Origin of the sequence: Pseudorhizobium xiangyangii, assembly GCF_020531965.1 — a bacterium.
Taxonomy (GTDB): Bacteria; Pseudomonadota; Alphaproteobacteria; order Rhizobiales; family Rhizobiaceae; genus Neorhizobium; species Neorhizobium xiangyangii.
Genome location: NZ_JAJAWH010000010.1, coordinates 1 through 182,000, shown reverse-complemented (window position 1 = coordinate 182,000; position 182,000 = coordinate 1). Strand labels below are relative to the sequence as shown.

Sequence of the window (182,000 nt, the reverse complement as noted above, 5' to 3'; positions counted from 1 at the left end):
GTCGGCCAGCTGGCCGACGTGGTCGATCTGCCGGAACCGCGGCGCATCGGTTGGCGCTTCGACATGCTCGACCACCCATGTCAGCGCATGCGGAATGAAGACGCCGTAGCTGCCGGCGGCAATGGCCGGCACGATATCGGACTTCAGCGAATTGCCGACCATCATCGCGCGCTCCGGCCCGTCTGCCACTTTCGAAAAGATCCGGCGGTAGGTCGTTGCGCTCTTGGCGCTGACGATCTCGACCGTATCGAACAGGTCGCCGAGACCGGACTGGGCCAGTTTGCGCTCCTGGTCGAAGAGGTCACCCTTGGTGATCAGCACCAGCAGATATTCGCCGTTCAGGGCGCGCAGCGTTTCTTCCACATGCGGGAGCGTTTCGACAGGATGGCGCAGAAGGTCCCGTCCGATATCGAGGATCTCGGCGATCGTCTTCGCCGGGACTTTGCCGTTGGTGATCTCGATCGCCGTCTCGATCATCGACAGCGTGAAGCCCTTGATGCCGAACCCATAGTGTTCGAGGTTGCGTTTCTCCGCATCCAGCAGGCGCTCCGAAATATGGGTGCCTTCGGCATATTCGCCGAGAAGCGCGGCGAAGTGATCCTCCGTCAGGCGGTAGAACTGCTCGTTCTGCCAGAGTGTGTCGTCGGCGTCGAAGCCGATGGCGGTGATCGGGCGCATCTTTTTACCTCCAGAGCGGAATATGGCCCGGGAAACCAGAGGGGCAAGTCGGTCGGGCAAGCGGGGCCTGCCCGACCGGGGCTCCCTACTTGGCGTTCACTTCAAGCCACTGGCGCATATCGGCGATTTCCTTTTCCTGCGCCTTGATGACCTCTTCGGCAAGCTTGCGCAACTCCGGATCCTTGCCGTGCTCCAGCTCGACGCGGGCCATGTCGATCGCGCCCTGGTGATGCGGGATCATGCTGCGAACGAAGTCGGCGTCAGTGTCGCCGGTGTAGTCGATGGCCATATCCGCGTGCATTTTGGTGTTCGCGGCCTCGAAGGCCTGCGTCGATGCGCTGCCTTCCTGTGGCGTACTGGCGTGCGTGCCTTCGTGTCCGTTATGTGCATCCTGCGTTGCGGCAGGACCTGCGAGCAGAAGCGCGATGGCCGATACGATAAGTGCGTTCCTTGCAGACATGGGTTTTCCTTTCCACTGTCCGTTGATCGTTGGTGTTCGTCCGGATGGTTTCCGATCAACGGCGGGGAGGACGCTCCAACGGTCCAGGCTCCGATGCGACGAGCGCCCGGGTAAGGTCAGGAACAGGACCGGAAAGATGCAGGGCCCCTCCGCAGCCTTCCGCTGCGTACGGCACTATGGTCAGGCAGGCGGCGCAAAGGGGCGTGATGCAGCTCTTGCCGCCATGCGGGCAGGGCGGGCTTTCATCTGCCGCCTGCACAGCTTTCGCATGTGCGTGGTCCTGATGCGCCGAAGGCTGAACCTCCAGTGAGGCCGCATGGGCCGTGTGCTGCATCGATGTCGTGACCGGTACGGACGCCATGGCTGGCATGGCTCCGTAGAGAAGCCAGGACAGGAACATCAGCATTGCGGCAAGGCGTGACATGTCCGGCATTAAAGCATGTTGCACAAGAGTGTGCAGCGTTTTTGCGACGACGGCCTGCTCAAAAACAAGACCTGGAGCGTTGGCGCGATCGGTTCATCGCAGATCACGGATGGCGACGACCCTGTGGTCGATCCGGTAGTCCCGGCTCTCCTCGCCAAAAGGCACGACCGGCCAGAGCCAGTCCTGTTGCGGCATGGGCGCCGGCACCCCATGCAAAAGGTCGCCTTCTTCTTCCCGGTTCCCGCCTCTGTCGACAACCGTATAGGACGTGTCGGTGACGAGAACGGTGCGGCATGGCAGGCCGGCCAGCCCGCCCAGATGGGCGCTGATCACCTGCGGCAGCACCTCCGCCGCGGATTGGTTGCCCTCCTTTTCGAGCCGCCGCTCGATGCCTACCCCGATCTGCGTCAGCAGGTTCGTGGAGATCACGAGGTCGAGATACGGCACCTGCCGCAGGAAGGAGAGGGGTTCTGGTGTCTTGCCCGCGACAGCGTCTTCGAAACCGGAGAGATCACGGGAAATCAGCCGCACGTTGCGCAGGCCTTTCGCCTTCAGCCACAACCGGACGCTTGCCAGATGCACGAGATCGACCAGGACCACCGTATCGAAGGCGCGGGACAGGAGTTCGACCGGCACGTCACGCAACAGGCCAGAGCCCAGCACCACGACGGTCCGCCGCTGCTTCATCTCCGCAATCGTCTGCTGCACGAAGCGCCTGCAGTTTTCCTCATGCTCGGCCCAGTCCCTGGCGCAGCGACGCGCCCGCGACCACAGGCTGACGGACGAACGGATATGGGGGCGGAAGGGCGTCGGCGTGACCGGATAGCTCGCCGCGTATTGGATGGCTTCTAGGATCATGGACGAGCGATAGACTTTCCGAAGACGCCGCTGTCAATCACTCGTTTGTATGCCACTCTTCGCCGGCCGCTGCCCTTGCCGCTCCGGCCGCCATCCTCTAAAGCATCGACCCGGAAACCGATAAGGTTTTCGGAAAGTACTATGGCTTAGATTCAAAGTGTGCAGCGTCCTTTGCGCGCCTTATCCGGCGCGTGGCGCTGCAAGGAAACCGCACATAAATACGGCCTTTCCCAAAGGCCCGCCGGCAATGGAATCCCGATCATGAGCGACAAGAAACAAAAAACACAGAAACTGAGAGCCCGCCTGCCACGTGGCTTCGTCGATCGTTCGGCCTCCGATATCCATGCCACCAACGAGATGATCGCGAAGATCCGCGAGGTCTATGAGCGTTACGGTTTCGATCCTATCGAGACACCGCTGTTCGAATACACCGATGCGCTCGGCAAATTCCTGCCCGACAGCGACCGCCCGAACGAAGGCGTTTTCTCGCTGACGGATGACGACGACCAGTGGATGTCGCTGCGCTACGACCTGACGGCGCCGCTCGCCCGCCATGTGGCCGAGAACTTCAACGAGATCCAGCTGCCGTTCCGCACCTATCGCGCCGGCTACGTCTTCCGCAACGAGAAGCCGGGTCCGGGCCGTTTCCGCCAGTTCATGCAGTTCGATGCCGATACGGTCGGTGCGCCGGGCGTTCAGGCGGACGCCGAGATGTGCATGATGATGGCCGACACGATGGAAGCGCTCGGCATCAAGCGCGGCGACTACATCATCCGCGTCAACAACCGCAAGGTACTTGATGGCGTCATGGAAGCGATCGGCCTTGGCGGCGACGAGAAGGCCGGCCAGCGGCTGAACGTGCTGCGCGCCATCGACAAGCTCGACAAGTTCGGCCCCGAAGGCGTGAAGCTCTTGCTCGGCGAAGGCCGCAAGGATGAGTCCGGTGACTTCACCAAGGGCGCAGGGCTGAATGAAGCGCAGATCGACAAGGTTCTCTTCTTCGTCGGCATCAAAGATTATGCGCAAAGCGCTGCCCAGCTCGGCGAACTGGTTGCCGGCACGGCAAAGGGCGGTGAAGGTGTTGACGAGCTGAATACGATCGGTGCGCTGGCAACGAGCGCCGGTTACGGACCGGACCGCATCAAGATCGACCCGTCGGTCGTCCGCGGCCTCGAGTACTACACCGGCCCGGTCTTTGAAGCCGAACTCAGCTTCGACGTTACCAACGAGAAGGGCGAAAAGGTTGTGTTCGGCTCGGTCGGCGGCGGTGGTCGTTACGATGGCCTCGTGTCGCGTTTCATGGGCCAGCCGGTTCCGGCCACGGGTTTCTCGATCGGTGTCTCGCGCCTGATGACGGCGCTGAAGAACCTCGGCAAGCTCGGGCAGGACGAAGTGGTCGCGCCCGTTCTCGTCACCGTCATGGACGGCGATGTTGAGAGCATGGGGCGTTACCAGCGCTTCACCCAGGCATTGCGCGCTGAAGGCATCCGCGCCGAAATGTACCAGGGCAACTGGAAGAAGTTTGGGAACCAGCTGAAATACGCCGACCGCCGCGGCTGCCCGATCGCCATCATCCAGGGCGGCGACGAGCGTGCGACAGGCGTCGTGCAGTTGAAGGACCTGATCGAGGGCAAACGCCTTTCCGGCGAGATCGAGGACAATGCGTCCTGGCGGGAGGCCCGCGTGGCACAGGATGTCGTGCCGGAAGCGGATCTGGTCGCCAAGGTAAAGGAAATCCTCGCCGCTCAGGCGGAAGATCGCAGGCGGGCGAAGGATGCTTGATCCTAGACCCCTCCCCAACTCTCCCCACAAGGGGGAGGGAGCAGGTTGGCGCCAGTGGCTGCTCTCTACAGCCGTCGCCAAGTTTGAAGATTTGGCACCGTGCGTTGCGGCTGGCTTAACCCTCCCCCTTGTGGGGAGGGTCGGAGCGGAGCGACGGGGAGGGGTGTTCGTCCCATGCCCCTGACCGACATGCCGGACTTCTCCGACGATCTCCTCGCCGAATTCGCCGCACGCCGGACGTTGCGGGTGAACACGCCGGTCATCCAGCCGGCCGAACCCTTTCTCGACATGGCCGGCGAAGATCTCCGCCGGCGGATATTCCTGACCGAGAGCGAGACGGGTTCAAGCCTCTGCCTGCGCCCCGAGTTCACCATTCCGGTTTGCCTGCGCCATATCGAAACCGCGACAGGCACCCCGAAGCGTTACTCCTATCTCGGCGAAGTCTTCCGGCAGCGCCGCGAGGGCGCGCAGGAATTCTATCAGGCCGGTATCGAGGACCTGGGCGAAAAGGATATCGCCAGCGCTGATGCGCGTGCGATCGGCGATGCGATGGGTGTCCTCTCCCGCCTGCTGCCGGGTCGTCCGCTCAAGCTTACGCTAGGTGATCAGGCCGTCTTCGAAGCGGTGGTCAAGGCGCTTGGCTTGCCGGTCGGCTGGCAGAAGCGCCTGATCCACGCCTTTGGCGACATGGGCCACCTGGAGGCGCTGCTCGAGCGGCTTGCGCGTCCGCAGCCGGTCGCGGGCCTCGATCCGCAGATCGCGGCACTTGTTGCCTCCGGCAACGAGGCGGAGCTGGTAGCCTGGATCGACCGGACGATGCAGGAGACCGGCTATTCGACCAATGCCAGCCGCTCGCCCACCGAAATCGCGCGGCGGCTTCAGGAAAAGCTCCAGCTCGCCGAGACGAAGCTCGATGGCGGCGCGCTTATCCTGCTGCGGGAGTTCCTGACGCTGCAATTGCCGCTCGGGGATGCGTCCGCGGCACTTGCCGGCTTTGCCGACGCGGCCGGGCTCGATTTGCGCCCGGCGATCGCACAGTTCGATGCTCGGCTGGGCGCACTCGCCAATGCGGGATTGGACCTCGCGGCGATGACCTATCGCGCCGCCTTCGGCCGTCCGCTGGATTACTATACGGGCCTTGTCTTCGAGGTAACGGAACAGGGGCGGTCCGCGGTTCTGGCTGGCGGCGGTCGCTTTGACCGCCTGATGACGCTGCTCGGTGCGACCGATCACATTCCTGCTGTCGGATTCTCGCTCTGGCTCGACCGAATTGAGACGGCGAGGGTCTCACCATGACGATTACGATCGCTCTGCCCTCCAAGGGGCGCATCAAGGAAGATACGGCCGCAATCTTTGGACGTGCCGGCCTATCGATCTCCGCCATCGGCAACGACCGATCCTACCGTGGGCGCATCGAGGGGATCGAGGGCGTCGAGGTGGCCTATCTGTCCGCATCGGAAATTGCCCGTGAGCTGGCAAGCGGCAGCGTCGATTTCGGCGTCACCGGTGAAGACCTCGTGCGCGAGGGGATGCCGGGTGTCGATGAGAAGGTGGAGTTCTGCGCTCGCCTCGCCTTCGGGCAGGCGGATGTCGTCGTCGCCGTGCCCGAAATCTGGCTCGACGTCGAAACCATGGCGGATCTAGGTGATGTGGCCGCCGATTTCCGCGCCCGTCATGGCCGCCGGCTGGCTATCGCCACGAAATACTGGCGTCTCACGCAGCAGTTCTTCTCCAGCCAGCACGGTATCCAGCTTTACCGCATCGTGGAAAGCCTCGGCGCGACCGAAGGTGCGCCGGCGGCCGGACAGGCGGATATCATCGTCGATATCACGTCCACCGGCTCCACACTCCGGGCCAACCATCTGAAGGTTCTGACCGACGGTATCATTCTCAGCAGCGAGGCCTGCCTTGTCCGCGCTCGCAAGCCCGAGCATGAGGGCGATCCGCGCGTGGCAAGGATTGTCGAGGCCGTTCGGACGGCACTGGCGGTTTCCGATGGCTGAAGACGATAACATCCGAGAAATCTACGAGCGGCACGCGCTGGCCTTCGACAACCTGCGCGGAAAGAACCTTTTCGAGAAGCCCTGGCTCGACCGCTTCGCCGCGCGGGTCCCCGCAACGGGCACGGTGCTCGATCTCGGTTGCGGTTCAGGAGAGCCTCTTGCCAAGGATCTCATCGGTCGCGGGTTCCGGCTGACGGGGGTCGATAGCTCGCAGACCCTGATCGACCTCTGCCAGACGCGCTTTCCCGATCATCAATGGATCGTCCGAGACATGCGGAAACTTCCGCCGGGCAGGACGTTCAACGGTATCGTCGCCTGGCACAGCTTCTTCCACCTGAACCCCGACGACCAGCGCGCCATGTTCCCGGTCTTCGCCTACCTTTCGGCGCCCGGTGCGGTGCTGATGTTTACCGCCGGCCATTTTGCCGGCGTTGCGATGGGCGAGTTCGGCGGAGAGCCGCTCTACCATGCCAGCCTCGATGCGGAGGAATACCGTGCGCTGCTGGCGCAGAACGGGTTCGATGTGGTCGCGCAGGCATCCCAGGATCCCTCCTGCGGCGGTGCCACCGTATGGCTGGCGCAACGGTTCGACTGATCTCCAAAACGGAAAACCCGCCGGTCCACGAGGGAGCCGGCGGGCTGGTCTTGGGCAGGGAAGTCTCGAAAGTTAGGCGGTGATTGCGACAGAACCGCGGCGGGCGTCAACCGAGTAGGCACCGGCACCGGCCGCGGCGAGCACCAGGAAGCCACCGGCAATCGTCAGGTTCTTCATCATCATCAGGCCGTTGAACATCGTCAGCAGGCCGTTGGCGGCTTCCGGGAAGTCCGGGACGTTGATCGCGCCGGAGTGAAAGACGAGAGCGGTAAAGGCGGAAAATGCGGCAAGCAGGATGGCCGCAAGGCGGGTCTGGAAGCCGACGAGCACGAAGAGGCCGAGGGCAAGTTCAAACAGTCCGGCGACGTATGCCAGGAAGGTAGCGGCCGGAAGGCCGGCGCCGGCGATCATGCCGGCCGTGCCGGCGGGATCGAGAAGCTTCGGGTAGCCGGCAAGGATGAACATGGCCGAGAGAAGGACACGGCCTGCGAGAAGCAGAAGGTTCGTGGTAGCGGTGTTGGACATAGGAGTCTCCGGAATGAGTTTCGCTGAGTTGCGGTGGCACTGATTTCTGGAGACCAATGTGCCTTGTTTCTGAGATATCCGAAAGATGAACGATTGGAGACAGATCGTCGTCTAAAAATGAACAATGCTGCCTCCAATCCCATTCACATTACTTGCTGCCTCCGGAAAACGTTTGCTTCACGTCCTGCGAGGTCGCACGGCAAGCCTCGAGGGCGGTCTTGTTGAAGACGATGCCGTGGCCGGGCACATCCAGAGGCGTGCCGATGCCGTTGCGCGTTTCGATAGGGTTCTCGAGCAGCCCGAGTTCGGTAAGGCTGCCGCCGACGACGTCTTCGAGCATGAAGCCGTTGGGAACGGCGCAGAGAAGGGGCAGCGAAAGTTCCATCATGTAGTGCGGAGCGATTGGCTTGCCGAAGCTGCTCGCCAGATGCGCCACCTTGAGCCATTCGGTTATGCCGCCGACAAAGGCGACATCTGCCTGCACGATATCGACGGCGCCTGCCCGCAGGTAGTTGAGGAACTGGTATTTGCTATAGAGGCTTTCGCCGAGCGCGATCGGCGTCCTGGTCGATCGCTTGAGATCTGCATGACCCTGCACGTCATGATAAAGGAGCGGCTCCTCGATCCATTCGAGATTGAATTTCTCCAGCCTCCCGGCGGCCTGGATCGCCTGGGCGGCGCTCCATTTCTGGTTGAGGTCGACCATCAGGCGAACGTCGGCCGGGAGCACTTCGCGGATCTTGGTCAGGCGTTCGATATCCTCTTCGAGGTCAGGCCTGCCGATCTTGATCTTCACGGCGCGGTAGCCGCGCTGGAGATAGTCGCGGGCGCGCGCCTGAAGGTCTTCGGCCCGATCCGATGAGGCGAGGTTGATCTCGCTGATATAGGCGGGAATGCTGTCGCGCGCCCCGCCCAGAAGTCTGTGCAGGGGCTCACCGCGATGCTTGCCGATAATGTCCCAGATGGCGACGTCAATCGCCGCTATCGCCATGGAATTCACGCCCAGTCCTAGCCGGCGGGACTGATTGGAAAGGCGGGACCAGACCTGTTCATAGGCGAGGGGATCCATGCCTATCGCAAGGTTCGACAGGTAGTCCTCGATCAGCGTGCGGATGGCGGTTCCGCCGATATCGACGCTGTAGCTGAATCCGGTACCACTGATGCCGGTGTCGGTTGTTACCTCGACGACGACGAACTCCAGCGCCTGAACCTTGTTCGTTGCATCCTCCCACGGCGATGCCGGCGGCAGCCTGTGAACGCTCGAGGTGATGCTTTCGATTTTCATAAGGTCTCTCCTCCCATGTGTCGTTCCGTCCTTCCACGGCGTATCTCGGGGTGCAATGGCGGAGGCGGCGGCTTCGGTACGCTTCGTCCGTTTTAGGCCGGCAGAAAGCCGAAAACGAAAAAGGGCGGTCCGAAGACCGCCCTTTCCGTAACTGAACCGGATGGCTCAGATGCGAGACCCAATGGGTCTTACATCATGTCCATGCCGCCCATGCCGCCCATGCCGCCTGGCATGCCGCCAGCAGCGCCGCCGTCCTTCTTAGGAGCTTCGGCGATCATGGCTTCCGTCGTGATCAGCAGCGAAGCAACCGAAGCTGCGTTCTGCAGAGCCGTACGAACGACCTTGACCGGGTCGACGATGCCGAGAGCGATCAGATCGCCGTATTCGCCGGTCTGAGCGTTGTAGCCGTAGTTGTCTTCGTTCTTCTCGAGGATCTTGCCGACAACGATCGAGGCTTCGTCACCAGCGTTTTCAGCGATCTGGCGAACCAGCGACTGAAGAGCCTTGCGAACGATGTTGATGCCGGCTTCCTGGTCCTGGTTCTCACCCTTGACGGTGATCTTCGTGGACGAACGAAGCAGGGCAACGCCGCCGCCCGGTACGATGCCTTCCTGAACAGCAGCGCGCGTCGCGTTGAGTGCGTCGTCGATGCGGTCCTTCTTTTCCTTGACTTCGACTTCCGTCGAGCCGCCGACGCGGATCACGGCAACGCCGCCAGCGAGCTTGGCAAGACGTTCCTGCAGCTTCTCGCGGTCGTAGTCCGAAGAGGTTTCTTCGATCTGAGCCTTGATCTGGCCAACGCGGCCTTCGATGTCCGACTTCTGGCCGGCACCGTCGACGATCGTGGTGTTTTCCTTGGTGATCGAGACCTTCTTGGTGCGGCCGAGCATGTCGAGCGTGACATTTTCGAGCTTGATGCCGAGGTCTTCGGAGATGACAGTGCCGCCCGTCAGGATGGCGATGTCTTCCAGCATGGCCTTGCGGCGATCGCCGAAGCCCGGAGCCTTGACGGCAGCGATCTTCAGGCCGCCACGCAGCTTGTTGACGACGAGCGTAGCAAGAGCTTCGCCTTCGACGTCTTCAGCGATGATGAGGAGTGGCTTGCCGGACTGTACGACGGCTTCCAGAACCGGCAGCATTGCCTGCAGGTTGGAAAGCTTCTTCTCGTGCAGGAGGATGTATGCGTCGTCGAGATCGGCGACCATCTTTTCCGGGTTGGTCACGAAGTAAGGCGACAGGTAGCCGCGGTCGAACTGCATGCCTTCGACGACTTCGAGTTCGGTTTCAGCGGTCTTGGCTTCTTCGACGGTGATGACACCCTCGTTGCCGACCTTCTGCATGGCTTCAGCAATATCGAGACCGATCTGCTTTTCGCCGTTTGCCGAGATCGTGCCGACCTGTGCGACTTCTTCCGAAGTGTTGATCTTCTTGGCCTTGGCCTGGAGATCCTTGACGACTTCTGCAACGGCGAGATCGATGCCGCGCTTCAGGTCCATCGGGTTCATGCCGGCTGCAACAGCCTTGCCGCCTTCGCGAACGATGGCCTGGGCGAGAACGGTTGCCGTCGTCGTGCCGTCACCGGCGATGTCGTTGGTCTTCGAAGCAACTTCGCGGACCATCTGGGCGCCCATGTTTTCGAACTTGTCTTCCAGTTCGATTTCCTTGGCTACCGATACGCCGTCCTTGGTGATGCGCGGAGCGCCGAAGGACTTGTCGATGATGACGTTACGGCCCTTCGGGCCGAGCGTTACCTTGACTGCGTCAGCGAGAATGTCGACGCCGCGCAGCATCTTTTCGCGCGCAGTACGGCCGAACTTGATTTCTTTAGCTGCCATTTTGATAACTCCTGAAAAGGGGTGTCAGCGATTTTTCGAAAAGAGCAAAAGGCTGGAGATCAGCCGATGATGCCCATGATGTCGGCTTCCTTCATGATCAGAAGGTCTTCGCCGTCGAGCTTCACTTCGGTGCCGGACCACTTGCCGAACAGAACGCGGTCGCCAGCCTTGACGTCGAGAGCAACAATATTGCCCTTGTCGTCACGGGTGCCGGTGCCTACGGCGACGATTTCGCCTTCCTGCGGCTTTTCCTTGGCAGTGTCCGGGATGATGATGCCACCCTTGGTCTTGGCTTCGGATTCGACGCGGCGAACAACGACGCGGTCGTGCAGGGGGCGGAAATTGGTGCTTGCCATTGTCTAATCCCTCGATCAAATGACATGGACGGATCTGCGGACCCGTATCTCTTTGCTAGCACTCGTCCTGGGAGAGTGCCAACGACCGTCGAGATAGGGGTGGCCCGGTTGAGAGTCAAGGACGGGGCCCGCTTAAAAACGCAACATCGTTTACGGGCAACGCGATGTGCCGTTATCCCCGTCAGGACTGAATTTTCTTGCCAATGCGGGCAAGCTTTGCGATGTCAGCCCTTGTTCCAGATCCCAGTTCGGAAGCAGGCATGGCCAAGCGCATCAGCAATTTCAGCGAAATCACCGCACATTATGACGTGATCCTCTCGGATGTGTGGGGTGTGGTGCATAACGGCATCGATGCCTTTCCGGCGGCGTGCAAGGCGTTGGTGGATGCGCGTGCGGCGGGGGTGACCGTCGTGCTGATCACCAATTCCCCGCGACCCTCTCCCGGCGTGATTTCGCAGCTTCGGGTGCTCGGTGTTCCGGATGAGGCCTATGACCGGATTGTCACCTCCGGGGACGTGACGCGGCACCTGATTGCCGAAGGGCCGAAGAAAGTCTTTCTTCTCGGCCCGGAGCGCGACATGCCGCTGTTCGAAGGTCTGGACAACGAGGTGGTTGGGCAGGACGAGGCGGACGCCATTGTCTGCACCGGCTTCTTCGATGACGAGAAGGAGGTTCCGGAGGACTATCACGACATGCTGGTGGCCTTCCAGAAGCGCGATGTTCCCTTCATCTGCGCCAACCCGGACCTGGTGGTCGAGCGCGGCCACCGCATCATTCCCTGCGCCGGCGCCATCGCTGCCTATTACGAAGACCTGGGCGGCAAGTCTCGGATCGCCGGCAAGCCCCACACGCCGATCTATGAGGAAGCCTTGTCTTCGGCGCGCGAGGCTCGCGGTGAATTTTCCAAGGATCGTGTGGTCGCCATCGGTGATGGCATGCCGACCGACGTGCGCGGAGCGATCTCCCAGGGGCTCGATCTCCTCTATATCAGCGCGGGCATTCATGTGAACGAGTACACGATCAATGGCGAGATCGACGAAGCGGTCATGAACGCGTGGCTGAAAAGAGAGGGTGCATCGCCCAGGTGGTGGATGCCGCGTCTGGCCTAGGATCACGACCGATGACCGTATTTCATCGCAACGAGAAGAAGGAACCGCTGCCCGACGCGCTGAAGGGCGGCGTTGTGGCGATCGGCAATTTCGATGGGGTGCATCGCGGCCATAGAAGCGTTCTGAAGAAAGCGCTGTCGCTTGCAAAAGCCAGGGGCGTGCCGGCATTGGTGCTGACCTTCGAGCCGCATCCGCGCACCGTCTTTCAGCCGGACAGGCCGGTCTACCGGTTGACGCCGGCGCCGCTGAAGGCGCGGCTTCTCGAAGCCATGGGCTTCCGTTCGGTGATCGAATATCCTTTTGACAAGGAATTTTCCCAGCGCACGGCCGAAGAGTTCGTCCAGTCCATTCTGGTGCAATGGCTGGGGGCGAGCGCCGTGGTCACGGGCTTTGATTTCCACTTCGGCAGGGGCCGCGAAGGTGGTCCTGCTTTCCTGATGGCTGCGGGCGAGCGCCATGGCTTCGCGGTCACGCTGGTTGATGCCTTTCGTGACGAGAACGCCGAGGTTGTCTCGTCCAGCCGCATTCGCGACCTTCTTGCGGAGGGAGACGTCGCTACGTCGGCAGGCCTGCTCGGCTATCGCTATACGGTCGAAGCCGAAGTCATTGGCGGCGAGAAGCTCGGTCGCACGCTCGGGTTCCCGACCGCCAACATGCAGCTTCCTCCGGAAGTGGAACTCAAGCCCGGTATTTATGCCGTGCGCTTCCGCACCGAGGACGGAAAGCTGTACAATGGCGTTGCAAGCTATGGTCGCCGTCCGACCGTGACGGAAAACGGCGTCCCGCTGCTGGAGACCTATGTCTTCGATTTCGCAGGCGACCTCTACGGGCAGACCTGTTCCGTCTCCTTCTTCGGTCACCTGCGCGACGAGCTGAAGTTCGACGGGCTCGATCCGCTCGTGGCGCAGATCAAGCGTGATGACGAAGAGGCGAGGGCGCTTCTGTCCGGCGTCAAGCCGCTTGGCGAACTGGATATGGAAATTGCATTCGCACCGGATGCAAGCAAGGGAGGATAATCTTTTGGCAACGACCCCGCGCAGGCCCGTAAACCCCATGGATGCCGCCGAAGCCCTGTTCAAGCCTGTCAAGAAGCCGGCGGCACCCGCTGTAGAAAAACGCGCCCTGCCTGAAACGAAGGAACTCGTATCCCTGAAGCTCGACAGTGCCGTCCTGCATCATTTTCAGGAGGATGGGCCTGGCTGGCAGGACCGCATCAACGATGTACTGCGCGCCGCCATGCTGGCAAATTCGAAAGACTAGGGCCAATCTGACGCAAAGCCGGCGCGCGCGATCGAAGTCTCTTCCTTTCGCCCGGAAAAACCCGTAATAACCGCGTCCATGACAGATATCCGGCTGGCCCTTTTCATACGAATTATCGGCCCGGCCTTCCGCGTCGCTTGAGTGCAGGCGTCGGGAAGGTCCGGGTTCTCTGCGCCTTGAGTGGTGCTTTCCGCCACCGAACTCTCCTAATCCGATGCGCCCATGGCGGCGCCAGAGACGATTGCCGAACATGACCGATACAGCCGAAAAGCTCGATTACTCGAAGACCCTCTATCTGCCTGAAACCGATTTCCCGATGCGCGCCGGCTTGCCGCAGAAGGAGCCGGAACTCGTCAAGCGCTGGCAGGAGATGAACCTCTACAAAAAGCTGCGCGCCTCCGCTGCCGGCCGCGAAAAGTTCGTGCTGCATGACGGCCCTCCCTATGCGAACGGCAACATCCATATCGGCCACGCGCTGAACAAGATCCTCAAGGACGTCATCACCCGCTCGTTCCAGATGCGTGGATACGACAGCAACTACGTTCCCGGCTGGGACTGCCACGGCCTGCCGATCGAGTGGAAGATCGAGGAAAAATACCGCGAGAAGGGCAAGAACAAGGACGAGGTTCCGGTCAACGAGTTCCGTCAGGAATGCCGTGACTTCGCCGCCAACTGGATCAGCATCCAGTCTGTGGAGTTCAAGCGCCTCGGTATCGAAGGCGACTTTGACAATCCCTACACGACCATGAACTTCCACTCCGAAGCCCGCATCGCCGGCGAACTTCTGAAGATCGCCCGGAGCGGACAGCTCTATCGCGGCTCGAAGCCGGTCATGTGGTCGGTGGTAGAGCGCACGGCGCTTGCGGAAGCCGAGGTCGAATACGCCGACGTCGAGAGCGACACGATCTGGGTGAAGTTCCCGGTGGCTGAAGGCTCGCCGGAGCTGAAGGACACCCATGTCGTCATCTGGACGACCACGCCCTGGACCATTCCCGGCAACCGCGCCATCGCCTATTCGCCGAGGGTCGCCTACGGGCTCTACGAAGTTACGGCTGCTGAAAACGATTTCGGCCCGCGTCCGGGTGAAAAGCTGATCTTTGCCGATGCGCTGGCCGAGGAGAGCTTCAAGAAGGCGAAGCTCGAATATACGCGCCTGCGCGATGTGTCGGCTGATGACCTTGCCGCCATCACCTGCGCCCACCCGTTGGCTTCGCTCGGCTACGACTTCAAGGTTCCGCTGCTTGCTGGTGATCATGTCACCGACGATGCCGGTACCGGCTTCGTGCATACGGCGCCCAGCCACGGTCGCGAAGACTTTGATGTCTGGACAGATCACGTCCGCGAACTGGAAGCCAAGGGCGTCGACACCAAGATCCCGTTCCCCGTCGACGATGCCGGTTTCTATACCGCGGATGCGCCCGGCTTCGGTCCCGACCGCGAGGGTGGCGCCGCGCGCGTCATGGATGACAACGGCAAGAAAGGCGATGCCAACAAGGTTGTCATCGAAGCGCTTATCGCCGTCAACAACCTGTTTGCACGCGGCCGCCTCAAGCACTCCTATCCGCACTCCTGGCGGTCCAAGAAGCCGGTGATCTTCCGCAACACGCCGCAATGGTTCGTCTACATGGACAAGGACCTTGCCGACGGAACGACTCTGCGCTCCCGTGCGCTGAAAGCGATCGACGACACCCGCTTTGTGCCCGCTGCCGGCCAGAACCGCCTGCGCGCCATGATCGAGCAGCGCCCGGACTGGGTTCTGTCCCGCCAGCGCGCCTGGGGCGTTCCGATCTGCGTCTTCGTCGACGAGAAGGGCGAGATCCTCCAGGACGAAGCGGTCAATGCCCGCATCATGGAGGCTTTCGAACAGGAAGGCGCCGATGCCTGGTTTGCCGACGGTGCCCGCGAACGCTTCCTGGGTGCACGCGCCAACGAGGGCTGGACGCAAGTCCGCGACATTCTGGATGTGTGGTTCGATTCCGGTTCGACCCACACCTTCACGCTGGAAGACCGCCCGGACCTGAAATGGCCGGCCGACGTGTATCTGGAGGGGTCCGACCAGCATCGCGGCTGGTTCCATTCGTCGCTGCTGGAATCGGCTGCCACCCGCGGCCGCGCGCCCTATGACACGGTCGTCACCCATGGTTTCACCATGGATGAGAAGGGCCAGAAGATGTCGAAGTCGCTCGGCAACGTCGTGTCCCCGCAGGACGTCATGAAGGACGCCGGCGCCGATATCCTGCGCCTCTGGGTCATGACGACGGACTACTGGGAAGACCAGCGTCTCGGCAAGACGATCATCCAGACGAACGTCGATGCCTATCGCAAGCTGCGCAATACAATCCGCTGGATGCTCGGCACGCTCGCCCATGACGAGGGCGAGGAGATCGCCTATGCCGATCTGCCCGAACTCGAAAAGCTGATGCTGCATCGACTTGCCGAGATCGATACCCTCGTGCGCGAAGGCTATGACGCGTTCGAATTCAAGAAGATCGCTCGCGCGCTGATCGATTTCGCCAATATCGAGCTGTCGGCCTTCTACTTCGATATCCGCAAGGATGCGCTTTATTGCGATGCTCCGTCTTCGCTGCGCCGGCGCGCAAGCCTCGCCGTCATCCGGAAGATCTTCGAGTGCACGGTCACCTGGCTTGCTCCGATGCTGCCGTTCACCACCGAAGAGGCCTGGCTGTCGCTGAAGCCCGATGCCGTTTCGGTGCATCTGGAACAGTTCCCGGCGATCCCGGCGGACTGGAAAAACGATGCCCTCGCTGAAAAGTGGGCGAAGATCCGCAAGGTCCGCTCCGTCGTGACGGGCGCTCTCGAAATCGAGCGCAAGGATAAGCGCATCGGCTCTTCGCTCGAAGCTGCCCCCGTGGTCTACGTCTCCGATAGCGACCTGATCAAGGCGCTGGAGGGGCAGGACTTCGAGGAGATCTGCATCACGTCGGACATTCGCGTTGTCGCGGGTGAAGGCGGAACGGATGCTTTCCGTCTTCCCGAAGTGCCGGGTGTCGCCGTCGATCCGACGCTTGCCGAGGGCACCAAGTGCGCCCGTTCATGGCGGGTGACGACGGACGTGGGGTCCGATCCGCAGTATCCGGACGTATCCGCACGGGATGCCGCGACCTTGAGGGAACTGGCTTTACTCGGTCGCCTGGGTTGAGGGTTGGGCTTTGACCGGATGATTGCGCTTTGACGCGTCATCCGGTACATCTGCCCGAAATTGGCCGGAATTCTACTTCAGGCCGAAATCGAGATGAAGATCTGAAGGCGTCGAAGGACGGGCGCCGCTGGAAGGGTTTAATGAAGACGTCGCATGGGTTTCGCGCTGCTTACAGCGTAGCCGGTATGATGGCCGGAGTGCTGTCCCTTTCGGGTTGCATGGGAAGTCCGACCTACGGGACGGGCACCCCTGCCATGGAGCAGTTGGGCAACGACCTGGCATCCGCGGTTTCGCTGGGTGGCACCCAGGAAAAGCGCGACGTCAAGTACAACCCTCGCCCCGGCCTCGTTGTCGCGGCCCAGGACAGATCGCTCCCGCCACCGCAGACATCGCTCGCCAGCCGCGAGAACAATCCGGGCTGGGTGGAATCGCCCGAGGAGACACGTCAGCGTCTTCGCCAGGAAGCCACCGAAAACGAGAACAATCCGCGGTATCGTTCGCCTCTGCTCGCGGGCAAGGGGAAGGCGGGCCAGATGACGGAATCCGAAAAGTGGGAAGCCTTCCGTCAGGCCAAGCAGAACGCAGAAGGCACCGACGTGACACAGGGGCGCCGCCGTTCGTTGACCGATCCTCCGGTGCAATATCGCGCTGTCGATTCCGCTGAACTTGCCGATCTGGGCGAACCGGAGCTCCAGAAGGAGCGCCGCCGCAAGAAGGAAGCACAGGCGGCCAAGCAGACGTCGAGCTGGTGGAAGCCCTTCCAGTAAGCCTCTCAGCTTTCCCTGCGAGATTTGAAGAACTGCACGAGCATGGCAGCCGCTTCTGTTTCGAAGAGGCCTGAATAGACATCCGGCACGTGATGGCACGTCGGCTGCCGATAGAACCTGACGCCGTTGTCCACGGCGCCGCCCTTCGGGTCTTCGGCGCCGTAATAGAGCCTGCGGATACGGGCGAAGGAAATGGCGCCGGCGCACATTGTGCAGGGTTCCAGCGTTACATAGAGATCCGCGCCTGCCAGACGCTCCTGTCCCAGACGCTTAGATGCATCCCGAATGACGGCAATTTCCGCATGGGCGGTAACGTCGTTGTCGGCGCGGGTGCGATTGCCCGAGCGGGCGACAATCTCGCCGTCCACCACCAGCACGGCGCCAACCGGGATCTCTCCCCGTTCGGCCGCAATGCGCGCTTCTTGCAAAGCTTGCGCCATGAAACCATCGTTCTTGGCCATTCTCGGCGATTTCCTCTTAACCCGGCTCACGCGAACTGGTAGGAAGCGAACAAAGCCTTCCTCCGCATCGCGGAGAGCCATACGCACCTCAGTCAACACGAATGTCCGGATGTTTCCGTTCGACATTACGCTTCAGGCAAACAACAAATGACACCTAAAGACAAGCCGAAGCGCGGCGTAGCCAAGCCCTTCGACCGCGAGACCAAGCCCAGAGCCTCTGCCAAGCCCGCCTTTTCGGCCAAGGCTGGGCTGAAGCCGAGGAAACCCGGCCCCGATAAATTCGGTGCGGAACAATCGCCGAAGGCTCCCAGGGAACGCCCTGCCACGGTCGCGGCCGACGCATCGGCAAAGCCGGAGCGCATCTCGAAGATCCTGGCGCGTGTCGGCGTCGCCTCCCGCCGCGATGTCGAGCGGATGATCATGGAAGGCCGCGTGCGGCTGAACGGGCAGGTTCTGGAGACACCGGTGGTGAATGCCACCCTGGCCGACCAGATCGAGGTGGACGGCATGCCGATCCGCGGCATCGAGCGCACCCGTCTCTGGCTCTATCACAAGCCGGCCGGTCTGGTGACGACCAACTCCGATCCGGAAGGTCGAGCCACCGTTTTCGACAACCTCCCGGAAGGTCTTCCGCGCGTTCTGTCCATCGGCCGCCTCGACATCAACACCGAGGGACTGCTGCTGCTGACGAATGATGGCGGGCTGTCCCGCGTGCTGGAGTTGCCGACGACCGGATGGCTGCGCCGCTACCGCGTGCGTGCGTACGGCGATGTCAAACAGGAAGACCTGGACAAGCTGAAGGACGGCATTGCCGTCGACGGCGTGCTCTATGGCTCGATCGAGGCTACGCTCGACCGCCAGCAGGGACACAATGTCTGGATCACCATGGGTCTGCGCGAAGGCAAGAACCGCGAGATCAAGAACGTGCTCGGCGTGCTCGGCCTCGAGGTCAACCGCCTGATACGTATCTCCTATGGCCCGTTCCAGCTTGGCGACCTTCCGGAAGGACAGGTTATCGAGGTGCGCGGCCGCACATTGCGCGACCAGTTGGGTCCTCGCCTGATCGAGGACGCCAAGGCGAATTTCGACGCGCCGATCTACAACGAGACGGCTGGTGACGAACCGGCGGAGACGGAGCGCCCTGCGAAAAGCGATACGCGGGAGCGGTCTGCTTGGTCCGGCGAAAAGAAGCGTGACGACCGTCGCGGTGGTGATTTTGCGCGCCCGGACACCCGGTCCGGCGATCGCAAGCCTGCAGGCAAGCCCTTTGGCGGCAAGTCCTTTGGCGCACGCGGGCGCGATGAGCAAAGCTTCGACGACGACAAGCCGAAGAAGCGTCCTCCGATGGGCACGAGCCGCACCGCCAACGTGTGGATGGCGCCGGGCGCTCGCCCGACGACGGAAAACAAGGCCAGGAAATCTTCCGCCCGCGCGGATGCCGAACGCCTGTTCGACAAGCCGAAGCCGCAGAACGACCGACCGGTGATTGTGAAGCGGGCGGACGATGACAGCGACTGGATCCGCGCCGATTCACCGCCCGAGGGACGCGATGAAAAGGGTGGCGATTTCGGCCGCAAGCGCTCCTTCGGCGACCGGCCGGATCGTGGCGGTGACCGCCCCGCCCGGAGTGGTGGCGAGCGTTCCTCCGGCGACAGGCCACGCGGCGAACGATCTTTCTCCGACAAGCCGCGCGGCGATCGCAAGCCACGCACCGAAGGTGATAGGCCGCGGGGCAAGCCGTTTTCCGCAGAGGGACGGTCTGACCGTCCTCGTGGCGAGAGACCATTCGGTGACCGTCCGGCTCGTAGCGACCGTCCGTTCTCCGACAGGCCGCAAGGCGATCGCAAGCCACGCGCCGAAGGTGATCGGCCACGGGGCAAGCCGTTTTCCGCAGAGGGACGGTCTGATCGTCCCCGTGGCGAGAGATCGTTCGGTGACCGTCCGGCTCGTAGCGACCGTCCGTTCTCCGACAGGCCGCAAGGCGATCGCAAGCCACGCGCCGAAGGTGATCGGCCGCGGAGCAAGCCGTTTTCCGCGGAGGCGCGGTCTGACCGTCCTCGTGGCGAGAGATCGTTCGGTGACCGTCCGGCTCGTAGCGACCGTCCGTTCTCCGACAGGCCGCAGGGCGATCGCAGGCCACGTACCGAAGGTGATCGTCCTCGTGGCGATCGTCCGGCAGGCGACAAACCATTCGGCGACAAGCCCCGCGGTGGAAAGCCATTTGGCGGCAAGCCGGGTGGTGGAAAATCCTTTGGTGGCAAGCCAGGTGGTGGCAAGTCGTTCGGCGGCAAGCCTTCCGGTGGACGTGGAAAGCCAGCTGGCGGTGGAAAGCCCGGTGGGCGTCCTGCCTCAGGCGGTCGCCCGTCCGGTGGCAAGCCACGCACACCCCGAGGATAAGAGACGATGCGGATCGTTGGGGGTGAATTCCGCGGCCGCACCCTGGCCGCGCCCAAATCGAACGACATCCGGCCGACCATCGACCGGACGCGTGAGAGCTTGTTCAACATCATCGGTCACGTCTACCCGGAAGCTGTCCAGCAGACGCGCGTGATCGATCTTTTTGCCGGTACCGGCGCAATCGGCCTCGAGGCCCTTTCGCGCGGTTGCCGGCATGCGCTGTTCGTCGAAAACAGCGTCGAGGGTCGCGGCCTCCTCTGGGAGAATATCGACAATTTTGGACTGCACGGGCGTGCACGCATCCTTCGCCGGGACGCCACCAAGCTCGGTAGCTCGGGGAATATCGAGCCCTTCCACCTGCTTTTTGCCGATCCGCCTTATGGTAAGAAGCTCGGCGAGACCGCCATGCAGGCGGCCCACGCGGGCGGATGGCTTGCCCCGGGTGCGTTGGCAATCCTCGAGGAGCAAGCCGACGTCGACCCGATTGTCGACGCTGCTTTCGTTCTGCTCGATCAACGCCTGTTCGGCGATACGCGCATGCACTTCTTCCGCTACCAGCCGCAATAGCGATGAACACCAAGCTCGCCCTGCCTGATGTAGGTGAGCCAAAGCATGAAGGTGACGTTACGTTTGCGATTGCCTTCGGCGGCGGCGGCGCGCGGGGCATTTCCCATATCTGCGTGATCGAAGCCCTCGACGAGCTGGGTATCCGGCCGGTTGCCATCTCGGGCTCTTCCATCGGCGCCATCATGGGCGCCGGCATGGCGGCCGGAATGACCGGCAGCGATATCCGTGCCTTCACGCTGGAGACCATCGGCCATCGCGCCAATCTGGCGAACAAGCTGTGGAGCCTCGGACCCGCATCCATGCGTGACAAGCTTGGCGGCTTCCGGTTCGGCCATTTCAATCTGGAACTGATCCTGAAGGCGCTGTTGCCGGAGCAAATTCCGTCCGACTTCTCGGATCTCGAAATCCCGCTCAAGATCATGGCAACGGACTACTACGGCCAGGCGGAGGTGGTGATAGAGGAAGGGGACCTGCGAACGGCAATCGCCGCATCGGCGGCTCTTCCCGGTATCTTCATGCCGATCCTGGTCAACGGCCGCATCATGATCGACGGCGGCATCTTCAATCCGGTGCCGTATGAACACCTGATGGGTCTGGCCGATGTCGTCATCGGAGTGGATGTCATCGGCGCGCCGGAGGGTGACGGCTCGACGCCTCCGACACGCATCGACAGCATGTTCGGCGCCAGCCAATTGATGATGCAGTCCGCCATGGCGTTGAAGCTCAAGCTGCAACCGCCGCACATCTTCCTGCGCCCGCCGGTCAACAGGTTCCGCGTCCTCGACTTCCTGAAGGCAAAGGAGATCCTGGACCAGGCGGACAGCGTGAAAGAGGACCTGAAACGTGCCGTCGAGGCGATCCTTCTCGCAAGATAACTAGGATGCTTCCCGGGGCTCCTGATCGTCCGGCATCGAGACGTGTTTCGGCTTGATCAGCGGCTCGGGCTTCACCGGACGGTTATGGAGCATGTGCCGACCGGCGGCCAGGCCTTCGGCGGCCTGGATCAGCAGGCGGTCCTCGTCGCGCTTGCGAATATCGTCCTCGATGGCTTCCGCCTCTGCCGTGCTCATTCCCAGTGCCTCCAGCGACTTGCGCCCGAACAGCAGGCCGGATTCCAGCGTCTCGCGCAATTCGTAGTCCACGCCTCGCCCGCGCAGCGAAATCGTGTGGATGCGATCGTAGGAGCGGACGAACAGCCGGACGTTGGGGAATTCGGAGCGGATGAGATCGACGATCTTGTCCGTCACCTGCCGGTTCTGCGTCAGCACGGCGACGATCTTCGCCCTCTCGATGCCCGACGCCAGTAGAACATTCTTGCGGGTGCCGTCGCCGAAATAGATGCGGAAGCCGAAGGAGGCGGCCTGCCGGATGCGATCGGCGGAATCGTCTATCACCGTCACGTGGCGTCCGCCCGCAAGCAGGATCTGGGCGGCGATCTGGCCAAAGCGTGAAAACCCGATCATCAGCACGTCGGCGCCCGCGCCCTCGAAGTCCTCGTCGAGATCCTCTCGCTCCACTTTCAGGAGCTTCTTGGAGATAACCGCACCGAGGGGCGTCAGCGCCATGGACAGGGTGACGATGGCGATGAGGAGCGACGCGGTGGCGGACGAAAGCAGGCCGGCCGCCGTAGCGGTCGTGAACAGCACGAAACCGAATTCGCCGCCCTGCGGGAGGAGGAAGGCGATCCGCAGGGCGTCATTGTGGTGCGACTTCAAAAGGCGGCAGAGGCCGTAGATGATCGCACCCTTGATGATCATGAAGACCGGCACCGCGATGAGGATGAAGCCAAGCTGCTCCCACAGCACCCGAACCTCCAGCGACAGGCCGACGGCGATGAAGAACAGCGCCAGCAACAGGCCGCGAAACGGCTCGATGTCGGCCTCCAGTTCGTGGCGATAGGAGGATTCCGCCAGCATGACGCCGGCCAGGAAAGCGCCCATGGCCATCGACAGGCCGACGGCATGCATCGCTGCGGCCGATCCTAGGACGATGAGGAGCGCGGTCGCTATCATCACCTCGCGCGCTCCGGTGCGGGCAATGATCTGGAAGAGAGGGGTCAGGAGATAGCGCCCGGCCAGTATCATTGTCGCGATCGCGGCAATCGCGATGACCATTCCGCTCATGGCGGATGGCCCGGTCTCATCCACACCCGTCGCAAGAACGCTGATCAAGGCGAGGAGCGGCACGATTGCCAGATCCTGGAAGAGCAGGATGGCGAAGGAGCGCTGCCCGTATCGGCTGTTGAGGTCGCCCTCGTCGTTCAGGATCTGCATGGCGAAGGCGGTCGAGGACATAGCAAGGCCGAAGCCGATGATGATGCTGCCGCGCCAGTCGGTAACGTCGGCAAGTAGCGCAAGGCCGGTCAGGGCCACGCCGGAAAGGATGACCTGTGCCGGTCCCAGGCCGAACACGTCACCGCGCATCTGCCAGAGCCGGGAAGGCTTCAGCTCGAGGCCGATAAGGAAGAGCAGGAAAACGATGCCGAATTCCGCCACATCCAGCACTTCTTCCGTCTCGCTGATCCCGTGCAGGATCGGTCCGATGACGACACCTGCAGCCAGATAGCCGAGTATCGTCCCAAGCCCCAGCTTGCGGAAGATCGGTGCTGCGATCACGGCACCCGCGAGAAGCACCAGCATTTGCGAGAAAAGTGAACCGGTTTCGGTCATGCGAAATCTACCTTGCGGGATCTATGTATGGAAGAATCAGCGTGCAAGCCTTGATGCCTTCAATGCCGCACAATAAATGGAGCGGCAACGAAAGGTACACAATGACCTCCGCGATTGACTCTGACACTCTCCTCTCCCGCGCCAGCGAACTGATAGACCTGGCAAAAGCTGCGGGTGCCGACAAGGCCGATGCCGTCGTCGTCCGCTCCCGCTCCCGCTCGGTCACCGTGCGGCTCGGCAAGGTGGAAGGCACGGAAGCATCGGAGAGCGACGACTTCTCCCTGCGCGTCTTCGTCGGCAACCGGGTGGCGAGCGTCTCGGCCAATCCGGGCTTCGACATGAAGACCCTCGCCGAGCGGGCCGTCGCCATGGCCAGGGTCTCGCCGGAGGATCCCTACGTCTGCCTTGCAGACGAAAAGGATCTCGCGCGAACCTATCCTGATCTCGAACTCTTCGACTCGACGGATGTGCCGACCGACAGCCTGCGCGAAGCCGCGCTGGAAACGGAACAGGCTGCTCTCGATGTCGACGGGGTGACAAGTTCTTCGGGTGCCGGCGCCTCGGGCGGCATGGGCGGCCTCGTCCTTGTTACCTCGCACGGATTTTCAGGCAGCTACATGGCCTCCCGGTTCGGCCGCTCGGTAAGCGTCATCGCCGGCGAGGGGACGAAGATGGAGCGCGACTACGACTTCGACAGCCGCCTCTATTTCGCCGATCTGGACGATGCCCGCACTATCGGCCGGCGCGCCGGCGAACGGGTCGTAAAACGGATCAATCCCCGCCAAGTGGATACCGTCAGCAACGTCACCGTCGTATTCGATCCGCGGATTGCGCGCGGCTTCGTCGGTCACATCGCGGGAGCCATCAATGGCGCGGCGGTCGCCCGCAAGACCAGCTTCCTGCGCGACAGGATGGGGGAGCAGGTTCTGAAATCCGGCCTGACTATTACCGATGATCCGCTGGTGGTCCGCGGTTCTTCCTCGCGTCCCTTCGACGGAGAGGGAGTATCCGGCGAGCGCCTGGAGATGATCGAGGACGGCGTCCTTAAGCACTGGTTCCTTTCGACGGGGACAGGCCGAGAACTGGGGCTTCCGACCAACGGCCGCGGTGTGCGCGGCGGCACCAATGTGTCGCCGGCCTCGACCAACCTTGCGCTGGAGCCGGGCGAAATTTCTCCGGAGGAGATGATCCGCGGCATCGGTAACGGCTTCTACGTCACCGAACTGATCGGCCAGGGCGTCAACATGATCACCGGCGAATACAGCCGTGGCGCCACCGGGTTCTGGATCGAGAACGGCGAGCTTTCCTTCGCCGTCTCCGGGGTGACGATCGCGTCGAACCTCAAGGACATGTTCATGCGCCTGACGCCGGCAAACGATATCGACCGGAAGTTCGGCATTGCGTCTCCCACGATAGCCATCGAGGGCATGACCCTCGCCGGGCTCTGACGCCAATGGATGGCGACCGCCACGACTGGCAGGCGGATCTGGCGCTCATCCTGGAGGCTGCCAGGGAGGCGGGCAAGGTCGCCCATTCCTATTTCGGCCAGTCTCCTGAAGTCTGGTGGAAGAACGAAGGTCGATCGCCGGTGAGTGCTGCCGATTTTGCAGCCAACGACCGCCTTGAAAAGCTCCTGGTGGCTGCAAGACCGAACTACGGTTGGCTCTCCGAGGAAACGGACGACGACAGCGCCCGCCTCACGCGCGAGACGCTCTTCGTCGTCGATCCGATCGACGGTACGCGGGCGTTCATAGCCGGCGAGAAAACCTGGTGCGTTTCGGTTGCTGTGGTCCATCGCGGTCAGCCGGTCGCCGGGGTCCTTGTGGCACCCGCTCTTGATGAGGAGTTCTGGGCCAGCGTCGGGCAACCTGCGTTGAAGAATGGCGAGCCGATCGAGGTCTCCCATCCCGACCCCTCCTTGCCGCTGACGTTGGCGCTCGCGGAAGATCTCCTTCACAAGATGGCGCCGTCCTACCAGCACGGGATCCGTCGCGTGCGCCATGTCCCGTCGCTCGCCTACAGGCTGGCGATGACGGCCGATGGCAGCATCGACGGGACAATCGTGAAGCGGAACTCCCATGACTGGGATCTCGCCGCTGCGGACATCATTCTGGAACGTGCCGGCGGTCTTCTGGTTGATACGAACGGGCATCGGCTCGTCTACAATCGCGAGAGCGTCACGCATGGAATACTGCTTGCGGGAACTGAAGTGGCTCTAGACAAGCTGCGCACGTTCATGCCAGACGAACCGGCAGATTGACGTTTTCTCCCCAGTGCCTCAGAGAGTGTGCGGGAGGACAAGCTGAAGGAACCTGTCATGGCGGAATCGAGCGAAAAGAAACAACTTCTCCACCTCGTCTTTGGCGGCGAACTCGCCAGCCTCGAAGGTGTTCAGTTCAAGGATCTCAAGGATCTCGATATCGTCGGCATCTACCCCGACTACGCCACGGCGCTGGTCGCCTGGCGGTCGAAGGCCCAGGCGACGGTCGATAATGCGGAAATGCGCTACTTCATCGTGCACATGCACAAGCTGCTCGACCCTGAAACAACTGGCGCCTGAGCATCATATCAGGGGATATCGGGCTGCGGCGGCTAGATGCCGCAGTCCTTCTGGGGCATCCTGCATGCCCTATTTTGACGCATTTATAGATTTATGGATTTGGCGACAGATAATTGAGCGGAGGAGTTGAGATTGGCGGACACGGCCATGGATCGAGAGCAGGCGCGATGAGCAGAGGCTTGGCGCGCTTGGCGCTGACCGGCTACCGCGTGGCCGGCATCCTCCTCTATCCGCTGGCCGGCCCCTATCTCACCTATCGCATGTTCAAGGGCAAGGAAGACCGTCACAGACGTTCCGAGCGCCTTGGCCATGCCAGTGCTCCACGACCTCGCGGCCCCCTGGTATGGGCGCATGCGGCGAGCGTCGGCGAGACGATGGCGCTTATTCCGCTCCTGCGGGAGCTGGGCCGCCGGGACATCCATGTCCTGCTGACCACCGGAACGGTCACTTCCGCGGAACTGGTGAAGAACCGCCTGGGAGACCAGGTGATCCACCAATACGTCCCCATCGATCTGAAGTTTCCGATGAAGCGGTTCATCTCCTATTGGCAGCCGGACGCCTGCATCACTGCGGAGTCTGAAATCTGGCCGACGACGGTCATGGAACTGGCACGGCGACGAATTCCGCAGATAAGGGTCAACGCCCGCATCTCGGATCGCTCGTTCGCGCGCTGGCGGAACAATGACAATCTCGCCGAGGCGCTTTTCGGCAAAATGGCGCTGGTCGTGGCGCAGTCCGATCTCGATGCGGAACGCTTCCGCGATCTGGGCGCCTGGCCTGTTCTGGTCTCCGGTAACCTGAAGGGCGATACCGATCCGCCGCCTTGCGATCTGGCGTTGCTTGAGCGCTATCGACAGGAGATCGGCGAACGGAAGACCTGGGCCGCTATCTCGACCTTCGAAGGCGAAGAAAAGGCCGCGGCGGGCATCCATAAGGCGCTGAAATCACGCGACGGCCAGCTGACCATCATCGTGCCGCGGCATCCGGATCGCGCCGATGCCATCGAGGAAATGCTGAAGGCGCAAGGCCTTGTCGTTGCCCGTCGTTCGCGGAATGATCCCCTGACGGCAGAAACCGACATCTTCCTCGGCGATTCCATCGGAGAAATGGGCCTCTACCTGCGCCTCACGGAAGTGGCCTTTGTCGGGCGCTCCCTGACGGGCGAGGGTGGGCAGAACCCGCTCGAGCCGGCGATGCTCGGATGCGCCGTACTTTCTGGAAGCAACGTCCAGAACTTCCGCGATGTCTATTCCAACCTCGTGCGCAAGGGCGCAGCCCGCCTCGTCCGCGACGTGGAAATGTTGGCAAAGGCAGTGCACTATCTGCTTGGCAACGATCTTGCCCGACGCAAGATGATCGATGCCGGCCAGGAAACGGTGACCGAAATGCGGGGCGCGTTGTCCGTGACGGTCAAGGCGCTCGAGCCCTACATCAATCCTCTGACGGTAAGTGCGCGGCTCCAGCCGAGAGCAGCCGCCGCGCAATGACAGGCAGACCCCTCTCTGACATCGCGGGCATTCTGTTCGACAAGGATGGGACGCTCATCCGCTACGACGAAAGCTGGGGTCCGGTGAACCGCGAGGCGGCGCGGATTGCAGCGGCCGGTGATACCGAACTGGAGCCGACCCTCCTGCTGGCGGCCGGCATGGATCCGGTTTCGGGCCTCACCCGCGCCGACAGCCTGTTTGCTGCAGGCAACGCTGCGGAGATCGCGCTCGGCTTGGTCGCCGCCGGATCGCCTCTCGATGCGGCGGACCTGACCATACTGCTCGACGGGCTTTTCGTTCGGGCCACGGAATATGCTGTTCCGGTGACCGATCTGCATACGTTGTTTTCCGGGCTGAAGGCGCGGGGCTTCAAGCTCGGCATAGCGTCGAGCGACAACGAAATGTCGATCCGGCAAACTGTCGAGCGTTTCAGGATCACCGACTACGTCGATTTCGTTGCAGGTTACGACAGCGGTTTCGGAACGAAGCCGGATCCCGGCATGGTTCTCGGTTTCTGCGCGGCGACGCGACTTGAACCCTGGCAGGTGGCGATGGTCGGCGACAACAACCACGATCTCCATATGGGGTTGAGCGCCGGCGCAGGCCTGAAGGTCGGCGTGCTGAGCGGCACCGGCTCCCGCGAAACCCTGTCGCAGAATGCTGATGTCTGCCTGGAGGACATCTCCACGCTCGAGGCCCTGCTGGAGGGTAAAGCCGCCTCGTAGAAGTGGTGGCTGGTGCCCGGGACTTGCCTTTTCTGTGAAATGTCCATTTTGTGCCTGCTGGTCCATTCGGGGTAAGCGGGCAGGGGAGTGTTGCGTATGGTTTCGGAAGCGCCGCCATTCTGGTGGACGAAGGCCGATTGGCGTGCCTGGGCCCTGGCCCCGCTGTCTTTTGTCTACGGCAAGGTGGCCGGCCGGCGACTGGCCAGGGGCAAGCGCGGAAGCGTCCCCGCGCCGGTCATCTGCGTGGGCAATTTTACCGTCGGAGGCGCGGGCAAGACGCCGACCGCGATGGCGCTGGCGAAAGCAGCCAGGGAGATGGGCTACACGCCCGGTTTCCTCACTCGTGGCTATGGCGGCTCCCTTGATGTCACGACGATCGTTGACGCCCATCATCACAAAGCCACGGCCGTTGGCGACGAGGCTCTTCTGCTTTCGCGCGTGGCGACGACGGTGATCTCCCGGCGACGTGTCGATGGTGCCCACAAGCTGATCTCCGAAGGCGTCGACCTCATCATCATGGATGACGGTTTTCAGAGCGCCCGGCTGGAGCTAGATTTTGCGCTGATCGTCATCGACAGTTTGCGAGGGGTCGGTAACGGCCATCTCGTGCCGGGAGGACCTGTGCGGGCGCCGATCCCGGAGCAGATGCGCCAGCTTTCCGCGATCCTGAAGGTCGGCAATGGCGATGCCGCCGATCAGCTGGTGCGGCAGGCGGCCCGCGCCGGAAAATCGGTCTACGTGGCATCGATCAAGCCGCGCGAGGCGGCGGATCTGCTGGGAAAACCCGTTCTCGCCTTCGCCGGGATCGCGGATCCGGGCAAGTTCTATCGAACGGTTGAATCGCTGGGCGGGCAACTCGCCTTGAAACGCTCCTTTCCCGATCACCACTACTTCAGTGAGGACGAGATCAGCGAATTGCTGAGCGATGCCGATCGGCAGGGACTTCTCCCGGTCACGACGGCCAAGGATGCGGTGCGGCTGTCCGGCGTTCACGGTCCGGCCGAGGAGCTTTTCAGGAAAGCGCACGTCGTGGAGATCGATATGGTTTTCGACGATCCGCGTGCGCCGGCAAAGATCATCGATCTCGCAGTTTCGGCTTACCGCCGGAGAAGGCTTCGCGAAAACAGGGATAGCGCCTGATCGTTGTGGTTAGGCTCGGGCCTGTTGATTGGGCAGCACGCCGGCGTGCTTGTCGGCATCAAACGAAGCCCCTGCATCGACGTAAGCCTCCTGGCGGGCAACGCTCCAGTAGCGTAGCTCGTCAAGCGGGATCGAGACGCCGGTGATCGCGCAGACGACGTGGGAACCTGACGTCAGGATCTGATAGTCGCCGTCGAGATACCGGATCTTGGCTTCCCGGCTGCCGCTTCCCTCGAACCGGTTCATCTTTCGTCTCCTGCGGAAAATCATGCGCCATTGCTCTATCGCGAGCGACGCGTGAATGCCAGTCCTCTTTGCTGGAACAGGCAGTCAGCTGCGCCCGAACAGCCGCTCGATGTCCGACAGTTTCAGCTCGATATAGGTGGGTCGGCCGTGGTTGCACTGGCCCGATCCCGGTGTTGCCTCCATCTGCCTCAGCAGTGCGTTCATCTCTTCCGGGCGAAGCCGCCGGCCGGAGCGGACAGAGCCGTGGCAGGCCATGGTGGCTGCAACATGCTCGAGCCGGCTTTTCAATCCGCCGGACGTGTTCCACTCCGCGATCTCATCGGAGAGGTCGCGAACCAGGCTGACCGCGTCCATCTCGCCCAGCATGGCCGGCGTTTCGCGCACCGCGATAGCGCCCGGGCCGAAGCGCTCGATAGACAGTCCGAAGCGGTCGAGCTCGGTGGCATGGCTCATCAGACGGTCGCAGTCTTCCTCGGGCAGATCGACGATCTCGGGGATCAGCAGGGTCTGGGAGGCGAGACGTCCGGCGTCGATCGACTTGCGCATCGCTTCGAACACAAGCCGTTCGTGAGCGGCATGCTGATCGACGATGACGAGACCGTTCTCCGTCTGGGCGACGATGTAGTTTTCGTGCAGCTGCGCACGCGCTGCACCCAGTCGATGTTGTGGAGATGGCTCGCCGCTGCCGTTGGCATCGGTCGAAAAACCCTCAGGCTGCAAAGGTTGATCCGCCCGTGCGGATGGCGTGATGAACGCATCGAACGCGGCCTGTGGGCGCTCGCCAAAGCCATGCATAGGCGAAAGCGGTCGAGATGGCGATGTTGCCGGGGTCCACGGAGAGGCAGGGGTCGAGGCCGCAAACCCGGGGCGAAACGCTCGCATCAGCCCCGCGCCGCCGGTCGTCGAGGCACGACTGCCTTCGCGGGCAAGTGCCTCGCGGATGGCGCCGACGATCAGCCCGCGCACGAGGCCGGGATCACGGAACCGGACGTCTGCCTTGGCAGGATGAACGTTGACGTCCACGAGAGCCGGATCGAGCGTGATCGACAGGACCGCGACCGGATAGCGGCCCGAGGGTATTGTTTCGGCATAGGCGCCGCGGACTGCCGACAGGATCAGCTTGTCCTGTACGGGCCGGCCGTTCACGAAAGCATACTGATGGCCGGAATTGCCGCGATTGAATGTCGGGACGCCGGCAAAGCCGGTCAGCGCGACATCCTCGCGTTCCGCGTCGATCTCGATCGCGTTCTCCCGAAACTCCTGCCCCAGGATCTGGGCGATCCGCGCCAGGTGATCGTCGCCGGTTGATGGCAGCTCGAGCGTCGATCGGTCGGCCCCGGAGAGGACGAAACGAACGGAAGGAAAGGCGATTGCCATCCGCTTCACCATCTCGGTGATCGCCGCCGTTTCTGCTCTCTCGGACTTCAGGAACTTGAGGCGCGCAGGTGTCGCGAAGAAGATGTCGCGGACCTCGACCACGGTGCCGGAGTTGGCAGCGGCCGGTCGTACCGGCGACGTCCGCCCGCCGACAACCGATACCTGCGATCCTTCCTCGTCGCCCTGACGACGACTTGTGATCGTCAGCTTCGCAACAGAGCCGATGGAGGGCAGGGCTTCGCCCCGAAAACCCAGGGTTCGGATATCGTCCAGCGTTTCGCTGATCTTGGAGGTGCAGTGACGCCGGACAGCGAGATCGAGATCGGCTGCGTCCATTCCGCCGCCGTTATCGGTGATCCGGATCAGGCTCTTGCCGCCTCCGGCGGTCGCGATCTCGATACGGGTCGCACCCGCATCGATGGCGTTTTCGATCAGTTCCTTCGCAGCGCTGGCGGGGCGTTCGATGACTTCGCCGGCGGCAATCTGGTTGATGAGGGTTTCCGGTAGAAGTTTTACGGGCATGAGCCAGTTTTCCAGGATTCTCGGAGCGTTGAAAAGCCCTTGTTAGGATTAAGCGGGTCTTAAGGGTATAGCTCCTAGGATGTCGGCCTTGACCTGGAGTTCCCAACTCCCCGAATGTTTTGATGACGGACTGCTGGAGTACCGTCATTCCAAGGTGGCATTCGCGCAAACCAGCATGTTCCCGATATGCATGGCAAGGACCGCAAGCGTGGTGTCCACGGCAAAGTATGAGCTACGTCATGGATTGTCCGCGAACTGCGCGGAGGGTAGCGATGAATGACGTCGCAATCACGGACCTCGGCATTGCCAATATGCTGCTGGACGTCATCTGTGACGTGCTTCCTTCCGCCATTCTGGTTTACGACCGTAGCGATCACCTGATCTATGCTGGCGGTCAGGTGCAAATTCTGGCCTCCGTCCCGGAGACCCTCCTGGTGCCGGGGACCCGCCTGCGTGACATTCTCAGTGCGATCTTCGATGGCCTGGATCCCAACACGCTGAGGAGTGCACGCTCGCGCCGAACGGTAACGAAAGAGAACTGGATCGCCGAGCAGATCTCCTCGTTGTGGAAGGAGCGCGTCGAGCACTTCGAAAAACGCGGAAGCGATCGCTGGATCCAGTACCTCAAGCGGCGGCTGCCAAATGGTTACGGCGTCTGCATCGTTCGCGACGCGTCGGAGCAAAAAAATCGCGAAGAGCAGTGGCGGATTGGCACCGAGCGCATCGAGATCGTCGAGGAAGTCCTGGACGAACTCCCGTTTCCGGTCTGTGTGAAGTCGGCCAAGCTTGTTTATGTCGCCGTAAACCAGGCTTTCTGCCATTTTGTTGGCCGGTCGCCAAAGGATATCGTCGGACAGATGCCATCCGATCTGTTCGAGGATGCCGTCGCCAAACGCCTGGAGGGAGCCGGACGACAGATCATCAAGAACGGCATCTCCGTCACATCGCATGAGCTGCTCGCCGGGCCCGATGGTTCGGAGGTCGGCGCGGTTGTCCGAAAGTTCAGGGTTGGCAAGCCGGGCCGCTATCACGTGGTCACGGCCATGGAGCCTGTGTCCGCGTCGGCCGAGGAAGGACACGTCGGCTCGCTCGCCGTCGCCGTGAAGCCGGTGTCTGCCCAGCAAGGACTGGCTCTTCAGGAAATCGAGGGAAAAAAGGTTCTTGTGGTCACCACGGACGAGACGGCAGCTGCCGGCGCATCCGAAGCGTTGTCTCGCCTGGGAGCGGAAACCTCCATCGTTTCCGACGCAGAGGAACTGGAGTTGTTCCTTTCCTTTGCCGAGGATGCCGGTGTCGCTGTTGATCTTATTCTGATGGACGACGAACTTGCCCTGTCCTGTGCGGCTGCCGCGAAGAAGCATCAGGTGCCGGTGGTGGCGGTGGATACGACGCAGATCGAGTCCGACGCGCTCAATCTTGTGGCCGAGATATTCGAAAGGAGCACGACGACGAGGCAGCCGACGCCCGCACCCGCTCCGACGGACCAGATGATCGACGTGCTGGTGGCGGAGGACAATCCGGTCAACCAGATCGTCTTTTCGCAGATACTGGAAGGTTTCGGTTACCGCTACGCGATCGCGGCCAACGGAGTGGAGGCCGTCAGGCTATGGCACGACCGGTCTCCCCGGATCGTGCTCATGGATGTGACACTGCCGGAAATGAACGGGTTCGAGGCATGCCGCCGCATCCGGGAGCTGAAGGCCGGTGCCGTGCAGACGCCGATTGTCGGCGTACTGGCTCATCCATTTGATCGAGACCGTGACGAGTGCTTCGCGTCAGGTATGGACGATGTCATCCTGAAGCCGATCAGCCCTGAAATGCTGGAGGCCGTTTTGCTGTCGCAGATGCACCGCCGCGAGGCTGGTACCGCCTGAATATGGCAGCGCTGGGCAAGGGGGAATGTTAATCTTTCTCCCGCATCGTTCGGCGAATGTATAGAGAGTATCGGATTTCCGCATGACGTCGGTGGGCAATCCAATGCCGCAGGTCAGTCAGAATGAACTGCAGGCAATGGCGTACAGCGACCCGCTTACTGGCCTTGGCAATCGTTATCGGTTGCGGGACAAGGTGCGAATGCTTGCGACGGAACGGGCACAGGATCCGGCGCCCTTCACCATCTGCATCGCCAATCTCGATGGCTTCAAGCCGATCAATGATCTCTTCGGCGCGGAAGCCGGAGACGAAATCCTTTGCCAGGTCGCCCACCGTCTCAAGGCTTGCATTCCTGACGGGGCGACAGTGACGCGTCACGACGGTGACGAGTTCGCGTTCATCCTGCCACTGGTGTTCGAGCGCAACGGTGCCGAACGTATCGGCCAGATGATGAAGGACGTCTTGTCGGCGCCCTATGACCTGGGTGATCGCAACGTCCGCCTCTCGGCGTCGTTCGGCTTTGCAATCTACCCCTTTGCCGGCGAAGAGTACGAAGAGCTCCTGAAGAGTGCGGAGACCGCCCTCTATCGGTCCAAACGACGCGGGCGGGGCCAGATTACGGTCTATTCCAGCGAAATTGCACAGGAGATGAAGCGCGCCACGCAGCTTGAGCAGGCCCTCAGAACGGCCGTCATAGCGGATGCGGTCGATGCCCATTTCCAGCCGATTGTCCGGCTGAGTGACGGAGCGGTCCTCGGTTTCGAGGCGTTGGCGCGGTGGATCGATGCAGACTTGGGGTTCGTATCGCCGTCCGTCTTCGTTCCGCTCGCCGAAGAGCGGGGCTTCATCGATGCCTTGTCTGAAACGCTGTTGCGGAAGTCGGCGGAAGCGGCGCTTTCCTGGCCGCGGGACCTCTTCCTGTCATTTAATCTGTCGTCAGCGCAGTTGATGGACCCCAGCACGGCGGACACGATACTGTCGATCCTGTCCCGGGTTGGGCTGGACCCGCGTCGTCTGGAACTGGAGATCACCGAGACGGCGGTCATGACCTGCGCCGATACCGCCTATCGCATCATCACGGACCTGCAGGCGAAGGGTGTGCGGATTTCGCTTGATGATTTCGGCACCGGACAGTCAAGCCTGGGACGGCTCCGCGACTTCACCTTCGACAAGGTCAAGATCGACCGTGCGTTCGTCTCGCAGATCACCACGGACCGGGCGTCCGAACACATCGTCAAGGCAATTATCGCCATGTGTGATGGCCTCGACCTGCAGGTTGTCGCGGAAGGCATCGAGGATCATGCCGACGCAGAAAAACTGAAGTCTCTCGGATGCAGGATGGGGCAGGGCTACTATTACGGCAGGCCCGCAGACAGCCTGGCTACCCTGAAATATCTTGAGAACCATTATAGGCACTCGTCGCCATTTCGCCGTCCCCCGACTATGGCGGATCTGCCCGGATTTATCCCGCGAGGACCTGAAATCGCTTAGGAAGGTTAGATCCGGCTTACGGTTCTCAAACCTGGCCATCTGCTGAAGCCGCGCCTTCTTGAGTTGTACCCCTCAAACATGAAGAGCGGCGCCGCAGCGCCGCTCCATCGGGATGTCTTGTGCGCTTCCCTCGTTCCAGACCTTACTTGGCAGGCTCGGTCGTCGACGGGGTTGTGGCGCTCGGCATAGTCGTGGTCTCGGTGGACGAGGTCGTGGTTGCGTCCGCCGCCGCCTGCTGATCCTCCAGGGTCATGAATTCCGGCGCAGCCTGCAGCGATTCTGCAGTCTCGGTCGTCGTCAGGCGTACCTCGTTATTCTTCTCGGCATCACGTGTGATGGTGATCTTGTCCATGGGAACGGCGACATCCTTTTCGCCAATACCCAGGAAGCCGCCGACACCGACAACAGCCGCAACAATGCCGCCCTGTTCTTCCAGGATCAGGTCATTGACGTCACCAATGCTCTCATTCTCGGCATTGTGGACGGCCTTGCCGATGTAGTCGTTCGCGCTGATCTGTGTCGCCGACTGTTCCGTGATATAGCTGCCGGAAGCGGCTGCCGTATCCGTGGAGGCTTCACCCGCAGGAGCTGCCGCGTTATCCATCGACGAGGCACCCGCTGCCGGGGTCGTGGCCGCACCGTCCGCAGGCGGCATCGCCGGGTCTGCCGGTGCCGGCGCTACTGGAGCTGCAGGCGTGGCCGGGTCGCTGGTCTGTGCCATGGCCGGTGCGATTGCAGTGGAGGCCATCAGGACAGCCGCTGCTGCCATTGTGCTGAGTGTCTTCTTCATATCGAACCTACCTTCTAATCATTGCGCTGAACGTCCAGCGAAACAGAAGCCTCGCCTTACGGTTCGATAGGACAATGGTCCGGGTAGTGAATGGTTCCGCTGAAAATTCCACGTTTTTGGCGCTGCCCGCCAAAACGCGCAGCCAGGTTCAGTTCCCCTGGACGCACATATGACCAGCGTCAGATACGAAAGGATGGTTCCGGCAGACCTTTCGCGCCGACCTGCAGGCAGAAGAATTTCCCGGCCTCCTTGTCTTCGGCGCGTTGCCGTTCATCAAGCCCTTCCCATGCCGAGATGACACCGAGCTGGTCGAGAGCGGCGCCATAGAATACGGGGCAGGTGGTGCGCTGCGCAGGCAGTGCGAAGCCCTCCAGATAGGTGCCGGCGGGTGTGTAGCAATCCACCGCTCCGGCGCCCCACCGGGCATTCCAGATATTGCCGTCACTGTCGCAAACAGAGCCGTCCATTCCGCCTTGCCGTTGGCTTGTGTCCACCAACAGGGTCGCCGGGCCGGTGGGAAGGCCTGTGGACGCATCGAGCGGCACGCGCATCAGATGATTGATCCTGGTATCGACAAAATAGCCGGTGGCGCCGTCGGGCGAAAAACAGATCCCGTTCGGGATGCTGACGTCCGGTATCAGCCTGGTCACCGCCCCTTCGCGTGCAACGTGGTAGATCGCACCGGCGCCCTGTTCCGCACCTTTTCCCATGGTCCCGATCCAAAGGCTGCCGCTGGGATGGACGCGCCCGTCGTTTGACCGGTTCGACGTGTTTCCGGGTTCCAGTTCGCAGTAGGGAGTAAGGCTTCCATCGCGCCGGCTGCGAATGAAGATGCCTTTTTCGGTAGCGAGCAGCTGCCGTTCCGCGTCGATGCGTGCGACCACGCTGGCCATGACCGGCAGCGAGTGGTGCCGCTCCCGCCCGGATGCGATTTCCCGCTCGTGCAAAATCTTGCCGAGAATGTCGAACCACCACAACGTGTCGGTTTCCCGCTCGTAGCTCGGCCCCTCACCCAGTTCGCTGACGGTATCGGAGAGGGCAAAGCCGTCGAACGAGATATGTGGCATGGTTGGCTCCTGGAGGCTCGAGGACGTTGCACGGTCTTTGTGGGGTCTGCGGTATTGCGCCAGAAGAACTGATCATCTATCACAAACGTCATTGGTATTTGCTGCGCTTCGATATGCCTGTTACATTCGCAGAAGGTGATAGAACATCAAATATTTGCGGGGCGCCTGCTGGTTCGAGGTCTTTCACAATCGTATCATTTCCATCCGATTCGGCCCGTGTTTGATAGCGGCGTCGTTAGGTAGTCGAGAATTTTGACATATGGCTCATCCGGAGAAGTTCATTCAGGCCGAGCCCGTGGAGGATCAACTCCGTGAGATCGGGGGACTGAAGACACAGTTCGACGTCTTCAGGTTCATGAAGGGGCTGATTGAAATATACGGCGCTCGCAGCTTCATGGTCTCCAACCTGCCTCAGGCGACATCGCTGAGCCTGTCAACGCACACGGTGATTACCAACTGGCCTGCCCAATTGATCACGCTGTTCGACAAGCAGGAACTCCTGCCGACCAGTCCGCTATTCAAGAAGTTGCGCGGGTCCTCGCTGCCGTTTCAGTTCGAACTCGAATCGGTCAACCAGGAGCGTGGAGACGACGTCTCATGGCGGCTATTCAGCCCTTACGGATTGATGCGCGGCGCGTACTTTCCAGTGCATGACAGTACGGGAATGCGCGGCGCAGTCTCGTTTGCCGGCGACGGCCCGGCCTTCGGCATGCAGCAGATGATGGAGCTGAGCTTTCTTTCCGTCCATGTCTACGAAAAGCTTGGGCAGATCAGAAGCCTTACCACCCGTCCGGCGGATACGCTCACCCAGCGCGAGCTTGACTGTCTGCATTGGACCTCTGCCGGAAAAACCAGCTCCGAGATCGCGGAAATCCTCGGCCTCTCCGAACATACGGTCAATCATTACCTGAACCGCGCGGCGCGGAAGCTGGATTCCGTCAACCGGACCCAAGCGGTTGCGACCGCTCTGCGTACCGGCCTGATCAACTAGGCTCACACCGTCAAAACTTCTCCGCCGCTTTTGACATCATTGGTGCAGGCTTACTGCACAATGATTGAACAAATGGCTGGAGGACACGCTCCCCGAGTGGAGAGATGTGGCGATTTTCCGGCCTCGGGGCGTCGATTTCTCATCTGGCACGCTTCATGCAACGAAGATGCAGGTCCAGAGGGGACTGAAAGCGCCCGAAGAGGCGTGGTCGCAAGAATGCCGCCCGATGCCGAGCGCTTTCGGCAGCCGCGTCGGGCGGCATCTTTCATTCCATGTTGCAGCATGCCACCACCCGCTCCTATAAAGGCGGCCAAAGACGGCCATGCGTTGTGGTCGGGCTTTGCGACAGGAGTGCTGACATGACGGACGTGACGAAGGAACAGGTGCTCGATACGCTGGCCAAGGTGCGTGGGCCAGATCTCAAAGGCGACATCGTTTCTCTGGGAATGGTCTCCGACGTCTTCATCTCGGACAGCAAGGTCTATTTCTCCATCACCGTGCCCTCGGATCGCGCCAAGGACCTCGAGCCGCTTCGTGCGGCGGCCGAACGGTCGGTCAAATCCATCCCGGGGGTCAAGGGAGCGCTGGTGACACTGACGGCGGATCGCAAGGCTGGTTCCCCATCTGCTCCACCGCCACCGTCCCCGTCCCCTCAGGCGGCCGCCCCTCAGGCAGCCTCGCATGGTCACTCACACCCCGCGCCCAACCGGCCGGTCAAGGCCGGGGTGCCCGGGGTCGGGGCTATCATTGCGGTCGCATCCGGTAAGGGCGGCGTCGGCAAATCGACCACCGCCGTCAACCTCGCTCTCGGCCTGCAGGCGAACGGCCTGCGCGTCGGCATTCTCGACGCCGACATCTATGGCCCTTCTATCCCCAGACTGCTGAAGATTTCCGGCCGCCCTGAGCAGATCGAAAACCGCATCATCAAGCCGATGGAAAACTACGGCCTGAAAGCCATGTCGATGGGTTTCCTCGTCGATGAGGAAACGGCCATGATCTGGCGCGGCCCGATGGTTCAGTCGGCGCTTCTGCAGATGCTGCGCGAAGTGGCGTGGGGTGAACTCGACGTGCTTGTCGTCGACATGCCCCCAGGCACGGGCGATGTGCAGCTGACCATGGCTCAGCAGGTTCCGCTTGCAGGAGCGGTAATCGTGTCGACCCCGCAGGATCTGGCGCTGATCGATGCCAGGAAGGCCATCACCATGTTCCGCAAGGTGGAGATACCGCTCCTCGGCATTATCGAGAACATGAGCTATTTCCTCGCACCGGATACCGGTGCCCGCTACGACATCTTCGGTCATGGCGGTGCGCGCGCCGAAGCGGACCGGATTGGCGTGCCCTTCCTTGGCGAAGTGCCGTTGACGATTGATATCCGCGAAAAGTCGGATGTCGGGACACCGGTCGTGGTTGCCGAGCCGGACAGCCCGTCTGCCGAAATCTACCGGAAGATCGCCGAACGGACCTGGGCCGAATTGAAGGGCCGCACCGTGCGACCCGCGCCGGCGATCGTCTTCGACTAAGGTCTACGCGCCGAATTTCCCGACAGCTGGCGGGCAACTTGATTGTGATGGCTGGGGCGATTACGTCGCCCCAGCTGAGACCGAGAGCCTGAGGCGTATGTGGAACCCTGGCCGGGAACCTGCGTTTCAGGCGGAGAATCTTGACCGTTGATGGAGCCAGATGGACGCCAGGCATTCGTCCCTGCGCCGCGGCATATAAGGCAGAAGCCTTTCTGGCATTGTTGCCCGCTGCCAATATACTCATGTCATCCTTAGCTGAAAGGCTGGCGTTCAACTGCCAGGCGCACCATGGCCCATGCTGCCGATAGTGAGCTTTCGCATGCCTCTTCCCCCCGCAGTCTGTTCGCCCTGGCGTTGGGGTCGGTCGGTGTAGTTTACGGCGATATAGGCACCAGCCCTCTCTACGCCTTCCGCGAGGCGCTGAAACCGATTGCCGATGACGGTATCACTCGGCTGGAAATCATCGGGTTGATCTCGCTGATGATCTGGTCGCTCACCATCATCGTGACGATCAAATACGTGCTGTTCCTGTTGCGCGCCGATAACGACGGCGAAGGCGGCACGCTCTCATTACTGGCGCTGCTGACGAAATCCGGACAGACCCACAGGGCATTTCTGATGATCCTGGGACTGGTTGGCGGAGCGCTTTTCCTCGGTGATGCGATGATTACGCCAGCTCTGTCCGTTCTTTCGGCGGTCGAAGGGCTGAAACTCGTGGCCCCTGCTACGGAACCGCTGATCATTCCGATCGCGCTTGCCATTCTCGCAATGCTGTTTGCCATCCAGCCCAAGGGTACCGAGCAGGTTGCCCGCTTCTTCGGGCCGATCACCGCCGTCTGGTTCGTCGTGATGGGGGTGGGAGGCCTGATCCACATTTCTGACGATTTCGGTATCCTTGCCTCTTTCAACCCGGTCCATGCGGTAGAGTTCATGTTGCGGGAGGGTTATCTCGGCATCGTGGTCCTCGGCGCCGTCTTCCTGACCGTCACCGGTGCGGAAGCACTCTATGCGGATCTCGGCCATTTTGGGCGCAGGCCCATCCAGTGGGCTTGGTTCACATTGGTGTTTCCGGCCCTCACCCTGAACTATCTGGGGCAGGGGGCTCTGGTCCTCAGCCATCCGGATGCGATCTCCGATCCCTTCTACCGCATGTTCCCGAGCTGGTTTCTGTTACCGGTCGTCATCCTCGCCACCGCCGCGACGATCATCGCGAGCCAAGCCGTCATCACCGGCGCGTTCTCGCTTGTGCGGCAGGCGATCCACCTTGGCTATCTGCCGCGGATGCAGATCCTCTTCACATCTGAAACCAATACCGGGCAGATATTCCTCCCGTCGGTGAACATTCTTTTGTTTCTCGGCGTAACCGGGTTGGTGCTGAGTTTCGGCAGTTCGGAAGCGCTGGCGACGGCCTATGGCATATCGGTGACGGGTGCGATGGTGGTGACGAGCCTCATGGCATTCGAGTTCGTGCGGCGGCGTTGGAACTGGCCGCTGTGGTGGGCGGTGGGCCTGCTCGTGCCGCTTCTGGCGCTGGAACTGGTATTCCTGGGGGCGAACCTCCTGAAGCTCCACGATGGCGGATACGTGCCCGTCCTCATGGCTATCGTCTTCACGGTGATCATGTGGACCTGGAGACGTGGCAGCTCCATCCTCTTCGAAAAGACCCGCAAGATTGACGTGCCGCTTGCGACCTTTGCGCCAATGATCGAGAGGCGAAGCGAGCACGCGCCCGTGCTCGTTCCCGGCACCGCCATATTCCTGACCAGCGACCCGCTAACGGCGCCTGCTGCACTTCTCCACAACATCAAGCACAATCATGTGCTGCACGAGAGGAACGTCATCCTGACGGTAAAGACCGTCAATCAACCGAGGATCATCGGCGAGGACCGATTCCGCATTACCAAACTGTCGGAGCGGTTCACGCTGATCGAGCTGCAGTTCGGCTTCATGCAGTCCCACAACGTGTCGCACGCGCTGGCGCGACTGAGGAAGTCGGGCTTCAAGTTCGACATCATGTCCACCTCCTTCTATCTCGGGCGGCGCAAGCTTGTTCCTGGAGCGGAATCGGGCATGCCCATGTGGCAGGACCGGCTGTTCATCGCGCTGGCCAACTCGGCCACGGACCCGTCGGACTATTTCCGCCTCCCAGCCAATCGGGTCGTCGAGCTCGGATCGCAGGTCATCATCTGACAATTACGTGAGCTCGCTGAAAACGCCCGCAGCAAAGGCAATTGGGCCGTGGCTGTTAACGGCTCATCAAGGTTAATCATTGATTCTTTCCAGGTCGCCGTTGCCTGTGGAGTCTTTTGTTTTGCGTTCGAAGTTTGTTCTGAGTCGCAAGTCCCGCGCCCGCCTGAACGCCTGGACTGCTCCCGCCGCTTTTGGTCTCGCCTGCTGGCTGGCGTTCCCGTCGGCTGCCGCCCATGGCGATCTCTCCGATCTTCTGGCGGGGCTGGACAGCAGCCACAGATGGCGGATGGTTCTCACCCAGTCGCCTGCAGGCTCTGTCCATTCGTCCGAGCTGGCCTTTCCGGATATGGATCTGCCCGCCAATGCAGGTGTGATGATGCCCGACGGCCGCAAGATCGCTTTTGCCGGTGGTCGTCCCGACGCAGAGGCCACGCCTGACGAGGACCGGGTCAACAGAAAATCCAAGAAGGGCCGGATTATCGCGGTGGCGCCGATGCAGCCGCCAAAGTCATTTAGCGCCGGTTCGGTGCTTCAGCGCACTAGTTCCCTGACGCTGCCGCTCGAAAAGTCGACACAACTCATTGCCTTCGCGGAAGCGGGTACCGACAAGAAGCCTATCGAACTTGCGGAATTCTACCTCCGCAAGGAAGAGCGGCCCGCAGTTACCGGCCTGTCGTCGATGATCGCGGGGCTGGTGACAAACGACAAACCCGACGTTCTGGCGACCGCATACGCGCCGGCTGAGCCGGACTTCGCACGCGAATCACCATTCGACGCGATTCTGAAGAAGCCGGAAGCGGGGCGGTTCATTCCGCCGATCGGCCCGCAGGATCACGCCTGGGCCGCAACGCCGCTGCCGGAGGACACCTTCTCGGCGAAGGAGCAGCAATGCCTAGCTTCCGGGATCTACTTCGAGGCGCGCGGCGAATCGGCGCGCGGGCAGGCGGCAGTCGCACAGGTCATCCTCAACCGCGTCCGCAATCCCGCCTATCCGAGTACCATCTGCGGCGTCGTCTACCAGAACGAAGACTGGCGTAACCGTTGCCAATTCTCCTTCGCCTGCGACAACATCCGCGACCGCGTCCGGTCCCAGGAACACTGGAAAATGGCGCGGGAAGTGGGCATGGCCGTCACGGCCGGCAAGATCTGGTTGAAGGAAGTCGGATCGTCCACGCACTACCATGCTGTCTACGTCCGTCCCAAGTGGGCAAAGTCGATGAAGAAGGTCGGACGCATCGGTTTGCACGTCTTCTACAGGACCTACGGTGGCGGCTGGAGCTGAGTGCGGCTGGTCGTCGCTGACCTGCCGATTCTCACCGAAGTTTCCGTCCTGTGCGCTCTATGTCGCTCAAATAATTGATTTATAAGCAGAAATTAACCCGGGCACACGTCCGCTCTATGCCTTGACTATAATGGCTCCCAAAACTATGTTGCGGCCGACTTGAAAACGGGCCGGAAGGCGCGAAATCCCTCGCAGTCAGCATGTTTCAGACGGATCAAGCGGTCTTAGAACCACTGGATGCCGGGAAGATGGGGCAAGGGAGGTCGCGCATGACGGACAACCGGGACGACGGTCTGGAGCAGCGTCGCAAGCGCCTATCCGCCGAATTGGCGGAACAGCGTGTGGAAGAAGCGGCTGAAGCGCGGAAAGATGCTCAGAGCGAGGAAAGCCGTCGAGGGATGGCTCTCGGACTGAAGATCTCTTCCGAGTTCATCGCCGCAATCGCGGTTGGCGCCATGCTCGGCTATCTTCTCGGACTGGTTTGGCCGGCGTCAAAGCCGTGGGGGCTGATTATCATGCTCCTTCTTGGTTTTTGCGCCGCGGTACTGAATGTGCTTCGTGCGGTAGGAATGGTGGCGCCGTCACCGCTTGCCGACAAGGACGAGACGAAAAAAGGCTGAGGGCCGGCTCAAGGGCTGTCCTGCAAGCGAATATAAAGCGCGACCTGCGCGGCGAAGGAAAGAGGATAAGCGGTGGCTAACGATCCGACCCATCAGTTCCAGATCCAGAAGATCGTGCCGATCGAAATCGGCGGAATGGACTTTTCCTTCACGAATGCGTCGCTCTTCATGGTTGCGACCGTCGCCAGTGCAGCCGGTTTCCTCTATTTCGCAACGTCGCAGCGCGGGCTCGTTCCGGGTCGGGCGCAGTCGCTTGCCGAAATGTCCTACGAGTTTATCGCAAGCATGTTGCGTGAAGGGGCCGGCAGCAGCGGGATGAAGTTCTTCCCGATGGTGTTCTCGTTGTTCATGTTCGTGCTGACGGCGAACATGCTCGGCATGTTCCCGTACTTCTTCACCATCACCAGCCAGATCATCGTAACCTTCGCGCTCGCGCTGTTCGTGATCGGCACCGTCGTGGTTTACGGCTTCTACAAGCACGGCCTGCGCTTTCTCGGCGTGTTCGTGCCGAGCGGCGTACCGGGCATTCTCCTGCCGCTGGTCGTCACCATCGAAATCATTTCCTTCCTGTCCCGTCCGATCTCGCTCTCCGTGCGTCTGTTCGCCAACATGCTGGCCGGCCACATTACGCTGAAGGTCTTCTCGGGCTTCGTCGCCTCGCTCGGTGCACTCGGCGCGCTCGGCATCGGCGGCGCCATCCTGCCACTGATCATGACCGTCGCTCTGACGGGTCTAGAATTCCTCGTCGCCTTCCTGCAGGCCTACGTCTTTGCGGTACTCACTTGCATGTACCTCAACGACGCGGTCCATCCGGGCGGTCACTAAGGAATAACCACATTGGCGCCTTGAGGCGCCAGTTACCCGCCGCAACAACCATTTCGAAGGAGTTCATTCATGGAAGCGGAAGCAGCAAAGTTCATCGGCGCAGGTCTCGCTTGCTTCGGTATGGCCGGGACGGCTCTTGGCCTCGGCAACATCTTCGGCAGCTACCTGTCGGGTGCCCTGCGCAACCCGTCCGCCGCTGACAGCCAGTTCGGCCGTCTGGTATTCGGCTTCGCCGTTACGGAAGCTCTGGGCATCTTCTCGCTGCTCGTTGCTCTCCTTCTCCTGTTCGCTGTCTAATAACGGCGTCGGGTACTGGGGTCACGGCCGCTTGAGATGGCGCGCCGTGATCCTTCGCATTTGATATCCACCTGGAGGTGATGATGTTCGTGACTTCGGCATTTGCGCAAACTGCGCCGGAAGCCACCGAGACGCTTGCAGCGCCGGGCGCCGCGCCTGTGGGCGAATTGCACACGGAAACCGGTGTCGCTCATGACGACGCGCATGCCACGGGCGTTTTTCCGCCCTTCGATGCTTCGACCTATCCGTCGCAGCTTCTCTGGCTCGTCATTACCTTCGGTCTCTTCTACCTTCTGATGCAGAAGGTTATCGTTCCGCGCGTTGGCGGAATTTTGGAACAGCGTCACGACCGCATCGCTCAGGATCTGGACGAGGCAGCACGCCTCAAGGCCGATGCTGATGCCGCCGTCGAGACTTATGAAAAGGAATTGGCCGCAGCGCGGTCCAAGGCCCACACCATTGGCGAATCCGCCCGCGACGCAGCCAAGACCAAGGCTACCAGCGATCGGGCAGCGATCGAAGCCGAGTTGGCCCAGAAGCTTTCCGCCGCCGAAGCACGGATCGGCGAAATCAAGACCCAGGCGTTTGCCCAGGTCGGCGCCATCGCAGAAGACACCGCCACTGCCATCGTCGATCAGTTGATCGGCGCCAAGGCAAGCGCCGGCGACATCAAGGCTGCGGTTGTCGCGGCATCCCCGAAGGAGGCCTGATCAATGGCTCTCGACGCAACATTCTTTGCCCTCGTCGGCCTCATCCTGTTCTTCGTGCTTCTGGCCTACCTCAAGGTTCCGGGCATGGTCGGCAAGTCGCTCGACGAGCGCGCGGATAATATCCGCAACGAGCTTGCGGAAGCCAAGCGTCTTCGGGAGGAAGCCCAGCAGCTGCTCGCCGAATACCAGCGCAAGCGCAAGGAAGCGGAAGCCGAGGCTGCCCAGATCATCGCTGCAGCTGAACGCGAAGCCGCAATGCTGACTGAAGAAGCCCGTCAGAAGACGGAAGAGTTCGTCGCACGCCGCAATGCGCTGTCCGAGCAGAAGATCAAGCAGGCTGAAGCAGACGCTATCGGCGCCGTTCGCGCCGCTGCGGTCGATCTTGCAATTGCCGCTGCCGAAAGCGTCATCGCCAAGAAGACCGATGCCGCAACGCGCAATTCGCTGTTCAAGGATTCGGTCGGCACGGTTCAGTCCAAGCTGAACTGATCTCGAATAGACCAAGCACAAATTAAAAGGCCGCGCTCTGCGCGGCCTTTTTTGTCTTTGATCTACCTGGGCAAGGGAGGAAGCGTCGCCCGAATGGGCAGGCCGAACCTACTGGTTCGTGGCATCGTCTTTCCGTAATGGCCGGAAGCTCATTCGGTGTAAGAGGCACGGACCGTGCTGTTCGATGCCGGCGCGGTGCTGCGAGGTGCCGTAGCCTGCATGGTGAATGAAGCCATAGAGCGGAAACACCTCGTGCGCCCGTGCCATCATGCGGTCGCGGGTGACCTTGGCGATGATCGAGGCCGCAGCAATGGAGACAGAGCGTGCGTCGCCCCGGATGACCGCCTTGCCGGGGCAGCAGAGCCCCTGGGGCACGTCGCGCCCATCCGTCAGCACATAGGCCGGCGTGACGGCGAGGCCGCCGACGGCGCGGCGCATGGCGTCGAGGCTCGCCCGCAGGATGTTGCGCTCGTCAATATGGCGTGGCCCGGAGGCGGCGATGGAGACCTCGGCAGTTGCCATGATCGCTTCGAACAGGACGTCTCTCCGGGCAGCCGTGAGCTTCTTGGAATCGTTCAACCCATCTGGAATATTGTCAGGATCCAGAATGACTGCGGCCGCCACCACGGGACCCGCCAGCGGACCGCGTCCGGCCTCGTCGGTACCGGCAACGGGCCAGTGCCCCGCCTTGCGGGCAATAAGTTCGAGGCTGAAGTCCGGGACGAGCGGGACCTCTTCGAAGAGCGACGGAGAATCGGGGGACGTGCGAGTTAACATGGCGGCAAACTCGCACGCCCACCCGATCTCCTGCAAGCCCCGGCACAGTGTTGCGGTCACTGTCCCGCCTCGAGGAGGCGGTGCCGGTGCATATTCGGCGACGGAGGGAGGCGGCATCCGTGCCGAAATTCAGTAGGCCGCACAGGACGGCCGGTTGGACAAGGCTCGTCTAGAGCAGCGACAGCTGTATGCCGCCGCCATCAGGACGGAGAAACAGATCGTCGCGCAGCGGCATTCCGCGCCGCACCAGGCCGAGCCGCTTGGTCGCCATCTCGAACCGGCGGCCGATCTGCCAGGCGTAGGGGCCGGAGCCCTTCATGCGCTTGCCGAACTCTGCGTCGTAGTCCTTGCCGCCGCGCATGGAACGCACGAGCGACATCACGTGGCGATATCGGTCCGGATAGTTCCTGAGCAGCCAGTCACGGAACAGCGGGCTCACCTCCAGGGGAAGCCGCAACAGCACGTAGCTCGCTTCGGTTGCGCCCGCCGAGTGGCCGGCGTCGAGAATACGCTCCAGTTCGTGGTCGTTAAGAGCCGGAATGATCGGGGCTACCATCACGGCTGTCGGGATGCCGGCATCGGTCAGAGCCTTTATAGCTTCCAGTCGCTTGGTCGGCGTCGAAGCGCGAGGCTCCATAGTTCTGGCGAGCTTTCGGTCCAGCGTGGTGACGGAGATGCCCACCTTCGCAAGCCCTTTCGCCGCCATATCGGACAGGATGTCGATATCGCGCATGATCAGGGACGACTTCGTGACGATCACCACCGGGTGGTTCGCCTTCTGCAGCACTTCGAGGATTTGCCGCATGATGCGCCATTCCCGCTCGATCGGCTGGTAGGGATCCGTATTCGTGCCTATGGCGATCGCCCGCACCTTGTAGTCCGGCCGGCTCAGCTCCCGTTCCAGCAGTTTCGGAACGTCCGGCTTGGCGAACAGCTTGGCTTCGAAATCGAGCCCCGGCGAAAGCCCCATGAAGCTGTGGCTCGGGCGCGCAAAGCAATAGATGCAGCCATGCTCGCAGCCACGGTAGGGATTGATCGACCGGTCGAAGGGAATGTCGGGCGAGTCGTTGCGGCTGATCGCCGTGCGCGGCTTCTCGACTTGCACCTCAGTCTTGAAGGGAGCGAGTTCCTCCAGGCTCTGCCAGCCGTCGTCGAATGCCTCCCGACGCTCACCCTCGAAGCGCCCACTCGGGTTGAGCCCGGCACCCCGGCCGCGGCGCCGATCGATCTCGATCCGAAGACCGGACGAGTTCACCAGCGCATCGGCAATATCAGCCGTATGAGCAGGCGCGAAGGCAGCCTGCCTCAAGTGGGATAGCTCGTTCATGTGAGGCTCCGATGGGGAATGATCCCCTTCATCAATGATTAAATTCCTAAACCGGAAATGAGAACAATGCAAGAACAAAATGTGGAAACGCGCTGTGGAAATAAATGCTGCGATGCGTTAAAACGGCGACATGCTGACAGTCATCATGGAATGCCGCGATCAGGAGTCCGAACTGGTGCAGACCCTTTCCGGTCTAGTTTCCGGTGCCGTGGAGGGTTTGATCAGCGATGTGGTCGTGCTCGATCACGGCTCGACGGACGGTTCTGCGAGCGTCGCTGACGCCGCCGGCTGCAAGTTCCACAGCGATTGGGATCTGCAGCTTGTGCTGGCAAACGTCCGCGGCGAATGGCTGCTGTTCGTGGAGGCAGGCGCCCGGCTGCAGCAGGGATGGATCGAGGAAGTGGCGGAATACATTGCCCTGAGCAAGGAGCCGGCCCGTTTCTCCCTCTCGCGCCATCACCGGCAGCCGCTGCTGCGGCGTATCCTGAGCCGTACGCCGCCGCTTGAGCACGGCTTGCTGCTTCCCAAGCGCGAGGCGTTGAAGGTGGCGCGCAACGGCATGGATGTGGCAGCACTCGTGCGCGGCCGGAAGTCGGTCAGGTTGATCAGTCAGCTCATTCCGGCCCGTGCAATGCGCACCGCGGGATAAATCAGCCGCCGCTTCGCCGCAGATGCTCGTCGAGCCGCGGCATGATCTCGATGAAATTGCAGGGCATGTGGCGATAGTCTAGCTGTCCCTGCAGGATACCGTCCCATGCGTCCTTGCACGCGCCCGGTGATCCGGGCAGCACGAAGATGAAGGTTGCGTTGGCAACACCGCCGGTGGCGCGCGACTGGATCGTCGAGGTGCCGATCTTGTCGTAGGAAATGCGGTGAAACATCACCGAGAAGCCATCCATGCGCTTCTCGAACAAGGGCTCCAGCGCTTCCGGTGTCACGTCACGGCCGGTAAAACCCGTGCCGCCGGTGGTGATCACCACGTCGATATCGGGATCCAGCGTCCAGGCATGCACCTGCGCGGCTATTTCCTGCTTGTCGTCCGGCACGATGGCCCGCGCCTTCAGCACGTGGCCTGCGCCGGAAATGCGATCTGCCAGCGTATCGCCTGACTTGTCGTTCTCCCGCGTGCGGGTGTCCGAGACGGTCAGGACGGCGATGCCGACGGGAATGAAGGGGCGGCTTTCGTCTAGGCGGTTCATGTCACGATCCGGCAATGGTTTGCGTTGCTTCGAAATACCAGCACGGCTTGAGTGCACGCAAGCGCGCGGCCGCATGCGCCGCCGCGCTGCCGGATGCAAATATGCCGAAGCAGGTGGCACCGGAGCCGGACATCCGCGTCAGCAGAGCGCCCTCGGCCGCTATGAGGCCGGAAATCTCGCCAATCTCCGGCACAAGCCCGCGAGCCGGTCCCTCCAGGTCATTGCGAAGGCGCGACAATGTGTCCATCCAGTCGCTGTCGTCCAGCGAGCCTAACGGCGGGTTGTGCTTGGTGCCGAGCTTGGAGAACACTTCAGGGGTGGAAACGCCCCGCAACGGGTTGCCGATCACCATCGGCAGGCTGGGAAAGCGCGAGAGCGGGTGCAACTCTTCGCCCACGCCACGAGCCAGCGCCGGCACACCCTCAAGGCACATCGGCACGTCCGCGCCGAGCGTCAGGGCAAGGTGGGCGAGGTCATCGGCATCAGGGCTTGCCTGCCACAAGCGCTGAAGCCCCCGCAGGGTCGCAGCGGCATCCGCCGAACCACCGCCAATCCCCGAGGCAATCGGCAGGTTCTTTTCGAGGTGAATGGAGACAGGCGTCGTCGCTACGCCGGCCTTGTGAAACAAGTCACGCAGGCGGTCGCGTGCACGAATGACGAGATTGCTGCCTGCCTCTTCGGTCAGCGTTTCCGAAAAGCGGCCGGACAGCGTGAACCGATCCTCATCCGACCGGGAAAAAGTCAGTCGGTCGCCGGTATCGGCGAACGTGACGATGCTTTCCAACAGGTGATAGCCATCCGGGCGCTGGCCCGTAACGTGAAGCGCGAGATTGATCTTGGCCGGCGCCAGTTCGACAATCTCCGACATCACCGTTTCCGGCTGGCGCGCTCCCGTGCCGGAGAGCATCGCCGTCAGGATTTCTTGTCGGCCGGTGTGGGGGCAGGGGCCGGCGCAGCGGGCTTGGCCGGGCTCTTGTCCGCTGTCGCCGGAGCCGGATCAACGGGCGGCAGGCCGTTCGCGATCTTTTCCTTGATCTTCTCCGGGTTGACGTCCTCGCCCTCGGAAATCAGGGCCCGGTTCCACTGGTACACGGCCTCGAGCTTGCGCCCAACGCGCCAGTAGGCGTCACCGAGGTGATCGTTGATGGTCGAATCACCCGCGCGCAGCTGGACTGCCCGTTCCAGTTCCGTCACGGAGTCGTCGAAACGGCCCATGCGGTAATAGGCCCAACCGAGGGAATCGACGACATACCCGTCGTCGGGCCGAAGCTCGACGGCGCGACGGATCATGTCGAGACCTTCATCCAGGTTGCGGTTCATGTCGACCCAGGAATAGCCGAGGTAGTTCAGGACCTGAGGCTGTTCCGGGTTGAGTTCAAGGGCCTTCTGGAAGTTCGGCTCGGCCTGTTCCCACTTCTTCAGGCGCTCGTAGGCGATGCCGCGCTGGAAGAAGATCGTCCAGTCGCCGGCCTTCGGGACCGGGCCGATCACCTCCACGGCCTTGTCGTAGTTGGACGCCATTTCGGCATAGTCCTTGGCGTCCGAAAGCACGCTGCCATAGGCAAGATAGCTGCGGATATCCATCGGATCGGATGCGATCAGTTCCTTCAGGTGCTCGCGAGCCTCGGCAACCTTGTCGGTGCCGGCGAGCGCCAGGCCAAGCTGGAGCTCGGAAATGCGCCGCATCGGCGAATCGGCCGGAACCTGCTCATAATAGGTGATTGCCCGCTCCGGCTTCTCCAGCTTCTCCGCGATCCCGCCGAGCAGGATTAGCGTGTCGGCGCTGTCTGGATCGAGTGCGCGCGACACCTGCAGATAGAGCGAAACCATGTCCTCGGCGCCCTGGCGGTTCAGGGCCGCGCCGATGGAGAACAGCACGGCCGCAGCGCCGTCGGTGGCATCGGATACCTGCTGCTCCGGCGTCTCGCCGCTCTCGATGCTCTGGCGCAGAGCCTTCAGGGGCGCGTAGTTGCTGATCATGCCGTCGCCGACAGAGATGGCGTCGAGCGCCTTCTGCTTGTTGCCTTCGACGGCTTCGAGCCTTGCAAGCGCCATGACGGCGCGCATGAAGGTGTCCGGCGCGGTTGCGACCGCCTCCTTATCGGTGATGGCCGAGGTCAAGTGCTCGCGTGCCATGTCCGTGTCGCCCGCGACGAGCGCCATCGTGCCCAGGTGATACTCGGTGAAGACCTTGAACCAATCCGGCCCGTCCATCTTGCGGACGGACTCGAACGCCTCCTTCGTCTTGCCGGCTCCGATCTCGGCCCAGGCGCCTAGCAGGGTGTGGGTCAGCTTGTCCAGATCATTGGGGCCGCTATACGCCAGGGACTTCTTCGCTTCGTCGAAGCGCTTGTCCCGGATGGCGTCCAGGCCGCGCACGATCGTGGTGATGCGCTCGACGGCGGCGTCCGCCTTCAGCGCGTCGGCTTCGGCAAGGCCCTCGTCGAATTCGCCGTTGAGGAACAGCGCGATCATCAGGCGTTCGCGGATTTCGAGATTGGCCGGATCGAATTCCAGCGCCTTGCGGTAAAGCGTAATCGCCGTCGGATAATCGTGATCCACATCGGCCGTGCGGGCCGCCAGGAAGGCACCCGCAAATGACTGGACCTTGGCGGGCTCGAAGGTGACGCTCTCTTCCGCCGGCTTTCCTTCGGGCGTTGCGGCATTCGGCGCACTCGCAAACGAGAGAGCCATTGCCAGCGCTGCGCTGGAAAGCAGGAAAAGAGTGTGTTTCTGCCGCATGAAGGTGCCTTTCGTTAATCATGACGCGGCGGCTGTCGCCCTGACGTCCCGCACCAGTTGATTCATGACAGGATGGCTTTTTTGGTACCGGACCGCAAGAAATCTCGCGTCCGGTCGCTCCGTCAGTTCACCCGCTGGATGGAAAAGTCGATCACTTCCATGAGAGCCGCCTTGTGGGGCGAGGCGGGCAGCGGCGCCAGCGCGTCTCGTGCGATCGTTCCGTAGTGAAGGGCGCGTGAGATGGTATCGTTGAGGGCGTTATACTTGTTGATGAGCCCGAGCGCGTGCTCCAGGTTCTCGTCGCTGCTTTCGCCGTTCTCGATCGCATTCTTCCAGAAGCTGCGCTCCTCGGCCGTTCCGCGCCGATAGGACAGGATCACCGGAAGGGTGATCTTTCCTTCCCGGAAATCATCGCCGACATTCTTGCCGAGATCGGCTGCCGAGCCGCCATAGTCGAGCACGTCGTCGACGAGCTGGAAGGCAAGACCCAGGTTCATTCCGTAGGATTTCAGCGCGTTCCTGCTGGCCTTGTCCGTCTTGGCGATGATGGGGCCGACTTCGGCTGCGGCTGCAAACAGCGCCGCCGTCTTGGCGCGGATGACGGACAGATAGTCGTCTTCCGTCGTTTCCATGTTCTTGGCGACAGAAAGCTGCAGAACCTCGCCTTCGGCGATTACCGATGCGGCGGTGGAGAGTACGTCGAGCGCGTCGAGTGATCCGACATCCACCATCATCCGGAATGCCTGGCCGAGCAGGAAGTCGCCGACCAGCACGCTGGCCTGGTTGCCCCAGATCGTTCGGGCGGTCGATTTGCCGCGGCGAAGATCGCTCTCGTCCACGACGTCGTCGTGCAGCAGCGTCGCCGTATGCATGAACTCGACGCTGGTCGCCAGCTTGACGTGGTTGTCGCCCCCATAGCCGAACATGGAGGCCGCCGCGAGCGTCAGCATGGGCCGCAGGCGCTTTCCACCCGAGGAGATCAGGTGATTGGCCACTTCGGGGATCATCTGGACGTCCGAACCGGCCTTCGAGAGAATCAGTTGGTTCACCCGTTCCATGTCGGCCTTCGTAAGGTCGACAAGCGGTTTGACGGAAGCCGGCATTTTCTTGCCTTCTTCAAGCGATACGACGACGCCCAAGGATCCGGTCTCCTGTTCAAATGCCGTGACGGTCTATAGAAGTGGCCCTATACCCTCCTCGAAGCAAATTGCCAAACGTCTTAATGTGAAATCGGATCCATGCGGGAACTCATTCGCACCAATGATGCCGTCCTGCTCTCCTTTGCCGAGAGCTTGATGCGCGATGCAGGCATTCACTGCATGATAGCCGACCAAACGATGAGCATACTCGAGGGCTCGCTCGGGCTTCTCCCGCGGCGGTTCCTTGTCGCGGAAGGCCGGGCCGATGAGGCGCGCGGCATCCTGGTGGACGCGGGCCTGGCTGCGGAGCTCAGGGATACGCAGGCATGAAGGAAACGGTCGACGCCTTCCACCGTGGCCGCTTCCATGTTGTGCAGCCGAAAGGGGAAGGACATCGCTCCGGCATGGATGCGATGCTTCTGGCGTCGATGGTGGACGCCGATGGCCCTGTCAGCATCGCCGATCTGGGCTCTGGCGCAGGAGCAGCCGGTCTCGCGGTGGCTTCCCGGATTTCGCAGGCCAGGGTCCTGCTGGTGGAGCGGTCGCCATTGATGGCGGAATATGCCCGAAAAACGCTTGTCCTGCCGGAAAACGCAGCGATTGCGGGCAGGATATCGGTCGTCGAGGCGGACGTGACGCTTATCGGAAAGGCCCGTCAGGCGGCAGGTCTCAAGGACGAGGCCCATGATCATGTCATCATGAACCCCCCGTTCAACGATCCCTCTGATCGCCGCACCCCGGATGCCCTGAAGGCAGAAGCTCATGCGATGGGCGATGGGCTTTTCGAAAGCTGGATACGCACCGCCGGGGCCATCCTGAAGCCCAGCGGCCAATTGTCGCTCATCGCCCGGCCGCAGTCCATTGCCGAGATTATCGCGGCCTGCGGCAGGCGCTTCGGCGGGCTGGAAATCATCGTCGTCCATCCGCGGCCGGCGGAAGACGCGACCCGCGTTCTTGTGACGGCGATCAAGGGGTCAAGAGCGAGGCTGGTCTTTCGTGCGCCGCTTTTCGTCCATGGCGGCGAAGGTCATGCGTTTATGAAAGAGGTCGACGATCTCAACAACGGCCGCGTCGCTTATGCACGCCGAAGGGCGCCGAAGCGGTGAAAACGCGGCCTCTGCCATTGTGTTTGCTGCAATGGCACATACATCTGCGATACGAATGTTCCGCGAGAAGGAGTTGAGATGGCTGGTCTGTTGTCGCGTGTGTTGCCGAAGCGGTTCCGCAAGGAAGGCATAGCAATCCCCGTTGTCAGGCTTCAGGGCGTGATCATGACAGGCGGAAGCCAGTTCAAGCCGACGCTCAATCTCGCAACCGTGGCGCCCGTGCTGGAAAAGGCCTTCTCGAAGAAGGGCGCTCCCGCCGTTGCCATCTCCATCAATTCGCCCGGTGGCTCACCGGTGCAGTCGCGGCTTATCTACCAGCGCATCCGTGCGCTCGCGGAGGAAAAGAACAAGAAGGTCCTGGTTTTCGTCGAGGATGTTGCGGCATCCGGCGGCTACATGATCGCGCTTGCGGGCGACGAGATCTTTGCCGACCAGACCTCGATCGTCGGCTCGATAGGCGTCGTTTCCGGCGGCTTCGGGTTTCCCGAGCTGTTGCGCAAGATCGGCGTCGAGCGCCGCGTCTATACCGCCGGTGAAAACAAGGTGATCCTCGATCCCTTCCAGCCCGAGAAGGAAGGTGACATCGAATACCTGAAGACCTTGCAGCTTGAGATACACAAGGTATTCATAGACATGGTGAAGATGCGTCGGGGGAGCCGGCTTGCCGACGATACGACGATCTTCTCGGGTCTCTTCTGGACAGGCGTTCGCGGTCTCGATCTCGGCCTCATCGATGGCCTGGGCGAAATGCGCGAGACGCTGAAGCGCCGCTACGGCGAAAAGACCCGGCTGGAGCTTGTCGGAGGCGCTCGCAACCTCTTCGGACGACGTCTGCCGGGTGTCGTGCGCGGCAGTGCCGCAGGTGACATGGGGGCGGGTATTGTGTCAGGGCTTGCCGAAGGCCTGGAAGAAAAGGCATTGTGGAGCCGCTTCGGGCTTTGAGGACGCGTTAGGAAACGCGAGGGGAAATGGCGCAGTTAGTCGTTCTGGTTGTTCTTTTGGGTGGTGCTTGGCTGCTCTACAAGCGGTTTATCAGTGATGCGGAACGGCTCACTGCCCGTACGCGCGAGCGAGAGAAGGAGCAGCAGACCGGCGCCCTTGGTACGCTGGTGAAGGATCCGGAGACTGGCGAGTACCGGGTCAAGCGGGACGACGAGTAGGATCGTCCTCTCGGCCGGCTGCCATAAATCCTTGACCCATGCAGCTGTGCGTGGCACTCGTCCGCATCCATTTTCAGACGCCGGCGATACCGATGACCGATCTTCCCGACCACATGTCCCCGACCCGCTCCTTCCAGGGGCTGATCCTCGCGCTCCATAACTACTGGGCCGACAAAGGCTGCGCCGTGCTGCAGCCCTATGACATGGAAGTTGGTGCCGGTACCTTCCATCCGGCAACCACGCTGCGTGCGCTCGGCCCCAAACCGTGGAAGGCCGCCTACGTCCAGCCGTCCCGCCGACCGTCCGATGGTCGCTACGGCGAGAACCCGAACCGCCTGCAGCATTATTACCAGTATCAGGTCATCCTGAAGCCGAACCCGTCCAACCTGCAGGAGCTGTATCTCGGTTCGCTGAAGGCGATCGGCCTCGATCCGCTGCTGCACGACGTGCGTTTCGTCGAAGATGACTGGGAAAGCCCGACACTGGGCGCCTGGGGTCTCGGCTGGGAATGCTGGTGCGACGGCATGGAAGTGTCGCAGTTCACCTACTTCCAGCAGGTCTGCGGCATCGAATGCTCGCCGGTCGCCGGTGAGCTGACCTACGGTCTCGAACGTCTGGCGATGTATGTGCAGGGCGTCGATAACGTCTACGACCTGAACTTCAACGGCCGCGAAGGCGAGGAGAAGATCTCCTATGGCGACGTCTTCCTGCAGGCAGAGCAGGAATATTCACGCCATAACTTCGAATTTGCCGATACCGCCATGCTGCACCGGCACTTCATCGATGCGGAGAAGGAGTGCCTGGCACTGCTCGCCGCAGGGGCGCCGGGCGAAAAGGCCAACCAGATGCTCCACAAGTGCGTCTTCCCGGCCTATGACCAGTGCATCAAGGCATCCCACGTCTTCAATCTCCTGGATGCCCGTGGCGTGATCTCGGTCACCGAGCGCCAGAGCTATATCCTGCGCGTCCGGACGCTGGCGAAGGCTTGCGGCGAAGCCTTCCTGCTGACCGATGCGGGCGGTGCGAACGTTGGCAAACAGGCCGCGTAGCCGAGCCGTTTGACGCTACCCCGAAAGCTTTCTAGTGTCCGCCGATACTAGAATTCATTTGGGGGTCACGGATGTATATCCTGCTCGGCATCGTCGCACTTGTCGTCCTGTACGGCGTCTTTCTCTACAACAGTCTCGTCAAGTCGCGGCAGATGGCCGAAGAGGCATGGTCCGGCATCGACGTGCAGCTGAAGCGCCGCGCCGACCTCATCCCCAACCTGATCGAAACCGTGAAGGGCTATGCGGCCCACGAGAAATCGACCTTCGAAGAGGTGGTCGAACTGCGCAACCGCGCCCAGTCCGTCCCGGCGGGCGATGTCGCCGGACGTGCGCAGGTTGAGGGCATGCTCGGTCAGGCGCTAGGAAAGCTGTTCGCACTTGCCGAGGCCTATCCGGACCTCAAGGCGAACCAGAACTTCCTCGAACTGCAGAACTCGCTTCAGACGATCGAGGAGGAGATCCAGATGTCACGCCGCTATTACAACGGTGCCGCCCGCGATCTCAACGTCAAGGTGGAGAGCGTTCCTTCGAACATCGTTGCCAACCAGTTCGGCTTCGCCAAGCGGGAATATTTCGAGATCGAGAATGCGGCGGATCGCGCCGTGCCAGCCGTCAAGTTCTAGGTCCCCAGCAATATGGTCGTTCGTCTTCTTATTTCCGTGCTGCTGTGGTGTGTGGGCGTGCTTCCGGCCGCCGCCATGGAGCATATACGCTCCTACCATTCCGATATCCGGATCGCTGACAGCGGCGAGTTGACGGTGGCGGAGACGATCACGGTCAATGCCGAGGGTAACGATATCCGCCGCGGCATCTTCCGGGATTTTCCGCTGACGATGGAGGACGATGAGGGGCGAACCGTTCGTGTCGGGTTCGACGTGCTGTCCGTCACCCGCGACGGCGAGCCGGAAGACTGGCGTACGGAAAGTGTGACCGGCGGTATCCGTATCTATACCGGCTCCGCGGACGTGCTTCTCCCCCGCGGCGAGCATACCTATGTGATCACCTATCGGACGGATCGCCAGATCCGGTATTTCGACGACCACGATGAACTCTACTGGAACGTCACCGGCAATGGATGGATGTTTCGCATCGATCAGGCGTCCGCACGGGTAACCTTGCCGGATGGCGCGCGCGTTACGGAAACGGTCGCCTATACGGGACCGCTCGGTGCTGCCGATACCGACGCCAATATGAGAAGCAGCGGCAATATGGCGGTGTTCTCCACCAACCGGCCATTACAGCCGAACGAAGGGCTGACAATCGTTGTCGGCATCCCCAAAGGTGCAATCGCTGCGCCGTCGGCCGAACAGCAGCGTAGCTGGTGGTTCCGCGACAACATGAACCTGATCATCGGTTTTGGCGGTCTTGCGCTCGTGGCCCTCTACTACGCGCGTAACTGGACGCGTGTCGGGCGTGATCCGGCCGAGGGGGTGATGGTGCCGCGCTGGGATCCACCGGATGGAATTTCGCCCGCGCTCGTCAACTATATCGACAACAAGGGTTTCTCGGGCCAAGGCTGGACGGCGCTGTCCGCTGCCGCCCTCGACCTCGCCGTCAAGGGCCACGTGACGCTCGAGGACCTGAAAAGCTCGATCACCATCCGTCGCACGGACAAGCCGATAGGCAAGCAACTGCCTGTCGGTCAGGCCACGCTGCTCAGGGAGATCGGTGGGCCGGGCAAGGAACTGGTCATCGACAAGGCGCATGGCGAGGAGGTGCAGACGGTTGGCGAGAACTTCCGGCGTGCCATGGAGAAGGAGCATCGCGGCAAGTACTACCGCTCCAACAGCGGCTATGTGATCGGCGGCGTGGTGCTGAGTGTTGTTGCCCTCGGCGCGCTCTTCCTGTTCGGCGACGTGCAGCCGGACATGATCGTCGTGCTGTTGGTGCCAGTGTTCTTCGCCGCGTTCTTTGGCGGCTTTGCCGTCAAGCTGGGCAAGAGCCTCCGCCGAGGCAGGTCGCTGTTTTCGAAGATCATGACCATCGTCACCCTTGGCTTCGTCGGGCTCGTGGCGCTGTCGATGATTTCGGGCGTCCTGGTGCTGATTGCTTCGGAGCTGACGGGTACCGAAGATTGGCCGGTGCTCGTCTCCGTCGGCGGGATCGTGCTCGCCAACGTCATCTTCTTCTTTCTCATGGGGGCGCCGACACCGCTCGGCCGCAAGCTTATGGACGGCATCGAGGGGCTGCGAACCTATCTGACGCTGGCGGAGAAAGACCGCATGAACATGGCAGGTAGTCCGAAAATGTCGCCGCAGCATTTTGAAAAACTGCTTCCCTATGCGGTCGCGCTCGGCGTCGAAAAGCCCTGGAGCAGCGCGTTCGAGACCTGGCTCGCGACAGCGACGGCAGGTGCGGCGGCTGCATCCTACGCGCCCGGTTGGTACAGCGGCGACAATATAGGCGGCTTCGGCGATCGTATTGGCGGCTTCTCCTCGTCCATGGCATCGACGATCGCCTCCACGATACCAGCGCCCAAGGCCAGCTCCTCGTCCTCGGGTTTCTCCACCGGTGGCGGCTTCTCGGGCGGCGGCGGAGGAGGCGGAGGAGGGGGCGGGTGGTAATTCGCCAGCCTTTGCGGGTGACTTTTGGCGAAGGGCTTGCTAGAGCCTGCCGACATTCCACCCTTCGTGTGAAATCCACTTAAAAGTTGAAAAGATGCCCGATCTGCTTCTCGAACTCCGCTCTGAGGAAATCCCCGCCCGCATGCAGCGCAAGGCCGCGGGAGACCTCAAGAAGCTCGTCACCGACGCGCTGGTGGAAGCCGGTCTCACCTACGAGGGCGCGCGCGAATACTGGACGCCGCGACGACTGACGCTCGATATTCGCGGTCTCAACGCCCGTTCCGCCGATCAGCGCGAAGAGGTCAAGGGTCCCTCGACAAAGGCACCGGAACAGGCGGTTGCCGGCTTCCTGCGCAAGGCCGGCCTGACGGACGTTTCCGAGGCACAGGTCGTCAGCGATCCGAAGAAGGGCGATTTCTACGTCGCGGTCATCTCCAAACCCGGTCGCCCGGCGGAAGAGATTATCGCCGATGTGATGCCCGGCATCATCCGCAACTTCGCATGGCCGAAATCCATGCGCTGGGGCGCGGCCTCGATGCCAAAGGGTTCAAGTTACGGGGGTATCGAGGGCAAGGGGTCTGAAAGCCTGCGCTGGGTGCGCCCGCTGCAGTCGATCGTCTGCGTCTTCGGACCCGAGCATGAAGAAACCCAGGTCATCCCGTTCGAGATCGACGGCATCGTGGCAAGCAACGTCACCTATGGCCACCGCTTCCACGCACCGGACGCGATCACCGTCCGCCGCTTCGAGGACTATGTCGCGAGCCTTGAAAAGGCGAAGGTCATGCTCGATGCCGAGCGCCGCAAGGACGTGATCCTTCATGACGCCCGAGACCTCGCCTTCGCGAACGGTCTCGACATGGTCGAGGATGAAGGCCTACTGGAAGAGGTCTCCGGCCTCGTCGAATGGCCTCATGTGCTGATGGGCGCGTTCGAAGAGGACTATCTGCAGATCCCGGCGGAAATCATCCGCCTGACGATCAAGACGAACCAGAAATGCTTCGTCACCCGCCCGCAGGGTGCAGAGGAAGGCCTCTCCAACCGCTTCATCCTCGTTTCCAATATCGAGGCGAAGGACGGCGGCAAGGAGATCATTCACGGCAACGGCAAGGTCGTGCGCGCCCGCCTGTCGGATGCCAAGCATTTCTGGACCCGCGACCAGGGCAACCTGCCGGACCTTCAGGAGCTGACGGCTTCCGCCGAAAAATTCGGTCTCGACCTCAAGAAGCCGCTCGACCAGCGCATGGCCAAGCTCGATGCGCTGAACGTCACCTTCCATGCCAAGCTCGGCACGCAAGGGGAACGCGTCGCGCGCATCCGTGCGCTGGCTAGAGCGTTGGCACCGATCGTCGGCGCTGATGCGGCTCTGGTCGATCGCGCCGTGGTTCTGGCCAAGGCTGACCTGCGCACCGAAGCGGTCGGCGAGTTTCCGGAACTGCAGGGCCTGATGGGTCGCCGTTACGCGACGCTGCAGGGCGAGGATGCCTCTGTCGCTGCCGCAATCGAAGACCACTGGAAGCCGAATGGTCCCTCCGACCGTCTGCCGGAAGACAAGGTTGGCCTGACCGTCGCTCTCGCCGATAAGCTCGACACGCTTACCGGCTTCTGGGCCATCGACGAAAAGCCGACGGGTTCGAAGGATCCCTATGCGCTACGCCGCGCGGCGCTGGGCGTGGTGCGGATGATTTTGGAGAAGAACATCAGGCTGCGGCTTGCATCCGTCGCCAGGGATGCTGACCTCCTCTCCTTCTTCCACGACCGCCTGAAGGTCTATCTGCGTGACCAGGGCGCCCGCCACGACATCATCGATGCGGTGCTGACGCCGGATGCCGACGATCTGCTGATGGTCGCCCGCCGTGCGGAGGCACTGACCGCCTTCATCACCTCGGAAGATGGCAAGAACCTTCTGGCGGGCACAAAGCGTGCGACCCAGTTGCTCGCTGCCGAGGAAAAGAAGGGTACCGTCGTCGCCGATGGCGTGTCCGGGGAACTGTTGAAGCTCGATGCCGAAAAGGCGCTCTGGGCCGCCATCACTGCGGCGTCCAGCGAGGCATCCGACGCTATCGCGAAGGAAGACTTCCGCTCCGCCATGGAAGCGCTCTCGAAGCTGCGCGTCCCGGTCGATACGTTCTTCGAGGATGTGCTGGTCAACGACGAGGATGCCGCCATCCGCGCCAACCGCCTGGCTTTGCTGAAAGCCATCCGCGAGGCGACGGCCACGGTCGCGGACTTCTCGAAGATCAGCGGATAGCTGGCCAATCGAGGCCTCGGCCGCCTCGATCGTTTGAAAACAGAAAGCCGCCGGACCTTTCGGTTCCGACGGCTTCCGTCCCACGCCCCCGCGTAACGCCACAGGCGAATCCAAAAGCTTGATGATTGGTTTAATTACAGATGCCGGAGGCCCGGCATTTCAGGCATGAAGATATTGCGACGGCAAGGTTGTCGTTACTTCAGTCTAAGCGGCATCGTGTCGGTGTCGAAAGTCTGGGCTTGCTCCGCCCCGCTTCCGGCCATACCGGCTTGCACGGCACCCACCAAGGCATCGCGGTCGATGCCGTCTGTTCCGTTGTGGCCGGCGAGCGCGGGGCCTTCCTCGGTCATCCATTCCTGCACCTTGCTCACATGCACGACCGGCGATCCCCCGAGCCAGGCTTCGGTGCGGAGGAGCTTCTTCTCGCCGTTGATCTCGACGATCTCCGTCCTTTGCGCACCGGACTCCAGAACCGGCACGGTATATCCGGCCGTTTCCTCCTTGGATTTCAGGGGAGCGCAATCGTCGCATGTCCGGATGACGACACTGCCGTTGCCGCCATGACCGGTGAGCGGTGTGATCGACGACGCCAGGGCCGTCCCACTTGTCAGGATCAGGGCACTGATCAGCAAAAAACGCATGGCGCAACTCCTCATTGTAGAGGTGCAATACCACCCGAAGGTTTCGAACCGGTCAGTGGGACTGGTAAGTTTTTAGTAAACGCCGGATTGGACGTCTCAGGCCTGCTCGCGCTTGATTGCCTGCCAGCCGATATCGCGACGGCAGAAGCCGTTCGGCCAGTCGATCCGATCAACGAGGGCATAGGCCCTGGCCTGCGCTTCGGCCACGGTCCGGCCCGTCGCGGTGACGTTCAGGACGCGCCCGCCGGTCGCCACCAGTTGCCCGTCTTTCAACGCCGTGCCGGCATGGAAGACCTTCTCGTCCTGCGCGGTATCGGGCAGCGCCCCGATCGGCGTATTCTTGTCGAAAGCTGCGGGATAGCCCTTGGACGCCATCACCACCGTCAGCGCGACATCGTCGTTCCACTCGGCGGAGACCTGGTCCAGCGTGCCGGTTGCGGCGGCATGCAGGATGGGCAACAGGTCGCTCGAAAGCCGCATCATCAGCACCTGGCATTCCGGATCGCCGAAACGCACGTTGTACTCGATGAGCTCCGGCCCCTTGGCCGTGATCATGAGGCCGGCGAAGAAGACGCCGGTGAACGGATGGCCGCTTTCCGCCATGCCACGGATCGTCGGTTCGATGATTTCCTTCATCGTCCGCTCAACCATCTCCGGCGTCATGACCGGGGCAGGGGAGTAGGCGCCCATGCCGCCGGTGTTCGGGCCGGTATCGCCGTCGCCGACGCGCTTGTGGTCCTGGGCGGTCGCAAGCGGCAGCGCGGTCTTGCCGTCCGAAAGGCAGAAGAAGCTTGCCTCTTCACCGTCGAGGAAGGCTTCCACCACCACTTCCGCGCCGGCGGCACCGAATGCGCCGGAAAAGCAGTCGTCGATGGCTGCAAGCGCCTCGTCCAGTTCCATCGCCACGGTCACGCCCTTGCCGGCGGCAAGACCGTCGGCCTTGATGACGATCGGCGCACCCTGCTTGCTTGCGTAGGCCTTCGCTTCTTCAGCGGAGGTAAAGCGGCGATAGGCGCCGGTCGGAATGTTGTAGCGGGCGCAGAGATCCTTGGTGAAGCCCTTGGAGCCTTCCAGTTGGGCCGCTGCGGCGGACGGGCCGAAGGTCGCGACACCGGCGTCACGCAGCACGTCGGCCAGTCCCGCAACCAGCGGACCTTCCGGGCCGACGATAACGAGGTCGATGGCGTTCTCGCGGCAGAAATTCAGGACCGCCGCGTGATCCTCGACGTTCAGGGGCAGGAGTTCGGCATGTTCTGCGATGCCCGGATTGCCGGGCGCGGCAAACAGCGTCGTCAGCTTCGGCGATTGTGCGAGTTTCCAGGCGAGCGCATGCTCGCGTCCACCCGAGCCGATCAGCAGAACCTTCATGTCATGCGCCCTCTCTAATTTCTCTTGCGGCGGTTAAGGGGAGGGGCCGGAAAGGTCAAGCGCGCATCCTGTGGAATCGGCCGTCTTTCACATTGCCTTGCCTTGAAGTTTCACTATGGTCGCGCCTCCTTATCGAAAGAGAGACCGCCATGGCCGCCGATATCCGTTTCCTTTCCGCTGCGATCGCCGCCGAGATCAATGCCCGCCCCGAACAGGCGGCTGCCGCGATCGGTCTGATCGACGAAGGCGCAACGGTCCCGTTCATCGCCCGCTACCGCAAGGAAGTAACGGGCGGTCTGGACGATACGCAGCTACGCAACCTGTCCGAACGGCTCGTCTACCTGCGCGAACTGGAAGCGAGGCGGACCTCGATCGTCGACTCGATCAACACCCAGGGCAAGATGACGGACGAGCTGGCGGCAAAACTCGGCAGGGCGGCGACGAAAGCCGAGCTCGAAGACCTCTACCTGCCCTATAAGCCGAAGCGCCGAACCCGGGCGGAAATCGCCCGCGAGCGCGGCCTCGGCCCGCTGGCCGATGCGATCTGGGCGGATCGGTCGGCTGACCCGGCCAAACTGGCCGAGGCCTATGTCTCCGGTGAGGTGACGGATGTGAAGATGGCGCTTGAGGGCGCACGCGACATCGTTGCCGAGACCATCTCGGAAAACGCCGACCTTCTCGGCAGGCTGCGCAATCACATGCGTGCCGGTGCCCAGCTGAAAGCCAAGGTGGTCGCCGGCAAGCAGGAAGCGGGTGCCAAGTTCGCCGATTATTTCGACCACACCGAACGCTGGGCGACCGCGCCCGGTCACCGGGCGCTTGCCATGCTGCGTGGCTGGAACGAGGAGTTTCTGACACTCTCCATCGAGGTCGACGCCGATGACACGTCGCCGGTAAAGCCGGCACAGCGCATTATCGCTGCCGCCTTCCAGATGGGCGGCAAGGGGCCAGCCGATGTCTGGCTGATGGAGGTGGCCGGCTGGACCTGGCGGGTCAAGCTCTCCACGTCGCTCTCGCTCGACCTGATGCGGGAAATGCGCGAGCGCGCCGAGGAAGAGGCGATCCACGTCTTTGCCCGCAATCTCAAGGACCTGCTGCTCGCGGCACCCGCCGGCTCGCGCGCTACGATGGGTCTCGATCCGGGCATCCGCACAGGCGTCAAGGTCGCCATCGTCGATGGTACCGGCAAGCTCCTCGAAACCACGACCGTCTACCCGTTCCCGCCGCGAAACGACGTGCGTGGCGCGCAGGCTGAACTCGCCGCGCTGATCCGCAAGCACAATGTCGAGCTGATTTCGATCGGCAACGGCACCGGCAGCCGCGAAACGGAAAAGCTGGTAGCCGACATGCTGACGAACCTTCCGGGCGCCAAGCCCACCAAGGTCATCGTCTCGGAAGCGGGCGCATCGATCTATTCCGCGTCGGAGACGGCAGCACTGGAATTCCCCGGCCTTGACGTGTCGCTGCGCGGTGCCGTCTCGATCGCCCGTCGCCTGCAGGATCCGCTGGCCGAACTGGTGAAGATCGAGCCGAAGGCGATCGGCGTCGGCCAGTATCAGCACGATGTCGACCAGGGAAAGCTGGCACGCTCGCTGGACGCCGTTGTCGAAGACGCGGTGAACGCGGTCGGCGTCGATCTCAACATGGCGTCCGCGCCGCTGCTCGCCCGCGTCTCGGGCTTGAGCAAGTCGATTGCCGAAGCCATCGTCGCCCACCGCGACCAGAACGGTGCCTTCGCCAGCCGCCGGGAGCTGCTCAAGGTCGCGCGCCTCGGCAACCGCACGTTCGAACAGGCGGCGGGCTTCCTGCGCATTTCGAACGGCAAGGAGCCGCTGGATGCGTCTTCCGTCCACCCGGAGGCCTATGGGGTGGCGAAGAAGATCGTCGCCGCCTGCGGTCGCGACCTGCGCTCGTTGATGGGGGACAGCGCCGCTCTCAAGGCTGTCGATCCACGCCAGTTCATCGACGAACAGTTCGGCCTACCGACCGTCAAGGACATTATTGCCGAACTCGAAAAGCCCGGTCGCGACCCGCGTCCGAGCTTCAAGACTGCGACGTTTGCGGAAGGCATCGACGAGATCACCGATCTCAAGCCGGGAATGATGCTCGAAGGCACGGTCACCAACGTTGCGGCCTTCGGCGCCTTCGTGGATATCGGCGTCCATCAAGACGGCCTCGTGCACGTCTCGCAGCTGGCGGACAAGTTCGTGAAGGACCCACATGAAGTGGTAAAGGCCGGCGATGTCGTGAAGGTACGCGTCGTCGAGGTGGACGTGAAGCGCAAGCGCATCGCCCTCAGCATGCGCCGCGACGACGGCGACACCCCTCCGCCACCGCGTGGCGGCGATCGCGGCAAGCCCGCCAATCCGAAATTCATGAAGACGGAAAAGCCGTCGAGCCAGAGTGCCTTCGGCGCAGCGCTGGCGGAAGCCATGAAGCGCCGCTGACAAATTTCCCGATTGCAAAACAAAATGCCGCTCAATCATGTTGGGCGGCATTTGTTTTTGTCATCTTTTCCGGCGCTTGCTTCTTGAAAGAAAGCCAAGGAGCTTAATCTGTAAGGTAGACTTAGTTTCGGAGGTAAGCCGTGGCCTCGTCCCTGCGTAGTCTTCTTACGAAAATCATCAAAAAAGGAACGCTCACCGTGGATGGCCCCGCCGGCTTCCAGCGCTTCGGCGACGGAGGGGGGCGAACGGTCGCCATGCGGTTCGCCGATGCCGAAGCCGAGGAGGAGGTCGCTGCCGATCCCCAGCTGAAGCTGGCCGAAGCCTATATGGATGGCCGGCTGATCTTCGAACAAGGCGATATCTACGAACTGCTGGCCCTTGTGAAAGAGAATACGCTGAGCGAGGTGCTGACCTGGGGCATGATGTGGCGAGGCATGCTGCGGGTGGTGGAAGCCCGCATTCGGCACGGGATCCCGGTCAATCGCAATCAGCGCAACGTTGCCCATCACTACGATCTCAGCGCCAAGCTCTTCAATCTCTTCCTTGATGATGACTGGCAGTATTCCTGCGGATACTTCAAGCCGCCGGGCATTGGCCTCAACGAGGCGCAGGTCGCCAAGAAGCGCCATATCGCAGCCAAGTTATTGGTCGAGCCGGGGCAGCGGGTGCTGGATATAGGTTCTGGATGGGGCGGCATGGCCATGTACCTGGCCGAGTCCTCCGGTGCCCATGTGACCGGCATTACGCTCAGCCAGGAGCAGTTGCCCGTGTCTCTGGATAGGGCTGCGAAGCGGCACCTCACCGACAGTGTGCGGTTCGAGCTTCAGGACTATTACTATTTGCCGGCACGGAAATACGACCGAATTGTTTCGGTGGGCATGTTCGAGCATGTCGGTCGCGGGAATTTCGGGCGCTTCTTCCGCAAGGTGAACGAGGTCCTGGACGATGACGGGATCATGCTCCTGCACGCGATCGGCCAACCGTCTCCTGCCCGCTACAATGGTCCGTTCATCGAGAAATATATCTTCCCCGGCGGCTACATGCCCTCGCTGGCGGAAGTCATGCCCTCGATAGAGAATGCCGGCTTGCTCGTCTCGGACATCGAGATCCTGACGATGCACTACGCCCACACATTGCGGCATTGGCGCGAGCGCTTCCTGGCGCGCAAGGAGGAAGCGATGGCGCTCTACGACGAGCGCTTCGTGCGCATGTGGGAATTCTACCTGGCTGGCTCCGAAATGGCCTTCGCGCACGAGAACTTCTTCGTCTTCCAGATGCAGATCACCAAGAAGAGGATGACCGTGCCGGACAACCGCGACTACATCGCCGAACGCGAGGCGAAGCTGAAGGAATTTGACGCAACTCGGCCGCCGCTGGAGCCGGTGACGTTCTGACCTCGGTTGCGGGTTGGTGTATCGGCTTGACGCAAGATCTCCCGGCCAGCTACGACCATGGAATGACAAAATCGGATGATCTCAACGGGCGCGTCTACGATGCTCCCTCGAATAACTGGGTCTACAAGGTTCTGCCGCGGGCGGCGTGGCCCTATGCGCAGTTGGCCCGCTGGGACAGGCCTATCGGCTGGCAATTGCTGATGTGGCCCTGTTTCTGGTCGTCGGCGCTGGCGGCCAACAGCGCGGCAGAGACTGGAAACCTCTCGGTCGCTCTCTTCGCGTTCCACCTGTTCCTGTTCTTCGTCGGATCGGTCGCGATGCGCGGTGCCGGTTGTACCTATAACGACCTGGTCGACCATGACATTGACAACGAAGTTCTCAGAACCCGGTCCAGGCCTCTGCCGTCGGGCCGCGTGACCCGTTTCGAGGCGAAGGTTTTTCTGGCCTTGCAAGCCCTGGTCGGGCTGCTTGTCCTGATTCAGTTCAACGGCTTTGCAATTATCCTTGGGATACTCTCTCTCGCCGTCGTTGCGGTTTACCCGTTTGCCAAGCGGTTTACGGATTGGCCGCAATTCTTCCTCGGGCTGGCCTTCTCCTGGGGCGGCCTGATGGGGTGGGCCGCCATGTTCGGCAGTCTCGCATGGGCGCCTGTCCTGCTTTACGTCGGCTCGGTCGCATGGACGATCGGCTACGACACGATCTACGCCCACCAGGACAAGGAGGACGATGCGCTTGTCGGCGTTCGCTCCACCGCGCGCCTCTTTGGCGACAATACGAAGCTCTGGCTGGCGGGCCTCTACGGCCTGACGCTGGTGCTGCTCCTGCTTGGCTATGCGGCGGCAGACGTGGGGCTTCTGGCCTATCTCGGCCTGATCGTCGCGGCCGTCATGTTCGCCTGGCAGATCGTCGTGCTGGACATCGACAATCCGGACCAGTGCCTGGCGCTGTTCAAGTCCAACACCCGTGTCGGCGCCGTGATCTTCGTAGGCCTCGTTCTGTCGCTGCCGTTCGCCTAAGCGCCGATCGACACTCAGGCCTGGATCCTGAAACGCAGAAGCCCGGCTTTGGGCCGGGCTTCAGCATCAGCGCGGACGGCGGTGGACTTGATCAGCGGCGCGCAATGATCTCCTTGCCCTCGATCTTCATCGTCACGCCCAGCTTGCCTGTGGTGCGACGGACGAGGAAGCGGGGGCGACGTGAGGCGAAATAGGAATGGCGACGCCGCGGCTTGGCCACATCGGTCCGCACATCGCCAAGATGGTTTTCGAGCGGACGGGCAACGCCATCGGCTTCCACCATCAGCATCGGGATACGAAAGGCTTCCGACCAGCTGCGCCAGTCGGCGGCGATGTCGCAGAGATCGTGGGCGACGAGGAGCGGGATGCAGAGCTCCGGATCGTCATGGTGCAGTTCCAGCGTAACGGTAACCTGTCCGTCACCGTGGTCGATCGCCCGGGCGGCGACACCCTTGAATGCTCGGGCCGGCAAGGCGAAGGACAGCGGCAGGCCGCTTGACGGCAGCGTCTTGCGCAGGATGGCGCCGCGTTCGTCGATGGTGATTGCGACATCTCCGGATGCACCGCGCATGGCATAAGTGATCTGCTGCGGAAAACGCGTTGGATCCAGCCTTAACGTGGAGCCTGCCCATGCAGGCTTCAGGACCGTGTTTGTCATCGTTAGCTACCCTTGTTTTACCTGAGAGCCGTTTCCGGTTTCTCTTGCGGGACTTTTGTCCTCTGATGGGCAGACCATACGAGCGGCTCCATGCGAGACCGCTTAACAATTGCGGTTAAGGAAGTTTTGCCTCCTTCGATGGTTACCGAAAGCCAATCCGTCTCGGTTTCCAGAGGGTGAACAGGCGTCGATGTTCGGTATTGGAACAAGGCCCGGGCAAGGCTCGTCCGTCATCATGCCGGTGGCATTATTGCGACCGGAGCGCCCGTCTATGGTTTCGACATATCTCAGCTACGACCTCGTCAACCGCGACATATTCAAGACACTGCAGCGTATCGCCAGTCAGGATACGGTTGCCCGGGACGCAAAGTATTATGCCGAGAATATCGGCAATGTGGGGTCGGTCGATGAGTTCCTCGACGATTACCGGCTTTTCTCTTACGCCATGACTGCCCATGGTCTCGATGAGATGATCTACGCCAAGGCCTTCATGAAACAGGTGCTGGAAAGTGATCTCAGCGACCCGAACAGCTATGCCAACCTGTTGACGGATGACCGGTACAAGAACTTCGCCGGCGCTTTCAACTTCGCTACGTCCGGCGGCACGCCGATTGCCCAATCAGCCGCGCAGCAGGAAGAGTTTCTCGAGCTGTACGACCGCAGTCTCCTGGCCATGGATAGCTCCATCGCCGAGGAGACGCGATACTACAAGGTGATGATGGCTCAGGTCGATCATGTCGACGACATCCTGCAGAACGACAGGTTGCGCCGCTACATTTTCGACTCGCTGGGCATAGACGATACCCGCTACTCCTATGATGTCGTGCGCAGGGCGATGAGCAGCGACAAGAATGACCCGGATAGCTATACGAACACTGTGCTCGCCCAACAGAAGGCGAATCTTCAGCAAACGCTCGCCGCGAAGCAGACCGAATTGGCCGCTCTTGGCAGCAACCCCAAGGAACATGTAGCCGCGAAGCAATCGCTCAGGCAGCTGATTACGGGCTACCAGACGGCAATATCCTCGACACAGGCCCATATGGACCTCGGCGGCGCTTTCGAGTTCGCCATCGACGGTACGTCCGCCATCGGTGCGGCCCAGACCGATGAGCAGATGACGGCAATTTCCGATCTCTACCTCATCCAGCAGCCGCGTCAGACCCGTGCCTCGGCTCTTCGCGAGCAGGAGTATTTTCAGGAAAAGATCAGGACGATCACCAGCGTCGAGGAATTGACCGACGATGGACGCCTCTACGACTATGTGCGCAAGGCGTTCAATCTCAACGAGGCCTACATCGTCAAGTCCACTATCCAGCAGATCCTCACGAACAGCGGCAATATCGTCGAGCAGTATGAAGCGTCGCGTCCTCAATACAGGGAGCTTTTTGAGGCCTTCAGTTTTGGTGCCGATGGAACCGTTGCCGTTGGCGGTGCCATCAGCGAAGAGATGATACTGCAGACTTCCAACAACTACTTCAGTCGCTATGACGACAAGCAGGAAGAGGCCGATGAAAAGGCGGTCAGCCTCTTTAAGACCGAGATGGCCGCGGTCAAGTCCGTCGACGAATTTCTATCGGAACCGAGCATATATCAGTTTGCCCTGCGGGCGGTCGGCCTGGATCCCGATGAGGTGTCCCTGTTCACGCTGAAGAAGGTCCTTAAGAGCGACCTTTCCGATCCGAAGAGCTATATCTACCGTCTGAAGGACGAACGCTACCTCACCCTTGCCCAAGCCTTCAACTTCACCAAGGAAGGCAACATAACCGCGCCGATTCAGGCCCAGTCGCCTGCGACTGTCACGGATACGGCGCGAGAGTTTATCGTCCAGCAGACCCGTTTTCTGAAGGGCGAGGAGAAAGAAGCGGCCCGGACGAAGGCCGATGAGGAAGCGAGCTACTACACCGCGGAGATCGCGGGGATCAAAACCCGTGATCAGTTCCTGGCGGACCGGCGTCTGGTCGACTTCGTGCTGGCGGCGAAGGGAATAGACCCGGTAGCCGTAACGGATGAATTTCTTGCCGCGGCGTTCTCCTCGGATCTCTCCGATCCGGAGAGCTTCGTCAATCAGCAGACAGATACGCGTTTTGCCGAACTCATCGGAACCTTCAATTTCGACTGTCTGGGCAACCTAGACAGGGATGCGCCGGTTACGGTCCAGAGCCTGGGGCAGATGCTTGAAACGCAAAACAGGCACCTGCGCCAGACGCTGGAGACGGAGCAGGGCAACGACAATGCCGGTGTGCGCATAGCACTCTATTTCGAGCGAATGGCCGCCTCTGTCACTGACGCCTACAGTATTCTTGGCGACGAAGCCCTCACGGAGTTTTTCCGTATCACGTTCAGCTTGCCGGCCGAACTCAGCAATATGAATGTGGACCAGCAGGCGAAGATCCTGGAGGACAGGCTCGATCTTACCGAGCTGAAGGATCCGGAGAAACTTAAGAAGCTCGTTCAGCGCTTTACGATCATGTATGATCTGGAGAACGGTTTTACCGGTTCGTCGGCTGTCGATATTCTGAACGGCAGCGGCGCTTCTGCGGGTATCAGCGCGGATACGCTTTGGGCGCTTTCCCAGGTACGCAGGTAGCCGTTATCGGTCGAGCGACACCGCTCAATCGATCGAAATGACCTTGCCCGGGTTCATGATGTTGGCCGGATCGAACGAGCGTTTGATGCGGCGCATCAGGTCGATTTCGATGGCGGGCCGGATGCGTGCCAGCTCGTCGCGCTTCAGCTGTCCGATGCCGTGCTCCGCCGAAATGGAGCCATCCAGCGACAGCACGATGCCGTGGACGATGGCATTGATATCGCTCCAGCGTGCCAGGAAGGCCGGCTTGTCTGCCCCAACGGGCTGCGAGATGTTGTAGTGGATATTGCCGTCGCCAAGATGTCCGAAGGCGCAGATGCGCGCGCCCGGCATGGCTGCCGTTACCGCCCGATCCGCCTGCGCCAGAAAGGCGGGGATGCTGGACACCGGCACGGAGATGTCGTGCTTGATCGATCCTCCCTCCGGCTTCTGGGCATCGGACATGCTTTCCCGCATGTGCCAGAGAGCCTTCTGCTGGGCAACGGATGCAGCGATCACGCCGTCACGGACCAGTCCCGTCTCGAAACCCCATTCGAGTAGCGCCTGGACCATCGTTTCGGCGGTCTCGGCGGAATCGGAGGTGGAGATGTCGATCAATGCGTACCACGGGCAAGGTTCCGATAGCGGATCCCGGACGCCCTCGATATGCCGCGTCGTGAATTCGATGCCGATGCGGGGCATCAGCTCGAAGCCGGTGAGCGCCGTGCCGCAGAGATTGGAAGCCTTTTCGAAGAGCCGCAGCGCATCGGCGGGGGACGCCAGGCCGACGAACGCGACCTGATGGCCGATAGGCTTCGGAAAAAGCTTCAGGACGGCGCCGGTGATGATGCCGAGCGTGCCCTCCGCACCGATGAAAAGATCGCGCAGGTCGTAGCCGGTATTGTCCTTCTTCAGACGCCGCAACCCGTTCCAGATTTCGCCTGTCGGCAGGACGACCTCTAGCCCGAGGCAGAGTTGCCGCATGTTTCCGTAGGCGAGGACCGCGGTGCCGCCCGCATTGGTTGAAAGGTTGCCGCCGATGCGCGAGGATCCCTCCGAGGCAAGCGACAGGGGGAACAGCCGGTCGACGCCTCCGGCCGCCTGCTGCACGTCGGCAAGAATTGTGCCGCCGTCGGCGACGAGAATGTTGGCGACCGGGTCGATGTCGCGAATGCGGTTCATCCGCTCCAGCGAGACGATCAGTTCCCTGCCGCTGCTGCCGGGAACCTGTCCTCCGACGAGGCCGGTATTGCCCGTTTGTGGGACGATAGGCGTGCCCGTTTCGGACGCGAGCGTCAGGATGGCCGAGACTTCTTCTGTGGAACCCGGCTTCAACACCAGTGGCGAGGCACCTTGATAGAGGCCGCGATTTTCGATGAGCCGGGGCGCGATATCGGCTGGATCGCGAAGTACGTTGCTGTCGCCGACAATGGCCACGAAGCGTTCGAGAACATCTGAGGGGAGGGCTGGGATGTCCATGTCTGCTTCCTCTGTCGTTACCGTGGGGCGGCGGCGCGCGCGAGCCGGTCGTTGATGGCTTCGCCCAGCCCATGTTCGGGTATGCGCATGACGGCGATGCGCTGCGCTCCGCTCGCGTCGGCCTTCTTGAGGTAGTCGAAAAGGTTAGAGGCCGCTTCGGCAAGGTCGCCCGATGGGCTGAGGTTGAAGACCGCTGCCGCCTTCTCTTCGCCTGTGACGGGGCGTGCACCGAACCGGATCAGAACCTCACCGGGCTCCAGGGCCTCGACGTCGAGGCGCACGGCCGCAGCCGGGGCGTAATGGGAGGCCAGCATGCCGGGTGCCTCGATGATGGCGGCGGGGCCTTCTGCCCGAACGATGGGCAAGCCTGTGGCGGCCTCGATCTCCTCGGCGGAAACGCCGCCGGGCCGCAGCAGGCGGATCGTCTCTCCCTCGACACGGACGATGGTGGATTCCACTCCGACAGGGGCTGCATCGCCGTCGATGATCAGCTTGAGCCTGTCGCCGAGATCCTCCGCCACATGTTGAGCGCTGGTGGGGCTCACCTTGCCGGACGTGTTGGCGCTGGGGGCCGCGAGCGGTCTGCCGAAAGCGCGGATGAGCGACGATGCGAAACCTTCGGGAACCCGAATGCCGACCGTATCGAGGCCCGCTGTCGCAAGCGGGTGGATGGCGGTTTCCGGTTTCAGGGGAAGGATCAGTGTCAGCGGGCCGGGCCAGAAGCGCTCGGCGAGACGGCGCGATACGGCGTCGAACGAGGCGTACTCTTCAGCCATCGCAAGATCCGCCATATGGCATATCAGTGGGTTGAAGCGGGGCCGGCCCTTGGCCTCGTAGATGCGCGTCACCGCGAGCGGATTGGTGGCGTCGGCCGCAAGCCCGTAAACGGTCTCGGTGGGAATGGCGACAGGAAAGCCGTCGGCAAGCACGTCGCACGCCTGCTTCAGCGCGCTGTCCGCATTGTCGCGCAGATGGATGATGTTGGCCGTCATGCACCGCGTCCTATCGTGGAATTGCGGTATTGGGCAATGTCAAAGTCGGCCGCGCTATCGCTTTTTGATCAGCGCCCGCAAGGCGTTGTCCGGTGCCCCGAGCATCAGCACGTTTCTCATCGCCTCGTTCGGGTCATTGGTGCGGAACAGGAGGCCGTCCTTCCGGAAGGATCGGTCGATGCGCAATATGTCGCCGTGCGCCTTCTCAAGCGCCACGGCAAAGTACATGCGGGAATATTCGCGCTTGACCTGCTTGAAGAACGGATAGGTTTCCCCGATCTCCGAGGAGAAGTTGGCGATGTAGAAGGACCAGCGGACTTGCTTTTGCGTGTCGACGGACGTGCTGGTCGTCGTGACGTGGCAGTAGCCGAGGTGGGGGATGTCTTCGAAGACCCTGTAGAAGATCACTTTGGGAAACTGGATATCCGGGTGGAACGAGTTGATCCGCTGGTGGGTGGTTTCGCCCGCCTTGACCAGCTTCTCGCCCGTTCGCTCGGCCACTTCGCCGGCGCTCATGTGGCGCTTGCCGCGGGGAAGCCATGGGGGTTCCTGTCGCGAGATTCTGCCCGTGCGGAGGAATTCCGAGTGAGGCGCCGGGCTCGCGGGTGGGGGAGGGCTCGACTGGTAGTATCGTAATTTCCCTGCCGCCTGCACGTCATGCCCCCCGAGCAATTGCTTGTAGGAATGCACGCTAGGCCAACATGGTTAATGCCACGTTTCCTAGGTTGTGCATTTGTATGCGGGCCGTTCTTGAATGAACGTCCTAGTACCAATGGATTAGCCCATAAGATATATGTCTGCGGAACAATACCGATGTGGCGCCGTTTCGCCCTCGGACAATTGCAGGAATAAACGAGGAAGTACTTGATGAAATCACTTAGACTTCGGCTTACCACGATGATGGCTGCGCTCGCCGTGACGGCGACAAGCTACGTTCCGGTTCAGGCCATGCCAGTGCCTGCGGCACCCGTTGCTGCAGCTCAGGAGGCGGTGGCCAACGTTCAGTACCGCAATCGTGATCGGGACCGTGGGGACCGTCGATGGGACCGCCGCGAAAGCCGCCGCGACTATCGCAGGGGTCATCGGGAAGGTTATTATAACGGCCACCGCGGCCATCGCGAGCGTCGCGCCGGCTACCGTTATCACAACGGCTACTGGTTCCCGTTTGCCGCCTTCGCTGCAGGCGCGGTCATCGGAGGTGCTGCTACGCAAGCCCGCCCGAGCGCCTCGGGTTCGAACCACTACCAGTGGTGCGCGAACCAGTATCGCTCCTATCGCGCTTCGGACAATACCTTCCAGCCCTATAACGGTCCTCGTCAGCGGTGTAACTCGCCTTACTGACCACCGTCATCAGGTTGCATAAAAAGCCGCTCGGTTCGCCGGGCGGCTTTTTTACTTTGTTTGTCTTGCGGAGCTTTTTGCCGTCTTCCGCGTTAATTTGGCGATCAACTGGAAAAATATAGCTGTTGTCCTTATCCTTCGAGGACCTTGGACCTTTGCTTCATCAGACGACGGGGTTGGCAGGAGAGCATAGACGTAACCAGGAATGGAGACAGAAATGAAAAATCTGTTCAGGAAGGTCGCGATTGCAGCACTCTCCGCGACCGTCATAGCCGGCGCATTCGTCCCGGCACAGGCCATGCCGACCATCGCCGCGCCAGCGGCCACGACCGGCGTTCAATCCGATGCCACGTTGGTGCAGTACCGAGATTACCGTCGCGGCGGCTATGACCGTGGATACTATGGCGGCAATCGTGGGTACTATGGTGGGTACTATGGCGGCAGTCGTCGTACGTATGGCACCTCTCGCGGCTTTTATAGCGGCTACCAAGGCTATCGCACCCATCGCCCCGGTTATCGTTACTACGATGGCTACTGGTACCCGCTTGCGGCATTCAGTGCCGGTGCCCTGATCGGAGGCGCAATCGCCGCCCCGCGCTACGTTGAGCCGGCCCCTGTGCCGGTCTACCGTACTGGAGACCTCAATCCGCGCCACTACGAGTGGTGCCAGGCGCGCTATCGTTCATACGACGCCTATTCCAACACGTTCCAGCCCTATAACGGCCCGCGCAGGACGTGCACTTCACCGTATTACTGACCGGTCAGGAAGACCTGATACAAAGCCCGTCCGGCTAAACCGGGCGGGCTTTTTCTTTGCACTTGCGGGTCGTCGCTTGATGGCAGCGATTGACAACCTGATTTACGTTTACGTAAAAAGCAATAACGCTGCGAAGTCACTCATCTGCTTCGCGCACGCCGATGAGGAGGATCGACGCATGTACAAGGCTCCGGTCAAGGAAATCGCTTTCACGCTGAACCACGTCGCTGGTTTGGCGGATGCCATTCACGCGGGCAAGCTTGGGGAACTCGCACCGGATCTCGCGGAGGCGATCCTCGAGGAAGCTGGTCGCTTCGCCTCCAGCGAAATGGCACCATTGGGCGAAGTCGGCGACAGGCAGGGCGCCCGGCTGTCCGACGGCGTGGTGACGACTCCGGACGGATGGGCCGATCTCTATCGTGCGTGGCGCGAAGGCGGCTGGAACGGGCTGACGGGGCCGGAGGAATTCGGCGGCCAGAACCTGCCGCACATGCTGAACGTCGCGACCCTGGAGATGTGGAACTCGGCCTCGATGGCATTTGCCCTTGCGCCGACACTCACGATGGGCGCCATCGAAGCGGTGGACAAGCACGGCAGCGATGACCTGAAGTCGACATACCTCGAAAAGCTCGTCTCCGGCGAGTGGACCGGGACGATGAACCTGACGGAGCCGCATGCCGGTTCCGACCTCGGCGTCCTGAAGACGCGCGCTGAACGACGCGATGACGGCACCTATCGCATCTTCGGCCAGAAGATTTTCATCACCTGGGGCGAGCACGACGCAGCCGACAATATCATCCATCTCGTCCTTGCGCGCCTGCCTGACGCGCCCGCGGGCACGCGCGGCATTTCGCTCTTCCTCGTGCCGAAGTTTCTGGTCCAGGCGGATGGTTCGCTCGGCGCCCGCAACGATGTGTTCTGCCATTCGATCGAGCACAAGCTCGGCATCCACGGCTCGCCCACCTGCACCATGATCTACGGTGACGGCAAATTCGGCGAGGAGAAGGGCGCCGTCGGCTGGCTGGTCGGGGAGGAAAACAAGGGCCTCGCCTGCATGTTCACGATGATGAACAATGCCCGTCTGGCCGTCGGCATGCAGGGCGTCGCGATCGCCGAGGCGGCGACGCAGAAGGCAGTCTCCTTTGCCCGCGAACGTACGCAGGGAAAGGCACCCGGTTGGGATGGCGTTGGCCAGGTCGGCACCATGAGCCCCATCGTGGAGCATCCCGACGTGGCCCGCATGCTCCTGACCATGAAGGCACTCACGCAAGGGGCGCGCAGCATCTGCTATGCCTGCGCCCACGCGATCGACATGTCGCACCACACGGAGGCAGACGAGGCGAAGAATTGGACTGAACGCGCCGCCCTGCTGACGCCGATTGCCAAGGCGTTTGCGACGGATGCCGGCGTCGATGTCGCCTCTCTGGGGATCCAGGTCCATGGCGGCATGGGTTACATCGAGGAAACCGGCGCGGCCCGCTATCTCCGTGATGCGCGCATTGCGCCGATCTACGAGGGCACGAACGGCATTCAGGCAATCGATCTGGTGATACGTAAGCTGCCGCTTTCAGATGGAGCGCAGGTCGGCGGCTTCATCGAGGAGCTGAGGGAGATCACAAGGCAGGTATCGGGCTCGAACGACGCAGCCTTCGGCGAGACTGCCGCTCGTCTCGACGGCGCCATTGCCGATCTGGAGACCAGTACGCGCTGGCTGCTGCAGGCGCAACGGGAGGGGCGGGCGACCGAAGCTCTGGCGGGTGCAACGCCCTATCAGCGACTTTTCGGCCTGGTTCTCACGGGGGCCTACCTTGCGAAAGGCGCACTTGCTGCGGTGGATGATGGTCGTAGCGCTCAACGAACAGTCCTGTGCCGGTTCGCCGCCGAAAACCTGCTGCCGGAAACGGCGGCATTGAAGCGTCAGGTCGTCGAGGGTGCAGCCAGCCTCGACGCCGCACGCATTGTTCTGGCCTGAGGAGCAGCCGATGAGCGACAGCCACATTCTCGTCGAGCGTCCGCAGGCCCAGCCGGGCGTCATGGTGATCCGGTTCAATCGGCCGGACAAGAAAAACGCCATCACGAGCGCCATGTATCAGCGGATGACAGAGGCGTTGCACGAGGCGAATGGCGATGCCGATGTGAGGGTTGTCGCCTTCCTCGGCACGGAGGGTTGTTTCTCCGCCGGCAACGACATGGGGGATTTCCTCTCCTATGCGATGTCGGGCTCGACGGAACCGCCCGCGGCGACCCTGTTCATCAAGGCGCTTGCCAGTTGCGGCAAGCCGATGGTTTCCGGCGTCGATGGCCTGGCAATCGGCATCGGCACCACGCTCAACCTCCATTGCGACATGACGATCGCGTCCGATCGCAGTCTTTTCCGTACTCCCTTCGTCGATCTGGCACTGGTTCCGGAAGCCGCGTCCAGCCTGATCGCCCCACGGGTGATGGGTCACCAGCGGGCTTTCGCACTGCTGGTCGCGGGCGAGGGGTTTTCCGCGGAACAGGCGCGTGAGGCAGGGATCGTCTGGAAGGTCGTGGCAGCGGAAGCCGTCGAAGCCGAAACGCTTGCGCTCGCCGCCAGTCTCGCCGCCAAGCCTCCGCAAGCGTTGAAGATCGCTCGTGATCTCGTTCGCGGAAAGACCGACGAGGTGCTGGTGCGCATGGACGAAGAGCTTGTCCATTTCACAGCGCAGCTGCGCAGTGCCGAGGCACGCGCAGCTTTCGAAGCGTTCATGAGCCGGAAGGCCTAGCCAATCGGGTTGACGTCGTTCACGAAGCGGATGAGGTCCGCCATGGTGAAATGTCCTTCCTGCTTGCAGGGAAGCTCCGGCTTCCAGTTGGAGTGTTTCCAGAGGAACGATTCCTGATCACCGTGCACCATGCCCAGAAACGTCTCCGCAACGATGGTGGACGCCATGGGACCCAGTCGCTGACCCTTGTGATGGTGCTCGGCTTCCTTCAGCACATAGTACCAGAGCGGGCTTGCCTCATGCAGACCGTGCTTGGCGGCGACTTTGCCATCGGGGCCTTTGGCGATATCGGCCGGCTTTAGCGGCTCGATCCCCATCGCACGACAGACATCCTGGCCTGAGGGCAGGCCGATCTGCACGCCGCGCCGCAGGTTGCGGAAGGCAAGATTTGCCTCGCGCCGCTCGTCCTCCGTCGGGTCTGCGCGCAGCCCTGGAAGCTGATGGAGGGAGGGCGCGATGAACGGGTCTAGCCGGCGGGAGAAGTTGAAGCCGAAGCCTGGGCCACCTTTCCCCGCGACGTCGAAGAAACGCCGCCAGTCGATGATCCAGTTCGATGGCAGCTTGGCTTGAGGGTTCGGTGGCGGATCTGTCGGGTCAGGATCCAGTTCGCCGATTATGAAACCCGATTTGCCGGTGAAGTCGAAGAGGAGCTTGAGCGTGCCGCGGGTGAAGGCGTCGGGTCCGGAGTTGAACAGACGGTTGTGGTCGTAGGTTTCCCGAACCATGGAGTGACCGAGGCGGTAGCAGGCCGCGGCGAATTCGGCCGGCATGTAAGGTCGCAGCTTGAAGCGGTAGAAGCGGCGGCCTTCCTTCTTGATCTTGTTGATCAGCCCCGGCTCCGTCAGTCGCTCGACGAAATCGAACAACACGATCCATTGGTAATGCCAGGTGACGATGCGCCGTGCTTCCTGAAATAGCGCGCTGCCCTTGAGCTGCGGTTGCGTCGTCCCAAGGTGTGTGACGACGGCATTGTGGAATTTGAGCATGAGCAGATGCAGTTGGGACACCAGAAGATTTTCGTCGTTCCGCTCGTCGAAGATCAGCGCGTGCCCGACCTGATTACGCGGCAGGTCGTTGGGAAATGCCGCGAGTGGCGGTCTGCCCTTGTCCGGCGAGGCTGCGGTATGGCCGATCAGAAGTTTGGGAATGATGGAGAAGGTCTGCGGGTCGCGCTGGTAGAGATATGGATGGATGCCGGGACCGTCGCCGTAAAGGGAATCGAGGTCCAGCGACGGTGTACGAAAGTTGGTCGTGGCTTTCGGGTCGGCCTTCTGCTGGTCGAGTGGTGTCGTGTCCAGCGTGATGTCGTGATCTATGAACTGGCCGAGATAGGTATAGCCTGCCGGAATGTTGGGATTATCGCCCTTTGGATTAGGGTCCTGCTCGAGGTCGCCCGCCTCCCTCATCGCCTTCGCCAATTCGAACAGCGCGTCGTCATCGGCATGGAGTGGCAGAAGGTTCGGAAACATGATGCCGAACTTGCCGGGATCTCCAATGCCGGTGAAAGAATGCAGCGTCTCGCGTTTCATACCGCGGACGCCATGTCCATGCATGGCTATTTCAGTCATGACACTCTCCCCTTGGTGCAACTTGAGTTTAATTACATCTTGGAAATAAACGCCATGATTGCATATATGGCCGCTATGCACAATCAACTGGCAGGCAACCAGTGGCGGCGAACGGTTGAGGGTATCAGTGGGGAGGGTTAGCCTACCGCTCGAGGAGCGCGACCGCCTCGACATGGGGCGACCAGAGAAACTGGTCGACTGGCGTCACGGAACGGATGGTGTAGCCGCTGTCGACGAGGACCCGGAGGTCGCGGGCAAGCGTCAGCGGGTTGCAGCTGACGGCTGCAATCTTCTTCACGCCCGACTGGGCCAGTTCCTTGACCTGTGCTTCGGCCCCGGCGCGCGGCGGATCGAAGACCACCGCGTCGAAGACCTTGAGTTCCTTCGCCGTCAGCGGACGGCGGAAAAGGTCCCGCTTTTCTACGCTCACAGGCTTCAGGCCCTGCGTATTGCGGGCCGCCTGGTCCAGCGCCTTCAGCGGCTTTTCCTCGCCCTCCACTGCGTGTACCCGCGCAATCCGCGCCAGCCGCAAGGAGAATGTGCCCGATCCGGCGAAGAGATCGGCTACGCGCTTGGATTTCCCCACATGCGCAAGCACTAGTGCCGACATGGCCTCTTCGGCTTCCCGCGTCGCCTGCATAAAGGTGCCGGGCGGCGGCGAGACGGTGACCCCGCCGAAATCGACCTGCGGCTTTTGGGGTTCGACCAGAATCTCGCCATTGGAGGAAACACGAGCAATCCCCTTCAGTCCGAGCACCGTCTCGATGACGTTGCGTCGCTGCTTGTCGCTCAGCGGCTTCGAACCGTCCGCGGCAAGGTCTAGGCCCGAGAGTGTTTCGGTCACGGACAACCGGATGATGTCCCCACCGCCTGCCAGGGCTTCCGCGACTGCGCGAACTGCGCCGAGCCTGCTGACGATGCCCGGCGACGCGATGGGACACTCCTCGATCGACACGATGTGGTTGGTCTCTGCACGGTTGAAGCCCAGCAGCAGACCGTTTTCGGTGCGGCGCGCGGAAAATACCGTCCGTCGCCGCTGGCCGGGCTTGCAGACCACCAGCGGGTTTACTTCGGGTGTCAGCCCCTTCGCCCGCAATGCTTCGACCACGATGTCCCGCTTGAACGCGTGGTAGGGCGCGTCTGCGAGATGTTGCAGAGAACAGCCACCGCAGGCGTCGCGATCGGGATCGAAGTGCCGACAGAGCGGTTCTACCCGGTCGGGGGAAGCCGTCGTCAGCGAGATGATCGTGCCCTGGTTGCCGTTGCGGGCGATTGCGACGGTCTCCCCCGGCAGGGCGTAGGGCACGTAGATCGGGCCGTGGTCGCCATGCGCGATGCCGTGGCCATGGACGCCGAGCTTGCTGATGGTGACGGTTTCCGTGCTCATTTTTTCTGTCCTGCGAGCAGGAATTCCTGGTTGCCGTCGCCACCCGAAATCGGGGAGGGGATCATACCGAGGATTGCCCATCCCATGTCGTCCCTGAGCCAGCGCTCCAGCTCTGCCGCAACGGCAGGCGCCGATTCCGGATCTTTCAGGAGACCACTTTTGGCGATTGCGTCACGACCGGCCTCGAACTGCGGCTTGACGAGAAGCACGCACACGGTCTCCGGCTCTGCGAGGATCAACGCCGGCGGCAGGGCAAGCTTCAGGGATATGAAGGAAACATCGGAGACGATGAAATCGATCGGCCGTCCGTCCAGGTCATCTTCCGAGAGGTTTCTTGCATTCAGACCTTCAAGGCTGGTCACGAGAGGGTCGGCAGCGATCCGCGGATGCATCTGGCCGTGGCCGACATCGATTGCGGTCACATGGGCCGCGCCGCGTTGCAGGAGAACCTCGGTGAAACCACCGGTCGATGCACCGATATCGACGCAGCTTCGCCCGGACGGGTCGAGGCCGAAATGGTCGAGAGCGGCTGCCAGTTTCAGCGCCGCCCGCGAGACATAGTCCTGCGCGGGATCGGCGATCTGCACATCGACCACCGTTAAAAATGTTTGCCCCGGCTTCTTCACGACCTGTCCCTCGACCGTGACGGTGCCGCGGAGGATAGCGTCGCGCGCGCGCGAACGGCTGGCGAAGAGGCCGAGCGACAGAAGCAGTTGATCGAGCCGTTGTGGAGTAAGGTCTGACATGCGGTCTCAATGGTTCGCTTTTCGGCCGCGCGCAAGCAGTAATACGGACCCGGGGACAATCCAGGGCCGAATGTCGCCATACTTCTCAATCGAATTTTAATGCAAATGCGATTCTTTGAGCATAACGCCCTTCTCGCGCCGCAGTCCTCGACCGCCCGAAATCAGTTCGGATCTCACCAGAAATGCAGTTCGTTCGCGAGCGGGGACCTCATGTCGCTTAGAAATTTCTCCCTGAATATAAAACTCATCGCCACCTTTGCCGCGGTGATGTCTGTCTGCCTCCTGGCCTCGGCCGGCGTCTTCTGGCAGGTGGTCAAGTCGACCCAGGCCTCTGTCGAACAGACAAGGGCGTTTGATATCCTTCGGCATGTCGACAATGCGCTTGAAGCGATGCTGGAGCAGGCGGCGAACCAGCGGGGATACCTGCTCTTCAAGAGCGAGAGCACTTACAGCGAGGTCTTTTCCCAGCGCGACGAGATGATCGCCTCTATGGAGGAGGCGAAGAAGGCTGCAGCCGGTGAGGCTGGCCTTGTCGCGTCGCTCAACCAGATGCGTGCCGCTGCAGATGCATTTCACGCCGAGGTCAGCGAGCCGCAGATGACGGCGCGCCGGACGACCGATGCGCCCATCTCCGAAGTCATCGAGATGGGCCAGAACAAGGGACAGCTCGATACCTTCCGTGACGCCGCAGCCAAGATCAAGCAGCAGGCCACCACGCTGGCCGATGTCACGCAGAGGCAGCAGCACGCCGCCCAGTGGGACATCATGATGGCGCTTCTGGTCGGTGGTGCTGCAGCTGCCGTCATCGCCACGGGCCTTGTCTGGGCGCTGTCGCGCGCCATCGTCACGCCGATCGTCGGGATGACCAGGGCCATGTCGCAACTGGCGGCCGGTAACAACAATATCGAAGTGCCCGCGCTTGAGCGCGGCGATGAAGTCGGCGAGATGGCCGAGGCGGTTGCCGTCTTCAAGACGGCGGCCATCGAGAAGATCCGTGTGGAGAAGGAAAGCGAAGCCATTCGTGCTGCTGCGGACCGTGACCGGACGAGCAATGACGAACTCAAGGCTCTTGAGGCAGGACAGCTCGAGTTCGCGGTCGGATCCCTGGCAAAGGGTCTGTCCAACCTTGCCAACGGCGATGTCGCCTATCGGATCGAGGCACCTTTCACCGGCAATCTGGACCGTCTCCGCGTGGACTTCAATGAAGCCGTTGCCAGGTTGCAGTCGGCCTTGCAGTCGGTTGGCTCGAACGCCGCAGCCATCCATGCCGGCGCGGGCGAGGTTCGCAACGCAGCGGACGATCTCGCGCGTCGCACGGAGCAGCAGGCTGCCTCCGTGGAACAGACTGCAGCTGCCCTGGAGGAAGTCACGACGACCGTCAAGGATGCGGCAAGGCGAGCCGAGGATGTCGGTCAGCGCGTCGAGCGCGCTCGCGTCGGGGCTGAGAAATCGGGAGACGTCGTTCGCCGCGCCGTCTCGGCAATGGAGCAGATTTCGAAGTCCTCCAGCGAAATCATCAGCATCATCAGCGTCATCGACGATATTGCCTTTCAGACCAACCTGCTTGCACTGAATGCAGGTGTCGAAGCGGCGCGTGCCGGCGAGGCCGGCAAGGGTTTCGCGGTCGTTGCACAGGAAGTGCGTGAGCTCGCACAACGCTCGGCAAATGCCGCCAAGGAGATCAAGTCGCTGATCACCACGTCCAGTGACCAGGTGGATTCCGGCGTGGCACTGGTCGGAGAGACCGGTCAGGCGCTCGAAGCCATCGTTTCGGAAGTTCGTGAAATCAACGAGCACATCAAGGCCATCGTGGTCTCCACCCGTGAACAGTCGACGGGCCTTCAGGAAATCAATGTCGCCGTCAACTCGATGGACCAGGGCACGCAGCAGAATGCCGCCATGGTCGAGCAGCAGACGGCTGCCAGCCATGCGCTTGCAACGGAAGCGGACTCGCTGAATTCCCTGCTGCGCCAGTTCAACCTCGGCAATGCCGCTGCCGGTGCTGCTCCTCGCGTTCAGGGACGTTCGGGGGCAACGCAGGCACAGGCTGCTGCCCGCCCGCTCCCTTCGGCCTCACCGGCCCGGTCGGCAGCACCGGCAAGGCTTGCTGCGGCATCGGCACAGGCGCGGCCCGTTGCCTCGCCGGCCCATAATCTGAGGGGTGCCGTGGCACAGGCGTTTGCTGCGCCCGTCAAGGAGGAATGGACCGAGTTCTGATCGGTCCGTTTTTCGCGCGGCTTTTGCATATGAAAGCAGCCCCTGCTGTCGCACGGGCTGCTTTTTTCATCTGTACGACGGGGCCATCGCGTTCATCATGACGTGAACCGGAACCACGGGACTTGCCGAAATCACCGCCGAGGAGGATGATCCGGGAAACCAGAGTTCCGGAAGCTCGTCATGCGTGATGCTGCTGATCGCTATGGTCGGGGCACGATCATCCTCCATTGGCTGATCGCGGTGCTGATACTCGGTCTTCTGGTGCTTGGCTTTGTGATGACCCGCCCGTGGATCGATCCTGCCCTGCAATTCTCCCTCTACCAATGGCACAAGTCCTTCGGGATGCTGACGCTTCTCCTGGCCGTCGTGCGGCTTCTGCATTCGCTGTTGGGTGCCCGGGTGAGGCCGCCGACCGGCCTGGGGCATCTCGAACGCCGCATGTCCAAGGCCATGCATCTTCTCCTGGCCACGCTTGCCGTCATCGTTCCGCTTGCCGGCTGGGCGGTGGCATCGGCATCGCCGCTTGAGATCCCGACCTTTGCCTTCAACCTCATCGACGTGCCGCACCTGCCCTTGCAAAAATCCGATGCGGGTGAGGCCTTCTGGTCAACGACACACGCAAGGCTCGCCTACTCCATCCTCGCCCTTGTGGCGCTGCACTCGACTGCCGCCCTCTATCACCACTACGGCCGGCGCGATGACGTGCTGCTGCGCATGCTGGGGCGGGCGAAGACACCTGCCGGTAAGCCATCGACGGAGTGCGTGCCATGAAGCGAATATCCGTGCTGTCGATGGGCTTTGCTGCGGTCCTGGCGTTGACGGCGCATGCGCAGTCCCCCGATGTTCCGAAGCTCGCTGACGTTGCTGGCCGCTACGCCATCACCCAATCCTCCCGTATCGGCTTCACGGTGGGCCAGGTCGGAGGAGGGGGCATCAAGGGTGTCTTCGGCAACTTCGCCGGCACGTTTGATCTGCGGGCGGACGATCTCGCCCATTCGGCGGTGAGCTTCGAGTTGAGGCCTGAAAGTGTCAGCACGGGGCAGGCGCGCATCGACAATTTCCTGCGCTCGGGCGCGGTCTTCGACACGACCCATTTCGATAGGATTTCCTTCCGCTCGGCGCGCGTGGAGCAGACGGGGCGGGACACGGCAAGGATAGTCGGCACGCTGACGGCGAAGGGGCGCAGCAGTTCGGAAACCTTCGACGTGACACTGGCCAACCGGCAAGGCAACCGCATCACCTTCAATGTAACGGGCAGGATTTTCCGGTCGCGCTACGGGATGGACGTCGGTACGCCCATCTACTCCAATGTCGTGCAGTTCGACATGCTGATCAACGGCCAGCGCTGATCAGCTGGCAGCGCCGAAGCCGATGCCCTTTTGGCCGAGTGCCGCGAAGACGGTCGACACGATGCCGGCGCGGTCCAGGCCTGCCTTGGCATACATCGCGTCCGGGCTTGCCTGATCCATCCAGACATCGGGCAGCACCATCGAGCGGACCTTGAGGCCGTGGTCGAGCAGGCCTTCGGAGGCGAGAAGATGCAGCACATGGCTGCCGAACCCGCCGACGGCGCCTTCCTCGATGGTGATCAGAACTTCGTGGTGACGAGCAAGCTGGCGGATAAGCTCGTGGTCGAGCGGCTTGGCGAAGCGCGCATCGGCGACAGTCGTCGAAAGCCCGGCTGCGTCCAGGTCCTCTGCAGCAAGCAGACAGTCCTTGAGGCGGGTACCGAAGGAGAGCAAGGCGACCTTCGTGCCTTCCTTGACGATACGGCCCTTGCCGATCTCAAGGATTTGCCCACGTTCCGGAAGTTCGACGCCGACGCCTTCGCCGCGTGGATAGCGGAAGGAGATCGGACCCTCGTCGTAGGCGGCGGCTGTTCGCACCATGTGCTTCAGTTCCGCTTCGTCCGCGGCCGCCATCACCACCATGCCCGGCAGCGTTGCGAGGAAGGTCGTGTCGAAGGAGCCCGCATGGGTTGGGCCGTCTGCGCCGACCAGGCCGGCGCGATCGATCGGGAAGCGTACCGGCAGTCCCTGGATTGCCACATCATGGACGACCTGATCGTAGCCGCGCTGCAGGAAGGTCGAGTATATCGCGCAGAAAGGCTTGAACCCTTCGGCGGCAAGGCCGGCCGCGAAGGTCACGGCATGCTGCTCGGCGATCCCGACGTCGAAGGTGCGGGACGGGAAGACTTCCGAAAGCTTGTCTATGCCGGTGCCGTTCGGCATGGCGGCGGTGATGCCGACGATCTTGTCGTCGAAGCGCGCTTCCTGAACCAGGCTTTCGCCGAATACGCTGGTATAGCTCGGCGCGTTCGGCTTTGCCTTTGCCTGCGCGCCGGTGATGACGTCGAACTTGTTGACGCCGTGATACTTGTCGGCTGCTGCTTCTGCCGGCGGATAACCCTTGCCCTTCTGGGTGCAGATATGGATGAGCACGGGTCCGCAGGCATTGTCGCGCACATTGCGCAGCACCGGCAGGAGATGCTCGAACGAGTGTCCGTCGATCGGGCCGATGTGATAGAAACCCATCTCCTCGAACATGGTGCCGCCGGTCACATAGCCGCGGGCATGCTCGACGGCACGGGTGATGGCGCGGTCGACGCCCTTGCCGAGATAGGCGGTCAGCTTCTTGCCGATTTCGCGCACGCCCATGTAGGCCCGGCCGGAAGCGAGGCGCGCAAGATAGGCGCTCATCGCGCCGGTTGGCGGCGCAATCGACATGTCGTTGTCGTTGAGGATGACGATCAGGCGCGCGTCCAGTGCGCCGGCATTGTTGAGCGCCTCGTAGGCCATCCCGGCCGAGAGGGCCCCGTCGCCGATAACTGCAATCACGTTACGCTTGGAGCCGGAAAGGTCGGAAGCGACCGCCATGCCGAGCCCGGCGGAAATGGAGGTGGAGGAGTGTGCCGCGCCGAAGGGGTCGTATTCGCTTTCCGCACGCTTGGTGAACCCGGAAAGCCCTTCCTCCTGCCGCAGGGTGCGGATGCGGTCCCGGCGGCCGGTCAGGATCTTGTGCGGATAGCACTGATGCCCGACGTCGAAGATCAGCCGATCGTGCGGCGTATTGAAGACCTTGTGGATGGCGATCGTGAGTTCCACGACTCCAAGACCTGCGCCAAGATGTCCACCCGTCTTCGATACCGCATCGATCATCTCGTCACGGAGCTCACGCGCGAGCCGCGGAAGGTCTCGATCCTCGATTTTTTTCAGGTCTGCGGGATACTGGACGGTGTCGAGCAACGGAGTCTGTGGGAGGGGTGTCACCGAGTCTGGCCTTCTCTGCTCTTTCCGAATGCGTATTCTCCCCAAAATGAGGAGGAAATGGGCTTTTTCAAGTAAATGCCTTAAGTAAACGCCTTAAAGGATTTCAGCGCTGGGGCAAAGGGACAAACTCTTCCTCGTCGCCGGGCACGATGTCGAACCGGCCCGTCCTCCACTCCTCCTTCGCCTGCTCGATACGCTCCTTGGAGGAGGAGACGAAGTTCCACCAGATGTAGCGCTTCGAGTTCAGTGCCGCGCCACCGAACAGCATCAGGTGGCAGCCGTCCTCTCCCGCTTCGAGGGTAATCTCGTCGCCGGGCCGGAACACGAGCAATTGGTCTGCCGAGAAACGGTCACCGGCGACGACCAGTTCACCGGACAGGACGTAGATGGCGCGTTCTTCATGTGCGGCAGGGAACGGGAAGCGCCGTCCAGCCTCCAGCCGCAGATCGGCGTAGAGCGTGTCCGTGAAGGATGGCACCGGCGAGGAAAGGCCGGCAAAGCTTCCGATGACGATGCGACCCGTGGCACCGTCGCTGTCGATCACCGGCATTGCATCGACGTCCGTGTGGGAGAATACCGGATCGATCTCCTCCTTGTCGTCCGGGAGCGCCAGCCATGTCTGCAGACCGGAGATGGAGAGCGGCAGGCCGCGCAGGTTCTCCGGCGTCCGCTCGGAGTGGACGATGCCGCGTCCCGCGGTCATCAGGTTGATGTCGCCCGGCCGGATGACGAGTTCCGTGCCAAGGCTGTCGCGGTGTTTGATCTCGCCATCGAAGAGATAGGTGACGGTCGACAATCCGATATGTGGATGCGGCTTGACGTCGAGCGCCTCGCCGGCCCGCAACAGGGCAGGTCCCATCCGGTCGAAGAAGATGAATGGCCCAACAAGCCGGCGCCGTCGCGAAGGCAAGGCTCGGCGCACCGGGAAGCCACCGATGTCGCTGGACCGCGGGATGATCAGGTTTTCGATCGCATCGCAGGCGAACTTGTCGCCGGCTTCGGGATCAATTCCGGGAAAGAAGGACATTGCGACCTCTCGTGTTCGCCAACAGCCTATCTCCGGTGACGATCACATTCCAGCCTTGCCTTGGCACAAATCATGCCCCTGCGATCACAGGACATCGCCGAGAAGGCGGCTCCACTGCTCTCCGGCGAGACCGTTAAGAAAGCCCTGGCCCTGGCTCAGTTCCGCCATCAACTTGGGATTGCGGGTATGGACGAGGGTCGATGCGGCGTTGAGCAGCACGACGCGCCGGCCGAGCATGCAATCCATCAGGAAGGGCTGGACCCTGCCCCTGACGGCGCTCGCCTGCATGTCGGAGGCGTGGTTCAGCAGGTGCGAGAAAACCTCGCTCTCCGCGCCGGGCAGCGCGAGGAGCTGAACGACGCGCGCGACGCCACCCGGACGCACATGGTAGAAGAAAGCACCCAGAAGCCTGCCTGCCTTGTGGACGCTTCCAAACACCGGTTGCCCGAACTTTTGCTTGGCACTGGCTTCGGCGACCAGGGCGCGTAACTGCTCAGTGCGCCATTTCGGCTGCAGCGGAAAACGCCCGATCAGAGCCTGGAAATGGTCGGTGAAATCGTCAGCCGAGGTTACGGAGACTTCGCTCTGGCCGGCTGCGGTCCTCTGCCTTGGCGCTGCGGCCATTTCCGGTTTCGTGAAGCGGTTCACCAGGCGGTCCGCAGCCTTGGCAAGTGGCCTCAGTACGGGTGAGAGGCGATGGCGCTTTCCGGTGATCTCCACGGCGAAGGTGACCGGCCTGATCGGGTAGAGCCAGTCGAGGCTGTGGCCGGCAATCGGCACGGCGCCGGCACTTCGCCACATATGAAGCGAAACATCGAGCGCGCTTTCCGTGAAGGTAAAGTCCTGCGGGCCATCGAAAGCGCCGCGCAACAGCCGCGCTCCGGCTAGCGGGTCGCGGGCATCCGCATCCACCATGATCGTGCTGCAGAGGGCAGCCCGCAGCGGTTCCTCACCGCGGGCGAAGGGAATGGCGTGTCGTCCGATGAAGCCAAGGATCCGGTCTCCCTGATCCAGGTAGACCAGTGGCGGGATATCCGCAGCGCAGGCGAGGTGATCGACATAGAGCGCGCGGAGATAGGACACGACCTCCGGGGAAACTGGGCCCTTGCCGCCGTTGAACACCTTGTGAAACAGGCGCGCCACGTCGGGTATGTCGGTGCTTGTCAGCGGGCGAAGGTGAGCCATCGATCAGTACCGGTACTTTCCGCTGTGGAACAGGGGTCTTGCTTCGACGTCGTCACATCGCAAATGCAGGTATGTCTCGTACACTGCCGGGGTGAACTACCGGTTAAGCTGCTACCTTGGGTAAGTTGCTACCCGGCGCTGCGCTCGCAAGCTGACAGTCTGGTGTCGTCGCCGGACACCGCGCCGAGCGTGATGCAACCCGTCGCCGTACAAAGGCGCCAGCCGCCCGTCGTGGATCCCGATGCGGCCAGTGAGAGGCTCGGTTGCGGCGGCAGTCGTGGTGACCACGACCACCATCCGTTCCTCAGTATTGCGTCCGGCCCGGGCTCCATGCCGGCGCCGGATCCCTTCACCGCAGCCTCCGTCAGGTGAAGGCCGACCGGCGTCACAGACCAGCTCTCGCGCCACTCCGTCTGCTGCACGGAGTGTGTCCAGGAGAGTGTGAAGGCAGACACGGCAAGCACCGTCATCTTGCCGGCCGCAAGGACGCACAGGCTCATGGCATGGCAGTGACGGGCGCTGCGTTGCGGGAGCGGTACCAGTGCTGACCGACGACGATCAGCCCGAGCACCCAACCGATCTCGTCCGTCCATGGCAACGCGAGGACGACCGAGAAGCCGGCGACGAACGCCAAAATCCGTTCCCAGATCGCCAGTCGGGCGAACAGGAAGCCGACGACTGCGATGCCCCAGAGCGCAATGCCGAAGCAGGCCTTGGCGAAGACGTAGGCGACCTCGACCGGATAACCCCATTCGGCGGCGATCGGGCCTGCGTCCTGCAGCATCAGCGCCGGCGTGTAGACCGCCATGAACGGCACGACGAAGCCTGCCGTCGCAAGCTTTGTCGCCTGTAGCGATATCTTCAATCCGGAGGTTTTGGCCATCGGCGCCGCCGCGAAGCAGGCGAGCGCCACTGGCGGCGTCAGGTCCGCCATGATGCCGAAATAGAAGACGAACATATGGCTGACGAGCAGCGGCACGCCGAGTTCCAGGAGGGCAGGGCCCGCCAGTGACGAGGTGATGATGTAATTCGGGATGGTCGGTATGCCCATGCCGAGGATCAGGCAGGTGATCATCGTCAGCACCAGCGACAGAAAAAGGTTGTCCTCGCCGATGCGGATGATGAAGCCGATGAAAGTCGAGGCGATGCCGGTCAGCGTCAGCGTCCCGATGACGATGCCGACGATGGCGCAGGCGATGCCGACCGGGAGCGCGTTCTTCGCGCCTTCCGCCATGGCGTCGCGGCAGATTGCGAGCGTATCCTTGCCACCCTTGACGAACAGGCAGCCGACGATCAGCGCCGCGATGACGATGACGAGGAAGTTGACGCCGAACTTGAGGAAGGATGCCGCAGCCAATCCCAGCGCAAGCCAGAACACGACGCGGAAGATGAAGGGACCGATGCTCGCGGCAAGCGGCATGCCGAGGATAAGAACGACGACGAGCGCAAGTCCCATCGTTCCGGCGAAGATTGGTGTGTAGCCGGCAAACAGCAGGTAGACGAGGGCTCCGAGAGGCAGGACGAGCGGCCAGTGCTCCTTCAAGGCCAGCCACGGGTTGGGCAGGTCGGCCTTGTTCATGCCGCGCAGCCCGGCCTTTCCTGCCTCCAGGAACACCATCCAGAAGCAGACGCCAAAGTAGAGGATGGCGGGGATCAGCGCGGCTTTTACGATGTCGGCATAGGGAAGGTTCAGGGTCTCGGCCATGATGAAGGCGACGGCACCCATCACCGGTGGCATGATCTGGCCGCCCATGGACGAGGTGGCCTCGACCCCGCCCGCAAAGGCGGAACGGAAGCCGAAGCGCTTCATCAGCGGAATGGTGAACTGGCCGCTGGCGACGACGTTGGCCACGCCCGAGCCCGAGATCGTGCCCATCAACGCCGACGACATGACGCAGACCTGCGCCGGGCCGCCGCGCCAGGTGCCGACGAGGCCGAGCGCGAAGTCGTTGAACAGCGCCAGCATGCCGGCACGCTCCAGGAAGGCGGCAAAGACGACGAAGATGAAGATGTAGGCGGCCGACACATAGATCGGCGTGCCGTAGATCCCTTCGGTTCCGAAGCCGAAATGCTCGACGATCAGTTCGAAGTCATAACCGCGGTGGATGAAGGGTGCAGGGAAGTATTGGCCGAAGAAGCAATAGGCGAGGAAGACCCCCGCTATGATCGTCAACGGCAGGCCCATCAGTCGCCTTGCACCTTCGAACACCAGCACGATCATCACCGTCGCGACGGTGAGGTCGAGCGGAGTGTGAAATCCGCTCCGCAGGATCAGATCGTTATAAAAGATCCAGTTGTAGACGCCGGTCAGGAAGCCGACGATGCCGAGCGTCCAGAACCAGATCTTCCCGGCCCTGGTCTTTGCCACGAGATTTCCAAAGAGGACGAAGCCGAGCAGAAGCAGGAAGCCGACATGCATCGCTCGCATGACCTGGCTCGGCAGCGTTCCATACGCGGCGGACCAGAGCTGGAACAGCGAAAATGTAAAGGCGATCCAGAAGGCGATCCTGCCCGTAAGTCCGTCGCCAAAGCCGGATGGCAGTCCCTCGATGGCCTCTTCCGCCGAATGCGGTACTGGCTTGCTTTCCACTGCTGCAAGATCGGTCATGCGTCCCTCGAAACTCGTCCCAAGATGCAAATCCCCGCGGCCTCACGACGGCCGCGGGGATGGAATTCCCGGCAAGGGCTACTTCAACAGGCCGGCTTCCTTGTAGTAGCGCTCGGCACCCGGATGCAGCGGAACCGGCATGCCTTCCAGGGCCGTCTTGGGGTCGATCGCCTTGGCAGCCGCATGCGACGCGGCCAGGCGGTCGAGGTTCTCGAACAGCAGCTTCGTCATCTGGTAGACGGTTTCCTCGGATACGCCCTCGTGGGTGATGAGGAAGTTGCCGACGGCTGCCGTCGGCACGTCTTCGGTCTGGCCGTCATAGGTGCCGGCCGGGATTGTGACGGGCAGATAGGGCGAGCCGATCTTCTCCACTTCCGCGGCCGGAACGGCAACGACATTGATGGGCAGGGATGTCGCAAGGTCACGGATGGAAGCGACGCCGAGGCCAGCGGACTGCAGCGTTGCATCCAGCTGGCGGTTCTTGATCAGCTCGACGGATTCGGCGAACGGCAGGTATTCAGCCTTGCCCAGGTCCTCGTAGGACATGCCGGCGGCCTGGAAGATTGCCCGCGCGTTCAATTCCGTGCCCGACTTGGGAGCACCGACCGAGAGGCTCTTGCCCTTGAGGTCGGCCAGCGTCTTCACGCCCGATTCCTGGCTCGCGACGATCTGGATATAATTGGGATAGATGCCGGCGATGCCGCGCAGCTTGTCCAGCTTGCCCGGAAAGCCGGCTTCCGTATTGCCCTCCCAGGCTTCCTGAACGGAATCGCCCAGCGAAAAGCCGATTTCGCCGCGTCCGGCCTGCAGCAGGTTCAGGTTTTCGACGGAGGCCTTGGTTGCCTGCACCTGCGTGCGCGAACCCTCGATCTTCTCGCCGTATATTTCCGAAAGAGCCACGCCGAGCGGATAGTAGACGCCCGAGGTTCCCCCTGTCAGCACATTGATGAACTCCTGCGCCTTTGCCCCCGTGGATGCAAAGGTTGCCGAAACTGCCAGCGTTGCGGCAAGCATGAAGTTGATTTTACTGGATTTCACGATTTTGCTCCTCCCAAAGACATCGTTCAGCCGGCGCTAAACATGCGGAAGTGGAGGAGTGCCGTCAATCGCTTTGTGTCAAGAACGTGGCAAGTTCCTGCAAGCTTGAATTATCCTGGGGGTTATTCTCCGTCGAGCGGTTCGACACCCTGGGGCTTGCCGGCGCGGTCGAGGCGGATCTTCTCGATCCGGTTTTCCGCCGCCGTCAGCAATTTTTCGCAATGCTTTTTCAGGGCCTCGCCACGCTCGTAGATGGCGATGGACTCGTCGAGCGCCACATCGCCGCGTTCCAGTCGGGCCACGATGCTTTCCAGTTCCGCCACGGCCTTCTCGAACGTGTAGCCGCTGACATCGATTGTTTCGGCGGTATCGGTCATCGTTAGCCCTTCATCAGTCTGCAAATGTGGAGCCCGGCGGATTCGGCCAGCCCCTCGAGATCATATCCGCCCTCCAGCAGGCTGATAAGCCTGTTGCCGGCATGTTTCCCCGCAATTTCCATCAGGCGTCCCGTTGCCCAGTCGAAGTCATCGCCGACAAGGTTGATCTGCGCCAGCGGATCCCGGTGGTGGGCATCGAATCCGGCGGAGATGATCAGGAAGTCCGGGCGGAAGTTCTCCAGTGCCGGCAGCACGCGTGTCTTGAACGCATCTCGGAAATGCTCGCCGGCCGAATCCTTCTCCAGCGGCGCATTGACGATATTGCCCTTGGTGCCGGTTTCGTCCTTTGCGCCCGTCCACGGATAGAGCGGCATCTGGTGCGTCGAGCAGAAGAGTACGGACGGATCGTCCCAGAAGATGTCCTGCGTGCCGTTGCCGTGGTGGACGTCCCAATCGACGATTGCAACGCGTTCCACGCCATGGGCTTTTTGCGCATGGCGGGCGGCGATCGCGGCGTTGTTGAACAGGCAGAAGCCCATCGCCTTCGTTTTCTCGGCGTGGTGACCCGGCGGACGGGCGGCCACGAACACATTGTCGGCGGCACCGGTGAAGACATCGTCCACCGCGGCCATCGCTCCGCCGATGCCGGTCAGCGCCGCCTGCAGGCTCTTGTTCCCGACATAGGTATCGGCCTCGATCTGACGAACCTCGTCCTCTTCCGGGATCTCGCGCATCACGGCGCGCAGATGCTCCTCCGGATGGGCGAGCAGCACCGAGTCCTCGTTTGCCTGTGGCGCTTGTTTGCGGTCCAGTTTCTCGAAATTCGGGTGCTGAAGGGCGATGGCCAGCGAGCGCAGGCGATCTGCCCGTTCCGGATGGCCCTCGGGTGTGCGGTGCTCCAGGAAGATGTCGTGTTCGTAAAGGCGGGTGGACATCGCGGCGTCGTCTCCGGTTTGCCACGACATGGCGCATATCGCAGGCCTTTTCAAGCTGCGCGCCCGGACGCGCTTGTGAAGCCCGGGAGAATGAGCTTACATTGACCGGGGCGCGCTGGAGGTGCTGTGGATAGAGAACCTGCAGATTTCATGGAATTCCAGGTTCCGTTCAGGGACATCGACCTGCACGGTGAAATGTTCCGTTCGGTTTATGTCGCCAGGGCGGAGGAGGCGCTGAACGCGTTCTGGAAGCGCCGTCCCGCCATGCCGGATGATCCGTACTTCAGGGTCGGCAAGATCGTCTGTGTTTTCCACGCCGCGCTTCGCCTGCACGATCATGTGCGCATGGACGTCCATGTCAGCAAGATCGGGGGGAAGTCCGCCGGGTTCCTGGTGCGGATGATGCGTGATGGCGAGGAGGTCGCCGAAGCGGAGATCGTCTGGACCGCCTGCGACATGCAGAGCAGGGAGCCGGTCAAGCTCCCCGAAGACCTGCGCGACTGGTTCTACCAATTTCTCGACTGACCGGCGCGGATCGCAACGGATGCCCGCGATCCCGCGTAGCGGGAAACCCGCACGTGCACATATCCTCCTCGGGGCCTTTCGATTATTCGAATTGACTCATGGAGAGATCCGTTCCTACACTGCTGCGGTAGCGCGTGTTGGGAGGCACTGACGCTGCCCGCATCCTGATTAAATGACATGAAGCGAAATGCATGCTGGCACGCCGGCAACGCTTGGCGTGTGTCTGACGATTGTGATTAATCTGGGAGGAAAATCATGAAACGCCTGCTGTCGTCCGTCGCCGTGTTTGCTCTTGCGGCGAGTTTTGCGCATGCACAAGCGCCTGCTGTGCCCGACAATCTGGAGAAGCTGTCCAACTTCCAGACCACCGGCACGACCGAATTCACCCTGATCGAGCAGAAGGGCGAATACGCCGACGGGGTGAAGAAGAACCTCGAGGGGATCAAGCTTCCGCCGGGGTTCAAGATCGAGCTTTACGCCATCGTGCCGGATGCTCGCCATATGGCCGTCGGTCCGCAGGGGGTCGTGACCTTCGTCGGCACCCGCAAGGACAAGGTCTGGGCGGTCACTGATCGCAACAAGGACCGGGTCGCTGATGAGGTGAAGGATTTCGCGCCTTCGCTGCAGTTTTCCGTTCCGAACGGGGTATGCTTCTCGAAGGACGGTTTCCTTTACATCGCCGAGCAGAACCGCGTCCTGCTCTTCCCCGCCGCCGAGTTCTTCTACGAGGGGCCGGATGTCGCCGCCTTCAATCTCATCAAGAAGGGAGAACTGGTCCCGGCTGCGCACGAAAGCTTCAACCACACGGCGCGTGTCTGCAAGATCGGGCCGGACGGCAAGGCCTATATCTCGCTCGGCCAGCCCTTCAACGTCGCGCCCGCGGAAAGTCTGGAAGAGTTTAAGAAGGTCGGCATAGGCGGGATCATCCGCATCAACACCGATGGTACCGGCCGCGAGGTCTTCACCCACGGTGTTCGCAACTCCGTCGGGCATGACTTCCATCCGGTGACCGGCGACCTATGGTTCACCGACAACCAGGTGGATGGAATGGGTGACGACATACCTCCCGGCGAGATCAATCGCCAGACCGCTTCCGGTCAGCACTTCGGTCATCCCTGGTTTGGCGGAGGCTCGATCCGCACCAAGGAATACGAGGGGCAGGAAGTGCCGGTCGAGGTCGTTGCCCCGGCGGTCGAGACCGCCGCACACGCCGCCGATCTCGGCATGAGCTTCTACACCGGCAGCATGTTCCCGGAAAAGTACAAGAACGCCATCTTCTCCGCCCAGCACGGCTCCTGGAACCGCACCACCCCCGTCGGGGCGCGGGTCATGGTGACGTTCGTAGACGAGGAAGGAAAGGCGACATCCGAGCCCTTTGCCGAGGGCTGGATCGACGAGAACGGCGAGTATCTTGGCCGTCCGGTCGATGTTGCCCAGTTGCGGGATGGATCGCTGCTGGTGTCGGACGATCTGGCCGGTGCCATCTATCGCATCTCCTACGAGGGTAATTGATGCGAAATCCGGTCATGCTTGGCCTGGGCGGGGTCTTCCTCGCCCAGGCTTTCATCGCGCCGCCTGCCGTAGCCGAGGATCTCACCGGAGATCCGGCTGCGGGACGCAGGAAGGCGGGAATGTGCCGCACCTGCCACGGTCTCGAAGGGCTCGCCAAGATCCCGATCGCCCCTCACATCGGCGGGGAGCCCGCCAACTACGTTGCGCGCCAGCTGATCGCATTCCGTGACGGCACGCGCACCCACGAGATGATGTCCGTGGTTGCCAAGGGACTGGATGACCAGGCAATCGCAGACCTCGCAGCCTGGTATTCCGCACAGCCGGCCACGGCTTCGCTGAGGGCGGGAAAGTCAGAAGGCATGGCGCCGGAAACATGCGTATCATGTCACGGACCGGACGGTCTGGCGACGATCGAGGATGCGCCGAACCTCGCAGGGGAAAACACCATCTACATCGATACGCAGCTGAAGGCATTCCGGTCAGGCAAGCGGACGCATGCCGTCATGTCGGAGGTCGCGGCGGACATGAGCGATGCGGAAATCCGCGCCGTCGCCGATTGGTATGCTGCGACGACGATCAGCATTCCGCCGGTGAAATAGTGCCGTCTGAAACGGAAGCCCGGACGCAGCGCCCGGGCCTCCAGATATGGGTCGCTTCGGCAGGATCAGGCCCGTGCCGGAAGCAGGGGATAGCCGACCATGACGGCCCGTCCGGCCAGCGCCGCAACGACCGCCTTGACGATATCGCCCGGCACGAATGCCAGCGTGCCGAGGAACGCGTTCGCAAGGCCGAGATTGGTCGGGCCGTAGGCGAGCCACAGCACGCCGATCAGGTGGTCTACCAGGATGCCGCCGATCACGGCGGCCACGAAGAAGCTTGCGATCTGGCCAAGCCCGCTCTGTTCCCGCTTTATGACGCGCTCCGAAATCCAGCCGGTCACGAATGCCGCAAAGACAAAGCCGACAAGGTAGCCCGCCGGTGGGGCCATAAAGACGCCAAGCCCGCCGCGACCGCCAGAGAGCACGGGTAGACCGATTGCCGCAAGCAGGAGGAAGATCAGCACGGCAACGGTGCCGCGCTTGGCGCCGAGCACGACGCCGGCCAGCATGACGCCGAGCGACTGCGCGTGGATAGGCACGGGGATGAAGCCAACCGGAATAGGCGGCAGAAGGCCGAGGACGACAATGATGGCGGCAAACAGCGCAGCAAGAACGAGGTCGCGGGTGGTCATGTTCTCTATCTCTCCTTGGAACGTCGCGCAGGTTTGTGCCCGCGGATTCCGCGGGCGTCAATGGCGGCTGCTATGTCGTCGGCATTCTTCAACGTCAGGATGATCAGCGGGACGGCAAGCGTCAGCGGCCGGGCTTTCAGCCCTCGCGCCTCATGCGCATCCCGGATTGCCTGGTAGCGTCCCAGCACTTCCGGCACGAAGCGGATGACCAGGCCGACCGCCAGTCCGATGTCGGACGCCCTCACGAGGCCCAACCGTTCGAGCGGGCGGGCGGCGAGGGTAATCTCGTCCACGAACTCGCCGATCCCGGTGGTGGCCGTTACAGCCGCCGCGAGCAGGACGAGCGTGGTGAGCCGCAGGAGAGTGACAGCCGCTTCCTCCGGCGAGTTGACGAGCAGGGCGAAGATCGCCACCACGAATATCGTCACGAAGACCGGCCTGAGGCGCAGCCAGGATTGCCGCCATCCGATCCCAACCGAAGCGTAGAGTGCCAGTGCCGCGAGCGTGGAAATTCCCAGGAGAAGTGGCGATGCTAGGACGATGAGCGCAATGCCCGTTGCGGCAAGCGCAATCAGCTTGGCACGGGCGGAAAGCCGGTGAAGCAGGCTGTTCCCCGTGACATAGAGCGTGTTCATGCGGCTAGTTCCCGGTACCGGGCAATCACCTGTGACGGCGCATCGTCGGCGGCCAGCCGTCCTTCGTGGAAAAGCAGCACCCGGTCGAAGTCCCGGATAAGGTCGAGGTCATGGCTGATGACGATGGCCATTTCGTCGAGACCGTGAACTGTCTTTTCGACGAGCGCACGGTTGCGCAGGTCGAGCTGGTTGGTCGGCTCGTCCAGGATGACGACCTCCGGCTCGGTCACCAGAACCGAGGCGAGCGCCGCCAACTGTAGCTCCCCGCCGGAAAGTTCATGGACCCGTCGCCCCGAGAGGCGTTCAATTCCGAAGCGCCGCAGGATGCCGTCGACCGCCGCGTCCACGGCGTGTCGAGGGAGCCGGCGGTTCTTGAGCCCGAGCGCGATGTCCTCGTGCAGGATCGGCAGGATGATCTGGTTCTGCGGGTTCTGGAAGATGAAGCCAACCTTGGCACGAACGGTCTCGCCGTCGCTGGCGGAGTCGAAGCCGTCCACGGTTACGCGGCCTTGCGTCGGTTTCACCAGCCCGTTGATCATCCGGGCAAACGTCGTCTTGCCGGAGCCGTTGAGCCCGATGATGCCGATCCGGCGTTCGGTAAGCGACAGCGTCAACGGTTCGACCGCGACACGTCCCTCAAAACTCGCCCCGGCCTGTTCGAAATGGATCTGCACGCACGGCCCCTCATTCGTCGGCGCTCCTATAAAGCCTTTCCCGGCAGGTTGGAAAGGCTCTTGAGCGGATGGACGGGCAGGGGAATAGAAAACAGACCGTGAACATTGATGTGAGCCCGGGTTCGTCCTACTCTGTCGATCATGGTGATTCTCATCCCGAACGAACAGGCGCGTCGGATCTTCATGGAACGGCAAGGTCTTTCCCTGCCGCCCTCGCGCAGCATGGACAAGCCGGGTCTGCTGGACCTCGTCAACAAGCTCGGCTTCGTGCAGATCGACAGCATCGCGACCGTCGAGCGGGCCCATCACATGATCCTGTTTTCCCGCAACCAGACCTATCGTCGCGAACATCTTCAGCGGCTGCTGGAAAAGGATGGAGAACTTTTCGAGCACTGGACGCACGACGCGTCAGTCATCCCGGCTGCCTTCTTCCGGTACTGGAAGCACCGGTTTCTCCGGCGCGAGGCTGTGATCGGCGAGCGGTGGCGGAAATGGCAGGGCGAGGATTTCGACAAGGCCTTCGAGGAGACCTATCAGCGGATCGTCGAAGGCGGGCCAATCATGTCGCGCGAGATGAAGGCCGAGGATCACAAATCGGGAGGCTGGTGGAACTGGCACCCGAACAAGACGGCACTCGAATATTACTGGCATACCGGCAAGCTCGCGATTGCCGGCCGTGTCAACTTCCAGAAGATCTACGACCTGACAGAGCGTGTGCTGCCCCCGCATCATCACGCGCCGGAAGTGAGCCACGACGATTTCGTCGATTGGGCCTGCCGCAGCTCCCTCGATCGGCTCGGTTTCGCAACCCATGGGGAAATCGCGGCCTTCTGGGATCTCGTTACCGCGCAGGAAGCCAGGGAATGGGCAGACAGCCACCGAGACGAGCTGGTGGACGTGGCTGTCGAGGGCGCCAACGGCGGCAAGCCGCGAGCGGCCTTCGCCTTCCAGGGCTTTCCTGAGCATCTCGGCGATATACCGGAGCCTCCCGCGCGCGTCAGGGTTCTGAGCCCGTTCGACCCGCTGTTGCGTGACCGCAACCGCGCCGAACGGCTCTTCGACTTCAATTATCGTATCGAAATCTTCGTTCCGGAGCCGAAACGCCAATACGGCTACTACGTCTTCCCGCTGCTCGAAGGCGATCGGATGATCGGCCGCATCGACATGAAGGCTGACCGCAAGTCGGGTGTGCTCGACGTGCGCCGCCTCTGGCTGGAGCCCGGCGTGCGTGCCTCGGCCGGGCGGCTGGAAAAGCTCGAGGCGGAACTCCTGCGTGTCGCCAGGTTCGCGGGCGTGGAGGGGTTGAGATTCCAGGACGGCTGGCGAGGTGAGCAGAATTGAGGGCCGTATCGGGCCTGCTATGGAAATCCTCCATCAAATGACGTATATATTGTCTGTCATTTGATGGAGGCGGCCCCGTGGTGCAAGTTCTCGAACTGAAACAGCAGGTGCCTTCGCCCCGGCGGCAGGGATTTGCGTCGGAAGCGGACCGTACCCGTCTCGCCGGCACGGCGATGAAGGCTTACCGGCGCCTTGTCGAACAATGGGATCTGACCGGCGCGCAGGCGGCAGCCCTTCTCGGCGTCTCGCTGAGTACCTGGGAGCGATTGAAATCGGAAGGTCGGGGCAAAGCTTCGGTCAGGGCGTTGAGCCAGGATCAGATGACCCGTATTTCGGTGCTGACCGGTATCTACAAGGGATTGCACCTGCTGTTTGCCGATGGGATGGCGGATCGCTGGCCGGTGCTTGCGAATTCAGGCCCGCTGTTTGAAGGCCGGGCGCCGGTCGCGGCGATGATCGAAGGCGGTATTCCGCTGATGCTGGATGTTCGCCGCTATGTCGATGCGGTGCGTGGGGGCTTGTAGTTGTTGATCGACGGCGTACCAGTCATCACGGCCGCCTACGCAAGGACTGTGCGGCTGGTGACCACGGCGCGGCTGCGGCAATCGGTGCTGGCGGCTCTGGTCGATGACGAGGGCGAGCTTGCACAGCTGGCCGAGATCGAAGGGGCGACCAGCAGCCGGACGATGGCGGAAACGACCGGCATTTCCGGGCTGGCCGCGAATGAGCTGGTCTATGATGTTCCCCATGCGCATTTCATCAACGCGAGCTTCGCCTATGCCAAGCCGCGGGAACCGAACCGCTTCAACGGAGAGAACCGCGGCGCATGGTATGCGGCTCTGGCTGTGGAAACCTGTCTTGCGGAAATCGGCTTCCATATGACCGAGTTCCTGGCGCGCACCGGCGATTTCAACGCCGTGGTGGAATATGCGGAAATGTTCTGCAGCCTCTCCGGCGATTTCGTCGACCTGCGTGAAATGCCGGGACACGCCGCACTCAGTCCTGACAAGGGGGTCGGATACCCTGCCGGGAACGGGCTGGCCGAGCAGGCTCGTGCTCATGGCCTGAACGGCATCGTATACCCGTCCGTCCGCCATGCGGGCGGCACCTGCTTTGCCGTTCTGCGGCCGGCTGCCGTCCAATCCGTCCGGCAGGGAGATGTCTATCGGCTTGTCTGGTCGGGCGAGCCCTCACCGGAGGTCCAGGGACCGATCAGCGGGTAGATATCCTAGACGATATCGGTGCCACTGATCTGGATGCCGAAGCCTTCCAGCCCGACATAGTGGCGCTCGCGCGAAGCGAAGAGGCGGATGGACGTGACGCCGAGATCTTTCAGGATCTGTGCACCAAGTCCGATTTCCAGCCATTCGTTCTCCCGCTGCTGCGCCTCGCTGTGCGCCTCGCGGTCATGGTTGCCGCTGCGGGCCGTGGTCGAAACGCCGACGCCGACAGAGCCTTCGCGAAGATAGACGATGACGCCTCGGCCCTTGTCGGCAATCCGCTTCATGATGTCGTCGATCTGCCGGCTCTTGCCGAACACGTCGCGGCCCACATGCTCGAGATGCAGCCGTACCGGAATGTCGACCCCGTCGCGGATGTCCCCGAAGACGAGAGCGAGGTGCTGCATGGGATCCCAGGGCAGCGAGTAGGCATGTGCCTTGGCCGGTCCGTAGGGAGTCTCGACATCGAAGCTCGATGCCAGCTGGATCAAGGTTTCCTTGCGCTGGCGGTAGGCGATCAGGTCGGCAACCGAAACCTGCTTCAGGCCGGCATTTTCGGCAAAGGCCGCGACCTGTGGTCCGCGCATGACGGTGCCGTCATCGTTCACCAACTCCGAAATCACGCCGACCGGCGGCAGGCCCGCAAGCTTGCACAGGTCGACGGCCGCTTCCGTGTGGCCGGACCGCATCAGGACGCCGCCTTCGCGGGAGACCAGCGGGAAAATATGCCCCGGACGTACGAAATCCGACGCACCGGCGTTGGAATTGGCGAGGTTGCGAACCGTCAATGTTCGATCGTCAGCGGAAATGCCGGTGGTGGTGCCGTGCTTGAAATCAACGGACACGGTGAAGGCCGTGGTGTGCGCGCTGTCGTTTTCCGCCACCATTGCGTTGAGATTCAGGCGCTTCGCCTCTTCGCGCGGCATGGGTGCGCAGACGATGCCCGAGGTATGGCGCACGATGAAGGCCATCTTTTCCGCTGTGCAGTGGACGGCGGCGACGATCAGATCGCCCTCGTTCTCGCGGCCGTCATCGTCCATGACGACAACGATTTCGCCGGCCTCGAAGGCGCGGATGGCATCGACGACACGCTTCTGATCATAGGTCATGGGAGTTTCCTTGGCGCAACTGGCCGGTCTGCGCCCGGTCGCGGAGATAGTGATCGGCTATGGCGCAGGCAACCATGGCCTCGCCGATGGGAACGGCACGGATGCCAACGCATGGGTCGTGACGGCCCTTGGTGCGCACGTCGACATTGTTGCCGTCGGCATCGATCGATTGGCGCTCCGTCAGGATGGATGAGGTCGGCTTGATTGCGAAGCGGGCAACCACGGCCTGGCCGGTGGAAATGCCACCGAGAATGCCGCCGGCGTGGTTGGACAGAAACAGCGGCTTGCCGTCATTACCCATCCGCATTTCGTCGGCATTCTCCTCGCCGGAGAGTTCGGCTGTCGCGAAACCGTCACCGATCTCCACGCCTTTCACGGCGTTGACGGACATGAGCAGCGAGGCGATATCCTGGTCGAGCTTGCCATAGATCGGAGCGCCGAGGCCGGCGGGCACGTTCTCGGCAACCACCTCGACGACGGCTCCAATGGACGAGCCACTCTTGCGGATGGAATCGAGATACTCTTCCCACACGGGCACCGTTGCGGGATCCGGGCAGAAGAACGGGTTCTGGTCGATCTGAGCCCAATCCCAGTTGGCGCGATTGATCTTGTGCTTGCCGATCTGAACCAGCGCCGCGCGCACCACGAGACCCGGGACGACCTTGCGGGCAACGGCGCCAGCGGCGACGCGGGCTGCCGTTTCGCGCGCGGAGGAGCGTCCGCCGCCCCGGTAATCGCGGATGCCGTATTTGACGTCATAGGTGAAATCCGCGTGTCCCGGCCGGTAGCGCCGGGCGATCTCGCCGTAATCCTTGGAGCGCTGGTCGGTATTTTCGATCAGCATGGAGATCGGCGTACCGGTTGTGATCATCGTCTCGCCGTCTTCGGCCAGCATCACGCCGGACAACACCTTGACGATGTCGTCCTCACGTCGTTGCGTCACGAAGCGGGACTGGCCGGGCTTGCGCTTGTCCATCCAGCTCTGGATTTCGGCGAGGGTCAGTTGAATGCCGGGAGGGCAGCCGTCGACGACGCAGCCAAGCGCCGGGCCGTGGCTTTCGCCCCAGGTGGTTACACGGAAGAGATGACCGAAGGTGTTATGCGACATACCGGGACCGTCCATGTTGGACCAGCCTTTGCCAGCCCCTGACGCGGTTGTCTTATGGAAAAGGGCGGCAGGCGACAAGCCCTAGTTGGAGCATGGGCGCGTCTCACGCGGCAGCTTTTGACCACCGCTGCAATGCTGTCTCCGTGAACTCGGCGAAGGGCAGGGGCCGCGCGAACGCATATCCCTGCAGCAGATCACAGCCCAGCTCGCGCAGCATCGCCGCATGCTGCATGGTTTCGACGCCTTCCGCGACCGTGTCGACGCCGAGCGAGCGCGCGATGTCGATGATCGACCGCACCAGTGCGCGTTCCTGCGGCGAATCGAGGATCGGCATCACCAACTGGCGGTCGATCTTCAGGCGCTTCGGCCGAAGCTTCAGAAGGCCGACGATGGAGGTGTGGCCGGTGCCGAAATCGTCGATCTCGATATCGATGCCCAGCGCCGTGATCTGTTCGAGATTGGCCGCGACGGTGTCTTCGTGTTCATCGAGGAAGATGGATTCGACCAGTTCGAAGGAGATCCTTCCGGGGCGGATGTCGAGCTCTCTGAGCATGTTGATCAGGTTCTCGTCGTGCAGGCGGCGTGACGAGACGTTCACAGAGACCTTGGGTATGTTCAATCCGATGCCGGCCCAGCGCCTCTGGTCCCGCAACACCGTTTCAAGCACGATCTGGTCGAGGGTCGCGGTAACGTTGAGGTCGTCGGCGATCTTCAGGAAGCGGTCCGGGGCGAGGATTCCATGATGAGGATGGTTCCACCGGATCAAGGCCTCGACGCCGGTAAGCTCGTTTGTTCGCGCATCGAACTGTGGCTGGTACCAGGTGACGAATTCCTGGTTGTCGATCCCTGCCAGGATCTGGTCTGCCGTGCGCTTGTGGCTGACGATTTCCGCCTGCAGGTTCTGCGTGAAGAATTCGAAGCGATTGCGGCCCATGCCCTTTGCGCGGTACAGCGCGATGTCCGCATTGACCAGGATGCGGCGGGCATCGATGTTCAGGCCACCGGCCTGGGCGATGCCGATCGATACGCCGCAGCGGCAGGCAAATCCCTCGAAATCGATGGGCTGCCGCAGCTCGCCGATGATCCGGATCGCGAGCTGTGCCATTTGCTCCGAACTGTCGCCATCCTTCACCAGAATGACGAATTCGTCCCCGCCGATACGCGCAACGAGATCGTCACGCCGGACGTTGCGCATCAGTACGCGCGAGGTGTGCGCAAGCATCGCATCGCCCGCTGCATGTCCCAGCGTATCGTTGATCTGCTTGAAGCGGTCGAGATCGAGATGCAGGATCGAGAACCTTTGCCGCTCGCTTCGGCTCTCCCGCGATAGCTGGTCGAGCTCGATGTCGAGCTTGCGACGGTTGGCGAGCATGGTCAGCGGGTCGTGGAGGGCGTTGTGCTCGATCCGGCTCTTGGCAAGTTCGAGTTCGGCGTTCTTTGCGTCGGATTCGGCTTTTGCTGCCTTGAGCTCGGCTGTCAGAAGGGCGTCTTCGGTCACGTCAAAGGCAATGCCGACCACCTTGTTCTGGCCGTTTCGCGCGGTCTGAAGTTGCCCTACCGAACGGATGTAGCGCAGGCTCCCGTCAGGCTGCGGCGCGCGTACCAGCAGGGCCTCCTGCTGGAAGCCCGATGTGAAGGTTGCCGATGCGACTTTGGCCGCAAGGCGGTCTTCCGGAAGGATGAGGCTGAACCACTGCTGCTGGCGGACGACGCCATCGGTAAACGGAATGTTGTACAACTGGCACATGCGCTCGTCCCAGCGCTCCACACCAGAAACGGGGTCGTATTCCCATATGCCGCAGCTGTAGGAGGCCAGCGCAAGATCGAGCCTGTTGGAAAGCTCGTCCAGCTGCTGTTCCCGCTTCGATAACTCGTCCAGGGCAAGTTCGAGTTCCGCGTTCTTGATCTCGCTGACGTCCTTCGCGTCGCGAAGCGTCTGTGTCCGCAGCATCTCGGAGGTGACATCCCAGACGATCCCCGTCGTACGGACAGTGCCGTCCGGATTTCGGTAGGTTGCGCCGGCCGACTGCAGGTAACGAACCGCACCGCCATCCCCTGCCACCCGGTATGTGGCCGTGCAGGGCTGCTTGGCTATGATGCAGGTGAAGAAATGCACCTCGGCGTCACTGCTGTCCTCAGGATAGATCGCCCGGTGCCAGTCATCCAGCCTGTTGGCGCTCTCCCCCGGTTCATAACCGTGCAATACTGCCGCGCGGTCATCCCAGAAGACGTGGCTTCCGTCTCCGGCCGCTTCCCAGATGCCGATGTTGGAGGCTTCCATCGCCAGGTTGAAGCGTTGCGAAAGCTCCAGAAGGTTGGCCTCGCGCGCTTTAAGCAAGCTGATGTTGCGGTTTCGCTGTTCGATCAGGAAGCTCGCCATCAGGATCGGCACGAGGAGGGCCATGCTTCCCAAGGCAAGCGAGAAGCGGTATCCCGCCTGGTCTGGCGCGGCGACGTCCCAGCCGTCATCGGGCGCGACCAGAATCTGCCAGGTGTTTTCGCCGATGGGGAAGTGCCATTCGAGCGGCTTGCGGTCAACGATCCGGGGGTCGCCGAAGAAGATCTGGCTGCCGACCTCGTTCAGGTTGCGGACCGCGACCTCCAGCCCCTCGATGTTGATAAATCTCACGACCGTCGAATCGACCGAAGCTGCCAGACCCGCGTCGGCCATCAGCCTGCTTTGGTCGAGAAGAATGGCGACGGCTCCCTCCACGAGCGGTTGGGGTGCTTCGCGGCCCATGGGATGGATAAGAGTGAGATAGTTGCCAGCGGCGTGGGTGACGAACGACGGGGCCAATATCTTGCTGTGGCGCTCCAGGTCGTTTGCAAGTTCGTCCTGATCAATGATCTGGGCAGATTGGGTCGAGTGGGGGTGACTGAGGAGCCGCTCCAGCTTGAAGCCGGGAGCGATTGCCACCGCCACGATTTTGGGATCCCGCTCCAGTTCCTGCTGTGCAGAGAAACGAAACAGATCCAGCGCGCCCTCGGACTGTGAGGCATAGGCATGTCCAAGACGCTTGGCGATCGCCATTTCGTCCGCCACCTCGATCTGCAGGCGTCGGGCCAACAACGCAGCGGCCTTTTGGGCATGGCCCCGCAGTTCCTGCTGAAACTCGGCTTGGTGCCGCTGGTCGAGAGAGACGCCGAGGTAAAGCACAGACCCCGCGATCGCCAGTGTCGCAAGCGACAGGAAATGGCGTCCTCTGACGATAGAATGCAAACGGGTTTGAAGCGACTGCCAGGCAGACAATTCCGCCCCTTTCCAAAGTGATCTTCTCACCTGGAGTTCTATCCTATGCAGGTTAATGGCAGATTGCGTGTCGCCGTGTATTTTGCACGGGAAATTTGCAGAAATACTGCTTTAAACGGCAAATTTACTCGATTGAGGTAATCGGGCTAGAGTCTTGAACAAAGTTAAGAATCTGGTCACTACTTGTACGGAAAAAGTCATCGGCGCGAGCAACTTTCGCCACAATCGGGAGGCTATCTTGCGTCGTAGTAAAACACCTTGGAATTTGCCGAAGGCTCTGAAAATGCGTCTGCTGATCGCCGCTCTGCTCGCCACTGCCAGTATTCTTTCTCCATTGAGCGGCTTTGCACAAAGTGCGGACGTGGAGGCGACCATCAGTTCGGTGGACGTCAATGCGCTCAGCCTGACGCTCGATGACGGCAAGACCTACAGGGTTCCGGAGGAATTCAATTTCGAAGGGCTGGAATCGGGTGTGAAGGTTCTCGTCTTCTACACCGAAGTGGACGGCAACCGGGTCGTGGACGACCTGGAAATCATTCAGTAGCGTCCGTCAGAACCACTCCAGCGTCCCTGCACCCAGGTCGATCCGGAGGAGCTTGTCCTGCGGCACCGTCATTGTCGCGGCTTCGTGTTCCGACAGGTTTGCGACAAGCCGGAAAGCGGAGCGCACGACGCCGCCATGTGTTACGCAGATTGTTGGTCCGCTCAGTGAACGAAGCCACGCGCCCACGCGCCAGGAGAGGATTTCATAACTCTCGGCAGCCGCACCGGGCGGAATGAAGTTCCACTTCTGGTCGGCCCGGGCCTGAAGTCTGTCGGGCGCAACGATGCCGACCTCCTCGAGGGTATGTCCCTCCCAATCGCCGAAGGAAAGTTCGACCAGCCGCTCGTCCGTCAAGTAACCCGTCGGCTCCAGCCCCATGGCCGCCCGCAGGCGTTCCATCGTCTCGCGTGTGCGGGAGAGGGGGCTTGAAACGAAGCGGTAGGCGGGGACGTCGCTTCCCAGTATCTGGAGCAGCGTCTCGCCGTTGCGAGCCGCCTGCGATCGTCCCAGATCATTAAGGGCGATGTCCTTCTGCCCTTGAAGACGCCCTTCCGCGTTCCAGTCCGTCTGGCCGTGTCGGATCATGTAGATGAGCACGGCAGACTTCCCTGGATCATTCCTTGACGACGGAGATGTCAGGCGCGTCGACAGCCTTCATGCCGACGACATGGTATCCGCTGTCGGCATGATGGATCTCGCCGGTCACCGAACGCGACAGGTCGGAGAGCATGTAGAGGCCGACATCGCCCACGTCCTCGATGGTGACGGTGCGGCGCAGCGGCGCGTTGTACTCGTTCCACTTCAGGATGTAGCGGAAGTCGCCGATGCCGGATGCCGCCAGCGTCTTGATCGGGCCGGCCGAGATCGCGTTGACGCGGATGTTCTTCGGGCCGAGGTCGACAGCGAGATACTTGACGCTCGCCTCGAGCGCGGCCTTGGCTACGCCCATGACATTGTAGTTAGGCATGACTTTTTCGGCGCCGTAATAGGTCAGCGTCAGCATCGATCCGCCGTCCGTCATCAGCTTTTCGGCACGACGCGCGACGGACGTGAACGAGTAGACCGAAATCCGCATGGTCTTGTCGAAATTGTCGGCAGTCGTGTCGACGTAGCGGCCGGTCAGTTCGTCCTTGTCGGAGAAACCGATCGCGTGGACCAGAAAGTCGATCTTGCCCCAAAGCTTCTCGATTTCCGCGAAGGCGGCATCGATGCTTGCTTCGTCGCTGACATCGCAATCGCCGGCCACGATGGCGCCGAGTTCGGCCGCCAGCGGCTCGACCCGCTTCTTCAAGGCCTCGCCCTGATAGGTCAGCGCGATTTCGCCACCCTGTGCATGAATGGCCTTGGCAATGCCCCAAGCGATAGAGCGATTGTTGGCGACGCCCATGATGACGCCGCGTTTGCCTGCCATTAGGCCGGAAGCCTGAACCATGCTATGTGTCCTTTGAGACCGTAGTCGCTCTGCGCGAATGATGGTTGCCTATGGCATAGGCCGCTCAGGCGTTCAAGTTGGCGCAGATCATCTCGTGTAAGCTGCCGTAACAAAGGGTGCGTAGCAGCAGGGCGGGCTTTGTGCGTCACGCGCCGACTACAGGTACAGGCCTTCGCGCATGTGACGCATCAGGTCCGTCACCTTCGCATCGGGCTTTTCCCACAGCATGACACGCAGTTCCACCACCAGGTCACCGCGTTTGCCTTCGGCACTGAGCAGGCCGAGCCCCTCCAGCCGAAGTGCCCGGTCGGAGCCGGACCAGGGCGGAATGGAAATCGATCTTCTGCCCTCGGGAGTCTCGATCTCGGTATCGGTGCCGAGGACCGCATCCTCCAGCGAGATGGGAAGGTTTGTGTGAATATCGAAACCTTCAGCACGAAACTTGCTGTTGGATTCGATGCGCAGGGTGACGAGCAGATCGCCGCGCTGCATTCCCGGCACCTTCAGCCCCTGGCTCTTGAGCCTGGCAACGTGACCGACCGTCATCCCCGCCTCAAGGGTAAGGCGGACTTCGCGGTCCTCGGGAAGCTTGATGGCAACCCAGGTCAGATTCAGGAGGTCTTCGAGGGAAACCATGGCCTCGACCGCGTGATCGGGCACCTTTTCGGCCGTTACGCTCGTTCCGCGAATGCGGCGGACCAGCGAGGCAATCAGGTCCACGGCCTGAGCCGGAAGCGGCCGCGCCTCCGTCTGGGGATCGGTCCTGGAACCGTCGCCCTTGGCACTGGTGTCGTCCTGTTCGGCGGTTGCCGATGCGGTGGATGGTTTCGCCTGCGATTGGGGCTGGGGCCGGGCAGAGGCTCCGCCCTGTGCGGGTCCGTTCGGTGCCGCCCCGAAGATCCGGTCGATCATGTCCTCTGCAGCTTCGGTCGTGCCGCCGGACTGGGCGTTGGCACTGGCCTGCGCTCGTTGCGCATTGGCACGTGCCAGCTCTTCCATCACGCGTTCTGCATTTGCCCTTGCCGCCTTTGCCCGCTCGGCCGACTCGCGTGCCGCCTGGCGCTGCTGCATGATCGTCTGGTGTGCGTCCACCGCGCGATCGTAGCGCATGCGGCGTTCAGGATCCTTCAGGACCTCATAGGCCTTGCCGACTTCGGTGAACCGGGTGGAGGCTGATGGATCCTCCTGATTATGGTCAGGATGAACGGATTTTGCCTTGGATCGCCAGGCAGCCTTGATCTCGTCGGCGCCGGCATTTCGCTGCACACCAAGAACAGAATAGGGATCGCGCATGAATGACCACCGGTTAAATTGGGCGGGAGGACCCGATAAGCCGGCCCCCCGATACTCGATACAACGCCCGTGGAGTCTGCCGGTTCCTGTTGCCGGAAAATCCCACGTGTGATCGGAGGCTAGCAGGGCAATCCTGAATCAGTGGTTACAACCGCAAATGGTCGTTCGGCACGGTTAAAATTCTACTGACGATCGAAGGCAGTCAGTAACCAATCGCCGCTGCCCGTCAGGCAGGCCTGGCCCGAGAACATGGCGATGCCCTCGTAGGAATGGCGGGTGGTGGTGAAGTCGCGGCACACGTGGCCGGTGTTGCGCGCTTCCTTGATCGTAGAGACAACGCCGGCGCTGCCGGTCGCTGCATTGGCCCAAGGCACCGGACTGCCGGCCATTTTTGCGAGATCGACGGAAGTCACCGCGTTTCGAACGGTTGCCTCGTCGGACAGTGCCGTTTCGGTTTCGCCGCGAGACACTGTTCCCGTGGCTATGGCGCGGTCAACCTTAGACCCGCCCCCGAAAAGATCGAGGCTGCTGGTGCATGACGTGGTGCAAATAGCTATCGTGCCGAATGCCAACGCAATCACGATGCGCTGATTCAACCACTTTGAGGGGATGTGCGACTTTGCTATCAGTACCACCTTGTGTCCTGTCCGGGCGTGAGTCACGGGCAAACTCACCAGTCGGGAGCATTTAAGTCAATATGTCTGAGAGCGGGTTAACAAGCGGTGACTTCACGCAAGAAAGCGAGCCTTTCGCATTGTTCGGCCAGTGGCTGAAGGATGCCGAGGCTTCCGAGGTCAATGATCCGACCGCTGTGGCGCTTGCCACCGTGGACGAGCACGGCATGCCCAACGTCCGAATGGTGCTGCTGAAGGGTTTCGACGAGCAGGGCTTTGTCTTCTACACCAATTTCGAAAGCCAGAAGGGGCAGGAGATCCTGGGACAGAAGAAGGCGGCGATGTGCTTCCACTGGAAGTCGCTGCGGCGGCAGGTGAGGCTGAGGGGCGATGTCGAAATCGTGACCGACGCGGAGGCTGATGCGTATTACGCGACCCGGCCGCGCGGCAGCCGGATAGGTGCCTGGGCGTCGAAGCAGTCCCGCCAGCTTGAAGGCCGCTTTGCACTCGAGAAGGCGGTTGCCGAATATACCGCCCGCTACGCCATCGGCAACATCCCGCGTCCGCCCCATTGGTCCGGTTTCCGCATCAAGCCGACGTCCGTGGAGTTCTGGCACGACAGGCCGTTCCGCCTGCACGACCGCATCGAGTTCAGACGTGCGACAGCGGATGGCGCGTGGGAGAAAGTCAGGATGTACCCCTGACGGTCAGCGTCCGGATAGCGCGAAGGGAATTCCGGACGCGAGTGCGGAGACGTAGCGTGGCCGCTGGAAATAACCGTTGAGGGAAATTCTCGGCAGGCCGGTCATCCGCTCCGCCGATCCTCCATGGAGCGTGCCGGGCTGGGTGGTCACAGCGACCGCAAACCCGAGCTCGCGCGCAATGGCCATGTCGCGGTCGGTCACGGCGCCCGGGAAGCCGTAGGGATAGGCAAAGCTGCCTGGCCGCCGGCCGGTCGAGGCCTCCACCCAGTCCGCGGACTGCTGCATTTCCGCCTTCGCCTCATCGGGTGTAAGCCGCCCGACGGCGCGGTGGCTCAGCGTATGAGCGCCGAGCGAGGCGAGGGGATGCAAAGCAATACGGCGCAATTCGTCGGTATCCATCACCAGTTCGGCGGTGATTTTTAGCGGATCGACGTCATGCTCTCGTGCCAGTGCATCGATCCGTGAGACGGCCAGTTCCTCTTCTTCGCTCGTCACCATATTCGCAAATCGATCGAAGGCGCGAAGCTTCAGCGTCCCTGTTGAAAGGTCGATGTCCTCGATGCCGTTCCCGAAATCGAAGCGGACCTTTGACAGGCGGCCGAGGAGTTGTCCCAGCGTCTCCCACCAGAGGGAGTGCGTGCGCTCGGCAAATCCGCGCGTGACGAAGATCGTGAAAGGCACGCCGTGCCTCTCGAAGATGGGCAAGGCGTGTTCGGCATTGTTGCGGTAGCCGTCGTCGAGGGTGAATGCGGCGAAGGGCTTGCCGTCCTGCGTGCGAAGCCGGTCGGCTATTTCGGTGAGCGGAATGAAGTCATAGCCGTCATCGCGAAGTTGCAGGATTGCCTGTTCCAGGAACTCGGGCGTGACCTCCAGGTGGCGGTTCGCCTCGAAGGTTCTGTCGCCCTGTGGCCGGACATGGTGAAGGGTGAAGATCGCTCCTTTTCCCCGCGCTTTGCCGACCAGCCCGGTGCGCGAGATGACGGCGACGACCTCGAGCGCCCCGGCAATTGCCAACCGCTTTCCGTCACGCCGCAGAACCGTTTTCAGCCTGTCGCTCATTGATACAGCTGCCCCAGCACACACCACCTATGGGAGAAGATAGGCAGGTGTTCTTAAGTCTTGCTGAACTCGATCTGCGTCATTTGTCGAAAAGCGGCATCCCGATCACAGCGGCCAGCGCAATCAGCATGAAGCAGATGTACCGGAACGTCGCCTCGTTCGCGAAGCCGAAGAGACGCGAGCCGGCAAACAGACCCACGCCATATGCCGGACATATGACGGCCGAGAGGATCATGGCTTCCATCGTCAGCAATCCGCCGATCAGGTATGCGGCAGCCGAGATAACACTGGATAGTGCGAAATAGAGAACGAGGTTGGCGCGCACGGTTGCCGCGGGAATGGCGCCGCCGAGCCAATAGGCAACGACCGGCGGGCCACCCAGTTGGGCAGCGCCCGAGAAAACGCCGGCAAGACCACCCGTACCGACGGTCAGCGGGAGTTTCGGCCGCCCGTGATAACGCCAGCCCGACGCCAGGAAGGCAAGCAGCGCCAGCACGACAAGGGAGATGATCCAGCGCAGCGTGACAGGCGGTGTCAACGCAAGGATTGCCGTCCCGATCGGCACTCCGATCAGTGCGCCGCTCACCATCGTGGCAACCTCCCGGCGGTTGGCCCGGCGCCATGCGTCCGGCAGAAGCCCGAGGGTCAGAACGCCGTCGATGATGAGCAGCAGTGCAGCCGCCAGCCTGGGTTCTGTCGCAGCGCTTGCCAGCGGCACGAAGATCAGCGCTCCGCCAAAGCCCGAGAAACCCCGGGCGAGCCCGGCAATCAAGGCTGCCGCGAGCAGAAACAGTAGGGCTGACGGATCGTGCCCGGCAAGGGAAGTCTGCAGGAAATTCAGATGCTCGCCGGGTGTCATCGCTGCTTGCCGAAATGGATCGTGATCCCGGCACTGCAGGGTTTCAAACGCCGAGTCAAGCTGCGCCGATCAGCCGGAACAGGGTCTCTCGCCCAGGTCTTCGAAGAGGCGAAGCATGTAGCCGTCGGGATCGAGCACCACGAACTGACGATTGCCGACTTCCCGATGATCGCGGCGATACCACTTTTCTTCCAGCGGCAGATGCAGTGACACCCCGGCGTTGGCGAGCCGTTGGAGTATGCCCTCGACGTCTGGAACCCGGATCTGGACGTTAAGTCCCCGACCGAAAGGTCTATCGAGTGGCGCCCCATCGATGTCGAAGGTTCGCCCCACGCCGAGTTGGTCGATCATCAGTTGTGCTTCGCCCAGCACAAGATAGCAGAACCCTTCCTCCGCGCGCTCGTAGAGGACGGAGAAGCCGATCAGTTCACAGTAGAACCGCCGGCTTGTCCGCCAATCTGATACGGCAAACTCGGGAACGAGTGCATTGCCGTGCACCGGATCAGGCTTTCGTACCGCCGACGGTCACCTGGTCCATCCGCAGATGCGGCTGGCCGACGCCGACCGGCACCCACTGGCCGGCCTTGCCGCAATTGCCGATGCCCGTGTCGAGCTTGGTATCGTTGCCGACCATCGAGACCCGCTTCATCGCGTCCGGGCCGTTGCCGATCAGCATGGCGCCCTTGATGGCGGGGCCGATCTTTCCATTCTCGATCATGTAGGCCTCGGTGCAGCCGAACACGAACTTGCCCGAGGTGATGTCCACCTGGCCACCGCCGAACGATACGGCGTAGACGCCTTTCTTGACCGAGGCGATGATTTCCTCCGGGGTCTTGTCGCCGGAAAGCATGTAGGTGTTGGTCATGCGCGGCATCGGCACGTGGGCATAGCCCTGCCGACGTCCGTTGCCGGTGGGCTGCTGGCCCATCAGCCGTGCGTTCTGGCGATCCTGCATATAGCCGACAAGTCTGCCGTTCTCGATCAGTACGTTGTAGCCGGAGGGCGTGCCCTCGTCATCGACGGTGATCGAGCCGCGGCGGTTGTCGATCGTGCCGTCGTCAACGACGGTGACGCCGGGCGACGCGACCATCTCGCCGAGAAGCCCTGCGAAAGCGGAGGTCTTCTTGCGGTTGAAATCCCCTTCGAGCCCGTGACCGACCGCCTCGTGCAGCATGACGCCCGGCCAGCCGGAACCCAGCACGACGTCCATCGTGCCGGCCGGCGCCTCGATGGCGTCGAGATTGACGAGCGCCTGGCGCAGCGCTTCGTCCGCTCCGGTCTTCCAGTTGCCGCTAGCAACGAAATCGCCGAAGCCCGTGCGCCCGCCGGTGCCGAAGGAGCCGCTCTCCTGGCGGTCGCCGTCACCGACCACCACGGAAATGTTGACGCGCGTCATCGGCCGGATGTCCTGCACGCGATGGCCGTCGGCCCGCAGGATCTCGACCACCTGCCAGCTAGCAGACGCCGTTGCCGTCACCTGGCGAACCTTCGGATCCTTGGCCCGCAGATAGGCGTCGATTTCCGTCAGGAGCGTCACCTTCTCCTCGAAGCTCGGCTGGCCGATCGGGTTCTCGTCTCCATAATACTTCTTGTTGGTGCGCTGGGGGGCTGCCGCATAGGAACCGGAATAGCCGGCCGTGACCGCGCGCACGGCATCGGCCGCGCGCGAAAGGGCGGACTGGGACAGTTCGCCCGCGTGGGCATAACCGACGGCCTCGCCCGCGACGGCGCGCAGCCCGAAGCCCTGGTCGGTGTTGAAGCTGCCGCCCTTCAGACGTCCGTTGTCGAAGGTGAGCGATTCGCCCTGCGCGTGCTCGACGAAGAGTTCGCCGTCATCCGCCCCCGAAAGGGTCTCGGAAAGAATGCGGCGCAGCTTGGCTTCATCGCAATCGAAAAGGTTCAAGAGATCGGTATTCATCAAACTGCTCCGTAGCCCCCGGTGGGAGAGCGGGAGCGCATTCGACCGATGTAGGTCCCCCGGTGAGCCGAAGCAAGGTTAGGGCAGGGCGTCGTAACCGGCGGCAAAGCCTTCCAACTCGAACGGCACTGCTATCCTGTTCTGCGCGTCTGGCGATTCCTTGATGGCCCAGGCGCCGCTTTTCCCGGCCCGCAGGAAGCGCATCAGGTCTTCCTCGACAGGAAATTCGAGGCTGCAACCATCCGGGAAGCAGCGGGTGAAGTAAGCCGTCCCGATGTTCTGGTTGTCGATGAAGAGCTGGGCGCCGTCTTGCAGCCAAATCCCCAGTGGCGCCAGCACGCGCATCTGCACAAGCTTGCGGTCGGCCGTCTTCAGCACCGAGATGGCAACGCCGATTTCGGGTCTGTCCTCATCGAGGACATACTGGACAAGTGCGCACTGTTCCGCCGATGCGCCGGGTGGAGTGTCGCACACCATGGACCACGCGCCATAGTTCTGGCGGACGCCGCCGGCCGATCCATTGGGTTTCTGCTGCGGCGCAGACGCCTGCGGTACCCTTTCCCCGGTCGAAGGCTGCGGCGCCGGCGCGGCGGGCTGTTGAGCTCTCGCGGGAAGCGACGAACCGGCAACGGCTGCGACGAGACAAGCGGCGATGATCGAAGAACGACCCATGGATACCTCTGGATGGCGAATCAGGACGGCTATTCTTGGCTTTGTGGCGCGAAATGAAAAGCCCCGACCTCATCCCAGTGGAGTGCGGCGAAAATGGGACCCATGTCGCCGCGTTGCGGTCCGACAAGGCCTGAAATGTGGGAAAAAGCCCTTGTGGGCACGGCTTTTGACGAAGCGCAAAAATGCCGCATAGGGTTTTCCCAGCAGATATTGCGGCAACCGCCAAACTATGATTGAAGCAGACCTGATAGCCTGGATTCTGCGTTTTGGTTTGATCCAGATCAAACGCCTGAGGAGAATTTTTGTGATGAACAGAGCTTTTGCGGTGATGACGGCGCTCATCTGTCTGCTCTTTGCTTCTGCCGGTTTCGCCGATCAGCCTACGCCTTGGCAGGTGGATCTGCAGACGCCGGTTACGCCGATCATGCATGAGATCAAATGGTTCAACTACTATACCCTTTGGTTCATCGTGCCGATCACCATTCTGGTTCTGATCCTGCTGGTGGTTGTGGCCATGAAGTTCCGCGCCAGCAAAAACCCGGTACCGTCCCGCACCAGTCACAACACGATGATCGAGATCGTCTGGACGGTCGGGCCAGTCCTCATTCTGTTCTTCATCGCAATTCCGTCCTTCAATATGCTCAATGCGCAGCTGACGATTCCGACGAACCCTGATCTGACGATCAAGGCGACGGCGACGCAGTGGCTGTGGAGTTATGAATATGAAGGTGGCGAAAATCCGCTCTCCTTCGATTCCTACATTCTGAAGGACGAAGACCGTGCGGCCGCCGGCAAGGAAGACCTTGGTGCCTATCCGCGCCTGCTCGCCGTCGACAATGAGCTGGTCGTTCCGGTCAACAAGACCGTGCGTCTGCTCGTCACTGCCGCGCCGACCGATGTCATCCACGCCTTCGCAATGCCTGCTTTCGGCCTCAAGATCGACGCCGTCCCCGGTCGTCTGAACGAGACCTGGTTCAAGGCCGAGAAGGAAGGCATGTACTATGGCCAGTGTTCCGAGCTTTGCGGCAAGGACCATGCCTACATGCCGATCGCCATTCGCGTCGTGTCCGAAGAACAATACGACACCTGGGCCACGTCCGCTCAAGGTGACCTTTCCGGTGCCAATCGCGCGCTGATGGCCCTGGCTGCACAGCCGGCCGACGCCGTGCGTGTTGCTGCTACCGAATCCAAGTAACGAGGAGTGAGGACAATGGCTGGACCTACTGCCGCCCACGACGATCACGCTCATGCTCGCACTGCCTCGCACGACGATGCACACGCCCATGGGCACCATGACCATAAGCCGAGCTTCTTCGCCCGCTGGTTCCTGTCGACCAACCACAAGGACATCGGTACCCTTTACCTGATCTTCGCGATCATGGCGGGTATCGTCGGCGGCCTCATGTCCGTCGCCATGCGCATGGAGCTCCAGGAGCCCGGCATCCAGATCTTCCACGGCCTGGCGGCCATGGTTTACGGCTTCGAGGGCGAAGCTGCCATCGATGGCGGCAAGCACATGTTCAACGTGTTCACCACGGCGCACGCGCTCGTCATGATCTTCTTCATGGTCATGCCGGCGCTGATCGGCGGCTTCGCCAACTGGATGATCCCGATCATGATCGGCGCTCCGGACATGGCCTTCCCGCGCCTGAACAACATCTCGTTCTGGCTTCTGCCACCGTCCTTCCTGCTGCTGATGCTCTCGCTCTTCGTCGAGGGTCCTGCAGGTGCCTACGGTGCAGGTGGCGGCTGGACGATGTATCCGCCGCTGTCGTCTGCCGGCCATCCGGGCCCGGCCGTCGACCTTGCGATCTTCGCGCTCCACGTTTCCGGTGCGTCGTCGATCCTCGGTGCGATCAACTTCATCACCACGATCCTCAACATGCGCGCTCCGGGCATGACGCTGCACAAGATGCCGCTCTTCTCCTGGTCCGTTCTCGTGACGGCGTTCCTTCTGCTGCTCTCGCTGCCGGTTCTGGCAGGCGCGATCACCATGGTCCTGACCGATCGTAACTTCGGAACGACCTTCTTCGCTCCGGAAGGCGGCGGCGACCCGATCCTCTACCAGCACCTGTTCTGGTTCTTCGGTCACCCGGAAGTGTACATCCTGATCCTGCCCGGCTTCGGCATCGTCAGCCACATCGTGTCGACCTTCTCGAAGAAGCCGGTCTTCGGTTACCTCGGCATGGCCTACGCCATGGTCGCAATCGGTGCCGTCGGCTTCATCGTCTGGGCTCACCACATGTACACGGTTGGCCTGTCGCTCGACGCGCAGCGCTACTTCGTCTTCGCGACGATGGTTATCGCGGTTCCGACCGGCATCAAGATCTTCTCGTGGATCGCGACGATGTGGGGCGGCTCGCTGTCCTTCCGCACGCCGATGATCTGGGCGATCGGCTTCATCTTCCTGTTCACCGTCGGCGGCGTCACGGGCGTTCAGCTCGCCAATGCCGGCCTGGACCGTTCGCTGCACGACACCTACTATGTGGTCGCTCACTTCCACTACGTTCTGTCGCTCGGCGCCGTCTTCGCTATCTTCGCGGCCTGGTACTACTGGTTCCCGAAGATGAGCGGCTACATGTATTCCGAGACGCTGGGCAACCTGCATTTCTGGGTCATGTTCATCGGCGTGAACCTGGTGTTCTTCCCGCAGCACTTCCTCGGCCTCGCCGGCATGCCGCGTCGCTACATCGACTATCCGGATGCATATGCGGGCTGGAACTGGGTTTCCTCGATCGGCTCCTATATCTCCTTCCTTGGTGTTATCATCTTCCTGTTTATGGTTTGGGAAGCATTCGCCAAGAAGCGCGTAGCTGGCGACAACCCTTGGGGTGAAGGTGCGACAACTCTGGAATGGCAGCTGTCTTCGCCTCCGCCGTTCCACCAGTGGGAACAGCTCCCGAAGATCCGCTAAGCATCAAGAAATACAGGGCACCGCGTCGCGCGGTGCCCTGAAAATCAAGAGCAGGACTGAGACAATGACGTTGATCGACAATCACGATGCAGTTGGCGGCGAGGGCGGTATCCGCCTTTCGGAAGCCAGCGCACGCGATTTTTTCGAACTGCTGAAACCGCGGGTCATGTCCCTCGTGGTCTTCACGGCATTCGTCGGCCTTGTCGTTGCGCCGAGCGACATTCATCCTGTCCTGGCGGTTATTTCCATTCTTTGCATTGCCGTCGGCGCAGGTGCCTCCGGTGCATTGAACATGTGGTACGATGCCGATATCGACGCAGTCATGTCGCGCACAGCCAAGCGCCCCATTCCTTCCGGCCGGATCCTGCCGGGTGAAGCGCTCGCCTTCGGCCTGACGCTTTCCGTCTTCTCGGTGATCATCCTGGGTCTTGCGGTGAACTGGTTCGCCGCCTTCCTCTTGGCCTTCACCATCTTCTTCTATGCGGTCGTCTACACGATGTGGCTGAAGCGCTCGACGCCCCAGAACATCGTCATCGGCGGGGCATCCGGGGCTTTTCCGCCCATGCTCGGCTGGGCCTGCGTGACCGGCGGCGTCAGCATCGACAGCATCATCCTGTTCATGATCATCTTCCTGTGGACGCCTGCGCATTTCTGGGCGCTCGCCCTTTTCAAGATGCGTGACTACGGCGCGGTCGGAATTCCGATGATGCCGAATGTCGCCGGCGAACGTTCCACCAAGAACCAGATCGTCGTCTACGCGGTTCTGACTGCGCTTGTCGCGGTCGCGCCGTCCTTCACCGGACTGGCCGGGGTCGGCTACGGCCTGTTTGCCGCGCTGCTCGGCTCAATCTTCATTTACTGTTCCATCGCCGTCTGGCGGATGCCGGATGGCGACGAGAAGATGATCGCAGCAAAGAAGATGTTCGCCTATTCGGTGTTCTATCTGTTTGCGATCTTCTCCGCCCTGCTCGCCGATCACTTCGCGGCAGACCTGATGAACCTCGTAGGAGGTGTGCTTTGATCGAAACCGTGAAAGTCAGCGAGACCCAGAAGAAGTCTCGCCGCAACCGTAACGTTGCCCTCGGACTGCTACTCGCCGGCCTGGTTGGCCTCTTCTATGTCATCACGATCGTCAAGATCGGTGGCCTGGGCTAAGGAGAGCAAGGTGGCTGAAACGAACAATCCGCATCAGACCAAGCGCATCGGCAACAGCACCATCATGGCGGTGTGCTTTGTCTTCGTCGGCGGCATGGTGGGCATGTCCTATGCGGCCGTGCCGCTCTATCAGCTGTTCTGTCAGGTGACCGGCTACAACGGCACCACGCAACGTACCGAGCAGTATTCCGAAACGATCCTTGATCGGACGATGCCCGTGACCTTCGACGCCAATACGTCGAGCGCGTTGAACTGGGATTTCAAGGCTGCCAGGAACATCGAGCCGAAGATCGGCGAGACCGTGCAGGTGAACTTCACCGCCACCAACCGCTCGTCCGAACCCACGACAGGCACCGCCGTCTTCAACGTCACGCCGATGGAAGCCGGTGCCTACTTCAACAAGGTCGAGTGCTTCTGCTTTACCGAAACGACACTTCAGCCGGGTGAAACACTGGAAATGCCGGTGGTGTTCTTCGTTGACCCGGAGATCACCACGGCTGAAGAGACCAAGAACATCAAGACGATCACGCTGTCTTACTCGTTCTATCCCACGCAGCCGTCGAAGCCTGTTGCGGCGGTTCAGGAAAAGAGTAAGCCGGCCAATGGGCAACTTTGAGAGGATTCGCCGGCTTTCCGGCGAGCATGTAATGATCCGGGGGTTCTGACATGGCCGAAGCGCATCAGAAAAATCACGACTACCACATCATCGATCCAAGCCCGTGGCCCCTTTTGGCGGCTATCGGCGCGTTCATCATCACCTTTGGTGGTGTCGGCTATATGCGCTACCTGAACGGCGGCGAGCTTAACTTGCTCGGTGTCAACTGGGCGTCGCCGTGGCTGTTCTTCGTTGGCCTGGCAATCATCCTCTACACGATGCTTGGCTGGTGGACCGACACGATCAAGGAAGGCCGCGAAGGGCATCACACCCGCGTTGTCTCGCTGCACCTGCGCTATGGCATGATCATGTTCATCGCCTCCGAGGTGATGTTCTTCGTTGCCTGGTTCTGGGCATTCTTCGACGCCAGCCTCTTCCCCCACGAGGCGATCCAGGCCTCGCGCGTCGAGTTCACTGGTGGCCAGTGGCCGCCGGCCGGTGTGGAAGTCCTCGACCCGTGGCACCTGCCGCTCTACAACACTGTTATCCTGCTGCTGTCGGGTACCTGTGTTACCTGGGCTCACCACGCGCTTCTGCACAACGATCGCAAGGGGCTCGTGAATGGCCTGGCGCTTACCGTTGCGCTGGGCGTCCTGTTCTCCATCGTCCAGGCCTATGAGTATGCGACCGCCCCGTTCGAGTTCTCGAACTCGATCTATGGCGCGACCTTCTTCATGACGACGGGTTTCCACGGCTTCCACGTTCTCATCGGCACGATCTTCCTGATCGTCTGCCTGATCCGTGCGATGCGTGGCGGCTTCACGCCCACCCAGCATTTCGGGTTTGAATCGGCTGCCTGGTACTGGCATTTCGTTGACGTTGTCTGGCTCTTCCTCTTCTTCTCCATCTACATCTGGGGAAGCTGGGGCGCTCCGCTCGCCCATTGAGGCCAGCAGGCAGAGTTACCATGTTAAGGGGAGGGCGGCGCGAGCCGCCCTTCCGCGTTCAAGGAAGCACCATGAGAGACGTGACCCCCATGCCGAACGATAGCGAGACCATCCACAAAAGCGGACGGGTCAAGTTGGTAGTGACCACGGTTCTCGTGCTGGTCGCACTGGCGGTGCTGCTTTCACTCGGCACCTGGCAAGCCGAGCGCCTTCAGTGGAAGGAACAGCTGCTGTCCGACATGGCGGAGCGAAGGTCGGCAACTCCGGCCTCGCTAACAGAAATCGAGGCGATGACCGGGCGCGGCGAAGACGTCGAGTACCGCACGATGACCGCGACTGGCACCTTCGATCATGCCCGCGAACGTCACTTCTTCGCTACCCACGAGGGCAAGACGGGCTTCTATGTCTACACGCCACTGACCTTGGCAGACGGACGGGTTCTGTTCGTCAATCGCGGTTTCGTGCCGTATGACATGAAGGATCCGGCCACACGCGAACAGGGTCAAATCTTAGGCGCCGTCACGCTCACCGGCTACGCGCGCGGCGAGCTGCTTGAGAAGCCGTCCTCCATCGTGCCCGATAACGACACGGCCAAGAACATCTTCTACTGGAAGGATTTGTCGGCCATGGCGTCCAGCACCGGTCTCGGCGCAGACGGCGTGCTGCCTTTCTTCATGGATGCGGATGCCTCGCAGGCCAATCCGGGCGGCTGGCCGCAAGGTGGCGTCACCCAGTTCGCCCTGACCAACAACCACCTGCAATACGCGGTCACATGGTATGGCCTCGCCGGCGCGCTGGTCGTCGTCGTGGGTGCGGTTCTATGGCGCCGGAAGTATCCGGGCGCGCGCGTTTGAAAACTTTTCCTTGGCGGTCGCAGATGCGCTCGCCTATATGAACGGCATCTGCCAATCTCCAAGCTGCGGAACGGAATGAACATCAACGTCGATCAGCCAGTTGCAAAGCCGCCTCTCACGATCAGGCTGTGCGGACCTCGCGGGTTTTGCGCGGGTGTCGATCGGGCCATCCAGATCGTCGTCCTGGCGCTGAAGGCCTATGGCGCACCCGTCTATGTCCGCCACGAGATCGTTCACAACCGCTACGTGGTCGAAGGCCTGGAAGCCAAGGGCGCCGTCTTCGTCGAGGAACTGGACGAGATCCCGCCGGAGCACCGCGACCAGCCGGTCGTCTTCTCCGCGCACGGCGTGCCGAAATCCGTGCCTGCCGATGCGCAGGCACGCAACCTATTCTACCTCGACGCGACCTGCCCGCTGGTCTCCAAGGTCCACAAGCAGGCGATGCGCCATCAGCGTCTCGGCCGTCACGTCATCCTCATCGGACACGCCGGGCATCCGGAAGTGATCGGGACGATGGGGCAACTGCCGGAAGGCACGGTGTCTCTGGTCGAGACGGTGGAGGACGCCGCGGTCTACGAGCCCGCCGACGCAGATAATCTCGGCTTCGTCACGCAGACGACTTTGTCGGTCGACGATACCGCTGGCGTTATCGCCAAGTTGCAGGAGCGCTTTCCAAACCTGACGGCGCCTGCGGCCGACAGCATCTGCTATGCCACCACCAACCGGCAGGATGCGGTCAAGGAGGCAGCGCCCGGCTGCGATCTCTTCATCGTCGTGGGTGCGCCCAACTCGTCCAATTCCAAGCGCCTCGTCGAAGTGGCGTTGCGGGCAGGGGCGACACGTTCGCTGCTCGTCCAGCGCGCCTCGGAGCTCGATTGGGCCGAAATCGGTGCGATCTCCACCCTCGGCATTTCGGCCGGTGCATCCGCTCCGGAGGTCATCGTCGAGGAGATCATCGAGGCCTTCCGTTCGCGCTATGACGCCACCGTGGAGCTGGCGATCACGGCCGAAGAGACCGAGAACTTCCTCGTCAATCGCGAATTGCGCGGCGTACCGCTGACAAGGGAAGACATGGCCTTCGTCAACGGGTGACTTTCCTGTCCCCGACAGAGTAGGGTACGGCCGATTCTGCGGGCTGCTTACGCACGCCCTACAACACCACACCACTGACCAGATTGAGCACGAGAGACCGAGTTGGCCGTTTATACCGACATTACCGAAGACGACCTCAAAGCCTTCCTCACCCAATATGATGTCGGAGAGCTCACCTCCTACAAGGGCATAGCCGAGGGCGTGGAGAACTCTAACTTCCTGCTGCATACGACGCGCGATCCGCTGATCCTGACGCTCTACGAAAAGCGTGTCGAGAAGTCGGACCTGCCGTTCTTCCTCGGGCTCATGCATCACCTCGCGGCGCGCGGCCTGTCATGCCCGCTGCCCCTGCCGCGCCACGACGGCAACTTGCTGGGTGAACTCTCCGGCCGGCCGGCCGCACTGATCTCCTTCCTGGAGGGAATGTGGCTCAGAAAGCCCGAAGCCAGGCATTGCCGCGAGGTGGGCAAGGCGCTCGCCGAATTGCACCTGGCGGGCGAGGGCTTCGAGCTGAAGCGCCCGAATGCGTTGTCGCTGGAAGGCTGGAAGACGCTGTGGCAGAAATCCGCCGGTCGCGCCGACGAGGTAGAAACCGGGCTGCAGGACGAGATCACCGCCGAACTTTCCTTCCTGGAAAATCACTGGCCAGCGGACCTCCCGGCCGGCGTCATTCATGCCGACCTCTTCCAGGACAACGTCTTCTTCCTTGGCGACGGTCTCTCCGGCCTGATCGACTTCTACTTCGCCTGCAACGACATGCTCGCCTATGACGTCGCCATCTGCCTCAATGCCTGGTGCTTCGAGAAGGACGGCTCCTACAACATCACCAAGGGCAGGGCGCTTTTGGAGGGATACGACGCTGTCCGTCCGCTTTCGGCACTGGAAAGGGAGGCTCTCCCTGTCCTCTGCCGCGGTTCGGCCCTGCGCTTTTTCCTGACGCGCCTTTATGACTGGCTGACCACCCCCGCGGGCGCGCTGGTGGTGAAGAAGGATCCGCTCGAATACCTCAGGAAGCTCCGCTTCCACCGGGCGGTCGCCTCCAGCGTCGAATACGGCCTCGCGCTGGAAGTTGCCTCATGAAGCATATCGACATCTTCACCGACGGTGCATGCTCCGGCAATCCCGGCCCGGGCGGCTGGGGCGCGATCCTTCGCTATGGCGAAACCGAGAAGGAATTGTACGGCGGCGAGCCTGACACGACCAACAATCGCATGGAGTTGATGGCGGCGATCCAGGCGCTGAATGCGCTCAAGACGCCGTGCGAGGTCGATCTTTATACCGACAGCGCCTACGTCAAGGACGGCATATCCAAGTGGATCTTCGGCTGGAAGAAAAACGGCTGGAAGACGGCCGACAAGAAGCCGGTCAAGAACGCCGAACTGTGGCAGCAGCTGGAAGAGGCGCGCAACCGCCACAAGGTGACGCTGCACTGGATCAAGGGCCACGCGGGGCATCCGGAGAACGAGCGGGCCGACGAGCTTGCCCGCCTCGGCATGGCGCCGTTCAAGACGCGATGACAAGATTTGGCTTGGGCGTGCCCGCCCTTGTGAAACAGCCGGCGAAAGCTATTCTCGCCGGCAAAAATAAATCAGGCGGGAGACGAACGACATGATCCTTCACTGTGTGTTTCTGAGGTTCAAGACTGCGACCCAGGCGGCTGAAAAGCAGGCGATCTACGATTCGCTTGTCGCCCTGAAGGATGTCACGCCGGGCATACTCGACGTTAAATCCGGCCCTAACGTTTCCCCCGAAAGCCTGAACGGCGGCTTCCGCGACGGGTTCATCGTCAGCTTCGAGAATGCAGAGGCGCGGGATGCCTATCTCGTGCATCCGGACCATGTCGCCCTGGGGGACCGGATTGTCGCCGCGACCGACGGGGGTCTTGGCGGACTGATGGTCTTCGACATGGACGTGTAAATGAAAACGGAGCCCTGGGGCTCCGTTTTGCTATGCGGATGGGTACTGTTCCCGTCTCAGAGCTGCTCGATCATCGCAGCCGCGCTGGAGACGGTGGCCTGGCCGGGGCTTTCCTCGACATTCAGCGACTTCACCGCGCCATTCTCGACCAGCATCGAATAACGCTTTGAACGGACGCCGAGGCCGGCGGCGGACAAATCGACATCGAGGCCGAGCGCCTTGGTAAAGGAGCCGTCCCAGTCGGAGAGGAAGTGAATCTTGCCCATGCCGCCGGAGGCCTGCGCCCACGCGCCCATGACATGCCAGTCATTGACGGCGATGACCGCGATATCGTCGATCCCGCGTGACAGGATCGCGTCGCGGTTCTCAAGGTAACACGGCAGATGGTTGAGCGTGCAGGTGGGCGTGAATGCGCCGGGGACGGCGAAGAGGACCACGCGCTTTCCCTTGAAAAGCTCGTCGGTGGTGATTTCCACCGGGCCGTCGGCCGTCTTTTCCTTGAAGGTTGCGTTGGGCAGCGTTTCGCCGATCGCGATCGTCATATGCATCTCCTGGTAAGCTAGGCGCCTTGCGCCAGTACAGGCACTATAAATCGCGCCTAGTCGAAGGCAAGCGAGGTTTCCATGGAACGGTTGCCGGCAACCACCAGGATGCCCCAGCGTTTACCGCTGATGTCATAACCCTTCGGCAGCTTCTCGATGGGGATTTCCAGCGCGTACTGGTCGCCCTCGCGCTGTTCGTTCCTGCTGTCGAAGAACGCATGGCCTTCCGGGCCGGTTACGAACACCTGTGGCGGGGTGGCTTTTGCCGCCTCAGGCAGCCGAAACTTGAGCCAAAGAACATCGCTGCCGACAAGCGAATGGTCGGTGAGCGCAAAGTCCTCGGACGGCTTCTCCGGCAGCTTGGTTTCGGCCGCGGCCAGCAGCATGGCCTCTTCCACAGGCGTCGCGCCGTCTTCCGCAAGATTGAGGGCGAAATCCGCCTGGAAGGGGATGCAGATATTGCGGCAGAGACCCACGAACGCCGAAACGCCCAGCTTCACGGGCTTCGTTACATCCTCGACCTTCAGTTCGAAGGGAAGCGTTACGGCGTGGTCGTAGCCGATATCCCTCAGATCGCCATTGTCGATCCGCTTGGGAACGGGGTAGGCGAGCTGCTTCAGCGTGACGCCACCCTCTTGCTGAAGGGTCAACTGCGGAGGGATGCCGGCGTCTCCGGGTTCCTTCCAGTAGGTCATCCAGCCGGGATTGGGCTCGATCTGCAGCGCTCCACGCACGGTTCCGTCGCTGGCCGGCGGCAAAGCCAGCAGGCGCATGCGTCCGCCTTCGTTCGTCGCCCACGGCGTCATCTCTGCCTGGGCGGCGGAAAGCGCAACGGTTGTCGCTGCAAGAACGATAAGGATGGCCCGTGCGGGACGGCTCGCGAAAACGTGTCTGGCTGGAATAGGTATCATGGAGGCAATGCTTTACCGGAACTGACCTGTCCAAGCCAGTTCCGGGTCATCCGTCCTGATCATTTTTGGTTGATTGCAGTCAGGCAGTGCCCCATCTTCTCTGAAGGAGCAATCTCGTTTCTGCCGAAAGGCGGATAAGGGCCGCAAAGGAGGTGTGTATGGTCGTGTCTCTCCAGGATACCCACGAGCGAGGCTTCCTCGACGGTCAGTTTCTGATTGCCATGCCGGGACTGCAGGACGGCAACTTTGTAAGGTCCGTCATCTACATCTGCGCGCACTCGCCTGCCGGTGCGATGGGTTTCATGATCAACAGGGCGCAGCCGATCTCGTTCATCGACCTTTTGATGCACCTCAACATGCTGGAGAAGGAGCGCATTCCATTTCTGCCGGAGGCGGTTCGCCAGCTGCCCGTGCTGGTGGGCGGACCGGTCGAAACGGGGAGGGGTTTCGTCCTTCACACCGACGATTATGTCAGCGAATCCAGCATTCCGGTAAACGATGACGTGTCGCTGACCGCGACCCTGGATATCGTCCGTGCCATCAGCGAGGGCAAGGGGCCGAAGCAGGCCACGATGCTGCTCGGCTATGCGGGCTGGGGTCCAGGGCAGCTTGAGCTGGAACTTGCCAACAACGGCTGGCTGAACTGCCCGGCCAGCGACGAAATCATCTTCGACCGGACACTCGACAACAAGTACGAGCGTGCCCTTGCCTTGATGGGGATTACGCCGGAAGCCCTCTCCACCGACGCAGGTCATGCCTGACGCACGCTCATTGCTGCGGAACGATCGGCGTTCACCGGCGTTCTTCTAAAGACCGGTCCAATGAAGGACCTGCATGAAGGAGAGCGAAATGGGTAGCACCAGCGACAAGGTGGTAGGTAAGGCCAACGAACTGGCTGGCAAGGCACGGCAGGCAGTCGGCGACGCGGTGGACAATCACGAAATGGAAGCGCGCGGTGCCGGCCAGGAAGCCAAGGGTCATGCCCAGCAGGCCAAGGGCGAGGCCAAGGAAGCGGTCAAGAAGGTCGTCGATCGCGCCTGATCGAAGCGAGCACCCTGATAGACAAAACCCGCGTCGGTAACGACGCGGGTTTTCTTTGTTAGATAGCCCAGGGGGATAGTGGGCGTCAGGCTCGCTTGGTCAGCGGGAAACGTTCCTTCAGCAGTCGCAAGGTGGCGTCACCGGTGGTGGGCGGGCCAAACAGGAAGCTCTGGCCGAACTGGCAGCCCATCTTTCCGAGTTCCGTGGCATCCTCGTCCGTTTCTATCCCTTCGGCCACGACCGCCATTTCCAGCGCGCGCGCCATCGCGATCACGGAACGCAGGAGGACCGCGCGCTTCTCGCGCACGTCACGGACAAGCGCCTTGTCGAGCTTGATCGTGTCGAACGGGAACTGCGTCAGATAAGCGAGCGACGAATAGCCGGTCCCGAAGTCGTCGAGGGCAAGGCCGATACCCACCTCCTTCAGCTTCGTCAGCACGAGGCGTGCCTGCTCCGGGTTTTCCATCATGATCGACTCGGTCAGTTCGAGCTTGAGCTGCTGTGGGTCGCATTCGCTCTTGGCCAGAAGTGCGCGCACCTCGTTGTAGAGGTTGTTGTTGAGCACCTGCGCGCTCGACAGGTTGACCGACACGAAGATTGGAAGTCTGCCTGTCTGCTTCTGCCAGTTGATCAGGTCCGCGGCGGCACGCTCAAGCGCAAACATCCCAAGCTCGCTGATCAGGCCGGATGTCTCCGCGATCGGAATGAATTCCGACGGAGGTACGCTTCCACGACGGGGATGTTCCCAGCGCATCAGTGCCTCGAAACCAGCGATCTCGCCGTCAGTCAGCCGGATGATCGGCTGGTAGGCAAGCGACAATTCCTTCCGCTCGATGGCGCGGCGCAAGTCCGTCTCGATCTGCAGCCTGTCGGTACCCGAGGTGCGGAAAATCGGCCGGAAAGGCTCGACCCTGTTCCCGCCGCCACGCTTGGCGCGGTACATCGCCAGTTCGGCGTTGCTGAGAAGCTCGGTTGAGCTTTCCTGCTGATCGACCCAGGACGCAAGTCCGATCGACGCCGTCAGGATGATTTCGCGGTTGGCGAAATTGATGGGGACCATGACTGCCTTCGACACGGCGTCGGCAAAATCCGCCACCTTGGCCGGGTCCTGTTCCGAGACGAGGATCAGTCCGAACTGGTCGCCGGAAAGCCGCGCTAGGGTGTCTTGCGGCCGCAGGAGGCGGCGAAGCCGACGCGTCAGCGCGATCAGGATGTTGTCTCCAGCCGCAATGCCCAGCGCGTCGTTGACCTGCTTGTAGCGGTCGATATCGATCGCCAGAACCGTGGGACGGACATTGTCGCTGCTGACGGCCAGCGTCAGCACGGCCTGCAGGCGGTCGAGGAAGACCTGCCGGTTCGGAAGGCCCGTCAGGTTGTCGTGCATCGCATCCTGCAGCAGCCGCTCGACGGAGTTCTTCTGCTCGGTGATGTCGACGATCGTGCCGACACAGCGAATGATCTCGCCGTTCGAGCCAAGGACCGGCCGGGCCCGGATCTGCAGCCAGTGGAAATGGCCGTCTTCGGCGCGGATTCGGAACTCGTGGCTCAACCGGCCGCGCCGGTGCTCGAGAAGAACGTCCAGCGTCGCCTTGAAGCGGTCGCGGTCGTCCGGGTGCAGACGCGGCAGCCAGTTGCGGACCGGCCCGTGCATGGTGCCGCCGGCAAGGCCGAGCTTTGCCGAGATGTCGGGCGTCGTGACGACCTTGTCGCGGGCCACATCCCAGTCCCAGACGATGTCGCCGGAGCCGGTCAGCGCCAGCGACTGCCGTTCGAGATCGGAGAATAGGCCCTGCTGGTACGCGCCGCCCGCGAATGCGTGCTGCATGACGGTGAAGCCGATCAGCAGCACGATCAGAACGAGACCGCCGCCGAGAGCAGGCTGGATGATGTCGTTGTCCAGCTGTCCCGTCACGGTCAGCCATCCGCCGAACAGCCAGACGAGGATCAGCGCCCAGGTCGGCACGAGCAGGATGGCCCGGTCGTAGCGGTTCAGCCCGAGATAGATGATCAGCAATATGCCGGCGGTCGCGGTCAGCGCGAAGGAAAGCCGCGCAATGCCCGAGGCGATGGACGGATCGTAGATCGCCACGCCGAACAGGAGGGTGAGGCAGAAGATCCACGCGAAGGTCGCATAGCCGAGATGGACGTGCCATCGATTGAGGTTGAGATAGGTGAAGAGGAATATCACCAGGCTTGAGGCCAGCGCCACTTCCGCACAGGCTCGCCAGACCCGCTGGTCGCTGGCCGTGATGCTGATCAGCTTGTCGAGGAAGCCGAAATCGACGCAGATATAGGCGAGCACCGCCCAGGCGAGTGCGGCCGCCGCCGGCAGCATCGATGTTCCCTTCACCACGAAGAGAATGGTGAGGAAAACCGCGAGCAGGCCTGCAATGCCGAGCACGATGCCACGGTAAAGGGTGAAGGCGTTGACGGTATCCTTGTAGGCCGCCGGTTCCCAGAGATAGAGCTGCGGCAGCGACGGTGTCGCCAGTTCCGCCACAAAGGTGATGACCGAGCCGGGATTGAGCGTGATGCGGAAGACGTCGGCATCCGGGCTCTGCTCGCGGTCCAGCGCGAAGCCTTCGCTCGGCGTGATGGCGATGATGCGCTGGGAGCCGAGGTCCGGCCAGAACATCTTCGATCCGACCATCCGGAAATGTGGTGCGACGATGACGCGTTCGAGCTGCTCTTCGGAAACATTGGCCAGGGAAAAGACCGCCCAGTCCCCCTGGTGTGTCGGCGAGCTCGACTGAACCTCGATGCGCCGTCGTATCCCGTCGGCGCCAGCGGCGGTCGAAACCTGAAAGGCTTCGCCCTGGTTGGTGTAGATGTCCGTCATCTCGGTGAGGTCGAGAGCGTTGTCATCGCGCGAGATCTTCACCGGCTCGGCGGCCATTGCCGTCGGCATCTGCGCCACGAGCGCGGCGGCCAAAGCCACCAGCAGGATGAGTAAGGGCCGGAGTGTTGCCATAGCAGGGAAGCGGACGTTCATGATTGCGTCATCTTCCCGGTTTCGTCATGTTCAGTCAGGCGGGAGTACATCACGTGGTCGCGCCACTCCCCGTTTATCTTGAGATATTTTCGCAAAAGGCCTTCTCGCTCGAACCCGGCCTTTTCCAGCAACCGGACACTTTTCCAGTTGTCGGGAATACAGGCTGCTTCAATCCGGTGCAACTGAAGTTGGCCATAGATGTAGGGAATGGCAATTTTGAGGGCGGCCAGCATGTGCCCCTGGCCGGCATGTCGCTCCCCCATCCAGTAGCCGATCATGCAGCTCTGTGCCGCGCCGCGCCGGATGTAGCCGATGGTCAATCCCCCGAGCAGCGTCGTCTGCGATCGGTCGAAGACAAGCAGAGGCACGGCGTAGCCAGCCCTGTATTCTTCAATGCTGCGATTGACGCGTGCGCGGAACGACGACTGGGACAATTCGTCGTCGCGCCAGGTCGGTTCCCAAGGCTGCAGGAATGCGCGGCTCTCCGTGCGCAGGATCAGCCACTGGCCAAAATCTGAATACCGGGCGAGGCGAAGGGAATGGGAATCGCCGTGGAGGAGGGGGCTTTCCTGCCGCCGTGACAAAAACCGAAAAACCGATTTCGCCATGTCCCACTCCAGAGGATGTTCGAGCGACGAACGCGCCCGGTCTATGGGGATGCCGCCCCGGTTGGGCCGGCAGTCGTTTTCGCGGCCGAAGGCGGGGTATCTCAGATGCATCCCGCCGTCATGCTGCGCATTTGGTCTCAGCCAGCAATTCGTTGGGCATTTCCTGAAGGCTGGGTGAGCGAGCGGGAGATTTCCTCCATCGAAACCAGCTTTTCAATCGGCCCGACGGCTGAAAGGGTGGGAACAGTGTCGAAGAACAACCGCCCGGAAAGATCCGTCAGCCGTTCGGTGGTGATGCCCTCGAGCCGTTCCATCATCTCCGGGTTAGGGATCGGGCGGCCGTAGAGGATCATCTGCCGGGCGATCTGGCCGGCGCGTGCGGCCGGGCTTTCCTGGCCCATCAGGAGCTGCGCGCGGATCTGCGCGCGTGCCCGGTCTATTTCCTGTTGGTGGATCTTGTCCGACGCCTTGCGCAGTTCCTCGATCACGACAGGAAGCAGGTTGGGAATATCGTCGCCGCCGGTTGCGGCGTGGATCCCGAAGATGCCGGTATCGGAAAAGCCCCAGTGGAAGGCATAGACCGAATAGCAGAGACCGCGATGTTCACGCACTTCCTGAAACAATCGTGACGACATGCCGCCACCCAGGATGTTGGCAAGGATCTGGGAACAATAGAAGTCCCGCATGTGATAGGCTTTGCCTTCGAAGCCGATCAGAAGCTGCGCGTCCATCAGATCGCGCACTTCCCGCACGTCGCCGCCGATATACCGTGCAGCCTCTAGGACGGGTGGGGCGCTTGGCGTCAGCGGCAGGGTCGCGAAACGCTGCTCGACCTGTTTGCAGAATACGTCATGGTCCACGGCGCCGGCGGCCACGACGAACATCCGGTCTGTCGTGTAGTTGCGCGAGAGATAGTTGCGGATCTGGCCGGAGGTGAAGCTTTGCACCGTATCGGGCGTGCCGAGGATCGGACGGCCGATCGTCTGGCCGAGATAGGCGATTTCCGAGAACTTGTCGAAGACGACGTCGTCCGGCGTGTCGTTCGCCGCGCCGATCTCCTGCAGGATGACGTGCTTCTCGCGCCGCAACTCCTCCTCGTCGAAGACGGACTCCGTCAGGATGTCCGCCAGGATATCCACCGCAAGCGGCACGTCGTCCCTCAGGACGCGGGCGTAATAGGATGTCGTCTCGGTGGAGGTGGCGGCGTTCAGTTCGCCGCCGACATTCTCGATTTCCTCGGCGATGTCACGCGCGCTTCTGCGCGAGGTGCCTTTGAAGGCCATGTGCTCGAGAAGATGAGCAATACCGTGCTCGTCTTCTGTTTCGTTACGCGAGCCGGACTTGATCCACACTCCAAGTGCGACGCTCTCCAGATGGGGCATTGCCTCGGTAACGACTGTCAACCCGGACGCAAGCCGGGTTACCTGTACATTCATCGCTTGTCTTTCTGGCGCTGCCGCCACTCACTTGCCCGCACGTGCACGACCGCCGATGAAGTTTTCGACGGCCTTGAGCTCGGCAGGCAGGATGTCGAAGCGCTCCTCCCTGGTCATAAGATCGGCTAGCCATGATGGAAGGGCTGGTTCAATTCCGCAAGCGGATTTTACCGAGGCCGGGAATTTGGCCGGATGCGCTGTCGCCAGCGTCACCATGGGGCTCGTTGATTTTGCGTTCTTTTTCGCCACGAAAACGCCCGTCGCCGTGTGCGGGTCGAGAAGATATCCGGTCTCGGATAGGGTCTCGCGGATCGTTGCCGCCACCTGTTTTTCGGTGGCTCGGCCGGCACGGAACTCCCTGCGGATCGCTTTCAGCACGTCCGCCTGGATCTCGAAGGCGCCCGATTGCTTGAGGCCCGACATGGCGGCGCGGACGAAGGATGCATCGCGGCCATGGGTTTCGAACAGCAAACGCTCGAAGTTGGATGAGATCTGGATGTCCATCGACGGCGAGGTCGTGGCCTTCACCTCGCGCATCTCGTAGCGCCCGGTCTTGAGGGTGCGAGCGAGAATGTCGTTGTCGTTGGTGGCGATCACAAGCCGCTCGATCGGCAGGCCCATGCGCTTGGCGACATAGCCGGCGAAAATATCGCCGAAATTGCCCGTGGGCACGGTGAAGGAGATTTTCCGATCCGGTCCGCCAAGCGAAACTGCTGCGGTGAAGTAATAGACCACCTGCGCCATGATGCGCGCCCAGTTGATCGAGTTGACGCCGGAGAGCTTCACGCGATCGCGGAAGGTCGCGTCGTTGAACATCTCCTTCACCAGGTTCTGGCAGTCGTCGAAATTCCCTTCGACCGCGACCGCATGCACGTTGGATGCCGTCGAGGTGGTCATCTGCCGCTGCTGCACGGCCGAAACCTTGCCCTTGGGAAAGAAGATGAAGATGTCGGTACGGTCCCGACCCGCGAACGCGTCGATCGCCGCGCCGCCCGTATCGCCGGAGGTCGCGCCGACGATCGTGGCGTGTTCCCCGCGCTCTGCCAGGACATAGTCCATCAGCCGGGCAAGGAGCTGCATGGCGACGTCCTTGAACGCGAGCGTCGAGCCATGGAAGAGTTCGAGTATGAAGTCGTTCGGGCCGGTCTGGACCAGCGGGGCAACCGCCGGATGACGGAACGTCGCATAGGCCTCGTCGATCATCGACCGCAGGCTGTCGGCGGGAATCTCGTCGCCGGTAAAGCGGCGGAGGATTTCGAATGCGACTTCCTGGTAGGGTTTTCCGCGCAGCGCCCGGATCTCACGCTTCGTCAGCGTTGGCCATTCACGCGGCACATAAAGCCCGCCATCTCGGGCGAGGCCGGCCATCAGCGCGTCACGGAAGCCGAGAGCAGGAGCCTCTCCGCGGGTAGAAATGTATTCCACTACCTTCAATCCCCAATCGATTTTTATTCGCGCCGCTGATATAGACCAGGAAAATGGGCTGCGAAAGGTCGGAAGAGAGCATCTTTCGGCACACCGCAGGCGGGATTGGGAAGATGTTGAGAGGGTTGAGTTCAGTGGTTGGCACAGTAGCGCGCAGTCTTTTGTCCGTATCGTTCCTGGCAGTCCTTGCGGGCTGCAATTCTTCCTCTCCAACGTCCGGGCTGACCGAGGCCGCCCCCGCCGCGGAAGCGCAGGTGGCTGCTGCTCCTGTCGTGCAGGCCTTTTGCCCGCCGGTCGTGATGCGTGAAGAGGGTGCCGTTCACCGTGCCTATGCGCGCGGCGGTCAGGATAATCCGGAGAAGCTGATGTACCAGGCCTCGCTTGCGGAAGCGACGCGCCAGTGCACGGCTAATGAAACGACCATGACGATCAATGTCGTGGCCCAGGGTCGGGTCGTGGCCGGCCCGGTGGCGACCCCGGGGCAGGTGAGCCTTCCGGTGCTGGTCGAAGTGGTCGATGGCGAGGACGTCATCTACTCGCAGAAGGTGAGCTTCCCGGTGGAAGTGACGACCGGCGGAAACCAGTTCATCTTCAGCAAGGCCGACGTCCAGATCCCCAACGCTCAGGGTGGCGCATCGCGCTTCACGCGCGTGCGGCTGGGCTTCGAGACCGCTGCGAAGCGGTAGTGGAAACGGCCGACCGGTTCGCGCCGGCGATCCATTAGCGAAGCCTCAGTTAGGGCTTCGTTAACCATAGACAGCTACGGATTGTTAAGAAACCCGCTGCGTGTGGTGGGCTTTCGTTAGCATCGAGCTGTCCATGGAGAAACCACAGCTTCCGGAATTTTCCCGCCGCCTCGGGCTTTTCACGGCACTTGCCTCGATCGCTCTGGCAGCGCCCGCGCTTGCCCAGTCCGTATGGACGGGCAATGCCGACAACGAATTCAGCAATGGTTCCAACTGGGTACCCGGTCCGCCGGGGCCGGATGATGCGGCGGCGGTAAACACCGGCTCTCCACAGGTCACCAATAATTTCGTCATTACCGAAATGGACGTGGACGGTGGCAATGTCACGGTCACCAACACCGGAGAATTGACGGTCACGGGCGGCAGCACGGTCAATTCCGGCAGTATCAGCATCAATGCGGGCGGCGTTCTAAACTCGGACGTCGAACTGAACGGCGGCGGACTGTCCATCGACGGCGACCTGAACGGCAGGCTGACACTGAACAGCGGCGGCGTTTCCGTGGATGGAACGCTGGGAAGCGCTGCGATCGGAAACACCACATCGCTGACCAATAACGGGCGCGTGGGCGGTGTCGATGTCTCGGCCGGCGGAACATTCGTCAACAACAGCGGTGCAACCGCCGGTGCCGTCACGAATGCAGGTACCGCGTCCAATGCCGGCACCATCACCTCGCTGACCAACACGGCGGGAAACTTCACCAACAACACTGGCGGCGTGATCAGCGGCAACACGATTGTCGCCGGCGGCAGCGTTACGAACAACTTCGTCATCACGGCAGCAGATGTGGCGGCTGGCGCGGCGTTCACGAACAACACCGGCGCATCTGCCGGGACCGTCAGGAATTCGGGCACGGTGTCGAACGCCGGCGCGATCGCGTCGCTGCAGAACAACGCCGGAAGCTTCACCAACAATTTCGGCGGCAGGGTGACTGGCCAAACAGCGATCGCGGGCGGCAGCGTCACGAACAATGCGGCGCTGGGCTCCGTCGGCGTCGGTACCGCAGGCACCTTCACCAACGCCTCCGGTTCGACCGCCGGAGCGGTGACGAATTCCGGAACCACGTCGAATGCGGGCACCATCGCGTCGCTTCGAAACGACGCCGGCAGTTTCACCAACAATGCCGGCGGCAGGGTGACCGGAACGGCAACCGTTTCGGGCGGAACCGTCACGAACAACTTCGTCATCACGGCAGCCGACATCGCGGCCGGCGCCGTTCTCGTCAACAACAGCGGGGCGACGGCGGGTGCCGTCACGAACGCCGGCAGCACGTCGAACGCCGGCACCGTGGCGTCTCTGCAAAACACGGGTGGAACCTTCACCAATAACGGCGGCGGCACGGTGACCGGCACAACGACCGTTTCGGGCGGGAACGTCGTCAACAACGCGACCGTCGCAGATGTCGACATTGGCGCAGGCGGCTCTTTCACGAACAATGGTGGCGCTGTCGCCGGTGCGGTGGCGAACGCCGGCACTGGCTCGAACGATGGAACCGTCGCCTCGTTGACGAACAGCGCCGGCATGTTCTCCAACACCGGCACGATCAGCGGCTCGGCGACGGTCACGGGCGGTTCGCTGGTAAATGACGGCACGGTCGTCGGTGCGATCGATGTCTTTGACGGCGGGCTGCTGACCGGCAGCGGCGACATGGGCGCCCTGACCGTGAATTCGGCTGGTGTGCTTGCGCCGGGCCCCGGCATTCAGGTCGTCGCGGTCAACGGCAACCTCACCTTCCGCTCCGGATCGATCTATCGGGTCGATATCGACGCGACCGGTCTCTCCGACCGCGTCGATGCGGCCGGAGCGCTCGTCATCGAGGGCGGCACTCTGGAGATCCTCGCCGGCAGCGGCCTCTTTGGCCTTCAGACCGACTACACGATCCTGACTGCGAGCAGCGTGACGGGCGCCTTCGATGCCGTCACCAGCGATTTCGCCTTCCTGTCGCCGATCCTGACCTACGTGCCGACACGTGTGGAACTCGGCCTCCATCGCAACGATGTCGCGTTCGCGGATGTGGCCTTGACGGACAACGGCCGTTCCACCGCGAATGCCGTCGAAGCGCTGGGTTCCACGAACGCACTCTTTCTCGCCGTCCTGCCACTGGATGTCCTGACCGCGGGCGATGCCTTCTCGCAGCTGAGCGGTGAGGCGCATGCCTCGCTGAACAGCCAGTTGTTGTGGGACAGCCGCTTCCCCCGCGAGGCAATAGTTGACCGGATGAAACCGGCCAGCGACACGCGTCTTCAGGAGGTTGAAGGCGCAACCTTCTGGACCTCGGGCTATGTGGCGACGAGCCGGCTTTCGAGCGATGGCAATGCGGCGGGTATCGATGGCGATACGGCAGGCGTGATCGTCGGAGCCGATGCGGCGGTGTCCGATCAATGGAGGCTAGGGGGCATCCTCGGTTACAGTCATGCCGAGGCAGGCTCGCAGGCGGAAGTGGCGTCCTACCATGTCGGCCTCTATGCGACCGGCGATCTCGGGCCGTTGGATCTTGCCGGTGGTGCGATCTATTCCCGCAACGACGCCTCGACGGATCGCGGCATTTCTTTCGGCTCGTTCTCCGATCGCCTGAGGGCCGATTACGACAGCGCCACCACGCAATTTTTTGCGGATCTTTCCTGGACCATGGAGGCGGATGCGATCGTGCTGCAGCCCTTCGCAAACATTGCCTACGTCAATATCGAGACGGACGGTTTCCACGAGAGTGGTGGTGCGGCGGCACTGTCGGCCGCCAGCGGCTCGGACGATGTGACGATGGCGACATTCGGCCTGCGCTGGTCGGCGGACTTGCCAGTTGATGAATGGCCTGTGGTGGTTTCGGGCATGCTGGGCTGGCGCCATGCCTTTGGCGACCTGTCGCCTTCCACGCGCCTTGCCTTTGCCGGTGGCAGCCCGTTCCTGATCGAGGGCGTGACGATGCCGCGTGATGCGCTGGTGGTCGAGGCCGGCGTCTCCGCCAAGCTCTCCAAGTCCGCCCGGCTGAGCCTGACCTATGCCGGCGAGTTCGGCGACGGCGCGGCGTTCCACGCCGCGCGGGCCAACCTGACGGTCAATTTCTAGCCCCACAGGCTAAAAATTCTATTGCCGCGGTGCGCCGGGAATGGCGCAACGCGGCTGTAGGAGTATCAGACCGCGCCGGCCCATTCGGACAGCGCTGCCACGACGGCCGGCAGATCCGCCATGCGCGAGATCACCGTTTCGGCACCGGCATCGGTCAGGCGGTCGGCATGGCTCGGATAGGTGTGCGACGCGCCGGTGAAGCCGACGACGCGCATGCCGGCGGCGGTTGCGCCGTGAATGCCGTGAACCGAATCCTCGATCACCAGGACGTTGCCCGGCGAGACGTTGAACTTCTCGGCGGCGTGAAGGAAGATATCGGGCTTCGGCTTCACCCTGTCCGGCCCGAGATCCTTGGCCGAGAAGATATGCGGCGCAAAGTATGGCTTGAGCCCGACTTTCTCCAGCATCATGTCGAGACGGTGCGTGCTGGAATTGGAGCAGATGCAGCGCTGCGTCGTCAGGCGCGACAGCGCAAGCCGGACGCCGTCGATGATCTTCACGTCGCGCGCCAGCCGGGCGTCGAGAAGCTTTTCCGACTTGTCCAGAAGCGAGGCGGAGAGGGGGATGTCGGCTTCCTTCTCGACCTGCAGCAGGATGTTGCGCCATGTCATGCCGGCAAAGCGCTCGCCCATCTCCTCGACGCTGATCGGGTAGCCAGCTTCGGTCAGCAACCGGGACTCGACCTGGGCCGCTATGATTTCGGAATCGACGAGCACGCCGTCGCAATCGAAGATGATGAGGTCGAAACCGCTCATGATGAAATGCTCTCGGTGGAATTGGGATGCGGGAGGCTCTACACGAGGCCGTCGCCGGCCACAATGTAGGAAGGCTCTATTCCGATGGAAAGAGGGCCAAAAAGCGGCTTTCGCCGGTCTTGGTGAACTGAATGGCCCGGCTATCGTCGCGGCGCTTCGCCCAGCCTTCCGCGAGGAAATGCGACAGCAGCGCTTTGCCGAGCGTTCCCGCCAGGTGCGAACGCCGTTCGCTCCAGTCGAGGCAGGATTTGCAAAGCGGCCGCCGGCTGGAGGTCAGTGACGCCACGTCGATGCCGATACTGGCCAGTTCGGACTGGCCGTGCTCGGTCATCGTCAGCGTCTCGCCGTCGCTCCGGATCGCCCTGCGGCTTATAAAGCTGTCGAGCATGCGAACGCCGTAGTCGCCCGCCAGGTGGTCGTAGCAGATGCGCGCCTTGCGCAGCGCCGGGTCTTTCGGACCGGGGCGATTGCGCAGATGTCCGCGGCTTGCCGCGAAACCCATGATGGCTTCGAGCAGCGTGCCGGTCGCGGCATCCGCCAGCGCGAAATAGCGGTGCCGGCCCTGCTTGCGTTGCGCGATGAGCCCGCCGTCCTCCAGTTTGGAAAGATGCGAGCTGGCCGTCTGCAGCGTCACGCCGGCGGCCTGCGAAAGTTCGGTGGCGGTCAGCGCCTGTCCGCCCATGAGCGCCGTCAGCATGTTGGCGCGGGCGGGATCGCCGATCAGCGTTCCGATGCGGGCAATGTCTGGGCCTTCCTTCATACTTCGATCGTAGCCGAAGCATTTCGGTGGAGCAAGCCGCTATCCTGCAGTGGCAATGAAGGAGAAAACGATGATCACCTGTTTCATCCGCTACGAGATCGATCCCTTTCGCAAGGAGGCCTTCGGCGACTATGCGCGCAACTGGGGACAGGCGATACCGCGTTGCGGCGCCGACCTTGTCGGCTATTTCGGCCCGCACGAAGGGTCGTCGACGACCGCCTACGGCGTCTACAACATCGAGAGCCTTGCTGCTTATGAAGCCTACCGTGGGCGACTGGCGCAAGATCCTCTGGGGAAAGAGAACTATGAATTCGCCAGGCGCGAGCGGTTCATCCTCAGGGAGGATCGCATCTTCCTCAAGAACATGTCCCTGCCGCACAGCGTGGTGAAGCCATGATCGCCGTCATCTTCGAGGTCGTGCCCTATGTGGGCGAGCGCCACAGGTACCTGGACCTGGCCGGAGAACTTCGCACCGAACTGGAAACCATCGACGGTTTCATCTCGATCGAGCGCTTCGAAAGCCTAACGCTGCGCGGCAAGATCCTGTCCCTGTCCTTCTGGCGCGACGAGGAAGCCATTCGGACCTGGCGCAATCTGGAGGCCCATCGCCAAGCCCAGCAGGCAGGCCGTAACGGCGTTTTTGCCGATTATCGGCTGCGGATCGGCCATGTGGTCCGCGACTACGGCATGTTCGAGCGCGAGGAGGCGCCGGATGACAGCAAGGCGGTGCACGGCCCGCGTGAGCGCGAGGCGCTTGTCGTGATGCCGACTGGCGGATGAAGGCCATTGCCAGCTTCGGCATATTTTCCTGAAATCGTCAGCTGCCTTCAGGCTTTGGTAACCAAGATAGGTAACCATAACAGGGAGTAAAACAGTCCCGAGTAAGCGTAACAGCGAGTATCCCATGGCAGCAGTTCTTCCGCTAGCCGATCTGCGTCAGCAGGGTCGGCCGGGCACCTGGCTCAATACGATCATCAAGGGCGATTGCGTCGCAGCGCTGGAAGCGCTGCCCGACCAATCGGTCGATGCGATCTTCGCGGATCCTCCGTACAACCTTCAACTCGGCGGCGCGCTTCACCGCCCGGATCAGTCGCTGGTCGATGCGGTCGACGACGACTGGGATCAGTTCGCCTCCTTCCAGGCCTATGATGCGTTCACCCGTGCCTGGCTGCTGGCCTGCCGCCGCGTGCTGAAGCCGAATGGCACCATCTGGGTGATCGGCTCCTACCACAACATCTTCCGTGTCGGCGCCATGTTGCAGGACCTGAACTTCTGGCTCCTCAATGATATCGTCTGGCGCAAGACCAACCCGATGCCGAACTTCAAGGGCCGCCGGTTCCAGAACGCCCATGAAACCATGATCTGGGCCAGCCGCGATGCCAAGGCGAAGGGCTATACCTTCAACTACGATGCGCTGAAGGCCTCGAACGACGACGTGCAGATGCGCTCTGACTGGCTCTTCCCGATCTGCTCCGGCGGCGAACGGCTGAAGGGCGATGACGGCAAGAAGGTTCATCCTACCCAGAAGCCGGAAGCTTTGCTTGCCCGCGTCATCATGGCGTCCACCAAGCCCGGCGACGTGATCCTCGACCCGTTCTTCGGTACGGGAACGACCGGCGCTGTCGCCAAGCGCCTCGGCCGCAACTTCGTCGGCATCGAGCGCGAGCAGGATTACATCGATGCGGCATCCGCCCGCATCGCTGGGGTCGAGCCGCTTGGCAAGGCCGAACTGACCGTCATGACCGGCAAGAGGGCAGAGCCACGCGTCGCCTTCAACACGCTGGTCGAGAGCGGTCTCGTGAAGCCGGGACAGGTCCTCACGGATGCCAGGCGCCGCTGGAGCGCAATCGTCCGGGCAGACGGCACGCTTGCCTCCGGCGGAGCGGCAGGCTCCATTCACCGCCTTGGCGCGCAAGTGCAGGGCCTTGATGCATGCAATGGCTGGACGTTCTGGCACTTCGACGACGGGCAAGCGCTCAAGCCCATCGACGACCTGCGGGCTATCATCCGCAACGGTCTGGCAAAACTCGACTGACGATCCACCGTCAAGAGCAAAGGATTTCCTTTTGCTCCCCGCCAGATCACGAATTCCCCTTCCGGTTTTTGTACCTCTAGTCCCGGGAGGGGGAAAATGACGCCCGGAGGAGGCTGACCTCCGGGCGTCATCTATTGGTCCTAGACCTCGAGGCCGAAGGTCGCGAGGTCCTTCTTCAGCTGTGCGGCATCGGTAAACAGAACCGAGTGCCAGCCGGCGGTGCGTGCACCTTCCACGTTTGCCGCGGAATCGTCTATGAACAAGGTCGATGCGGGCTCCAGCCCGAAGTCTCGCGCGTGCTTTTCGTAGATCGCGATATCCGGCTTGATCAGCTTGATCTCCCCGGAGACAGTCACGCCTCTCGGCTTGTTCAAAAAGGGATAAAGCACGCGGGCGTGGCTGAAGGTGTCGGCCGCGAAATTCGTGAGCATGGTCACGTCCCGACCGTCCGCAATGAACTTTTCCATGATCGAAACACTGTCCTCATAGGCGTGAGGCACCATCTCGGGCCAGTATTGCCGGAAGGCGCGGATGTGCTCTTCCCGGTCCGGAAAACGCTCCAGGAGCAGCGCTTCGGCGTCTTCCCAGGTCCGGCCACGGTCCTGCTCCAGGTTCCATTCATGGGTACAGACATTGTCGAAGAACCACCGGCGTTCGTCTTCGTCGGGAATGAGGCGGAGGTAGGGAAGGCTGGGATCGTAGTGGATCAAGACCTTGCCGATGTCGAAGACGATGTGGTTGATCGGGCCTGCCATTCTGGTTCCTTGCTAGTTCGGGTTTTTCTCGAAGGCGAGTGGGATAGCCTGGGTAATTACCTTTTTCATGACGGTCGGAAGCGCCTGGGTTTCCAGCGTGGCCACCGGCTCCCACCATCCTTGATCGCGCGTTTCGGCGGCGATGGTCTGCGCGCGAAACACCGAGAGCCGCAGTTCGAAATGCGTGAAGACGTGCGTCACTGTTCCGCAAGCCTGCCAGCCGGCGTCAAAAGGGGCGTGCTCTACCGTCTGCCCACCGTCCTGTCGGGCCGTCCATGCCGTGGTCGGCACTTCCGTCATGCCGCCCAGGAGACCGCTCTCGATCCGCCGGCGCAAGAGGATTTCGCCCTCGTCATTGACGGCAACGAAGGCAGCTCCGAAGCGAACCGGCTTCTCCTTCTTCGCCGCCTTGACCGGAAAGCACTCAGGATCGTGCTCGGCCAGCGCCAGGCAGTGCCTGGCGATGGGACAGATGGCGCAGGCCGGCCGCTTCGGCGTGCAGATGGTCGCGCCGAGATCCATCATCGCCTGTGCAAAATCTCCGGGGCGATCCTTGGGCGTCAGTTCGACGACCTTGCGCTTCATCGCGGGCTTGGATCCGGGAAGCGGTGCGTCTATGGCGAACAGGCGCGAGATCACACGCTCCACATTGCCGTCCATCACCGCCGCCTGCCGGTTGAACGCGATCGCCGCAACCGCTGCCGCCGTATAATCTCCGATGCCCGGAAGGGTGCGCAGGCCGTCTTCCGTATCCGGAAAAATCCCGCCGTGATCGGCAGTGACCGCCTCGGCGCATTTCTTCAGATTGCGGGCTCGCGCATAGTAGCCGAGCCCGGCCCATGCGGCCATCACGCCGTCGGTAGGAGCCTTCGCCAGGTCGTTCACGGTCGGCCAGAGGTTCAGGAACTTCGCGAAGTAAGGTTTGACCGCCTGTACCGTGGTCTGCTGCAGCATGACCTCCGACAGCCAGATATGGTACGGCTCCGGTCGGACCCCGTTGGCCGCGGCCCTGGGCGAGACGCGCCAGGGCAATTCGCGATGATGGATGTCATACCATGCGAGCAGTTGCGGGATGATGCCTTGGGGTTCGTTCACGTGCTGGAAATGCCTGTGCTTCTGGTCTAAGGCTGTCCTATCGCTCAGAAGCTCACTGCGTCAACGAAAGAGCCGGCACTCATCAACCGGCGGCATCTGCAGTTCTGGCAGGCGCTGCACGGGAAGGATCTGATTTGGCCTTTGAAAAAAAGACGTTCCGTTCGAAACGCGTGCTCCAGATCGCCGAGATCGCCAATGGCATCATCGATCCGGTTCTGGCACGACGCGCGGGCATTTCGACGGCCCTTCTCGGATCCTGGGACGAGATCGCCGGTGAGCAGTTCGCCGATTGCTCGCGGCCGGAAAAGATCGCCTGGCCGCGCCGCGATGCCTCCGACGATGCGGGAGGCTACCAGCCGGGCGTGCTAACGATTGCCTGCGAAGGGTCGCGGGCACTTTTCCTGTCCCATACGCAGGGCGAGCTGATCGCCCGCATCAACGCATTCTTCGGCTTTCCGGCCGTCCGCCAGATCCGCATCGTGCAGAAGCCGGTATCCCAGGCCGTCAAGCACCGGCGCGCGCCCCCGCCTCTTAAGGGTGAAGCCGCCAAGCGGCTGGAGGGGATGATGGAAGGGATCGAGAGCGAAGCGCTGAAGAAGGCCGTCGCCCGCCTCGGTACGGCCGTCATGCAGAAGAAGCGCTGAACGCGGCACAGCTCCCGTACAGAATTCGTTCAGCTTGCGGATGTCACAAAGCTTTGAAGGATTTCGCCGACCGCCACCTTGTTCCGGTGCGGTTGGCGCGATACGGAATGACAAGCTTTTTGTACTCCAAGGCAGGTATCTGATGATGATGACCGACACCACCTTTACCCGGCGCGCCCTCCTGGGCGGCGTAGCTGTCACCGCGCTTAGCCTGGCACTGCCGCTCAGCGCGACGCAGGCGTTCGCGCAGGAACTGCCCGAGTCCCAGGGTGACGTGGACATGGCCGAAGTGCTGAAGCCGGGTCCGCTGCCGGAAATGGTCATCGGTGAGGAGAACGCGCCGGTCACGATCGTCGAGTACATGTCGATGACCTGCCCGCATTGCGCCACCTTCCACAACACCACGTTCGACGAGATCAAGACCAAGTACATCGACACCGGCAAGGCGCGCTTTATCGTCCGCGAGTTCCCGTTCGATCCGCGCGCTGCGGCTGCCTTCATGCTCGCCCGCTGCAACCCGGCAAAGCCGACCGAGGCAAGCACGCCGGCGCAATATTATCCGATGGTCTCGATGCTGATGAAGCAACAGCAGACCTGGGCTGCGGCGGAAGATGGCCGTGCGGCACTGCTGCAGATGTCGAAACTGGCCGGTTTCTCACAGGAGAGTTTCCAGGCCTGCTTGACGAACCAGCAACTTCTCGATGATGTGAATGCAACAATGAAGCGCGGTGCCGACGAGTTTGGCGTCAGTTCGACGCCGACCTTCCTGATTAACGGCAAGCGCTATGCGGGGGCCCTGTCTGTTGAAAGCATGTCGGCTCTTATCGACAGCTTGCTCTGAAACCGTTCATGAATTGAGCGGCGGCGGCACACCCGTGTCCGCCGCTTCTTTCCGGGGCGCGGCATGAAGTTCAACAGGCTGCGCGTCGTCGGGTTCAAGTCTTTCGTCGAACCTACGGAATTCATCATCGAGCGAGGCCTGACCGGCGTCGTCGGCCCGAACGGTTGCGGCAAGTCCAACCTTGTCGAAGCGCTCCGCTGGGTGATGGGCGAAAACTCCTACAAGAACATGCGCGCGTCCGGCATGGACGACGTCATCTTCTCCGGTTCGGGCCATCGGCCGGCCCGCAACACCGCCGAAGTCGCGCTGTTTCTCGATAATTCCGACAGGACTGCGCCGGCCGCCTTCAACGATTCCGACGAGATCCAGGTGTCGCGCCGCATCGAGCGCGAGAACGGCTCTGTCTATCGCATCAACGGCAAGGAAGCCCGCGCCAAGGACGTCCAGCTGCTGTTCGCCGACGCATCGACCGGCGCGCGATCGCCGTCCATGGTCGGGCAGGGGCGGATCGGCGAGCTTATCAACGCCAAGCCTCAGGCGCGCCGCCAATTGCTGGAAGAGGCGGCAGGCATTTCCGGCCTCCATTCCCGCCGCCATGAGGCCGAACTCAGGCTTCGCGCCGCAGAAGGCAATCTGGAGCGTCTGGAAGACGTCGTTACCCAGCTCGAAAGCCAGATCGACAGCCTGAAGCGCCAGGCGCGCCAGGCCAACCGTTTCAAGATGCTGTCGGCGGATATCCGCGCCCGCGAAGCCATGCTGCTGCATATCCGCTGGGCCCAGGCGAATGAAGCGGAGGTCGAGGCAAACAGCGCCTTGAGACAGGCGACCGTCGTGGTGGCGGAAAAGGCTCAGGTTCAGATGGAGGCGGCGAAGGCGCAGGCCATTGCCAGCCTGAAGCTGCCGGAGCTGCGGGACGAGGAGGCGAGGGCAGGGGCGGCCCTGCAACGCATCCAGATCGCCCGGACCCAGCTCGACGACGAGGCAAGCCGTCTGATGAAGCGGCGCGACGAACTGAGCCGCCGCCTTCTCCAGCTCGCCGAGGACATCCGCCGCGAGGAGCGGCTCGTCATGGACAATGCCTCCTTCCTCACAAAGCTTGGCGAGGAAGAGCAGGAGATCAACGACATCCTCGCCGATTCCGGTGCTGAAGCTGATGAACTGCGCGAAGCCTTCGAAGGTGCGGCTGCGACCCTTGGCGAAAGTGAAAGCCTGTTTGCGGCGATAACTGCCGAAAGGGCGGAGGCAGCAGCCTCCCGAAGCCAGCTCGATCGCCTGATCCGTGATCTTGGCGAACGCCGCCAGAGGCTCGACCGCCAGTTGCACGATGCGGAGGCGGAACTCGGGGCCGTCACCGAAAAACTGTCGGCGCTCGACGACCCTGCTGAAAGGCAGGAAGCCGTCGAAACGGCGGAGTTTGCGGTGGAAGGGGTCATGGCTTTCGCCGAAGAGGTCGAAGCAGCGCTTGGACAGGCGCGCGCTGCCGAGCAATTGGCGCGCGGTCCGCTGGAGACCGCCCGGTCACGGCTGAACGGGCTGGAAGCGGAAGCCCGCACGATCTCGAAAATGCTGACGGCGGGCGAGGTGTCCGGAGATTTCGCGCCGGTGGCGGATGCCATCCGGGTCGATCGCGGTTACGAGGCGGCACTCGGTGCGGCGTTGGGCGATGATCTGGAAAGCTCCATCGATCCTGCGGCCCCCGCTCACTGGACCCTGACCGGCGCGTCGGAGGATCCATCTCTTCCTGTCGGCTGCGAACCGTTGCTCGCACATGCTTCTGCTCCACCGGAATTGAGGCGCAGCCTCTCCCAGATCGGGATCGCCGCTGCGGGCACTGCGCAAAGTCTCATGTCGCAGTTGAAGCCGGGCCAGCGTCTGGTGACGCTGGAAGGCGCCGTCTATCGCTGGGATGGGCACGTCTCGGGCTCGGAAGCTCCGGGCGCCGCAGCACTTCGGCTGGCCCAGAGGAACCGTCTCGCCGAACTCGATGGCGAACTGGATGAGGCGCGGGTGATGCTGGCCGATGCGGAGGACGCTCTGGCCGTTGCAGCCTCGGGCATCGCCAGCGAAGAGGCCCGCCTTGCCGATGCCCGCGACCGCAGCCGTATCGCCACCCGACAGCTGACTGAAGCGCGCGATGCGCTGGCATTGGCCGAACGGGCGGCGGGAGACCTGCTTCGCCGGCGCGATGTGGTCACCGAAGCCGTAAACCAGGTCAGGTCGCAGATCGACGAGGTTCTGCTCCAGGAAGAGAATGCGCGCGTCGAGCTGGAGGATGCCCCCGATCTTTCCTCCGTCGATGAGCGGCTGCGTGAACAGCAGGTGGCCGTGGCGACCGATCGTGGCGTGCTGGCCGAGGCGCGAGCCCGTTATGAAGGGCTGAGCCGGGAAACCGAGGCTCGGCGCCGGCGGCTGGCCGCGATCGCGCAGGAGCGCTCGGCCTGGCAGGCGCGGGCGGCGAGCGCCGAGGATCATGTGGCAACGCTTCGCGAGCGCGAGGAAGAGGCCCGCGAGGAAATCGCCGACTTGGAGGCGGCACCGGAGGAATTCGAGGATCGCCGCCGTACCCTGCAGTCTGAACTCCTGAAGGCCGAGGAGGCACGCAAGGCAGCCGGGGATCGGCTGGTCGAGGCCGAAACCCGCCAGCGCGATGCGGACCGGGTGGCAACGACAGCACTCTCCGACCTTGCGGAAGCGCGCGAGAAGCGCGGTCGCGCCGAAGAGCGCCTCGTATCCGCCGCCGAACGCCGCCACGACAGCGAGCTTCGCATTCAGGAAGCGCTGGGCGTGCCGCCGCACGAGGTCCTGCGCATCGCCGGGCTGACGCCCGCAGCGGAGCTTCCCGATGTCCGCGACATCGAGCGCGAGGTGGACCGGTTGAAGATGGAGCGTGAGCGCCTCGGCGCCGTCAACCTGCGCGCCGACGAGGAACAGCAGGAGCTTTCGGAGAAGCGTGACATGCTGACCCGCGAGCGCGATGACGTCATCGATGCGATCCGCAAGCTGCGCGGCGCGATCCAGAACCTCAACCGCGAAGGTCGCGAGCGGCTGATCGCCGCCTTCGACGTGGTGAACACCGAGTTCCAGCGTCTCTTCACCCATCTGTTCGGTGGTGGCACCGCCGAGTTGCAACTGATCGAATCCGACGATCCGCTGGAAGCCGGACTGGAAATCCTTGCCCGCCCGCCGGGCAAGAAGCCGCAGACCATGACGTTGCTTTCGGGCGGCGAACAGGCGCTTACTGCCATGGCGCTGATTTTCGCCGTCTTTCTCACCAATCCGGCGCCGATCTGCGTGCTGGACGAGGTGGACGCGCCGCTCGACGACCACAATGTCGAGCGCTACTGCAACCTGATGGACGAGATGGCGGCATCGACGGAAACGCGCTTCGTCATCATCACCCACAATCCCATCACCATGGCGCGCATGAACCGCCTGTTCGGCGTCACCATGGCGGAGCAGGGGGTTTCGCAGCTGGTTTCCGTGGATCTGCAGACCGCCGAACAACTGCGCGAGGCGGTCTGATCCACCGGATCCGAGACCTGTTGCTGCAACGCAACATAATCGTGCCTCCATCCGTTTCCAAACTGCCGCAAAAGCTGTATTCGTGCTGAAACAGACTGCCACGGGTGGAGAACGGGCGATGGAGAAGTGGGTTTACCGCTTCGGAAGGGGACAGGCGGAAGGAGGCGTTTCGGATGTTGCCATTCTGGGCGGCAAGGGTGCCAATCTTGCCGAAATGGCCAATCTCGGACTGCCGGTTCCTCCTGGCCTCACCATCGTTGCCGATGCCTGTTCATGGTATTTCCAGCATGAAAAAACCCTTCCTGAAGCGCTGATGGCGCAGGTTCTTGACGGTATCGCTGCCATGGAGGCAGAGACCGGGCGGACCTTCGGCGGGGCCACCAGCCCACTGCTGTTATCGATCCGCTCCGGCGCCCGCGCCTCCATGCCGGGCATGATGGACACCGTTCTGAACCTCGGTCTCAACGACGAGACGGTCCAGGCGCTGGGCCACGATGCCGGCGACGCACGCTTCGCCTGGGACAGCTATCGGCGTTTCATCCAGATGTACGCCGATGTCGTCATGGGTCTCGACCATGAGGTTTTCGAAGAAATCCTGGAGGACGAGAAGGCACGCCACGGCCACGAATACGACACCGATCTTTCCGCCGTCGAATGGCAGCATGTGGTCAGCCTGTACAAGCAGGTCATCGAAGAGGAACTCGGCGACACGTTTCCGCAGGACCCGCATGTCCAGCTCTGGCAGGCAATCGCAGCCGTCTTTTCGAGCTGGATGAACCAGCGCGCCATGACCTACCGGATGCTGCACCGGATCCCCGAGCATTGGGGAACGGCGGTCAACGTGCAGGCCATGGTGTTCGGCAATCTCGGTTCGTCCTCGGCCACGGGCGTTGCATTCACGAGAAACCCCTCGACCGGGCGCAAGGAGCTTTATGGAGAGTTCCTCGTCAATGCGCAGGGAGAGGATGTCGTTGCGGGCATACGCACGCCGCAATCGCTGACGGAAGAGGGGCGGCTCGCGTCCGGCTCCGAAAAGCCATCGATGGAAAAGCTGATGCCGGAGACCTTCCGGGAGTTCAGCGAGATCTGCGACAGGCTGGAGGCCCATTACCGCGACATGCAGGACGTCGAATTCACCGTCGAGCGCGGCAGGCTCTGGATGCTCCAGACCCGTTCCGGCAAGCGCACGACCCGCGCTGCCATGAAGATTGCCGTCGACATGGTGGACGAGCGGCTGATCACCGAGAACGAAGCGGTGAGCCGGATCGAACCCCCGTCGCTCGACCAGCTGCTGCACCCGACCATCGATCCCCGTGTGGAGAGGGTCATCATGGGATCCGGCCTGCCCGCGTCACCCGGTGCGGCATCCGGTGAGATCGTCTTCACGGCGGAAGAGGCTGTCGAGGCGGAAGCGGAAGGTCGCAAGGTCATCCTCGTCCGGATCGAGACCAGTCCGGAAGATATCCACGGCATGCATGCCGCCGAAGCGATCCTGACGACGCGCGGCGGCATGACCAGCCATGCGGCCGTGGTTGCCCGTGGCATGGGAATTCCGTGCGTTGTCGGCGCTGGTTCGATGCGCGTCGATCTGCGCAACGAGCAGCTCATCTGCCCCGGCGGCATCACGCTGAAGCGGGGCGACATAATCACGCTCGACGGCTCGTCCGGCCATGTCCTGAAAGGCAATGTGCCGATGATGCAGCCGGAGCTTTCCGGCGATTTCGGCCGGCTCATGCAATGGGCGGACAAGGCGCGCCGCATGACGGTGCGTACCAATGCCGACACGCCGCAGGATGCCCGCGCTGCCCGCTCCTTCGGCGCAGAAGGTATCGGCCTTTGCCGAACCGAGCACATGTTCTTCGAAGGCGAGCGCATTCACGTCATGCGCGAAATGATCCTGGCCGAGGACGAGGCGGGCAGGCGCGAAGCGCTCGCCAAGCTCCTGCCGATGCAACGCTCCGATTTCACCGAACTCTTCGAGATCATGCACGGCCTGCCGGTAACGATCCGCCTGCTCGATCCGCCGCTGCACGAATTCCTGCCGAAATCGGACGAGGAGATCGCCGAGGTCGCGAAAGCGATGGGCATGGACGCCGCCTTCCTGCGCCGCCGGGTGGATGCGCTGCACGAGTTCAACCCGATGCTCGGACATCGCGGCTGCCGGCTCGCCATTTCCTATCCCGAGATAGCCGAGATGCAGGCCCGCGCCATATTCGAGGCTGTCGTTGCAGCCGCCCGCGAGACGGGCGAGGCGGTCGAGCTGGAGATCATGGTGCCGCTCGTCAGCCTTCGCGCCGAGCTGGATTATGTCAAGGCCTGTATCGACCGCGTCGCCATCGAGGTCGGCGGGGAGACCGGCATGACCATCGGCTATCTCGCCGGCACGATGATCGAGCTGCCGCGTGCGGCGCTCCGGGCCCACGTCATTGCCGAGACGGCCGAGTTCTTCTCCTTCGGCACCAACGACTTGACGCAGACGACATTCGGCATCTCGCGCGACGATGCGGCGTCCTTCATTCCGGTCTACCAGCGCAAGGGCATCATCGAGCAGGACCCGTTCATCTCGCTCGATTTCGACGGCGTGGGAGAACTGATCCGGCTGGCTGCGGAGCGCGGGCGCAAGACCCGCGCAGACTTGAAGCTCGGCATCTGCGGCGAGCATGGCGGCGATCCGGCCTCGATCACCTTCTGCGAGGAGGCCGGTCTCGACTATGTCTCGTGCTCGCCCTTCCGTGTGCCGATCGCGCGGCTCGCTGCGGCTCAGGCGGCAATTGCCCAAGGACGCCAGAAGAACTGAGGCGCGAGCCCAAACTCCCAATCCAGCGCCCGGATCAGTGGCTGGCGAAGACCTCGGTCCCGCCATCCTTGTGGATGAGCAGCACGTCGTAGGGCTCGGCTGTCGCTCCCTCCATCCCGGGAGAACCGGCAGGCATGCCCGGCACCGAAAGGCCGATGGCGTCCGGCCGCTCGGCCAGAAGTCGCGCCACGTCTGCGGCGGGCACATGCCCCTCGATGACGTAGCCTTCCACGAATGCCGTGTGGCAGGAGATCAGATCAGAGCCGATGCCGGCCTTTTCCTTGAGGACGTCCATCTCCTCGTGCATGACGTCGGTGGCCGAAACCAGGAAGCCGCTCCTCTGCATATGGACGATCCAGCCGCCGCAGCAGCCGCAATTAGCATCCTTGAAAACGTCCACGGTCGCTGACAGCGCTACCGAGGCGGACATGAGGCTGACTGCGGCGGAAAAAAGAAGAGTTTTCAAAGTCATTTGATGCCTCCTGGTCATGAATAGCCCTTCACCGCTGTCGGGGCCAAGGTGGCTTCAACCTAGCCTGCATGCGCGTGAAATCCTTGCGCAAACGCAAAGCCTGCGGAATTCTCTTAATGCTTGTCCCGGATGATGACCCGGCGTTCGACATACATGGGGCCCCACATCGTCCGGTTTTGCTGGTCGCGCCAGCTGCGCATGTCTGCGCGGCGGTCGAGATCGAGGTCGAGCAGGCATCCGGCCATGGCGTCAGTCCCGGCTCTGAAGCCGTAGCCGGCACAGGTGCGCTGGTCGGCGGCGCGGCGCTCCTCCGGCGTCATTGTCTGGCAGGAAGCCAGCAGAGGCAGCGCGGTGAGGGCCAAAGCGGTAAGGAAGGGGTAGCGCATGACAAACCTCCAATTCAGACGCGGACAACTTGCCGATTCCCATGTGTGTCGTCCTGTTCTACACAGGCAAGGTTGATATCGCCAATCCGGGTGCATCTGATTCATGACTGTCCGTTACGTCCGGCCCATGTCCCACTCCGCCTACGCCGCGAGCCGTATCGGCGGTGCAGCGCTGCTGCTGTTTGTGCTGGCAGTCCTTGGCCACCGCTTTGGCCCGCTCAGGACGCCGGACTTCCTGGCGCTCGTCCTTTTGTCGGCAGCCATCGGGGCAGCCGCCGTGCCGCTCGCGATGATCGGCCTCGTGCGTCTGTGGCAAAAAGGTGCGGAGGGCGGCATCGCCTCCGCCAAGGCACTGCTCTACGCCGGCGTGCCGCTTGCCGTCGTCGCAACGGGAGCCGCACTCTACCTGACCCGGCCTCCGCTATACGATGTCACGACCGATGTTCAGGATCCGCCTCCCTACCTCGCCGTCCCGGACTATGACCAGCAATGGCTGGTGAGGCCTGCATCCCCGACGACCGCGGATCGTCAGGAACAGGTCGCGGCCTATCCGGGCCTTGCCGGCCGTCGCTACGAGGGTGCTATCGACCGCGTGTTCGAAGGGGTGAAGGCCGCGGCGCTCTCCTCGCGCATCGAAATCGTCAAGCAGGAAGGTGCCGAGCTGGCCCAACCCGAACTGGCTGAACCCGAGCCGGCACCGCCGGCGGACGAGGTCGCCTCCGAGGATGGCCCGCTGCCGCTCGCCAGCGTGCCTATTCCATTGCCGCGGCCGGAGCCTTCCCTGCCTGCTCCGCTCGTTGCTCCGCCCGGCGTCGTGCTGCTTCAGGGCGAAGCCGAAACGTTGGTCTTTGGCCTGCCGTTCGATGTCGTCATCCGGCTGCGCGAGGATGCAGAAACCACATCCGTGGATGTTCGCGTCACATCCCGCTATGGCCCGCACGACCTGGGCATGAGTGCCGCGGTCGCCGACGATTTCCTGAAAAGGCTGGACGCCGAGCTGTTGGGCATAGCCGGCGGCTGACGTCATGCCAGCCGCCTCCGCTGCGCGTCAGTTGCGGGTAACGCCGATCTTGTCGAGATCGACGGCTGCCGCCTGTTCCAGCACTTCGCGGGTCAGCGTCGGCGCGGTGATGCGGAGATCGTTGTCCTGGGTGGTGATCTCCAGCGCGCTCCAATCGACCAGCACGTCCTTCTCGCCGATGCCGAGGAAGCCGCCGACCTCGAGCGCTACGGCTGCGATGGTGCCATCCACGTTGAGCACGATATCCTCGATCTCGCCGATCTCCTTGCCGTCGGCGCCATAGACGTCATAGTCGTCGAATTTGCTGGCCAGCAGATGTGCCGGCGCCGATGGCGCGGCCTCCGGAAGGATGACGATCGGCGCGGTGATCGTTGTCTGGGCAAACGCGGCGGCTGCGGAAACAAGAGTGACGGCAGCTGCAAGTGTGATCGTTTTCATGGTCATCCTCGTCCTTATGTCGATGGGCGGTCTTGAGCCGCCCACGACAACGGAAAGAAGGACGTCGCGTTCCATCACGACGAAAGGAGGGTTCAGGCGGGAAAGTAGGTGCCGTTCAGGGAAGGTGCCCCTTCCGTCGAGACACGTCCCTTTTCGACCAGATCTTCCAGGTGGGCGAGGACGGAAAGGGCCGCTGCCCCGTGCAGCCGCGGGTCTGTTCTCGTATAGATCGCCCGTACCATGTCCGGGATCAGCCGGTCGCCGGCCCGGATGCGCTCGAGAACGGCGCGCTCGCGCATCCGCCGATGGGCCCGCAGGCCCCTGAGGAATGAAGCCGGTTCCCGCACCGGCCCGCCATGGCCGGGAAGGAAGATGCGGTCATCCCGTGACAGAAGCTTTTCGACGGAGGTCATGAAATCGGCCATCGAGCCGTCGGGCGGCGCGACGATTGTCGTCGCCCAGGCCATCACGTGATCGGCGGAAAACAGCACGCCGCGACCCTCCAGCGCAAAAGCCGTATGGTTCGCGGTGTGGCCGGGCGTGTGAACCGCCGTCATGCTCCAGCCGTCGCCGTCGATGGTCTGGCCATCGGCGACCTCGATATCCGGCCGGAAATCGCTGTCGGCGCTCTCCGCAAACGGATTGACCTCTCCGGCAAACAGCGGACGTGAGGCGCGATGCGGCCCCTCGGCGACGAGAAGCGCTCCGGTCGCCTCCTTGAGCCGGCGGGCGAGCGGCGAGTGGTCGCGATGCGTGTGGCTGACGAAGATATGGGTGACGTCGCGGCCCTTCAGCGCCGCCAACAGCGCCTGGAAATGCGCCTCGTCTTCCGGTCCCGGATCGATCACGGCGACGGACGCGCGCCCGACGATATAGGAATTGGTGCCGTGGAAGGTGAAGGGGGAGGGGTTGTTGACCGTGAGCCGCTGGACGCCCGGGGCAACCGGTACCGGCTCTCCATAGGACGGCTGGAATTCGCGATCGAAGTCCGGCTCCCGCGCGTCGTTTCCGTCTGCCATGCACTTTCCCTGCCGACCGATGGGCGGCCCTTTCACATCCTTCCCGTCTAGCACGAGCCGGCGTGGGAAATCTGCAAAAACCTTGAAAGGACCGATTGCCGCGGCCATCAAGCTTTGCTAGAGCAAGCCGCACTTGCCGAAGCAGCGATTTGAACGCTGCATGAAGGCCTGTCACGGTGGGGCGTCGCCAAGCGGTAAGGCACCGGTTTTTGGTACCGGCATTCCCAGGTTCGAATCCTGGCGCCCCAGCCACCCCCTGCCGGTCCGTTCTGGACGTATAGATTACGGTTTATTCCTGAGACATAGGTAACGTTTTTGGGCCGCAAGTCTTCGGCTTGTAAGTCGTCGTATTCTCGGCATGATGGATTCATCGTTGGGAGGCGATTCTATGGAACAGATATTGATCAATCTTATCGCGGGGGCTGTCGGCGGAAATGCCGCTGGAAAGGCTTCTTCGAAATTCGATATCGGTACAATCGGCAACACGATTGCCGGGGCTGTCGGCGGCGGTATTCTGGGACAAATTATAACGCTTTTGATGCCTGCTGTTTCGGCCGCTTCACAGGCTGGCGATTTGAGTATCGGTGGAATTGTAAGTCAGTTGATTGCGGGTGGTGCAGGCGGTGCGCTGATGACGATCATTGTCGGCGCAATGAAGAACCGCACTGCGTAAGGAGAGAAAAATGGCTCACAAATTCGAAATCTACAAAGACAAGGCTGGCGAGTTTCGCGCCCGTTTCAAGTATAATAACGAATGCTTTTTTCGACCGAGGGCTATTCATCGAAGGCCGGTGCGCAAAACGCTATAGCCTCGATCAATAAGAATGGGCCGTCCGCGCCGGTTGAGGACAACAGCTAATTTTTCATGCGAGAAGGCTCGCCGCGTTACCGGCGGGCCTTCGAAAGCCATCTTCTTCGCTGCTGGGTCGGCCAGGTCTAACTGTTCGATTTCGGCAATCCGGGCGTCGCTCTGGTTGCGTTCGCAACTATTGGTGTCACGCGCGAACTGTCGCTCGGCATTCATAAGCCCGCCGACCATCGCTTCTGCCCGGCCTGGCCGCTCCCTAATTCCTGAATACCGTGCAGGCGCCACCGGCTGCCTTGATCTCGGTGCAGACCTTGCTCGCCTCGGCTCGCGTATCGCGACCGATCCTCGCCGCATAGCGGCCGCGATGGCCGAAATTGCCGCGCGTCTGGTGGACGATGACGGGGAGTTCGCTGGCGAGCGGCGCCGGCAGTGCTGCGACGGCCCTTGCAAACAACGTCCGCGCCACCTGCGGGCTGGCATGGGCGGCAAGCTGCACGCCCCATGGCGCCCATGGGCCTTCCCCGATAAGGCTGCCGGGGGAGAGACGTCGGCTTTCGGCGAGCGCGACGCAGCTTTCGACGAACTGTTTTTCGCGATCGAGCGGCGCTGCCGCTGCGTCCGGTGGGTCCGCCGTCCACTGCTCGACCGTATAGCCGGTGATGGCGATCACATAGGCGCGCGTCTCGAAGGGCAGGCTGCCGCCGTTCACGAAGTTTCGCAACCCGGCTTCACCCGCATTGTAGGCGGCGGCGGCCTGGCCGAACCCGCCGAAGCGATCCCTGAGTTCGCGAAGGTAGGTGGCCGAAGCGTTGAGCGCCGGCAGGATGTCGAAGCTGTTGGCAAGCCCGCGCAGCCTCGCCGTTCCCGGCATGAACTGGGCGATGCCTTCCGCACCCTTCGGGCTGATCGCATCGGGCCGGAACAGGCTTTCGCGCCAGATCAGCCGGGCGAAGAATTCCGTCGGCACCTGGCTCCGGTTGGCGAAGTATTCGATGCCGGTGCACAGATCCCGGTTGAATGTTTCCTTGCCGATGCACAGCTCATCGCCCGAGACTTCGTCCGTCCAGGAGGAGAGGCATTCCACGGGTTCCGATACGGCGCCTGCAACCTCCGTTGCGCCGGCGGAAGCGGTGCCAAGGAAAAATGCCAGCGAGAGCCGAAGGATATCCATGGGGCGATCGATCGTTGTTGCCAGATGTACGTGCTTGTATGTCCGGGCCTGTATGGATGGGCTTGGATGTCCGGTCCCCCGCACATCGACCCCGTCTACCGTGCCATCGGAACGGAAATGACACAAGCGGACACGCCGGCAGCAAAAAAGCCCGCCGGGTGGGCGGGCTTTCGCAAGTCAAGGCCAGGCGGGCAGCTCTACTCTTCGGTCAGCAGCTCTTCGCAATAGCTCGCGCCCTTTGCGCCCGGCCGGTCCGCGGTGATGCGGATGTCGCGGATGCTGTAGTTCGCATCGACGGTGATCTGGGCGGCGCAGCTGACGCTGCCGTTCCGGCCGTTCTGCTGCTTGATACGCTTGTAGCCGCCGCGCCAGTTGTAGAGCGTCGTGGAGCCTGCCTGCGTATCGCTGAGCGGAGGGCCGTATTTCGCGAAGAACTTGCCTGCCGACTGGCCGACCCAGCGGGCCTCGATCGGATTGGCAGGCACACCGGTTGTCGTGCAGGCGGAAAGCAGGATGGCGAATATGGCGGTAGATGCAATGATGTGACGGTTCATGTCCCTGAAACCCTTTATGTACCCCCGTCCTTCAGGACGTTGTGGGAGGCCCCTAACAGATTTCGGGTGGCTGTCGGAGCCATCGGGGAGCCTGAGAAGGAAAAATCTTCGACCGCCGCCTTTTTGCCACGCCAGTCCATAGCTGTTGGCCGCACAGGTCGTGCTCTCCAGCCCGTAAATTTTCCCCGACGACCGCTTGTCGAACCCGAATGGCTGGTCTATAGAGGCGCCGCTGGTCACGGAGTGTAGCGCAGTCTGGTAGCGCACCACGTTCGGGACGTGGGGGTCGCAAGTTCGAATCTTGCCACTCCGACCAGCCTAAAAAGCCCGCAGATGCGGGCTTTTTTATTGCGCGGAGATCCTGTCGGATGCTGGGAAGAACGCGCAACGTCCACGGAAGACGCCTGCCAAATACGCGATAGGCCGCCCTCTTTGCAGGCGGCCGCTTAAGTCAGTGTTCGGATCATTTCAGTCGTACTTGTCTTGCCCGGCGGGCCATCGATTGGCCCTAGTGCGTGCTGTCCAGGATGTCGCGCTTGCGCAGGTCCTCTATCGCTGCAACCGCTTCCTGTGCGGACCAGCCGGCCTTGACGGCAGCATCGATGATCCTCGCCTCACATTCGAGGGCGAGCCGATTGTAGACCGGCTCGATGGCCTCCTGGAGAGTCAGGATGTGATCCTCGGGTTTGACGTGGATATGCGCCGACATTGCCATATTGATCTCCATTCCGCTCCGGAAACTTTCCGAATCTTTCTGAAGCGATTTTGTTCCATTCGTCGTCATGGAATTGTTACAGAGTACGCTATTGGACCGTATATCAGCCGTGGCCCTTTGTCCCAGGCTTACTTTGCACCGGGTTCAGGCGCTGAGGGCTTCCCGTGATTTTTTCATGTCCCCCACGGCACCGGCGATCGTCGTGCTGAACAGCACGTCGCGTGTCGCATCGGCAACGCGGGCGAAGACGTGGCGGATCTCGCACGACTGTTCGCCGTCGCAATCCTCGCATTTGCGATAGGCGGTCACGGAGAGGCAGGGCAGGGGCGCGATCGGGCCGTCGATCAGTCTCAGGATCTCGCCGAAGGTGATCGTGTCCGCCGGCTTCAGGAGCAGGTAGCCGCCCTGCTTGCCGCGACGGCTGGAGACGATGCCGGCATGCTTGAGGTCGAGCAGGATCTGCTCGAGAAATTTCTTCGGTATGGATTGCTGGGTCGCGATCTCGGAAATCATCATGGACGAGCCGGGCTCCGCTCGCGCCAAAGCCGTCAGCGCCCTCAGCGCGTATCTCGTCTTCTGGGAAATCATCACGCAACCAATGCAGAACAGATGCCGTTGCCTGCTTCCATTCTGGTCAGGATACGACGCTCTTACTCTGTAGAGCAAAGGTGGCGGAAATTCAAACGCACCACCGCATCCGTGCGCCAGACGGCAGCTTTTCTACCCCGGGCGGGGCTTTGGAGTGAGATTTGCTCATCATCGGCACGTCACGAAATCGCTGTTTCTGGCCTGACCCCGGTTGAATCTTCATAATCGCTCAAAGAATACGGAAGAACCTCATGACGATCCACGATGCCTCCGGCCCCCGTCTGGCCGAACTTGCCGCGACACTCGATGCCCAGTTTGAGAAGCTTGATCTTGCCGGTCGTTTGTCGCTTGCGGGCGAATTCGGCCGCGCTGTGTTCACGACGAGCCTCGGGATCGAGGATCAGGTTATCTCGGCGGCGATTGGTCTGGAGCAGTTGGACATCGAAGTCTCTACCCTTGAGACCGGCCGTCTCTTTCCCGAAACGCTGGCGCTGATCGATGAGACGGAGGAGCGCTTCGGCATCGATATCCGCCGGTTCCATCCGGCCAAGGCAGAGGTCGATGAATATGCCGCCCGGTATGGTCTGAATGGTTTCTACGAGAGCGTCGAAGCCCGCCATGCCTGCTGTCATGTCAGGAAACTGGTGCCGCTTGCCCGGGCACTTGAAGGCGCCACGGTATGGGTGACCGGCCTGCGCCGCAGCCAGTCCGGCAACCGGGCAGCGACACCTTTCGTGGAATACGACGCGGAGCGCGGCCTCATCAAGGTCAATCCGCTCGCGGACTGGTCGCTTGAGCAGATCAACGCCTACGTCGAGGCACATGCCGTTCCCACCAACCCGCTGCACACGCGTGGCTTCCCCTCGATCGGCTGCGAACCCTGTACCCGCGCCATCAAGCCCGGCGAGCCGGAACGTGCCGGTCGCTGGTGGTGGGAGAACGACGAGAAGCGGGAATGCGGCCTGCATGTCCCGGAAGCGGCGGCCCCCTCACTGAATTCGAGTTCACTTTAATCGACCTAGCCGGCGGGCTGAGCCGCTCGCCCTGGAGATAATGCATGCCCGATATCATTTACGCAGCAGACCAGAAGCCTGCTTCGTCGACCAAGACACCGCTCGATCCGCACCTGAAGGCGCTGGAGAACGAGGCGATCCACATCTTCCGTGAGGTAGCTGCCGAATTCGAGCGGCCGGTGATGCTCTACTCCATCGGCAAGGACTCCTCCGTCCTGCTGCATCTGGCGCGCAAGGCGTTTTATCCCGGTCGCGTGCCGTTCCCGCTTCTGCATGTCGATACCGGCTGGAAATTCGGCGAGATGATCCAGTTCCGCGACGAGACGGCCGCGCGATACGACCTCGAGCTCGTGGTTCACAGTAATCCGCGCGGCAAGGCGGAGAACGTCACGCCGTTCACCCATGGGTCGTCTCGCTATACCGACATCATGAAGACGGAGGCGCTCAAGCAGGCGCTCGACGCCGGCCGGTATGACGCCGCCTTCGGCGGTGCGCGGCGCGACGAGGAGGCAAGCCGCGCCAAGGAGCGGATATACTCGTTCCGCACGCCGGACCACAAATGGGACCCGCGCAACCAGCGGCCGGAATTGTGGAACGTGTATAACGGCATGGTCCGCAAGGGAGAGAGCGTGCGGGCGTTCCCGCTCTCCAACTGGACCGAGGTCGATATCTGGCGCTACATCCAGGCCGAGGATATTCCCCTCGTGCCGCTCTATTTCGCCGCCGAGCGCCCTTATGTGGAGCGCGACGGCATGATGGTGCTTGCCGAAGACCCGCGTCTGGAATTGCTGCCGGGCGAAACCGTCCAGAAGGGCTCCATCCGCTTCCGCACGCTCGGCTGCTTCCCGCTCACCGGCGCCATCCGTTCCCGTGCCACCACACTCGACGAAGTCATTGCCGAGCTTGAAATCGCTACCGTTTCCGAACGGCAGGGACGCGCCATCGACCGGGATCAGTCCGGTTCGATGGAGAAGAAGAAACGCGAAGGATATTTCTGAAATGACTGCCTCTGCCATTGCAACCGCCGTTCTTCCCGCCGCAGAAGCCGTTCCTGCGGCTCGCGACACGCGCCCTTTGCGTCTTATCACCTGCGGTAGCGTCGATGACGGCAAGTCGACTCTGATCGGTCGGCTTCTCTGGGATACGAAGGCGGTCAAGGAAGATCAGGCCGCAAGTCTCGAACGGGACTCGGGCAAGCAGAACGATCTCGGCCTCCCCGATTTCGCGCTGCTGCTCGACGGACTGCAGGCCGAGCGCGAGCAGGGCATCACGATCGATGTCGCCTACCGCTATTTCGCCACCGAGCGCCGCTCGTTCATCGTCGCCGATACGCCCGGCCACGAGCAATATACCCGCAACATGGCGACCGGCGCCTCGACCGCCGATCTTGCGGTGCTGCTCGCGGATGCGCGTGCCGGCCTACTGGAACAGACCCGCCGTCATGCGACGATCGCGGCGCTGATGGGCATTCGCCAGTTCGTTCTGGCGGTGAACAAGATCGACCTCGTCGACTACGACAAGGCTGTCTTCGACCGCATCACGCACGAATTCAAGGAACTGGCGCTGTCACTCGGCGTCCGGCAGATCACCGCCATTCCGATGTCGGCGCTGAAGGGCGAGAACGTCGTCTATCCGGCCGGATCGGTGATGCCATGGTATGATGGGCCGACGCTGGTCGAAACGCTGGAGCTTGCGACCGTCCGCTCCACCCAGGCAGGTGGTTTCCGCCTGCCGGTCCAGCGTGTTTCCCGCCCCGGCGAGAGCTTCCGTGGTTATCAGGGTACGGTTGCCGGCGGTTCGGTCAAGCCGGGTGATAGCGTCGCCATCCTTCCGTCGGGCATGATCGCCAACGTCAAGCAGATCGTCACGTTCGATCTGGTTCGCAATGCGGCCGTCGCCGGCGATGCGATCACCCTGGTTCTCGACCGGCAGGTCGACGTTTCGCGCGGCGACATGATCGTTTCTCTCGATGCGCAGCCGATGACCGGGCTGGAGTTCGAAGCGCAGATCGTGGCCTTGCAGCCGGACGGCATCGAGCCGGGCAAGCGCTACTGGCTGAAGAGCGGCTCGCGCCGTCAGCGCGTCTCGGTCAAGCCTGCGTCGCAGCTGGAACTGGCCACCGGCTCCTGGCGTACTCACACTGAACGCCTCCCGATGAATGCCATCGGCAAGGTCCAGCTGTCCTTCGACGAGCACGCGATCTTCGATGCTTATGAGCAGAACCGTTTGACGGGTGCCTTCATCCTGATCGACCCGGACACCCATAACACCGTGGCCGGCGGCATGATCACCGCAAGGCGCCAGGGCGGGATCGGCATCCGGTACGAAGGGGAACGGGTGATCCTCTCCCTGCCAGCCGATCTTGCAGATCAGCTGATGGCGAGCGAGCTGTTCGCCAACCGGCGCGATGAGGCAGAGGTTCGCCGCATGACCGCCGGACAGGCCGCCGATCTGTTCTCCAACGCGGCAAGCGATATCTGACCGTCCTTCGGCGCGCCGGAGAGGCCCTAGGACCGACGGCGCGTCGTTCCCCGCTCGACGATCTCAAATCCGAGATCGATCGGTGCTGTCGGCGGCTGTTCGCCGTTGACGGCCCGGATCAACAGGTCGATCGCCCGATACCCCATCTCGAAGCGCGGCACTTGCACGGTCGTGAGCGCGGGTTCGCAATAGGCTGAAAAGCCGAGGTCGTTATAGCCGCAGATGCCGAAGTCGGGTACCTGAAGGCCGAGGCGTTGCGCCTCGAACAAGGCGCCCAGCGCCAGGTCGTCGTTCTGGCAGAAAACGCAGTCGAGGTCCGGGACCTGGGCCTTGAGACGCTGGAGCAGCTGGCACCCAAGCTGGACGCTTGTGAACGCGTCCTCCCACGCCATCAGCAAGGGGTCGGCTAGACCTGCCTCCTGCATTGCCTGGGAATAACCCTCCTGCCGTCGTTCGGACCTTATATCCCGTGTGCCACCAATCAGCCCGATCCTGCGATAGCCGCAAGAGATGAGGTGCCGGATGGCCGTAGCGCTGGCATCGCGGTGGTTGATGCCGACTGCCATGCCGGTCGGCATCATGTGAAGATCGACGATCTGTACCACGGGGCATGAGGGGCGGCTGAGCAGATCGTGCGTACCGTCCAGGTGGTGCAGGCCGGACAGGAGGATGCCCGCCGGGTGCTGCGAAAGGAACAGCCGCAGCTGCCGGCGTTCTTCCTCCGGGTCCTGGCGCGTGTCGGCGTATTGGATGCGCAGGTTGGACTCGCGAACGCGATCTTCGATGCCGCGCATGATGCTGAGATGGGCGTGGCTGGTGAGGGCGGGTGCGAGCACGCCGATCACCCCACTGTGGCGGCTGGCCAGGGCCCGAGCGGCGAGATCGGGGACATACCCCATCTTTTCGACCTGCTGCAGGATTTTCTCGCGCAACGGTTGCGAGACGATTTCAGGCTCCCTGAGCGCTCTCGATACCGTAATCGAACTGACGCCTATCGCAGTTGCAACGTCCTGCAAGGTCACCCGTTCTGTTCGTGCGCGTCGATTTGGCATCGTTCCCCGAACCCTTGCAGTGACATGTTACTGGCAACGCATGGCATTTAGCGCCATTGGGAGTTTGGTCAAATCTGGTCTGTCTCTATCCAAAGGCTATTTTCCGACGGTGAGATCACTTCACGGTGAAACGGCTGGTCTTGACGGATCGGATCCATATTTCCCCTTCGTGTCCCGAGGAACTGGGGAGAACGTGATGATACGAATGTCATGGCCGCGATTGCTGGCTTCTGTTTTTCTTGTCTCTGCCGCAGCAACCACTGCAGCGGCTCACCACGGGTGGTCATGGGCGGAAGCTGACCAGATCGAGCTGAGGGGCACGATCCGATCGATCTCGTTCGCGCCGCCGCATCCTTCCATGGAAGTGGAGGCGCAGGACGGCGTCTGGCGGGTGGAACTTGGCAACCCCAACCAGACGAAACGTTCCGGCTTCGTTGAAGGCAAAGCGGAAGTCGGTGATGCCATCGTTGCTCTGGGCAACCGATCGACCGACCCGAACGAGAAACGGCTGAAGGCGGTACGGATAACCGTGGGGGACAAGACCTACGACATCTACCCCGAACGCATCCAGACCAACTGAGGATCGGTGATTGGAGTGGCTGGCGCTGTTGGCCGAGACACCGCTCGCACGGGCGCTGATCGTCTCGCCGACCGTTTATCTGTTGGTCAACGCCGCGCACATCATGGCGATCGGAATGCTGTTCGGCTCCATCCTGGCGCTTGATCTGAGACTGCTCGGCCTGTTTGAAAAGGTGCCGCTCCAGACGGTAGCCGTCTTCCTGTCCCGCATGGCGGGCAAAGGAGTGGCGCTCGCGGTGCTGACCGGTTTATGCCTCTTCTCCGTCAAGCCGACGGAATACATCCAGAACACGGCCTTCCTGGCAAAGCTGGGGCTGGTGGCATTGGGCATCGGGAATGCGCTTGTGGTCCACGTCACTCCCGGCTGGCGCGCTGCGGTAACGCAAGGTTCGATATCCGCCCCGTTGCGGGTCTCCGCCGTCATCTCGCTTGTAATCTGGATCAGTGCCATCGTAGCCGGCAGGTGGATCGGCTTTCTCTGAGATTACACGCGAACGGCCGTATTGCGCGGACTTGGCGCAAGGAGTACGATGCCTCGCAATTGCAACGCATGAGGTTCGCCATGAGGACTGCAACGCTCCCATCGCTTCGCGTCGACCCGGAACTGCGGGCTGCCGCGGAAAGCGTGCTGAAGGAGGGTGAAAGCCTTTCCGCCTTCATCGAAAATTCCGTCAAGGCGCAGGTCAATTACCGCAAGACGCAGGCCGAGTTCATCGCGAGAGGACTGGCTTCGCTGGTTGAGTCAGAGCGAACCGGCACCTACTTCACGTCCGACGAGGTGCTTGGTGAACTGAAAGGCATGCTTGATGCCAAACGAGCCGAGAACGGCAAGAGATGACCTACATCGTCAAGTGGTCGGCAAAGGCGCGCGATGATGTGCGTCGCCTGTATTCCCATCTGCTTGATTTTGACGAGGACGCGGCAGCCCACGCCTACAAGGCGATTACAGAGGCCGTGACCTTTCTTGAGCGCTTCCCCTTCAGTTGCCGAAAGGCGCGCGGCGGAGATGCCTTGCTCCGCGAACTCCTCGTTCCTTTTGGCTCAAGCGGCTATGTGATCCTCTTTCGTGTGGACGATGGCGGAACGGTGACGGTGGCCGCCGTCCGCCATCAGCGCGAAGACGACTACCACTGACTAGCGATCGCTCACGGCGGCTCGCGGGTTTACCCAGGGCTGCTGGTTCGAGCGTGGCAGGGGTTGCTTGCCGAGGATATGATCGGCAGCCTTTTCCCCGGTCATGATCGAGGGGCCGTTCAGGTTGCCATAGGTCACGTGCGGGAAGATCGACGAATCCGCGACCCGCAAGCCTTCGACGCCAATCACGCGGCATTCCGGATCGACCACCGCCATGGGATCGTTCCGGTCGCCCATCCGGCAGGTGCCGCAGGGATGGTAGGCGCTTTCCAGATGCTCCCGCAGGAAAGTATCGATCTCGTCGTCGGTCTGCACCGCTTCGCCGGGTTGTATTTCCGGGCCGCGATAAGCGTCGAACGCCTTCTGCCCGAAGATTTCGCGGGTCAGCCGCACGATGTGGCGAAACTTCTCCCAGTCCTCCGGATGGCTCATGTAGTTGAACCGGATGACCGGGTCCGCCTTCGGATCGGCGGAGCGCAGGGTGACGTTGCCGCGTGACTTCGAGAGATTGTAGCCGACATGGACCTGGAACCCGTGGCTCCTGGCGGCTGCCTTGCCGTCATAGGAGATCGCCACCGGCAGGAAGTGGTACTGGATGTCGGGTTGTTTGAGCCCCGGTGCGGAGCGAACGAAAGCGCAGGCCTCGAACTGGTTGGATGCGCCGAGACCGCCTTTAGACAACAGCCATTGTGCGCCGGCCACACCCTGCCAGAACCAGGGAAGCCAGGAGTAGAGCGAGACGGGCTTCCTGGAGATTTGCTGGAAGTAGAACTCCATGTGGTCCTGTAGGTTGGCGCCGACGCCCGGCCGGTCGACCGTCACCTCGATGCCGTGTTCCCGCAGGTGCGCCGCCGGTCCGATGCCCGAAAGCATCAGCAGCTTGGGAGAGTTGAACGAGGAAGCGGCGACGATCACCTCGCGATTGGCCGTGATGACGTCCGTCTTGCCGCCGTTCTCGATTTCCACGCCCGTGGCGCGGCCGTTCTCGATGACGATCTTCTGCGCGAAGCCATAGACAAGCTGCACGTTCGACCGTTTGAGCGCCGGCCTGAGATAGGCATTCGCCGCCGACCAGCGCCGCCCCCGGTGGATGGTCTGCTCCATCAGGCCGAAGCCCTCCTGCTTAGAGCCGTTGTAGTCGTCGGTCAGTTCGAAACCGGCTTCCTTGCCGGCTTCGATGAAGGCATGAAACAGCGGGTTCACGAAGGGGCCGCGACGCACATGCAGCGGACCGTTCGAGCCGCGCCAGCCTTCCTCGCCGCCGTGGCTTGTTTCCATTCGCTTGAAGTAGGGAAGGACGTCCGCATAGGCCCATCCTCGCGCGCCCAGCTCCTCCCAGCGATTGAAGTCTTCGCAATGGCCGCGTACGTAGACGAGCCCGTTGATCGACGAAGACCCGCCGAGCACCTTGCCGCGCGGCGCGGTGATGCGTCGGTTGTTGAGATTGGGTTCCGGCTCCGAGAGGTAGCCCCAGTTGTAGCGCTTCATGCTCATCGGCCATGCGAGCGCTGCCGGCATCTGGATGAAGGGGCCGAAATCGGAACCGCCCGCCTCGATGACGATCACCGAATGCTTGCCGTCCTCCGACAGGCGATAGGCCATGGCCGATCCCGCTGACCCCGAGCCGATGATGACGAAATCTGCATTCTTCATGTTCTAGCTTTCATGCAGGGCAGGGGCAGGGGTCATCTCCCCATCAAGGGGAGGTGAAATCAATAGGGCGCCTCGACCGGTCCCATGCCGATATAGACCGTCTTCAATTCCGTGTAGTGCTCCAGCGCGGCGGCGGAATTCTCGCGGCCGAAGCCTGATTGCTTGGACCCGCCGAAAGGAATCTCGACGGGGCACAGGTTGAAGGTGTTGACCCACAGAGTACCCGCCTCGAGCCTGTCGACCACGCGGTGGGCGCGGGCAAGGTCGGCGGTGAAAACGCCGCCGGAGAGCCCGAATTCGGTCGCGTTGGCCCGGGCGATGACCTCGGCCTCGTCATCGAAATCCAGCACGCACATGACCGGCCCGAAAATCTCCTCGCGGGCGATGGTCATTCCGTCGGTGACGTCGGCGAACACGGTGGGCTGCACATAGCAACCGTCGCCGGAGACGTCGTTGGGGATGCCGCCGCCGGTGATCAGGGTCGCGCCTTCGGCCTTGCCCTTGTCGATATAGGCCAGCACCTTGTCCAGTTGCGCCCGCGAGACGAGCGGCCCCATCTGTGTCGCCTCGTCCATCGGATCGCCGATGACGATCTTTTCCGTGCGTGCCTTCAGCCGGCCGAGAAACTCTTTCCTGATCCGCTTATGGACGAAGACGCGGGTGCCGTTGGAGCAGACTTGTCCGGTCGAATAGAAATTGCCCAGCATCGCGCCGCCGATGGCGCTGTCGATATCGGCATCGTCGAAGACGATCAGCGGAGACTTGCCGCCAAGCTCCATCGTCACGTGCTTCAGGTGGCCGGCAGCTGCGGCTGCCACCTTTCGGCCGGTCGGCACGGAGCCGGTCAGCGATACTTTGGCGACGTCCGGATGTTCGACGAGCAGTGGCCCGGTCGCGCGGTCGCCCTGAATGACGTTGTAGACGCCCTTGGGCAGGCCCGCTTCGATCAGGATCTCGGCGATCTTCAGCGCGCCGAGCGGCGTGTTTTCGGACGGCTTGAATACCATGGCGTTGCCGCTAGCAAGTGCCGGCGCGCCTTTCCAGCAGGCGATCTGCTGTGGGTAGTTCCAGGCCCCGATGCCGACACAGACGCCGAGCGGTACGCGTTTCGTATAGGCCCAGTCGGACCCCAGCGGAATGTGGCTGCCGTTCAATGCCGTGGGAGCAATGCCGCCGAAGAATTCGAAGGCGTCCGCACCCGAAGTGGGGTCCGCGACGATTGTCTCCTGGATCGGCTTGCCGGTGTCCAGCGTCTCCAGTTCCGAGAGCTCGCGATTGCGCTCGCGCATGATCTCGGCCGCGCGCTTCAGAACGCGTCCGCGCGCCATCGGGCTCATCGCGGCCCATTCCACCTGGGCGCGCTTGGCCGAGGCTATCGCCTTATCGACAATCGCCGGCGTCGCGGCATGCAGTCTGGCGATCACCTCGCCGGTGGCTGGGTAGATGCTCTCGATGACGGTGCCGGCGTCGTCCTCGACATACTCTCCGTCGATGAAATGGCTGGCTTTCGGTTGTGCGCGCACGGTCATTCTCCTTGGCGCTGGAATGGGCTTTGCGTGGTCATGCCGTCCGGCCTGTTGGGAACAGGCGAAGCTGCAGATCGAGATAATCCTCGGTGAGAGCGATCGACGCGGTGCTGCTGATCGGAGCGGAGCGCAGGCTCTGGCGAATGTAGAGACCGTCGATCATCGCGGCGACCCCCTCGGCGATACGTGCCGCATCGTCCGGTGGGCAGAGCCGTTCAAGGCTGTAGAGGAGGTTGGAACGCAGCCGGCGCGCATAGACGACGAGCAGCCTGCGAACTTCTTCCGTGCGCTGCGCCTCCACATAGAAGGCAAGCCACGCCGCAACCGTTTCCGGTGCGAACTGGTCGGCCTGGAAGGAGAGCCGTATGATCGCCGAGAGCCGCTCGCGCGGTGTGTCGAGATGTTCCAGTGCGGCGACGGCATCTGCGCGCAAGCGCCCCAGAAGACTACGGATCGTCGCGACCAGCAACTGCTGCTTGCTGCCGAAATAATGGTGAGCGAGGGCGGGTGACACGCCGGCCTCCCGCGCGATGTCCGACATTGTCACGTCGAGCGACCCGTGTTGGCCGATCGCCCGCAACGTTGCGTCGACCAGCGCCTTGCGCCGCAAGGGCTCCATTCCGATCCGGGGCATGAAGGGGTCTCCAATTTGCCGGGAAAGTATAATTGATTGACTGGTCAATCAACCAAAAAAGGCGCTGGGGAACCCTTGTATTGACTCGGTGCGATACTGCTCCAGATCTATCCTCAGGGTTGTTTCATGGGATCGGGAGAACGGCCATGGCAATTGGAATGGAAACTCCGCGTGCAGCTCAGGTGCGGGACAAGTGGGGGTGGTTCCTCGCGCTTGGCATCCTGCTTCTGATTTTCGGCCTGCTGGCCTTCTTCAATCTCTTTGCGGCAACGGTCGCATCAGTCTTCTACATCGGCGTGCTGATGCTGATCGGCGGTGCAGCGCAGTTCATCCATGCCTTCCAGGTGAAGGGCTGGAGCGAGGCGATCTTCTGGGGCCTGAGCGGGCTTCTCTACACGATCGCGGGTCTGCTGGCGTTCTGGAATCCCGCGCTCACGGCGGCGGTTTTCACCATCGTCATGGCGGCGGCTCTGCTGGTGGCCGGGGCATTCCGCCTCTGGGTGGGCTTCAGGATGCGCCCGATGCGGGGTGCCGGCTGGGTTATCTTCGGCGGCATCGTGACGATGCTGGCGGGCATCGTCATCGCGCTCGGCTGGCCGGTGAACAGCCTGTGGATGCTTGGCCTGTTCCTGGCAATCGACCTTACCATGCAGGGCTGGGCGTTGATTGCGGTGGCGTTCGCAGCACGCGGCTGAAATACTGTCATCCATCCGTCACAAAACCTTCATCCAATGTTCATGTGGGGAAAAGGTTTTGTTCAGGATTATGGATGAGGCTCCGCGCGTGTTTCAGGCCCCTGCGCGTACGGAGTAAATCATGACATCGGCCTCCCTGATCGAGCCTGCCATTTTCAGGCGATATGCGGGAGACCAGTTGCTCACCCTTTCCAAGCTGGTGCTCGAAAGTGCCTTCCAGCCCATCGTCGAAGTGGCGACCGGAACCGTGTTCGGCTACGAGACGCTGATGCGCGGCTTCGACCGCATCGGCTTTACCTCGCCCCTGGATCTGCTGGACCAGGCCGAGGAAGCGGGACAGCTTCTCGCCATCGAGCAGATGATGGCGGGAAGGGCGCTTGCCAGGTTCTCTACCCTGCCGGACTTCGCTTCCGCCACGCTTTTCGTCAATCTCGACGTCCGGCTGATCAAGGACGGCGACCACATTATCGAGCGGCTCGTCCAGCACCTTCGCAAGGCAAGCATTCCGCCGTCATCGGTCTGTTTTGAATTCTCCGAGCGCTTCGACAATACCAGCGTTCCCGAATTTGCAGCGCTGGTCACCAAGCTGCGCAAGGCCGGCTTCAAGCTGGCGATCGACGACTTTGGTGTCGGTCACGGCGAAATGAAACTCCTGTGCGACTACCCTGTCGACTATCTCAAGATCGACCGCCATTTCGTCGCAAATGTCGACCAGAGCCCGCGCAAGCGCCACCTCGTCAAGAACATCGTCCACATGGCCCACGTCTTCGGCACTCGGGTGATCGCCGAGGGGATCGAGACAGAGGCCGAGTTTCTGGCCTGTCGCGAGTATGGGGTCGATCTCGTTCAGGGCTACTTCATCGCCCGGCCGACGACATTCCCGAACGAGTTGCAGTCGTCATTTCCGCATCTGGCGGATATCGGCAGGAGCCGGCGCTCCAGCCAGTCCCTCGACGAGATCCTGATCCGCAAGCAGATCGAGAACCTGCCGGCCGTCTACGAGCACGAGAGCATCGACACCGTCTTTGAGCTTTTCCGCCGCAACCCGCGACAGGCTTTCTTCCCCGTGCTCAACGCCAACGGCGAACCGCGCGGCGTGATCAATGAGTACCACCTGAAGGAATATATCTATCAGCCTTTTGGCCGCGATCTTCTCAAGAACAAGGTTTACGAGCGGACGATCTCCCACTTCGTCGACATGGCGCCGATCATCGGTCTCGATGCGGATGCTGAGGAATTGATGAGCCTCTTCGCCAGCATGGAAAACAGCGCGTGCGTCATCCTCACCGAGAACATGCGCTATGCCGGCGTCGTTTCCGCCGCCTCGCTGGTCAAGGTCATCAGTGAGAAGCAACTGAAGATCGCCCAGGACCAGAATCCGCTGACGAGCCTGCCCGGCAACCGGGCGATCCGCGACTTCATGCAGGAGGCGGGCCGCGACGACGAGGAAACCCGCTTCTTCTGCTATTGCGATTTCGACCATTTCAAGCCGTTCAACGACCACTACGGCTTCCAGGTCGGTGACCACGCAATCTCGCTTTTCTCGGCGCTGCTGCGACGCTACTTCTTCTCCGACGACCACTTCCTCGGCCATGTGGGCGGCGACGATTTCTTTATTGGGGTGCGTGACTGGAGCCGTGAGGAACTGACGGAGATCCTCGAGCGGCTCTTGAGCGATTTCCACGACGATGTCGTCGAACTCTATTCGCAGGAAGAACGAGATGCGGGCCGCATCAAGGGCCACGACCGCAACGGCATCGAGCGCTTCTTCCCGCTGCTGCGCTGTTCGATCGGGGTGCTGGAATTGCCCAGGAGCCTGCTCCTCGACGATGTCGCCCGTATCGCCACCAGCATTGCGACGGTGAAGGCCCAGTCGAAGGAAACGGCGTCCGGTCTCGTCTTTGCGGTTTACGGCGAGACAAATTGACACCGCGACCGCGGACTACCTTTTCAGCGCCGCAACGCCGTCCTAAGTCTCCTTCTTCGTCAATTCGAGGAGATCCCCATGCCCCTTCCCAGCGAGATGCGTTACGTCGACTTGCCGAGTTTCGGTGGACCCGAGGTGATGCGCCTGGCCACCGGGCCAGTACCGCTGCCGCGCGCTGGCGAGTTGATCGTCAAGGTTGAGGCGGCGGGCGTCAACCGGCCGGACGTGGCGCAGCGCAGCGGCAACTATCCGGCGCCCAGGGATGCAAGTCCGATCCTCGGCCTGGAGGTTGCGGGAACGGTGGTCGCTCTCGGTGACGGGGTGACGGACTTCAGGATCGGAGACAGGGTGTGCGGGCTCGCCAATGGCGGCGGCTATGCGCAATACTGCGCGCTTCCTGCGGGGCAGGCGCTGCCGCTTCCGAACGGATACGATGCCGTAAAGGCGGCGGCCCTGCCTGAGACATTCTTCACAGTCTGGGCGAACCTCTTCCAGATGGCCGGCCTGACGGAAGGGGAGACCGTGTTGATCCATGGCGGGTCGAGCGGCATCGGCACGACCGCGATCCAGTTGGCGAAAGCCTTCGGCGCTGAAATCTATGTCACGGCCGGCTCGGCGGAAAAATGCCGGGCCTGTGAAAGGCTGGGCGCCAGGCGCGGCATCAACTACCGCGACGAGGATTTCGTCGAGATCATCAAGGCGGAAACCGGCGGTAAGGGCGTCGACGTCATCCTCGACATGATCGGCGCAAGCTACTTCAACCGCAATCTCAGCGCGCTGGGCAAGGACGGATGCCTGTCGATCATCGCCTTTCTCGGCGGCGCTGTCGCCGAAACCGTGAACCTCACGCCGATCATGGTGAAGCGTCTCACCGTCACAGGCTCGACCATGCGGCCGCGGACGGCGGAGGAGAAGCGGGCCATTCGAGATGAGCTGCGCGATCAGGTGTGGCCGCTTCTGGAAGAGGGCGCCGTCGCACCTGTCATTCACGCGGTTTTGCCATTCGATCAGGTGGTCGAGGCGCACCGGTTGATGGAGACGAGCAGCCACATTGGCAAGATCGTCCTTGACCTACGCTAGCGAGAATCGCGGTGTGCCGGCGTATGGTAATCCAGTATGCGCTATTCTCAATTCACATACATTCGGATCCGTTTACATAACGTGCCTTGCACACTTCGGACGCTGCGCCTACCTTTGGGTCAAGATTAACGTAACGAAAGGAAGGTGATCCAATGTCGAGTGAGATTTCGGTCTGCGTTTCGAGCTTTGGAAAGGTGATGGTCATGACGGGGCAGCCCTCGACCTGAACGCATCTTCCTGCGGACGGTGAAACGTCCGGGTTCGATTAACCGGACCAAACTCATGGAAGGGTCGCCCAGTGCGACCCTTTTCCATTTCCGGGTGCAAGCACGCAGATATTCCGGTTGCCTCAAGCGCAAGCAACGGCCCGCAGCCTATGCATCTGTTGCATAGGTGTCCTGTTTGTTGAGCACTTTTAATGTCCCTGCTGCAAGTCTACATAGTGGGCATCGAAGTAAACGAGAGCGCCAGGAACTGGCAGCTAAACTTCGAAAACCCACGAAAGGGGGACTATCATGAACGTCGCACGCACTTTCAACAATTGGCGCAAGTATCGTCAGACCGTTAACGAGCTGGGTCGCATGACCCCGCGTGAACTCAGCGATCTGGGCATTGCACAGAGCGATATCCGCCGCGTAGCACGCGAAGCTACTGGCTTCTAATCTTTAAGCCAGCGCATGTATGGGAAACGCCCGCCGGTTAGCGGGCGTTTTGCATTTCAGCAGGTCTTTCTCAGGTCAGCAGGTCTTTCTCAGAACCCGATGCGGCCAAGCGCCGGCACCTTGATGCCGGGATTGGCGAAGTCCAGTCCGGCGACCAGCCCCAGAAAATGCACTTCGAACCCGCTGCGCAGCCCGGCCGAAACGCCGATGAGCCCGCGAAGCGTCACATGCACGTCCCTCCAGTCCGTATCCACATGCACGAACTCGCCGTCGGGCAGGTAGTCGCGCCCCACAGCATGCGGCGGCAGCACGGCCCCAAGCTCCGGCACGGTCCGCAGAACGTAGGCGACGAACGTATTGGAGTTCGGTCCCGGAAAGATCTGGTAGCCGCCGGGTTCCGCATAGGGATAGGCGGCAATGGCGCCCTCTACCTTCGGGATCAGCAGCTCGGCGTCCACACCGGTGACAACCTTCACCAGTTGCGGCGGGTTGGAGTACCAGTAGGCATCCGGCGGACGGTGGTTGCGCCGGATCGGCGATCCCCAGCCGACCTTGTCGTAGCGGTTATAGACGTCCGCCCCCTTTCCCTTCGTGACGATCCACGCGTGGCTGGCCACGGCACCTTTCAGGCCTCCGGTCATCGCGGAGAAGATGTAGATCGCGGCATCCTCGCTGGCCGAGGCCTCCGGCAGGATTTTTGCCGACGACCATCGCGCATCGCTCCAGCGGCCGGGCCTGTCCTGGATTGCCCACCAGCCGGCCGACGCGAAGGTCGGCAGCAGATAGACGATAAAGATAACGAGAAGCAGCCGCTTCAATGATTTCATTCATCAACCCCGTCGAGGTGCCCCGGCGCGCCATATGGCGCGCGGCGCTGTAGTCCGCTATGAGCGATTGAAAGCAGCAAATTCAGGGCCGTCCAATGCAAAACCCCGTTACCGTCGAAGTCACCCGTGGCAGCATCGTCGAAAGCCGCCATCGCGGCCTGGGTATCGTCGTCGATGGTGACGGCAAGACGCTGTTCTCCTTCGGCGATGCGGAAGCGAGCGTGTTCCCCCGTTCGGCCTGCAAGGCCATGCAGGCGCTGCCGCTTGTCGAGAGCGGCGCAGCCGATGCCTACGGGTTCGGCAACAGGGAACTGGCCATTTCCTGTGCGTCCCATTCCGGCGAGGACGAGCACGTCTCGCTTGCGGCATCCATGCTGGCGCGGGCAGGCCGCGATGTCTCGGCAATGGAATGCGGCGCCCATTGGTCCTCGGACCAGAGGACCCTGATCCATCAGGCCCGGACCCTCGACAAGCCGACCGCGCTTCACAACAACTGCTCCGGCAAGCATGCGGGCTTCGTCTGCACCTGTGCCCATGCCGGCTACGAGGTTGAAGGCTATGTGGGATACGATCATCCGCTGCAGGCCGAGATCCGCGGTACGATGGAGAGCCTGACCGGCGCGACGCTGGGCTCGGACAATTGCGGAATAGACGGCTGCTCCATCCCGACCTATGCCGTGCCCTTGAAGGGGCTTGCCCACGGGTTCGCAAAAATGCTGACGGGGCGTGGTCTCGACCCTGTCCGCGCAAAGGCATCACGGCGGCTGATCGATGCCTGCATGGCCGAACCCTTCTATGTCGCCGGCACCAAGCGCGCCTGCACGAAGCTGATGCAGGTGGCGCCGGGCAAGATCTTCGCCAAGACAGGTGCCGAAGGGGTGTTCGTGGCAGCGCTCCCCGACCACGGCATTGCCATGGCTGTGAAATGCGAGGACGGCACGACGCGCGCTGCCGAAGCGATGATCTTTGCGCTGATTGCCCGCTATTTCGAAAAGGGCAGCGAGACCCACGAAACGCTCATGGGCATGGCCAACCACGCCATGAAGAACTGGAACGGCATTCATTTCGGCGACGTGCGCGTCACCGATGCCCTGTTTGCCTGATCCGACATCCTGCAAGGGGGGCGGTACCACGCTTCCCCTTGATACCTTCGGTCCGGGCGACAGATGATACGCGATCACCGTCCAGAGGATCGTCATGTATACGCTGTATTACTCGCCCAACGCCTGCTCGCTCGCCAGCCATATCGCACTGGAAGAAGCGGGCCTTCCCTATCACGCCCACAGATTGAACTTCGCGAAGGATGAGCAGCGCTCGGCGGACTACCTGAAGCATAGTCCGAACGGCCGCGTGCCAGCGCTGTTGACCGACAGGGGTGCGCTCATCGAGAGCCCAGCGATCCTTGCCTTCATCGCGCAGGCGGCGCCCGAGGTGCGGCTCGCGCCGCTCGATGACCCATTCGAATTCGCACGTATGCAGGGCTTCAACAGTTTCATAGCCTCGACCGTCCACGTCGCCTATGCGCACCGGCGCCGCGGCTACCGCTGGGCCGACAAGGAAGCATCGCGGGAGGATATGGCGGCGAAGATGCCGCAGAACATGCGCGACTGCTTCGCCATCATCGAGAAGGATCTTTTTACCGGTCCCTTTGTGCTCGGCGAGAACTACTCGGTCGCCGACCCCTACCTGTTCACCCTCTCTGATTGGCTGGCAGGCGTCGGTATCGACATCGATGACTACCCGAAGGTTGCCGATCACTATCGGTGCATGAAAGAGCGCCCGGCCGTCCAGCGCGCGATAAATGCGGAACGTCAGGCGGCCTGACCGTCAGGCGCAGCGGGCGAGCGTCGGCCTGTTTTCATCGGCTACGCCAACCTCGCGTTCCGGCCGGGGAAGCGGCAGGTCTGCCAGCTCCGCCAGCGTCATGGCCGCGAGGTGCGGATGGTCAAGCGGATCGTCCGACCGAGGGGTGTGGGCATCGGGTTCGGCCAGCCAGCGGCCGAGATTGAAGAATATCTGTAGCGGAAGCATTGACGTGACCTCTCGAGGATTTCTGTCTTTGCACCGGCAGGATTACGCTTCGTGGGCAGGGTTTCAATTGAGTTCTCCAAGGATTTGCTATAGAAAAACTATATGAAAACCCTGAATACCCTCCACCTGAACGGGCTTCGCGCACTGGAGGCCGTTGGTCGTCTGGGCTCCCTGCAGGCTGCTGCGGACGAAATGGGCGTGACGATCGGGGCCGTCAGCCAGCAGGTCATCAAGGCGGAGGCGCAGCTGGGACAGCCGGTCTTCCAACGGCTGCCGAAGGGCATGGTGCCGCTGGCAGTGGCGCGTCCGATGCTGGCCCGGCTGACGGAAGGGTTCCACGCCCTGTCGCAGGCGGTGGTGCTGGGGCGGCAGACGGACGAAACCCTGCTGACGATCTCCGTCGCGCCGGTCTTCGCCGCCCGATTTCTCGTTCATCGGCTCGACAGGTTTTCAGAAAGGCATCCCGAGATCCGCCTGCGGATCGAGGCGACGACGGCACTGGCCGATCTCCATGGCGGCGACATCGACCTCGGCATTCGCGTCGGGCGCGGCACATGGTCCGGCGTCGATGCCGAGCTGTTGATGGAGCAGCGAGTGTTTCCGGTGGTCGCTCCTTCGCTTGCGGAGAGCCTGAACGAGCCTGCCGACATCCTGAACCTGCCCGCGATCATCGATGGACCGTCGCTGTTCTCCTGGGAGATCTGGTTGAACGAGGCCGGACTAAACGGCAGCCAGATAGCGACCCGCCATGTCTTCAATGACGCGTCGCTCTGCCTGGACGCCACGATAGCGGGGCAGGGGGTGATGCTCGCCTGGCAGACGCTCGCCGGCTACGCGCTGGAACAGGGTCGCCTTGTAAAGCCGTTCCCGATCGAAGCCCGCACCGGCATGGGGCACTATCTGGTCACCCGCGCAGGCAGCCGGCTGCCCGCAAAGGTGCGGGCATTCCGCGACTGGCTGCGCGCCGAGATGCTGACGGTCGATTGACTGGTTGTCAGGCCGGCTCGCGAAGTCGCTTTTCCCACATCGCCTTGAAGCCCGGCCGTGCCTGGCAGGTTTCCAGCCATGCCTTCAGGGCCGGACGGCCGGAAAACAGCGGGGCATGTCCCTGCGCGTAGCGCACGATTTCGGCGACATTGATGTCTGCCGCGGTGAAACGGCCGCCGACCAGATACTCGTTCGACTTCAGATGCGCCTCGAGCACATCGAAAGGCCGCTCCAGATCCTTTGCATACGCATCGATCTTCGCCTTGTTCTCGGCGGTGACCGACTTGCCGTCGCCGATGGCCTTCTGGATATCCAGCGCGGGCGTCTCGATGCTGGTCGCGGCAAACAGCGCCCACTGGATCATCGATGCCTCTTCCCTGAGGTCCTTCGGGGCCAGATCGCCGCCGTGCTTCCTGGCGAGATAGAGGGTAATGGCAAGGGACTCGTGCAGCACGAAGCCGTCGTCATCCATGGACGGGATCGATCCCATCGGGTTGACCGCCAGAAATGCCGCAGACCGCGTGTTGAGCGGCGCGTCCGCAGCATGCGCATCGGGCAGGCGATAGGCCTGGATCACCGGCTCATGCGCGTAGGGCAGGCCGATTTCCTCGAGCAGCCACAGGGGCCGGGTGGCACGCGAGCGGTAGACGCCATAGATCGTCAGCATCGAAATCCTCCTTGGAAATGCCGCCGCACGCTAAGGTTCCAGCGCGCGAAACGGAAGATCATTCCCGTTGTTTCTCCATGAATTGTTTCAATGGGTCAGATGGCCCGGTTGCCCGTGATGGTCAGGTGCGGCAGGACTTCTGCCCCTTGCGCCAGATCCTTGGTGGCCGCGTCATGCCAGCGAAATCCGACGATGGCCCCGTCCGGTGTGCCGTCGAAGACGTTGCCGCTGATAAGTGCCGGACCCGGATCTTCCGCAACGGTGACCGCGCAACCGATCTTCGCGTTGCGGATGACGTTACCGGTGACGGACACATTGCGCAGGAAGGGACCCCAGCCGATCAGCATTCCCCAGCGCGCCACGTTCTCGATGACGTTGTTCGACACCACCGTATCCGCCTCGACCCCGATGCCGATCCCGAAGCCGACGCTGTCGTGCACGTATGGGCCTTCCAGTGAGATGTTGCGGACGATGTTGCTGGAGACTATCGCAAGCCGTCCGCCCTCGTTGAAATTGGCGATCGAGATTCCGTTTGCAGCTCCGTCGATCAGGTTGCCGGTCACAAGAGCACCCTCGAAGCCGAACTCCGAATAGATGGCGGTCTCGCCCGAGCGCAGGCAGGTGTTGTCGGAGATCTGGATGTTGGATGCGGCATTGGCGCGGATGGCGGTAAAGGCGCTGTCCGAGATGTGGTTGCCGGAGACGATGACGCCGTTGGCGCGGTAGATGTTGATGGCGTTTCCGAACTGGCCGGTGCCGCCATAGGTCGCTCCGGTGCGGGTAATGCGGTTGCCGGTGACGATCGAGTTGTCCTCGCCCGCCGTAGTGCGGTGAATGAGAATACCGCCAATGCCGCAGCGATCGATCGTGTTGGCGTTCACGGCCAAGCCGGTGCTGTCGAGGGCATGGATGGCAAATTCGCCAATCGTGGAAACCCGGCACCGTTCGATGCGCCCGCCGCAGCGCTCCACCCGCAACGCCGTTTTGTCGCATCCCTTCAGCTCGCAGTTCTCCATCGACAGGTTCGCGACGTCGAAAAGGTGCAGCATTGCCGGTGCGTCATCGTGAAGCGCAAGGCCAGCGCCGTCGAAGACGAGGTTGGAAAGCTCGATCCGGCCGGCGTCTTCCGCACGGAGGAACGAGCGGCCTCCCGCAAAGGCGATCTCGGTCGCGCCGGCGATGCCGGTGAGGCGGGTCCTGTCCGGCAGCGTGAGGTTGCCGACCTCGTAGCGACCCGGCGGCAGGAACACCCACTGATCGTTACGCGTCGCCTGCTCTATCAGGTCCTGCAGCCGGCGTGTCTGGTCCTCGCCCCGCTTCGGCCTGAGCCCGGCGGCACCGGCGTCGATCGAGCCGCGTAGCTCCGTCATCGAAAGCGCGGGCGCGCTGGCGGCCTCGCGGATTGACAACAAGCCGGCGCCTGCGGCCAGTGAAAGCCCCATCAAGGTCCTGCGTCTGGTGATCACCCCAAATCCTCTCTGCTGCGCCCGCCATCCTATCCGCCATTACCCTTCGGATACATGCGGTGAGAGATGCAATTTTTACGATTATTATTAAAGAAAATTAAGGTTTTTCAGCTCAGTATCTTTGGAACGGGACAGCATCTTCGTCGAATTCAGACCTTGAGGAGAGACATTGGATGGGGGATCCTGTGTCAAAAGACGTGCATGCCGACGTATCGACGGCAACACTCGAAGAACTATGTACTCAGTTATTGCACGTTTCGACCAAAGGAGACATCGATGATGCTCTCTTCGTGGTCGGCCGGCTCGATGCGCGCGCATTGATCGACCAGTTCCCGGAGTTCATCTACGTCAAGGACCGGCGCAGCCGTTTCGTTCTCGCCAATGTCAGCATGGCGCGGGCCAACGACGTTTCAAATCCGGCGCAGTTGCTGGGCAAGACGGATTTCGATTTTTTGGATGCGGCTGTCGCCGAAGAAAACTTCCTTGCCGAGCAGACGGTGATGTCCTCCGGCGAGCCGATGACCGACGTCGAGCATTGCCTGGAATTTCGAGGAAAGCCGCGCTGGCTCCAATCCACCAAGACCCCGCTGCGCGATGCACATGGCCGGGTTGTCGGGCTGATCGGCATCTCGCGGGACATTACCGCGCGCAAGCGCCAGAACGACCTGCTTCGCGGTCACGCGCGCATGCTCGACATGATCGCGCGCGGCCAACCGCTCGAACGTGCCCTGCGGGCATTGGTGGACCTTGTCGAAGAGCAGCAGCAGGACGTGCTCGCGTCGATCCTGCTTCTGGACGAGGGATCGGACCGGTTGCGGCACGGCGCTACATCGAGCCTGCCGGACAGCTATGTGAGGCTGATCGACGGTCATAAGATCGGACCTTGCACGGCATCCTGCGGAACGGCCGCCTGGCGGCGCGAACCAGTGATCGTCAGCGACGTTCTTGCGGACCCGCTCTGGGAAAATTACCGGGAGTTGCCACTGCGCTTCGGCTTCCGTTCCTGCTGGTCGACCCCGATCATGGGCTCGGAGGATAGCGTGCTCGGCACCTTTGCACTGTATTCAAACACGGTGCGCGAGCCGACGCCGCTCGAATTCGAACTGACGGCCATGGCGACGGACATTGCTGGCATTGCCATCGAACGGGCGCGTACCGAGGCGCGCATTCAGTACATGGCGCACCACGATCCGCTGACGGGCCTTCCGAACCGTACGTTGTTCCTGACCCAGTTCAACCGGACGCTCGCCGAGGCGATGCGCGAAAGTCGTGCTGTCACCGTCGCTTATATCGACCTCGACAACTTCAAGCAGATCAACGACACCTTCGGCCACGCTGCCGGTGATGAGGTCCTGAAGACCCTCGCTGGCCGTCTTTGCCGCTCCATCCGCGTCCACGATCTGCTGGTGCGGCTTGGCGGCGACGAGTTCGCGATCGTCTTCAGCAGTTCTGCGAAGGATCAAGGCGGTGTCGTCCGGCGCCTCGAGGAACTGCGCGGAATGATCTGCGACCCGGTCGAGATCGAGGGGAAGCCGGTGCAGGTCACTTGCAGCATGGGCATTGCCTTCTTCCCCGATGACGGGGAGACGCCCGAGACACTGCTCGCCAAGGCGGATCGGGCGATGTACTGCGCCAAGACCGACGGTCGCGACTGTCTGCAGGTGTCGGAAAGACGGACCGACCCGTACAGGTGAGGTCGCTGCGTCTCCGCCGCCTTTCATCTCGCGTTCGGTGCCCTATCTTGGAAGCATGAGACCAGAGGCGCTGCTTCATCCAACCCCGGCCGGGCTGTTCTGCCCCATCGGCCGCTTCCACGTCGATCCGGTCAGGCCCGTCGAGCGGGCGCTGGTCACCCACGGTCATTCCGACCACGCGCGCGCCGGACACGCAAAGGTGCTGGCCACCCGCCAGACCCTCGACATCATGCGGCTGCGCTACGGTGAGGATTTCTGCCAATCGCAGCAGGCCGTGGAGTTCGGCGAACGCGTCGAGGTCGATGGTGTCGATATCTCGTTCCATCCGGCCGGGCATGTCCTCGGCTCGGCGCAGATCCTCATCCAGAAGGACGGCCTGAGGATCAATGTTTCCGGCGACTACAAGCGCGGCAGCGATCCGACTTGTGCATCCTTCGAGCCGGTGCCCTGCGACGTCTTCATCACAGAGGCGACGTTCGGGCTGCCCGTTTTTCACCATCCGGAGCCGAAGGGCGAGATAGGCAAGCTGCTGACGTCTCTGAAGCAGTTTCCCGAGCGCAGCCACCTGATCGGCGCCTATGCGCTTGGCAAGGCGCAGCGTGTCATCCGGCTGATCCGCGATTGCGGCTATGACGAACCCATCTACATCCACGGCGCGCTCGCCAGGCTCTGCGACTACTACGAGTCCGAAGGCATTGAACTCGGGGACGTGCGTCCGGCCACGCTCGAAAAGAAGGACCCGAACGCCTTTCGTGGCGCCGTCGTCGTCGGACCGCCGTCGGCTTTCCAGGACCGCTGGGCGCGCCGTTTCAACGAGCCGCTCATCTCGTTTGCGTCCGGCTGGATGATGGTCCGCCAGCGCGCCAAGCAGGGCGGTGTCGAACTGCCCTTGGTGATCTCCGACCATTGTGACTGGCCGGAACTGCTGTCGACCATCAAGGAAGTCGGCCCTTCCGAAGTCTGGGTGACCCACGGTCGCGAGGAGGCGCTGGTCCGCTGGTGCGAGTTGCAGGGCATCCCGGCCCGTCCGCTGCATCTCGTAGGCTACGAGGACGAGGGGGATTGATGGTGACGTCGCACGCACCGAAGAATTCCCCTCCCCAACCCCTCCCCA

General features: G+C 62.1%; 176 protein-coding genes, 2 tRNA genes and 1 pseudogene. 100 read left to right on the top strand and 79 right to left on the bottom strand.

Annotation, left to right across the window (positions count from 1 at the left end; all coding sequences use genetic code 11):
- The 4 genes from LH464_RS11495 to LH464_RS11480 all read right to left on the bottom strand — a co-directional run.
- Positions 1-678 (bottom strand): HAD family hydrolase (locus tag LH464_RS11495; RefSeq protein ID WP_226786519.1); only part of this gene is annotated, 678 nt, incomplete at its 3' end.
- Positions 679-763: 85 nt separating this feature from the next.
- A complete protein-coding gene (gene copM / locus LH464_RS11490; protein WP_226786518.1) occupies positions 764-1,138 on the bottom strand; it encodes a CopM family metallochaperone in 375 nt (124 codons plus the stop codon).
- A gap of 55 nt (positions 1,139-1,193) precedes the next feature.
- Complete coding sequence (locus LH464_RS11485; protein ID WP_226786517.1) at positions 1,194-1,571, bottom strand: hypothetical protein; 378 nt, start codon at positions 1,569-1,571, stop codon at positions 1,194-1,196.
- An 84-nt stretch (positions 1,572-1,655) separates the two neighbouring features.
- A complete protein-coding gene (locus tag LH464_RS11480) occupies positions 1,656-2,420 on the bottom strand; it encodes a hypothetical protein (protein ID WP_226786516.1) in 765 nt (254 codons plus the stop codon).
- A gap of 261 nt (positions 2,421-2,681) precedes the next feature.
- Here LH464_RS11480 and hisS point away from each other — a divergent pair, with 261 nt between their 5' ends.
- The 4 genes from hisS (at position 2,682) to LH464_RS11460 (ending at position 6,800) form a co-directional block, all read left to right on the top strand.
- Positions 2,682-4,202 carry a histidine--tRNA ligase gene (gene hisS / locus LH464_RS11475; protein ID WP_226786515.1) on the top strand — a complete coding sequence of 507 codons (1,521 nt, stop codon included), beginning with the start codon at positions 2,682-2,684 and terminating at the stop codon, positions 4,200-4,202.
- 174 nt (positions 4,203-4,376) lie between these two features.
- The gene (locus LH464_RS11470; RefSeq protein ID WP_226786514.1) at positions 4,377-5,498 is read left to right on the top strand and encodes an ATP phosphoribosyltransferase regulatory subunit; all 1,122 of its coding nucleotides are present in this window, start codon (positions 4,377-4,379) and stop codon (positions 5,496-5,498) included.
- Positions 5,495-6,205 (top strand): ATP phosphoribosyltransferase, encoded by a 711-nt coding sequence (hisG, locus tag LH464_RS11465; protein WP_226786513.1) that lies wholly within the window; start codon positions 5,495-5,497, stop codon positions 6,203-6,205. Before LH464_RS11470 ends, hisG begins: the two co-directional genes overlap by 4 nt.
- The gene (locus LH464_RS11460) at positions 6,198-6,800 is read left to right on the top strand and encodes a class I SAM-dependent DNA methyltransferase (protein ID WP_226786512.1); all 603 of its coding nucleotides are present in this window, start codon (positions 6,198-6,200) and stop codon (positions 6,798-6,800) included. Before hisG ends, LH464_RS11460 begins: the two co-directional genes overlap by 8 nt.
- A 72-nt stretch (positions 6,801-6,872) precedes the next feature.
- Here the strand turns inward: LH464_RS11460 and LH464_RS11455 are convergent, their stop codons facing one another.
- The 4 genes from LH464_RS11455 to groES form a co-directional block, all read right to left on the bottom strand.
- Positions 6,873-7,340 carry a DoxX family protein gene (locus LH464_RS11455; RefSeq protein ID WP_315859632.1) on the bottom strand — a complete coding sequence of 156 codons (468 nt, stop codon included), beginning with the start codon at positions 7,338-7,340 and terminating at the stop codon, positions 6,873-6,875.
- Between the two features lie 133 nt (positions 7,341-7,473).
- On the bottom strand, positions 7,474-8,610 hold the full coding sequence (locus tag LH464_RS11450; RefSeq protein ID WP_226786510.1) for a mandelate racemase/muconate lactonizing enzyme family protein: 1,137 nt from the start codon (positions 8,608-8,610) through the stop codon (positions 7,474-7,476).
- A gap of 188 nt (positions 8,611-8,798) precedes the next feature.
- Positions 8,799-10,445, bottom strand: coding sequence for a chaperonin GroEL (gene groL / locus LH464_RS11445; RefSeq protein ID WP_226786509.1), 1,647 nt, complete (start codon positions 10,443-10,445; stop codon positions 8,799-8,801).
- Between the two features lie 59 nt (positions 10,446-10,504).
- Positions 10,505-10,801, bottom strand: a complete 297-nt coding sequence (groES, locus tag LH464_RS11440) for a co-chaperone GroES (RefSeq protein WP_226786508.1) — start codon at positions 10,799-10,801, stop codon at positions 10,505-10,507.
- A 260-nt stretch (positions 10,802-11,061) separates the two neighbouring features.
- Here groES and LH464_RS11435 point away from each other — a divergent pair, with 260 nt between their 5' ends.
- The 5 genes from LH464_RS11435 (at position 11,062) to LH464_RS11415 (ending at position 17,097) form a co-directional block, all read left to right on the top strand.
- Positions 11,062-11,910, top strand: a complete 849-nt coding sequence (locus tag LH464_RS11435; protein ID WP_226786507.1) for a TIGR01459 family HAD-type hydrolase — start codon at positions 11,062-11,064, stop codon at positions 11,908-11,910.
- Positions 11,911-11,921: 11 nt separating this feature from the next.
- A complete protein-coding gene (locus LH464_RS11430) occupies positions 11,922-12,926 on the top strand; it encodes a bifunctional riboflavin kinase/FAD synthetase (protein ID WP_226786506.1) in 1,005 nt (334 codons plus the stop codon).
- A gap of 4 nt (positions 12,927-12,930) precedes the next feature.
- On the top strand, positions 12,931-13,170 hold the full coding sequence (locus LH464_RS11425; RefSeq protein ID WP_226786505.1) for a BrnA antitoxin family protein: 240 nt from the start codon (positions 12,931-12,933) through the stop codon (positions 13,168-13,170).
- Between the two features lie 250 nt (positions 13,171-13,420).
- Positions 13,421-16,330 (top strand): isoleucine--tRNA ligase, encoded by a 2,910-nt coding sequence (ileS, locus tag LH464_RS11420; protein WP_226786504.1) that lies wholly within the window; start codon positions 13,421-13,423, stop codon positions 16,328-16,330.
- Between the two features lie 140 nt (positions 16,331-16,470).
- A complete protein-coding gene (locus LH464_RS11415; protein ID WP_226786503.1) occupies positions 16,471-17,097 on the top strand; it encodes a hypothetical protein in 627 nt (208 codons plus the stop codon).
- A 5-nt stretch (positions 17,098-17,102) separates the two neighbouring features.
- On the opposite strand, the gene LH464_RS11410 is transcribed toward LH464_RS11415, so the two are convergent.
- Positions 17,103-17,558: a nucleoside deaminase gene (locus LH464_RS11410; RefSeq protein WP_226786502.1), complete on the bottom strand. Its 456-nt coding sequence runs from the start codon at positions 17,556-17,558 to the stop codon at positions 17,103-17,105.
- 147 nt (positions 17,559-17,705) lie between these two features.
- Here LH464_RS11410 and LH464_RS11405 point away from each other — a divergent pair, with 147 nt between their 5' ends.
- Genes LH464_RS11405 through LH464_RS11395 form a run of 3 tightly spaced genes read left to right on the top strand, consistent with a single transcriptional unit; the run spans position 17,706 to position 21,397 of the window.
- Entirely contained in the window at positions 17,706-19,955 is a 2,250-nt protein-coding gene (locus LH464_RS11405) for a pseudouridine synthase (RefSeq protein ID WP_226786501.1), read from the top strand.
- Positions 19,956-19,961: 6 nt separating this feature from the next.
- Positions 19,962-20,522 carry a 16S rRNA (guanine(966)-N(2))-methyltransferase RsmD gene (rsmD, locus tag LH464_RS11400; protein ID WP_226786500.1) on the top strand — a complete coding sequence of 187 codons (561 nt, stop codon included), beginning with the start codon at positions 19,962-19,964 and terminating at the stop codon, positions 20,520-20,522.
- Positions 20,523-20,524: 2 nt separating this feature from the next.
- A complete protein-coding gene (locus LH464_RS11395) occupies positions 20,525-21,397 on the top strand; it encodes a patatin-like phospholipase family protein (RefSeq protein ID WP_226786499.1) in 873 nt (290 codons plus the stop codon).
- Here the strand turns inward: LH464_RS11395 and LH464_RS11390 are convergent, their stop codons facing one another.
- Positions 21,398-23,191 carry a monovalent cation:proton antiporter-2 (CPA2) family protein gene (locus tag LH464_RS11390; protein WP_226786498.1) on the bottom strand — a complete coding sequence of 598 codons (1,794 nt, stop codon included), beginning with the start codon at positions 23,189-23,191 and terminating at the stop codon, positions 21,398-21,400. It abuts the gene before it with no gap.
- 101 nt (positions 23,192-23,292) lie between these two features.
- On the opposite strand from LH464_RS11390, the gene LH464_RS11385 reads away from it, so the two are divergent.
- The 6 genes from LH464_RS11385 to lpxK all read left to right on the top strand — a co-directional run bounded on the left by LH464_RS11385 (position 23,293) and on the right by lpxK (position 29,103).
- Positions 23,293-24,639, top strand: coding sequence for a TldD/PmbA family protein (locus tag LH464_RS11385; RefSeq protein WP_226786497.1), 1,347 nt, complete (start codon positions 23,293-23,295; stop codon positions 24,637-24,639).
- A 5-nt stretch (positions 24,640-24,644) separates the two neighbouring features.
- Positions 24,645-25,451, top strand: a complete 807-nt coding sequence (locus LH464_RS11380; protein ID WP_226786496.1) for a 3'(2'),5'-bisphosphate nucleotidase CysQ — start codon at positions 24,645-24,647, stop codon at positions 25,449-25,451.
- Positions 25,452-25,508: 57 nt separating this feature from the next.
- A complete protein-coding gene (locus LH464_RS11375; RefSeq protein WP_226786495.1) occupies positions 25,509-25,751 on the top strand; it encodes a DUF4170 domain-containing protein in 243 nt (80 codons plus the stop codon).
- Positions 25,752-25,918: 167 nt separating this feature from the next.
- Positions 25,919-27,238 (top strand): lipid IV(A) 3-deoxy-D-manno-octulosonic acid transferase, encoded by a 1,320-nt coding sequence (waaA, locus tag LH464_RS11370; RefSeq protein ID WP_226786494.1) that lies wholly within the window; start codon positions 25,919-25,921, stop codon positions 27,236-27,238.
- On the top strand, positions 27,235-27,963 hold the full coding sequence (locus LH464_RS11365; protein WP_226786493.1) for an HAD family hydrolase: 729 nt from the start codon (positions 27,235-27,237) through the stop codon (positions 27,961-27,963). The genes waaA and LH464_RS11365 overlap by 4 nt, the downstream gene beginning before the upstream one ends.
- Before the next feature lie 96 nt (positions 27,964-28,059).
- Complete coding sequence (gene lpxK / locus LH464_RS11360) at positions 28,060-29,103, top strand: tetraacyldisaccharide 4'-kinase (RefSeq protein ID WP_226786492.1); 1,044 nt, start codon at positions 28,060-28,062, stop codon at positions 29,101-29,103.
- A gap of 9 nt (positions 29,104-29,112) precedes the next feature.
- On the opposite strand, the gene LH464_RS11355 is transcribed toward lpxK, so the two are convergent.
- The gene (locus tag LH464_RS11355) at positions 29,113-29,349 is read right to left on the bottom strand and encodes a DUF2093 domain-containing protein (RefSeq protein ID WP_226786491.1); all 237 of its coding nucleotides are present in this window, start codon (positions 29,347-29,349) and stop codon (positions 29,113-29,115) included.
- A gap of 84 nt (positions 29,350-29,433) precedes the next feature.
- Positions 29,434-31,248, bottom strand: coding sequence for a DNA mismatch repair endonuclease MutL (mutL, locus tag LH464_RS11350; protein WP_226786490.1), 1,815 nt, complete (start codon positions 31,246-31,248; stop codon positions 29,434-29,436).
- A 272-nt stretch (positions 31,249-31,520) separates the two neighbouring features.
- Here mutL and LH464_RS11345 point away from each other — a divergent pair, with 272 nt between their 5' ends.
- On the top strand, positions 31,521-33,122 hold the full coding sequence (locus LH464_RS11345; protein ID WP_226786489.1) for a response regulator: 1,602 nt from the start codon (positions 31,521-31,523) through the stop codon (positions 33,120-33,122).
- A gap of 82 nt (positions 33,123-33,204) precedes the next feature.
- Positions 33,205-34,611, top strand: a complete 1,407-nt coding sequence (locus tag LH464_RS11340) for a putative bifunctional diguanylate cyclase/phosphodiesterase (RefSeq protein WP_226786488.1) — start codon at positions 33,205-33,207, stop codon at positions 34,609-34,611.
- 142 nt (positions 34,612-34,753) lie between these two features.
- Here the strand turns inward: LH464_RS11340 and LH464_RS11335 are convergent, their stop codons facing one another.
- Both LH464_RS11335 and LH464_RS11330 read right to left on the bottom strand, forming a co-directional pair.
- Positions 34,754-35,401 carry a PRC-barrel domain-containing protein gene (locus LH464_RS11335; protein WP_226786487.1) on the bottom strand — a complete coding sequence of 216 codons (648 nt, stop codon included), beginning with the start codon at positions 35,399-35,401 and terminating at the stop codon, positions 34,754-34,756.
- Positions 35,402-35,580: 179 nt separating this feature from the next.
- Positions 35,581-36,468, bottom strand: coding sequence for an SMP-30/gluconolactonase/LRE family protein (locus tag LH464_RS11330; protein ID WP_226786486.1), 888 nt, complete (start codon positions 36,466-36,468; stop codon positions 35,581-35,583).
- A 259-nt stretch (positions 36,469-36,727) separates the two neighbouring features.
- On the opposite strand from LH464_RS11330, the gene LH464_RS11325 reads away from it, so the two are divergent.
- The 9 genes from LH464_RS11325 (at position 36,728) to LH464_RS11285 (ending at position 45,392) form a co-directional block, all read left to right on the top strand.
- Positions 36,728-37,459 carry a helix-turn-helix transcriptional regulator gene (locus LH464_RS11325; RefSeq protein ID WP_226786485.1) on the top strand — a complete coding sequence of 244 codons (732 nt, stop codon included), beginning with the start codon at positions 36,728-36,730 and terminating at the stop codon, positions 37,457-37,459.
- A gap of 359 nt (positions 37,460-37,818) precedes the next feature.
- Complete coding sequence (locus LH464_RS11320; RefSeq protein ID WP_226786484.1) at positions 37,819-38,979, top strand: Mrp/NBP35 family ATP-binding protein; 1,161 nt, start codon at positions 37,819-37,821, stop codon at positions 38,977-38,979.
- 288 nt (positions 38,980-39,267) lie between these two features.
- The gene (locus tag LH464_RS11315; RefSeq protein ID WP_226786483.1) at positions 39,268-41,169 is read left to right on the top strand and encodes a potassium transporter Kup; all 1,902 of its coding nucleotides are present in this window, start codon (positions 39,268-39,270) and stop codon (positions 41,167-41,169) included.
- Positions 41,170-41,308: 139 nt separating this feature from the next.
- A complete protein-coding gene (locus LH464_RS11310) occupies positions 41,309-42,451 on the top strand; it encodes a cell wall hydrolase (protein WP_390624966.1) in 1,143 nt (380 codons plus the stop codon).
- 269 nt (positions 42,452-42,720) lie between these two features.
- Complete coding sequence (locus LH464_RS11305) at positions 42,721-43,071, top strand: AtpZ/AtpI family protein (RefSeq protein ID WP_226786481.1); 351 nt, start codon at positions 42,721-42,723, stop codon at positions 43,069-43,071.
- A gap of 72 nt (positions 43,072-43,143) precedes the next feature.
- On the top strand, positions 43,144-43,896 hold the full coding sequence (locus LH464_RS11300) for a F0F1 ATP synthase subunit A (protein ID WP_226786480.1): 753 nt from the start codon (positions 43,144-43,146) through the stop codon (positions 43,894-43,896).
- 69 nt (positions 43,897-43,965) lie between these two features.
- Positions 43,966-44,193, top strand: a complete 228-nt coding sequence (locus LH464_RS11295) for a F0F1 ATP synthase subunit C (protein WP_003588243.1) — start codon at positions 43,966-43,968, stop codon at positions 44,191-44,193.
- A gap of 83 nt (positions 44,194-44,276) precedes the next feature.
- Positions 44,277-44,903 (top strand): F0F1 ATP synthase subunit B, encoded by a 627-nt coding sequence (locus LH464_RS11290; RefSeq protein WP_226786479.1) that lies wholly within the window; start codon positions 44,277-44,279, stop codon positions 44,901-44,903.
- Between the two features lie 3 nt (positions 44,904-44,906).
- Complete coding sequence (locus tag LH464_RS11285) at positions 44,907-45,392, top strand: F0F1 ATP synthase subunit B (RefSeq protein WP_226786478.1); 486 nt, start codon at positions 44,907-44,909, stop codon at positions 45,390-45,392.
- Positions 45,393-45,500: 108 nt separating this feature from the next.
- Here the strand turns inward: LH464_RS11285 and LH464_RS11280 are convergent, their stop codons facing one another.
- Both LH464_RS11280 and LH464_RS11275 read right to left on the bottom strand, forming a co-directional pair.
- Positions 45,501-46,169 (bottom strand): ribonuclease HII, encoded by a 669-nt coding sequence (locus LH464_RS11280; protein WP_226786477.1) that lies wholly within the window; start codon positions 46,167-46,169, stop codon positions 45,501-45,503.
- A gap of 169 nt (positions 46,170-46,338) precedes the next feature.
- Positions 46,339-47,496, bottom strand: a complete 1,158-nt coding sequence (locus tag LH464_RS11275) for a PA0069 family radical SAM protein (RefSeq protein WP_226786476.1) — start codon at positions 47,494-47,496, stop codon at positions 46,339-46,341.
- Positions 47,497-47,626: 130 nt separating this feature from the next.
- Between LH464_RS11275 and LH464_RS11270 the strand changes: the two genes are divergently transcribed.
- A complete protein-coding gene (locus LH464_RS11270; protein WP_226786475.1) occupies positions 47,627-48,145 on the top strand; it encodes a glycosyl transferase in 519 nt (172 codons plus the stop codon).
- 1 nt (position 48,146) lies between these two features.
- Here the strand turns inward: LH464_RS11270 and moaB are convergent, their stop codons facing one another.
- The 4 genes from moaB to LH464_RS11250 form a co-directional block, all read right to left on the bottom strand.
- A complete protein-coding gene (gene moaB, locus LH464_RS11265) occupies positions 48,147-48,695 on the bottom strand; it encodes a molybdenum cofactor biosynthesis protein B (RefSeq protein WP_226786474.1) in 549 nt (182 codons plus the stop codon).
- Position 48,696: 1 nt separating this feature from the next.
- Positions 48,697-49,602, bottom strand: coding sequence for a 4-(cytidine 5'-diphospho)-2-C-methyl-D-erythritol kinase (locus tag LH464_RS11260; protein ID WP_226786473.1), 906 nt, complete (start codon positions 49,600-49,602; stop codon positions 48,697-48,699).
- A 5-nt stretch (positions 49,603-49,607) separates the two neighbouring features.
- The gene (locus LH464_RS11255) at positions 49,608-51,437 is read right to left on the bottom strand and encodes a tetratricopeptide repeat protein (protein ID WP_226786472.1); all 1,830 of its coding nucleotides are present in this window, start codon (positions 51,435-51,437) and stop codon (positions 49,608-49,610) included.
- A gap of 122 nt (positions 51,438-51,559) precedes the next feature.
- The gene (locus LH464_RS11250; RefSeq protein ID WP_226786471.1) at positions 51,560-52,576 is read right to left on the bottom strand and encodes a polyprenyl synthetase family protein; all 1,017 of its coding nucleotides are present in this window, start codon (positions 52,574-52,576) and stop codon (positions 51,560-51,562) included.
- Between the two features lie 99 nt (positions 52,577-52,675).
- Here LH464_RS11250 and LH464_RS11245 point away from each other — a divergent pair, with 99 nt between their 5' ends.
- From LH464_RS11245 to glyS, 8 genes are all read left to right on the top strand, one after another.
- Complete coding sequence (locus tag LH464_RS11245; RefSeq protein ID WP_226786470.1) at positions 52,676-52,906, top strand: putative signal transducing protein; 231 nt, start codon at positions 52,676-52,678, stop codon at positions 52,904-52,906.
- Positions 52,903-53,682, top strand: a complete 780-nt coding sequence (locus LH464_RS11240) for a tRNA1(Val) (adenine(37)-N6)-methyltransferase (RefSeq protein WP_226786469.1) — start codon at positions 52,903-52,905, stop codon at positions 53,680-53,682. Before LH464_RS11245 ends, LH464_RS11240 begins: the two co-directional genes overlap by 4 nt.
- Before the next feature lie 78 nt (positions 53,683-53,760).
- Positions 53,761-54,624 carry a S49 family peptidase gene (locus LH464_RS11235; RefSeq protein ID WP_226786468.1) on the top strand — a complete coding sequence of 288 codons (864 nt, stop codon included), beginning with the start codon at positions 53,761-53,763 and terminating at the stop codon, positions 54,622-54,624.
- A gap of 26 nt (positions 54,625-54,650) precedes the next feature.
- Positions 54,651-54,842 (top strand): hypothetical protein, encoded by a 192-nt coding sequence (locus LH464_RS11230; protein WP_226786467.1) that lies wholly within the window; start codon positions 54,651-54,653, stop codon positions 54,840-54,842.
- A 92-nt stretch (positions 54,843-54,934) separates the two neighbouring features.
- On the top strand, positions 54,935-55,891 hold the full coding sequence (locus LH464_RS11225; RefSeq protein ID WP_226786466.1) for a glycine--tRNA ligase subunit alpha: 957 nt from the start codon (positions 54,935-54,937) through the stop codon (positions 55,889-55,891).
- 71 nt (positions 55,892-55,962) lie between these two features.
- A complete protein-coding gene (locus tag LH464_RS11220) occupies positions 55,963-56,514 on the top strand; it encodes a LemA family protein (protein WP_226786465.1) in 552 nt (183 codons plus the stop codon).
- A gap of 12 nt (positions 56,515-56,526) precedes the next feature.
- Positions 56,527-58,455: a DUF2207 domain-containing protein gene (locus tag LH464_RS11215; protein WP_226786464.1), complete on the top strand. Its 1,929-nt coding sequence runs from the start codon at positions 56,527-56,529 to the stop codon at positions 58,453-58,455.
- 94 nt (positions 58,456-58,549) lie between these two features.
- Positions 58,550-60,703 carry a glycine--tRNA ligase subunit beta gene (gene glyS, locus LH464_RS11210; RefSeq protein ID WP_226786463.1) on the top strand — a complete coding sequence of 718 codons (2,154 nt, stop codon included), beginning with the start codon at positions 58,550-58,552 and terminating at the stop codon, positions 60,701-60,703.
- Between the two features lie 194 nt (positions 60,704-60,897).
- Here the strand turns inward: glyS and LH464_RS11205 are convergent, their stop codons facing one another.
- Together LH464_RS11205 and purD are read right to left on the bottom strand one after the other, a co-directional pair.
- Positions 60,898-61,344, bottom strand: a complete 447-nt coding sequence (locus tag LH464_RS11205; protein WP_226786462.1) for a plant virulence effector HPE1-like domain-containing protein — start codon at positions 61,342-61,344, stop codon at positions 60,898-60,900.
- A 96-nt stretch (positions 61,345-61,440) separates the two neighbouring features.
- On the bottom strand, positions 61,441-62,712 hold the full coding sequence (purD, locus tag LH464_RS11200; protein ID WP_226786461.1) for a phosphoribosylamine--glycine ligase: 1,272 nt from the start codon (positions 62,710-62,712) through the stop codon (positions 61,441-61,443).
- A 149-nt stretch (positions 62,713-62,861) separates the two neighbouring features.
- On the opposite strand from purD, the gene LH464_RS11195 reads away from it, so the two are divergent.
- The 3 genes from LH464_RS11195 (at position 62,862) to ubiA (ending at position 67,569) form a co-directional block, all read left to right on the top strand.
- On the top strand, positions 62,862-65,159 hold the full coding sequence (locus tag LH464_RS11195) for a Tex family protein (protein WP_226786460.1): 2,298 nt from the start codon (positions 62,862-62,864) through the stop codon (positions 65,157-65,159).
- Between the two features lie 140 nt (positions 65,160-65,299).
- The gene (locus tag LH464_RS11190; protein WP_226786459.1) at positions 65,300-66,553 is read left to right on the top strand and encodes an SAM-dependent methyltransferase; all 1,254 of its coding nucleotides are present in this window, start codon (positions 65,300-65,302) and stop codon (positions 66,551-66,553) included.
- Between the two features lie 62 nt (positions 66,554-66,615).
- Positions 66,616-67,569: a 4-hydroxybenzoate octaprenyltransferase gene (gene ubiA / locus LH464_RS11185; protein ID WP_226786525.1), complete on the top strand. Its 954-nt coding sequence runs from the start codon at positions 66,616-66,618 to the stop codon at positions 67,567-67,569.
- 91 nt (positions 67,570-67,660) lie between these two features.
- Here ubiA and LH464_RS11180 read toward each other — a convergent pair whose 3' ends face one another.
- Positions 67,661-68,227 (bottom strand): DUF6101 family protein, encoded by a 567-nt coding sequence (locus tag LH464_RS11180; protein ID WP_226786458.1) that lies wholly within the window; start codon positions 68,225-68,227, stop codon positions 67,661-67,663.
- A 271-nt stretch (positions 68,228-68,498) separates the two neighbouring features.
- Here LH464_RS11180 and LH464_RS11175 point away from each other — a divergent pair, with 271 nt between their 5' ends.
- Entirely contained in the window at positions 68,499-70,814 is a 2,316-nt protein-coding gene (locus tag LH464_RS11175; RefSeq protein WP_226786457.1) for a DUF1217 domain-containing protein, read from the top strand.
- Positions 70,815-70,838: 24 nt separating this feature from the next.
- Here the strand turns inward: LH464_RS11175 and LH464_RS11170 are convergent, their stop codons facing one another.
- The 3 genes from LH464_RS11170 to LH464_RS11160 are packed head-to-tail and all read right to left on the bottom strand — an operon-like array spanning position 70,839 to position 73,918.
- Positions 70,839-72,272: an FAD-binding oxidoreductase gene (locus tag LH464_RS11170; protein ID WP_226786456.1), complete on the bottom strand. Its 1,434-nt coding sequence runs from the start codon at positions 72,270-72,272 to the stop codon at positions 70,839-70,841.
- A 17-nt stretch (positions 72,273-72,289) separates the two neighbouring features.
- Positions 72,290-73,264: an L-threonylcarbamoyladenylate synthase gene (locus LH464_RS11165; protein ID WP_226786455.1), complete on the bottom strand. Its 975-nt coding sequence runs from the start codon at positions 73,262-73,264 to the stop codon at positions 72,290-72,292.
- A gap of 54 nt (positions 73,265-73,318) precedes the next feature.
- Positions 73,319-73,918, bottom strand: a complete 600-nt coding sequence (locus LH464_RS11160) for a DUF6656 family protein (protein ID WP_226786524.1) — start codon at positions 73,916-73,918, stop codon at positions 73,319-73,321.
- A 213-nt stretch (positions 73,919-74,131) separates the two neighbouring features.
- On the opposite strand from LH464_RS11160, the gene LH464_RS11155 reads away from it, so the two are divergent.
- From LH464_RS11155 to LH464_RS11140, 4 genes are all read left to right on the top strand, one after another.
- Positions 74,132-74,605, top strand: a complete 474-nt coding sequence (locus LH464_RS11155) for a BA14K family protein (RefSeq protein ID WP_226786454.1) — start codon at positions 74,132-74,134, stop codon at positions 74,603-74,605.
- A 217-nt stretch (positions 74,606-74,822) separates the two neighbouring features.
- A complete protein-coding gene (locus LH464_RS11150) occupies positions 74,823-75,362 on the top strand; it encodes a BA14K family protein (RefSeq protein ID WP_226786453.1) in 540 nt (179 codons plus the stop codon).
- Positions 75,363-75,540: 178 nt separating this feature from the next.
- Positions 75,541-77,334, top strand: coding sequence for an acyl-CoA dehydrogenase (locus tag LH464_RS11145; RefSeq protein WP_226786452.1), 1,794 nt, complete (start codon positions 75,541-75,543; stop codon positions 77,332-77,334).
- Between the two features lie 10 nt (positions 77,335-77,344).
- On the top strand, positions 77,345-78,109 hold the full coding sequence (locus tag LH464_RS11140; protein ID WP_226786451.1) for a crotonase/enoyl-CoA hydratase family protein: 765 nt from the start codon (positions 77,345-77,347) through the stop codon (positions 78,107-78,109).
- Here LH464_RS11140 and LH464_RS11135 read toward each other — a convergent pair.
- The 3 genes from LH464_RS11135 to LH464_RS11125 form a co-directional block, all read right to left on the bottom strand.
- On the bottom strand, positions 78,106-79,677 hold the full coding sequence (locus LH464_RS11135) for a peroxidase family protein (protein ID WP_226786450.1): 1,572 nt from the start codon (positions 79,675-79,677) through the stop codon (positions 78,106-78,108). The two genes, LH464_RS11140 and LH464_RS11135, sit on opposite strands and share 4 nt — an antisense overlap.
- A gap of 142 nt (positions 79,678-79,819) precedes the next feature.
- A complete protein-coding gene (locus LH464_RS11130) occupies positions 79,820-81,064 on the bottom strand; it encodes a class I SAM-dependent RNA methyltransferase (protein ID WP_226786449.1) in 1,245 nt (414 codons plus the stop codon).
- A complete protein-coding gene (locus LH464_RS11125) occupies positions 81,061-81,810 on the bottom strand; it encodes a TlyA family RNA methyltransferase (protein ID WP_226786448.1) in 750 nt (249 codons plus the stop codon). The genes LH464_RS11130 and LH464_RS11125 overlap by 4 nt, the downstream gene beginning before the upstream one ends.
- A 210-nt stretch (positions 81,811-82,020) precedes the next feature.
- Between LH464_RS11125 and LH464_RS11120 the strand changes: the two genes are divergently transcribed.
- The 3 genes from LH464_RS11120 to LH464_RS11110 all read left to right on the top strand — a co-directional run bounded on the left by LH464_RS11120 (position 82,021) and on the right by LH464_RS11110 (position 85,376).
- Positions 82,021-84,027, top strand: a complete 2,007-nt coding sequence (locus tag LH464_RS11120; protein ID WP_226786447.1) for a methyl-accepting chemotaxis protein — start codon at positions 82,021-82,023, stop codon at positions 84,025-84,027.
- A 180-nt stretch (positions 84,028-84,207) separates the two neighbouring features.
- Positions 84,208-84,798 carry a cytochrome b gene (locus tag LH464_RS11115; protein ID WP_226786446.1) on the top strand — a complete coding sequence of 197 codons (591 nt, stop codon included), beginning with the start codon at positions 84,208-84,210 and terminating at the stop codon, positions 84,796-84,798.
- Entirely contained in the window at positions 84,795-85,376 is a 582-nt protein-coding gene (locus LH464_RS11110; RefSeq protein WP_226786445.1) for a YceI family protein, read from the top strand. The genes LH464_RS11115 and LH464_RS11110 overlap by 4 nt, the downstream gene beginning before the upstream one ends.
- Here the strand turns inward: LH464_RS11110 and dxs are convergent, their stop codons facing one another.
- The 8 genes from dxs to LH464_RS11070 all read right to left on the bottom strand — a co-directional run bounded on the left by dxs (position 85,377) and on the right by LH464_RS11070 (position 94,466).
- Positions 85,377-87,296: a 1-deoxy-D-xylulose-5-phosphate synthase gene (gene dxs, locus LH464_RS11105; protein ID WP_226786444.1), complete on the bottom strand. Its 1,920-nt coding sequence runs from the start codon at positions 87,294-87,296 to the stop codon at positions 85,377-85,379.
- Positions 87,297-87,399: 103 nt separating this feature from the next.
- Complete coding sequence (locus LH464_RS11100) at positions 87,400-88,323, bottom strand: pirin family protein (RefSeq protein WP_226786443.1); 924 nt, start codon at positions 88,321-88,323, stop codon at positions 87,400-87,402.
- 84 nt (positions 88,324-88,407) lie between these two features.
- Complete coding sequence (locus tag LH464_RS11095) at positions 88,408-89,508, bottom strand: hypothetical protein (RefSeq protein ID WP_226786442.1); 1,101 nt, start codon at positions 89,506-89,508, stop codon at positions 88,408-88,410.
- A gap of 128 nt (positions 89,509-89,636) precedes the next feature.
- Positions 89,637-90,008: a DUF1850 domain-containing protein gene (locus LH464_RS11090; RefSeq protein WP_226786441.1), complete on the bottom strand. Its 372-nt coding sequence runs from the start codon at positions 90,006-90,008 to the stop codon at positions 89,637-89,639.
- Positions 90,005-92,116 carry a TRAP transporter permease gene (locus LH464_RS11085; protein WP_226786440.1) on the bottom strand — a complete coding sequence of 704 codons (2,112 nt, stop codon included), beginning with the start codon at positions 92,114-92,116 and terminating at the stop codon, positions 90,005-90,007. The genes LH464_RS11090 and LH464_RS11085 overlap by 4 nt, the downstream gene beginning before the upstream one ends.
- Before the next feature lie 78 nt (positions 92,117-92,194).
- Positions 92,195-93,130 carry a TAXI family TRAP transporter solute-binding subunit gene (locus LH464_RS11080; RefSeq protein WP_226786523.1) on the bottom strand — a complete coding sequence of 312 codons (936 nt, stop codon included), beginning with the start codon at positions 93,128-93,130 and terminating at the stop codon, positions 92,195-92,197.
- A gap of 146 nt (positions 93,131-93,276) precedes the next feature.
- Complete coding sequence (locus LH464_RS11075) at positions 93,277-93,531, bottom strand: exodeoxyribonuclease VII small subunit (RefSeq protein WP_142521532.1); 255 nt, start codon at positions 93,529-93,531, stop codon at positions 93,277-93,279.
- Between the two features lie 2 nt (positions 93,532-93,533).
- Positions 93,534-94,466, bottom strand: coding sequence for a histone deacetylase family protein (locus LH464_RS11070; protein ID WP_226786439.1), 933 nt, complete (start codon positions 94,464-94,466; stop codon positions 93,534-93,536).
- A gap of 126 nt (positions 94,467-94,592) precedes the next feature.
- On the opposite strand from LH464_RS11070, the gene LH464_RS11065 reads away from it, so the two are divergent.
- The 3 genes from LH464_RS11065 to LH464_RS11055 all read left to right on the top strand — a co-directional run bounded on the left by LH464_RS11065 (position 94,593) and on the right by LH464_RS11055 (position 97,102).
- The gene (locus tag LH464_RS11065; RefSeq protein WP_226786438.1) at positions 94,593-94,991 is read left to right on the top strand and encodes an acyl-CoA thioesterase; all 399 of its coding nucleotides are present in this window, start codon (positions 94,593-94,595) and stop codon (positions 94,989-94,991) included.
- Between the two features lie 255 nt (positions 94,992-95,246).
- Positions 95,247-96,503, top strand: coding sequence for a PQQ-dependent sugar dehydrogenase (locus LH464_RS11060; RefSeq protein ID WP_226786437.1), 1,257 nt, complete (start codon positions 95,247-95,249; stop codon positions 96,501-96,503).
- Complete coding sequence (locus LH464_RS11055; RefSeq protein ID WP_226786436.1) at positions 96,503-97,102, top strand: c-type cytochrome; 600 nt, start codon at positions 96,503-96,505, stop codon at positions 97,100-97,102. Before LH464_RS11060 ends, LH464_RS11055 begins: the two co-directional genes overlap by 1 nt.
- Before the next feature lie 65 nt (positions 97,103-97,167).
- Here LH464_RS11055 and LH464_RS11050 read toward each other — a convergent pair whose 3' ends face one another.
- The 3 genes from LH464_RS11050 to LH464_RS11040 are packed head-to-tail and all read right to left on the bottom strand — an operon-like array spanning position 97,168 to position 99,043.
- A complete protein-coding gene (locus tag LH464_RS11050) occupies positions 97,168-97,734 on the bottom strand; it encodes a biotin transporter BioY (RefSeq protein WP_226786435.1) in 567 nt (188 codons plus the stop codon).
- 5 nt (positions 97,735-97,739) lie between these two features.
- The gene (locus tag LH464_RS11045) at positions 97,740-98,369 is read right to left on the bottom strand and encodes an energy-coupling factor transporter transmembrane component T family protein (protein WP_226786434.1); all 630 of its coding nucleotides are present in this window, start codon (positions 98,367-98,369) and stop codon (positions 97,740-97,742) included.
- Positions 98,366-99,043, bottom strand: coding sequence for an energy-coupling factor ABC transporter ATP-binding protein (locus LH464_RS11040; RefSeq protein ID WP_226786433.1), 678 nt, complete (start codon positions 99,041-99,043; stop codon positions 98,366-98,368). The genes LH464_RS11045 and LH464_RS11040 overlap by 4 nt, the downstream gene beginning before the upstream one ends.
- Before the next feature lie 141 nt (positions 99,044-99,184).
- Here LH464_RS11040 and LH464_RS11035 point away from each other — a divergent pair, with 141 nt between their 5' ends.
- From LH464_RS11035 to LH464_RS11025, 3 genes are all read left to right on the top strand, one after another.
- Entirely contained in the window at positions 99,185-100,384 is a 1,200-nt protein-coding gene (locus tag LH464_RS11035; protein ID WP_226786432.1) for a winged helix-turn-helix domain-containing protein, read from the top strand.
- 77 nt (positions 100,385-100,461) lie between these two features.
- The gene (locus tag LH464_RS11030) at positions 100,462-100,908 is read left to right on the top strand and encodes an antitoxin Xre-like helix-turn-helix domain-containing protein (protein WP_226786431.1); all 447 of its coding nucleotides are present in this window, start codon (positions 100,462-100,464) and stop codon (positions 100,906-100,908) included.
- Between the two features lie 3 nt (positions 100,909-100,911).
- Positions 100,912-101,607, top strand: a complete 696-nt coding sequence (locus LH464_RS11025; RefSeq protein ID WP_226786430.1) for an RES family NAD+ phosphorylase — start codon at positions 100,912-100,914, stop codon at positions 101,605-101,607.
- A gap of 5 nt (positions 101,608-101,612) precedes the next feature.
- Here LH464_RS11025 and ribB read toward each other — a convergent pair whose 3' ends face one another.
- The 3 genes from ribB to LH464_RS11010 form a co-directional block, all read right to left on the bottom strand.
- Positions 101,613-102,713, bottom strand: coding sequence for a 3,4-dihydroxy-2-butanone-4-phosphate synthase (gene ribB / locus LH464_RS11020; RefSeq protein WP_226786429.1), 1,101 nt, complete (start codon positions 102,711-102,713; stop codon positions 101,613-101,615).
- Positions 102,703-103,821, bottom strand: a complete 1,119-nt coding sequence (gene aroC / locus LH464_RS11015; protein WP_226786428.1) for a chorismate synthase — start codon at positions 103,819-103,821, stop codon at positions 102,703-102,705. The genes ribB and aroC overlap by 11 nt, the downstream gene beginning before the upstream one ends.
- A gap of 103 nt (positions 103,822-103,924) precedes the next feature.
- Positions 103,925-107,101: a bifunctional diguanylate cyclase/phosphodiesterase gene (locus LH464_RS11010; protein WP_315859626.1), complete on the bottom strand. Its 3,177-nt coding sequence runs from the start codon at positions 107,099-107,101 to the stop codon at positions 103,925-103,927.
- Positions 107,102-107,354: 253 nt separating this feature from the next.
- On the opposite strand from LH464_RS11010, the gene LH464_RS11005 reads away from it, so the two are divergent.
- The gene (locus LH464_RS11005) at positions 107,355-107,615 is read left to right on the top strand and encodes a DUF1344 domain-containing protein (protein WP_226786521.1); all 261 of its coding nucleotides are present in this window, start codon (positions 107,355-107,357) and stop codon (positions 107,613-107,615) included.
- A 6-nt stretch (positions 107,616-107,621) separates the two neighbouring features.
- Here LH464_RS11005 and LH464_RS11000 read toward each other — a convergent pair whose 3' ends face one another.
- The 4 genes from LH464_RS11000 to LH464_RS10985 form a co-directional block, all read right to left on the bottom strand.
- Positions 107,622-108,212 carry a histidine phosphatase family protein gene (locus tag LH464_RS11000; RefSeq protein WP_226786427.1) on the bottom strand — a complete coding sequence of 197 codons (591 nt, stop codon included), beginning with the start codon at positions 108,210-108,212 and terminating at the stop codon, positions 107,622-107,624.
- Between the two features lie 16 nt (positions 108,213-108,228).
- Positions 108,229-109,047 (bottom strand): enoyl-ACP reductase FabI, encoded by an 819-nt coding sequence (fabI, locus tag LH464_RS10995; protein WP_226786426.1) that lies wholly within the window; start codon positions 109,045-109,047, stop codon positions 108,229-108,231.
- Positions 109,048-109,203: 156 nt separating this feature from the next.
- Entirely contained in the window at positions 109,204-110,340 is a 1,137-nt protein-coding gene (locus LH464_RS10990) for a DnaJ C-terminal domain-containing protein (protein ID WP_226786425.1), read from the bottom strand.
- 182 nt (positions 110,341-110,522) lie between these two features.
- A complete protein-coding gene (locus LH464_RS10985) occupies positions 110,523-110,975 on the bottom strand; it encodes an RT0821/Lpp0805 family surface protein (RefSeq protein WP_226786424.1) in 453 nt (150 codons plus the stop codon).
- Between the two features lie 62 nt (positions 110,976-111,037).
- On the opposite strand from LH464_RS10985, the gene pdxH reads away from it, so the two are divergent.
- Entirely contained in the window at positions 111,038-111,658 is a 621-nt protein-coding gene (gene pdxH, locus LH464_RS10980; RefSeq protein WP_226786423.1) for a pyridoxamine 5'-phosphate oxidase, read from the top strand.
- Positions 111,659-111,661: 3 nt separating this feature from the next.
- Here pdxH and LH464_RS10975 read toward each other — a convergent pair whose 3' ends face one another.
- The 5 genes from LH464_RS10975 to LH464_RS10955 form a co-directional block, all read right to left on the bottom strand.
- Positions 111,662-112,717 carry a polysaccharide deacetylase family protein gene (locus tag LH464_RS10975; RefSeq protein ID WP_226786422.1) on the bottom strand — a complete coding sequence of 352 codons (1,056 nt, stop codon included), beginning with the start codon at positions 112,715-112,717 and terminating at the stop codon, positions 111,662-111,664.
- Between the two features lie 79 nt (positions 112,718-112,796).
- Entirely contained in the window at positions 112,797-113,576 is a 780-nt protein-coding gene (locus LH464_RS10970) for a sulfite exporter TauE/SafE family protein (RefSeq protein ID WP_226786421.1), read from the bottom strand.
- A 69-nt stretch (positions 113,577-113,645) separates the two neighbouring features.
- The gene (locus LH464_RS10965) at positions 113,646-114,074 is read right to left on the bottom strand and encodes a bleomycin resistance protein (RefSeq protein WP_226786420.1); all 429 of its coding nucleotides are present in this window, start codon (positions 114,072-114,074) and stop codon (positions 113,646-113,648) included.
- Positions 114,075-114,078: 4 nt separating this feature from the next.
- Entirely contained in the window at positions 114,079-115,494 is a 1,416-nt protein-coding gene (tldD, locus tag LH464_RS10960) for a metalloprotease TldD (RefSeq protein WP_226786419.1), read from the bottom strand.
- A 78-nt stretch (positions 115,495-115,572) separates the two neighbouring features.
- Positions 115,573-116,166 carry an invasion associated locus B family protein gene (locus tag LH464_RS10955; protein WP_226786418.1) on the bottom strand — a complete coding sequence of 198 codons (594 nt, stop codon included), beginning with the start codon at positions 116,164-116,166 and terminating at the stop codon, positions 115,573-115,575.
- Between the two features lie 307 nt (positions 116,167-116,473).
- Between LH464_RS10955 and coxB the strand changes: the two genes are divergently transcribed.
- The 11 genes from coxB (at position 116,474) to LH464_RS10900 (ending at position 125,640) form a co-directional block, all read left to right on the top strand.
- Positions 116,474-117,361 (top strand): cytochrome c oxidase subunit II, encoded by an 888-nt coding sequence (gene coxB / locus LH464_RS10950; RefSeq protein ID WP_226786417.1) that lies wholly within the window; start codon positions 116,474-116,476, stop codon positions 117,359-117,361.
- 15 nt (positions 117,362-117,376) lie between these two features.
- A complete protein-coding gene (gene ctaD, locus LH464_RS10945) occupies positions 117,377-119,080 on the top strand; it encodes a cytochrome c oxidase subunit I (RefSeq protein WP_226786416.1) in 1,704 nt (567 codons plus the stop codon).
- A 64-nt stretch (positions 119,081-119,144) separates the two neighbouring features.
- A complete protein-coding gene (gene cyoE / locus LH464_RS10940) occupies positions 119,145-120,101 on the top strand; it encodes a heme o synthase (RefSeq protein ID WP_226786415.1) in 957 nt (318 codons plus the stop codon).
- Positions 120,098-120,235 (top strand): hypothetical protein, encoded by a 138-nt coding sequence (locus LH464_RS10935; RefSeq protein WP_226786527.1) that lies wholly within the window; start codon positions 120,098-120,100, stop codon positions 120,233-120,235. Before cyoE ends, LH464_RS10935 begins: the two co-directional genes overlap by 4 nt.
- Before the next feature lie 64 nt (positions 120,236-120,299).
- Positions 120,300-120,851 carry a cytochrome c oxidase assembly protein gene (locus tag LH464_RS10930; RefSeq protein ID WP_255648337.1) on the top strand — a complete coding sequence of 184 codons (552 nt, stop codon included), beginning with the start codon at positions 120,300-120,302 and terminating at the stop codon, positions 120,849-120,851.
- A 50-nt stretch (positions 120,852-120,901) separates the two neighbouring features.
- A complete protein-coding gene (locus tag LH464_RS10925) occupies positions 120,902-121,777 on the top strand; it encodes a cytochrome c oxidase subunit 3 (RefSeq protein WP_226786413.1) in 876 nt (291 codons plus the stop codon).
- A gap of 71 nt (positions 121,778-121,848) precedes the next feature.
- On the top strand, positions 121,849-122,631 hold the full coding sequence (locus LH464_RS10920) for an SURF1 family protein (RefSeq protein ID WP_390624965.1): 783 nt from the start codon (positions 121,849-121,851) through the stop codon (positions 122,629-122,631).
- A gap of 75 nt (positions 122,632-122,706) precedes the next feature.
- Positions 122,707-123,723, top strand: coding sequence for a 4-hydroxy-3-methylbut-2-enyl diphosphate reductase (gene ispH, locus LH464_RS10915; protein WP_226786412.1), 1,017 nt, complete (start codon positions 122,707-122,709; stop codon positions 123,721-123,723).
- Positions 123,724-123,825: 102 nt separating this feature from the next.
- Positions 123,826-124,803 carry a homoserine kinase gene (locus LH464_RS10910; protein ID WP_226786411.1) on the top strand — a complete coding sequence of 326 codons (978 nt, stop codon included), beginning with the start codon at positions 123,826-123,828 and terminating at the stop codon, positions 124,801-124,803.
- Positions 124,800-125,240: a ribonuclease HI gene (gene rnhA, locus LH464_RS10905; protein WP_226786410.1), complete on the top strand. Its 441-nt coding sequence runs from the start codon at positions 124,800-124,802 to the stop codon at positions 125,238-125,240. Before LH464_RS10910 ends, rnhA begins: the two co-directional genes overlap by 4 nt.
- 91 nt (positions 125,241-125,331) lie before the next feature.
- Positions 125,332-125,640, top strand: coding sequence for a Dabb family protein (locus LH464_RS10900; protein ID WP_226786409.1), 309 nt, complete (start codon positions 125,332-125,334; stop codon positions 125,638-125,640).
- Positions 125,641-125,696: 56 nt separating this feature from the next.
- Here the strand turns inward: LH464_RS10900 and LH464_RS10895 are convergent, their stop codons facing one another.
- A complete protein-coding gene (locus LH464_RS10895; RefSeq protein WP_226786408.1) occupies positions 125,697-126,182 on the bottom strand; it encodes a peroxiredoxin in 486 nt (161 codons plus the stop codon).
- Positions 126,183-126,238: 56 nt separating this feature from the next.
- Positions 126,239-127,093, bottom strand: a complete 855-nt coding sequence (locus tag LH464_RS10890; protein ID WP_226786407.1) for a protein-disulfide reductase DsbD domain-containing protein — start codon at positions 127,091-127,093, stop codon at positions 126,239-126,241.
- A 158-nt stretch (positions 127,094-127,251) separates the two neighbouring features.
- Between LH464_RS10890 and LH464_RS10885 the strand changes: the two genes are divergently transcribed.
- Together LH464_RS10885 and LH464_RS10880 are read left to right on the top strand one after the other, a co-directional pair.
- Positions 127,252-127,854 (top strand): YqgE/AlgH family protein, encoded by a 603-nt coding sequence (locus LH464_RS10885; RefSeq protein ID WP_226786406.1) that lies wholly within the window; start codon positions 127,252-127,254, stop codon positions 127,852-127,854.
- 88 nt (positions 127,855-127,942) lie between these two features.
- Positions 127,943-128,134 (top strand): CsbD family protein, encoded by a 192-nt coding sequence (locus LH464_RS10880; RefSeq protein WP_226786405.1) that lies wholly within the window; start codon positions 127,943-127,945, stop codon positions 128,132-128,134.
- Between the two features lie 85 nt (positions 128,135-128,219).
- Here the strand turns inward: LH464_RS10880 and LH464_RS10875 are convergent, their stop codons facing one another.
- The 4 genes from LH464_RS10875 to thrC form a co-directional block, all read right to left on the bottom strand.
- On the bottom strand, positions 128,220-131,126 hold the full coding sequence (locus LH464_RS10875) for an EAL domain-containing protein (protein WP_226786404.1): 2,907 nt from the start codon (positions 131,124-131,126) through the stop codon (positions 128,220-128,222).
- On the bottom strand, positions 131,123-131,734 hold the full coding sequence (locus LH464_RS10870) for a GNAT family N-acetyltransferase (protein WP_226786403.1): 612 nt from the start codon (positions 131,732-131,734) through the stop codon (positions 131,123-131,125). Before LH464_RS10870 ends, LH464_RS10875 begins: the two co-directional genes overlap by 4 nt.
- Before the next feature lie 137 nt (positions 131,735-131,871).
- Entirely contained in the window at positions 131,872-133,170 is a 1,299-nt protein-coding gene (locus LH464_RS10865; protein WP_226786402.1) for a M16 family metallopeptidase, read from the bottom strand.
- Positions 133,171-133,197: 27 nt separating this feature from the next.
- On the bottom strand, positions 133,198-134,595 hold the full coding sequence (gene thrC / locus LH464_RS10860) for a threonine synthase (protein ID WP_226786401.1): 1,398 nt from the start codon (positions 134,593-134,595) through the stop codon (positions 133,198-133,200).
- A gap of 254 nt (positions 134,596-134,849) precedes the next feature.
- Between thrC and LH464_RS10855 the strand changes: the two genes are divergently transcribed.
- Together LH464_RS10855 and LH464_RS10850 are read left to right on the top strand one after the other, a co-directional pair.
- A complete protein-coding gene (locus LH464_RS10855) occupies positions 134,850-135,281 on the top strand; it encodes a PilZ domain-containing protein (RefSeq protein ID WP_226786400.1) in 432 nt (143 codons plus the stop codon).
- A 133-nt stretch (positions 135,282-135,414) separates the two neighbouring features.
- Positions 135,415-138,402, top strand: a complete 2,988-nt coding sequence (locus LH464_RS10850; protein WP_226786399.1) for an autotransporter outer membrane beta-barrel domain-containing protein — start codon at positions 135,415-135,417, stop codon at positions 138,400-138,402.
- Between the two features lie 65 nt (positions 138,403-138,467).
- Here LH464_RS10850 and LH464_RS10845 read toward each other — a convergent pair whose 3' ends face one another.
- Positions 138,468-139,157 (bottom strand): HAD family hydrolase, encoded by a 690-nt coding sequence (locus LH464_RS10845; RefSeq protein ID WP_226786398.1) that lies wholly within the window; start codon positions 139,155-139,157, stop codon positions 138,468-138,470.
- Positions 139,158-139,233: 76 nt separating this feature from the next.
- Entirely contained in the window at positions 139,234-139,917 is a 684-nt protein-coding gene (locus LH464_RS10840; RefSeq protein ID WP_226786397.1) for an ArsR/SmtB family transcription factor, read from the bottom strand.
- A 70-nt stretch (positions 139,918-139,987) separates the two neighbouring features.
- Between LH464_RS10840 and LH464_RS10835 the strand changes: the two genes are divergently transcribed.
- The 3 genes from LH464_RS10835 (at position 139,988) to LH464_RS10825 (ending at position 141,952) form a co-directional block, all read left to right on the top strand.
- A complete protein-coding gene (locus LH464_RS10835) occupies positions 139,988-140,314 on the top strand; it encodes an NIPSNAP family protein (RefSeq protein ID WP_226786396.1) in 327 nt (108 codons plus the stop codon).
- Entirely contained in the window at positions 140,311-140,697 is a 387-nt protein-coding gene (locus LH464_RS10830; RefSeq protein ID WP_226786395.1) for an antibiotic biosynthesis monooxygenase family protein, read from the top strand. The genes LH464_RS10835 and LH464_RS10830 overlap by 4 nt, the downstream gene beginning before the upstream one ends.
- 124 nt (positions 140,698-140,821) lie before the next feature.
- Positions 140,822-141,952: a site-specific DNA-methyltransferase gene (locus LH464_RS10825; RefSeq protein ID WP_226786394.1), complete on the top strand. Its 1,131-nt coding sequence runs from the start codon at positions 140,822-140,824 to the stop codon at positions 141,950-141,952.
- 140 nt (positions 141,953-142,092) lie between these two features.
- Here LH464_RS10825 and LH464_RS10820 read toward each other — a convergent pair whose 3' ends face one another.
- Both LH464_RS10820 and mutY read right to left on the bottom strand, forming a co-directional pair.
- On the bottom strand, positions 142,093-142,707 hold the full coding sequence (locus LH464_RS10820; protein WP_226786393.1) for an HAD family hydrolase: 615 nt from the start codon (positions 142,705-142,707) through the stop codon (positions 142,093-142,095).
- Between the two features lie 12 nt (positions 142,708-142,719).
- A complete protein-coding gene (gene mutY / locus LH464_RS10815; protein ID WP_226786392.1) occupies positions 142,720-143,802 on the bottom strand; it encodes an A/G-specific adenine glycosylase in 1,083 nt (360 codons plus the stop codon).
- Between the two features lie 134 nt (positions 143,803-143,936).
- Here mutY and LH464_RS10810 point away from each other — a divergent pair, with 134 nt between their 5' ends.
- From LH464_RS10810 to ppdK, 4 genes are all read left to right on the top strand, one after another.
- Positions 143,937-144,446 carry a DUF721 domain-containing protein gene (locus tag LH464_RS10810; RefSeq protein ID WP_226786391.1) on the top strand — a complete coding sequence of 170 codons (510 nt, stop codon included), beginning with the start codon at positions 143,937-143,939 and terminating at the stop codon, positions 144,444-144,446.
- Positions 144,447-144,588: 142 nt separating this feature from the next.
- Positions 144,589-145,287, top strand: a complete 699-nt coding sequence (locus tag LH464_RS10805) for a DsbA family protein (protein WP_226786390.1) — start codon at positions 144,589-144,591, stop codon at positions 145,285-145,287.
- Positions 145,288-145,350: 63 nt separating this feature from the next.
- Positions 145,351-148,809, top strand: coding sequence for a chromosome segregation SMC family protein (locus LH464_RS10800; protein WP_226786389.1), 3,459 nt, complete (start codon positions 145,351-145,353; stop codon positions 148,807-148,809).
- Between the two features lie 118 nt (positions 148,810-148,927).
- Positions 148,928-151,606, top strand: a complete 2,679-nt coding sequence (gene ppdK / locus LH464_RS10795; protein WP_226786388.1) for a pyruvate, phosphate dikinase — start codon at positions 148,928-148,930, stop codon at positions 151,604-151,606.
- Between the two features lie 34 nt (positions 151,607-151,640).
- Here the strand turns inward: ppdK and LH464_RS10790 are convergent, their stop codons facing one another.
- Entirely contained in the window at positions 151,641-152,078 is a 438-nt protein-coding gene (locus LH464_RS10790) for a DUF411 domain-containing protein (RefSeq protein ID WP_226786387.1), read from the bottom strand.
- Positions 152,079-152,191: 113 nt separating this feature from the next.
- Entirely contained in the window at positions 152,192-152,464 is a 273-nt protein-coding gene (locus tag LH464_RS10785) for a hypothetical protein (protein WP_226786386.1), read from the bottom strand.
- Between the two features lie 103 nt (positions 152,465-152,567).
- Between LH464_RS10785 and LH464_RS10780 the strand changes: the two genes are divergently transcribed.
- The gene (locus LH464_RS10780; protein ID WP_226786385.1) at positions 152,568-153,485 is read left to right on the top strand and encodes a DUF1499 domain-containing protein; all 918 of its coding nucleotides are present in this window, start codon (positions 152,568-152,570) and stop codon (positions 153,483-153,485) included.
- Between the two features lie 27 nt (positions 153,486-153,512).
- Here LH464_RS10780 and LH464_RS10775 read toward each other — a convergent pair whose 3' ends face one another.
- On the bottom strand, positions 153,513-153,923 hold the full coding sequence (locus LH464_RS10775) for a PRC-barrel domain-containing protein (protein WP_226786384.1): 411 nt from the start codon (positions 153,921-153,923) through the stop codon (positions 153,513-153,515).
- Positions 153,924-154,015: 92 nt separating this feature from the next.
- The gene (locus tag LH464_RS10770) at positions 154,016-154,942 is read right to left on the bottom strand and encodes an MBL fold metallo-hydrolase (RefSeq protein ID WP_226786383.1); all 927 of its coding nucleotides are present in this window, start codon (positions 154,940-154,942) and stop codon (positions 154,016-154,018) included.
- A 177-nt stretch (positions 154,943-155,119) separates the two neighbouring features.
- Between LH464_RS10770 and LH464_RS10765 the strand changes: the two genes are divergently transcribed.
- The 3 genes and pseudogenes from LH464_RS10765 to LH464_RS10755 all read left to right on the top strand — a co-directional run bounded on the left by LH464_RS10765 (position 155,120) and on the right by LH464_RS10755 (position 155,801).
- Positions 155,120-155,194, top strand: a tRNA-Gln gene (locus LH464_RS10765).
- Positions 155,195-155,300: 106 nt separating this feature from the next.
- Positions 155,301-155,615: a hypothetical protein gene (locus LH464_RS10760; RefSeq protein WP_226786382.1), complete on the top strand. Its 315-nt coding sequence runs from the start codon at positions 155,301-155,303 to the stop codon at positions 155,613-155,615.
- A gap of 10 nt (positions 155,616-155,625) precedes the next feature.
- A pseudogene (locus LH464_RS10755) lies at positions 155,626-155,801 on the top strand (YegP family protein).
- On the opposite strand, the gene LH464_RS10750 reads toward LH464_RS10755, so the two are convergent.
- The 3 genes from LH464_RS10750 to LH464_RS10740 form a co-directional block, all read right to left on the bottom strand.
- On the bottom strand, positions 155,721-155,981 hold the full coding sequence (locus tag LH464_RS10750) for a hypothetical protein (protein WP_226786526.1): 261 nt from the start codon (positions 155,979-155,981) through the stop codon (positions 155,721-155,723). The pseudogene LH464_RS10755 and the gene LH464_RS10750 sit on opposite strands and share 81 nt — an antisense overlap.
- Before the next feature lie 25 nt (positions 155,982-156,006).
- Entirely contained in the window at positions 156,007-156,921 is a 915-nt protein-coding gene (locus LH464_RS10745; protein ID WP_226786381.1) for a lytic transglycosylase domain-containing protein, read from the bottom strand.
- A 197-nt stretch (positions 156,922-157,118) separates the two neighbouring features.
- Positions 157,119-157,475 (bottom strand): hypothetical protein, encoded by a 357-nt coding sequence (locus tag LH464_RS10740; RefSeq protein WP_226786380.1) that lies wholly within the window; start codon positions 157,473-157,475, stop codon positions 157,119-157,121.
- Between the two features lie 239 nt (positions 157,476-157,714).
- Between LH464_RS10740 and LH464_RS10735 the strand changes: the two genes are divergently transcribed.
- Positions 157,715-157,791 (top strand) — tRNA-Pro (locus LH464_RS10735).
- Between the two features lie 192 nt (positions 157,792-157,983).
- On the opposite strand, the gene LH464_RS10730 is transcribed toward LH464_RS10735, so the two are convergent.
- Positions 157,984-158,190: a hypothetical protein gene (locus LH464_RS10730; RefSeq protein ID WP_226786379.1), complete on the bottom strand. Its 207-nt coding sequence runs from the start codon at positions 158,188-158,190 to the stop codon at positions 157,984-157,986.
- A gap of 144 nt (positions 158,191-158,334) precedes the next feature.
- Complete coding sequence (locus LH464_RS10725; protein ID WP_226786378.1) at positions 158,335-158,778, bottom strand: RrF2 family transcriptional regulator; 444 nt, start codon at positions 158,776-158,778, stop codon at positions 158,335-158,337.
- A 251-nt stretch (positions 158,779-159,029) separates the two neighbouring features.
- Between LH464_RS10725 and LH464_RS10720 the strand changes: the two genes are divergently transcribed.
- From LH464_RS10720 to cysN, 3 genes are read left to right on the top strand one after another with little or no spacing between them, the layout of a single operon-like run.
- A complete protein-coding gene (locus LH464_RS10720; protein ID WP_226786377.1) occupies positions 159,030-159,791 on the top strand; it encodes a phosphoadenylyl-sulfate reductase in 762 nt (253 codons plus the stop codon).
- 44 nt (positions 159,792-159,835) lie between these two features.
- Entirely contained in the window at positions 159,836-160,789 is a 954-nt protein-coding gene (cysD, locus tag LH464_RS10715; RefSeq protein ID WP_226786376.1) for a sulfate adenylyltransferase subunit CysD, read from the top strand.
- Between the two features lies 1 nt (position 160,790).
- On the top strand, positions 160,791-162,272 hold the full coding sequence (cysN, locus tag LH464_RS10710; RefSeq protein WP_226786375.1) for a sulfate adenylyltransferase subunit CysN: 1,482 nt from the start codon (positions 160,791-160,793) through the stop codon (positions 162,270-162,272).
- 26 nt (positions 162,273-162,298) lie between these two features.
- Here the strand turns inward: cysN and LH464_RS10705 are convergent, their stop codons facing one another.
- Positions 162,299-163,324, bottom strand: a complete 1,026-nt coding sequence (locus LH464_RS10705) for a LacI family DNA-binding transcriptional regulator (protein ID WP_226786374.1) — start codon at positions 163,322-163,324, stop codon at positions 162,299-162,301.
- A gap of 196 nt (positions 163,325-163,520) precedes the next feature.
- Between LH464_RS10705 and LH464_RS10700 the strand changes: the two genes are divergently transcribed.
- The 4 genes from LH464_RS10700 to LH464_RS10685 all read left to right on the top strand — a co-directional run bounded on the left by LH464_RS10700 (position 163,521) and on the right by LH464_RS10685 (position 165,037).
- Positions 163,521-163,904, top strand: coding sequence for a DUF6152 family protein (locus LH464_RS10700; RefSeq protein WP_226786373.1), 384 nt, complete (start codon positions 163,521-163,523; stop codon positions 163,902-163,904).
- 10 nt (positions 163,905-163,914) lie between these two features.
- The gene (locus tag LH464_RS10695) at positions 163,915-164,385 is read left to right on the top strand and encodes a DUF6644 family protein (RefSeq protein WP_226786372.1); all 471 of its coding nucleotides are present in this window, start codon (positions 163,915-163,917) and stop codon (positions 164,383-164,385) included.
- Between the two features lie 80 nt (positions 164,386-164,465).
- The gene (locus LH464_RS10690) at positions 164,466-164,741 is read left to right on the top strand and encodes a YlcI/YnfO family protein (protein ID WP_226786371.1); all 276 of its coding nucleotides are present in this window, start codon (positions 164,466-164,468) and stop codon (positions 164,739-164,741) included.
- A complete protein-coding gene (locus LH464_RS10685) occupies positions 164,738-165,037 on the top strand; it encodes a type II toxin-antitoxin system RelE/ParE family toxin (protein ID WP_226786370.1) in 300 nt (99 codons plus the stop codon). The genes LH464_RS10690 and LH464_RS10685 overlap by 4 nt, the downstream gene beginning before the upstream one ends.
- Here the strand turns inward: LH464_RS10685 and betA are convergent, their stop codons facing one another.
- Genes betA through betI form a run of 3 tightly spaced genes read right to left on the bottom strand, consistent with a single transcriptional unit; the run spans position 165,038 to position 168,850 of the window.
- The gene (gene betA / locus LH464_RS10680) at positions 165,038-166,690 is read right to left on the bottom strand and encodes a choline dehydrogenase (protein WP_226786369.1); all 1,653 of its coding nucleotides are present in this window, start codon (positions 166,688-166,690) and stop codon (positions 165,038-165,040) included.
- A gap of 59 nt (positions 166,691-166,749) precedes the next feature.
- A complete protein-coding gene (gene betB / locus LH464_RS10675; protein ID WP_226786368.1) occupies positions 166,750-168,213 on the bottom strand; it encodes a betaine-aldehyde dehydrogenase in 1,464 nt (487 codons plus the stop codon).
- A 37-nt stretch (positions 168,214-168,250) separates the two neighbouring features.
- A complete protein-coding gene (gene betI, locus LH464_RS10670) occupies positions 168,251-168,850 on the bottom strand; it encodes a transcriptional regulator BetI (protein WP_226786367.1) in 600 nt (199 codons plus the stop codon).
- Between the two features lie 146 nt (positions 168,851-168,996).
- Here betI and LH464_RS10665 point away from each other — a divergent pair, with 146 nt between their 5' ends.
- The 4 genes from LH464_RS10665 to LH464_RS10650 all read left to right on the top strand — a co-directional run bounded on the left by LH464_RS10665 (position 168,997) and on the right by LH464_RS10650 (position 173,214).
- Positions 168,997-169,545, top strand: coding sequence for an HdeD family acid-resistance protein (locus tag LH464_RS10665; RefSeq protein ID WP_226786366.1), 549 nt, complete (start codon positions 168,997-168,999; stop codon positions 169,543-169,545).
- Positions 169,546-169,666: 121 nt separating this feature from the next.
- Positions 169,667-171,472 carry a bifunctional diguanylate cyclase/phosphodiesterase gene (locus LH464_RS10660; protein ID WP_226786365.1) on the top strand — a complete coding sequence of 602 codons (1,806 nt, stop codon included), beginning with the start codon at positions 169,667-169,669 and terminating at the stop codon, positions 171,470-171,472.
- A 78-nt stretch (positions 171,473-171,550) separates the two neighbouring features.
- On the top strand, positions 171,551-172,552 hold the full coding sequence (locus tag LH464_RS10655) for an NAD(P)H-quinone oxidoreductase (RefSeq protein ID WP_226786364.1): 1,002 nt from the start codon (positions 171,551-171,553) through the stop codon (positions 172,550-172,552).
- A gap of 515 nt (positions 172,553-173,067) precedes the next feature.
- Complete coding sequence (locus LH464_RS10650; RefSeq protein ID WP_226786363.1) at positions 173,068-173,214, top strand: DUF1127 domain-containing protein; 147 nt, start codon at positions 173,068-173,070, stop codon at positions 173,212-173,214.
- Positions 173,215-173,303: 89 nt separating this feature from the next.
- Here the strand turns inward: LH464_RS10650 and LH464_RS10645 are convergent, their stop codons facing one another.
- Positions 173,304-174,041, bottom strand: coding sequence for a DUF3750 domain-containing protein (locus tag LH464_RS10645; protein ID WP_226786362.1), 738 nt, complete (start codon positions 174,039-174,041; stop codon positions 173,304-173,306).
- A 95-nt stretch (positions 174,042-174,136) separates the two neighbouring features.
- Between LH464_RS10645 and LH464_RS10640 the strand changes: the two genes are divergently transcribed.
- Positions 174,137-175,144 (top strand): asparaginase, encoded by a 1,008-nt coding sequence (locus LH464_RS10640; protein WP_226786361.1) that lies wholly within the window; start codon positions 174,137-174,139, stop codon positions 175,142-175,144.
- A 94-nt stretch (positions 175,145-175,238) separates the two neighbouring features.
- Positions 175,239-175,865: a glutathione S-transferase family protein gene (locus tag LH464_RS10635; protein WP_226786360.1), complete on the top strand. Its 627-nt coding sequence runs from the start codon at positions 175,239-175,241 to the stop codon at positions 175,863-175,865.
- 3 nt (positions 175,866-175,868) lie between these two features.
- Here the strand turns inward: LH464_RS10635 and LH464_RS10630 are convergent, their stop codons facing one another.
- Positions 175,869-176,072 carry a hypothetical protein gene (locus LH464_RS10630; RefSeq protein ID WP_226786359.1) on the bottom strand — a complete coding sequence of 68 codons (204 nt, stop codon included), beginning with the start codon at positions 176,070-176,072 and terminating at the stop codon, positions 175,869-175,871.
- A gap of 102 nt (positions 176,073-176,174) precedes the next feature.
- Here LH464_RS10630 and LH464_RS10625 point away from each other — a divergent pair, with 102 nt between their 5' ends.
- Positions 176,175-177,059, top strand: a complete 885-nt coding sequence (locus LH464_RS10625; RefSeq protein ID WP_226786358.1) for a LysR substrate-binding domain-containing protein — start codon at positions 176,175-176,177, stop codon at positions 177,057-177,059.
- A 7-nt stretch (positions 177,060-177,066) separates the two neighbouring features.
- On the opposite strand, the gene LH464_RS10620 is transcribed toward LH464_RS10625, so the two are convergent.
- Together LH464_RS10620 and LH464_RS10615 are read right to left on the bottom strand one after the other, a co-directional pair.
- The gene (locus tag LH464_RS10620) at positions 177,067-177,726 is read right to left on the bottom strand and encodes a glutathione S-transferase family protein (RefSeq protein WP_226786357.1); all 660 of its coding nucleotides are present in this window, start codon (positions 177,724-177,726) and stop codon (positions 177,067-177,069) included.
- 95 nt (positions 177,727-177,821) lie between these two features.
- Positions 177,822-179,192: a TIGR03808 family TAT-translocated repetitive protein gene (locus LH464_RS10615; RefSeq protein ID WP_226786356.1), complete on the bottom strand. Its 1,371-nt coding sequence runs from the start codon at positions 179,190-179,192 to the stop codon at positions 177,822-177,824.
- Positions 179,193-179,365: 173 nt separating this feature from the next.
- On the opposite strand from LH464_RS10615, the gene LH464_RS10610 reads away from it, so the two are divergent.
- A complete protein-coding gene (locus tag LH464_RS10610) occupies positions 179,366-180,886 on the top strand; it encodes a diguanylate cyclase domain-containing protein (RefSeq protein WP_226786355.1) in 1,521 nt (506 codons plus the stop codon).
- 55 nt (positions 180,887-180,941) lie between these two features.
- The gene (locus tag LH464_RS10605) at positions 180,942-181,952 is read left to right on the top strand and encodes a ligase-associated DNA damage response exonuclease (protein ID WP_226786354.1); all 1,011 of its coding nucleotides are present in this window, start codon (positions 180,942-180,944) and stop codon (positions 181,950-181,952) included.
- Positions 181,953-182,000 lie beyond the last annotated feature (48 nt).

What these genes read in the sequence shown, in the direction of transcription:
- fabI (WP_226786426.1), bottom strand. Translation starts at nt 109,047, where the DNA reads ATGGTTCAGGCTTCCGGCCTAATGGCAGGCAAACGCGGCGTCATCATG.
- LH464_RS11175 (WP_226786457.1), top strand. Translation starts at nt 68,499, where the DNA reads ATGGTTTCGACATATCTCAGCTACGACCTCGTCAACCGCGACATATTC.
- LH464_RS11115 (WP_226786446.1), top strand. Translation starts at nt 84,208, where the DNA reads ATGCGTGATGCTGCTGATCGCTATGGTCGGGGCACGATCATCCTCCAT.
- purD (WP_226786461.1), bottom strand. Translation starts at nt 62,712, where the DNA reads ATGAAGGTTCTGCTGATCGGCTCGGGTGGACGCGAGCATGCGCTCGCC.
- LH464_RS11280 (WP_226786477.1), bottom strand. Translation starts at nt 46,169, where the DNA reads ATGTTAACTCGCACGTCCCCCGATTCTCCGTCGCTCTTCGAAGAGGTC.
- LH464_RS10835 (WP_226786396.1), top strand. Translation starts at nt 139,988, where the DNA reads ATGATCACCTGTTTCATCCGCTACGAGATCGATCCCTTTCGCAAGGAG.
- LH464_RS11295 (WP_003588243.1), top strand. Translation starts at nt 43,966, where the DNA reads ATGGAAGCGGAAGCAGCAAAGTTCATCGGCGCAGGTCTCGCTTGCTTC.
- LH464_RS10975 (WP_226786422.1), bottom strand. Translation starts at nt 112,717, where the DNA reads ATGAGCGACAGGCTGAAAACGGTTCTGCGGCGTGACGGAAAGCGGTTG.
- LH464_RS11380 (WP_226786496.1), top strand. Translation starts at nt 24,645, where the DNA reads ATGGATGGCGACCGCCACGACTGGCAGGCGGATCTGGCGCTCATCCTG.
- mutL (WP_226786490.1), bottom strand. Translation starts at nt 31,248, where the DNA reads ATGCCCGTAAAACTTCTACCGGAAACCCTCATCAACCAGATTGCCGCC.
- cysN (WP_226786375.1), top strand. Translation starts at nt 160,791, where the DNA reads ATGACTGCCTCTGCCATTGCAACCGCCGTTCTTCCCGCCGCAGAAGCC.
- betI (WP_226786367.1), bottom strand. Translation starts at nt 168,850, where the DNA reads ATGCCCCGGATCGGAATGGAGCCCTTGCGGCGCAAGGCGCTGGTCGAC.
- LH464_RS10925 (WP_226786413.1), top strand. Translation starts at nt 120,902, where the DNA reads ATGGCCGAAGCGCATCAGAAAAATCACGACTACCACATCATCGATCCA.
- LH464_RS11220 (WP_226786465.1), top strand. Translation starts at nt 55,963, where the DNA reads ATGTATATCCTGCTCGGCATCGTCGCACTTGTCGTCCTGTACGGCGTC.
- rnhA (WP_226786410.1), top strand. Translation starts at nt 124,800, where the DNA reads ATGAAGCATATCGACATCTTCACCGACGGTGCATGCTCCGGCAATCCC.
- hisS (WP_226786515.1), top strand. Translation starts at nt 2,682, where the DNA reads ATGAGCGACAAGAAACAAAAAACACAGAAACTGAGAGCCCGCCTGCCA.
- LH464_RS10885 (WP_226786406.1), top strand. Translation starts at nt 127,252, where the DNA reads ATGGTCGTGTCTCTCCAGGATACCCACGAGCGAGGCTTCCTCGACGGT.
- LH464_RS11375 (WP_226786495.1), top strand. Translation starts at nt 25,509, where the DNA reads ATGGCGGAATCGAGCGAAAAGAAACAACTTCTCCACCTCGTCTTTGGC.
- LH464_RS10780 (WP_226786385.1), top strand. Translation starts at nt 152,568, where the DNA reads ATGACTGTCCGTTACGTCCGGCCCATGTCCCACTCCGCCTACGCCGCG.
- aroC (WP_226786428.1), bottom strand. Translation starts at nt 103,821, where the DNA reads ATGTCGCATAACACCTTCGGTCATCTCTTCCGTGTAACCACCTGGGGC.
- LH464_RS11100 (WP_226786443.1), bottom strand. Translation starts at nt 88,323, where the DNA reads ATGTCCTTCTTTCCCGGAATTGATCCCGAAGCCGGCGACAAGTTCGCC.
- LH464_RS10635 (WP_226786360.1), top strand. Translation starts at nt 175,239, where the DNA reads ATGTATACGCTGTATTACTCGCCCAACGCCTGCTCGCTCGCCAGCCAT.
- LH464_RS11205 (WP_226786462.1), bottom strand. Translation starts at nt 61,344, where the DNA reads ATGCGTTTTTTGCTGATCAGTGCCCTGATCCTGACAAGTGGGACGGCC.
- LH464_RS11430 (WP_226786506.1), top strand. Translation starts at nt 11,922, where the DNA reads ATGACCGTATTTCATCGCAACGAGAAGAAGGAACCGCTGCCCGACGCG.
- LH464_RS11335 (WP_226786487.1), bottom strand. Translation starts at nt 35,401, where the DNA reads ATGAAGAAGACACTCAGCACAATGGCAGCAGCGGCTGTCCTGATGGCC.
- betA (WP_226786369.1), bottom strand. Translation starts at nt 166,690, where the DNA reads ATGAAGAATGCAGATTTCGTCATCATCGGCTCGGGGTCAGCGGGATCG.
- LH464_RS10990 (WP_226786425.1), bottom strand. Translation starts at nt 110,340, where the DNA reads ATGCGCGATCCCTATTCTGTTCTTGGTGTGCAGCGAAATGCCGGCGCC.
- LH464_RS10890 (WP_226786407.1), bottom strand. Translation starts at nt 127,093, where the DNA reads ATGATACCTATTCCAGCCAGACACGTTTTCGCGAGCCGTCCCGCACGG.
- LH464_RS11345 (WP_226786489.1), top strand. Translation starts at nt 31,521, where the DNA reads ATGAATGACGTCGCAATCACGGACCTCGGCATTGCCAATATGCTGCTG.
- LH464_RS11450 (WP_226786510.1), bottom strand. Translation starts at nt 8,610, where the DNA reads ATGAAAATCGAAAGCATCACCTCGAGCGTTCACAGGCTGCCGCCGGCA.
- LH464_RS11405 (WP_226786501.1), top strand. Translation starts at nt 17,706, where the DNA reads ATGACACCTAAAGACAAGCCGAAGCGCGGCGTAGCCAAGCCCTTCGAC.
- LH464_RS10660 (WP_226786365.1), top strand. Translation starts at nt 169,667, where the DNA reads ATGACATCGGCCTCCCTGATCGAGCCTGCCATTTTCAGGCGATATGCG.
- LH464_RS11130 (WP_226786449.1), bottom strand. Translation starts at nt 81,064, where the DNA reads ATGAGCACGGAAACCGTCACCATCAGCAAGCTCGGCGTCCATGGCCAC.
- LH464_RS10700 (WP_226786373.1), top strand. Translation starts at nt 163,521, where the DNA reads ATGATACGAATGTCATGGCCGCGATTGCTGGCTTCTGTTTTTCTTGTC.
- LH464_RS11390 (WP_226786498.1), bottom strand. Translation starts at nt 23,191, where the DNA reads ATGACCGAAACCGGTTCACTTTTCTCGCAAATGCTGGTGCTTCTCGCG.
- tldD (WP_226786419.1), bottom strand. Translation starts at nt 115,494, where the DNA reads ATGAATACCGATCTCTTGAACCTTTTCGATTGCGATGAAGCCAAGCTG.
- LH464_RS11305 (WP_226786481.1), top strand. Translation starts at nt 42,721, where the DNA reads ATGACGGACAACCGGGACGACGGTCTGGAGCAGCGTCGCAAGCGCCTA.
- LH464_RS11460 (WP_226786512.1), top strand. Translation starts at nt 6,198, where the DNA reads ATGGCTGAAGACGATAACATCCGAGAAATCTACGAGCGGCACGCGCTG.
- LH464_RS10970 (WP_226786421.1), bottom strand. Translation starts at nt 113,576, where the DNA reads ATGACACCCGGCGAGCATCTGAATTTCCTGCAGACTTCCCTTGCCGGG.
- cyoE (WP_226786415.1), top strand. Translation starts at nt 119,145, where the DNA reads ATGACGTTGATCGACAATCACGATGCAGTTGGCGGCGAGGGCGGTATC.
- LH464_RS11070 (WP_226786439.1), bottom strand. Translation starts at nt 94,466, where the DNA reads ATGTCCACCCGCCTTTACGAACACGACATCTTCCTGGAGCACCGCACA.
- rsmD (WP_226786500.1), top strand. Translation starts at nt 19,962, where the DNA reads ATGCGGATCGTTGGGGGTGAATTCCGCGGCCGCACCCTGGCCGCGCCC.
- LH464_RS10740 (WP_226786380.1), bottom strand. Translation starts at nt 157,475, where the DNA reads ATGAACCGTCACATCATTGCATCTACCGCCATATTCGCCATCCTGCTT.
- LH464_RS11045 (WP_226786434.1), bottom strand. Translation starts at nt 98,369, where the DNA reads ATGAACACGCTCTATGTCACGGGGAACAGCCTGCTTCACCGGCTTTCC.
- LH464_RS11060 (WP_226786437.1), top strand. Translation starts at nt 95,247, where the DNA reads ATGAAACGCCTGCTGTCGTCCGTCGCCGTGTTTGCTCTTGCGGCGAGT.
- pdxH (WP_226786423.1), top strand. Translation starts at nt 111,038, where the DNA reads ATGTCTGAGAGCGGGTTAACAAGCGGTGACTTCACGCAAGAAAGCGAG.
- LH464_RS10685 (WP_226786370.1), top strand. Translation starts at nt 164,738, where the DNA reads ATGACCTACATCGTCAAGTGGTCGGCAAAGGCGCGCGATGATGTGCGT.
- LH464_RS10805 (WP_226786390.1), top strand. Translation starts at nt 144,589, where the DNA reads ATGATGATGACCGACACCACCTTTACCCGGCGCGCCCTCCTGGGCGGC.
- LH464_RS10920 (WP_390624965.1), top strand. Translation starts at nt 121,849, where the DNA reads ATGAGAGACGTGACCCCCATGCCGAACGATAGCGAGACCATCCACAAA.
- LH464_RS10880 (WP_226786405.1), top strand. Translation starts at nt 127,943, where the DNA reads ATGGGTAGCACCAGCGACAAGGTGGTAGGTAAGGCCAACGAACTGGCT.
- LH464_RS10870 (WP_226786403.1), bottom strand. Translation starts at nt 131,734, where the DNA reads ATGGCGAAATCGGTTTTTCGGTTTTTGTCACGGCGGCAGGAAAGCCCC.
- LH464_RS11245 (WP_226786470.1), top strand. Translation starts at nt 52,676, where the DNA reads ATGCGGGAACTCATTCGCACCAATGATGCCGTCCTGCTCTCCTTTGCC.
- LH464_RS11110 (WP_226786445.1), top strand. Translation starts at nt 84,795, where the DNA reads ATGAAGCGAATATCCGTGCTGTCGATGGGCTTTGCTGCGGTCCTGGCG.
- LH464_RS11140 (WP_226786451.1), top strand. Translation starts at nt 77,345, where the DNA reads ATGAGCGACAGCCACATTCTCGTCGAGCGTCCGCAGGCCCAGCCGGGC.
- LH464_RS10830 (WP_226786395.1), top strand. Translation starts at nt 140,311, where the DNA reads ATGATCGCCGTCATCTTCGAGGTCGTGCCCTATGTGGGCGAGCGCCAC.
- LH464_RS11410 (WP_226786502.1), bottom strand. Translation starts at nt 17,558, where the DNA reads ATGGCCAAGAACGATGGTTTCATGGCGCAAGCTTTGCAAGAAGCGCGC.
- LH464_RS10875 (WP_226786404.1), bottom strand. Translation starts at nt 131,126, where the DNA reads ATGAACGTCCGCTTCCCTGCTATGGCAACACTCCGGCCCTTACTCATC.
- LH464_RS10750 (WP_226786526.1), bottom strand. Translation starts at nt 155,981, where the DNA reads ATGGTCGGCGGGCTTATGAATGCCGAGCGACAGTTCGCGCGTGACACC.
- LH464_RS11180 (WP_226786458.1), bottom strand. Translation starts at nt 68,227, where the DNA reads ATGACAAACACGGTCCTGAAGCCTGCATGGGCAGGCTCCACGTTAAGG.
- LH464_RS11090 (WP_226786441.1), bottom strand. Translation starts at nt 90,008, where the DNA reads ATGAGCCTGTGCGTCCTTGCGGCCGGCAAGATGACGGTGCTTGCCGTG.
- LH464_RS11270 (WP_226786475.1), top strand. Translation starts at nt 47,627, where the DNA reads ATGCTGACAGTCATCATGGAATGCCGCGATCAGGAGTCCGAACTGGTG.
- waaA (WP_226786494.1), top strand. Translation starts at nt 25,919, where the DNA reads ATGAGCAGAGGCTTGGCGCGCTTGGCGCTGACCGGCTACCGCGTGGCC.
- LH464_RS10655 (WP_226786364.1), top strand. Translation starts at nt 171,551, where the DNA reads ATGCCCCTTCCCAGCGAGATGCGTTACGTCGACTTGCCGAGTTTCGGT.
- LH464_RS11415 (WP_226786503.1), top strand. Translation starts at nt 16,471, where the DNA reads ATGAAGACGTCGCATGGGTTTCGCGCTGCTTACAGCGTAGCCGGTATG.
- LH464_RS10825 (WP_226786394.1), top strand. Translation starts at nt 140,822, where the DNA reads ATGGCAGCAGTTCTTCCGCTAGCCGATCTGCGTCAGCAGGGTCGGCCG.
- LH464_RS11290 (WP_226786479.1), top strand. Translation starts at nt 44,277, where the DNA reads ATGTTCGTGACTTCGGCATTTGCGCAAACTGCGCCGGAAGCCACCGAG.
- LH464_RS11395 (WP_226786499.1), top strand. Translation starts at nt 20,525, where the DNA reads ATGAACACCAAGCTCGCCCTGCCTGATGTAGGTGAGCCAAAGCATGAA.
- LH464_RS11340 (WP_226786488.1), top strand. Translation starts at nt 33,205, where the DNA reads ATGACGTCGGTGGGCAATCCAATGCCGCAGGTCAGTCAGAATGAACTG.
- LH464_RS10900 (WP_226786409.1), top strand. Translation starts at nt 125,332, where the DNA reads ATGATCCTTCACTGTGTGTTTCTGAGGTTCAAGACTGCGACCCAGGCG.
- cysD (WP_226786376.1), top strand. Translation starts at nt 159,836, where the DNA reads ATGCCCGATATCATTTACGCAGCAGACCAGAAGCCTGCTTCGTCGACC.
- LH464_RS10690 (WP_226786371.1), top strand. Translation starts at nt 164,466, where the DNA reads ATGAGGACTGCAACGCTCCCATCGCTTCGCGTCGACCCGGAACTGCGG.
- LH464_RS10745 (WP_226786381.1), bottom strand. Translation starts at nt 156,921, where the DNA reads ATGGATATCCTTCGGCTCTCGCTGGCATTTTTCCTTGGCACCGCTTCC.
- LH464_RS10720 (WP_226786377.1), top strand. Translation starts at nt 159,030, where the DNA reads ATGACGATCCACGATGCCTCCGGCCCCCGTCTGGCCGAACTTGCCGCG.
- ubiA (WP_226786525.1), top strand. Translation starts at nt 66,616, where the DNA reads ATGACAAAATCGGATGATCTCAACGGGCGCGTCTACGATGCTCCCTCG.
- LH464_RS11215 (WP_226786464.1), top strand. Translation starts at nt 56,527, where the DNA reads ATGGTCGTTCGTCTTCTTATTTCCGTGCTGCTGTGGTGTGTGGGCGTG.
- groES (WP_226786508.1), bottom strand. Translation starts at nt 10,801, where the DNA reads ATGGCAAGCACCAATTTCCGCCCCCTGCACGACCGCGTCGTTGTTCGC.
- LH464_RS10640 (WP_226786361.1), top strand. Translation starts at nt 174,137, where the DNA reads ATGCAAAACCCCGTTACCGTCGAAGTCACCCGTGGCAGCATCGTCGAA.
- LH464_RS11165 (WP_226786455.1), bottom strand. Translation starts at nt 73,264, where the DNA reads ATGACGGCCAACATCATCCATCTGCGCGACAATGCGGACAGCGCGCTG.
- LH464_RS10895 (WP_226786408.1), bottom strand. Translation starts at nt 126,182, where the DNA reads ATGACGATCGCGATCGGCGAAACGCTGCCCAACGCAACCTTCAAGGAA.
- LH464_RS11365 (WP_226786493.1), top strand. Translation starts at nt 27,235, where the DNA reads ATGACAGGCAGACCCCTCTCTGACATCGCGGGCATTCTGTTCGACAAG.
- LH464_RS10730 (WP_226786379.1), bottom strand. Translation starts at nt 158,190, where the DNA reads ATGGCAATGTCGGCGCATATCCACGTCAAACCCGAGGATCACATCCTG.
- LH464_RS11255 (WP_226786472.1), bottom strand. Translation starts at nt 51,437, where the DNA reads ATGCGGCAGAAACACACTCTTTTCCTGCTTTCCAGCGCAGCGCTGGCA.
- LH464_RS11080 (WP_226786523.1), bottom strand. Translation starts at nt 93,130, where the DNA reads ATGCTTGCCGCAACGCTGGCAGTTTCGGCAACCTTTGCATCCACGGGG.
- LH464_RS11170 (WP_226786456.1), bottom strand. Translation starts at nt 72,272, where the DNA reads ATGGACATCCCAGCCCTCCCCTCAGATGTTCTCGAACGCTTCGTGGCC.
- ribB (WP_226786429.1), bottom strand. Translation starts at nt 102,713, where the DNA reads ATGACCTATGATCAGAAGCGTGTCGTCGATGCCATCCGCGCCTTCGAG.
- LH464_RS10840 (WP_226786397.1), bottom strand. Translation starts at nt 139,917, where the DNA reads ATGAAGGAAGGCCCAGACATTGCCCGCATCGGAACGCTGATCGGCGAT.
- LH464_RS10775 (WP_226786384.1), bottom strand. Translation starts at nt 153,923, where the DNA reads ATGAAAACGATCACACTTGCAGCTGCCGTCACTCTTGTTTCCGCAGCC.
- LH464_RS11135 (WP_226786450.1), bottom strand. Translation starts at nt 79,677, where the DNA reads ATGACTGAAATAGCCATGCATGGACATGGCGTCCGCGGTATGAAACGC.
- LH464_RS11260 (WP_226786473.1), bottom strand. Translation starts at nt 49,602, where the DNA reads ATGCTCTCCGGCACGGGAGCGCGCCAGCCGGAAACGGTGATGTCGGAG.
- LH464_RS11315 (WP_226786483.1), top strand. Translation starts at nt 39,268, where the DNA reads ATGGCCCATGCTGCCGATAGTGAGCTTTCGCATGCCTCTTCCCCCCGC.
- LH464_RS10850 (WP_226786399.1), top strand. Translation starts at nt 135,415, where the DNA reads ATGGAGAAACCACAGCTTCCGGAATTTTCCCGCCGCCTCGGGCTTTTC.
- LH464_RS10665 (WP_226786366.1), top strand. Translation starts at nt 168,997, where the DNA reads ATGGCAATTGGAATGGAAACTCCGCGTGCAGCTCAGGTGCGGGACAAG.
- LH464_RS11470 (WP_226786514.1), top strand. Translation starts at nt 4,377, where the DNA reads ATGCCCCTGACCGACATGCCGGACTTCTCCGACGATCTCCTCGCCGAA.
- LH464_RS11195 (WP_226786460.1), top strand. Translation starts at nt 62,862, where the DNA reads ATGGCCGCCGATATCCGTTTCCTTTCCGCTGCGATCGCCGCCGAGATC.
- LH464_RS10845 (WP_226786398.1), bottom strand. Translation starts at nt 139,157, where the DNA reads ATGAGCGGTTTCGACCTCATCATCTTCGATTGCGACGGCGTGCTCGTC.
- LH464_RS10650 (WP_226786363.1), top strand. Translation starts at nt 173,068, where the DNA reads ATGAACGTCGCACGCACTTTCAACAATTGGCGCAAGTATCGTCAGACC.
- LH464_RS11485 (WP_226786517.1), bottom strand. Translation starts at nt 1,571, where the DNA reads ATGCCGGACATGTCACGCCTTGCCGCAATGCTGATGTTCCTGTCCTGG.
- LH464_RS10645 (WP_226786362.1), bottom strand. Translation starts at nt 174,041, where the DNA reads ATGAAATCATTGAAGCGGCTGCTTCTCGTTATCTTTATCGTCTATCTG.
- LH464_RS10930 (WP_255648337.1), top strand. Translation starts at nt 120,300, where the DNA reads ATGGCGGTGTGCTTTGTCTTCGTCGGCGGCATGGTGGGCATGTCCTAT.
- LH464_RS10800 (WP_226786389.1), top strand. Translation starts at nt 145,351, where the DNA reads ATGAAGTTCAACAGGCTGCGCGTCGTCGGGTTCAAGTCTTTCGTCGAA.
- LH464_RS10620 (WP_226786357.1), bottom strand. Translation starts at nt 177,726, where the DNA reads ATGCTGACGATCTATGGCGTCTACCGCTCGCGTGCCACCCGGCCCCTG.
- LH464_RS10955 (WP_226786418.1), bottom strand. Translation starts at nt 116,166, where the DNA reads ATGGGTCGTTCTTCGATCATCGCCGCTTGTCTCGTCGCAGCCGTTGCC.
- LH464_RS10605 (WP_226786354.1), top strand. Translation starts at nt 180,942, where the DNA reads ATGAGACCAGAGGCGCTGCTTCATCCAACCCCGGCCGGGCTGTTCTGC.
- copM (WP_226786518.1), bottom strand. Translation starts at nt 1,138, where the DNA reads ATGTCTGCAAGGAACGCACTTATCGTATCGGCCATCGCGCTTCTGCTC.
- LH464_RS10865 (WP_226786402.1), bottom strand. Translation starts at nt 133,170, where the DNA reads ATGAATGTACAGGTAACCCGGCTTGCGTCCGGGTTGACAGTCGTTACC.
- LH464_RS11050 (WP_226786435.1), bottom strand. Translation starts at nt 97,734, where the DNA reads ATGACCACCCGCGACCTCGTTCTTGCTGCGCTGTTTGCCGCCATCATT.
- ispH (WP_226786412.1), top strand. Translation starts at nt 122,707, where the DNA reads ATGAACATCAACGTCGATCAGCCAGTTGCAAAGCCGCCTCTCACGATC.
- LH464_RS11095 (WP_226786442.1), bottom strand. Translation starts at nt 89,508, where the DNA reads ATGGCTCACCTTCGCCCGCTGACAAGCACCGACATACCCGACGTGGCG.
- LH464_RS10725 (WP_226786378.1), bottom strand. Translation starts at nt 158,778, where the DNA reads ATGATTTCCCAGAAGACGAGATACGCGCTGAGGGCGCTGACGGCTTTG.
- LH464_RS11230 (WP_226786467.1), top strand. Translation starts at nt 54,651, where the DNA reads ATGGCGCAGTTAGTCGTTCTGGTTGTTCTTTTGGGTGGTGCTTGGCTG.
- LH464_RS11005 (WP_226786521.1), top strand. Translation starts at nt 107,355, where the DNA reads ATGCGTCTGCTGATCGCCGCTCTGCTCGCCACTGCCAGTATTCTTTCT.
- LH464_RS10790 (WP_226786387.1), bottom strand. Translation starts at nt 152,078, where the DNA reads ATGACTTTGAAAACTCTTCTTTTTTCCGCCGCAGTCAGCCTCATGTCC.
- LH464_RS10770 (WP_226786383.1), bottom strand. Translation starts at nt 154,942, where the DNA reads ATGGCAGACGGAAACGACGCGCGGGAGCCGGACTTCGATCGCGAATTC.
- LH464_RS11125 (WP_226786448.1), bottom strand. Translation starts at nt 81,810, where the DNA reads ATGTCAGACCTTACTCCACAACGGCTCGATCAACTGCTTCTGTCGCTC.
- LH464_RS11275 (WP_226786476.1), bottom strand. Translation starts at nt 47,496, where the DNA reads ATGAACGAGCTATCCCACTTGAGGCAGGCTGCCTTCGCGCCTGCTCAT.
- moaB (WP_226786474.1), bottom strand. Translation starts at nt 48,695, where the DNA reads ATGAACCGCCTAGACGAAAGCCGCCCCTTCATTCCCGTCGGCATCGCC.
- LH464_RS11155 (WP_226786454.1), top strand. Translation starts at nt 74,132, where the DNA reads ATGAAATCACTTAGACTTCGGCTTACCACGATGATGGCTGCGCTCGCC.
- LH464_RS11085 (WP_226786440.1), bottom strand. Translation starts at nt 92,116, where the DNA reads ATGACCGATCTTGCAGCAGTGGAAAGCAAGCCAGTACCGCATTCGGCG.
- lpxK (WP_226786492.1), top strand. Translation starts at nt 28,060, where the DNA reads ATGGTTTCGGAAGCGCCGCCATTCTGGTGGACGAAGGCCGATTGGCGT.
- glyS (WP_226786463.1), top strand. Translation starts at nt 58,550, where the DNA reads ATGCCCGATCTGCTTCTCGAACTCCGCTCTGAGGAAATCCCCGCCCGC.
- LH464_RS10785 (WP_226786386.1), bottom strand. Translation starts at nt 152,464, where the DNA reads ATGCGCTACCCCTTCCTTACCGCTTTGGCCCTCACCGCGCTGCCTCTG.
- LH464_RS11320 (WP_226786484.1), top strand. Translation starts at nt 37,819, where the DNA reads ATGACGGACGTGACGAAGGAACAGGTGCTCGATACGCTGGCCAAGGTG.
- groL (WP_226786509.1), bottom strand. Translation starts at nt 10,445, where the DNA reads ATGGCAGCTAAAGAAATCAAGTTCGGCCGTACTGCGCGCGAAAAGATG.
- LH464_RS11325 (WP_226786485.1), top strand. Translation starts at nt 36,728, where the DNA reads ATGGCTCATCCGGAGAAGTTCATTCAGGCCGAGCCCGTGGAGGATCAA.
- LH464_RS11035 (WP_226786432.1), top strand. Translation starts at nt 99,185, where the DNA reads ATGGTGATTCTCATCCCGAACGAACAGGCGCGTCGGATCTTCATGGAA.
- LH464_RS11330 (WP_226786486.1), bottom strand. Translation starts at nt 36,468, where the DNA reads ATGCCACATATCTCGTTCGACGGCTTTGCCCTCTCCGATACCGTCAGC.
- LH464_RS11285 (WP_226786478.1), top strand. Translation starts at nt 44,907, where the DNA reads ATGGCTCTCGACGCAACATTCTTTGCCCTCGTCGGCCTCATCCTGTTC.
- LH464_RS11355 (WP_226786491.1), bottom strand. Translation starts at nt 29,349, where the DNA reads ATGAACCGGTTCGAGGGAAGCGGCAGCCGGGAAGCCAAGATCCGGTAT.
- LH464_RS10630 (WP_226786359.1), bottom strand. Translation starts at nt 176,072, where the DNA reads ATGCTTCCGCTACAGATATTCTTCAATCTCGGCCGCTGGCTGGCCGAA.
- LH464_RS11225 (WP_226786466.1), top strand. Translation starts at nt 54,935, where the DNA reads ATGACCGATCTTCCCGACCACATGTCCCCGACCCGCTCCTTCCAGGGG.
- LH464_RS11055 (WP_226786436.1), top strand. Translation starts at nt 96,503, where the DNA reads ATGCGAAATCCGGTCATGCTTGGCCTGGGCGGGGTCTTCCTCGCCCAG.
- LH464_RS11385 (WP_226786497.1), top strand. Translation starts at nt 23,293, where the DNA reads ATGACCTCCGCGATTGACTCTGACACTCTCCTCTCCCGCGCCAGCGAA.
- ctaD (WP_226786416.1), top strand. Translation starts at nt 117,377, where the DNA reads ATGGCTGGACCTACTGCCGCCCACGACGATCACGCTCATGCTCGCACT.
- LH464_RS11120 (WP_226786447.1), top strand. Translation starts at nt 82,021, where the DNA reads ATGTCGCTTAGAAATTTCTCCCTGAATATAAAACTCATCGCCACCTTT.
- LH464_RS11145 (WP_226786452.1), top strand. Translation starts at nt 75,541, where the DNA reads ATGTACAAGGCTCCGGTCAAGGAAATCGCTTTCACGCTGAACCACGTC.
- ppdK (WP_226786388.1), top strand. Translation starts at nt 148,928, where the DNA reads ATGGAGAAGTGGGTTTACCGCTTCGGAAGGGGACAGGCGGAAGGAGGC.
- LH464_RS11480 (WP_226786516.1), bottom strand. Translation starts at nt 2,420, where the DNA reads ATGATCCTAGAAGCCATCCAATACGCGGCGAGCTATCCGGTCACGCCG.
- LH464_RS11435 (WP_226786507.1), top strand. Translation starts at nt 11,062, where the DNA reads ATGGCCAAGCGCATCAGCAATTTCAGCGAAATCACCGCACATTATGAC.
- LH464_RS10610 (WP_226786355.1), top strand. Translation starts at nt 179,366, where the DNA reads ATGGGGGATCCTGTGTCAAAAGACGTGCATGCCGACGTATCGACGGCA.
- LH464_RS10625 (WP_226786358.1), top strand. Translation starts at nt 176,175, where the DNA reads ATGAAAACCCTGAATACCCTCCACCTGAACGGGCTTCGCGCACTGGAG.
- LH464_RS11150 (WP_226786453.1), top strand. Translation starts at nt 74,823, where the DNA reads ATGAAAAATCTGTTCAGGAAGGTCGCGATTGCAGCACTCTCCGCGACC.
- LH464_RS10760 (WP_226786382.1), top strand. Translation starts at nt 155,301, where the DNA reads ATGATGGATTCATCGTTGGGAGGCGATTCTATGGAACAGATATTGATC.
- LH464_RS11235 (WP_226786468.1), top strand. Translation starts at nt 53,761, where the DNA reads ATGGCTGGTCTGTTGTCGCGTGTGTTGCCGAAGCGGTTCCGCAAGGAA.
- LH464_RS10820 (WP_226786393.1), bottom strand. Translation starts at nt 142,707, where the DNA reads ATGGCAGGCCCGATCAACCACATCGTCTTCGACATCGGCAAGGTCTTG.
- LH464_RS10705 (WP_226786374.1), bottom strand. Translation starts at nt 163,324, where the DNA reads ATGCCAAATCGACGCGCACGAACAGAACGGGTGACCTTGCAGGACGTT.
- ileS (WP_226786504.1), top strand. Translation starts at nt 13,421, where the DNA reads ATGACCGATACAGCCGAAAAGCTCGATTACTCGAAGACCCTCTATCTG.
- LH464_RS11240 (WP_226786469.1), top strand. Translation starts at nt 52,903, where the DNA reads ATGAAGGAAACGGTCGACGCCTTCCACCGTGGCCGCTTCCATGTTGTG.
- hisG (WP_226786513.1), top strand. Translation starts at nt 5,495, where the DNA reads ATGACGATTACGATCGCTCTGCCCTCCAAGGGGCGCATCAAGGAAGAT.
- LH464_RS11075 (WP_142521532.1), bottom strand. Translation starts at nt 93,531, where the DNA reads ATGACCGATACCGCCGAAACAATCGATGTCAGCGGCTACACGTTCGAG.
- coxB (WP_226786417.1), top strand. Translation starts at nt 116,474, where the DNA reads ATGAACAGAGCTTTTGCGGTGATGACGGCGCTCATCTGTCTGCTCTTT.